Here is a 230,686-nt window from a genome sequence, read left to right on the forward strand (position 1 = left end):
GTTTAAACTCTTTAATGAACCAGCTGGTAAGGCGTATTTAAAACAGCAAGGTATTTCAGCAGATCTTACTTCTAAACTTTCATACATTGGTATATCTGGTGCAGCAAATATTCTATCTTGTATTAAATTTGCTAAGTATTATGAGTTAACAGAAAATGATATGGTAATTACTGTTCTTACAGATTCTGCAGAAATGTATGGATCAAGACTAGCAGAAATGCAAACAGAAAGAGGTAGAGATTATTCAGAAGTTGATGCTGCCATTGACCATAACAGAAGTGTTTTAGGTGTTAGAACAGATAGTATGGAAGAATTAACATACCAAGGTAAAAAACGAATTCACAATCTTAAGTACTACACTTGGATTGAACAACAAAAGTATGATTTGGATGAATTAAATGCACAATGGTATGACTATGATAATTATTGGGGAAAATTACATCTGATGGGGCCAGAACTAGATAAGCTTATTGAACAATTCAATGAAAGAACTGGACTTATAAAGACAAAGTAATCAATAAAATAGAAGCTATTGCTTAGGTGCAACAGCTTTTATTTTATTAGGAAAAATATATATTTATGCTTTAAAAGTATATAATATAAAATGTATTACGTGTTATACCTACATCATGTATAATAGTATAAAAAGAAGGTGATAATTTGAAGGATTTTAGTATTCTTTTAGTGGAAGATGAAAAGCTAATGTCAATGTTTGTTGAAATGGAATTAAGCCATGAGGGATATAAAGTTGATTTAGCCTGGGATGGACGCGAAGGCCTAAATATAGCAGAGGAAAATCAGTATGATTTAATACTCCTTGATATTATGATACCAGGAATTAATGGAATTGAGGTTTGCAGAAGAATAAGAGAATCGTCAATGGTACCTATAATTATGCTTACTGCAAAAAGCGATATATCAGACAAGGTTTTAGGACTGGATGCAGGTGCAAATGATTATCTTACAAAACCCTTTGCAATAGAAGAACTATTAGCACGAATTAGAGTGTATGAAAGGAATAAATCCATAAGCAATAGTAGAGATGAAATCAAAGTTAGAGATATTGTCATGGACAATAAAGCTCACAATGTTAAGCGCGGTGGAATGGAAATTGAACTTACTAAAAAGGAGTATGACCTTTTAGAGATGCTGTTAATAAATAAAGATGTTGTACTTACACGTGTACAACTAATTGAGAAGGTATGGGGTTATGACTATATAGGGGATACTAATGTAGTAGATGTGTTTATAAGATATTTGCGAAGTAAAATTGATGATGGATTTGAAGATAAACTTATAACTACTATAAGAGGGGTAGGATATGTTGTTAAAGGTGATTAATTATGGATTTTAAAATCATTAAAAGTGCAAAAGTTTCTGTGAAATTAACTATAGTTTATGCTGTGATGTTCTCGCTCGTATTGCTGATTTTAAATGCTTCAATATTATACGGGACAAAATATTACTTGTATAGCCAGGCAAGTAAGCAAATAGATGATGTTAAAATAATGGTATTAAATAAGGCTGTGTCAAAGATTGAACAGGTAGATTTATCCGATAAAAAAATAATTTCAGATGTTCCATCTAAAGAAAATATATCCATAAGGATACTAAAAGAAGATGGAAAGGTATTAAACATATCAAAGGAATTTAATTATAGTATTAAAACTGAAGAACCACTTGATAAAGTGAAAAATTTCAAAGAGCATGATAAGCATCTGGTATTTAAAAATTTAAGAATTGAAACTGTGAAAAATGGACCAACATATATTCAAATAGTGAAGGATATGGAGAATGAATATGACTTCATGAAAATTCTATTTGCACTTATGGCAATAGCTGACTTTATAGGGATTATTGCTTCGATTATATTAGGATATAGTATAAGCAAAAAAATGTTGGAACCTATTGATTATATAACTAAAGCTGCTGATAATATTAGTATTAATAATTTAAGGGAAAGAATAGAGGTCACAGGTCCCGATGATGAACTTAAAAGACTAGGTAATACTTTTAATAAAATGATAGATAGGCTCCAGGGAGCTTTTGACAGGCAAATTCAATTTGTATCCGATGCATCCCATGAGCTTAGAACTCCTATTGCAGTTATTCAAGGGTATGCAAACCTACTTGATAGATGGGGGAAAGATGATAGGCAGGCCTTAGAAAAATCTATTCATGCTATTAAGCTAGAAAGTAGTAATATGGAAAACTTAGTTGAAAAACTATTATTTCTTGCAAAAGGTGATAGTGGAAATCAAATAATAGAGAAAAGTGAATTTTGGCTAAATGAGCTTATTTCCGAAGTGGTGAGTGAAAGTGTGATTATAGATCCTAGCCATATAATATCCAGTGGGAAAAATGATGCTGCATTTATATTCGGAGATTATAAAATGATAAAGCAAATGCTTAGGATATTCATTGAAAATAGTATTAAATTCACACCAGAACAAGGGAAAATTGATATAAGTTCAGAAATCCAGGATAAAACAGTAAAAATTACTGTTAGTGACAGTGGCGTAGGAATACCAAAAGGCGAAATTCAAAATATATTTGAAAGATTTTACATTGTAGATAAATCTAGATCTAAAGAAAAAGGTGGCACAGGCCTTGGACTATCTATTGCTAAATGGATTGTAGAGGTGCATAGTGGAACTATAAATGTAGAAAGTGAGGAAGGCAGTGGAACTAAGATAACTATAATATTAAACACCTAGGGAGCATATCATACTAATTGAGTTACATTCATAAAAGGTTAAAACTATTATACAAGATATAATAAATGAAGTCAGTATCAAAATTATTTTTCATGCATAATATATAATGAAATTTATTTTTATGGAGGACATATATGTACTGGTATCCTTATTTTTATAATTATAAAATGATGATACCTGGCTTGATTTTCACTAAATTCAACAATCGCCATGCAAAGTTGAAGCCATAAAAGATTATGGTATAATGACCAAATCCCTAATATTTTATGAGGATAAAATAAACGATACAACTCTTCCCGATAGAATATTTTCATCCGTGGAAAAGGAATCTATTTGCTTAGGTTGGGTACCAGACGAAATTATTAATGTCAGTACAACTTCAAAATATGGTATTAGTATGGTTGCTGCAGACTGGTCTTATAATTTCTTCCTAAACTTTTTTCTGAATTTAAATTGAAGACTTCCGACAATTTAAGTTGTTCACAAAGACCCACCCAAAAATTCATTCAGCGGAATATAAGTTAAACACTAGTACCATTTGATTATCTGCTAATATTACCGTTTACTTACCTAAAAACTGTCCACATTATAAAGAAATATCCATTACGTGATTTTTTATTGTTAAACTTACGGTTTTTTGTTAACAGAAACACTTATAATGTCATAGATTGGTAGTGAAGATATATATATTATGTAAAAACCCATTAATTAAACTAATTATGAATTTATAATAAAGGCATTTTAAGATATTAATCTGATTTAGGAGAACATATATCAATGTATAAGCCTTGTGTTAAAAATATATTGTAATGATATATGTAACTATAAAATTTCTGAATGACCAACTCAGTATTAGTACGTATTGTCGCATTTTAAATTTATATATAAAGGAGTTTTGATAAATGGGTAAAGATGCTAATTTTGATAAATGTTCATGTGAGTTATGTAGCAATATTAATGTAGATCCAATAGACATGGAAAAACATGGTGCCAAATTATTAACTGTAAGAATACAAGTAAACAACGTATGCTTTGAGAAAAAAGTATGTGTTGCATGCATTATATATGATAATTGCCACAGGATACTTACTTTTAGAGGTTTTACTACAATAGTATGTAAAGATGATAAATGTGATAAAGATCAATGTGGTACTATTAGACGTAAACTAGTGTTTGTACTTCCAGACGATATTGAAGACCCAGAAGAATTAGATATCCGTTGTGCAGCCAATTATATATATCCATGTGAATCAAATAATAGGTGCCTATGTAAAGATATAATGAAGATATAAAATATTTATATCTTCAATTATCCAAATAGAGGGTTACAATTTAAGCCTAGCGTAATTGCTAGGCTTCTTTTTTAATGAAAGAATACCACGGGCTATGCCTGTGGTTCTAAAAAGCTTATAGCTATACGTAGAAAAAAACAACCCCCTTTGATAAAATGGAAGTAGGTTTGCCAACCACAACCAAGTCAAAGGGGAAAAATCCAAATGGACAATCAAAGTTTAGCACATAGTAAATGGAATTGTAAATACCATATTGTCTTTGCACCCAAATATAGAAGACAAATAATATATGGGAAAATAAAATCAGACATAGGACAAATATTGAGAAAGCTATGTGAATATAAGGGTGTAGAAATATTAGAAGCAAACGCATGCAAGGATCATATACATATGCTTGTAAGTATACCACCCAAATTAAGTGTGTCACAATTTATGGGATATTTAAAAGGTAAAAGTTCATTGATGATATTTGATAGACATGCAAATTTGAAGTATAAGTATGGGAATAGACAATTTTGGTGTAAAGGATATTATGTAGATACAGTAGGAAGAAACAAAAATGCAATAGAAGAATATATAAAAAACCAACTTCAAGAAGATATTGTATGTGAGCAGATAAGTTTAAAAGAATATATGGACCCGTTTACGGGTGAGCCAGTAAATAAATACAAAAAATAATACCCCTTTAGGGGTTGTATGTAAAGGTATGCGGTTGGCAGAACTTTCAGTATGTCTTTAGACGTAGCCAGTAACATGCCCTTATAGGGCTAGAACAAGCCACCCGTTATACGGGTGGTCCTGACTGTAGAACTATATCTTTATGTCTATGACTCATATAAATAACCTCCTTATTTTTAATAAGTAAGAGTCTAAAAATCTAATTTAGTTACAAAGTAACTTTAAGAAGAAATTTTACACTTCTACTTAAGTATAGACTTCCTTTTGAAAAATCCTTAGCTCAAGGAAGTTGTAGCTGTACTTCAATATATTCAATATTAGGATTAATTACCCTATTCTAGGTATTTTTTAACGAATACTAACTAATTCATAAATTTCTTATAAATTGATTTTGACTTATATAGTTTAAGCTTCCATGTATTCTTTCTTCATTATAAAATTTTATATATTCATCAATAAGTATGTAGCCATCAGTGAGGTTTTTAACCTCATTCCATGCTTTTCATTCCTTAGAAAGTAAGGAATGAAAAGATTCTATATGTGCATTATAATTAGGAGAATTAGGTTTGATGTAAATCCATTATCAATAATATCTGTAAGCATAATAAATTGACCATTTAATGCCTATTTATATTTATAAAATCATATTTCAGCATCTCAGATGATGATTAAACAGTAGAATAACAACATGCATAGGTTTTAGTGCTTGAAGTTTTCTGACTGTCCATGGTCTTAGTGAGAAGCTTCTCTTTATGGATAAAGTATTTTCTTCTTCATTATTTTTCACAGAGGAATTTACATTCAATTATTAATTTTTAGCAGTAATCTATTCTAAGATTTTAATAAATGTATTTTTATAATCCATATATTTTTCTAATATATCGTTGTTATTTTTAAAAAAGTCATATAAAATTTGCATATTCTTTACTGTGTCAGTGCTAATAATATGCTCTATCAATTCTACCTGAATTAACGTATCTTCCGTACATCCTATAAAAGATAAAAAATTTTCTATTATATTATGCCTGTTCAATAGGAATTCTCCTAATTTCTTACCTTCATCTGTTAAAGTTACAATTCCATATTTTATATAATTTACGAGTCCCAATTCTCCAAGCTTCTTTATCATTTTTGAAGCTGAAGAATCCTTAACATTTAGAAGCTGTGCAAGCACGTTTGTTCGAATATAGGGTTGATTTAGACTAGTCCTATATATCATTTCAAGATAATCTTCTAATGCAGGAGTAATCATATTTTTATTATATCCTTGTAATTCATATCCACGGACAGTATGAAATTTATTATCCATTTAATCACCACCATTATTTTATTTTAAAATAATTCTTTATAATTAATATATATTAGTAACACTTAAAAAGTATTTATCATATTTTAGTGTAGGGAAAGTTTTTTTCTCTACAGCAAATCATTTTAGGGGGTTCATTTGTATATGAATAGTTATGACATTCCACTTAGTACATTACCATTAGGTAAAAAATGTAAAGTTAAAAAATTAATTTCCGAAGGTTTAATAAGAAGAAGGATGCTAGACTTGGGGTTAACTTATGGTACTGCGGTAGAATCTTTGCAGAAAAGTCCATCTGGTGACTCTGTTGCTTATCTTATTCGCGGTGCTGTAATTGCTCTTCGCAGTGAAGTAGCCTCTATGATTTTAGTAGAAACACTTTAAGTTTGTGCTTTTACTTCTACTCATAAAATATATCAATAATTAGCATTTTTAAGGAGGAAAGATTTTTGGGGTTGACTAATAAATCAACTGGAACAGGAGTTTTAGAAAAAGAGCTTAGAATTGATAAAATTACGCCAAATGATAAAATAATAGCCTTGGGTGGTAATCCTAATGTTGGGAAAAGTACGGTTTTTAATAATTTAACTGGTTTAAAGCAGCATACAGGTAACTGGCCTGGCAAAACGGTAGCAAATGCCCAGGGGAAATATTCTTATAAAAATAATAATTTTATTTTGGTAGATATTCCGGGCACCTATTCGCTTATGGTAAATTCCGTTGAAGAAGAGATTGCTAGAGATTTTATATGTTTTGGAAACCCAGATGCAACAGTTATTGTAGTAGATGCTACCTGCCTTGAGAGAAATCTAAACCTTGTTATACAAACACTTGAGATTACTTCAAAGGTTGTTGTATGCGTTAATCTAATAGATGAAGCCAAAAGAAAAGGAATAACTATAAATTTAGATGATCTATCAAGACAGCTTGGGGTTCCTGCAGTAGGAACAAGTGCAATTAAGGCAAAGAGCTTAAATGAATTAATGGACGCAGTCTTTGAGGTTGCATCTAATAAAATTACTCCAAATACCATAAATATAATATATGATGAATTGATAGAAAAAGCCATATATAAGGTTGAAAATGCCCTTAAATCAGAACTTCATAATAAACTTAATCCTAGGTGGGTAGCATTAAAGCTTATAGATGGAGATGAAACTCTCTTAGCATCTATTAATAAGTATCTTGATTTTAACCTAACTAAGCAGACTGAGCTTATGAATCGTGTTTATGAAACAAGAGATTCTTTAAATGCACAAGGAATTAATTCTGATACATTTCGTGATAAAGTTGTTTCTCAAATAGTAAAGACTGCAGAAAAAATCAGTAGTACTGTAGTTTCTGTTAAGGATAAAAACTATAATGATACTGATAGAAAAATAGATAAATATCTTACATCTAAGAAATTCGGAATTCCCATTATGATTCTCCTTTTGGCTGTAGTTTTCTGGCTTACAATTACTGGAGCTAACATTCCTTCTAAATTAATTGCTGATGGTCTGTTTTGGGTTGAAGATAGACTTACAATTTTTTTTACTTGGTTAGGTACCCCATCATGGGTACATGGATTATTGGTTTTGGGTATGTACCGAACTCTTGCATGGGTAGTATCAGTTATGCTTCCTCCAATGGCTATATTTTTCCCTCTCTTCACATTGCTAGAGGATTTAGGATATCTACCTAGAGTAGCTTTTAATCTTGATAATTATTTCAAGAAAGCATGTGCTTGTGGAAAACAGGCATTAACAATGTGCATGGGCTTTGGTTGCAATGCTGCTGGTATAATTGGCTGTAGAATAATTGATTCACCAAGGGAGCGACTAATTGCAATTATTACTAATAACTTTGTGCCTTGCAACGGAAGATTCCCCACTCTTATAGCAATTATTACAATGTTCTTTGGTGGAATTATAGTAGGACCAGTACAATCTATAATATCTACACTAATTCTCACCGGCGTCATTATACTAGGCGTTGTAATGACATTAATAATATCTAAAATTTTATCAAAGACAATATTAAAAGGTATTCCCTCCAATTTTACTTTGGAGTTGCCACCCTATCGAAAACCACAGGTAGGTAAAGTTATTGTAAGATCTATATTTGATAGAACTTTATTTGTACTTGGTCGTGCAGTGATAGTAGCAGCACCGGCAGGATTAGTTATATGGACAATGGCTAATATCCATATTGGTGATTTAAGTATTTTAACTCATTGTGCTAATTTGTTTGATCCCTTTGCAAGACTTATTGGATTAGATGGGTATATTTTAATGGCCTTTATTTTAGGATTTCCTGCAAATGAAATAGTTGTCCCTATAATAATTATGTGCTATATGTCTACAGGAAGTATGATTGAACTTGATAGCCTAGTGCAATTAAAGACCCTTCTTGTATCTAATGGCTGGACATCTTTAACTGCGGTATGTGTTATGTTGTTTTCCTTAATGCATTGGCCCTGCACTACCACCTGCTTAACTATAAAAAAGGAAACTCAAAGCATTAAATGGACACTTGTTTCTTTTCTTGTGCCCACTATTACTGGGATTGTTATTTGCTTTATAGTTGCAAGTACTGTACGATTAGTGGGTTTAATATAGTGAATTTATTAGGAGGTTTTAATAATAAAAAAAGCTGCTCAAGATAATTGTTAGTTAGAACGCAGAGATATGAGTAAAAATGGGTAACATCATGGATAATTATGATAACATCATATTCCAATTATTTGGCCACTGGTAATACGAATTCTGACACTACCAATCTCTATAGATCAGATAAAAACCAACATAATTTATAAATCGAGTAGGAGGTAGATAATTAATTTATCTACTGACCTCTCACACCACCGTGCCTACCGTTCGGTACACGGCGGTTCAATAAGAATTACCTAATCATAAATTTTTTAGTTAATGTTATAAACCCTTGTTTTTTAAGGTATTTATTAGTTAGAGTTCTTGTTAAAATGTGGCTGTTGGATATCATCCAATAGCCTTTTCTTGTTATAAGTTATCATAGTTCTTAAACTAAATCTAAGACATTTTTAATCAGATTTTAATCTTACAGATATATAATATAAAAAATGGGAAACTTATAAAAGAAACCTATAAAAGAAACCTATAATGAAAGGGGGGAATTATGGATATTTTAACTAACCTTATAAATGCATTAATGCACATTGATAAGTATTTAGCTTTAATAATACAGCAGTATGGAATATTAACATATGTTATTCTTTTTTTTATTATATTCATTGAAACAGGCTTGGTTGTTATGCCACTGTTGCCAGGAGATTCAATGTTATTTGCAGCAGGAGCACTAGCAGGGATTGGATCAATGAATATATTTACTCTTTTAATAGTAGTATATCTTGCAGCGATACTGGGGGATACTGCTAATTACCATATTGGTAAAAAGATTGGGAAAAAAATACTCGCGAAAGAGGAAGTAAGGTTTATTAACAAAGAGTATTTAAAAAAGGCTCAGGAGTTTTATGAAAAACATGGTTCAATGACAATAGTAATAGCAAGATTTATTCCTATAATTAGAACCTTCGCACCTTTTGTAGCTGGTATTTCCGAAATGAATTACTCTAAATTTATACCTTATAATATGATTGGTGGCGGACTATGGGTAAGTTTATTCTTAGGTATAGGTTACTTCTTTGGTAATCTATCTTTTGTGAAAAATCATTTTTCTTATGTGCTAATAGCTATAATAATTATTTCATTACTGCCTGGAGCTGTAGTGTTTATAAAAGAAAAGAGAAAAAGAAAGAGAAATAATGAGGATGATATCCTTAGCGCAGAAAGTAGATAATACATAAAAAGTATATTTTAAAATGAATGTAAAATTTTAAAGCAGAGGAGAATTTATATGAATATTTTACAAGCTATTGTTTATGGAATAGTACAGGGAATTGGGGAGTTTCTCCCGATATCTAGCACAGCTCATTTAGTATTAATTCCATGGATTTTTGGATGGAATGATCCTGGCGTTGCTTTTGATGTAGCATTACATCTAGGGACTTCAGCTGCAGTAATTCTATTCTTTTGGAAAGATTGGATTAAATTAATTAATGCTGGAATTCGCAAACCTAAATCAAAGGATGGAATGTTATTTTGGCTACTTGTTTTAGCTACAATTCCTGGCGGTTTATTCGGAGTTCTATTAGATAAATATATGGAAGTCTTTAGAAATCCTGCGCTTATTGGAGTTACGCTTATTATTTTGGGTGTAATATTATATTATGCTGATAAAAATAGTGATGAAAAAATTAAATTAGAAGATATTGGACTTAAAAGAAGTCTTATAGTTGGTATTTCTCAAATATTTGCAATAATACCAGGTGTATCACGATCAGGCATTACGATGTCTGCAGGGCGTTATTTAGGAATGGAAAGAGAAGCTATAGCTAAGTTCACTTTTCTACTATCAACTCCCATAATAATTGGAGATGCATTATATCATGCCACAAAAATGGGAACTGTTACCATAGATAAAACTCCATTTATTGTAGCTGTTTTAACAGCTGCGGTAGTAGGCTTTTTAAGTATTAAATTTTTACTAAATTATTTAAAGACTAAAGGATTTGGGGTATTCTCAATATATAGATTTGTTTTAGGGGTTGTAGTTATAGTTACATATTTTGCTAGATTGAAATAATAGAAGTAACAAAAGAGCTAAAGCTTGCATGCTTTAGCTCTTTTGTTACAACTTTCTTTAACTTATATCCTCTGACCCATTTATAGCATTTTTCTTATTTGATATCTTTGCAATTAAAGGTAAGATACCAGGGGACTAAAACCTTTAAATAATTTGTGCTTTGCGATTTTTCTTAGTAATAGAATTAGTATCAAAGATTAAAACCTTATAATAAGTTTTAATATATGTTTTAGATTTATTGAAAAAATGTTTATAAAACATGGAGAAGAGAATAAAAGTGTAGTATACTTAACTCAGAATTGATACCACAAATTACAATCATATTTAAAATTATACAAACTATAATATAATTAATTAAATATGAAAACTATGGGGAGTCTGGAGGGCTATATGAAAAATATTTTCAAACCATTTATAATTGTAATCTTAACTTTTGTATTGTGTATACCTATGCAAATAATAGTTAAGGCTAGTACGTATACGGATATAGGAACTAAAAATAATGTGGTGGTTAGTAAACCTTGGACAGTGAGTTTTAATAAATCACTGAGTTCTAATACTGTGAATACCACAAATATTAAGGTGCTTGGAGAGGCGAATAAAAACATAGACATTGATGTTAGTTTAGCTAATAACAATAAAAATGTAATAGTAAAGCCTATAAAAAATTATGAAGCTAATAGTGAATACACTTTGATAGTGACAGAAAAAGTTAAGTCTTCGGATGGGAAGGATCTTCCTAAAGAAGTTAGAATGAATTTTAATACTGAAAGTGCAGCTACAAAGCCAAGTGAGTTTACTGTATGCATTGATCCAGCTCAGTACTATAAAGATATAACTGGTAAAAATGGTGCTAAGGCTAAGGATGTAAATTTAAATACAGCATTAAAACTAGGTAATATACTAAAAACAAGAGGATTCAATGTAGTATATACTAGAGATAGTGATTCAGTAACTTGGGACAAGCTTAATGAGGATGAGGCAAAAGCTGCAATAGCGAAGAAGGCAAAAGCCGATGTATTTTTAAGTATAAATACAAACTCATATTCTTCAGATACTGCAAATGGAATTGAAACATATTACCTATCTGATATTAGCAATAATAAAGTGTTAGCAGAGCTAATGCAAAGCGAACTTATAAAAGCAACAGAAGCTAAAGATAGAGGAATAAAAGCAGCAAGTAACGAAGAAAATTTGGCAATATTAAGTAAATCAAATTGCCCTGGGGTAGTTTTGGAATTGGGCTTTTTAAGTAATCCAGAAGAAGAGATATTATTAACTAATGCAGATTATCAAAATAACGCTGCAAAGGCTATAGCGAATGGGCTAATGAAATATGCGGGCTTTGCAAATACAGATACTAGTTATGATTCTCTTTTTCAAATATCTTCAGTGGGAGATATAATTGTTAATTTAGAAGTTGGTGGCAAATATACATTTCCTAAAACTATACTTGCTACTATGACTAATAACTCAAAAAAAGAGGTTGGAGTAGAATGGCTTCAAGATTTAGTTTCGTTTGCTAAGTCAGGTACTTATACCTATGAAGGCGTTATAAAAAATTATGATAAGAAAGCTAAAGTTATAATTAATGTAAAAGAGGCAGTTAAAAACAAGTACAGTGTAGTTCTAGATGCAGGTCATGGGGGAGCAGATTCAGGAGCAGTAGGACAAATGGGCACTAAAGAAAAGACTATAGTACTGGCAATTACTTTAAAAGTAGGAAATATATTAGCTAAGAATGGTGTTGGAGTCACGTACACAAGAACAACTGATAAAACTCAGGGTCTTCAACAAAAATGTGATGTTTCAAATAATGCTAAGCCAAATTATTTTGTAAGTATTCATGCAAACAGTTATTCAGCTCCTACAGTTAGCGGCATCGAGACCTTTTATAAGAGTGGTAGTGCAGCTGGACAAAAGTTGGCTCAGGCTGTTCAAACTGAATTGATTAAAGCAACTGGAAGAGTAGATAGAAAGATTAAAACAGCAGGGTTTTATGTTTTAAATAATACAAATGCTACGGCTATATTGGTAGAAACATCCTTCGTTTCTAATCCAACAGAGGAAAAACTATTAGTTACAGAGGCTTACCAAACAAAGTTAGCTCAGGCAATTTCAACGGGAATTCTTAAGAGTTTAGGAATAAGCAAAATAGTATTTTAAAGAGATATAGTGAGGTAAAAAAGAGTGGAATAGATTTCGCTCTTTTTTGCTGCTAATATGCATAATTGTCTTATAATTAAATTGTAGATTATGTTTAAGTTTCATGTTAGAAATGTCCAACATAAATTTATTGATGACTATGTAAAACTTATAAAGGAAAAGTTAGTAGGTAATAAAAAAGATTTAAGTATTAATTAATATTACATGAAAACCCAAAAACAAGGCATAATAAACTTGATTATATGTAGCTAATACTGATATAATCATACTCAATGACACCTTGCTATTGAATTTTTGTTGGATTCAGATACAACAATTATATCAGAAGGGGGGTGTAATTATTTTTTATACATATACAAAGGAGGAATTTGTTTAATGACAGAAGATAATAAGAAATTAGGACTTGGGTTACTTGTAGCTTTAGGTATAGGTACTATGATTGCATCAGGTATTTTTAATAGCCCTACAGACTTAATAGTAACAACAAATCCAATGGCAGTTCTCATTTCATGGGGTATTGGAGTTTTTGGCGTAATAATGCTTGGAATGGTATTTTATTTGCTTACAAATGAAAAACCAGAATTAAAAGGTGGGATTTATTCCTATGCTAAAGAAGGCTTTGGTGATTTTGTAGGTTTTAATTCAGCCTGGGGTTATTTTACAAGTTCTTTCATTGGTAATGTTGCATTTATTATTTTAATTTTTAAGACTATAAATAGTTTAATTGGAGAAGGATATTCAATGCCTCCTATTTTAGCATTTTCACTTGCATCTATTCTTTTGTGGATATATTATTTTGTAATAGCAAAGGGTATTAGACAAGCTGGTATACTGAATTTAATAGTTACAATTGGTAAAGTTATACCATTACTTTTAGTAATTGTATTTGGTTTTTCAGCCTTTAAATTAGGTATATTTAATGTGGAGAATTGGCAGGCGGTTTTAGCATCCACTGGAAAAACCGCTAGTTTAGGAAAACAGATAAGTGGAGCCATGGGAACAATTTTATGGTGCTTCGTAGGTGTTGAAGGTTTAGTAGTTTTGTCTGAAAGAGCGGAATCTCAAATAGTGGTTGGAAAAGGAACAATAATTTCACTTGTTATAACAGCGACACTTTATATATCAATATCTATATTGTCAATGGGTATTTTGCCCGCTAAGGATTTAATTGCAGCACAAACACCACTGGCAGCAGTCCTTGCACAAACTGCATTGGGAAGTTCCGGGGCTATTATAGTTAAAGTAGGTATTTTAATTTCTCTTATGGGTGCTTTGCTTTGCTGGTTTTTGTTAACTACAGAAATTTTGTATGCTCCGGCAGCACAGGATGGGTTAATGCCTAAGTGGTTTAAAGTAAATAATGATAAAAATGTACCTATAAATGCTCTTTTATTTTCAATTGTGGCAACACAAATAGGTCTTTTAGCCATGCTTTCGGAAGCTTTGCAAAAGGCTTATTATGTTGCCACACATATGTGTACAACTAATATATTAATACCGTATTTGTTATCTTCTATGTTTGCATTTCAGGTATTTAACAAAGAAAGTGGGCACCTTAAGGAGAAAATTATAGCAGTACTCGCAGGTATATATTCAATTTATGTTATATATGCAGTAGGAATTGGGTATTTAGGGCTAGCATTCGTAATTTATGCATTAGGGATAGGGTTTTACTTAAAGGCTAAAAAAGAAAAAAATGAAGTCATTAGTAAGAGGGAAAAGATGGCGATGATAGCTATGGTTATAATGGCAATAGTTATGATAGGAGCGGCGATTACCGGTAAAATCTCTGTTTAACGATATGATTTGAAGAAAAAACGTATTTGAGAAATCAAATACGTTTTTTTATTTTATCATTCCCCTGTCAATAAACTATATAGTGGGGAGGAATTAGTGTTAAATTAATCATGCAATCCTCCAAATAGAATTATTATAATATTAGGTTATGAGGAAAATAATTGCTTGGTTACATTATATTGCTTAAGTAAATAGTGCATAAGGTAAGAAAAAAGCATATAATAAAATGAGATGGAAACTAACTGCACTCGTTTTATGTATGATAGGCTGTTTTTTAACTGTTACCGGAGGCTTGCTAGATACTTTAAACATCAACTCATTAGGTGTTCTAATGGGAATAGGAGCAGGTTTAACATATGCTTTAGTTACTATTATAAGTAAAGCAGTCATAGATGATTATCATCCATTGACCATTATTTTATATAGTTTTCTATTTGGGTGGATATTCTTAGTGCCATTTTCTCACCCAGTAAATCTTTTGTATGTAAAATATAGTTTGCCTGTAGTTGCAAGTATTATAGGTTTGGGGTTAATCCCAACTGTACTTGCATATATTCTGTATATTACTGGATTATCTTATGGAGTTGAAGCATCAAAAGCAGGTATAATATGTTCTATTTTCATAATTAAATTTGATAAACATGTAATACTTTCTAATGAAAAACAAGGAAATATAAATGAAAAGTCAAACTATATAGGTGATTGTCTGGATGATTTGATGGATCCTCCAGAAATGATATAGGAAGATAATGATAGTATTTGCCAATTAGAAATTTTTTTAATTGTGCAAAAAAGACTGGTGATCAGTAAAACTAATCACCAGTCTTTTTCTATAATTTATTTCATATCTATTTTGCTACTTTTATCTACAATATTCCAGCAAGTCTTTCCAGGATTTAATGGTAAATCATTACCTTCCTCATCGGTTAGAAGAGTTTGTGAAGTGGCATTTTTTTTAGACCAGTGCATTTTAATAAACTTACCATTGCTAATAACATAACCATCTCCTGTGCCAACAAGAGCGATGTCTAAATGAAGTCCATCATTTTGTGTTTTAATGGAAGTGATTTGCACCACTATATTTTTAAAGGATAAAGGGGTTTTATCCTCTTTATTAGTTGAAGACTCTCCATCCATGCTTTTAAAGTAAAGACCATCTTTATAGGTGTAACTAGTGTTGTAAAGGTTGTTTATTCTTAAAAATACATTTGTAGCTGGGGAAAGTTTATTGCTATCCCAATAGCTCTTGTCAAATTTTAATTTTACTGTAGGCGCTTTGATAAAATTTTTTATTTTAACAAGCTCCCTTAATTTCTCTGTAGAAGTATAAAGGTTATGAGGAGCTTTCCGAGTCGAATCTCTCCAATAAGTAGAGGCATATTTCATTTCATTCATACTCATTAAGTTTTTATTTTTAATTTCGCCTAGAGCCTCTTCGCTTCCTCCACAGTGAGCAAAGGGTAGGTTATATTCTTTTGAAATATCTAAAAAGTAAGATCTGGCACTTCTAATTGGTCCGATTTTTTGCACATTGCCACTTTGAAATAATGCGATGAATCTTGGTGTGCCACCCTCAGCAAGGGTTTCATAAACTATATCCGCAGCGTTTATTCCAGATTGAGGTCTTGCAGCCTTTGAGTTTTCGACTATGGCAAGTACAGCAATGTTATCTAATATTTCTTTTTTTACCTCTTCACCAGTATAGGGAGAAAAATATTTTTGCTGGGTTTTCACTGGGGCTTCCGTTTTTTTAGGGTTTGACGGGGTAGCAATGGGTTCAGCTTTTTTTGTGCAACCCTCTGCAATAAAACACATTGAAATAATTATACATAACAATAGCTTAGACTTATTTTTCAAATTAAACATCTCCTTAATAAATTCAAAGATAGTAAGTGCCCCACTGAGGTACATATTACAATTGGAAAAACATCATTATATTCTTTCCTCTATTTTAAACTATTAAAATTATGGTGTATATAGTAGCATGATATCATAAATAAGGTATCAAAAAGTTGGAAATAACATTATATGTTATAGTATTACATTACAATTATATATATGTATGAAAATGTGATATTATAAACTATCCCAAAAATCAATTATATTTCTAAAGTTAGGTTGCAGTATTAGAAATTAATAGGTTATGATATAATAAAAATAAATTTTAACTGAGAATAAAAAATATAGAAAAATTTAAGGAGATAAAACCAATATGGATAGATTAATAAAGATTAATAATAAAGAGGATATATTTTCAGAATATAAAAATACGCCCATCAGTGTTTTATTAGAATACCATAACTTAAATACGCATTATGAAGCTGTAAGTAGTCCACAGATGTTAATAGGAATGTGTATGGATAATAGGAAATATCTTCATATACCAGACAATTTTGCATATATTATCCGTTCTGGTGGAGGAACTTTGCGTTTTAGTGAATTTAAGGTTTCTTATACAATAGCAATAGGAAAAATTAAAACTATTGCACTTATAGCCCATAATCACTGTGGAATGGTTAATCTGATGTCGAAAAGGGAGCAGTTTATTCAGGGGCTTGTTGATGTAGTGGGTTGGGATTGGCAAAGAGCAGAGGATCATTTTATGAATTTTGCTCCAATGTTTGAGATTGGTAATGAGATAGAGTTTGTTTTGGAGGAGGCTAAGAGGCTAAGAAATAAATACCCTAATATTTTGATAGCGCCAATTTATTATAATCTAGACGACAATCTCTTATATTTGATTAAGGAAGATTAAAAAGTTCACTAAAGCAATAGGTAGTAATTTAACCTTTACCTTGCCATTGAATTTATTATAATGTAAAGTAGTAAGAGAAACAGCAAGCTAGCTGCGACGGGGAGGGTAAGATGAGAATAGATAAAAAATTATTAAAATACTGTTTATATGCTACAGGGACCGTGCTTCTAATTTATATAGGCATAACGATTTTAAATAATATAGGTGATATATTTTCGCTATTATCAAGTACAATAGGAAAAATAATTGGACTTGTGAAACCGCTTCTTATGGCATTAATAATTGTATATATATTGAAACCTGTGGTGCAAATTATTGAAAAATTCTTAGAAAAGAAAAGAATATTTAAAAAGGCATCTACTAGAAGAGCAGTTGGAATTATAGGAGTGTATACATTAGTAATTGCTGTTTTCATAGCTATTGTTAGTGGAATATATATTATGGTTGGCGGAAAAATTTCTAATAATATAACCATAGCTAATATGACAGAATATCTAACTAATTATTTAAAGAACTCTACACTGTCAGTTAGCGCTATTAGTGAAAAGTTAGAAAGGACAAATATTTCAATATTAGGAGATTTAAATGGTAAGATTGCTAAAATCGTAAGCTATATACAATCATATTTTTCTACAAGTATTGGAGCAATGACAAATTCTGCTGTATCTATAGGAGGAAATATAGCTTCCTTTTTTATAGCTATAGTATTAAGTATTTATTTAATACAGGACTCTAAGTACTTTATAGATTTGTGGAATAAAATTTTTAATCTTATATTTCGAAAAAGTAAAGCTGGGAATAAGGTAAAAGAAATATTATCTATTATAGATGATACATTTTATAAATATATAAGAGGACAATTATTAGAAGCTTGTATTGTAGGAGTTTTATCAGGCGCTGTGCTGTATTTTATTGGAATAGATTATGCTTTAATAATAGGAATCATTGCAGGTATTTGTAATATGATACCATATATCGGACCTATTGTTGGAACTATTCTTGCAGTAATTATGGCATTATTAAGTGGACAACCTATTACAGCAGTATGGGCAACTATTGGAATGATTGTAGTTCAACAAGTTGATAACAACTTGCTGGCACCTAAAATTGTTGGAAATAGTGTGGGACTACATCCTGTATTCACAATGCTTGCGATTATTATAGGAGGAAGTTTAAGTGGACTTATAGGGATGCTAATAGCTGTACCTATTGCTGCTTCTTTGAAAATATTAATTAGTAAATGGTATATTTCTCACATGGAGCAATTAACTAGAGAAGCAAATAATGGTGAGGAATAATTTCCACATGATGGTAAAGGGCATCTGCATATTTAAATATGTAGATGCCCTTTAATTTATTATAGCTTTGCTACTATAATACCCTTCTGGCTGTGTTATAATTTGGCATATATTTTAGTTCTGCAATTTTAACACTTGACCCTGGCTTAGGTGAGTGTATAAAATTACCATCACCAACGTAAATGCCAACATGACTTATTACACTACCAAAAAAAACCAAATCTCCTATACGCAAGTTAGCTTTACTAACCACTGTGCCTTTTGATGTTTGACTTTCTGCGGTGCGTGGTAATGTTATGTTAAAATTATTAAAAACATGCATAGTAAAACCAGAGCAATCAAATCCAGCTTTGGTAGTTCCACCGCTTTTATAGGGTATACCGGTGAGTTTCTTTGCATAGGCTACAATATCAGCGCCTGTAAGCTTAGTTTCTTTTGAGGCTAATTCAACACTGTTTGTCCCAAATACAATTTCTGTAGCTTGTACATTCGTACAGCGTATACCGATTGATCCTGCAAAAATTAAAGCAAGAGCAAACGATGCAACACTTTTAACTTTTTTCATCAATATTCCCCCTATGTTTATAACTTGTAACCCTTTTGTAACCGTTTCCTAATTGTAGTATTCTACATAAATATGGAAATTCCTTTTATAAAACAAATATTAATGTAATTCTTTGTGAATTAAATGAAGAAGAATTTGAAAAAAAATAGACATTTTATAAAAGATGAAATTTGCGTGCGGCGTGCAAAGCATGCTACTATAAATATAATAAATTACTTAGAAGACCTAGATCATAAAAACATTGGATTTGTTAGTGGAAAAGAATATATTAACGGGGATAAAGAAATCTTTGTTGATAGACGTGAAAGGACATATAAAGAAGAAATGCAGCCTATATAAATAGATAATGATTCTATGGCAATAGGGGCCTACAGAACTATAAGCGAAGCAGGTTTGAAAATACCAGAAGACATTAGTATTGTATCCTATAATGACAATATAACCTGTCGCACAGTAAATAAAAACCTATAAAGTATAAATATCTATTATAATACAGATATTTATACTATAATAGGTATTAACAAAGATTAATTATTTAAATTCAAATACTAATAATAATAGGTTAAGAGGGAGATATTTATGTATGATATAGTTATTATAGGAGCAGGAGTAGTAGGATCCGCTATAGCTAGAAACCTTTCAAGATACAATTTGAAAATAGGTATTTTAGAAAAAGAAGATGATGTTTCAACTGGAGCGTCAAAAGCCAATAGTGGAATAGTTCATGGGGGATATGCGGCTAAGTATGGTACATTAAAAGGACAATTATGTGGAAAAGGTAATAAAATGTACAGAAAGCTCCAGGAAGAATTAAATTTTGGATACAGGAAAACAGGAGCTTTGGTCATTGGATTTGATGAAGAGGACGAGAAGAAAATTAAGGAGCTTTATGAAAATGGTCTAAAAATGGGGTGCGATGATTTAGAGATAATAAGAGGAGAGAAACTAAAAGAAATAGAGCCAAATTTAAATAGTGATGTAACGGTAGCACTATATGCTAAAAGTGTAGGGGTTACCTCACCTTATGAATTTACTATTGCATTAGTAGAAAATGCTATTTCAAATGGTGTAGAGCTTAAGCTTTTAAGTGAAGTATTATCTATAGAAAATTTAGAAGAAAAATTTATGGTACATACAAATAAAGAGGACATTGAAGCAAGATACGTTATAAATGCTGCTGGGCGTTGCAGCGATAAAATAGCTAATATGCTAGGTATGGATGATTTTAAAATAATGCCTAAAAAAGGTCAATATATCTTGATGGGAAAAGATCAAGGTCACTTGGTGAATACTGTTATTTTTCAAGTCCCCACAGATAAAGGTAAAGGAATATTAGTAACTACAACTTATCATGGTAATTTTATGATAGGACCTAACTCAGAAGAAATAAGTGATAAAGATGATGTAGCAACTACAACTGAGACTTTAAAAGATGTTATAGACACAGCTAGAAGGTCTATACCTGATTTTGATGTAAGAAAGACATTAACTACTTTTTCAGGTATAAGAGCTAGTAGCAATACGGGGGATTTTATTATTGAGGAAAGCCCCGTTAAAAGATTCATAAATGTGGCTGGTATAGATTCACCAGGACTTACATCATCACCAGCAATAGCTGAGATGGTAGCGGATATACTTGTGAAATCAGGAGTAGTGCTTCAGGAGAAAGATAATTTTATTTCATATAGAAAAGGAATAATAGTTAAAAAAGATAATAATTTTCATGGAAAAATTGATGATGAAGATCCAGCAAAGAATATAATATGCAGATGTGAGGTAGTTACAGAAGCAGAAATTGTGGATGCTATTCATAGAAATATACCCATTAACTCTACAGATGCTATTAAAAGAAGGACAAGAGCAGGAATGGGAACTTGCCAAGCAAATTTTTGTAGATCTAGAGTTAAGGCTATAATAGCTAGAGAACTTAATATTGATGTGGATAAAGTAACAGTAAGAGGAAATAGTTCATCTAAAACACCTATTAGAGCGGAAATAAATTTGATTAGGAAATTGAAATAATAATTAGCTATTTAAGACTATTTTGGATAATCGTTTTAACGGTAAAATTGCAATAATTACACAGGTAAGAATGGTTTCCACACCCATGTATGAACCGTTATATAAAAATGAATATAAATAAACCGAGGTTCCCTTTGGAGCATAACTTCCGAAGAATACCACACCAGATATAAAATGGCATGCAAATCGTGCTAGCATTGCGAGGATTACTCCCATAAGTTTTCCGTTAATATTGCTGTATCTAAAATAACCAACTATTCCAATAGCCATAAAGGGAAGTGGATAATCAAATAGAACTTGCACAGGATGGAGAGCAACTGGGGTCATTAGAAAATTAATAATTCCAAATAAGAATCCTGTTAAAAACCCAACTTCGGGACCATAAAAAAGTGCAATAAGTACTATGGGAACCATACTTCCAGCGGTAATGCTACCGCCTTGTGGCAATTTTAATACCGTTATAAATTGTAATACTGTAGCTAATGCAATAGATAAACCAACTAAGGTTATCATGTGTGTAGTAAATTTAATTTTCCTGATTTTTAAAACTGCATAGATTAATAAGAGCAGGCCTAATAGCGCAAAAATAGCAATAGGACTTTTTGTAAGTTCAGTGATTCTTTGGTTGAAATTCATTTAAATAGCCTCCACATATTGTACTACAGAAGTATTATTATTATTTACTTTAATTATACAATAATATGGTATATTTTACAATGTTTTTGAGGGATTAGAAATAAATTCGACATTTGCGATGAAATGTGATAAAATAGTTAATGCAAGTAAGCCAGACAATCGCTGCTGTAGAAATACAGGAGAGGAAAGTCCGAGCTCCATAGGGCAAGGGTGCTGGCTAACTACCAGTGGAGGCGACTCTAAGGAAAGTGCAACAGAGATATACCGCTAAAGGTATTCTTAAAGGTCAGTTTTTCTGAACTTTTGAATATACTAGTAAGGGTGGAAAGGCGAGGTAAGAGCTCACCAGCGCAATGGCGACTTTGCGGCTATGTAAACCCCATCTGGAGCAAGATCGAATAGGAAAGCATTTTGGGACTGCCCGTCCCGCTTTCGGGTGTATCGCTTGAGCCTATTGGTAACAATAGGCCTAGATAGATGATTGTCTAATACAGAACTCGGCTTATAGACTTACTCGCAAAAAAACACTAGCATTTGCTAGTGTTTTTTTATTTTCAAAATATTAGAGTAGTTTTTTCATTTTCTTAATAAATTTGTAAGAATTATGATAAGTATTTTGTAAAAGGTACCTTGTATAATTATTTATAGTTAGTTATATGGGGGGGGATATCAAATGAAAAAGGCAATGTTAATTATATTTGTGCTAGTGATAACAAGTATGGCAATAATGTTTTCGAAAAATATTAAACAGAATGCGCAAGCAGAAGGTATATCCATAAATGAAAATATATATAATTTTCTAGAGGATGGATCAAATCGAAGAGATCTCTATAATGCAGCCATAAAATTAAATAAGGGAAGTTCTGCGAATACATGTGTTTATTTTATGGCTGAAGTACTAAGGAAAAATAATTTCATGGTGCCTATGGAAACAAGCAATACAGAACAACTTATATCTTTACTTACAGAAAAGGGATTTAAACAACAAAGGAATTATAAAAAATTAATGCCTGGAGATATATGTTTTACTACAAATGACAATGGGAATAAAAACGGATTTCCTACTCATACCTATATATTCATGAAGTGGGTAAACAAAGGCAACTACGATTATGCCTATATATGTGACAATCAAGCAAAGGATTATAAGGGTAAAGTCTATCATATTAGAAATATAAATGTTGTAACTAAATCCAATGGTTTTGATAAAGATGCGTTTGCATTCTTCATGAGAAAGGGCTGATTGTAAAGTTTACTAATTAAGATATATAATAGGGGTAAGGGGTGATTGTCATGACTAAGTTTAATGTTTTAATTGTAGACGATGAATATGAAATAAGAGAAGCCATAGAAATATATTTAAAAAACGAAGGTATAACAGTACTTCATGCTATAGATGGTATAGAAGCCTTAGAGATTTTGAAAGCAGAAGAAGTTCACCTTATATTAATGGATATAATGATGCCTAGAATGGATGGAATTAAAGCTACCTTTAAAATCAGGGAAAGTAAAAACATCCCAATAATAATGCTATCAGCTAGATCAGAAGATAGTGATAAAATACTAGGTCTTAATATAGGTGCAGATGATTATATTACAAAGCCCTTTAATCCAATGGAACTTATAGCTAGAGTTAAATCACAGCTGAGAAGATATACAAGCCTTGGCAATTATAAAGAAAGCCATAATGAGATAAATGTACGTGGACTTATATTAAATAAAGACTCAAAAATGGTAACAGTGGAAGATAAAGAAATGAGTCTAACAGCTATTGAATATAAGATATTGGAACTTTTAATGGCAAACAAGGGAAGGGTATTTTCAATTGAAGAAATATATGAAAGAGTTTGGGAAGAAGCCTTTTATAATGGAGAAAATACTGTGTCAGTTCATATAAGGAGAATAAGGGAGAAGATAGAGATAAACCCAAAAGAACCTAAATATTTAAAGGTGGTGTGGGGTATTGGATATAAAATCGAAAAATAAATATATATATATTGCAGCTTTTATTATATGTGTATATATGTTTGGACTTTCAGCCTTGTCAGCAATAGACGTTATAAATAATAAAAATCACCTAGAATCAGAGTCATATTTTACTAGCTCAGAGTTTGAAAATGAATTAGTTGGTTATTTTAATAATTTACAAGCACTCAGTGGAGTATATAAAGATTATTCAAAGAAATCAGATGATCAAAAGGTTACAAAAGCAGAGTTAGCGTCAGCTAAAACCTTGTATGATTCTAACTTGAGAAACAAAGAGGATGAAATAAACAGTAAATATATGAATGAGATATTAGCAGCAGAAAAAGAAGGTATTAAGGCGACTGTTAGTAGGCTAACAGAGGAAAAAAATAAAGAACTTGATAAATTGAAGAAGGAGAACACAAAAACTTTAAAGGATTTTACAAAGGAAATAGCTGCATATAAAACTAAAGACTATGAAAATGTTAAAAAAGCTGTAGAGGGAAAGAGTATAATAAAGTACTATATAACAAGAGGGAAAAACAATGTTGTAGATACTAATATGGTCAATGTATCAGATATAGATTTATATGTAAAAAATAATGCCCTGTATAGTATGCAATTTCCAGGAAAAGACTTGAAAAATAATAGTGAAATGGCGTCAATAAATCAGTGGTTTGCTGAAAATGGTAAAAAAGGATATTTTATTATTCCACAGGATATAGATCAAAATAGTTATGTATATGGCAATTACATTTATTATAATTCTGTAGGACAGAGAATTATTAAAGAGATAGTAATAGGAGCTGTATCATTTAGTATAGGACTTTTCATGTTAGTATATATAATATATATATTAAAGAAAAACAATAAGGAAATAGATTTTACTGGGAAATTAACAAAGTGGTACAACAAAGTACCCTTAGACGCGAGGGTATTTATATTTATAATTTACTCATTTATAATGAATGTATATTTAAATACAGTGGTATTCTTCTATAAACCATATAGTTTAGGACAACTTCATAAACTTACTATTGTAGCATTTTATATATTCTACTTTATTTTTAATGTAAGGATGGTAGCTAATTTAAAAAGAAATAAAGAGGAGTTTAGAGCAGAGATAAAAAAATGCCTGCTTTATAAATTATCTATTTTTATGAAAGAAAGCCCCATGACTAAAACTACTAAGTTTAAAGTAAGAGGAATTATCATACTTACTTTGCTGGCAGGAGTAGCGATACTAGCTGCATTTATTGCTTTAATGTCCCACTCAATTGTTATAATAATACCAATAGCGTATGTACTTTGTTACCTGTTATTTATATTAATTTACTCCTTTAATATAATTAAAGTTTTTGGAAGTATTGTAAAAGGAACGGAGGAAATAGTTTCAGGAAACCTTAATTATACTATAGAAGAAAAGGGGAGAGGTGACCTTTTTAAACTAGCCCATAACATAAATAATATGAAGGCTGGGTTTAAAAAATCCCTTGAAAATGAGATAAAAAGTGAAAGGCTTAAGTCTGAACTCATAACTAATGTGTCTCATGACTTGAAAACTCCACTTACATCCATTATAAATTATGTTGATTTGCTAAAAAAAGAAGGCTTATCTAAAGAAGAATCACAAGGGTATATAGATGTATTAGATAGAAAATCTCAGAGACTTAAAATACTTATAGATGACTTATTTGAAGCTTCTAAGATGGCTAGTGGCGCAGTAGAACTTAATATGGAAAAAGTAGATGTAACTGCATTACTTTCGCAAGCCTTAGCAGAGCTTCATGAGAAAATTAATAATTCATCCTTAATATTTAAGTTAAAGGTGCCTAAAGAAAAAGTCTATGCTAATTTAGATGGGAAAAAGACTTGGAGAGTATTTGAAAATCTCATAAATAACATATTAAAATACTCGCTTCCGAGTACTAGAGTATATATTGATTTAGTAGTGGATGATTATAAAATAATTATAACTATGAAAAATATTTCCTCTTATGAAATGGATTTTGACAAAGAAGAAATATTCGAAAGATTTATTAGGGGAGATAAGTCTAGAAATACTGAAGGGTCAGGTCTAGGACTTTCCATTGCTAAGAGCATTTTAGAGCTTCAAGGAGGAAATCTTAGTATTGAAATTGATGGAGACTTATTTAAAGCCAAGGTAACTGTACCATGCTATCCATAAGCTTAATTAATTGTTCAAGAAAATAGAGACAGAGCTTGTCAGTTTGATGACAAGCTCTGTTTTAAGTAATATAAATATTATGCTACTATATCTCTTTTGGTAAAACCTATATATGAAATAACATTAAAGATTACAAAATATACTATAAGCACAATAATTGAAAATGTCATTGTCATTCCTTCAACTAATGGCTGTCCATTAATGTATTGATCCAAATTCGTATTTGTAAATAAAATATATTTTGACCAATTATATCTAAGAAGTAGCATTGTTGCGGTATTCCCTATAGTTAGAAGAAAAACTCCAATGCCTATAGCCATTGAACTATTACGGAAAACTGAAGAAATCATAAATGCTAGAGTAACCATCATGACTAAGCTTACACACTGAAGTCCGTAAAGTGCCATCATATGTGTTATCATATTAACTTCAGTAATTATTCCACTTGAATTTGTAAGGAATGGTGTACCTGCACCTTTAAAGCTAAATAATATTCCTCCAAGAAGGAATGATACTATGAAAAGTGCTAAAAGCATTAAAAGAGTATAGCCTATAACAGAAATATATTTTGAAAGTAGAATTTTAAAGCGTTTTGAAGGTCTAATTAGTAATAGTTTAATTGTGCCTCCTGAAAACTCATTGGCTACTATTCCACCACCCATTACAATGGCAAAAAGAGATATTAAAGATATTAGGCCACTTGTAGTATTTACAAATCCCCATAGGGATTTATCTTGCAGAGGTTGTATATCATTTTTAAGCCTATATTCATTAGTTTGTAAATCCTTTGTAATGCTATCCTTGTCTTTTTCAGATATTCCTGGCTCAGCCAATGATTTTTTTAGCTTCTGATTTTGAATTGCTATGTCTGCTTTCCAATCACTTTTAGGCGCCTGGGTGCCCGTAAATCTAGATACCAGTCCAATTACTAATATCAGAAGAACTAATATTCCCGTCATTATCCATGTGCTAATGCTATGAGAAAGCTTCATATTTTCATTACGAACTAAATTTATTATATTACGCAATTTCATTACCCCCTGTCATTTCTAAGAATTTTTTCTCTAAGCTTTGTTGTTCCCTGCGAACGCCGTAAATTTTAATTCCCTGGCCCACAAGTTTTTCAACTAACTCAGGTATATTTTCTACATTTTCTATGATTTCTATTTCTTTATCCTTTATTTCTGGTTTATATTTGTTACTAAGACTTTCTAAATATGTTTTTGCCTTTTCAATTGGCGTAACTGTTAGAGCTATAACTGAATCTACCTCATCTTCAAGCATTTCCTTCATATCCTGGACTTTAACCAATTTTCCATTTTGCAAAATTCCTACCCTATCACACATAAGTTCCATTTCTGAAAGCAAGTGACTTGATACAATTACTGCAACATTTTCTTCTCTTGCCAGGGTCCGCAAATGATCACGTAATTCATGAATTCCAGCAGGATCTAGCCCATTAGTAGGTTCATCTAATACCAATAGTTTTGGAGAGTTAAGTAGTGCTTGTGCAACCCCTAGTCTTTGGCGCATCCCTAGCGAATATGTCTTTATTTTGTTGTGTATTGTTTTTTCAAGGCCCACAATTTTTATAACCTCATCGATACGTTCCTTCTTTAAATTTGGGTACATTCGAAAGTAATGAAGGAGATTTTGATATCCTGTTAAATATTTATACAAATCTGGATTTTCAATAATCCCACCTACCTTAGCAATGGCCTTTTCAAAATCCTTCTCAACATTAATTCCATCAATATACATTTCACCTTTAGTAATAGACATAAGTCCTAAAAGCATTTTAATAGTAGTAGTTTTACCTGCACCATTTGGTCCCAGAAATCCAAACACCTCACCGGAACGTACGTCAAAAGTAAGGTCATCTATTATCACTTTTTTACCGATTTTTTTTGTAACATTCTTAATTTGTACTATAGTTTTCATTTGTATGTTCAACCTCCTGATATTAGTTTTAAATTATTACGAGTTTATGATAGATCTAATTTTTTATCTATTAAATAGGTAGTGCTTATGAAGAATCCTATAAAAGTAATTATATCAAATATGGTACTAGCAATATTTAATCTTCCACCTGAAATAGACAAACCAGAATTAGATGCTCCAAAATTATTAGCTATTGAAGAACCACCGAAGTTAAGTGTTTGAGGAAATATGCTGGTAATTTTAGTAGATAGCCAGCTTAGTGCTATTGATAGTACTATGAAAATTATAAAAGAACCTATTTTCCCTAATTTTTTACCTTTTAAAGCTACTTTGCCAATAACCATGCAGAAATATATGAAAGTTAAGGAAGAAAAAACACTCCATATATATACAATCATAGAGAAGAACACTTGATTGAGCTTAAAATCTTTAAATAAATTAAAAAATGTTTTGTCTGGTACAGTAAAATTAAACATTAAAATGGATACAAAAAGGACAATAGATATTTGGATTAAAGCGGTTATCAGCCTTGAGGCTATTATTGATACACCAGATTGTGGAAGTGTAAAAAATAAGTATCCTTCGTCTCCATGTAAATATTTGCTCATGATTTTTAATGAGGATATAAAAATTACTATTATGGCACCAATAATTATGCACGCAGAGAATCCAGGTACTGCAACGTCCCAGGTATCTCTCTTTGTCATAAGAAATAAGTTAGCAATTATAACAGATATACAACTACCAAGTATGGTTAAAAAATTTGATCTTAATTCATATTTTATAAGCTTAAACATTATTGAAATACCTCCCTGTACAATTCATCAATTGACTTTTTCTTATCTAGTCTTAACTCTTCGGCATTACCTTGTAGTACTACCTTTCCATCAGATATAAATGCTACATCATCGAAAATTCGTTCTATATCATTTACAAGATGTGTAGTAATTAGCATAGAACTATTTTCACTAAAATTATTAACTATAGCATTTAATATTTGTTCTCTAGTGGTAGGGTCTACGCCACCAAGTGGTTCATCAAGTATATAAAGTTTTGCGGCTCTTGAAAGTACCAAGGTAAGCTTCAACTTTTCCTTCATTCCCTTTGATAGGCTTTTTACACTGCTATTTTCATCAAGTTTCATAAATAGAAGCATTTCCTTTGCTTTTTTTTCATCAAAATCAGAATAAAAGTCCTTGAAATACCTCACAGCATCTTTTATTTTCATCCATTTTAGAAGATATTCATTATCAGGCAAATAGGAAACTATAGATTTTGTATAAACACCAGGCTTTTGACCATCTATTAGTATTTCCCCGCTAGACGCATGAAGAATGCCGGCTGCTATTTTTAAAAAGGTAGTTTTACCGCTACCATTAGGGCCAAGAAGTCCTACAATTTTTCCAGGCATTATTTCTAGGTCTACTCCTCGCAAGGCTTTTTTATTTAAGTAGGACTTACATATTCCTTCAGATTTTAATATATTAGTCATTCTGTTTTACCTCCGTAGTTTCATTTGAAATAGATTCAATTATTTCATTAGTAGTAAAGCCTAAGCTTTTCATTCTAAGTATAAAGGAATCTATAACTTCCTTTGCCATTTCTTTTTTTAAATTATCTACCATATTTTTCTCCTCCCCAACAAATGTTCCGGTGCCCCTTTGTGTAAAAACAATTCCAAGTCTTTCAAGCTCTTGATAGGATCTTTGAAGTGTATTTGGATTTACCTTCAAATTTATTGCCATTTCCCGTACTGAAGGTAATTTGTCATTTGATTTTAACTTTCCTGTAACGATGTTCATTTTTATAAGGTCCATAATTTGTAGATATATAGGCGTTTTGTCATTAAAGGTTGTATCCATTATTCCATCTCCTTTGAGAAAGTGCATCTATGTTCTAGTGACATATGTTAATAGTACACTAGAACATTAGCAGTGTCAACATGGAAATTAAAATAGTTTTATTATATGGAAGGAAATTAAAAGTAAGGGAAGGTTATTCAGCAGCTAAAGCTCTATGAAATTCATCTGTTATAGTTTTAAGCTTATCCTCATAAGCTAACAGGGAAAGCCCGGTAAGTGCTATGGCTTTAGCACCGAGAATCAAAGCCTCATCTCCCTGTTTTGATATTGCTGCATCACAAAATTCACTAGTATGACCCACTAAAGTGTCAGGTCCAATTTTAATAGTTGGCTGAATTGTTGGAACAATATGGCTTATATTTCCTACATCTGAGGAGCCTATACCAGATGCATTTTGTATATCTAAATCAAATCCTAAAAATTTCAAGTTTTCTACAAAGATATCATCAAAGGCACTATTTTTAAGCATATTATCTACCTTGTTTTGAAAAGCAATAATATTAACCAAGCAGCCAGTAGCAAGAGCGGCGCCCTTAGCTATATTTTTAACTTTATTTGTTACTACATCGCAACTTTTTCGGGTGGCAGCTCTAATGAAAAATCTTGCTTTAGCATATTCAGGAACAATATTTGGAGCATCTCCTCCATGAGTTATAATGCCGTGTATACGTGCATCTTTTGTTAAATGCTGTCTTAAGGCATTTATTCCATTAAATAATTGTATAACACCATCTAGTGCATTTATACCTTTTTCAGCACAAGCAGCTGCATGAGCGGGTCTGCCTATAAATTCAAAGTCTAATGGATCTACACATAGTGAATCACCTGTAATACAAGTTCTGCTTGAAGGATGAGCAATTATACAAGCATCTATGCCTTTAAGTAAACCATGGCGTACAAAGCTTGTCTTTGCACTTCCATTTTCGCCTCCTTCTTCGGCAGGAGTACCTAAAACTACTATTTGACCACCTAACTCATCTATTACTTTTGATAGAGCAATAGCAGCAGAAATACTAGTGGTACCAATAATATTATGACCACAAGCATGCCCAAGATTTGGAAGAGCATCATATTCTGCTAAAAAACCAATAGTTGCACCTTTTTTTTCCTTGGAACACTTTCTCGCTATAAATGAAGTTGCATGACCAGCTACTCCTTTTTCTATAGTAAATCCCTGTTTTTCTAAGGTTTCAATAAGGATACTAGAAGCAAAAAATTCTTGGTTTCCTATTTCAGGTTTTCCATGGATCTTGTGACTTATTTCTATGTAATTTTTCTTGTTGGCTTCAATGTTTGATAAAACTGCGACTTTTAATTTGTTGATTTTTCCTAAAGTAAATTGCATAAAATCTCCTCCTATTATTTTTTTGGGGTATACTAAAAAATAGAATTTTCAATTGCAAAATGATTGTGAAATAAGTAGTTAATTCAATTTAAACAAAAAAACCTCTTCTATGAAAAGAAGAGGGTTAATTTATAGTTTAAATATAGCCGTCTTATCTTTAAAGAATCATTTTGCTGGAATTGGCACAGTATTCTAAAAGAACCCGCTGCCGAGGTTTCAAAGGGCCAGTCCCTGCACCTCTCTTGATAAGAAATTTGTTATTAAGTTGTTTAAAAGTTATAATAAGGCTTTTATTTAATATTGTCAACAGTAAAAAATATTTCGATTTTATTGTTGACATTTATAAAAGTAGTAAGTATAATGAATCTCAAGCAATCAAAAATTGCATAAATAAAAATTTAATAATTATTCTTATCGAGAGAAACTGAGGGATTGGCCCGATGAAGTTTCAGCAACCACATGTTATTATTTGCATGTAAGGTGCTAATTCCATCAGAACACTGTTCTGAAAGATGAGTGAAGGTACTATTAAAAGTCAACCCTTCTATGGGTTTTTTTATGTATTTATCCTCTTCTTTTTGAAAAGAAGGGGATTTTTTTATTGAGATTTTTAGCGGGATTTCAGTTGGTAAGGTGATAATTTAAGGAGGGAAAATATGATTTGGATTAAAGGAGTAAGAAAAGTTTATGTAAATAAACAGGGAACAGTTGAAGCATTAAAAGAAATTAATTTGCATGTTGAAAAGGGTAAAATTTTTGGAATAATAGGGTACAGTGGAGCAGGAAAAAGCACATTAGTGCGCTGTATAAACTTATTGGAGAAGCCCACTAGTGGGCAGGTTATAGTTAACAATAAAGAATTAACTAAGTTACCTGAAAAAGAGGTAAGAAAAAGTAGAAAAAAAATTGGTATGATCTTTCAACATTTTAACTTAATGAGCAGTAGAAATGTATTTCAAAATCTTGCATACCCACTTAAGGGAAATAGCTATACCAAGGAAGAAAAAAAACAGAAAGTTTTAAGCCTGCTAGAATTAGTTGGGCTTAGTGATAAGATTTTAGCATATCCATCACAATTAAGTGGAGGACAAAAACAGAGGGTTGCTATAGCCAGAGCACTAGCAAACGATCCACAGGTTTTATTGTGTGACGAGGCAACATCTGCAATAGATCCGCAGACCACAGCATCAATTTTAAAATTGTTAAAGGAAATTAATGAAAAGCTAGGTTTAACCATAGTAATCATTACCCATCAAATGGAAGTGGTAAAAGAAATTTGTCACGAAGTTGTGGTAATGGAAGCTGGACAAATAGTGGAAAGTGGAGGGATAATTGATATTTTTACGAATCCAAAAGCTGAAATAACCAAAGAATTTATATCTACTGTTTTTAATTATGATAAGATATATGATTTCCTATGCGATGAAGAATTTGAAGAAGGGGAAAGCGTAGCTAAAATATCATTTGTGGGACAAAAGACGGGTCAAGCCTTTATTTCTAAACTTTCAAGAAAATTTAAAATAGATGCCAGTATTTTGTTTGGGAATATTGAAATTATTCAACATATACCTATTGGCAATTTGATTGTAAAATTTAGTGGTGCTAAGGAGGGAATACTCCAATCAATAAAATATTTAGAAGAAAATAATATAAATGTAGAGGTGATAGAGCATGCATCAGTTTTTAGTAAATTACCTGCCAAACGTAGTGGAACTATTTCCTGATATGATAAAAGCATTATGGGAAACTATTGGAATGGTAAGTATTTCAGGATTTATTTCTACACTTATAGGAATTCCTTTAGGAATCATTTTAGTAGTTACAAGGCCAGACAATATTTTAGAGAATAGTAGAATTTACAATGTGGTGGGTAAAAGTATAAATATATTCAGAGCAATACCATTTGTAATATTACTTGCTGCAATAATACCTTTTACTCGTCTTGTGGTGGGGACTACTATTGGGATGAAAGGGGCTTTAGTCCCACTAGTTATTGGTTCAATTCCATTTGTGGCAAGACAAATTGAATCAGCACTTTTGGATATTGACAAAGGAGTTATAGAAGCGGCGCAGGCAATGGGATCAAGTTCTTTTGAAATAATATATAGGGTTTTACTTAAAGAAGGGCTTCCTGGGATTGTATATGCACTTACAATTACTACTGTCAGTTTGATTGGATTCTCTGCAGTGGCCGGAACTGTTGGTGGAGGGGGCTTAGGTGATTTCGCCATCAGATACGGTTATCAATATTTTAAAACAGATATAATGGTGGCAACAATATTAATTCTTCTTGTATTGGTAACTTCAATACAAAGTTTTGGAGAATTTATACTAAAAAAATTAAGTCATTAAAATTAAAATAAAGATAGTGTTAACACTATCTTCAAAATAAAGGGGGATTTAAAATGATAATAAAAAAAATATCAGTATTAACAGTAGTGGCGTTAATTACAATAACTGCTTTAGTAGGCTGTGGAAGTTCAAAAGAGGTAAGTACTACACCAAGTAATACACCAACCAAGAAACAAGTAATTAAATTGGGTGTCACAGGAGATGAACATGTGCTTTGGGATAAGATAAAAGTAAAATTAGCTAAAGAAGATATTGATCTTCAATTAGTAAATTTTAGCGACTATATAAGACCTAATCAAGCATTAAGTGATGGGGAAATTGATGCAAATGCATTTCAAACAATAGGTTACTTTAATAAATTTAAAGCAGAGCATAAATTAGATCTTACATCAATAGGGAATACTGTTTTAGCACCTATGGGGATATATTCTAAAACAGTTGTGGATATAAAAACTCTTAAAGATGGAGCCAAAATTGCTATTCCAAATGATGCAAGTAATGGCGGAAGGGCACTTATATTAATTCAAGAAGCTGGATTAATTAAATTAAGGGATGGAGTAGGTATAACTCCTACAGTAAAAGACATTATAGAAAATAAAAAGAACCTTAAGATAATTGAACTTGTTGCTACTCAAATTCCAAGATCAATACAGGATGTAGACATCGCTGCTATAAATAATGGTGTGGCAGTAGATGCAGGCTATTCACCACTAAAAGATTCTATTTATACTGAAGATGTTAAAAAGGAAAGTGTAAAAAATTACTTTAATATAATTGCTGTAAAAACTAAAGATAAAGACAATGCAACATTAAAAAAGTTAGTTAAGGCATACCAAACAGATGAAACAAAGAAGGTTATACAAGAATTATACAAAGGGGCTACTTTGCCAGCATTTTAGGTGAGCCTAGCTTTACTAATGTTATGGTTGTTTATTTTGCATTAAGTAGAGTGCTAGGTATAAGCTATACGAAGTTGGTTTTGCTTCTCAGCTAGCAACATTTGTATCACTTGTGATGTGCATGATCTACATGAGGTCTGGAAAATGGAATAATAATTAAGTGGTTTTGTAACCATTTTGTAGTAAAATTGACATTGATTTGATACAAAGTGCTGGAGAACATCCCATATAATAAGTATTATTAGATAAGCTTATTAGAAGGGGCGATTTTATGAGAAAAATAGCTGAATTAGCCATAGTGGTATTATTAATATTATTCACCGTGGCATACACATCAAATGCTATGACTAAAGGTAATAATCCACGTTCTAAAGAAACAGTTCAAAAGGCATTACCATATGATGAAAGTGCTAAAGAAGCCCCTGAAAAAAATATCAGTTTTAAAAACTATATTAAATTGATAGGCTTAAGAAAAAAAGAACTTATTGCAAAGCTTGGAGAGAAATCAACTACTATTGATGATGGGGGATTGGAGTTTTCACAATTAGATATTCGAGTTTGGTTTAAAAATTATGGCAATGGACCAGTAGAACAGATATACATTGATAACAAAGATATAGATTTTAATGGTGCAAAACTTGGTAGTAAAATAGGTAGCTTTCAGAGTGTATTTGGAAAAGCTGTGGAAGAACATACCACTTTTGCATATAGTAATTTTAAATATAATGGAATAGTGTTATCTATATATTATGATCCAAAAACAGAAACAACTTTTGCTGCATATATTTTAGATGAAAATATCAACTAAAAATGTAACTACATGGAGGGTTTTTTAGAAAGCTTAGCAAGTAACGCTAAGGTCATTTCATATATAGATTTTACGAAAGGTGATAGACCCGATGGATAAATATAAAATTTATTCAACGGGTCTTTGACGCATCAATATAATATTTTTATAATATCTAAAATTACTATGGAACATCGCTACTCATTTTTTTATTGACATATTTTCATCAATATTATATGATAGTCACCATAGGTAACTACTATTTTAAGGAGAGACTAATTTATGGAAAAAATAATTTTACTTTTAAAGTCGCTTGAATTAAATGATTCTGAAGCGAAAGTTTATGTAGAGCTCCTAAAGAATGGTCCTTCCACGGGTTATCAAATTAGCAAAATATCTGGGGTAGCACGGTCGAAAGTATATGCAGTACTTGAAAACTTGGTTCGGAAGAATTTTTCAATTTGTTCAAAATCTGAAAATCCTAAATATTACACTTGTATTCCAGTAAAGGAACTAATATCAAAAAAGAAAGATAACTATAATTCTTTACTTGAAGAGATAGAAAGTGAACTTTTAGAATATGACAAAAGTATAAATATGGATTTTATTTGGCATATAAAAGGGTATAATAATATTTTTGATAAGTGTAGGGAGATTATAAAAAATACAAAAAAAGAACTTTTTATTCAGATTTGGCGGGAAGATATAGATGAAATTTTTGATGGATTAAAATTATTAGAATCAAAAAAAATTAATCCTCTGGTTATTTTGTACAGCGCAGAGCAGAAATACGATGTTGATTTGAACATTCTATATAAGCATGGGTTCGAAAGTGAAAAACTTAAAGATATTCCTGGAAGATGGGTTACTATAGTGTCCGATTCAAATGAAGTATTATTTGGCTGCATAGAAAACAATAAGATATGTGAAGTTATTTGGACCCAAAACTATGCAATGGTTTTTATGGCTAAGGAATATGTGAAACATGATGCTTATTGTCTTAAACTTATAAAATCAGTGAATAATTCCGATAATGAAGAACTTAAGAAATCAGCAGGCAATATTAGAGAAATTTTTGAGAAAATATAGCTATTATCGAAAAATCTCTTTTAATATAAAACTGCTTTTCTATTAATAGATATTTTTAAAGGTTAGTTGAAATAAAAACATAGGAGGTACAAAATGTTATTACTTACAAAACATGATATAGAAAATATTTTCAGTATGAAAAATGCAATTGATTCGGATAAAACCGCTTTTAAATTATTTTCACAGAATAAAAGTGTGGTTCCATTAAGAACAAATATTGATATTCCCAAATTGTCAGGTCAAAGTCTGTTTATGCCCGCTTATGTGGAAGACATAGATAGTATAGGAATAAAGATAGTTTCTGTATTCCCAAAGAATGTTGAAAATGGAATGCCTTCAGTACCGGCAAAAATGATACTAATGGATGGAAAAACTGGTGATGTCTGTTGCATAATGGATGGAACATATCTTACTCAGTTAAGAACAGGCGCAGGTTCCGGTGCTGCCACTGATGTGCTTGCAGTTAAGGAGGCTAAAAAAGGCGCCCTTATAGGTACTGGTGGACAAGCTGAGTGCCAATTAGAAGCAATGTTAACAGTAAGAAATCTAGATTCTGTAAAAGTATTTGATATGAATTTAGAAAGGGCTCAGGAATTTTGTACAAAAATGTCTGAAAAATTTGTTAAATTCGGCACAGAAATAAGCGTTGCAAAAACAACAAGGGAAGCTATTGAAAATGCAGATATTATAACAACTGTAACAACTTCAAGAATGCCTGTTATCGATGGGCAATTTGTAAAAAAGGGTGCTCACATAAATGCAGTAGGTTCATATACTCCGGTTATGCAGGAAATAGATGAATATACAATAAAGAATGCAGATAAAGTATTTGTTGATTCTAAAGATGCAGTTCTTTCAGAATCAGGAGATCTTATAATACCAATAAATAAAGGGATTATTGATAAAAGCAGAATAGACGGAGAAATTGGGGAGGTTCTGCTAGGAAAGATTGAAGGAAGAAAAAAAGATAAGGATATCACCATTTATAAAACAGTAGGTATAGCCGTTATGGATGTTGTAACTGCATATGATATTTATAACTGTGCTCTAAAAATGCATATAGGCACAGTTATAGAGTTATAATTAACATGTATAACATTACAAAAACACTGATGATTAACATCGGTGTTTTTGTTTTTTAGATAATAAAAAAATACAACTTACATAAATTAATAGCGAATGGCAAATGCTATCCTATGATAAATGATAAAAGGATGGTGTTTTTATGAATGAAAAAATAAACAATGCCAAAAATAAAACTCAGCAAGCTCAGCTTATGGGGGTAAAAATACCTGAGGATGATTACTGGGGTGATTATAGCTCAAAAACCTGTGGTAGCATTGGCGGAGCGACAAGTAACAATTCTATAAAAAATGATGCTGAGAGTTCTAACTAGAAGTAAAAGATATTAGTTCTAGTAAATAAAAAACAAGCCAATATCAATAATTTTAATATGGCTTGTTTTTGTAGCATGTAGATTGTGAAATTTATATGCTAAGATATTATGAATAAATATCAGAAAACTCAATGTTAATTGTTTGAAGGTCACTTTTTATACTTTTATTTTTAATTGTGTCAGAGGGTACTGATACTATTCTGTTTGGTAATTCTATTGTAAATTTGCTACCTTTTCCTATTTCACTTTCAAGGTTAATACTTCCGCCATGAAGTTCAACAATTGACTTAACAAGGCATAAACCTATACCGCTTCCTTCAACATTTCGAAATAATGACTTATCAACCTGCTTGAACCTTTCAAATATAACATCTAAATAAGCACTCTCAATCCCTATACCCGTATCTTTTACAAATATTTCAACACCGTGGACTTTATCGTGTACATTTACGAATATTTCATCTCCCTGCATAGAAAATTTAATTGCATTGGAAATAAGATTTAACATAACCCTTTCAATATTAGTAGGGTCACAAGCAATAATTTTCTCCTCAATGTCGGTATCAAAAACAATCTTTAATCCTTTATTTTCAACATATTCAGATACAGATTGAACAATTTCTTCAACAACACTAACTATATTTGTATTGGACATATGTAACTTAAAAAAACCAGATTGAATTTTGGATAAGTCTACTAAATTATTAACTAATTTTGATTGTCTATTGCAGTTTTGAGTTATAACCTTAATATATTTCTCAAGCTTATCTTGATTTTCTATTAATGAGTTATTTTTCATATATAAGTCAAATAATTGAGTGGTACTAAAAATAACATTTAAAGGAGTCTTAATCTCATGGGAAATATTTATAAAAAATTCTTCCTGCATTTTCAAGTTCTTTTCTAGTTGAAGTTTAGCTCTAGTTTCTTTAGTTATATCAAGTATAATTGCTATTACTTGCTTGATGTCACCCTCCAGGCCAAGTATTGGCTGATATAATACATTTACAAATGTTTTCTCCCCAAATACAATTAACTCCTTATATTTTATATAGGATGTTTCTTTCTTATCTTTAATCATTTGAAAATGATAAAAAACATCAGTTTTATCAAACTCTGTAATAATATCTGTATAATTTTGTCCTTTAACAACATCAATAGAGTTCATTTTAGAATTTAATCCCTCTATAATATTTAATGCTTTTTGGTTAATGTCTGTGACGCTAAAATCCGGATAGGATAATCTTATAAAGGGTAAATCTAGGGTATCTATGGTCTTGTGGAGAAGGTCAAATTGATTTTGCAGTATTTTTTCGTGTAATACATTTTCTGTAACATTATTCAAACATTGTATTCCGGCAATGAAGTTTCCCTTATAATCATAAATAGGAATACCATTTATATCATAAAAAGTAATACTAGTATTATTAGTTTTCATTACTCTATATCCTGATATTTTCTCACCTCTTAATATTCTAAAGCCTGGCATATCTTCATGGGCAATTAAATCCCCGAAAATATCATAATATTTATTATCTTTAAGACTTACTCCTAGGCTACTAAAGTTATCAACTGTAGAAGGGAATATATCCCTGGCTGATTTATTTAATGTAGTGTAGTTACCATCCTTATCAAAGATGAATAATGCCTCAGATATATTTTCAATAATTGCATTTAATTTTTCATTGCTTTCATATACCGTTTGCTCAAGGTCCTTTTTATTACTCACATCACGGCCAGCTCCATAGATAATTCCTTCATCCCACTCAAATTTTATATTCCATGAAAGCCATTTGAAATTGCCATCTTTGCACTTATATCTAAATTCTAAATTTACAATATCTTGTTGCTCTTTATGAGCTAATAATAATGTATTATTTAGGTTGTTTTTATCATCTGGATGTATAATAGAAAACATATTTAACTCTTTTACTTCAGCATTACTATAGCCAAAAACATTATTAAAGGCTGGATTTGCATATTTAATTTTACCGTCAAAGTAAGCCATATATAAAATTTGTGGAGTTAAGTTTACCATTTTTTCATAATCTTCTTTATCTAATGTTGAATTATCCAATATTGGTTCCCCCCAAACAGAAGTAAACTTTACAAATTATTTAAAATGACAATATCTTTTCTTTTTCGTTTAAACTTCTTTTATAATCTTATCACTATTTACAATTTTTATAAATAACTTTTACAAAGTAGTATGCTCATTTTTGCATAATTTGTGCTTTTATTTTAACTCTGCAATGCTATAAAAAATATCTACACCTGTCTTAATAATACTATCTGGGAAATCATAATCAGCAGTATGAAGCTGGGGCTGTAATTTGCCATCACCCAGGCCAAACATTGCGCCCTTTATATTTTTTAAATAATATCCGAAATCTTCAGACCATCTAAAGGGGGATTGAAGTTCTTCATGATTATAATCATGAGTATTGCACACTTCTAGTATTTTATTAATACAGGTATCATGATTTCTTGTCTCAGGAAACCCATCAGAATAACTTATGTTAAAGTTTATTTCATGCGATCTGCAGCACTGCTCCACAAATACTAATATGTGGTTTTCAAGTCTCATTAAATCCTCTTCATTTTCTCCTCGTAATGTTAATAAAATTTCACCTGAGGATGCAGCTGTACCAAAGGCTCTTTCTCCAATATTTATATTTACGATAGTGCAAAGAACCATTCCTTTGAAAATAGTGGATTTAGTACTATTATTTAAAAAATTAACAATATCGGCAGCGGCACTGGATGGATTTATACCATATTCAGGATAAGCTGCATGCGATGGCTTCCCCATCAAAGTAATTATAATTCCTTTTGAGGCACAAGCAAATACATCTCTTTTATAAAGAATGTTTCCTCTCTCATATCCAGGTATGTTGTGAAGTGAATATATTTCATCAATTTTATTTTCCATTAAAAAATCATCCTGAACGATTTTTCTAGCACCTTCACCAACTTCTTCAGAAGGCTGAAATAATAAAAAAATATTCCTATGCTCTATTGGCTTTTTTTCTATTTCTAATGCTAATCCTGCGAGTATGGCACAATGTCCATCATGTCCACATTTATGAGCAGCGTCTACATTATTGGATCTATATTCAATATCTGTTGTTTCTACCATGGAAATTGCATCCATATCTGCTCTAAATGCAATATTCATGGCATCATTGCAGACTATCTTTTCTGCAATGAAATATCCATCTTTAACAATTATATCGAACTTAGTATTATTTCTCAGGAAATCTATTAATATCTCCATAGTTTTATTTTCATTACCAGAAATTTCAGCATTTTCATGAAGCTTATGTCTTAAATTTATACACAGAAGCTGATTGTGATTATCCATTAGCATTCACCCCTTTATAATGTTTATACTAGATTATAATTATAATATAGTATACTAAATATTTTTTCAATCATTATAATTGGGCAGAGGCAAAAATTATGTTAAATATATAAATAACCCAATGTAGTTTAAGTACATCATTGGGCTATTTATAACCTTGTTCCAATTTAAGTAAAACTATTCTCCTATATCGTCTCTATCTGTCATATCCATCATAGGATCCATAGGCATCATATGCATCATAGGATTCATACCCATGTGACCCATTGGCATCATGTGCATCATGGGATTCATACCTGTCATTTGATTCATGTGCATCATTGGCATCATTTGCATCATTTGACACATACACATTTGCATCATGTGCATCATATGCATCATAGGGTCCATTGGCATCATTTGATTCATAGGCATCATGTGCGGCATAGGATTCATACCCATCATTTGATTCATTGACTTCATGTCTTTAGATTTTTTAGGCTTCATTGAATAATTTTCCATACATATCTCCTTATAAAAATTTTCTACAATATATTATTATGATAAATAATATTTTATGTTACTGTTTTTTTATAAATTAAGAAATTATGGTTAAATCATCACAAGCGCAGCTGTTCATCTTCTTCGAAGGTGCGGTATTACCGACTTCAGAAGCAGATTTAGACTTCAATTGTAGTTCATAGAGTTGATACATGAAAAAAGCCTACCCTTTAGGGTAGACTTTTTAAGTGAAAATATGAGTTGTTTTATTGGAACTGGATTATAAAGATTTATTCAAATGATTTTTTTCATAGCTGTTATACATTGACCATGCAACTGCCGTAAAGAATATTGGTCCAGCTACACTCCAAATTGTTGTTCCTAAATCTCCTTCTAATGCTGGTTGTATTATTGAAAAGAAATTTGCAAATCCAACAGTGAACATAACAACTACTGTCCATATTAAAGCACTTCTGTCAGTTTTGAATATTTCAAAAGGCTTAACAATAGCTTTGTTTTTCTTAAATGGTACGAAAGCAAACGATATAAACATGTATGGAAGAGTCATAGCTACGTTAGTCATTGAAACTAATATTTCGATGAACTTTTTCATAGAATCTCCACCAACAACAGAAACAAGGAAAATCATAATACAAACTATCGCCGCTTGAACCCACATAGCTTTTTGAGGCATTCCGTTTTTCATTTCTGCCATTTTTCCAGGCCATAATTTAGCTGGGGTACCTTCGATTAATTGTTTTAATGGTGAGAACATTAGTGTAAAGAAAGCACCTGATAAAGCTAAGAACATTGAAAGTCCAACGAATCTAGCTATACCATGTCCCATTGCTGCTGAAGTAGCTTGGCTTGCTCCAAAAGCATTACCAAGAGAATATCCTAGGTTAGCCATTACTACATAACCAGCATTAGCTAAGTTAACGCTCTTGTCATTCATAACGCTTGACCAATTTGTGAATATACCAACAAGGAATATTCCAAGTGAGTAGCCAATAGAGATAACAACCGCTGAAATAACAACACCCTTAGGGAAGTTTTTTTCAGCATTTTCTGTTTCGTCAACCAATCCTCCAACAACTTCTATGCCACCATAAGCAAATATAGCAAATACTACGAATGCAAATGATTGAAGTACATTCCCAACAAATTTAGGATTTGGTGAATCTATGAATGAACTAATTCCAACTATTGGTTGAGCTAAATGACCATGATTTCCTATAAATACTAGTATAGCTCCAATAAATAAAACTATATTTAATAATGCAACTGCGCTACCACCTAGTGAAGTTACTTTTTTAATTTTGTCTAATCCCTTAGTTGATATAAATGTAACAAATATTATCCAACATATCCCAAGTATTCCTAGAAATTTTGGACCCGTTAATCCCAATAGACCCCAAGTCTTTGTTGTATCTGTACCAAATATTGCATTTGATATTGGAATCCAAACTGTTGATGCAACGTTAACCATCCAAATTACATAAGATGAATACCACATGAAGGTTCCTATAAAAGCAAATTTTGCTCCTACGGATTTTGCCATCCAAGAGTATATTCCACCCTTTTCGTTTTTGAAAGCTGCACCAAATTCAGCCATCATGAAAGCAAATGGGATGAAGAATGTTATTCCTGATAATATATACCATGGTATAGCCGCATATCCCATTTTATAAAATGATCTTGGGATGTTATTAAATCCATAAACTGAAGTAAAAATCATTAAGACCAATGATACCAATGTTAAATGTTTTGTACTTTTAATTTTTTCTGACATGTTTTTTCCTCCTAAAATGTAAGCGATTAATAAAAGTTAATAATTACTCTTATTATTATATATCAACCGACAAAAAGTTCAATGCTTTTTTAACAAACATTCATACAATTTGTCGACAAATACTATTGTATGAATATATAATAGCTGAATTAACTTTAATTTATAGATATTATGGTAATTAATTGTTAGGTTATACTACCTATGGTAAAATAATAATAAATGTACAATGAAGTAAAGTAAAAAGGATAAAGTAAATAGTTAATCAACAAAGGAGAAAATAATGATAAAAACAAATGCTATGCGAATTTTAGATAAGATTAAGGCCGAATATGAGGTTATAACTTATGATGTTAAAGATGATAAAATAGATGGGATATCTGTATCAAAAAAGATAGGTAGAGAAGAGAAATATGTTTATAAAACTTTAGTTACAAAGGGAATTTCAAATAACATTTATATTTTCCTGATTCCAGTTAGAGAGGAGATAGACTTTAAAAAAGTAGCTAAAGTAACTAATGAGAAGAGAATAGAAATGTTAGATTTGAGTGAACTTCAACACTATACGGGATATATTAGAGGTGGATGTTCCCCTATAGGTATGAAGAAGCAGTATAGAACATTTATCCATGATACTGCTTTAGAGATAGAAACCATAATAGTAAGTGCTGGGAAAATAGGATTTCAAATAGAAATTAATCCGAATTCGTTAAAGGATATTGTGGGCGGAGAATTTCAAGATTTGATAAAATAAACTAAATAATATTAAAGAAATAATAACAAAAACTTCCTCATATTTGCAAATTTCGACTTAAAATGCTATACTTAACATAAGGAAAGTATAGTAAAATGTGCATTTAGAGTAGATGGACCCTAAGCAATAATATACTTGAAGCTTTTAAGTAAGATTAAAAAATTCAAGTATATTATAACTGCATTATGAGCAGGGCATACTATGTTAGATAGTAAAGTTCGAAAAAAAGTTGAAGTTTAAGAACGCCAACTCTAGCTCTAACATTTAACAAATGAGTTAGAGTAATTTTAAAATTTATTTCTAATTAAATGTTGAAGGAGAGATTATGCGAAAAAGTGGAAGAACACCCTTAATGAGAGCGAAGAAATTAGAAAAAGTATTAAATATCGGAGAGATATATCTGAAGCTTGAAGGAGCTAATCCATCAGGACATAAATATGACCGTATTTCAGAGGTTTTAGTAAAAGATGCTGTTGCTAATGGTTTTAAAGAAATTTTAGTTGATGGTTCTGAAAGTTACATAAAATCAGTAATGTTATTTGCAAAATTAAAGGAACTTGAGGTCAGGGTTCCGCTATTCAAAAATGAAAAATGGAAAATATCTCGTTTAGATAAAGAGATTTTATTAGATTTACGAGATAAAAGGTATAACGCCTCACGTCCGGAGCTAAGAAATATAGCAGAGCAAAGCAACATGTACTTGACCTGTGAATGGGATTTAAACACTATTATAAGTCATCTTATATTTGAAGACATGACTAAAGAATGTTTGGAACGTATGAATTTTAAAGTGGATACAATAACAACTAAATTAGGATTTGGGTATACACTTTCAAGCATTTATAGTGGCTTAATAAAAAGCTGGGTGCATGAAGAATTAAGTGAATTACCTCAATTATTATGTGGTGCGAGTCTATCATGGCAAGAGGATATAAATCAATATGTTAGGAAAATGAACATTAGCAAAATTGAAAGTAATAACACTAAAAAAACAGCTTTGTCTTCACCAGGAAGACATACAGATATGGTTGAAAGCATTAATAAAATCATTGTTGAGACTGATGCTTGCATGATTGATATTGAAGAAGAAGATCTGAGGCAGGCAGTTACTATGCTACGTGAATATGAGGGCGTTATTGTTTCTAGGAAAGAAGCATATGCAATGGCAGCCTTTATCAAAAAAGTAAAGCAAGGACAACTTAAAAGTGGTAAGCATTTAATTATTTTAAATGATGCAAGAAGTGAAGTTGAGGTATGTGAAATTACAAGTTTTAATGATAAAAACAAAGGTGAGTTACTGAATATGACACGAACTTGGCTAGCAGATTATAATGATTCAGTGGGAGAGACAGTAGATGCTATCGAAAAGGCCATGAAAGAAGGATTTTTGTTAATAGCAAAACGAAATGGAGAAGAACAAGGCATTTGTATTGTTGTTAATATGGGATTTGAGACGTTTATTTCCACATATCATTTAGCTTATATTGGTGTTAAACCCGGTAATAAAGGGCGTGGTGTGGCATCAGAACTTATTGGGCGTGCAATAGAACTTACAGATGGTAACCTGTCACTTCACGTAGATCTTGATAATAAACGCGCGAAAAATCTTTATCGTAAGATGGGATTTAACCACGTATATGACCGTATGATTTATAACCATCCAATGGATTAACCACAAAAAACACCGAAATATATTTATATTTCGGTGTTTTTTTGTGGTTAAACTAGATGTATTTTCAATATTAAGGAGTTATCATCTCCAGTGGTTACAAGTCTATCATCTAAAACTAAAAAATTAAAGTTGGCATAAAAGTTTTCTCGGGTTAATTTAGAAAGAAAATTGAGAAAAAATAACATATACTAAATAGAAAGTATTTGAAATCACAGAAAACACTGTATATAACAATTGCTTTTTCTTGACAATGTTTGTCTGAGGAAATATAAGAAAAATAATGTAAATTTCTAGAAGTTTTGCTCTATATATTTATATGAGAAGAGCTTATTAATACAAAACATAATTTAATTTATATTTTAGCAGTACTGCAAGGAATGTATTTTAAGGAAAGGGACAACAGGTGAAAAATAAATTTTATAAATGTAACCCCTGTACGGGATGTTATGATTCCAAATTTTGAAGCGAAAAGTATTCCTAGGGTTAAAGAGGAATCTTCACTTATGGAAGGAATTAAAATATTGTTTAATTATGTGATTATAATTAATTTATAAAACTCAAAAAATATATATGGGGGTTGTGCATTATGGATAAAGTATCTATGTGTCTCATTATTAACTCTTATTTTCTAATAACATAACCTTATATACACTCTTCAGTTATATAATAATTCAAATAAGTGAAGAAGTATATGGTTGACTTGTCAACGAAATTCAATTATAATAAGGTTGACTTGTCAATTAAAATAACAAAAGAATAAGATGATTATATATAAGGAAGGTGAAAAATTTTGCAGGAAGGCATAATGTATTTAACTAAACTTAATAATAAAATTTTCAGAACTACGCAAGTTTATTTGGATAAGGTGTTAAAAGAATATGAATTAAGTAGCGGTTCTTACCCATATCTACTTATATTAAGGGAAAATGAAGGTATTAGTCAAAATAAAATAAGCGAAGAAGTAGGTTATGATAAGGCAATGTCAGCTAGAACCATTACAAAACTTATAAAACTTGGATACATAGATAGGAAAAAAGATGAAGCTGATTCTAGAGCCTATAAGCTATATTTAACGGAAAAGGCTAAGGTTATAATTCCCAAAGTTTTAGATGAAATTCATAAATTAGTCCATTTAATAACAGTGGATTTAAATGAAAAGGAAAAGGATATAACCATAGATTCCTTGAATAAGATTTTAAATAATATAAAGGAAATTAAGGTATAAGGATAAAAGGAGAATAGAGATGAGTTTGAAAAATAATAGTAATAATAAGAATAGATGGGTAATTTTATTTATAGTTGTAATGGTAACTTTTATGTGTACTTTAGATAGTAGTATTGTAAATGTAGCTTTACCTGTGATGGCTAAAGCTTTGAATGTATCATCAGGGAATATTCAATTGGTAGTAACAAGTTATTTAATTATAATTTCAGCAACTATATTAGTTTTTGGAAGATTGGGCGATGTAGTTGGTAAAACAAAGGTATTTAAGTTTGGACTAGCACTATTTACACTAGGCTCTTTACTTTGTGGAATAACAAGTTCTCTTCCAGTTTTAGTGTTTGCAAGAGTAATACAGGGAATAGGCGCTGCGGGTACTATGGCCAACAATCAAGGGATTATAACTGAAGTATTCCCAGTAAATGAAAGAGGAAAAGCACTAGGAATCACAGGAACATTCGTGGCGTTGGGGTCATTGGTAGGACCAGCATTGGGAGGATTCATAGTAAGTACTACCAGTTGGGAGTATATATTTTTAATAAACGTACCAATAGGTATAATAACACTATTTTATAGTTTAAGGATACTTCCTAAAGGTCACAAAACAGCAAAGGTAAAATCGGATGGACTTGGAGCCTTATTATTTATGTTTGCTATAGTTCCTCTATTTGCAGCTCTAGGTAAAGGACAAGAGGTAGGGTTTACCAATCCAATAATTCTATTAGGCTTTTTAATAGCAATTATTTCTTTCATTTCATTTATTAAGGTGGAAAAGTTGCGTGAAAGTCCGTTATTACAGCTTGAAATTTTTGAGGATAAATTGTTTTCCCTCAGTATATTTTGTGGATTTATATCCTTTGTAGCCATCTTTTGTTCAATTATCATTCAGCCCTTTTATCTTCAGGATGTGCTTAAGTTTTCACCAGCATCTACTGGACTAATTCTTATGATTTCTCCCTTGATTTTGTCAGTAGTGGCACCAATTAGTGGACATTTGTCAGATAAAATAGGTTCTGAAATTCTTACTTTTATAGGGCTGGTGCTTACAAGTTTGGGGCTACTATTAATGTCAACTTTAAATGAGCAGTCTTCAATAATAAGCATGGTAATTTTTATAGCGACTATGTCGATAGGAAATGGTTTATTTCAATCACCTAATAATTCTTTGGTAATGTCTACAGTACCAAAGGATAAGCTAGGTATTGCAGGAAGTGTGAATGCACTTGTGAGAAATTTAGGGATGGTGTGCGGGATAGCTTTAGCTACTACTATTTTGTATAACAGGATGAGTTATAAAATTGGTCATCGTGTAACTGATTATGTAATTGGGAGAAATGATGCATTTATTTATGGCATGAAAACTGTATATATAACTGCCGCCGCTATTTGCATGATTGGAGCGATTTTAACCTTTTTAAGATTACACAGAAGTAAAGCTAAATTGAAAAAGGTTTCATTAGAGTAAATGGAAGAAAACACTGTGGAAGTATACCGTATATAATTCATAAAAAAGAGCTGTCTCATTCTATAAATTACTTTCTAGTTTGAGACAGCCTCGTATTTTTAATTTTTATTTTTTAATACCATAACCACCATATATAGTTTTAGTATCCATTAGTGAGATTACAGCCTTTATATCAGAATTGTGTATTATTTTTAATATTTGAGATTTTCTTTTTCTTTTAACATGCAAGATAAGCATTTTCTTATCTTCTTTTAATCCTTCTGCATCAATAATAGTAACACCTACATTTTCTGCTCTCAATATTTTAGCTAGAGTATGGCCATCTTTTTCAGATACTATTGCATTTATGGTCATGAGTCCTAGTGCTAGTTTATCTTCTAAAATACATCCAATATAATTTCCGCAAGAGAATCCTAATGCATAAATTACCATTTTAAATGGTTCTTTACTTATTCCAATAAGTACAGTGCTAATCACATACAACCATATAAGTACTTCAAAAAAACCAATAATAGCTCCATAAAATTTTTCGCCTCTAGTTATTAGTACTACTCTAACCGTGGTTAAGGAAACCTCAATTATTTTAGCGAAAAAAATAAGGATATAACCAAACATACGCAACGCTCCTTTATGAAAGTATTTAATGCTTGTGCGTCTTATAATATACAGCATGCTCCATTTAATGAGTTTTTACAAGACTTATTCATGAAAGTTAATACATATTTAACTAATATGATATACATTCTTTAGTTATAATAATTAAAATAAGTGAAGAAAAATTGGTCATCCTGTAACTGATTATGCAATTTGGAGGAATTTAAAACTATATTATGGTATAATTGTTTGATTAATAATGGTTTCATTTTTTAAATTTATATGATAGGGGTGAAAAACTGCTAGAAAAAATAAATTTTCATGGCAGTAAAGGATTATGAAGTATCTTAGATATTTATTAATACTAATACCAGTTAGTATAGTGTTTAAATTTATGCATTTAAGTCCTACTTTAATTTTTGTTACATCGGCTCTTGCAATTATACCTTTGGCGGGACTCATGGGTGAAGCTACAGAAGAAATATCGGTGTATTCAGGGCCTAGGATAGGCGGATTTTTAAATGCCACATTTGGAAATGCTACCGAATTAATAATAGCTTTCTTTGCTCTTAAAGAAGGCTTGTTCGAAGTAGTTAAAGCATCAATTGTTGGTTCTGTAATAGGAAATATATTACTTGTGTTAGGGGCAAGTATGATTTTTGGTGGTTGCAAATTTAAGACACAAAGTTTTAACAAAAAAGCTGTTGAAGTTTCTTCTAGTATGCTTTTATTTTCAGTAATAGGTCTAAGTATACCAGCAATATTTACTCATACAGTTAAGGTTGATTTATTGACTTCAAAATATGAAAGTCTAAGTATTGCTGTAGCGCTAATTATGTTCCTTATATATATTTTAGGATTATACTTTTCATTTTTTACTCACAAAGATATATATGGAGCTGAGCATAAAGGGGAAGTTCAATCAAAATGGAGTTTGAAAAAATCTATTTTAGTTCTTATAATTGCAACGCTATGTATAGCTATTGAGAGTGAATTTTTAGTTGGATCAGTAGAAGCAATGACGAAAGCTATAGGCTTTAGTAGTTTTTTTGTGGGAATAATTATTATACCTATCATAGGAAATGCTGCAGAACATAGTACGGCAGTTATAATGGCACTAAAAAACAAAATGGATGTAGCAGTAGAAATTGCAATAGGTTCAAGCCTACAAATAATATTATTTGTTGCTCCAATATTAATTTTTTTAAGTTTATTATTTAAACCTATGAGTATTATTTTTAATGAGTTTGAGCTAGTGGCACTAATAGTATCAGTGATTATAGCAAATAGGGTTGCTAGCGATGGTGAATCAAATTGGCTTGAAGGAGTTCAACTTATAGCAGTTTATATAATTATCGCTATATGTTTTTTAATACTTTAGCAAGTTCAGTTAGGTCTTACTCACAAAAACCCTAAGAGTGCAAAATTTAAATAAAAATACAGTTAAAACCATGATTTCATCAGGGTCTTAACTGTATTTTTTTACGAAATACACTATTTTTTCATTTCTTGTTTTCCAGTGACTTTACTTGTAGCATCCATTTTGAATGTGGATTTAGCTTCAGCTGTAGTAAAATATACATTTCCATCAACTGTAGCATCTATTAACTTAAAATTGCTTGCTGAAACATAGAGATCCCCTTTGAAAGTTCCATGTTCTATACTGCCCATAGGACTTTTAAAAGTTAATTTTGGCGCAGTCAAAGTGTATCTAGCAGTTACGGTTTTATTTTCATCTTGTGCGTATAGAGCTATTTTACGTTGCATAATGTCCTTGCCAGCTGCATCTTTTTTGCCGTTTTTAAACTCACCTTCAACCACAAGATCCTTATTAATAGCTAAATCTTTTGTTATTGCAATAATCCATGTACCTTTGCTACTTATAGCATTTTCAAAGGCGGCGGCGCTATCTACTATTGAAGCTGTGGTTACTACATTTGGGGTTATTACTGGTGGTTTCGTTTGTGGTGTTGTTACCTGCGGTGTTTTTGTTTGTGGTGTTGTTACCTGTGGTGCTTTTACAGGAGTTTTAGCACACCCCACAAACAATATAGTTGATAGGGCTAATGTTAATAATATGTTTTTGGCCTTCATTAGAAATCCTCCTTGTAGTTATATAGTTTTTATTACAAATTTAGTATAACCAGAATGAAGAAAATTATTGTTCAAATAAAGTTAATCTGTTATCATGGCAGAAAATATAATAATTTTAGAGGAAGAGATAGGTTTTGAGGTAGAGATTTTTTTTGAAAAGTGTATAGTAGAGAGTGGAATGGATGCTTTTTATACTGTGGCAAGCATCTATGTATCACTTATTTGCAGAAGAGGAGTAGAATACTATGTCATTTATTTTAGAAGTTTGTGTGGATTCAGTAGAGTCAGCTATGGAAGCAGTAAAAGGTGGAGCAAATCGTCTGGAACTTTGTAGCGCTCTAATTATTGGGGGCACTACACCCAATATAAACCTATTCAAGTTAATAAAAGAAAAAACGAATATAGAAATGAATATTTTAATTAGGCCTAGATATGGTGATTTTTGTTATACAGAAGATGAATTTGAGATAATGAAAAGAGATATCAAAATCTTTAAAAAAGCTGGTGCCAGCGGAGTAGTTATAGGAATGTTAAAACCAGATGGAACCTTGGAGATAGACAGAATGAAAGAGCTTATAGCTTTGGCAGAAGGAATGTATATAACCCTTCATCGCGCCTTTGATGTTTGCAGAAATCCTTTTACTACATTAGAAGAGGCAAAGAAATTAGGAATCAGTTCTATTTTAACCTCAGGTCAGAAAAATAAATGTACGGAAGGTAGAGAACTTTTAAAAGAATTGGTAGGAAAATCAGAAGACAAGATTGAAATTCTCATAGGAAGTGGTATAAATTCAGGTAATGTAGAAGACGTAATAAGATATACTAAATCCTATGCGGTACATACTTCTGGAAAGATGGAAGTTGAAAGTGATATGGAATATAGAAAAGAAGATATAAGTATGGGATTTCCTATACTTAGTGAATATGTTATTCTAAGAACTCAAAGTGAAGAAATAGCAAAAATTAGAGAAATTTTAGAAAAGTTTTAGATGAAATGGGCAAGTGAATGAGTATAGGATTAGCAATAGAATGTGTAAAAGGAGATGGAATATGGAATATACAGGTGAGGTAAAAGAATATGTAAATCATAGATTTATAGAGGCATTAGACTTATTTGGATATAAAAAAAAGGATATACTTTATAAGCTGTCCTTATGTAAGGAGGAGGAAAGGTTTTTAATGGAATATTTATATTCTAAAATGCCTTTAAGTGACATCTCTAATTATGATTTTGAGCTTTTTTACAAATATGTTGAACATGCTATTTTTTTAAGGGGAAATACTCCTTGGGCTGTTAAAATTCCTGAAGATATTTTTTTGAATTATGTGCTTCACTATCGTATTAATAATGAGGATATAGAAGACTGTAGAAAAATATTTTATGATATGATATATCATAGATTAGAAAATAAAAGCATGTATGAGGCGGTTTTAGAAGTTAACTATTGGTGCGCTGAGAATGCAACATATAAATCAACGGATGAAAGGACAGCCTCACCTCTTACAGTATTAAAATGTTCATATGGAAGGTGTGGAGAAGAATCTACGGTTACAGTTACCGCTCTTCGAAGCGTGGGAATACCAGCAAGGCAGATATACACCCCAAGATGGGCTCATTGTGATGATAATCATGCTTGGGTAGAAGTATGGTGTGATGGAAGGTGGCATTATCTCGGAGCATGCGAGCCAGAACCTGCGTTAGACAAAGGTTGGTTTACCTCAGCAGCAGCTAGAGCCATGGTTATTCACAGCAGAGCATTTTCTGATTACTACAAAAATGAGGATATAATATCAAAGAATAAGGCAGTAACCACTATTAATAATATTAGTAAATATGCTGATTCAAAAGTTTTTTATGTTAAGGTTCTAAATTCAAAAAATATGCCTGTAGAAAAAGCCATAGTGAGATTTGAAATACTTAATTATTCTGAATTAGTACCTGTAGCAATATTGTACACAGATGAAAAAGGATTAGCCCACATAAACATTGGACTTGGAACCATAGCTATTAATGTGGTTAAAAATGGCAGATTTATATACAAAATGGTTGATACAAAAATTTCCACGGAAATTATATTTAACATTGATGATGCAGTAGAGTACGAAGAAAAAATTGGAGTAGAACAGATTCAGATAGTACCTCCAGTTGATAAAAGGGCCTTGCCCTACAACATAACGGAAGAAGAAAAAGACAAAGGAAAAAAGAGATTTGAATATTGCAATAGAGCTCGAGAAGAAAAGAATAATAAAATAATGGCGAATATAGATAAAATTGAATATTTAGGTAAGTATGATTGTGAAATTAGAAAGATACTATTAACTGCTATGGGAAACTATACTGAAATATTACAATTTTTAAATTGTAATCATAATGATGAAGACTTAAAAAAGAGGATAGATTTATTAATGTGTTTATCAAAGAAGGATTATGTAGACAGCAGATGTAGCATATTAAATTCCCACATTAATAGTATTGATGGTTTTGATAAAAATTACCCTAAAGAAATATATTTTAACTATGTACTTTGTCCAAGAATATATAAGGAAAAAATTACGGGTTTTAAGCAGTTTATTATTAACTATTTTGCTACCAATTTAAAAGATAGCTTTATAAAAAATCCTACCAAGGTATGGAATTATATTAAGAAAAATATAATAGAACTCCCAGAGCATGACTATGAAGAGTTATATGCTACACCTGCAGAGATGCTTAAAATAGGAAGAGGAGGCCTTATATCTAAGAAGATTTTGTTTGTGGCTATATGCAGAAGTATAGGTATACCTGCTAGGATAAATAGTAGTGATTTATCTATAGAATATTATAAATATTGCAATGAAAGTCGCAGAGGCTTTATAAAGGTAGAGGATAAATATAACTCAGTAAATTCGCAGGTTATAATTAGTAATACCAATAAAATAAAGCTTAAGTACTATCAGAATTGGACTATAGCATTATTAGAAAATGGGGTGTACAGAACCCTTGTTTTAAGTAAAGATATACTACCGGGTAATAAAGCTAATATTAGTGTTCCTTCTGGTCATTATAGAATTTTAACCTCCAACAGATTACCTAATGGAAGCATATTTGTGAACAAGCATACTTTTGAGGTTAAAAATAAGGAAACAAAATCTATAAATATAAGCCTTAGAGATTCAAAAATTTCAGACATGTTAGAGAATTATGAGCTTGAAGATTTTAATCTTAGGGATATCAATGGAAATATAATCAATGCCTCTGATTTAATAAAAGATGAAAAAAGCATCATTATATGGATAGAAGAAGGCAAAGAACCCACAGAGCATATCTTAAACGAAATAATAGAAAGGCAACAAGATTTTACAAATATAAATGGACAAATTATATTTGTGCTAAGAGATAGTTCTGCAAAGCAGAATAAAACACTACAAAGAGTGTATGAATTAATCCCAATCATAAAAACTTATTTTGATGATTTTTCTGAAAATGTAAATACCATAGCGAGAAGAATGTATTTAGAACCAGATAAGCTTCCTTTAGTACTTGTTTCTAATAATTGTAATAACAGCAAGGATATTAATAATAACTGCATAAACGGAATCTATGCTTGTAGTGGATATAATGTGGGCATAGGAGATTTGCTCATTAAAATTATAAAGGACTAATTATTAAACTTATAGAATAATAAAAAATTACATTATTGATATTAAATAAAATTTATGGTAATATTAAATTATTAAGTTTTTAATATACGGAGGTGAAAATGATGGCTAAGTTCTTTTTAGAAAATACAATTTTAGACAGACTACCAATGGCATTATCTGTAATTACACATACTGATTTCAATTTTACGGGAGAAGTCCGTTCAAAATTGAATATATCACTAAAAAGAAGTGAGTTATCTTTGCCTTAAATACATTATAATTATGTTATTTTGAAACCAGGTGAGGACTATCTTGCCTGGTTTTTTACTGCGATTATATAATGAATTAGTATATCTGATTTAGATTAAAATCAAAACACAAAAACTCCGGCAAGTATTTATTGCGGGGGTTTTATTATTTTGTAGAGAAAAATTCATATTGAAAACATAGAGGAGGAATTAATAATGATAGAATTAGCGTTAAAAGAAGTAGAAAAATATTTTGGGGGTAATAGGATTTTTGAAAGTATTACTTTTGAAGTTCAAAGCGATGAAAGAGTTGGTTTAATAGGAAGAAATGGTTGTGGTAAAACTACAGTTTTCAAAATTATTGCGGGTTTAGAAAGCCAAGATAAAGGTAGCATATCCATAAGAAAAAATGCCACTGTAGGATATTTACATCAAATACCAGATTATCCGCAGCAGTTTAAAGTAATAGATGTTTTAAAAATTGCTTTTAAAATTCAATACCAAATAAATAGAGAACTTAAAATATTAGAAGTGCAAATGGCTAGTTTAAAGGACCGTGAATTAGAATGTGCATTAAGAAAATATGGTGAACTCAATGAACTTTATGAAGCAAAAGGTGGTTACGAAATAGAAGAAAAAATGAGTAAGGTATGTACTGGATTAAAGTTTACTGAGGAGTTTTTAAGTAGAGAATTTATAAGTCTAAGTGGTGGTGAAAAAACTATTGTGATATTAGGGAAAATTTTACTTGAAAATCCAGATATACTTCTTCTGGATGAACCTTCAAATCATTTAGACGTAACATCTATAGAATGGCTTGAAACTTATCTTAAAGGGTACAAAGGCACAGTAATAGTTATTTCACATGATAGATATTTTTTGGATAGAGTTGTAACAAAAATAGTTGAAATTGAGGATGGCGAAACATCATTTTATAATGGTAATTATTCTTATTACGTCAAAGAAAAGGAAAGAAGGGTTCTTGAACAATTTGAAGCATTTAAAGATCAACAGAAAAAAATAAAGGCTATGGAAAAAGCAATAAAACAACTAAGGGCATGGGCTATTCAGGCGGATAACGAAAAGTTTTTCAAAAGAGCAGCAAGTATGCAAAAAAGATTAGATAAAGTAGTAAGAGTCGATAAGCCTCTAATAAATCAACCTAAAATTCAATTGGATTTTGCGGAGACTGATAGATCTGGCAGGGATGTAGTAAGTATTAAAGGTTTATGTAAAAGCTTTGACCAAAAGGAAATATTAGAGGATTTAAATTTAGAGATTAGATATGGTGAATGTACGGCTTTATTAGGAGATAATGGAAGCGGTAAATCAACTATTATAAAAACGCTTTTAGGTGAAGTTCAGGCAGATTATGGCGAAGTCAAGTTAGGGTCTAACACCAAAATAGGATATCTTCCTCAAAATATAACTTTTAATAATGAAGATTTAACCGTGATTGATACTTTTAGAGAGGATATGTTTATTTTAGAAGGTCCAGCTAGAGGAATACTTGCTAAGTTTTTATTTTATGGAGAAAGTGTTTTTAAAAAGGTTAAAAATCTATCAGGAGGAGAAAAAAGTAGACTTAAGCTTTGCATGCTAATTCAAAATGACATAAATCTTTTGATACTTGATGAACCTACAAATCATTTGGATATAGATTCAAGAGAGAACCTTGAAGAAGCTCTAATGGAGTTTAGTGGAACTATATTATTTATATCTCATGATAGATTTTTCATAAACAAACTTGCGATAAGAATATGTGAAATAGAAGATAAAAAGATTGTAAGTTACCAGGGAAATTATGAATATTACAAAGAAAAGAAAAATGAATTTAAGCGAAATAAAATAGAGACCCCTAATAAGGAAAAAGAGAAAAAGTCAAAGAATAAAGAAAACAATCAAAAACAAACAAGCAATAATAAGCTAAGAGAAGTAGAAACCTTAGAAAGTAGAATACAAGAGCTTGAATCAAAACTTAAAGAGATAGATATTGAAATGAATCAAAATGGCCGTGAATATGAAAAATTGTTAGAATTAGGTGGAGAAAAAGAAAAAATCAAAGAACAATTAGATAAATCCATTGAAAGGTGGATGGAAATAGAAAACTTTTAATAGTGGGGGGGCAAAATGGAATATAAAAATAAATTAAGAAAAAATGTATTTAAAAATTATATATTTACTTTTATTAATAGATTTGATCTTACACGCGGAATATGGATGATATATTTAGCATCAAAAGGTTTATCTTTAACGGAAGTTGGTTTGGTAGAGGCTATATTCCACATAACTTCATTTCTAATGGAAATACCTACTGGAGCAGTAGCAGATATTTGGGGAAGAAAAGCTAGTAGAATATGTGGGAGAATCAGCACATTAATAGCTGCTATTATATTAATATATTCAAATAGTTTTTGGGGCTTTGTAATAGGATTTATAGTATCAGCACTGTCTTACAATTTAGAATCAGGTGCAGGGGAAGCATTATTATACGATTCTTTAAAAGAAATAGGGGAAGAAAAAAAATATATGAAGGTATTAGGTAAAAATGAAATAATAATGCAAATGGCTCATACATGGGGGCTATTAGTTGGTGGTTTTTTATCTGATTATGGTTCTTAGGCGTAATAAAAAATAGACAAATAGAATATTAGATAGCCTATAAACAATTTAGTGTAAACTAAATAAAAATACTCTTTCTTGGCAATAATGGAGAAAATAAATCTCTAAATATTGCAAGAAAGAGTATTTTTTATATTTTAAATATAGACACAACTTCTTTTAGATTTTTGGTGCTTTGTGCGCTCTTCTTAACAAGCTCATTTACTCTATTTATGTTTTCAAGTATTCCATAGGTTTTTTCGGAAATCGATTGTGTACCCTGTGCTCCGTGATTTACAGTTTCAGTTACCTCATTTATTGCAGTAACTATTCCATCTATGGAGGTTGAAAGGTCATCCATCTTTGTTCCTACTGATGTAACAAAGCTACCTATAAATTTTGAATCGGTATTATAAGTTTCACCTGTATTAACCATTTCTTTATAATCGTTTAACACTTGACTATCAATAAAATTTAATATTTGTTCAGAGCTTGTTGAAAGGTCACGTACAGATTCTACAACTACAGAGGTTACGTTTTGAATTTCACTTACAGTAGATTTTGACTGCTCTGCAAGCTTTCTTATTTCATCTGCAACAACTGCAAATCCACGCCCAACTTCTCCAGCTCTTGCAGCTTCAATTGCGGCATTTAGAGCTAAAAGATTAGTTTGAGATGATATTTTAAGTATCGAGTCTGAAAGAACATTTATTTTTTCTACAGATTGAGATTTTTCTATTGCTAAAGATAAAACATCTTTTGTTTCATTATATAGGTCATAAGCTTTTTTAGAAGAATGGAGTGCATTATTTTTAAGTTCTTCTGCCCTTAGCTTTATTTTTTGTGAAGCTACCTGACCTCCATCTGTTCTAGTTTTCATATTTAACACATTAATTTGCATCTCACTTGTAGATGCATTCATCTCCTCTGCTGAGGCAGCGGTTTCTTCCATACCTGCTGCAAGTTCTTCAACAGTTGCTGAAGTTTCATCCGTTTGTACAATAAGATTGTCCATAGAAACTTGAACAGCTTTAAATACATCTTCTATTTCAGATGATTTATTTACTACATTTGAAATTATGCTTCTAAGTTTTATTATTGTAGTATCCAGGGCTGTCATCATTTTTCCAATCTCATCATTAGTTTTATATGAATCATCTATATTAATGCTTAAATCTCCCTCGGACATTCTATCTAATATTTTTAAGGTTTGTGATAATGGCTTTGTTATCTTATGTACGCTAAATATTATTATAGTTATTAATAAAATCAATGAGATAATACCTGTAATCAAACAAATACTAAGCATTTTATTATAATCAACTAATATATTATTCTTAGGTATAACACTTGAAAAAGCCCATTTTATATCAGAACCCTGAATTGAAATTGGGACTGTTACCCTAAGTACCTTTGTTTTTAGGAGACTTGAAGTTTCAAAGTTCATGTAATTCTTATTATTATCAATAGTATTAAGTATAGTTTTCCAATTTTTATCTTTCTCTAATGGATTTTGAAGTATAAGCTTGGAATTTAGGGGTTGTGCTGCATAAATTCCATTTTGGCTATTTATTTCAACATATCCTCCCATAGGCTTTATTTTAGATGCTAGTATTTGTAAGTCAGATACTCCAACATCTAGAACAATAACACCGGCAAAGGTATTATCATCTTTAATTATTGGAACAACAACTTGCGAAATCATCACATCTTTATTATCTATTGTATAATTACCTGGTTCACTTAAATAAGTTTTGTTCCTTTCTTTTACAGAATCATACCATTCCATTTCCTCTTTTGTGCTGTTATCTGGAAAACCTGATTCTACTGCATATCCAGTTCCACTTCTTGATACATATGGTTTAAATAAGCCCTTTTTGCCATATATAAATTCCTGTGATTTATTTTTGGTATAATTAATATCTTTTCCATCAAATGCATTTGGCTCATAAAAAACTCCAACTCCAAATATGGAAGGCGTTTTTTTCAATATGTGTTTTTCAATTTCTATAACTTGTTCCCTGGTAATTTGACGCTTGTTTCTAAGGGTTTCTATGTTACTTGCCATAGTTTGTGCAATTACTACTTTTTCATTAAAAATATTCTGAATCTCCATAGAATATCTATGTGAGGTCTCAATTGCAATGTTTTCAGCTTGAGTAAGACTTTGCTTATAAATATTGTTTAGTAGTATGGAAAATATACCCAAGAAACACACCGATAAAACTAAAGACATAACTAGAATTATTTTGCTAGATATGTTTAGGTCTTTGTAACTTTTCATATTTAATCTCCAATCTATAAATATATGTATATTATTTACAAATGAGTATTTATAAATATATATTTACAAACTATACTACCATACATGAAATATTTGTCAATATTTGAAGTGATTTGTATTACTATCAGTAGATAAATGACTTATTCATTATCTTTAATAAGTAATCTAATATTAAATACCTAAAATGACCTTTTGTGGTATTATTCTCTCGAAGTATATGTTAGAATATCATAATTAGATTTTATATTATTACTTAAATTAGGGATTTTAAATGATAGTAGTTAGTTTATTTCAGATGACTCGTATCTAAATTGTAGAAGGAGGAGTTTTATTGTGAAAAATGAATTATTAGAAAAATATGCTCTTTTATTGGTGAAAACAGGGATTAATATTCAAAAGGATCAAACACTTGTAATCAATTCTCCCATAGAGTGTGCCTCCTTTACTAGAACCCTATCTAAAATTGCTTATGTTGAAGGTGCTAGGGAGGTAGTTATAAATTGGAGGGATGAATTGTCTTCAAAAATAAAATTCATGCATGCTCCAGAAGAGGTTTTTGAAGAATATCCAGACTGGCAGAGAGATTTTTATGTGTCAAATGTACGCAAGGGAGCTGCTTTTTTAAGTATTTCAGCCTCTGACCCTGAGCTTATGAAGGAAGTTAATCCTGAGAGAATGGCAAAATCACATAAAGCAGCAAGTAATGCAATAAAGGAATATAGAGATAGGCTTATGAGCAATAGAAATGTTTGGTGTGTTGCATCAATTCCAACTATAGCCTGGGCAAAAAAAGTTTTCCCAGAATTATCAGAGGAAGAAGCAGTGGAAAAACTTTGGGACTCTATATTTAAAACAGTAAGGGTAGATACAATTGACCCTGTTGCTTCATGGGAAACGCACAAAAGCAATCTAAAGAAAAGCATGGACTTTTTAAATGGGAATAACTTTAAATATCTAAAATATAAGAATTCATTGGGCACTGATCTTGTCATTGAACTTCCAGAAAATCATTTATGGCTTGGAGGATCAGAATACACACCAGAAGGCGTGGAGTTTATAGCTAATATGCCGACTGAGGAGGTATTTACACTTCCTAAAAAAACTGGAGTTAATGGAGTAGTAGTTTGCTCAAAACCTTTAAACTATAATGGAAATCTAATTGAAAAATTCTCCCTTACTTTTAAAGATGGGAAAATTGTAGATTTCAAAGCAGAAAAAGGTTACGACATTTTAAAGAGCATCATTGAAACTGATGAAGGATCACATTATCTGGGTGAAGTAGCATTAGTACCATATGATTCTCCCATATCAAATTCAAATATATTGTTTTATAATACACTGTTTGATGAAAATGCTTCTTGTCATTTGGCTATCGGAAAAGCATATCCAGTATGCATAAAAAATGGTGAAAATTTAAGTGATGAGGAACTTTCAAAATCAGGAGTTAATGATTCTACTGTGCATGAAGATTTTATGGTTGGCACGGAGGACTTGCAAATAATAGGTATTACAGAGGATGGAAGTGAAGTAACTGTATTTAAAAACGGAAATTTTGTAGTATCCTAGGTGATAATTTAACTTATAATTTGAATATCATAAAAAATAACAAGTAAGTATGCTATCATACTTACTTGTTATTTTTTATTATATATATTTTTTTGAATAAAACATAAATACATGTAAATAATTACAATATATATAATAAATAAGATAATAAGGAGTAAACTATGGAAATAATTGATTTAAAAAAAATGTTAGATAAGGAGGTAGAACCTGTTTGTAAATTAGAAGGAAAACTTTTTTTAAGGGAAACAGTAAAAGTTTTTGATGACTTGCTTAAAGACTCAGACATTATAAATTATTACACTTATGATATTGAAAATAATAAAATGAGCCATATTAATATAGGTAAAGAAAAAATATTATTAGATTTTTTTCAGCAGAGTGAAGTGGAGGGCGAGAATGGCTTTTATTATCTTACTGTTAAAAAACAGCTTTTAATTAACGAATATACTTTGAATAGTGTTAACATAAATACTTCTGAGATTACATCAGTATTTAAATTTGAAATGGACACGCGATTTGATAATTTGTTAGTAGAAAAATTAGATGTGGATAAATTTTTAGTGTTTTTTAAGCAAGAACATCAATTAACCTTTGAAGAATTTGAGAGTTTTGAAACGCCAATTGAAAGTTATGGATATGAAAAGGCCATACTTTATAATGTAAATAGCCGTAAAAATTTTGAAGTAGAGGATAAATCATTCTTAAGAGGACTTCGCTCCGTATTTTTTAAGACCACTTTAAAAAATGAAGAATGTGTGGTTTATGAAGAAAATTATTTAGAACCTTATGACAAGGAGCAAATATATAATGAGGTGCATAGAGGGAGAAAATCTAAAAAAGATCAATTTTTTTACTGGGATAGTCTTAAATACTTACCACTAGAAAAATTCATTAGTGAAATTGAGGGTGGCTATGAAAAATTAAGCTTTGTAGATATGGAAATTCAGGGTCTTGATGGTTATGAGTTTTTTTCTGGAGTAGATAAAGACAATATTTATTATGAAGTAAATAAGTTTGGAAAAGAAAATAGTGATGCTATGATTATATTAAATAAGGAAAGCCTTGAAAAAAAGACAATTAAATTACTTTCAGAATGTGAGGGTGATGCATTTATAAGTTCTTCCGATTATTCTTGGAATTTAGATGGTAAGTATAAAGTTATTTTTCGAAAAAGCCTTATTTCTAATAAGCAATTAAAAGTGAAAGAAATTATAAATGGTAATATTGATTATAATTATGGAAAAAAATTAGGATATCCAAAGGAGTGTATAAACAGTCGTTATTTAATTACTTCTACTATTAGGGAGGGGCCAAACACGTCTATTATTGATATGGAAACAGATAAGATAGAAACACATAAAAAGGAACATACGGTTTTTGATGATTATTTAGTTTTATTTTAAGTTATAAATAGAGGGAAAAATGTATTTATGTGTAATTATATAATAAAGAGATTATTGTACCAAAAGGGGGATAAAATTGAATAGGACGCTATATGTTCATATTATTTTTATAGTTATTGTTTTAATACTTATTATATTTTTCCTTTTTACAAATATTTTGAAATTTATAACAGTAAAAAAAGAGATAGTAAAAGAAAAGAAAATACTTCAAGCTATATTAGATTCAACTGGGGATGGTATTTTAGTTGTGGATAAAGATGGACGAAAAATTAACAATAACAATAAATTCGCTAAGATGTGGGGAATGTCTGAAGAAATTTTACAGAGAAATAATAATATAGAAATGATTAATCATGCTAAAAACCAATTAATAGATCCAAATGAGCTTGATAAAAGTATAAAAGCAAAACTTAATGCTTTGCAAAGTGAAATAAACTTTATTAATTTCAAAGATGGAAGAGTAGTTGAACTATTAGTTCAACCGCTAATAATAGAATATAAATCAAGTGGTACGGTTTGGAACTTTAGAGATATTACTGAAAAAATACAAATAGATGAATTGCAGAAGGAAGTTAAGATAAAAGAAAACTTAATAGAAAAAGCAAAGGAATATGAAAACATAAAGGATCAATTTTTTAGTACTATATCTCATGAATTGAAAACACCTTTAAATATAATATTAGGTGTTGTTCAATTAATAGATAAAACTTTTTGTCAGGAAAAATTTTGTACTAATCATGAAAAACTAAAGAAGTATATGAATATATCTAAGCAAAATTGCTTTAGACTGGTAAAATTAATTAATAATTTAATTGATATTAACAAGTTTGATTCCGGGTTTATGCATATGGAGTATAAAAATTATAATATTGTAAGTGTGGTAGAAAATATAACGCTTTCTATTGCAGAATATGTAGAGAGCAAAGGAATTCAACTTATATTTGATACAGAAATAGAAGAGAGAATAGTTTCCTGTGATGCAGAAAAACTTGAAAGAGTTATGTTAAACTTACTTTCTAACTCTATAAAATTTACAAAATGTGGGGGAACTATAATGGTGAGCATATATGATAAAGTGGAAAGTATACTGATTTCTGTAAAAGACACTGGTATAGGAATACCAATAGATATGAAGGAAAAAGTATTTGATAGATTTACACAAGTGGATTCTACTTTAAGGAGAGAAGCAGAGGGAAGCGGAATTGGGCTTTCACTTGTAAAAGCAATTGTAGAACTACATAAGGGAACAATTAATTTGGAAAGCAGTGTTGGGATTGGAAGTGAATTTATAATTGAATTCCCAGTGGTAGTAGTAGAGGAACAATCTTATGTTAGAGAAGAAGTAGCTGCATCCATTCACAGTAATGTAGAAAGGATAAATATTGAATTTTCTGACATATATTCATAAAATCACAGTGTTATCATATTTCAATTGGAAACAAACAGGGAAACGTGATTTTTAGGTGGCAATATTTGATTAAAAAAATTAGATATAATATATAAATATATTAAAAAATGTATTGTAAGTATTTATTAAATATGTTAATATAAGTATATAATAGTAATAAAAAATTACTATGTAGAAGAATCTAATCTGATAAACAACATATTCTCTTTTGTTTAGGAAATTATTGTTAATCAAATTTAGATCTTAATTTTCAAATAAAAGGGGGAATATTTAAAATGGCAGACAAAAATTTAATTTGTAAAGACTGTGGAAAAGAATTCGTATTCACTGAGGGTGAACAAGATTTCTACAAAGAAAAAGGATTTGAAAATGAACCACAAAGATGTGCTGAGTGTAGAAAAGCAAGAAAACAACAAAATAACAAACCATCTTTTAGAAAATAGTTTAAATAAGTAATTTACACCCTATAAGAATTTAATCTTATAGGGTTTTTGTTTTTTTTAATATTTAACATAATATTAAGGCAATTATTCGAAATTTATATATAAGAGCACTGGATATAATACTGTTACGCAGTAAGTATCTAGTGCTCTTATATTACTTTTAAGAGATAAAATCTATTATTGGAGTTAGTAAATAGTTAAAATTAACCTAGGAAAAATAAAAGTGGATATTTTAGATAAAATAAGAGAAACTATGTAATATAAAAATGAAAATGGAATCAAATTATTAGTAATTCTAATTATACTTATCTATGAGAAAAGGGGATGGTAATTGCAATGGAAAATGGAGATCTAAATGGAAATATTGATTTAATTAGAGAGGGGCTTGGCAAGCAAAGTCCTATGGTGGTAAAGCATTTTTATATTGGTATGGATGAACCTTTGGAAGCTGCTATTATATATGTCAATGGAATTACAAACAAGGATATTATTGATAGAGACATATTAAATCCTCTGATGATTCATATAGGAGAAAATTTAAATGGAAGGGCAAATATAGGAGATTATCTATGTAAAAGATATATTTCCATGAGCAACACATTGGTAGAACTCGATTTAAATGTAGTTGTTGATCATCTTAAAAGAGGAAAAACTGCAGTGGTGATAAATGGCGCGTTAGAAGTGATAATAGCTGACACTACAGGGGGACAACAGAGGGCTATTATGGAGCCTATGAATGAAACAGCAGCAAAAGGTCCAAGAGATGGTTTTGTAGAAAATTTAGAAGTAAATATTAGCCTTATTCGAAGAAAAGTCAAGGATAAGAATCTTAACATTGAGTTGTTTAATTTAGGAAAAAGACTTCAGAGTGACGTGGCAATGGTTTATATAGACGATGTAGTAGATAAACAGGTATTGGGAGAATTAAAAAAGAGGATAGAAGCCGTTGATGTAGATTCTGTACTTTCAGCGGGAAAGCTTGAGCAATATATTGAAGACTATGCATATACCATTTTTCCACAGGCTTATGGTACAGAAAGACCAGATAGAGCTATTGGAAATATGTTAGAAGGGCGAATAATTCTTCTTATAGAAGGAACACCGTTGGTGCTATTGTATCCAGCAACATTCATGCAATTTTTCCAGGCCACAGAGGATTATACTCAAAGAGTTATTGTAGCTTCTTTTGCAAGACTTCTTAGGATTTTGGCGGCAATTATTGTTGTTACCCTGCCTTCTATTTATTTAACATTAATAAAGTTTAATGTAGAACTTATACCTATAAAATTTGTAACCCCTATTGTTCAATCAAGGGTAGGAATTGCTTTAACTCCATTTTTAGAGATTATGGCTATGGAAGTAGTTGTGGAGTTTTTAAGAGAGGGCGGCTTAAGGCTACCTACTAAAATAGCTCAAACCTTAAGTTTGGTAGGTGGTATTATTATAGGTGATACCGCAATTAGATCAAGAATGGTGAGCCCCACTACCTTGCTTATAGTGGGAATTACGGTAATAACTACCTTCTTAATCCCTAATTATGATATGTCTCTTTCTATTCGATTGTTAAGGTTTCCCATGCTTATATTAGCGAACATTATGGGTATATTTGGAATAGCTGTAGGATGGTTTTTAATTTTAGCTCATCTTTCCTCTTTAGATAGCCTAGGTGTACCATATTTTGAGTTTCATAAAGGTGATATGAAGGACACCTTTATTAGAGCACCCTTGTGGAAGATGAATAAACGGCCAGAGGCGATTCCCCATGGAGATCCAATAAGGCAGACGGATTTTAGGAATAAGTTTAAGAAAAAAAGGTAGTGGATAAAATGCAAGGAGGCTCTAATAAAAAACAAAATTACTTAACAGTAAGTCAGTTTGCCCTTATTATATTTGGTAGCATTGTTGGAGTTGGTGTTTTATCGCTTCCAAATGCTGTGGTAGAAGTTGCTCATCAGGATGGATGGATTTCCACTTTAATAGGAGGAATATATCCATTGTATATTGTCATCCTAGCTAGCTATATAAGCAAAAAATTTCCGAGTGATAGTATATTAATATTAAGCAAAAAATATTTTGGTAAAATAATTGGAACTATTTTAAATTTAATTTTCGGGACTTATTTTATATTTATTGCATCCATGGTAGCTAGTTATTATACCAACCTAATGCGAAATTATATAATGGGATTTTTAACTCCTTTTAAAATAATAGCTATACTTTTTATCTGCATTATTTATGTGGCTTCTAGAGGGGTGAAGGTGGTAGGGAGAATTAGTGAAATTTCTTTTTATTTTACAATAATTCTACTTTTGTCAACTGTAGTAGCACTGCGAGATGCGAACATGACAAATATTTCCCCTATATTTGGTTCTGGTATTAGTTCAATAATAAAGGGAAGTGTGAAATCAGCTTTTAGTTATGGAGGAGCAGAAATAATTTTAATTATTTATCCTTTTCTTAAAGAGAAAAATAAGATGTTGGTCTCTTCTCTTATAAGTGTAGCTATAGGTATAGTTCTTTATGTATGGAGTGTATTTATAACCACTTATTATTTAGGACCGGATATTGTGTCCAAAAACTATTGGTCACTTTTATTGGTGATGGGTAGTGTAACAGTATCAGTAATCAATAATTATAAATATATTTTTATGACTTTTTGGAGTTTAATTGCATTTAGCAGTATGAGCATTAACGGATACGCAAGTATATATATTTTAAAAGATTTTCAACCTAAAATGGAGATGAAAAAAATTTACTTTTTAATTTATCCACTTCTTGTATATTTGGCAGTTATATATGGCAATGAAATAAGTAGACAAAACATTAGTGAAAATATCATGCCTTTCTATATCATATTTAATTTATTCTATATGACGGCTATTGCTGTATTTATTTTTTTCAAGGGAGGTGCGAAAGCTTGAACAAGAAAAAATACGCTATCATAATCATCGGTGTACTTACTTATGTGTTTATTATGCTTGGACAGGGTAGGGTTCCTATTGAAGAGGTCACAATTATTAATGGCATTGGCTATGATATAGATAGAAAAGGTGAAGATACTATGGAATATAGCATACCAATTAGTACTAATATTTACAAATCAAGTGGTGCCCAAGTAAATTTGCTATTTAAAGATGAAGGTAAAAGTTTAGGAGAAGTAATTCAACAAAGGCAAAAAAAGATGGATAAAAAGTTTGTCCAAGGACATGAACACGTAATTTTAATTAGTGAGGAGTATGCAAGATATGGTTTAAAAACAATGATCGAGGATAGATTTAGAAATGCAGAAGCAAATGATATGGCTTATATGGCAATATGTAAAGGAAAAGCAGAGGATTACTTGAAATATCAGAAAAAGGGGTATATCAGTGCTTCAGAGTATATAGGTGGGCTTATAGAAAATTATGGCGATTACAGTTTTTTTTCTAATAATTATAAGTTAATTGATGCATATGTGAGGATTGGAGCGGAGGGTAGAAATCTAGTTCTTCCATATATAGATATAACAGAAGAAGGAATAGAAATTACTGGCTTAGCAATTTTTAATGAGGATAAAATGGTAGAACTTGCAGATGTAAAAAACGGTAGAACTCTTAATTTATTGAAAAATGATGGAGTTAAAGGGCGAGTTTCACTGCAAAAGAATTCTAAGGAATATATTGATTTTGATGCAAAAACTGGCAAAAGAAAAGTGAAATGTTATAGGCAAGGGGATAAATATAGTTTCATTATTGATTTAGCCTTCACAGGTACAGTTTCTAATAATGAAATGTATGTTGATATGATAAAAAATATAAACATACAAAAAGAATTTGAAAAAGACATGGCAAAAAGTATAGAGAGTGGATGTTATGATTTTATAAAGGTAATGCAAAATGATTATAAGCTTGATTGTATTGAACTGGGAAGAGAAGCTGCCGCCAAGTATGGAAGGCAAAAAGGTATTGATTGGAATGAAGTGGCTTCCAATGCAGATATTAAAGTAAATGTAAAGGTTAAGGTGGATTTACAGGGTAGAGGAGATTATTAAGGATGCAGATAGAAAAGAAAAATCTACTAACTCCAAATGAAGTTACATTTTTATTAATAGGAATTATGCTTGATGTAACGGCGGCAAGTTTACCTAATGATGTAGTGGAGGCTGCAAAACAGGATGGGTGGATTTCTGTAATAATAGGGGCTATATATCCACTATATGTAGCACTTTTAGCTATATATGTTAGCGGTAAATTTCCTAAGGAAAATATTTTATTGCTGAGCAAAAGATACCTAGGTAAGACCTTTGGAACCATATTAAATTTTCTTTTTTTACTAAGCTTTTTTAGTTATTTTCCACCCTTGATTTCAACAATTGGGATTATTACAAGAACAGAGGTAATGCCTAATTTAACTCCACTAAAAATTTATGTAATTTTGTTTTTTATAGGAGCATACGCGGCTAGTAAAGGAATTAAAGTGATGGGAAGGATAGGTTCCATAACCTTTTGGATGGTGCTAGGAATTATAATCCCTACTATTTCTATTTTAAAGCAAGGAAGCTATTTAAATATAAGTCCAATATTTGGAACAGGTATTATAAATATTTTAAAAGGAAGCCTGAGTTGCGTTTATGATTACTCATTAATGGAGCTTATATTTTTAATTTATCCATTTATAAATGATAGTAGCAAGATAAAGGCATCCGCTTTAAAGGCAGTAGGAATTACTGCTATTATCTATACCTGGATTACTTTTGTAACCATATATTATATAGGAAAAGATATCATTCCTAAAACAATATGGAGTTTTCTTACAGTGACAGTAGGAGTAAAGGTTGAGATAATAAATAATTTCACATATGTTTTTATATTTTTCTGGATAATTATAGCCATTAAATCTGTGGCGATTTTTAATTATGTGTGCGTTTTTATTTTAGAGGATATTAAAAAAATAAAAAGCAAAAGAATAATATATGTAGTTATTGCTGCTTCTGTTATTATCATTGCAAAGACCTATTATGGAGATAAGGTATCGTTGGACGAAATTACAAAATATACATCTCCTATCAGTACTATATATAATTTAATATATATAACCCTCATCACAATTTTAATATGGATAAAAAAAGGAGGTGCAAAATGAAAAAATATATGAATATAATATTTATTGTTTTTTTATGTAGCACTTTCTTTCTTGTATTTTTTACCGGTAAAAAAATGGGCTCACTAAGTGTGGAGGATTTGGGTATCTCTGTGGGGGTAGGAATGGGTATAGATAAAAATAGTGAAGGGGATATAATATATAGGGTTTCTACCACTGCTAATGAATATAAACAAGATGAGAGTGTGGAAAGTATATTAAGTAATGGTGTAGGCAGTACTATTGGCAAGACAAGAGAAGATAGACAAAAAAAACTAGGGAAAAAATTTTTTTTAGGGCTTTCAAAAATTTATTTAGTAGAGGAGGGGTATGCTGAATATGGAATAAGAGCTTTAATGGACGTTAATTTTAAAAATCCTGTGGTTAATGACAATTCATTTTTAGTGGTATGCAAAGGTAGAAATGAAGAATATTTTAAATATACAATCCCAGGATATGATAATTCAGCAGACTATATAAGCGATATGATTAAAAATTTATCAAACTACAATTTTTTCAAGGAAAACTATTTTTTTAAAAATGCAATATTATCAATGGATGCAGAAGGAAAAAATATAGTTAGCCCATATATTGAAATAATGGATGATGGAATTAAAATAACAGGAATGGGAGTTTTTAAAAAGGATAAGCTTGCTGCTATTTTGGATATGAATGATACAAAAATAATGAATATGCTACGGGAAAATAAGGTGAAAGGCATATTAACTATACAAGACAAATCAGGAAAGTATGTAAATTATGAGGCTCAATCTAAAAGAAAAATTAAATGTATGAAAATAGGTGATAAATATAAATTTATTATTGACTTAAATTTAGAAGGAGAAATTATTAACAATACACTATATAAAAATATGGCAGGAGATACTAAGGTAATTAAAAAGTTTGAAGAAGACATGTCAAAAAAAGTTAAAGAAATGTGTGCTACTTTTTTATATAAGATGAAAAATGAATATAAAGTGGATTGCCTGCAACTAGGATGGGTGGCTGCAGCGAAATATGGAAGAGATACAGGGGTAGATTGGGATGATATTGTTTCTAACTCTGACATTGTGGTAAATGTAAAGGTTCATGTGGATAAAGTAGGAAGAGGAGAGTACTAAATATAAGATAAGTATGAAGAAATAGAAGGTGATACCTTTTGAAAAAGAAAAAAATAATAATTATGTGTTTAGTGGCCCTTATATTTCCCGTTTATGCAGAAAAATTAAATGTAGTTCCTATGGAGCAGCTAAACATAGCCGCGGGATTTGGGTATGATATTGTAAAGGAGTTAAATGGTAATGTTCAATATAGCATTCCTTTTAGTATATATGATTTTAGCAAGAGGGAAAAAAAAGGTGCAAAGAGCACTGATAAAAAGGAAGAAATTACAGAACAAGGAAGTAGCAATATAAAGGCAAAGGCGAGCAGTATTGGTGAAACAAGGGAACAAAGACAACTAAGTTCTAGCAAACCTATAATAATCGGAACTGAAGAAATAGCTATAATAAGCGAAGAGGCGGCAAACTATGGCATTAAGGATATAATAAATATACTGTTTGCCAATGCAAAAACTAATGATAGTGACTTTTTTTCAGTATGCAAAGGGAAGGCAGAAGATATATTGAGGTTTAAGGTTGAAGGGTATCCTAGTTCTGCAGATTACATGGGAGGAATTATTCGAAATTCCATAGACTATAATTTTTTATCTATAAACTATAGTCTGTGGAATATATATGTAGCATTGGATTCGGAAGGAGAAAATTTAGTGCTCCCTTACCTAGAAATAAAAGATGAAAAGATTTGTATTACAGGTATGGCTTTATTTAAAGGAGATAAAATGGCTTATGTAATACCTATGGAGGAAAGTAAAATTATGAATATGCTTAGAGAAAAAAAAGGAAAAGGGATTTTAAGTTTGCAGGAAGGCCCAGATAAGTACATTAATTATGATGCAATAGTTAAAAGGAAGGTGAAATGTAATAAGACAGAAGGAAAATATGAATTCATTATTGAGTTAGATTTTAAGGGAGACATCATAAATAATACGTTATACAAAGATATGAAAAAAGAAAATCAAAGTGAATTTGAAGAACTCATGGAAAAAAAAATAGAGAATATGTGTTATGGTTTTCTTAATAAAATGAAGAATGTTTATAAAATAGATTGCTTAAACTTAGGAATGGTTGCTGCAGCCAAATATGGCAGGGAAACCGGCGTTGATTGGAACAAAGAGGTGAGTAATGCAGATATTAAAGTAAATGTAAAAGTGGAAATAGATAAGATGGGAATAGGGCAGTACTAAAGTACAGATGGAGAAAAAAATGGAGAAAGTAAAAAATAACTTGTTAGAAGAGGTCGAATGCATAGCAATGGTAGTGGGGTTCGTAACCAGCATAGGTCTTTTATCATTACCCAATGGAGTAGTACAGGATGCTAAACAGGATGGATGGATTTCAGTGCTTCTTGGTGGACTATATCCGCTATTTTTGGCTTTGTTAGCTATCTATTATGTAAAAAAACACCCCAATGAGGATATATTGGTTTTAAGTAAAAAATATTTAGGGGTAATTCTTGGGAACATATGCAACATTTTATTTATGGCTCAGTTTGGTATATATTTGATAGCGATTGCGTCTGGAATGAGTAATGTTTATAGGACTTATGCAACAACTTTTTTAACACCAATAAAGATTTTTATTCCGGCTATATTATTAGCTACTTATTTAGATCTTAAAGGGGTAAAAGTATTGGCAAGAATAAATATAATTGCTCTTTATGCTGTGGTGATGTCAGTATTAACGTTATCAATAGCCTTACAACGTGGTAATTATCTGAATTTTATTCCTGTTTTTGGAAGCGGGTATAAGAATATTTTAAAGGCAAGCCTTGAATCCGCTTATGCTTATGGTGGAATAGAGGGAATGTTTTTAATTTATCCTTTTATGAGAAATAAAGATAAAATTAAATCAGTAGTGTTTAAATCTACTTTTTTAATTATGGTGATTTATACTTGGATAACTTCTATATGTATCTATTCTTTAGGATATAAGGTTACTTCTAAAGCATTATGGCCGGTTTTACTAGTAACAGAAGGAGTAAATTTATCGGTACTAAATAGCTTTCGTTTTGTATTTTTGTTTTTATGGAGCATGGCTATATTTAGGACCTTAGCAAATTATCAGTATTCAATTACATATATTTTAAGTTATATATTAAAAGTAAAAGATAAAAAGAAGGTTTATTGGTTTACAGTTCCTATTGTAATTTACTTATGTTTAAAAATTGGAGGCGAAGTACACAGAAGAGCTTTTCTTGGATATATTATTCCGAAGGTAACATTGTTTAATATTGCATACATATCTATTATTGCTATATTGATATTTATAAAAGACAAAGGTCGAAAATAAAGTTGCAAATAAATGATGTGAGCAGATAACCAAAAATCCGTTGGTTATCTGCTCCTTATGACTGTGGTGATAAAATACTATTTGTTATGAGATAATTTGGAACGCTTTGTTAATTTGTCATTATTTGCATCTATTTTTTCGCCATTCTCAATTCCTATATCCCCACCACTTTGAGGGAACATTTTTCTAAGTTCTGCATTAGTTTTTTTATCAGTTTTCATATGACTTTTATTATTGTCCATAAATATTCCTCCTTTTATATTAATTGATAAAGTAGCCTTGAAAAAACAATTAGCCAGTATTATAGTTTAATTTTCGGACTGCTTATATTAATATAACCCTAATATCATGAAAATATTTGTACCAAAAAATCATTATAAATACTTTTTTATTTTTAATTAACCAAATAAAATAATAATTTATAAAATTTGTATTTATGAATTTTAAATAGTGTGTATAATACTAATATGGAGTATTTTATGTATATAATAAAATAATAATTTACAAGGAAGTGACTTTATATGCCATTTAATGTATATGATAGAAATAGAAAATATTTAGGATTTATTCAATCAGCATATCCTCAATATACAAATGTATTTATGGTTGCTAGTACAGATGTAAAGCTTTCAGATAACGATTTTAATATAAATAAGATTAAATCTGAATTAGCTGGGTTTTTAGGCTGTAAAAATATTTTAGGTAAAATCAATGAACTTAGATTAACTAAAAGTATAGACAATATAATAATTAAAGAATTTGGTAAATTCAAAGATAATACTTATGATGAATTATTAAAACTGGTATATCTTAGAATATTACGGTATGAAGAAAATTTTTATTATAAAAGTATTAAAAAAGAACAAATTAATGCGTATTTTTTGATTGATATTAGTAATGTTGTAATTGAAAATAACTCTATAATTATAGATGAGGAAATAGATTATATTAATAGTGAAAAATTAGAAAATCATATTCCTATGGTTGCAAAAATCATTGATTATCCAAGAATACAAATTGATAGTATATCCTCAGGACAGGGTTTGTTATTAGGCGCAGACCTTGCTGATTTATCCTTAAGAAACCATGTTCACAAGACAAAACTAAAAATAAAATCAGGGAATTTTACTTATGAACTTAATTTACCTGTAGAGTTGTACTTGAAAAAAGGTGATACAATTCAGATTTATGTAGATAATAGAGTTATTAAGAGCGTATTTTGTGATGGTATAATATATGATTTCTAATGCTTTTATGAATTAAGCGTTTTTTCTTAGATTATGCTATAAGGTCAAGTATATATTGCTAGAAATGCGTTCACTTAGCCAAATAATTCAAACGCATTTTACGCAATATATACTTTTGTTAGCATAATCTAAGAAAAAACATATACGTTCTAAAAGGATTATTATATGGAGGCAAACACGACTTTGATCTATTTAAGAGAGGTGTCCTAATATTTATGCAGATAGGAGAAATGACATGTACATTAATGAAACAAAATTAAAAGTAAGGTATGTAGAAACAGATCAAATGGGAATAGTGCATCATTCAAATTACTATGCTTGGTTTGAAGTAGGTAGAGGGGAATATATAACAGAAATAGGGATGACCTATAAAGAAATGGAAGAAAATAATATTATGTTACCAGTAGTAGAGAGCTCTTGTAGGTACATAGAAGGGGCAAAATATGAGGACATAATTATAATTCAAACATTTATGAAAGAATTAAATGGTGCTAAAGTAATATTTAATTATAATGTTATTAGAGAAAAAGATGGAAAAATTTTAGCTAAAGGCAGTACAACTCATGCTTTTGTTAATGAAAAATTTAGAGTTGTAAATCTTAAAAAAGCTAATGGAGATATGTGGAATAGGTTTCAGAAACTCTTTGAAAAGACAGAATAACGTCCTATTAATAATAATGAAAACAATATTTAGTTAATTAGGGGGAAGAAATGATTTTTGAAGCTTTAAGTTATATTGGTGAAAAATTAAATGAAAATGGAGTTGTATGGGCTGTAGGTGCATCTATATTATTGCATCATTATGGACTTATAGACAATCCTAATGATATTGATATTTTAGTAGATTTAAATGATATTGAAAAAGCAGATAAAATTTTAAAAAGTATTGGCGAAAAGAAAGTCAGGGAAAAATCAGATACATATTCTACAAAATATTTTTACGAATATGTTGTCCATGGAGTTGATATTGATCTTATGGCAGGACTTAGCATTAATTACAAGAATGGAATATATGAATACCTCTTTAATCATACTTCTATTTCAGAATATAAAAAAATTAATGGAGTAAATATACCATTGAGTTCTTTAGAAGACTGGTATGTAATTTATCAATTAATTCCTAGCAGAGAGGTAAAAGTGAAGATGATAGAAGATTATCTTCTATTATATGAGATAAAGAAGCCTACTTTATTAGAAAGAGCATTAAGAGGTGACTTACCAAGTGAAGTTAGAGATAAAATTCAAGGAATATTAGAAGCTTAATATTCCTGCATCATTTCCTAATATGGATAAAGTTAGTAGTACTATAGTGAATATAATTTTTGAACTTTATTGTTTTTTCTTGGATGCTGCTAACAAAAGGATATATTGCGTAAAATGCATTTGAACAAGGTCTAGTAATTCACAATTTATTTTATTTATAGCTACGTTAAGAAAAATACTTGTTTGAGCGTTAGCGAGTTAGTATTTTTTAGTAGCTGTAAATAAAATAAATTTTAGAATTACTTACCGATGTGAATGCATTTTTAGCGATATATCCTTTTAGTTATAGCAGAATCCAAGAAAAAACTCGTAAATTGTAATAGCACATTATATGCCCTTAAAAATTACTTAGCAAGCTGCGAAAAGTAATGTTTAGGGATAAAACCTTTTTTAATTCCTTCCGTAACTAGCAAATAGGTTGCAGTAGTATCAAATCTAGCATCATGAAAATTTGCAGTATCTCCAAAATATTCATTACTTTTTAAATTTATTTCATTTTCATTTAATTCAAGGAAGGTAATGGCTTCTGATAATTTTGGATTTTTATAGCCTCCACGTGCAGAGTAAAGTTTGCATATGTCTTTATAATATTTCATTGTACAAAAAATATGGTTAGGATTTAGAGTATGTCCACAATTTTTGAGCTCGTGAGTTAAAAATTTTATATCAAAATTAACATTGTGTCCTATAAGAATATCTGCATTAATAAAATCATCAATAAAATCTTCATAAGAATCTTCAAAAGTTTTGCCATCGCTTAGTGCAAACAATGCATCTACACTAAAACCATGTACATCTTCGGCGGAAGGTTCTACGTAGTCTACCGTAAAGAATGTATTTTTACCTATTGTTTTTATAGGTTTATAGCTAGTATCAACAAGTATGTAACTTAACTGACATATGCTTCCTGGTCTTATACCAGTAGTTTCTGTATCAAAAAAAATCATTTTCATTAAAGACCCTCCTGTCGTTATCTGGGGCACGAAGCAATTATTAATTGCTTGGCCTATTCTAGTTCTTCTTTTTCACTTTTCTTTAATCCAGTATATACAAGGTCGAAAGATAAATCCACTAGAAAGAGGATTTTATCATCAGAAATTGAACCATCAAGAATTATAGTGTTCCAATGTTTTTTATTCATATGGTACCCTGGAATAATTGAAGCAAAGTCTCTACGTAAATCCAGGGACATAAAAGGCTCACATTTTAAGTTAATTTCGAGTATTGGTTTATTGATATTTGTTAAGGCAAACATTTTAGAGCCAACCTTAAAAACTAGTGTTTCATCATCAAAAGGGAAACACTCTGTAACGCCTTTTTTGCTTAGGCAATATTTTTTGAAAGTTTCTAAAGATAACATAATAAATCACCCTTTATCTTTTTTATTCATTTAAAATAACGTTACATCAATTATAGCATAGATTTTATATCTTTATATATTAGAGAATATTGTATATAATATTTATAAAACCTTCTTTATGTACATGAAAATAAATCAAGCTAGAATAGACGAGGCTAGAATAGTATGCTGACTTGTTATTTATTTGAATATGACGTTAGGTGAAATGGAGTTATATGTATGATTGAACTTTTAAGAAGTCTTACTAATAATTTAGGTTATGTAATTCTTATTGCTTTTTTTGTTTCTAGGATAGGAAGCTTTAAAAGTATTGTGCAAAAGGATAAATTTAAAAAAAGAGATTTAATTATGCTTTCAATAATTTTTGGATCATTTGGGATTTTGGGAACCTACACAGGCACAGAAGTTAATGGGGCTATTGCTAACACTAGAATTATTGGTGTAATGGCAGGGGGAATACTCTGTGGTCCTTTTGTAGGGCTCATGGCAGGAGTAATTGCTGGAATGCACAGGTTATTAATAGATATTGGAGGAATTACATCAATACCCTGCATGATAACCACTATAATCTCAGGAATATTTGCAGGAATCTTATATAAGATATCAAATGAAAATAACAAGTGGGTGTATGGGTTAATTGGTGGACTTCTAATGGAAATTTTAGAGATGGTTTTAATACTTACAATGGCACATCCTTTTAGCAAAGCTTTAACTATTGTAAAAAATATATATTTTCCTATGAGCTTTACTAATGCCATAGGTATTGCAATATTAATAGTAATAATTCAAAAAATCTATGATGAAAAGGAAGAGATTGCAGCAAAGCAAGCACAAATAGCACTGGAGATAGCTAATAAAACCTTGCCATATTTTAGAGAAATGAATGAAAACTCATTAGAACAGATATGTAGTATAATAAGAGAGTCTATAGGTGCAGATGCAGTAGCTATAACAAATAAGGAGTATATATTAGCTCATGTAGGTGTAGGTGCTGATCATCATATAAAAGGGCATAGAATTATAACAGAAGCTACAAAAAAAGTTATTAAGGAGGGGAATTTGGTCTCCTTAGCTAATGCAGAGCAAATAGATTGTCCTAATATAAATTGCAATTTAAAATCCGCAATTATTGCTCCTTTAAGGGAAGGAAACAAAATGATAGGCACATTAAAAATATATTATTGCAAAAATAATGCAATTTCCTTTAGAAATATAAACTTAGCTGTAGGATTATCTCAAATTATTTCTACTCAACTAGAAATAAGTAAACTTGGAGAGCTAAAGCATATGGCAAATAAGGCTGAAATAAAGGCACTACAAGCTCAAATAAATCCACATTTTTTGTTTAATGCACTAAATACTATAATTTCTTTTATTAGACTTAATCCTAATCGCGCAAGAGAGTTAATTATAAATTTATCCACTTACTTAAGGTATAATTTAGAAGCAGGGGAAAAGCCTGTAGACATTTATAGAGAACTTGAGCAGGTTAAAGCCTATATAGAGATAGAAAAAGCAAGGTTTGGGGAAAAACTTCATATAATTTATAATATTGAAGATAATTTAGATGTTAAGATCCCAAGTCTTATAATTCAACCAATAGTTGAAAATTCTATAAAGCACGGTATTTTAGAGGGCAGTGGACATGGAACAGTGACAATTGAAATAAAGAAAATTGTGGGCAATAATATTATGATAACAATTGAGGATGATGGGGTGGGTATTTCAGAAGAGATTATAGAAAAAGTCTATGAAAGTAAAATGGAAGAAAATAGAATAGGTATTTCAAATGTTCATAATAGGTTAAAATATATTTATGGCGAAGGATTAAAAATAGAAAGACTCCAGAATGGTACAAGTATTCATTTCAATGTTAGGAAAATAAGGGAGTGACAATGTGAACTGTATTATTGTTGATGATGAATTTCCTTCAAGAGAAGAACTAAAGTATTTCATAAACAATTTTAGTAACATTAAAATAATGGAGGAATTTGATGATTCGATTATTGCACTAGAATACATTGAACTAAACAAACCCGACATTATTTTTTTAGATATTAATATGCCCAAATTGGATGGAATGGCACTCGGTAAAATTATTAGCCACTTCCCCCAAAAATCTCTTGTTATTTTTATTACGGCTCATAAAGATTATGCTGTAGATGCTTTTGAAATTCAAGCTTATGATTACATATTAAAGCCCTATTCAGAAGAACGTATAGTTAGTACATTGAAAAAAATTGAGAAATGTTCAGATGAAAAATTTACAAATAGCAAAATAACCCTTTGGAAAGATAATAAAATGATTGTAAGGAGCATAACTCAAATTTCTTACTGCGAAGCAAAAGAACGGGAAACATTAATTTATATCAATGGGGAACAGTACAATGTGAATTGTAGTATATCAGAATTCTATAAAAAGCTTCCAAAGGAATTCTTTTTTAGAAGTCATAGATCATATATAATAAATATGGATAAAATACTAGAAATAGTTCCATGGTTTAACAATACCTATATGTTAAAGATACAAGGTGAGAACGTAGATATACCAGTAAGTAGAAATAATATAATTGAGTTTAAACACATAATGGGTATATAAAAGCACTTTATGTGCTTTTTTTGTTTTTTCATGTATGAAATCGTCTTCAATTCCCGAAAATATATTATAATTTAGTTATTAAATAATTAGGAGGAGTTCAAATGGTTTCATTTATTTTAGCAATTATTGCACTTATTGTAGGTTATTTTATTTATGGTACAATCGTAGAAAAAGCTTTTGGCGCAGATGAGAAAATTCAAACTCCGGCTGTGAGGCTGGCAGATGGTGTAGATTTCGTTGAGATGCCTGAATGGAAAATTTTCTTAATTCAATTTCTTAACATTGCAGGACTAGGTCCCATATTTGGTGCTATTGCAGGTGCAATGTGGGGACCAGTAGCATTTTTATGGATTGTCTTTGGATGTATTTTTGCAGGTGGAGTTCACGATTATTTTTCAGGTATGTTATCAGTAAGACATGATGGCGCAAGTATTCCTGAAGTAGTAGGAAAATATCTTGGTAAGGGCTTTAAAAACTTTATGAGAGTGTTTTCAATTATAGTTTTAATACTGGTAGGAGTAGTTTTTGTAACTGGACCTGCAGGTATTTTAAAGGATTTAACAGGAATGGATTTACAAATATTAATTTATATAATATTTGCATATTATATATTGGCAACAATGGTTCCAATAGATAAGCTTATAGGAAAAATATATCCTATTTTCGGATTTTGCTTATTAATTATGGCAGTGGGTATTGCTGGTGCTTTGATTTTCGGAGGATTACCTATTCCAGAAGTTACAATATCTAATTTAGTTAACATGCATTCAGCCCCAGGTAAGAACCCAGTATTCCCTATGTTATTCATAACTATTGCTTGTGGAGCGATTTCAGGCTTCCATTCAACTCAATCACCTTTAATGGCTAGGTGTATATCTAGTGAAAAACAAGGTAAAAAAATATTTTATGGTTCAATGATAGTAGAGGGAATAGTTGCATTAATTTGGGCAGCGGCTGCAATGAGCTTCTTCGGAGGAGTTGACCAATTAAATGCTACTATGGCTTTGCCAGGTCATACAGCAGCATGGGTAGTAAATGAATCTTCAATTAGTTTACTTGGAAAAGTTGGTGGAATATTGGCTATACTTGGAGTTGTAGCTTGTCCTATAACCTCTGGAGACACAGCATTCAGAAGTGCAAGATTAACTATAGCTGATGCATTGAAATTTAATCAAGGTCCTATTAAAAATAGATTCATGATTAGTATTCCACTATTTTTAATAGGTTTCATATTAACTAAGATGGATTTTGCAATAATATGGAGATACTTTGGATGGTCAAATCAAACTTTAGCTACTATAGTATTGTGGACAGCGGGTATGTATATGGTTAATATAGGCAAAAAACATTGGATGGCAACAGTGCCAGCTACATTTATGACAGCAGTATGTACTTCCTACATTTTAATTGCACCAGAAGGTTTTAAGCTTTCTCAAGGCATTTCATATCCAGTAGGGGTTATAGCAGCAATTGCAGCAATGATAATTTTCTTAGTTGCAGCAAAAAAGGTAGAAGTAAAGACAACGGTTAAAATGTAAAATTTTTATAAATCCCCTTTATAAAATAAAAAGGCTGCTAACATAATTATTATGTTAACAGCCTTTACTTATTTGTTTTTTATAATTTTACCATTAACCATTACAAACTCTACTTTACTTCTTAAATCAAAGGGATGTCCACTATATATAATAATATCTGCATCCTTTCCAAGTTCTAAGCTTCCAACTTTGCCTTGTATACCAAGTATTTCTGCAGCGTTTATAGTTATTGCCTTAAGAGCCTCTTCTTCATCCATACCCTCTCTTGCAGCAATACCTGCACATACTGGAAGATATTGAAGGGGAATAACAGGGTGATCTGTCATTATAGCTACCTTTATGCCTGCTTTTGAAAGGATCCCCGGGGTTTCAAAAGTTAGATTTTGAAGTTCTACTTTTGACCTATTAGATAATGTTGGGCCTAAGATTATACCATTTTGAATACCTTCTTTTAAATAATCTACAATTAAGTGGCCTTCAGTGCAATGGTCAAGGGTTATATCTATATCAAATTCCTTGGCGATTCGAAGGGCAGTAAGTATATCATCAGCCCTATGAGCATGAGCTTTTAGAGGGATCTCTTTTTTTATAACCTTTGCTAGTGCTTCCATTTTCATGTCAAAGTCAGGTGCTTTATCAGGGGTTTCTAAGGCTTTATTTTGTTTTTCTATATACACCTTTGCTTTAAAAAGATTTTCTCGAAGTATTGCAGCAGTGCCCATTCTTGTGCTTGGAGATTTTTTGAGGGAGTTATATACTCTTTTAGGATTTTCACCAAAAGCTACCTTCATAGCAAGACAATCATTTACAATCATATCATCAATTCTATCTCCATAGGTTTTAATAACTGCAAACTGTCCACCAATAACATTAGCACTACCTGGACCAGTTGCAACCGTTGTTATTCCAGCTTCTAATGCATCTTTAAAACATATGTCCCTAGGGTTAATTGCGTCGATTGCTCTTAAATGAGGAGTAACTGGGTCAACTGCTTCATTACCATCGGCACCTTCAAAGCCCATTCCATCTTCCCACATTCCTAGATGACAGTGAGCATCAATCATTCCTGGCATAACAAACTTACCTTTAGCATCAATGATTTCTGCATTGCCGGGTGGCCTTACGTCATTTCCAATAGCGATAATTTTACCATGATCAACTAAGATCATTCCATTTTCGAAATTCTCCTTAGCCATTGTATGTATATTGGCATCTTTAATTAAAATCATATAAAAACCCCCTTAATTCCATATTGTTAATTTTATTGAACATAGTATTTAGGTTTACGAACATTTCGACAATTAAAATATCTATAAACAATATTATAACATATTTATGAAATATTTATATGGAGACTAGTAACAATCATTACTTAATGAATTAATAATTGTTGCTAGTCTCCATTAGCCTCATCTATACATTAGGTGATTGAAAATTTGGTTTAAGATTCCTATTGGGAAGATAGGCAAATTTTAAAAGTATAGGAGTAATTAAAGTAGTTGCGATTACCACGATGATTACAGGTCCAAAAAATTTATCTGACATAAGATTCATTGCTACCCCAACATTTGCAACTATAAGGGCAACTTCCCCCCTAGAAATCATACCTATACCAATTCTTATAGATTCCACGCTTGTATATTTACAAACTTTTGCCCCGAGTCCACAACCAATAATCTTTGTTAATATTGCTACTATAAGTAGTACTATTGTAAAAATTATCATAGGTGCGTCCATAGTACTAATAGTGGTTTTTATTCCGATATTAGCAAAGAATATAGGGGAAAGAAGTAGATACGACAGGGTGTCTATTTTAATAGACACATATCTTGACTCACAAGTGGTTGAAATAATTATTCCAGCAATATAAGCACCGGTTATATCAGCTATTCCAAAATAGCGCTCTGCCATAAAAGCCATTAATAAGCAGAAAACTAGTCCGTAAATAGATATTCTTCTTTTAGGACCATGAAATTTGCTTAATTTATTAAAAACATAATAAAATATAATACCAATTATTACGGTAATTACAAAAAAAACAATAATTTTAAATAGAACAAAACCAATATTTACAGAAGAATTTGCTAAACTTGTTATTATGGTTAAAATAACTATACCAATTACATCATCTATAACAGCTGCTCCCAATATAGCAGTTCCTGAACGAGTTTTTAGTGTACCAAGTTCTTGTAATGTTTCTACGGTAATACTTACAGAGGTAGCAGTAAGCACAACTCCTATAAAAATATTTTCTAATAATTTTCCTGTAGACATATTTAATAATTGTCCACTATTATTGTAAAATGCTGCCACAGCAAAACCACCAATAAGAGGCAAAATTACACCTATTATTGCAATTATTAATGAAGCTTTTCCACACTTTTTTAATTCTTTCATGTCAGTCTCGAGGCCAGCGCTAAACATTAATACTATTACACCTAATTCTGCCATTTTTGATATAAAGTCAGTTTCATGAATAATACCAAGCATTGAAGGACCTAAAATTAATCCAGCTAGTAGTGCACCAACTACTTGGGGCATGTGGATTTTTTTTGTTATTAGGCCTAAAACTTTGGTGCTTAATAAAATGATGGCTAAGTCTATAAGGAAATTGATTTCTAACATAATATGTAACTCCTTTCGAGCTGTGTATTTTTTTATACCGAAAGTTTGTAATATTCTTAAACATTCAGTCATACTATTTTAACACTATTGCAAATGAAATACAATAAATGTAAATATAAATAAAAAATAGAAAGTAAGCAATATTTTATTATAAATTAGTGGTATAAAAAAACTGATTAGAAAATAAAATTTCTAATCAGTTTTTTTATTCTAAAATATTTTGTTTGAAAGTTAAATTATCTTCTATGCTCCACAAGATCAATGGCTCCTAGCACTATGTGGGCTAAGCCAAATCCAATAACACCTGCTTCAATCATAGGAAGCATATTTTTCTTTTTCATATTATTTCTTGAAAATGATGCACCTGCAGCAGTTACAACTGTACCTAGCATAGTTGGAATTAATCCTTCACGCATATTAAAAGCCTCCCTTTTAATTTTATATTATTATCTTTTACAAATGTGAGATTTTTAATACTACAAAATATATAGAATATATGCTTTATATTTCTAGTGATTAATCCTTAAAATCTTTAAGGAAATTATTGAGTACATTGTCTGTTTTTTGTTGATTTTCATAACTATTAGAACGCTTATGGTCATTGTCTTTTTTTTTCATTTGAAATGAATTATTCTTGGAATTGTTATCATCATACATTTTCACACTTTTGATTTTCTTATTCGGTAAGTTGGTTTTAACTTTATTTGGATTAATATTTTTTTTTATATTTGATGAATTATTAGAATTTTTGTTTTCAGATTTATCATCCTCTTTAATTTTATCCTCTTTACTTTTAATTGGTTTGTCACTGTTTTTAACTTTTTCTTTAATTTGTGAGGATTTATCATTTGCTTTATTAGTATTAATGTCTGCTAAAGATTCTTTTTGAAGATGTTTCTTGGCATTCTCATTTTTACTAATGGACTCTTTTTTATGACTATTCTCATTCAAAGTGGAGATATCTATTTTTTTATTATTAACTGTAATATCTACTTTTTTATTATTCCTTGAAGAAGAATTAATTATAATATTTAGATTATTACTATCTATAATATTTTTAAAATTAGAAATATCTATAGAGTTATCTTTATTACCTTTGATATCAACAGTAATATTTTTTTTATCATTTATATATTCAGCGTTTATAAAATTTTGAGCCTTAGCTTCTTTAACTAAAAGCTCAAGACCACTATCTATAGACTTGTTATTTAACACAATATTATTAAGTATTGTGGAGCCATCTGAATTTAATCCTTTAGAACTAATAATTTTATTCCATCTGTTAGCTTTAAGAGAGATAGAAGGATTAATATTAAGAACTATATCTGTAACTGGAGTATAGTAGCCATAAGCAACCACACTAGAAATAAGTAGAAACATTAATGAAGCAGCGGTTATGGCATATTTATAGGGAAATAAATTTTTTTTATATAATTCTCCTGTATGAATTTGACCTACCTTAGGTAATACTTTACTGATTTTTATATATACAAACTCTCCAGTTGAGGTCATAATCCCAACTTTTTTATTAACAATACACATTACAATACCTGTTTTAATCATTTAGTTCACCCTCTTTTATATTTAGGTAGGATTTTAAATACACATATTCTGGATTTATAAGTATCAATATCAAAGAAATTATATATATACGCCATTTTTCAATTAATTTTCTATTTGAGGCAGTTAATATTATTATTTCTTTAGTTGGAAGCCTTCTTTTGGTCTTTAAATGATTAAGCACTGATTCTTCTCTAGCGCATAAAAAAGCAAGGTTTAATAGATTATTTCTAGTATCCTTGTGAGAAGGAGATAAATTAATAAGAGAATCAAAATTGATTTTGTACTTTAATAACTCCTCTGAAAATAACTTTATTTCATCAGCCCTAAATTCATTCTCAATTTGAATTTCAAAATTGTTAATAGAATTCTTCCCGTCTATGTAATCCACGTTGCCATTATTGTTATCAAAGATTAGATTGGGAGAGTTTTTATTTCTTCTGAAAAAATCTATAAGTGCATTTTTAACGATGATTTTAACAAAACCATAAAAATTTCCTTTAGTTTCATCATATTTGTCACAGGCCATGTTAAAGGCCATAAGTGAAATACTAAGCTCTTCATCATTTTCCCAAATTAAATGCCTTTTGCAGATTTTACTTGTAGTTGAATAAATAAAACCTTTGTTAGCTTGAATAAAATTGCTACGATTTTCGGGAAGTAAAGCATCTATATTAAAACTCTGTTCTTCATCTAAACCAGAGACTGTTTTTTTATTTTTATGAAAAAGAAGTTTTAAGTTCATTTGTCCACCCCTTATATTCTTTATACGTAAATACTACTAAGTTTAAGAGGGAAAAGAAACATAAATATATTTTCCAAAGAAATATAAAATTCAATTCAAAAAAATCAAAAACCCTCTAATAAATAATATCATGTTTCGTATATATAGGGGAAATGAAGAATATGGGATAACAATTAATAATTGCTATTTACATAAGATAAATATGAGTAGAAATTAACATAAAAAACAATGATAAAAAAATAAAAGAAGAAATAGAGCAGAAATCAAGTGAAACTAGAGAAAATAAAAGTAACTAAATAGAGTATTATTAACTTAGCATAAAAGTTTCTTTACAGGTTAAAATAAGATATTGTAATATACCATTACAATATCTTATTTTAATTGTAGAGGAGGAAAATAAAGGTTTATGAAAAAAACAAAATTACCAAAAGGCCAGCATGAAGAACAAGTTGAAAATGTGAAAAATATGCTCCAAAAGGGCATGGGTATTATTGGAATTATGGACTTGACAAGTCTAAATGAAGAGGAAGTCATAGGAATTAATAATGAACTTAGAGGGGAATAGTAGAAAATAAAATGACGGGGAGTTCCCCCGTCATTTATTATCAATTCCTGCAACAAAATTTAATTCTCGAGCTGCAGCTAAAACCTGTTCCTTATCCACAGTACAAGTAGCAGTGGAAAGACCATATTTTTCTAGAATGCTAGTTATTTCCTCATGAGTAATATCCGTAGATGGAGATTCTCCTTGTATTCGTAAATCTAAGTCACTATTATCACGTTTAAAAGAAACAAAATATTCACCTGCATCATTTTTGTCCAGTATAAAACCTTTAGCCATTATTATGCCCCCTCCTTTACACAAATAATACAATTATAGTATAATGCACAACTAATTAATTATCAAAGCATTTTATTTGAACAATAAAGTGTATTAACAAAATAAAATGTATTAAACAAAATAATATGTAAAAGATAATAAATGTAATGGTTAAGTTAAGAAAAATTTAGGAGGGAAAATTATGCCAAAAAAAGGAATGAGTAGACCTCAAGTTCAACCTAAAGGTGATAATAATAAGAAGATGAAGGGTGACGATGCAAAAAGAGTTCCTGAAGTAGGAAAATAAAAAACATTAAAAAGCTGCTTATTTTTATAGGCAGCCTTTTATTATTATAAAGACATAAGCCTATATTTTATAGCCATAATGTAAAAAAATTAAACTTATTGAATATTAATGAATTTATTTATTGTTTTTAAATGGACAATAGGGTAAAATCTACATGTATGAGATAATAAAATAATATTTTTATATTTTAGGGGGATTTTAGTGAAGAGAGTTTGTAAAAAGATTTTTTTTGGATTGATTTTTATGGTTTTTATAATGAGCAAGTCTTTTAATGTTCTAGCAGTTAATTTACAAGATGAACAAAAGGTTGCAAAGGATAAAATTTGGACAATAACCTTCAATTATTCTATTTTATCTGATGAACTAGCCTATGACAATATTACTGTAATAAATGATCAAGGGCAAAAGATGAATGTAATTCTAGAACTTAGTGAAGATAAAAAAAAGGTTATAATAAAACCACCTATTGATGGGTATGTAGAAGGTGGAAAATACCAATTAAACATAGGTGATAAATTACAATCAATTGAAGGTAAGCCACTAACCAAAGCTCACAGTATTATGTTTGTCATAGAAAAACCTGTGTCTATATTAAAAGTAAATAATATCAACTTATCTATAAAACAGGGACAAGCATATATCCCTCAAAAAAAAGTAACAGTAGATTTAAGTAATGGTATACGTCAAGATAAGGATGTTATTTGGGATAGCAGTATTGTAGATACAACTAAAGTAGGAATACATACTTTAAAAGGAAAAGTTGAAGGATATGAATCAGAAGTAATTTTAACTTTAACAATTTTAAAAATTGAAGTTAATTATAATGATCTGGTAAAAGCATCGCCAGTAATTGCCACCATATCAAGGGATTCAGATTTATATGCACAGATGTCGACTAAATCTAATAAACTTGCCTTAGTAAAAAAAGGAATCAAGGTAGAGGTTATTAAAGACAGTGGATATAAATGGTATTATATAAAAACTAATGTAGGGAAATATGGCTGGGTAGAAGCATATAGTTTAATAATACCTAATGATCCGAAAACTAACACAGTTAGGCTTTCAACAGTGCAACTAGAGGGCTATGTAAATGTTAAAAGCTTTAAAAGTAACACTAAATATTTCATGTGGGTAGATCTTAATCGTCAAATTGTTAACGTATTTCAAGGAACAGAGGGAAAGTACAAGCTTTTAAAAACTATGAGTTGTGCAACAGGAAGAAATATTTCTCCTACAGTGAGAGGTACTTTTGCTATTCAAAATAGAGGGGCTTGGTTTTTTAAAGGTAGTAGTGGAGCGAAGAATTGGGTGGCATGGAATGAACAATATTTATTCCATTCTATAATTATGGACGCCAATGGAAATGTAAAAGATTATACTTTAGGGAAAAGAGCCTCTGCTGGTTGCATAAGATTATCAATAAATGATAGTAAATGGGTGTATGATAATATGCCTAATGGCACAACTGTATGGGTTAATTAATCCTTATAAAGGTAAATCAGTGTACAGTAATATTTTTAAAATTGGCTTAAAGTAAATTAAACACCATGTTGATTACCTCAACATGGTGTTTAATTACTTTAAAGCTGTTCTTTATTCATATAAACCAAAGCCAGTAATAACTAGTGTATCCCAATCAGTTTCTTCATTTTTAACCCAATTGTATTCAATACATAGCTGTTTTAACCAAGCATTAAGGCCACTACTTTTTTTACTGGCATTTGGAGCCTGCCTTCCAAAACTTTCTTTTATGGTTTCAAGTAATTCTATTTGATCGTCTTTTACCATCTCTTTATCTAACATTTCTTCTATAACATCGCAGCATTCTTCATAACATTTCTTATCCTCAGCATACAATTCATCTGCGAGTAGCTGCCTTTTGTTATTTAGTGTATCTCGCACAACATTAATTTCTTCTAAATTTGATAAGTATTTTTTAGCTATGTTCATAGCTGCAATATCATTATCTATTCTAATTATTGCTCTTTCTAATTTTGCATTTCTCATTTCAATCTTCTCACTTTACATTTTTTATTTAGTCATTAATTTAGGCATCTTTAAAAAAATAACTAGTAAGCGTGCTTGCTATTTTTTTTAAGATGCCTAATGACAATAAATCAATTATATCATTAAATTTACTATGATACAAAGCTTAGCTTACGATTTATGCAATTTCAATTCTTTATTTATTATTAAAACATGGGTTAAAGGAGTATATATGAATATGTCTTATGTGGAGGAATAATAAAAAAATTAATGTTAATAAAATTAACTCAACATAAAAAAATATTTGAAAATATTGAAATATTATAATAAGAAGTATAATATTAGAAGTGAAATATACTATTAACAATTTTATTTATAGGAATGTATATAGAAAATGGTAGATAACAATTGATAATTATTATCTAAGCCAAACACAAGGAGGAGGAATGACATGGAAAGAATAAAGGGTGTCTTGAATAATATTTATGGAGGCAAAATTTTAGATGTAGGCACGGGTAGAGGAGAATTTATTGATTTACTTAAAGAAAATTTAAAGGATTATACAGAGATAATAGGTATAGATATGAATGCTATTGCCTTAGAAAAGGCAATAGAGAGATTTAAAGGTGAAAATATAGAATTTATAGAAATGGACGCGGAAAATTTGAATTTTAAGGATAACACTTTTGATACAGTATGTATTTCAAATGCTATACATCATCTTCCCAATATACAAAAAGTTCTTAATGAAATGAAAAGAGTTTTAAAACCAGGGGGATATTTTCTGCTTCTAGAAATGTTTTGCGATAATCAAAATGAAACGCAACTTACCTATGTGTATTTCCATCACTTTATTGCAGAAATTCAGACTTTGATCGGAGGATATCATAATAAAACACTAAGAAAACAAGAAATATTAGATATTGGTAATAGTTTAACGCTAGAAAAATTAATCTATTTTGAATGTAATTATGAAGAAGATAATCCAATGAGCGATGAGGAATTAAAAGATATGCATAAAGTCGTAGATGATTATATTGAGAAAACTAAAGATTTTCCTCAATATGAAAGTTATAAGAACCAGGGACAAATTATTAAAGAAAGACTTTCAAATATAGGGGTGTCCCTTGCTACAGAATTATTTATTATGGGCAATAAATAATTAAAAGAATCTAAAGATATAATTGAAAATTTAAAGAACAGGGGTGATATTTCATGTTATCAAAAATATTAATCGAGGAAGTATTAAGCAAGGCTTTATGTACAGGAGGGGATTTTTCAGAAATATTTTTAGAGGACACTTTAAAAAATAATATATCAATGGTTGATGGAAGAGTAGATAATTCTGTATCTGGAAGGGAGTTTGGAATAGGTATTAGGATATTTAAAGGCCTTAATAGTGTATATGCATATACAAATGATGCGAGTCGAGGATCCTTATTAGAAACAGCTTATAAAGCTGCCTGTGCCCTAGGAAATATTAATAATGATATATGTATAGATATAAACTTAACAGAAAGAATATGTTCAAACATTCATCCTATTTTATATGTTCCATCCACTGTTAGCAACCTAAAAAAGGTAGTAGAAATGAAAAAAGCATATACTGCAGCTAAAGATTATAGCAGTGAAATAGCCCAAGTAACCATAAATTATGCAGATGTGGACCAAAAGGTTTTAATAGCAAATAGTGAAGGCTTATTAACTAATGATAGAAGAATAAGGACAAGAGCATTTATACAAGCAGTAGCTAGTAATGGATTAGAAAACCAAATGGGTTACCAAGGGCCAGGAAGGAAAATGGGCTTTGAAATGTTTGATGCTATTAATATTGAAGAAATAGCAAGACAAGCTAGTAAGACAGCTGTTACTATGTTACATGCACCGATTTGTCCAGCAGGGAAAATGCCTGTAGTAATAGATAATGCATTTGGAGGAGTTATATTCCATGAAGCATGTGGTCATGCTCTAGAAGCTGCAGCTGTAGCAAAAGGCAACTCGGTATTTGCAGGTAAATTAGGAGAGAAGATTGCATCAGACAAGGTAACTGCAATCGATGATGGTATTATGCCAAACTTATGGGGCTCAATAAATATTGACGATGAAGGAACTCCAGCTAAAAGGAATGTATTAATCGAAAATGGTATTTTAAAAGGATATATGATAGACAAATTAAATAGTAGAAGAATGAATATGGAAATTACAGGAAGTAGTAGGCGTGAATCCTATAAGTTTGCACCAACCTCAAGAATGACTAATACATTTATTGCTCCAGGAAATGATGATGAAAGTGCTATTATAGCCACCATGCAACAGGGATTATATGCAAAACAAATGGGTGGAGGTTCAGTGAATCCTGTAACAGGAGAATTTAATTTTGCAGTAGTGGAGGGATATTTAATTAAAAATGGTAAGATAGATACCCCAGTAAGAGGAGCTACATTGATAGGAAAAGGATCGGATATATTATTCAATATTGATATGGTAGGGAAAAACTTACAACATGGTCAGGGGATGTGTGGCGCATCAAGCGGAAGTATACCGACAAATGTAGGGCAGCCTATGATTAGAGTATCAGAGATTACAGTAGGTGGAAGATAGGAGGAATTTATATGACATTAAATGAATTTGTAGAAAAATTATTTAAAAGAGCGAAAGAAGCTTGCTTTAGTGAGTATGAAATATATTATGAATCCGGAGAAAGCTTAGATATAGAAATATTTAAAAAGGAAGTAGATAAATATAGTTTGAATAAAACTATGGGTATAAGCTTTAGAGGTATTTATGAAGAGAAAATGGGATATTCATACACAGAAATTATGGATGATGAAGCAATAGAATTATTAATAGAAAAAGCAAAGTCAAATGCCCAAATTATTGAGAATGAAGAGAAAGAAATTATTTTTAAAGGCAGTAACAAATATGAAGATTTTAATGGATATAATGAGCAGATTAACAGCATATCACCAGAGGATAAGATAAAACTTGCAATTGAACTTGAAGATGAGGCTTACAAATGTAGTGAGTATGTTAAAAATACTGGGGAATGTTCTTTAGGAACAACAGAAAATGAAAGAAGAATAATAAATTCAAAAGGATTGGACATTAGCACTAAAGCTAACGGCATATATGGGTTTATGGAACCAGTTGTTACAAAGGAGGGGAAGACTAATAATTCCTATGCCTATAAATTCACAAACGATATGAGTGAATTTGATATAAAAAAAATTGCAAGAGAAAGTGTAGATGAGTCTTTAGCTTATTTTGATGCAGAATCAGTGAAAACAGGTAAATATAGAGTGATGTTTAAAAATTTAGTATCTGCGAAATTTCTTCAAACTTTTGAAGGAATCTTTAGCGCTGATAATACTCAAAAAGGCTTATCACTATTAAAAGGTAAAGTAGGAGAAACTATTGGTTCTGAGAATTTAACAATAGTTGACAACCCATTTTTAAAAGGGAGTCTATGTTGTACACCCTTTGATGCAGAAGGAGTAGCCACATATTGTAAGGATATAGTGGAAAAAGGGAGGCTAAAAACATTACTTCATAATCTTAAGACTGCTACAGTGGAGGGCGTAGTGAGTACAGGAAATGCTTCAAAAGCATCCTTCACGTCTCTTATAAAGGTTGCGCCTACAACTTTATATATTGAAAAAGGAATAAAATCCTATGAAGATATGATTAAAGCTTTGGACAATGGAATTATAATAACCGAGGTTCAGGGAACTCATTCAGGAGCCAACCCTATATCAGGAGATTTCTCATTAGCAGCTAAAGGATTTTTAGTGGAAAATGGTAAAATAATAAGACCAGTTGAGCAGATAACTATAGCTGGTAACTATTTTGAAGTTATGAAAGATACTCTGGAGGTTGGATGTGACTTTAAACTAGGAATACCAAGGTGGGGATCTTGTTTTGGTAGCCCCTGCGTTTTAATAAGGGAAATTTCAATTGCAGGTCTTTAGATATAAGTAGAAGGCAATTGTGGACAGTTTCCAGCTGTCCACAATTGCCTTCTAATCTAGTTTAGATTCTAATTCACTTAAAATTTTAATATATCTATCTTGCAGGTTGTTTTTTGTAGCCTGAGTTTCTACTGTAAAGCACAGAGTATCTATTTCTTCTAACTGCTTTTTACTTAAACTTTTTTGTGCAAAAGTATAAATGGCGGTATCTTCCTTGTCGATATGTCTATTAAGTAAATCAGTGTAAGCTATAGCATTAGCGATTATATCTACTCTTGAGTCATTATCTCCAGCTTTGAATTTAGCTAAGGCTGCTTCTAGATTGCTCATAAAAAGTCTTCCCAAATCATGTTCAACTAACATGCCCATAATAGGACCATTCGCTATTCTCTCACCTAAAACTTCACTCATCTTTTTAAAAAGAATAACCTCTTCTTTATTATGATGGTGTTTATCAGCAAAATTTCTTACAAAATCAATAACAATATTAAAGTCATTATAATCCACTTCCTCATTGTTAAGTACTTTAATAGAGAATTTTCGAACCACAACTAACATTCTTTTTATAAGTTTATGTTCTTCCATCATTAATTCTATAGCATTCATAATACTTCCTCCTAAAATTAATATTTCATCAATTTAATAACCCTAGTTTTATTTTTATAAGAAAAATATAAGTATCTATACTTTAGTTTAACCAAAACAGTATATTATATAAACATTTGAAAATTGACAATTATTATTAATCAATAATATATCATACAAAATTCTGAAAGTAAATGCTATTGGTTACACAACGTTAAAATAACGCTAAGTAAGGATATATTGTTACAAGTTTAAAAAAAATTCCATTTTAATTTCCTTGATTTTTAACATCACGTCTTAAAAATAAGGACAGTATAAAACCAATTACAATGACTATAACTGCAGCTTTCGTGGAATAACGGAAGCCACTATATAGTGCTTGTACCTTAAATTCAGCAGTGTTTCCGCTACTTATATTATTTAAAAAATCGTTCTGACCTGCCGTCGTAAGACCGACAAATAGCGTGGATCCAATTGCGGCGGCTATCTGAATTGCTGTGTTTGTAATAGCAACTCCATCCGCTTGTTGCTCACTTGATAATTGATTAAGTGCGTTTGTTTGGCTAGGAGATAGGGATAGAGCAACACCAAGACATACAAAAGAATATAATATGGCAATTGTTTTTATAGATGTAGAGACTCCGATATATGATAATAGCCACATAAAAATACATATTATAAATAAGCCAACAGGTATTAGTACTTTGCCTCCAAACCTATCAAAAATTTTGCCTGCTACGGGTGTGACTAAGCAGTCAATTACTGCGGCTGGAAGTAAAACAAGGGCTGCGGTTAAAGAAGAAGTATTTAAACCATTCTGTAATATCAGTGGTAGTAGCATATTCATGGAGAACTGTATCATCTGTGCAATTATAAGAAGTGTTATACACAGTGTGAATACGGGTTGCTTAAAAACACGTAGTTCTAACATTGGTTGTTTTAAGGATAATTGACGTTTAGTAAAGAAAATTAATGCTATTATTCCAAAAGCAAAGGATATAATAATAGTTAAATTGTTACCATTTGAATCATTTATAGAACTTATACCATAGATGGTTCCAGCAAAGCCTATAGTTGATAGCAAAATAGACAAGTAATCAATTTTAGGCTTTGTTATTACCGAAACATTCTCTAAAAACATTGCGCCAGTAATTATTGATATAAGAGATAAGGGAATCAACATTATAAATAAGAATTGCCAATTTAAAAAGTGTAATATTGTACCAGAAACTATTGGACCTAATGCTGGACCAACTAAAATTGCGCAGACACATAAACCCATTGCTGAACCACGTTTCTCAGGAGGATTTATTACTAAAGCGGTATTCATCATTATAGGTATTAGCATTCCTGTTCCTGTGGCTTGTATCATTCTTGAAATAAGCAGGGCAGGGAAAGAAGTAGAGAAGACAGCCAATATTGTTCCTACTAAGAATAATATCATTGCACTTAAAAATAGCGGCTTTGTATTGAAGCTATGAATAAGAAAAGCTGTGATTGGTATAAGAATACCAACTACTAGCACATAACCAGTAGCAAGCCATTGTATTGTGGTAGCAGTTACATGCATTTCCGCCATAAGCGAAGGGAATGCTACATTTAATAGGGTCTCATTAAATAGGGATAAAAAGCCTCCAAATAGCAGCACAGCCATCATAGCTTTTACATTATATTTCTTATCTTCTTCAAAATTATTTTTTTTAAATTCCATAAATTATATTCTCCTTTTTACAATTAGACCAGTCTACATATTTTAAAAAATACTTCCTACATAAAATATGTACTATAAGAATTTAATTGTTTAATAATAGTTCTATTTGCTTACTTACCACTAAAAGTGCTGAAACATCCCGTTTGGTTACAGATACAGTAATTGCACCTTCAATCATTAAATTGATAACCATACCTAACTCTTCAGCTTTTTCTTTATTAAACCCACTTTCAATTAACTTTTCTGTGTATATAGTTTCCATAACTATAATAGCTTTTTTACACGCCTCCCTTAGTTGATCACTTAAGAGATGTGTTTCTAAAGATAGCAAGCTAATGGAAATATCCTGAAGTCCATCTTCACTATTCAATTCTTCTATTATGGTTTTTATATTGTATTGCATAGCCTTGACTGGGTTTAAATATTTTCCTAATGCAGCTCTTATACTTTTTGCTATAGCTTCACTTGCTAGTGTTATAGCTTCTACAGCCAGTTCTTCTTTGCCATTTGGGAAATAGTAATATAGGGAACCTTTAGGTGAACCACTTTCCTTTAAAATTTCATTTAAGCCGGTGGCATTATAACCTTTAAGCTGAAAAAGCCTAGAGGCGGTGGTAAGTATTTTTTCTCTTGAATCAGTTTTATTATTCATTTACTTTCACCTTCTATCTTAAATTATAGTAACTGGTCTATATATAGTATATTATTACTCATCTATTGTCAATAAAAATCAATTGATAATAGATTTAAATAAGGTATTGTAACGCAGTACTAGTATTTCAATAGCTCTAAAGTTTAGTTTTACAATGATAAATTTTAAAAATAAAAGTATTTCGATTGTCGAAGAAATATAGTGAATTTTCAAATAAAACATGATATTGGAGTATCTTTAGCTCTAGCATTGAAAGATTTTAAAGCTGTAAAATATATTTCCATAGGGTGATTTTTCGGTCCATTCATAAGGGTGTCCTTATCCTTATTAGCGCTGCAATATATATATCTACAGGAGTAGCGTCCACAATTTCTTCGCTTTCCCGTATTTTAATTATACCTATTTCTATAATTGTATTTAAAGAAAAAGTGGAAATTTCCCTGTGTACCTTGCAAACGAGCTTGAAACAGGAAATTTGATTTAGAAATTCTAATGCTTTGCTTATATAAAATTTAATTGAATAATTTAACAATAAATAAAACAAAATAAGGAATATTGATGATATAATTGACTAATAGTTTATTAACAATAAAATATCACTTTAGGTAAAGGTTGAGTGCTTACAAGTAAACTTATAGAAAAAAAAGAATATTTGGAAAAGGAGTTGGTATTATGACTATTAATTACGCACATAGAGGTGCAAGTGCATATTACCCGGAAAATACAATGCTTTCCTTTGAAAAGGCTTTAGAAATGGGTGCTACAGGAATAGAAACAGATGTGCAGTTAACAAAGGATGGTGTGTTAGTACTTATTCATGACGAGATGGTTAATAGGACAACTAATGGAGAGGGATTTGTAAAAGACTATACTTATAAGGAACTAAATAAGTTAGATGCTGGTTCTTGGATGGACGAGAAGTTTGCAGGAATTAAAATTCCTACAGTTGAGGAGTTAATTTACCTAACTTTGGATAAAGATATTATTATTAATTTTGAAATCAAAAATGGAATAGTAATATATGAAGATATTGAACAAAAACTTATTGATCTGATTTATAAGCATAAAATAAATCGTAAAGTTATTTTATCTAGTTTTAATCACTATTCTATAGCTAAGTGTAATAAAATATCTAAGGGAATTAATACAGGTGTATTATATATGGAAGGGATTTATAAGCCATATAATTATGCAAGTACTGTTGGGGCAAATGCTATTCATCCATATTTTCCTGCCATAAATGAGGAAGTAATAAAACAAACTCAAAAGCACAGGACTCAGATAAATGTGTTTACTGTGGATGATGAAGAGAAAATGAAATTTTTTTTAAATATGAAGGTTGATGGTATTATAACTAATTGTCCTGATAAGCTCCATAAAATAATGATATTATATAAATAAAATTGATATCTAAAACAGGAGAGGCTAGGGGGAATTATGAAAAATAAAAGTAATATATATTTAGCTTTAGGTATATTATGTGAAGTTTACTTTATAGGAACAATAATATTTGGAGGAATAGTAACTTTTGCTGAGTTTTATCTGGGTCTTGGAGTATTATTAATAACACTAGGGTTAATTAAACGGAAAAGTAAAAGTGAATATATTTTAATAAAACCTGGTAAGACTCGAACAGCAATAAAAATATGCTTTTTTATAGGACTAGCTTCCTTTGTAGTTATTGAAGCATGTATAATTCAATCAGCCATATCAAAGCATAAAGATAAAAGTGATTACCTAGTGATTCTAGGAGCGGGAGTTAGAGGAGAAGTTCCGTCAACGGCACTTTATCAAAGGCTTTACGCTAGTCTAGAGTATATTAAAATCAACCCTAAAGTTAAGATAGTAGTTTCAGGGGGGAAGGGCTCTGGGGAGAGTATCACTGAAGCAGAAGCTATGAAAAGATTTTTAATAAAACATGGAGTAGCACGGGGGCAGATAATAAAGGAAGAAAAGTCAACCAGCACTTTAGAAAATATGAAATTCACAACAGAAGTTTTAGAAGCATTAGAGGGAAGTGAAAATATAGAAGTAACTATTGTAACAAATAATTTTCATATGTTTAGAGCTAAATTCTTAGCACAAAGGCAGGGATTGAAGGTGTATGGATATCCTGCAGCACTTCATCCGATGCTAGTGCCTACATGCTTTGCTAGGGAGTATTTAGCAGTAATAAATTCCTTTGTATTTGATAGATAATCACATTGCAATGCCATTTAAACTAAGAAAATTTTCTTATATTATACTATAACGAAAAGTATATATTGCTGAAAATGCGTTACTTCGCCGTGGTAATTATAAACTACTACGGCTTATTTAAATGCATTCTACGCAATATATACTTTTTTTAAATTAGCACAGCTATATAAGCTATAAAATGTATATTATGGAGTGGACAAATTTAAATCAAACAGGTTTTCTTCTAATAAAAAATATCTGTACTACTAAAAACACTAATAATTCCCCACCTAAATTACTAAGCCATATGCCCTTATTTCCTATAATTCTAGGCAATATGAATAAAGAAATTTGTGTGGCCATAAAGCCTCTAAATAAGCATATAACAGTTGAAACCTTGCTCATTTTGATACATTGAAAATAAGATGATTTAATTATATTAATAGCAGTAAAGAAAGTTCCTAAACTAAACAATATAAATGCACTATATGTTATGGATATTAATTCATTGTTAGAAGTGAAAAAGGATATTATGTATTTCCCAAATAAGAAAACAATAAAAAAGTTAACAAATGCTGCTATAAGCGCACTATTTAAAGCTAGTGAATAGTAATATTTAACTTTCTTCTTATCTTTAGCTGCGTAGTGAAAACTTAATAGAGGTTGCATACCTTGGGCTATACCCAAAATAATCATAGTTACAACTGTTATAGTATAGTTAATTATACTATAGGTAGCAGCTCCACCTCCACCAATTCTCTTTAAAATCACTATATTAAATGACATAGTTACTACCGCTATAGTACATTCTGTTAGGAATGAAGGAAATCCTATTATTGTTATATCTTTAATTGCTTGAAGGGATAGTTTGCATCTTTTAAACCTAAGAACTCCTTTTCCTCTTAAAAAATAAATAATTGCTATCATCATACTTACAAGTTCACCTAAACCTGTAGCTATAGCAGCGCCTATAATACCCCATTTAAATATAAAGATAAATATATAATCTAGCAATATGTTAGTTAGAGAGCCTGCTATCATTGCACACATAGCAAGTTTTGGCGCGCCATCATTTCTTAAAAAACAGTTTAGTCCCTGGCTTAAAACTAAAGGTATGGAAAACAAGAAACAAAACCTTATATAATTATACACATCATCTATTAAATAATCTGGTGAACCTAAGGCATAAGCTATAGGTTTTGAGAAAAACACACCTACTATAAATAATGATATTGCCGCCATAATTAAAAGCAAAATAGATTCATTGAATTTATTTATAGCCTCCTGTTTTTTACCATACCCTAAGTTCATTGCAACCAGAGTCGATCCACCAACAGAAATTATGAGCGTTAATGCTGTAGCTATTAGGGTTGGTGGGAATGCTATATTTACGGCCGCTAATGCATTACTCCCAACACCTCTGCCTACAAATATTCCATCTACAATAATATATAATGATGCAACTAACATTCCGGTTACAGCTGGTATTACATAATTAAAAAATTTTCTCATAAGAATTATCTCCTCTCTACAAAGAAGAATTATATACTCTACAACGACTATAGAGTCAAGAAAAAAATTCTAGTATATATATCTAAATATTTTTAGTTACTTTTATAAATACCTCCATAAAAGCTTTCTCTTTGTGATCACAAAGCTCTGAGGCTATATAACTTTCATATAATTGTCCTTCAACACATAAATTTTTGTCTTTAATAAATTTTAAAAGTTGTTTTGCATATTTTTCGTAGTTATTATAATAGTCAATATAAAATATAGATACATATAACCCTTCTTGAAGCTGGCAAAATTTAATGATAGCATCTTCTTCTATATTGTTATCAGTAACATTAAAACAAATATTATATTTTAATTCTCCACTTTTTTTAAAGAGTTCATAGTTTATTTCATATAGCAGTTCAAGAGTCAAAAAATCATTTAGAGTAGGGAAATTATTTAGGACCTTTCTAAAGTTCATTTCGGCTTCTTCTAAATATTTATTTCCCATAGTTACCTTTGCAATCTTCTTTTGGGGCTTTTTATTTAAAAATGGTATGCCTAAAGGGTTAGTAAGCATAGATTTTATGTATTTGTTTTTATTTCTAATTGAGTTCTTTTGCTTTTGTAATTCCTTGATTTGTCTATCAATTTCATCTTCTTGATTTTCCAAAAGTCCAAGCACTTCTTTTATACTAACTTTGTTTAACATGAGTTTTTTTATTTCTAAAAGGGATAATCCTAATTTTTTATAAAATATTATAAAGTCTAACTTATAAAATTGTTCTAGGGAATAATATCTATATCCATTGTCTTTCACTAAGATTGGCTTTAATAGTTCTAATTTATCATAATGCCTTAATGTTTGAACTGATAAATTAGATAGTTTTGAAATTTCTCCAATTGAAAAATATTTTTCCATAATAAATTCCTTTTCTATCCTAAAGTATAATATACGTAGTTATTCTTTTTTAATTATATCAATAAGGCTACAATTAATGCAACTAGATTACTAGTTATGAAGCGAAAAGTATTACTTACTATAAATAAATTACATAAATGAATTTTTTTGAAGCTACATTAATATTGCATCTTCGCAGATGATGATTTAACTAGAGCTCGTAGTATATCCTTACTGCTAAATATATCCCTATACCTTAGAGAAATGGTATAATTAGCATTATAAATATAAAATTAGGAGATTTACTATGAATAAAATTTTAATAATAGAAGATGATTTAAAGTTAAAAAAGTATATGCAAGAATATTTAAATGGGTATGGTTATGACACTATGCTCTTAAATGGTTTCGAAAATGTATTGGAAGATGTGCAATATATAGATCCTAATCTTATAATATTAGATATTAATCTTCCAACCTTTGATGGTTTTTATTTTTTAAAGATCATTAGGAATAAATCTCAGGTTCCAGTAATTATTGTTTCAGCTAGAAGTGAAGAGGGGGAACAAATTAGAGGAATGGAGCTAGGGGCAGATGATTATATAACAAAGCCTTTTAGTATGGGCATATTACTGGCAAAGGTAAATGCTGTGCTGCGAAGAACAAATAATGTGGCTGATACTGAAGATTTTAATGCTGGAGGATTAACTTTGCTTCATGATAGTATGAGGTTAAAGTTTGAAGAAAAGATAGTAGATCTTAGTAAAAATGAATACAAGCTACTAAAGTTATTTATGAGTAATGATGGGAAGGTTATAACTAGAGAGGAATTACTAGAAACATTATGGGATGACACGGCTTTTATTGATGATAATACCTTAACGGTGAATATAACTAGGGTTAAAAAGAAACTTAAAGATTTGAAAGCTGAAAATTCAATTGTTACAAAACGAGGAGTGGGATATGTGTTTAACTAAATTAATATTAATGGTTTTGAAAAAAGAAAAAACGGCCATAATAATATATTTACTAAATATGGTAGTTTTGGTGAGCTTTTATTATTTGATATTTAATAGTAGGGAAATCGTATATCCTGTAACTGTAAGTCTGTTTTTCTTAATGATTTACATTATTTGTAAAATCGTTGAGTATAACAATTTCTATATAAGGCTTGGTGAAGCTAAAAAAAGCCCGAATTACAAGGAGAAATTTGATAATAATGTGGAAGTTTTTGAAGCTATAAGTGGAATACATGATATCTATATAAACAAGTTTTATAAAATGCAAAATAGGATAAAGGAAAGAGATACCCTTATGGCTCAATGGGTGCACAATATGAAAACATCTATAACAGTTATAGATTTGGCTTGTGAGAAAGGATTAAAAGACTTAGAGGATAGTAATTTTATTGATGACATATTAGAAGAGAATAAGAAATTGCAGGACAATTTAGAAGAAACTCTTAATTTGTTTAGATTAGATGAATTTGCAAAAGATTATATTCCTGAGAAAGTTAACCTGCGGGAGTTAGTAGCTAGTGCTGTTAATAATAAAAAAAGAGAATTTATATATAGTAAGGTATTCCCAAAGGTTATTATAGATGAAGATTATTATGTATACACAGATAAAAAATGGTCAAAGTATATGTTAGAGCAGATAATAGCTAATGCTATAAAGTATTCAGAAAAAGAAAATAGTTATGTTAGCTTTAGTGTAGTGGAAGAATATAATTACATAACATTATGTGTAGAAGACAAAGGTATAGGTATAAGGAAGGAAGATATATCGCGAGTATTTCAGGCTTTTTTTACTGGTACTAATGGTAGAAATAATAAAAAATCATCAGGAATTGGGCTATATATGGTTAAGTTGGTTTCAGATGAACTAGGGCATAAAATTCATATAAACTCTAAGGTAGGTGAAGGAACTATAGTAGAAATTAGCTACCTTTCAAAATTGTAAGGTTAAGTAATGTTTTTCAATTAGAGAATTGTGACATTAGATTTATACTTAAATTACAATAAAGGAGTGGATTTATATGGAAATATTACAAATTAAAAAGCTTACTAAAGTTTATAATGCTTTCAAAGATGCAAAGGAGGTTATAGCACTTAATGAGGTAAGTTTTAATGTGGACAAGGGTGAGTTTATAGGGATAATGGGACCTAGTGGAAGTGGAAAAACTACACTATTAAATATATTATCGGGTATAGATAAAGCTACCTCAGGAGAAGTTCACATTAATGGACAAGATATTATTAAAATGAAAAAGGATGAGCTAGCTTTATTTAGAAGAAGGAAGGTTGGCTTTATATTTCAAGATTTTAATCTTTTAGATACTTTAAATGTTAAAGAGAATATATCCTTTCCACTAATAATAGATAAAGTAAATCCAAGAGAAATAGACCGAAAAGCTAAAGATATTATGAAGTACTTAGGGATAGAAGAGATACAGAAAAAGTACCCTTATAATATATCAGGTGGAGAAAAACAAAGAACAGCAGCTGCTAGAGCACTCATATGTGAACCTTCAGTTATATTTGCGGATGAACCAACAGGTAATTTGGATTCAAAGTCTTCCAAAAGTATAATGACAACTTTTAAAAATATGAATGAGGAAAAAAGCGCTACAGTAATTATGGTAACCCATGATGCCTTTGCAGCATCTTTCTGTAAAAGAATAATTTTCATAAAGGATGGGGCTATAAGATTAGAAATAGTATCAGATGGTAATAGAAACAAATTCTTTGATAAAATACTAGAAGCACAAAGTGTTATAGGAGGGGAGAAATAATGACTTTTTCTTCTATAATCATAAAGAACATTAAGTTTAATTTTAAAAAATATATAGCGTACTTTGTAGCTAATAGCTTTATCATTGCTGTTTTATTGATGTATGGTAGTCTAGTGTTTAGTAAGGAATTTATAGAAGGTTCTAAGGCGAATGGTTTAACGGATAACGTAATGTCTACGCTGGTGCTCATGATTGCATTTTCAATTGTCTTTATTTCCTATACAACTATATCCTTTATAAGATATAGGGGAAAAGAATTTGGAGTATATTTGACTTTAGGGGTTACTACTAAGGATTTAAGGAAGATATTATTTATTGAAAATATTCTAATACTGTTTGCGTCGCTGGTAACCGGTATGATAGTTGGAACCTTGTTTTCTAGGCTATTTTATATGATAATAGGTAAAATACTTTGGATTGACAATTTTAGACCTAGCCTAAATATAAAGACCTACTGTATGTGTTTAGCTATAGCGATAATTATTTTCTTGATAAATTCAATATTTCAACTGATATTTGTAGGAAGGCTATCAATAATAGAACTTATAAAATCTTCTTCTAAAGCAGAGATAGGTAAGGGTAATTATATAATTGGAACAGTAGCTTTGATAGCATTAATAACGGTGTTGTATCTTTTTCCTAAAGTAATGAGACATGAAATATTTAGAACAAGTGGAACTGCACAAATCATAATGATAATTATGATAACAACGATAATAGCACCTTATTTTATAATAGGATCATTAGTATCTATGGTAAATATAGTGCTTATGAATTTTAAAAAGACATACAATAATAATCTTTTAGTATTATCTAGTGTGCAGCATAAATTTATATCTTATAAAAGAGTTATTTATTTAGTTTTGATATTGGCATCAGCAGCTATTACTTTAATAAGTATGTCTTATAGTGTGTATGCCACAATAGAAGAAAATATAAATAATAGGCATCCTTATGATATTAGCTTTATCCAAAATATTAAACTTAACAAAATATCAGACCAGGAGCTTAAAAAAATAGCAAAATCTAGTGGTGGAGAAATAAAGCAGCATAAACTTTTAGAAAACATAGATCTTATGGATTGCAGATTTTATGAAGGTAAGGTTACGGTGGGTGGAAATATTGCTGTCATAAGCCAGAAAAATTACAATAATCATATGGGGACAAATGTGGTTGTAAATAAGGGGGAACTAGTACAGGTACTTAGCTCTCCTACAGATAGTGAATATAAAGATAGTGACGTAATTATTAATTTCAATGATTTGTCTAAACAAAAAGAACAAATTGCTAAGTTTGATAAAGATAAGAATAGAAGTAAAGAGGATTTTTTAGCTACTATGGATAAGGATAGCTATATATATGTTGAAAAAAATAAAAAAGGATACACAGAAGGCAAATTTACTAACGATTATTACTCATTAGGTTATTCAAGGGGAACGGCTCTTATAATTAATGATGAAGACTATAAAAGAATAAAAGCAAAGTTAGGACAGCAGGTTGTTTCTTATGACCATTTAATTAAATTAAAAGACCCTAAGGATTATAAAAGTTTTAATAGTATCTCAAATGAATTAAAGATATTAAATCATGGAGATGAATCTTTAAAACCAGAATTTAAACAGCAAATGTTAGAAGAAAATATAAGGGAAAGTGGCTTTGTGCTTTTCTCAAGTTTATTTTTAGGAATGATGTTTTTAATAGCCAGTGGAGTGGTATTGTATTTTAAGGTGTTAACCGGTGTTGCTGAAGAAAAGGAAAGAGTGAAAAAAATGGTTCAATTAGGCATGACAGACAGTGAGGTATCAAAGGTTTTAACAAAGGAACTGGCAATAATCTTTTTTACACCAGTAGTTTTAGCTGTTAGTTTAATAACATATTTTTTATCAATAGCATTTGGAGTAGTAGCAAATGGTGAGTATATGTTTAATAAATCGCTTTGCGTGTTTGTAGCTTATATAGTTTTACAAATGGTAGCCTTCTTTATTACAAGGGGGAGGTATATTAGGGAAGTAGTTGGATAGCACAAATGTAAGTATATTAAATTTTTTAGGGGGTAAAAATTATGAACAGAAAATCAGTAAAGTTTAAAGGAGTATGTTTAACATTATTTTTAAGTGTTTTATTTCAAAATATCTTTATTGGGAGTTTTTTTAATAACAATGTATATGCAATGAATAATAGCGAAAGAAATAAAATGTGGATTGAGGATATAGATCATTTGAAAAACGAACTTCCTAAAAAGCACATAAACTTATTTGCAAAAATGAAAAAAGAACAGTTTTATAAAGAAGTAGAAGATTTGAAAAATTCAATACCTAATATGAATGATGATGAAATTAAAATTAGCTTATATAAAATTGTTGCTAAAGTAGGAGATTCGCATACAAGTGTTTATGAAAAGACAAAAACATTCTACCCAATAATGACACAATATTTTAACGAGGGGTTATATATAACTGATACAATTTTAAAATATGAGAAGACACTTTATTGTAAGATTGTGAAGATAAATAATGAGGATATTAAAGCGGTATGCACGGAGATTTCTTCTGTTATACCTCATGAAAATAGTGCACAGATTAAGAAAAAAATACCTACAATAATTATGAATCCAGACCTTATGAATGGACTGCATATTACGTCAAATAAAGAAAAACTTGAATTAACATTAGAGAAAAAAGATGGTGAACAGTTTAATATTATTATTGAAGCGATGGATAGAAAGGAAAAGATAGAGCTTGTGAAAAAAGGAGACTCTAAGGAGTTGCCCCTTTATTTAAGAAATCCAAGGGAAAATTATTGGTTTGAGTATTTAAAGGATTCTAATACAATGTATGTACAGTATAATTCTTGTAGGGATATGAAGAATAAACCTTATGAAGAATTTGCAGATGAAGTAATTAAAATCACTGATGATAATAAGGCAGATAAGCTTATTATTGATTTGAGAAACAATGGAGGTGGAAGTGAAAAAATTATAAGACCATTAATTAATAAAATTAAAGAAAATAAAAATATTAATAAAAAGTACAAGTTATTTGTTATAGTAGGTCGTAATACTTTTTCAGCAGCTATATGCAGTTCCGCAGAATTAAAAGAAACTAATGCAATTTTTGTTGGTGAACCTACCTCAGGAAAATTAGATCATTTTGGAGAAGTCCAGGACTTTATATTACCTAATTCAAAAATATCTGTTCAATATTCAACAAAATATATTGAACTTTCTAAGTTTTTTAAAAACGTACCTAAAGGTGTAGATTCCTTGGTACCAAATATTATAGTTGAAAATTCTATTGAAGATCATATTAATAATAGAGATTTTGTTTTAGATATTGTTTTAAGAATTAAATAGAAAACAAGAACTTCCAGTTTTTGTTACGACCTAAAGGGACGTAGCAGAAACTGGAAGTTTCTGTTTGTTAGTTACAGTTCAAAATTGTAAGGTTAAGTAATGCTTTTGAATGTGACTTAGTTTTAAAAATTAAGGACATTTCTTAGTGAGAATAGAAAGTTGTTTTACATATATATTAAAAACATTAAAATATATGTAATGGAATGAAAAATTTTACGTATTAACATATGAGATTACTTGGCCGAGTAAAAAAACAAGAAAAAGGGGGGGGGAGATGAAGCAACTTGCGTTGTGTGATATTTCATATAAAAAAGAAATTACAGAAGAATTATGTAAAGAAGAAGAATTTGCTCATATTTTTGAAAGCTATTACAAAAGAGTTTACAACTATATGTATTATCGTGTTAATAGCATTGAAACATCAGAAGACCTTACAAGTCAGGTTTTTGAAAAAATAATGGTTAAAATAGATATGTATTCTCAAGGTAAATCACCTTTTGAGGTGTGGATGTTTGCTATAGCTAGAAACATAGTAAATGATTATTTTAGAAGTTTAAAAAAACACAAATTATTTTCTCTTGACACAATTAAGGACTTAGTATCAAGAGAAAAAACACCTGAAGACATAATATTATCAGCAGAAAGTAACAGTGAACTTTCAAAGGCTCTAAAGATTTTGAATGACAGGGACCGAAATATTGTTTCACTTAAGTTTGGTGCAAATCTTAAAAATCAGGAGATAGCACAAATATTAGATATTACGGAAAGCAATGTTGGAGTAATACTTTATCGAACAATGAAAAAGTTAAAAAAGAAAATTGAGGAAGAGAGGGAACCATATGAGCAATAAGAGAATTGAAGACAAGTTTTCTAGAGAAATAGATGCTTATTTTAATGGTATAGAGGATAAGAAAAAAATAGAGCCTAGTGAATATAATGAACTTTTACAATTTAGTAAGAATCTATCAAATAAGGATTTTAGCAAAGATAGTAATAAACAAGTAGTATTTAATAAAACTTTAAAAAGTATAAGTGAAAATGAAGGAGAGAATATTATGAAAAAATCTAATAAATTAAAAAAAACTGCTATTGCAGTAGCGGCAATATGTATAGTAAGTGTTTCTTTAATGCAAACATCCTTTGCTCAAGATATAGCGGATAAAATAATAAGAACTATATCTTTAGGACATATAAGTGTTGTTCAAATGGAACCATCTAAAACAAAAGAAGTGAAATTACCAGATGAATTTAAAGGTAAAGTTTTTGATGAACATGGAAAGTCAGTAGAAGTAATTAAAGTAGAAAATGCAAAAGAATTATATACAGCAAAAGGTGAAAAAATTGCTAATATGCAGGATGGTAAAATAATAACTGTGGCTGAATATGAAAAAATTCGCAAAGAGGAAGTTGTTGAAGTAAAAGATTCTACTAAATTAAATGAGTATACTTGCTTTGATGTTAAGATTCCAACCTTTTTGCCAGAAGGATATAAATTTGATAGAGCAGAAGTTTATAAGGAAGAAAATGAAACAAAAGTTAAAAATAGCAAATATATTGATTTGTATTTTACTAAGAAGGAAACTGGGAAGTTTATATTTATGCAACAAAGGTTTCCAGATGAAACCACTAAATGTGCATCTGGATCAGACGGCACCATTGAAGAAATAAAAATTAATGGAGTAAATGCTGTAATAAGTGATGATAGAAACATTGATTGGGAAACTAAAAATGCTGTTTATATGTTATCAGGTAGAGGAGGGATTACAAAGAGTGAACTAATAAAGATTGCAGAATCTATTAAATAATCATTAAGGAATAGAAAAATGCTTTGTTATCAAATAATTATTTGATAACAAAGCATTTTTCTAGTAGTTCATAGTGTTCAAGTTTGATATAAAGCTGTTATTATAAACATTTGTTCTATAAGTATGCACAAATTTAATATATGGAATTTGTGCATACTTATAGAAAATTCAAAAGCCATAGACTTAAAGCACGGAATAAATTATTATATAAGTGATTAAGCATAAGAAAAAATAACAAGTCAAAGATGGATGGATATTTTTTTAAAGATGCCTTAATCTAATAAAATATGATTTTATAGGAAAGAAGGTAAGATGCAAGATGTTTGGAAAAATTAAAAGCTTTGAACGTTTAGGAAATAAAATAAAAATAAGTTTTGAAAAGAGAATAGGAGAAATAGAAGTAATATCTCCCTATATAATAAATGTATTTGCAGCTTTTAAAAGAGAGGAACATTTTTCTCGCGCTATTGAAGGTGAGAAAGCTCAAAGGTGTGATATAAAAGTAACTGGGTATGAGGATAGAATAGAAATTCATACAGAAGCTGTAAAGGTTTTAGTATATGATAATTTTAAAGTGGATTTTTTTGATGTAAACGGTATAGCACTTTGTGAAGATTATAGAGGTATAAGAGAACCCTTCATAAGGCGGGGTAATGGTAGTATTGGTGAGGGAGAAGGACACAAAACAGAAAACAATTACGATTTACATAAAATCGAAGTGATTAAGACTATGAAGGGAAATGAATACTTTTATGGTTTTGGAGATAAAACAGGACCTTTAAATAAAAAAGGCTATCAATATGAAATGTGGAATACTGATGATCCATCACCACATGTAGAAAGTCATAAAGCTCTTTATAAATCTATACCTTTTTTCATTACTCTAAGAGAGAAACAAGCTTTTGGAATATTTTTTGATAATACTTTTAAATCTAACTTTGATATGGGTAAGGAAAATTCTAACTACTATTACTTTGGTGCAAACGATGGCAATTTAGATTATTATTTTATAGCAGGACCAAAGATTACAAATATACTAGATAGATATACATATCTTACAGGTAAGACACCACTGCCACAAAAATGGACATTAGGCTATCAACAGTGCAGATGGAGTTATGCATCAGAAAATAGAGTCATGGAGATTGCTGAAAACTTTAGAAAAAAAGACATACCTTGTGATGTGCTATATCTAGATATTGATTATATGGATGGGTATAGAGTATTTACCTGGGATAAAGAGAAGTTTGAAGATCCTAAATTAATGATAAAAAAACTTAAAGAAATGGGCTTTAAACTTGTTACAATAATTGATCCTGGTGTTAAAAAAGATAAGGGCTACAGTATATACGATCAAGGTATTAAAAATAATTATTTTGCTACAGATAAGGATGGAATTCCATATGTAAATGAAGTATGGCCAGGAGATTCACTATATCCAGACTATTCAAAACCGGAAGCTCGAGCATGGTGGAGTGAAAATCAAAAAATCATGATGGATGCTGGAGTAGAAGGAATATGGAATGACATGAATGAACCTGCTAGCTTTAGAGGACCACTACCAGATGATGTTATGTTTAATAATGATGGTAGACTTAGCGACCATACAGAAATTCATAATGTGTACGGGCACCTTATGTCAATGGCAACATTTGAAGGTATAAAAAAATATACAGGAAAAAGACCTTTTGTTATAACAAGAGCTTGTTATGCAGGTACTCAAAAATATGCTACTGCTTGGACAGGAGATAATCAAAGTTTTTGGGAACACCTTAGAATGTCTCTTCCTATGCTTATGAATCTAGGGATTAGTGGGATTACGTTTTGTGGCACCGATGTAGGTGGCTTTAGTTCTGACTGCAGCGCAGAGCTTTTATCAAGATGGGTACAGGTAGGATGTTTTACCCCATTATTTAGAAATCATTCAGCAATGCATACAAGAGATCAAGAACCTTGGGCTTTTGATAATGTAACTGAGGAGATAAATAGAAAATATATAAAATTAAGATATAAGCTACTTCCATATCTTTATGATTTGATGTGGGTCTCAGAGAAGGTCGGGCTTCCAGTGATGAGGGCTTTAATGTTACATTATCAGCAAGATGAAAAAACCTATGAAATAAATGATGAATTTATGTTTGGTGAGAACATTCTTGTGGCACCGGTTGTGCAGCAGGGTCAAAAGGCAAGAACTGTATATTTACCAAAGGGAACTTGGATAGATTACTGGACAAAAGAAGTTGTAGAAGGAGAAAAATATATACTTCGGGAAACTCCTCTTGATGTATGTCCAATATATATTAAGGCCGGTAGCATAATTCCGAGTTATGAGCCACAAAGTTATGTAGGCCAGGCTCAGAATAAAAAGCTTATACTTGATGTGTATTTAGGTAAAGGGAAATATGTTCATTATGGAGATGATGGTGAAAGTTTTAAATACAAGGATGGAGAATATAATTTATATGAATTTACTATGGAAGCGTCACAGAAAGCGGTAATTATAAATATAGATAATGTTCATAATAATTATAAAACAACTTATGAAAGCTTTACATTTAATATTAACAATTTTATTGCTAGAGAAGTATTAGTAGATGGAAAAGCAATTGATTTTAACATTAACAAGGATGAGTTTGAAAAAACTACATTTGTAGTTTTAGCTAAAAACTCAAAGATACTCATAAGATAATAAGGAACAAACAATAAAAACCCCAAGCTACCTTGGGGTTTTTACTATTTGAAAGAGTTTTTAGAGAATATGATATAGTATAACTGAGTGAATTTAGAAAATGAAGTTTATTTGTTAGGAGAATAAGATAAACTTCACTTAACATTTAATAGTTTCGCCATATTATTTTTATTTAAACATATGTGAAAGAATATTATATAAAAAATTAGAAATTATACTATAATAAATTTATATAAGGTTAGTCTTTTACACAACTTAAAATTTTCCACTAGTAGTTAGCCTAGATGTTAACATAAAAAAACAGGAACATAGGATTAAATCTTATGTTCCTGTTTTTTTATATTTAAGATCATTTAATCATGCAGAATAAATTGAAGAATCTTTATTTTCTAACCCTTTTTTCTGTAACACAATAGCATAAATAGTAATAGTATATACTATAGATTACACCATAAATCCTACATTTTACAGAGTGTATCATGAAATCTTTAGCAGTAAGAATTGAGGTAGAATGTAGTAGATTTAGTGTAATAGATATATAAAATTCACAGATTATATTTTGTTAGATTAAAAGGAGGATAATATTATTTATGAATATTAATTATAAATATAAAGATAGTGAAATGGGACAGTGTAATGATTCTCAAACTGCAGCTTGTTCTGTAGAAAGGCCGGCTTGTGCAACCGTTACTACTCAAGCTGAATCAATAACTGAACAAATGGATGTAACACCCACTGTTATTGCTGCTGGACATGTAGTAGTTAAGATCCCCGTTGTAATAGCAGAGACAAATATAACAATCCCTGTTGAAGCTACTATCACATTAGACCAAAGAGTTATGGAAATTAAACGTATTAAAAAGAATGTATTTTTAACTCAATCTCGTCTTATCCCATTTTCTAATGACAGCCGTAATTGCACTGGAATACTATTTATATCAGGGTTTATTAGAAAGAATATCGAGTATGCAACTCAAACTTGTCCATCAGATACAAATGTAAATGTATGTGGAGATATAAGGCATTGTACAGTTCAAGTTCCCTTTAATTTCACTACTAGAATTACTTTCCTTAGACCACCTATTTTTATTGAAAACACTACTCCAAGTGAACTAGAATTCTTTACAGATAAACTTACAGGCTGCGATGCTTGTGCAGACCCAGTACTTGGACGTAATCCTTGCGATCAAAATTTCTCATTCACAGAATTCTTTAATGAAAAACCTTTTGTTGAATTAGTAAGGGCAGATATTACTGAAATTGATATTCACACAAATCCAACTTCAAACTGTCAAACTCCTACAGAGCAAAAGTTCACAGAACTCACCGAAAAAATAGTAGTGAATTTAACACTAAAGGTTTTACAAAACCAACAAATAAGAATTACAGCAGTTTAATCTTTACTTTAGATATTAATTAATTTATATGCTCTAGACCCAAAGCTTACTAAGAGTGGTTTTGGGTCTGTTTCTTAGGAAGAGTTACATTTAAAGTTTTTTAGACTATAGAATTTTTAATAGGAGGAGAAGTTGTGTTCAGAACAAATAATTCAATGGAATATGATGATATCCGACATAAGAAAAAATGTGATGAAGAACATTATAATGAAAAGCAAGATAAAAGGGATCATAATGATGATGATCGGCATAAAAGAAAACAAGATGAAAAGCAACATAAAAGGGAACATAATGATGAGCGGTGTAAGAGGAAACAAGATAAAAAACAACATAAAAAGGATCATAATGATGAGCGTCATAAAAGAAAACAAGACGAAGAACAACATAAAAAAGGTCATAATGATGATAGGCATAAAAGAAACAATAATGAAGAACATCATAAAAAGGATCATAATAGTGAGCTACATAAAAGAAAACATCACGAAAAACATCATGACGAAGTAGATCAAAAAAAGGAGAATGATAAAAATTATTTTATAGAAAGAGATTTACTTAATTTTTTTAAAACTTTTATTGCAGAAAATAATAACTATGTTCCCCTAGAAAATAATGTAGGAGACAAAAACCTTGATATACTCAAGGAGGATGACATAGAAAAAAGTGTGAAAGATGAAAACTGTAATTTACCCAAGGAGGATGACATAGAAAATGATGTAGAAGATGAGAACTGTAATTTATCCAAGGAGGATGACTTAGAGAATAATGTAGAAGACAAAAACCTTGATTTATCCAAGGCGGACTTAGAAAACAATGTAGAAGATGAAAACTGCAACTTATCCAAGGAGGATAGCTTAGAAAATAAGAATTATACTTGTTTTGAAGATTTATATAATGAAGACTTGCTAGAAGAAAATCACAATACCATTCCAATAGAAGAGTTTTCTAAAGATACGCTTAATAATCAAGTGGACGAGGTTAAAATTGTGAATTTTAAAACAATGGTTACTTCTGAAATTCTACCTCTTTGTGAGAATATTATTCATACTTCAGAAGTGGCTGTAGAGCCTGTAACAGTAAAAATTCCAGTAGTGTTAACAGAATGTACTCTAACTATTACTGTTGAGTCTTCACTTAAGCTAGAGGATGTTGTATTAGAAATTAAACACATTAGAAAAAATGTATATTTAAATCAGTGCGAACTTATCCCGAGCTCTGAAGATGGCAAACCCAATACCGGGATACTATTTGTAGATGGCTTTATTAGGAAGAATATAGAATACACCACTAAAGACCATAATGATAATGGAGTATCATGTGGAAAGGTTAAACATGCTACAGTTAAAGTCCCTTTTAAATGCACTACCAGAGTAACATTTAAGACTTACCCTAAGTTTAAACCAAATAATTATCAAGATGAAGTAAAAACACTACAAACTAGCATTAAAGTTTTCCATCCCTGTGAAGAAGACATAATTGGAGGAGATACCCGAGAACAAAGTTTTAAAATAATCGAATACTTTAATGAAAAAGTATCCTGTGAATTGATTAGTGCTGAAATTATTGAATCTGATATTCTTGAAAATCCAATAAATAAAGAGTATAAAATACCATTAGAACAAGGATTCCACAACATCACTGAAAAGGTAGTGTTATCACTAACAATAAAATTATTACAAAATCAACATGTAGATATTTCAAACAAAAATTAGTAGTTTTGTAACGTAAAAACATAAATTGTAATAGTATATAATATAAAGATTACACTATAAATCTTATATTTTACCGAGCAGTTCACTAACTCTTGAACAATAAGTATACTTTCGTTAATTCAAAAGGAGGATAATTTATTATGGATATTGATTCTAAATCAAATCAAGAAAATCAAATAAACACGGGTAATGATTCGTACATTGCAGATATTGCAGATTGTTGTTTAAAAAATAATCATTGTGCAACAGTTACTACTCAAGCTGAAACAATAACTGAAGAAATTGATGTAATTCCTACTGTTATTTGTGCTGGGAATGCAGTAGTTAAGCTCCCCGTTGTGCTAGCAGAGACAAAAATAATAATTCCTGTCGAAGCTACTATCACATTTGACCAAGTAGTTATGGAAATTAAACGTACTAAAAAGAATGTATTTTTAACTCAATCTCGCTTAATTCCATTTTCTCAAGACAGCCGTACTGGCACTGGGATATTATTTATAGCAGGTTTTGTTAGAAAGAATATTGAGTATGCAACTCAAACTTGTCCATCAGGTACAAGTATAAATGTATGTGGAGATATAAGGCACTGTACAGTACAAGTTCCTTTTAACTTTACTACTAGAGTTACTTTCCTTAGGCCACCTGTTTTTAATGAAAACACCACTCCAAGTGAAATAGAATTTTTTACAGATAAACTTGAAGGCTGCGATAATTGTACAGATTCTGTACTTGGACGTAATCCTTGCGATCAGAGCTTCTTTATCACAGAATTCTATAATGAAAAACCCTATGTTGAATTAGTAAGGGCAGATGTTACTGAAGTTGATATTCACACAAATCCAATTTCAAGTTGTGAAACTTCTACGGAGCAAAGGGTTACACAACTCACTGAAAAAGTAGTGATAAATTTAACACTAAAAGTATTACAAAATCAGCAGGTAAGGGTTACGGCAGTCTAGTACATGTCTACAATAACTGCATGAGATTGTTAGAATACAAAAAACAGTAAACATAAGAGTAAATCTTATGTTCCTGTTTTTTAATACATAATTCTTTCTGTATTAAATGCATACACCTTGTTTTGTGAGATGGTAATAAGAGATTTATTGCTAATACATAGGGAGTACCTTACTACTAGTTAAATATATGTGATTTTTTATGTTTTTTATATCTAATGTAGCATTTTTAAATTTAAATGTAGATTCAATAGGAATGTCTATATTTATTTTTGATATTATGATGGGGACTGCTGATATGAAGTTTTCATTATGATTAGTATTTATATTTTCAGTAATTTCATAAATATCATTGCCAGGAGTATTAGTATCAGTATTAGTATCAGTATTAGTATCAGTATTAGTATTAGTATTAGTATTAGCATTATTATTATTATTATTATTATTATTATTATTATTATTATTATTGGTATTAATTTTAATTTTATCTTTTATACATTTTGTATCATCTTCTATATTTTTTTCTTGTATAGGAAATATACGGTCTAGATCCATTATATCTTTTGCATCCCTTTTGACACTTGAATTATTTAGGTTTATATTGTTTTTAAGCTTAATATTTGGTGAGTTTTTTTTAGAGATTTTATTAATATTTTCATTATAATATGTTTGCTGCAGAATACTGATAATAATAATTAGTTTTAACATATTTAATTTATCACAGTTATTGTATTGTATCATAGAAAAATACTCCTTTCTTATAGAAATTAGGCACCTGAAATTCTTCCTTTTATTGAGGCATAAATACTTACTTTATAATATGTGGAAAATAAAAAAAGAGTTACTTTTAATATGGATATATTTTAAACTCCAAAAATAAAAGATAAAAGTATAGAACAGTTGAAATAATATAGGTAAATGAAGTAATATATAAACAAGTAGGATATAATAGTCTTGTGGTAAAGTACAGAAAATAAAATAAACTTTATTAAAACAGTGGAGTTGGTAATTATGTCGCAGCAAAATATTTTTGATGAAAAAGTTAATATTAAAGAGAAAGTAGAAATTGATATTAGGAAACCTAATAAGTACAACGTAATCATTCATAATGATGATTATACAAGCATGGAGTTTGTTGTGCAGGTTTTAGTTGGAGTTTTTAAAAAACAGGTTGTGGAAGCCACAAAAATTATGTTTGATGTCCATAAAAAGGGTAGAGGCATTGCAGGAATATATAGCTATGATGTAGGTGTAACAAAAATCATCCAAGCTATGGAGATGTGTGAAGAAAGTGGGTTTCCATTAAAATTAACCCTAGAAGAGGAGTAATTATGCAATTAGATAATATAGTAAATGAGATTATTACTGCGGCTTATAATGAAGCGCAGATGTCCAATCATGAATATTTCACACCAGAACATATTCTTTATGCCTCTTTATTTTTTGAAGAGGGAATTGATATAGTAGAGAATAGTGGTGGTAACGTTAAGAGACTAAAAAAACAGATTATTAAATTTTTAAAGGAAAATATAGATGTTGTAGAAGACGCGGAGCCAATACAAACCATTGGAATCCAGACAATTTTATCAACAGCTGAAGATCACGTTATGCTTTCTGGAAAAGAGCTGGTTAAGATTGGTGATGTGATTGTAGCCATGTATGATGACGAGGAAAGCTTTGCTTCATATTTTTTGAGAAAACAGCAAATGAAAAGAAGGGATCTTCTCAATTACATAGCTCATGGTATTTCTGTAGTAGATACTTTTGATTTTGCAGGGACAACAAATCATGAGCAAGAAGAAGCAGTTGAATTTGAGGAAGGTGAAGAAGAGACAGAACACACATACGACGAGGAAATAAATCCCAACGAAAAAGAAAACTTTTTAAGTGATTTTACTGTAGAGTTAACGCAGAAAGCGAGCAGAGGGGAAATGGATCCTCTTATTGGGAGGCAAGATATTCTGCAAAGAACACTACAAGTATTATGTAGAAGACTTAAAAATAATCCAGTGCATGTAGGAGAACCGGGGGTAGGTAAAACTGCTATCACGGAGGGTCTTGCGCAATTAATTGTAGAAAACAAAGTCCCTAAGATATTACAAGGGAGTAAGATATATTATTTGGACATGGGTTCTCTCCTTGCAGGTACAAAGTATAGAGGAGATTTTGAAGAACGTATAAAAAGAGTATTAAGGGAAATTAGTAAAGAAGAAAAGCCTATAGTGTATATTGATGAGATACATACCATAGTTGGAGCTGGGGCAGTTTCTGGAGGCGCTATGGATGCTTCTAATATTTTAAAACCCTTTCTTGCAGATGGAAAGGTAAGGTTCATTGGATCAACTACTTATGATGAATATAAAAAGCATTTTGAAAAAGATAGTGCACTAGCTAGGAGATTCCAAAAGATTGAAGTGCCAGAGCCATCTACTGAAGATACCTTTAATATTCTTATGGGACTTAAAGATAGATACGAAGATTACCATAAGGTTACGTACAAGGAAGAAGCTTTAAAAACCGCAGCAGAACTATCTAACAAGTATATTAATGAAAGATATCTTCCGGATAAAGCTATAGATATTATGGATGAAGCAGGTGCTTATGCTAGGCTCAATTCTGAGGATAGTGAAGAAAACATTATTATAACCGTAAGTGCAGTGGAAAAAATAGTAGCTTCTATTGCAAAAATTCCAGAGCAAAGTGTATCAAACAATGAAACTTTAACACTAAAAAATCTAGACCAAAGTTTAAACAAACAAGTTTTTGGTCAAAGTGCCGCTATAGACACTCTAGTAAGAGCTATAAAGAGATCTAGGGCAGGATTTAATGATGAAGAAAAACCAATAGCATCTCTTCTTTTTGTGGGGCCTACAGGAGTAGGAAAAACAGAAGTAAGTAAGCAATTATCAAAGAGCCTCGCTATTCCACTTATTAGATTTGATATGAGTGAATACCAAGAGAAGCATACTGTGGCTAGACTTATTGGCGCACCACCAGGATATGTAGGTTATGAAGAGGGTGGACTATTAATCGAAGCCATTAAAAAAACACCTCATTGTGTACTACTGCTTGATGAAATTGAAAAAGCTCACCCAGATGTATATAATGTGTTACTTCAGGTTATGGATTATGCAACTTTGACTGATAATGCTGGTAAAAAGGCAGATTTCAGAAATGTTATTTTGATAATGACATCTAACGCAGGAGCCAGAGAAGCTAGTAAAAATATAATTGGATTTGGAGATAGAATAGAATCAGGAGAAGCAGTCACTAAAGAAGTAGAACGAGTATTTTCTCCAGAATTTAGAAATAGATTGGATAATATAATTGTATTTAATAAAATTGACGAAGCTATGGCTCTTCAAATAGCTAAAAAAGCTATGAAACAGTTCGAGGAAAAGCTTTTAACTAAAAATATAAAATTAGTGGTAACAGATAATTTATATGCTTGGTTAAGTAAAAAAGGCTATTCAGAGGCATATGGTGCTAGAGAAATCAATAGAGTAGTTCAACAGGAGATAAAGACCTATTTTGTTGATGAAGTGCTGTTTGGTGATCTTTGCACAGGCGGTAGCGCAATAGTTGATATTGTGGATGGTAAACTTAAAATTATTAAAGAAAAATAAAAAAAAGATGTTGCTAATAAAAATAGCAGCATCTTTTTATTTGGTTTTTTCTGCTTTTGAAAATTTACTACTTAATATAATAATATCTACGGTTCTATTCTTGGATTTTCCTATTTCAGTAGTGTTATTTGCCACAGGTCTATTTTCTCCATAGGCTACTGCGGATATCCTTTTAGGATAAATTCCTGATTTTGAGATAAGAAGTTCTGTAACATTTGTTGCCCTAATGGCAGAAAGTTGCCAGTTTGAGCTAAACTCGTTATTGCTAATTGGTGTACTATCTGTGTGTCCTTCAATTCTTACATAGTTATCAACCTTATTTAGTATTTTACCTATACTAATTAACTGTTTTATTGATTCAGCCTTAACCTCTGCTTTACCAACATCAAAGAGTAGTGTACTATTGAGACTTACTTGAAGCCCTCTTTCATCAATTTTAGTGGATACGTTAGAACTTAATCCATTTTCTTTTAAGTACTTGTCCACATTTTTTTTAATATCTTTCATTTTACTTTCTTCTAATGCTTTACCTCCATCAGAGGAGTTGCTTTCTACAGAGGGTGTTTCAACTACCTTAGTACTTGAATCTGTTATACTTATAGCTGAGTCATTTCCAACAATACTTTTACCACCACCTTCAAAAGCCACGTTAAGTGACTGTGATAGCTGTTTATATTTTGTAGCACTTACAGTGCTTGATGCATACATAATAACAAAAAATATCATAAGCAAAGTTATTAAGTCTGAATAAGTTAAAAGCCATCGCTCATGATTGGGTTCTTTTTCTTCTCTCTTTTTCATTATTATGCTCCCTCATTATCCATTTCATTAAACTTCTGTATTTGTTTCTTATCAAGGAAACCTTTTAACTTTTCTGCTAAGATATTAGGATTTGCACCTTCTTGCATAAGAAGAACAGCTTCTATTATTAGTGACTTCTCTTTAATCTCTTCATTATTTAAATCCTTTAATCTTGAAGAAATAGGAAGAAATAGTAAGTTTGCAGACCCAACGCCATATAGAGTAGCTATAAATGCAACTGCAATTTTCTCTCCTAAAACAGCTGGGTCAGAAAGGTTACTTAAAACTTGCACCAGACCCATAACCGTACCTATAACACCCATGGTAGGTGCAAGTCCACCCGCTGCTTCAAAGATACCAGCATTCTCTTTATGTCTTTCATAGGTTGATTCAAGTTCAAACTCTAAAATGGTTTTTACCATTTGAGGGTCTACGCCATCCACCACTAGTTGTAAACCTTTTTTAATAAAAGGGTCTAATGCATCAGTTATTTCGGCTTCAATGCTAAGTAAACCATCTTTTCTAGTTTTAAAGGATAAGTTTTTAAAATAACTCACAATTTCCACTAGATCCTTATCTTTTGCTGTAAATATAAGCTTAAGCATTGCTGGGATATTCTTTAATTTTTTAGGCGAAGATCCGAGCCCTACGGATCCAATTGTACCTCCAAACACAATCATAGCAGCAGTTTTAGCTACAAGCATAACAGGACTTCCACCTTCTAAAATGAATGCAGCTACCAGTGAACCAAAACTTACTAATATAAATATAATTGGGAAAATATTCATAAATTCCTCCTATTCTTGAAGTTACATAACTTTTAATTTAATGTAACAACATGTAAAATAATATAATATTATTAACAAATAAAATAATACCATAGAATAATCTTCGAAGAAACTTATTTTTTATTTAGTCTTTAAAGATAAATATTTATTAAAATTTCATTATGACTATCTTCTTATGTCTATTTTCTTGGAATAATCTCTATCCAGTAGCCATCAGGATCCATAATAAAATATATTCCCATAGGCTTATTTTCAAAACAGATGCATCTCATTTTTTTATGGTGCAAATAGGCGCCCTCAAAATCATCTGTAACTACAGCAAGATGAAATTCATTTTCGCCTAGATTGTAGCCTTCAGTTCTATCTTTAAGGCAAGTGAGTTCTAACTTATGATCAGTAGTTTCATCACCTAAAAATATAAGAGTAAAACTATCATCGGTGGCATTAAATCTCCTAGTTTCTACAAAGCCAAGTGCCTCTTTATAAAATTTAACGCTTTTTTCTAAATCCAATACATTTATATTATTATGGTCAAAAGAAAACTTCATTTAACATAACCACCTTTTCTGAAAAATTTAATATATCACATATACTATATCATCATTATATATTTGTGATAAAATAAGGGCAATAGATTTATTATTTATAAAAAATATTTTAAATATAAGGAGATGTAACTATGGAAAAAATAAAAGCGAAAATATACTATATTTATCATAGCGGTTTTGCAATTAAAACTAAAAACCATTTTTTAATATTTGATTATTATAAAGAGCCTATAGAAAATGATGTCACTCATAAACCATTACTCCTATTGTCCCCTGAAAATATTAAACAAATGAAAAATATGGTTGTGTTTGCTTCTCATAGTCATGAAGATCATTTTAATTCTAGTATTTTGGAATGGGAGAATTATAACAGTAATATAAAATATATATTTAGTAGTGACATAACAATAAATAAAAATAAGCCTAGTTATAACTTTATAGAAGAAGGTGAAGAAAGAACATTTGACGACCTTTATGTAAAAGCTTATGGCTCAACAGATATTGGTATATCTTTCCTCATAAAAGTGGATGGATTAACTATTTTTCATGCTGGAGATCTTAACTTATGGCGCTGGAAAGAGGATAGTTTAGAGGAGCAGTCCCTAGCGGAGTCTTCATTTAAAGCTCACATAGACAAATTAAGCGAAGAAAAATTAATTGATATAGCTTTTTTTCCTGTAGATCCAAGACTCCAAGAATCTTATTATATAGGTGGAGAATATTTTGCGAAAAAAATTCAACCTAAATTACTTATACCTATGCATTTCGGAGAGGAAGTAAATATTACTAGTAAATTTGCAGATAAAATGAGAAAACAAAACATAAATGCAGTCCAAATAGATTATTCAGGGCAAGAAATAATATATTAAAAAAAAATTTCAATATATTTGAATAAATATATTGATTTATGTTAATGATTTAAGTAAACCAAATAAAAAAGCACTTGATGCAGTATTTTTTTTAGTCCCCCTAAATTAATATTGCATGAGGTGCTTTTTATTTGGGAATAGCTAATACTAAATTTATAAGACACTAAAAACTAGTAAGTAAGAGTAGTTTTTTTATTTACATAATTTAATAACTGTGATAACTTTATGGAGGATAAAATAGAAAGTAGAAAGTGAGATAAAGCAAATGAGAAGCGAGACTAAAAATGAGAATGTTTTAAGCTATTTTTATATTATTATTGGAGCTACAATACTCGCAGCAGGGATAAATATGTTTTTGGCAAAAATAAAATTAGTAACAGGCGGAGTAGCAGGCCTTGCAATTATTATCCAATATGTTACAGAAAAACATTATGGAAATGGAGTGCCTTTATGGCTTACTAATATTGTTGTAAATATACCATTGTTTGTCTTAGCTATAAAACTTAAGGGCAGAAAATTTGTAGGCAAATCTATGTTTGCTGCAGCCTATCTATCTTTTGCATTGTTTTATACAAGTTTTATACCATCACCAAAGGTGGATTTCTTGCTTGCAAGTGTATTTGGTGGGGTATTAGTTGGTACAGGCTTAGGATTAGTATTAAGAGCTTCTGCTAGCACTGGTGGTACTGATTTAGCTGCAAACATAATAAAGGTTTATTTGAAGAATGTGCCAATAGCTAAAATTATACTAACACTAGATTCAACTATAATACTAATAGGTGCATTTGTATTTGGAGCTGAAAAGGCTATGTATGCGCTAATATCTGTATATATAGTTGCTAAGGTTGTAGATAGTATACTTGAGGGAATAAATTTTTCAAAAGCGGTATTTATTATTTCAGATAATTCTAAGGAAATAGCAGAAATATTAATGAAAGATTTAAAGAGAGGTGTTACAGGGATAAATGGTACGGGAATGTATACAAACGGAGAAAAACAAGTGCTATTTGTAGTGGTTGGCAAACATGAAATAGTGCCTCTTCAAAAGATGGTTAAAGAAATAGACAAAAGCGCATTTATTACTATTGCGGATGTTAGAGAGGTATTAGGAGAAGGATTTACAGAATAAAAGGGTAATATGGTAAACAAAATTAGGCAACATTTTCAAAGTATATTTGGAACTCTTCCTGTGCAAACTATATTTAGAAAGGAAGTGAGTATACTATGAGTGATAGATTAAATAACAAGCCTGTTACCTTTGATCACCCTGAAAAACTTACACAAGGAGTATCTTTAGAAAAAGGTGATGTTATGGCAAAAACTTTTATTAATGAAGAAGATGGATGTGTAAAATGTAACATCATTCTTGAAAATAAGGCCACTGGAGAAGTAGCTAAGAGAGATGAAGTTATAGGTCAGATAGTTGAAGATGAAGATGATGATGAAGACGAAGAATTTTAGATAATATATTTGTTAGTAATGAATTGTAATGTAGTTGATTAAGGACAACTGTTAGATTATTAACAGTTGTTCTTAAATTTAAAAAAAATAAAGAACTTTATTATATATATTTTTTTTGCTATTAAACAAGAAAATAATTTGAGAACTTCAGTACAAATGTATTATAATTATAAATATAGTTAAGTTTTTATTTGTTATAGTAGGAAATGTCGTTAAAATACATTTGGAATAAGGAGAGGTCATTATGTTTTACATAGGAATAGATATAGGTTCAACAGCAGCTAAAGTAGCAATATTTAAGGAAGACAAGCTAGAAAAATACTTTGTAATGCCAACGGGGTGGAGTAGTATTGAAACTGCTAACACTATAAAAGAAAAACTAGAATTATTGGGAATAAATAAAGAAAATTCAAAGTCTATAGCAACGGGTTATGGAAGAGTATCTGTGCATTATGCAGACAAAACTATAACAGAGATAACTTGTCATGGTAAGGGGGCAGCGTATTTATTGTGTTCTGACTGCACAGTAATCGACATAGGTGGACAAGATACAAAGGTTATTACTGTAGAGGATGGTATGATAACAAACTTTATTATGAATGATAAATGCTCTGCAGGAACTGGTAGGTTTCTAGAGATTATGGCTAATGCTCTAGGCATGGATATAGATTCACTTTGCGATTTAGCAGCACAAGGAAGTGGAATTACCATAAGCTCAATGTGCACTGTTTTTGCTGAGTCTGAAGTTATTAGTCTTATAGGTAGAGGAGAAAAAAAAGAGGATATAGCCTATGCTATTGTAGACTCAATAGTTAGTAAAGTTAGTTCCTTGTGTGGGAAACATTCTGAAGGGTTCAATTATTTCCTTACAGGAGGTTTATCAGGGAATGCATATATTTTAAGTAGTCTATCAGAAAAACTAGGGAAAGAAGTTAGTACAAATGAATTAGGAAGATATGCAGGTGCTATAGGGGCAGGGTTAATGGCCAGCATGTTATAGTAGTTTAAAATAAAAAATTTTAAAAAAACACTTAGTTCATGATATAACACGAACTATGTGTTTTTTTTTGCGCTTTTTTAAGTGGTATTTCACACATATTACATTGACACACATAGTAATATGCGATATCCTATTATTAGGAGGTGAGGTTATTGACTTTAAACAATGTTAGTAGCGACCTTATAAGAGGTAATATTGATACTATTATACTTTGTGTTTTATGGCAAAAGGATAATTATGGTTATGAAATTATCAAAGCTATAAAAGAAAATAGTAACGATGAATATGAGTTAAAAGAACCTACGCTCTATTCAAGCTTAAAAAGATTAGAAGGACAAAAGATGGTGGAATCTTATTGGGGGAATGAGAGTCAGGGCGGCAGAAGAAAATATTACAGGATTACTGATGAAGGCTTACGAATGTATAAAAGAAATTATGAAGCGTGGAAAGTTGCTCGTCAGGTTATTGATAAATTAATTGAAATCAGATAGGGGGAGTGTTTATGAGAGATATTAAAAAATATGTTGACGGACTATTTGTAAAGTATAAAATGACAAAAGAAACAGAAGAGCTACGCGAAGAAATTTCTAGTAATCTTGAAGCAAGAATTAAAGATAATATGGATAATGGATTAGATTATAGTCAGGCATATGATGAAGCCATAAAAAACATTGATAGTATTGATATGTTTATTGATGGTAATAAAAAAATATATATTAATGGATTCAAGAAAGAGTTGGCTCAAATAGCTGTACTATATATTTTAATTGGATGGATAATAACAATTCCGCTTAGATTAAATTTTACTATTGTAATTAGTGAAATATTTGTTGTGGCTTTAGTTGGTGTAGGATATATATATTTATCTATGTCTTATAAAAACTATGATGGATATTTAACTGAAACTTCAGTAATTAATATAAACAAAATATATAATTTGAAAAAGTATACTTGGATCATTTGGTGGATATATATTATTTCAAATACAATATATAATATTGGTATACATTTTGCGAGCAATATGTGGTTCTCACGTCCGATTCATATTGATGGACCATTTCAATTTGCAAGGCTTATAGTTTCATTTACCTTGCCTTTATTTTCAATAGTAGTGCCTTTAATTGTGAGTAGGGCACACAAATTACTAAATGAATATGAGGTGAATTAGCTATGGAAAAACGTAGAATTATAATAATCATTTTGCTTGTAATTGGTGTGTTAGGATTTACAGTTATGGATTTTATCATTAGGCCAAGGCAAGAAAAACAAGAAATCAAATATAAATTAGAGCAGAGAGATGCAATAACTCATGATTTTAAAAATGTGCTCCAATATAAAAATAAATACATGGGAAACATGGGCAATATTTGTAATCTTAATTACGAACTTCCATTGTGTAATATTAATAGAACAAATGAACTTAATTCAGATGAACGATTAGAATATATCATAAATTATAAACAAACAGTTTTGGGTATTGGTAAAGATAAAATAAAGGCTGATCTTATTTATAATGCTGTTGCAAATTTTGCTTTGATAGATAATTTAAAAGCAATTACTTTTAACTTTATGGGCTCCTCATATAAAATAACACGAAGCCATGTTCAAAATTGGTATGGCATAGAATTAAATTCACTTACAGATGAAACAAAATGGAAAAATGAAGTACAAGGAAAATTATCAGATAAAAAGTATGTGAATGAATTCTGGAAGGTGAATTTTAAAGAAAATATAAATAAGTAGGTAGTCATGTGAAAATAAATAACAAGTCAAAGACGCGCAGACTTGTTATTTATTTAAATGTGCCTTATGTCTTTTTATATAAAGGCATAAGAAAAAAATTGACTAAAAACTCTTTGTTGTCGATTAAATAGTCTAGAAATTTTTAAACTTGAGGAGCTGACTTTAATTTTCTTTATACACTATATCTACAGCTAAACCGGCAGCTAGTAGTAATATAATTTTATCTTGGGTATACTCACCTTCATCTAAAGAAATCATATAATTATCTGCGGATGTGAATAATTCTTTTCCTATTCCAGACCATTTTTTTGTAATAGTGCCCGCAGATTTTCCATTTTGGAAAAAATTAAAGTTCCAACCTTTCCAATCTCCTTTTAGTTCAGCTATTTCATTCCCGTTTGAATCAAAAACCCAAAAACCTCCACCTAAAGTTAATATTTTACCTTTAAAATATCCCTTATAAGTTCCAGCTCCATCATATACACTGACTTTTGAGCGTAGAAATGTGAATGGTTTCTTTATTGTAAACGCAATTGAATTGGTTTCTGTATCGCAAACGTTTATTTTGTTAGGCAACATTCCCTTACCTATAATTAACCGTAAAAAATGAACAAGCGCACCAGGTTCTTCTTTGGCAAAACCAATTTGTGTATTAAGTATTGGATCAAAAATATCATATCTTCCTGAAAATTTCATAAATTGTACTTGTTCTTTAATAAAAAAACTTTTTTTATCTAGTAACATAACATCAATCCTTCCAAAATAGTTTAAGTTTAATATTTACTTTATAAGTGCTTATTAATTTACATTTAAATCAATTAGACATACCAAATTGATTTAAACATAAAGAGGGCAATAAAGAATTATTATAACATATTTATGGCAAAAATGTTAAATGCCCATAAGGTTAATCATGCTTCACCTCTGATAGTAAAGAAAATAATTTGACATCTATCATTAAAAATATTATAATTATTGATAGAATATAAAAATAATTAGTATATATTCTAATTATTATAATTTTTAAATATAAAGACTGTGAAGAGAAAAGTAAATATAAAAGGTAGTCATAGCGAGTTGGTGGTGGTGAAAGACCAATACGAAGTTTATATTGAAGAACATCTCAGAGTTTCTAACCGAAATCATTAAGAGAGTAGGCTTAGACGGGTACAATCCGTTAATTGTTGTGCAGTATCGAATTTATAATTCTGTACTGATTAGAGTGGTCATATTTTATGACAAACTGGGTGGTACCGCGAAATTATAGCCTTTCGTCCCTTTATTATTAAGGGATGGAAGGCTTTTTTATTATTAAGAAAAGTATGAAATTATAAGGAGGGCAATTTTATGGAAAAATTGTTAGTAAAACAAATTTACAGAGAAAAAGAAAAATATGCAGATAAAGAAGTGTCTATCTCAGGATGGATAAGGACTTTAAGATCTTCTAAAGCCTTTGGGTTTATAGAAATTAATGATGGAAGTTTCTTTAAAAATATTCAAGTAGTTTTTGAGGAAGGGTTAGATAATTTTTCTGAAATAGCCAAATTGCCTATAAGTTCTTCTTTGACTATAGAAGGAAAATTAGTTGTAACACCAGATGCTAAGCAACCTTTTGAGCTTAAAGCTACTAAAATAGTTTTAGAAGGAATGTCAGATGTTGACTATCCATTGCAAAAGAAAAGACACTCTTTTGAGTATTTAAGAACTATTGCACACCTTAGACCAAGAAGTAACGCTTTCTCAGCAGTGTTTAGAGTGCGTTCACTAACTGCGTTTGCTATACATGAGTTTTTTCAAAAGAGAAACTTTGTATATACACATACACCAATAATTACTGGTAGTGATTGCGAAGGTGCAGGCGAAATGTTTAGAATATCTACCCTTGATTTTAACGATATGCCTATGGGCGAAAACAAAAAAGCTGACTTTTCACAAGACTTTTTTGGTAAAGAAACTAGCTTAACCGTAAGTGGACAGCTCGCAGCGGAGGCTTTTGCACTAGCTTTTAGAAGTGTTTATACTTTTGGACCAACATTTAGAGCAGAAAATTCTAATACAACAAAACATGCAGCTGAGTTCTGGATGATAGAGCCTGAAATAGCATTTGCAGATTTAAATGATGATATGAAGCTTGCAGAAGATATGATGAAATATATTATAAAATATGTTATGGAAAATGCTCCTGAAGAAATGGAGTTTTTCAACAGCTTTGTAGATAAAGGCCTAATTGAAAGATTAAATAGTGTTGTAAATGCGGAATTTGGTCGTGTGACATACACTGAGGCTGTTGATATTCTACAAAAATCAGGAAAAGAATTCCAGTATCCAGTAACTTGGGGCTGCGATCTTCAAACTGAGCATGAAAGATATTTAACAGAAGAGGTGTATAATAAACCATTATTTGTAACTGACTATCCAAAAGAGATAAAATCTTTCTATATGAGAATAAATGACGACAATAAAACAGTTGCAGCCATGGACTTACTTGTACCAGGAATAGGAGAAATTATAGGTGGAAGTCAAAGAGAAGAAAGACAAGATGTTCTAGAAGCTAGAATGGAAGAATGTGGTCTTAATGGTGAAGATTACTGGTGGTATTTAGAGCTAAGAAAATACGGCGGAACTAAGCATGCTGGATTTGGACTAGGCTTTGAAAGGGCTATTATGTATATCACAGGAATGAGTAACATCAGAGACGTTATTCCATTTCCAAGAACAACTGGTAGTGCTGAATTTTAACGACATTTCAGAAGGAAGTCTCCCACTTCTATAAGTGGGGGTCACATACTATAATAAAAATAAAACTTTAGTGGGTGTCTAAATATCCTTCGGAAGTCGTTAATTGTAGCGACCCAGGAGATGATTTAACGAAAAGTGATTTGTATGGAAATTTTAATCTCTTAGCTGGTAGGCTGAGAGATTTTTTTTCCTTTAAGATTATTATAAAATTTGACATAAGATTGAAATAGTATATAATTTTGTATAATATGAGAAAATATAAATGAGGAGGGATTAGCATGAAAAAAATAATTAAAGAATATATTTTAATAACTATTGGATTAGCACTAGTAGCAGTAGGATTTTATTTCTTTTTAGTTCCAAATAATTTAGCTGTAGGAGGAGTTAGTGGTCTTGCTATGATTATAAATTTGTACGTGCCAGCTCTTTCTATTGGAGCCATAATGCTTGTATTAAATTTAATCTTATTCATTATAGGCTTTATATTTATAGGATCTAGTTTTGGAGTTAAGACGATTTATTCTAGTTTGGGATTATCCGGTATGATATGGATATTAGAGAAGACATGTCCTATGAGTGGTAGTATAACAAATGATTTATTTCTAGAACTAGTCTTTGGAATATTGATTGGAGCAGTAGGGCTAGGTATGGTATTTAACCAAAACGCTTCCACAGGAGGAACTGATATAATAGCGAAAATACTTTATAAGTATTTTCACTTAGACATAGGCAAGGCTTTACTTTTGTCTGATTTTTTAGTAACTATTTTAGCTGGTATAGCATTTGGACCTAAAATTGGAATGTATGCATTGCTTGGAGTTATTATCAATGGATTTACTATAGATGCAGTTATTGCAGGAATGAATATTTGTAAAAAAGTTGAAGTGGTTAGCTCAAGAGGTGAAGAAATAAAAAGATATATTATTGAAGAGTTAGGTAGAGGAGCCACTTTATATACTGCTAAAGGAGCTTATACTAATGAGGAAAAAGAAGTTATAACCACTGTTTTAGGCAAAAAAGAATTTATAAAATTAAAAATTTATATAAAAGAAATTGATAAGAAAGCATTTATAATCACATATAACGTACATGAAATTCTCGGAGAGGGTTTTAAGGACATAAACGAATAAAAAAATATAAGCTACTGACAAAGTCAGTAGCTTATATTTTAATTATGTGAAATATGTTCTTAATTAAGCTTCAACTGGAGCGCCTACAGGACAAACGCCAGCACAAGCTCCGCAATCGATACAAGTATCAGCATCTATAACAAATATAGAATCTCCTTGGCTTATAGCGTTAACTGGACATTCAGGCTCACAAGCTCCACAACTTACACATGCATCAGTAATTTTATATGACATAATAATCAACCTCCTTTTTTAATAATCCACGTACATAGTATCACAATTTTCCTAATAAATAAAGCGTTTTTTATAAATAGAAAGTTATATAGACATTAACATAAATGCCATAAAGTATAACACTATAAATATTAATTATATAAAACAAAAACCATAGAATTCAATCTATGGTAAATTAGAGGTGCCTAATTTGTCAGTATTAAAAAGTTAGATATTAAGTTAACTAAATTAAATATAGTTACAGCTAAAAACTATATTTAAAAAAGTTAACTTAATACAATGCTAGTTAGTAACTTTTAGCTGTATCTATATATTAAAGATGAGCTCATCTACTTAGCTGTGAGTTAATAACTATCGGTAGTATTATATGTAGAGAATTAATAAACTATTCAATGTAAATTTTAAATTTTATAATTTTATAATTAATCATTTATAACACTCTACATAATTTTATGGTGATGCCACTGCGGCATAGCTTAATTAAATCATTTTTTCAGCAATTTAAGTGATCTACTAATAACATTTTCTGTTGTAAATCCAAATTCTTGGAATAGTGCTTCCGCTGGGGCAGAAGCTCCGAATCTATCAATAGCAATTACATCGCCATCAAGGCCCACATATCTATCCCAACCAAAGGAAGAACCTGCCTCAACTGCTAATCTAACTCTTACGTTTGAAGGCAATATAGCTTCTTTATATTCTTTTGATTGTGATTCAAATAGATCTAAACAAGGCATACTTATTACTCTAGCCTTGATACCTTGGTCATTTAATAATTTAGCTCCTTCATAAATAAATTCTACTTCAGAACCAGAAGCCATTAAAATGATATCAGGGTTTTTACCTTTTTCTTCATAGGTTTTTAATATATAGGCACCCTTTAAAGCTTCAATTGAGGTTTCGGCGTATAGTGGAAGATTCTGTCTTGTAAGTATTAATGCAGTAGGCGTTGTCTTTGAAGTCATTGCAGCATACCAACCAACAGCTGTTTCTCTAGAATCAGCTGGTCTAAACACATTAAAGTTTGGCAGAGCCCTAAGTGCTGCAAGATGTTCAATAGGTTCATGAGTTGGTCCGTCTTCACCAACGGCTATACTATCATGAGTTAGAACATAAACTATTGGAAGATTCATAAGTGAAGATAATCTCATTGCACCTTTCATATAATCACTAAATACAAAGAAAGTTGAAACAAAGGTTTTAAGACCTCCATGTACATAGATTCCATTTGCAATAGCTGCCATTGCGTGCTCTCTTACTCCAAAATGAAGATTAGAACCATTTCTATCTTCTATTGAAAAATCACCCATGTCCTTCATATATGTCTTATTAGAAGGAGCAAGGTCTGCTGAACCACCTATAAGGTTTGGTACATATTTAGCTAATGTATTTATTATTGCTCCAGAAGAGTTTCTTGTTGCGGCTTTGCCCTCAAACTTCCACATCTCATCTATTTTAAGTAAATCTACAGGAAGTTCTCCACTTTGCCATGCTTCATATTCTTTAGCAAGTGCAGGATTTTTTTCACTATACTGTGCATAAAGAGTGTTCCATGATGCTTCCTTTGCTTTAAGGTCTGCTTTTACATTTTCCATATGCTTAGTTACTTCACTTGGAACTGTAAATGGTTCTTCACTCCAGCCCATGCATTTTTTCATTTCAATTATATTATCTTCACCAAGTGGTTCGCCATGTGCTGAGGCAGTTCCTTGTTTTTTAGAACAACCAAATCCGATAATAGTTTTAACTACAATAAAGGAAGGTTTATTTAGCTCAAGCTTTGCAGTTTCAATGGCTTTACCTATTGCTTCCATATCATTGCCATTTTCTACATATAAAACCTGCCATCCATAGGCATCAAATCGCATACCTACATCTTCTCTAAAAGCAAGATTTGTACTTCCTTCTATAGTTATACTATTTGAATCATACATTACAATAAGTTTAGAAAGTCCTAAGGTACCTGCAAGAGATGCTGCTTCTCCAGAGATTCCTTCCATATTGCAGCCGTCACCAGCTATAGCATATGTATAATGATCTACAATAGCATGCTCTTTTGTGTTGAATTTTGCTGCAAGATGACTTTCAGCTATTGCCATACCTACTGCATTAGCAATTCCTTGTCCAAGTGGGCCTGTGGTAACTTCAACACCATTTGTATGACCATACTCAGGATGACCAGGTGTTAAGCTTCCAAATTGTCTGAAATTCTTTAAATCTTCGATAGTTAGGCCATATCCAAAAAGATGGAGTAGTGAATATTCAAGCATGGATCCATGTCCTGCAGAAAGTACAAATCTATCTCTATCCTGCCATTTTGAATTGAGAGGACTATGTTTCATGTGGTTTGCCCATAGTGTATATGCCATTGGTGCCACTCCGAGAGGTAGCCCTGGATGTCCTGAATTTGATTTTTGTATTGCTTCAGCTGATAAAACCCTTATAGTATCTACGGTTAATTGTTCAATTTTACTCAATTTAATTTCCTCCTTATTTTATATAACTTAATATTTATGTTTATTTAAATTACTTATAATAGGTGAATGTTCTATTATAAATATAAAAGATAATCCTAGATATTGCAAGAAAATATCATTTTTCTTAAATCTTTTTGAATATCTCATAAATTTTGTGATTAATGGCTTGTGACATATTTATAGAACTTTTCAAAGCTTATAATTTAATTATCATACACTATATATTTTAGCACACAAAGAGGTATATATGAAAAAAACTTAAGGGGACGGATAGGTACTATTTTAAATTTGTTAAATAGTACTTATCCGCCCCCTTATTTTATGCGTTTATCTTTATAACATACCTGATTCTTGAATATTCTCAGTGTCTTTTTTAAGCTTGTTTTCAATTTCTATTAGTATTTTTTGTTGATAGAACATTAGCAAATAACAGATTGTGCTAGCCATAAATAATAATACAAAGTTAGAAACTTTAAAAAGTAGAAAGCCTACAACTAAAAAGCTAGCAAAATTCAATAATGTAATATGAATTTTTTTAATGGAATAGTAGGTTGCAGTTTTAAGAATATCATTCCAACTTAAATAAAATCTTGATATTATTGGGTATACATATAGACTTATTAAAAAAATAAAAATAATGATGATAAAAATAAACGAAGTTACAATTTGTGGGTAACCCTTTGAAATAAAGAATCTAGTATCAATAAATAATATACCTATTATAAGCATTTCTAGAATCCAAAAAAATAATGATTGAAAAAAATTAGTTTTATAAGCTTTAAAAAAGTCTTTTGTAATATTTATATCTTTTTCCCTTATAAGTTTTCCCATTACGCTAAGTAGCGCAGTTGCGGCGGGTCCTATGGGAATACAACATAAAATAATAATAGAAGCAAACCAGGGTGGCATTAGTACGCCACCATTAGAGATAAGCACAAGTAATATGAAAAGTAGTGGGATATTGAGAAGGCAAAAGTAAAAATTGCCCAATAAGAACCAAAATATGTAATTAGATATGTTGTAAATAGGTCCTTCGCCAAATTCTCTTTTTGTTTTAGACATTAGCTCCTCCAATTGCATTTATCAAATGCTATAATCTAGATAAATATATACAGATATAATAATTAAATTATTTTTATAACTAGTTAAAATGTAACATAAATTGTGTTAAATGCAAATAGGTATAAGCATATTGTTATTTATTTGAATGTGCCTTATTATTAAATTAGAGATAATGAGGTAAAATTAATGAAATTACACTAGAATTTATGTTGATAAGGAGATACTAGATAATGAAGGAGGCACTCTATGATAGTTTTTAGAAAATTAACACAGGAAGATTATGAAGATATTGAAGAAATTTCAAAGGATATTTGGGAAGGTTGCGATTACCTGCCTAGTGTATTTCACAAATGGTTAGACGATAAAGGAATATTTTTAGGTGGAGTTGATACAGATAATAATAAGGTTGTGGTAGTAGCTAAACTATCTATACTTTATGATGGAAGTGGTTGGCTCGAGGGTCTCAGAGTACATGCTAAGTACCGAGGTCAAAAATTGGCAAAGAGAGCTACAGAGGAGATATTAAAAAGAGCAACTGAATTATTAGAAAATAGGATTATAAATAAAATTGCCTTTGCAACCCATATTACAAGTATAGAAAGCAAAACTATGATGGAGAAATTAAATTTTAAGTTAAAGGAAACTCAAGTTTTAGCAATTAAGAATATTTCATCCTTAGATTTAAATATAAATATAGAAGATTTTCATGTGGAAGCTTGGGATATTACCTTTGAGGAATTTAAAAATCATCATTATATAAAAACAAGAAATGGATTATTACCACTAGCCTTCGTTTTTGAAGAAGTTACTTTTAACTTATATGAAAGCCTTAAAGCTAATAATTCACTTGTTAAAATAAATGGTCATACTGGATTGTTTAAATATAAAGGTGAAGCTAATTTTATTGCAATGGAAGATACATTTGAGGCCATAAATACATTTATGGATTATTATTTATTGAATTATAAGAACACTGGAGTAAAGGAGCTATCTACTCCTCTTTGTCCACAGGACAAGGCTCTAATAGAAAAATTAAAGTCAGCTGGCTACATTTCTTTAGCAGATTGGAAGCCTGATTGTTTATATTATATTGGTGAAAAATAAGATATAAAAAACTATTAGAAAAAAACATTATAGGTTAGGGGAGATTTTTATGAATTTAAAAGGTAAAGTAGCTATAGTTACAGGAGGATCTAGAGGAATTGGAAAAGGTATTGCTATAGAACTAGCTAAGGCTGGGGCTTGTGTGGTAATAAACTATAAAAGTAACGATGTGGCAGCTGAAAAAACTATGCAGGAAATTAGCGAGATAGGAGCTTATGCTTTGAAAATTAAAGGTGATGTAAGTGATTATGAATTTTCAAAAAAATTGATAAAAACTACTGTTGAAAAATTAGGTAAAATAGATATATTGATAAATAATGCAGGGATATCTAAGGTAGGATTATTTATGGATGCTACGCCTAGTGAATGGGATGGTATTTTAAATGTAAATCTTAAGGGTGCAATTAATTGTTCTCATAATGCAGTAAAAGAAATGATTAAACAAAAAAGTGGAAGCATAATAAATATATCTTCCATGTGGGGCAATGTAGGTGCTTCTTGTGAAGTAATTTATTCTGCTTCTAAAGGCGCAATTAACTCTTTTACAAAGGCCTTAGCAAAAGAACTTGCACCTTCGAATATTAGAGTTAATGCTATAGCACCAGGGGTTATAGATACAGAAATGAATTCTTGGTTAACGGAAGATGATCGCGAATCCTTAGTGGCTGAAATACCTATGATGAAATTTGGAGAAGTGGAGGATGTAGGTATGCTTGTAACCTTTTTAGCAGGTGAAAATTCAAAATATATTACGGGACAAATCATAACAATAGATGGTGGAATGCAATAACTAAATAGAATAAATTGAAATTTATAGTATAATTTATATATATATACTATAATATACTATACATAAAATAGTTTGATAAAGGAGGAGAGAATTATGTATGGAGGAAAAGAAACTACTGATAGAAATAAAAGAACCTTAAAGTTTAACATTATAGCTATATGGGTATCCACTATTGTATTAACACTGCAAACTGCAGTAGCACAAGGAATAAATGCGGGTCTAGAGGTTTTGATTGTAACTGGAATATCATCAATAATTGCAAGCATTTTTTATATTTCCAAGATGAATTTCAGAATTAAGGGGCTAATAGTAAATTTATCACCACTTTTTGGGTGTTTGTATTTAGCTTATTTACAAGGGGGATTAGAATCCGGGGTTTTAATATATAATGCTTGTCTGTTATTAGTAGCATTATACAGTGATATCATTTTGTTATGTATTTATGGATTTATTTTAGATTTTTCATTAATTTTAATGTATATTTTGTCACCAAAATCCATATTGGGAACTAGCATGGAATTTAGAGGCTTTATAAGTAGTTTAGCCATTATAACTCTTAGCATATTTTTATTATGTTTACTTACAAAATGGAGTTCAGAGTTGATTCGCGAAAGTTTAGAAAAAGAGGAAAAAACTTTGGATTTATTAGGAAAATTAGAAAATACGATAGAGGGAATAGATAAAAGTACGGAGGTTTTGAATGGTAGTATAGGAAAATGTAACGTAAATATAAATATGGTAAAGGAAATAAGCGAAAGTGTGGTTTCTGCGGTTAATGAGATGACAAGTGGAATAACCATGCAAGCAGATAATGTAAACAACATAAGTCAAAGCATAATTAGCACCTCAAATACTGTGGAACAAAGTAAAGAAATTTCGCGAAAAATATTAAGTGTTTCAGAAGTGGTAAATAATGATGTCACAGAAGGGACACAGCAAATTAAAGAATTGGACAAGCAAATGAGCATAATTAAGAATGCAGTTAAATCTTCTCTGGATACAGTAGTCACTCTTCAAAATCAGATGGGTGATATAGATGAATTCTTAGCTGGGATAAAAAATATAGCAGAGCAGACAAATTTATTAGCTTTAAATGCTTCAATAGAGGCTTCGAGGGCAGGAGAAGCTGGCAGAGGGTTTTCAGTTGTAGCCAGTGAAGTTGGTAAGCTCGCAGAGGAAAGTAATAGCACTGTTGAAAATATTTATAAGATTATAAAAAGTACAAGTAAAACCACCGATGTAGCTTTAGGAGAGGCACAAAAAGGCAATGAGGCAGTAAATATAGGAGACCAAATTGCTCGAAAACTTTATGGTACATTTGAGAATTTAATCATAACATTTGAAGAGTTGAATTTACATATTTCAAAACAAAGCCATGTTATAAATGATGTTAAAGATACATTTACTGTAGTTGATGCAGAGGTGCAAAACATTGCTACAGTATCGCAGGAGTATGCAGCTACTACAGAAGAAATTTTATCTGTGATACACCAGCAGAACAATAAAATTTCTGATATTGCACAGGAAATTGAAGAAATTAGCAATATAAGCAATGAATTAAACAAAATTATAAAATAGATGATTTAATAGATTATTAATACTTTTTTAAGATACAATTAATATATGAGCCTAATTATATGGTATAATTATATCATTAATTAATAAATCGCATAAAATGAAAGAAGGAAAATATTATCATGGAATATACAAAGGGCAAGAACACAATTTCAAAGTTAATGAAATCAGCTTTATCTATTGGTATTTTTATTGCTTTATTAGTAGCAATACCTTTTGTAGCTATCTTTGTTATTAGAGCCTTGTTTTTTATTGCAGTTTTTGGAGTTTTAGCATGGTATGGCGTAAAGCTGGTAAAGACCATTAAAAATTTCATCTATAAACTAAGTACAAAGAAAAGTGCGAATATACAAGCTGATATGTCTAGTAGTGAAATATATAGAGCAGAATCCATTGATATCAATTATGAGGATAGTGTTATTATCGATGTAGATTATGAAAAAGTAGAATAAGGCACATGCGAGTAAGACTAAATTTATAAATAATGTTTTAAAAACCAGTCTATATCTTAGATTGGTTTTTTATTTTCTGGATTTTATGAAGTCTTTATTATAATTTAGAAAACTCTTATAAATTGTAGTAATATTTGATATAATTTTAGTATTAGGTAAATGGGGGTGCACGAATGAGTAGAATATTAATAGTGGAAGACGAAGAGTCTATTAGAAAATTTATAAAAATTAGTTTAAAGAGAGAAAAATTTCAGGTTTTTGAGGCTGCCTCAGCGGAAGAAGGCATACAAAAAATACTGCAGGAAACCCCAGATGTGCTTATATTAGACGTTATGCTTCCGGGTATGAATGGATTTGAACTTTGTGAAAAATTAAAAAAACAAAATGAAAATATTGGGATAATTATTTTGACAGCTAGAGGACAAGATATGGATAAAATCATGGGACTGGAATTTGGTGCAGATGATTATATGGTAAAGCCATTTAATCCATTAGAACTTATTGCACGGATAAATTCCCTTTTAAGGAGAATGAAGTACAAAAATAATGAAGGATCAAATTTTATTAATTCTAGAGAATTTAAAATTGATTTATACTCAAAGAAAATTTTTAAAAATGATATAGAGTTAGATTTAACACCAAAAGAATTTTTGCTTATGAAAATGTTTATTCAAAATCCTAGTAAGGCATTGAGTCGTGATGAGCTTTTAAATTCAATTTGGGGATATGAGTTTATTGGAGATACTAAAATAGTTGATGTAAATATTAGAAGACTTAGAAGCAAAGTTGAGAAAGACCCATCAGATCCTCAGTATATAGAGACAGTTTGGGGAACAGGGTATAGATGGGGGGCTTCTTAAATTGAAATCCATAAGAACAAAGCTTGCTGGTAGTTACCTATTAGTAATACTAATTACAGTTATAATTGTGGAGGGATTTTTAATAGCAGGTACTAAAAAATACTATTACAAAAATTTAGAATCAAATCTATCCAATCAGTTAAAGTTATCTACTAGCTTTTATAATACATACTTAGCTTCAGCAGGTGTAAAGGAAAATGTAACTAATAATGTAGACGTGTTTTATGAAAATATTAATGCTGAAGTTCAAATTATAGATTTAAAGGGATTTGTTATTATGGATTCTCTAGGTTCAATACCAGTAGAAAAATTGGAAGGAAAGGATTTTAAAACAGCCTTAGATGGAGGACTTGGTAGCATAATTGATAGACAAAAATACGAAAATGAGGGGGTTATGACAGTAGCATATCCCTTATTTTATAATGGGAAAATAAATGGGGTATTGAGGTTCATAACTTCACTTAAGAAAATTGATGAGGATATTTATACTCTGTCTAGATTTTTCCTTATTACTGGTGGGATGGTTATTATATTATCAGGAATAGTAAGCCTCTTTATTTCTAATATAATAACTAAACCTATAAAAAAAATCATGGTAGGTGCGCAAAAAATGGCCAGTGGAAATTTCAATGAGAAAATCAATATAAATTCAGATGATGAATTAGGACAACTAGCAAAAACCTTAAACTATATGACCGAAGAAATATTAAAAAATGAAAGGCTGAAAAATGAATTTATTGCATCTGTATCGCATGAACTAAGAACGCCACTGACATCTATTAAAGGATGGTCCATTGTATTAAATTCTAGTAAATTAGAAGATGAAGAAGAACTTAAAGAGGGGCTTTGCATTATAGAACAAGAATCTGATAGGTTAACTTTTTTAGTTGAAGATTTGTTGGATTTTTCTAAACTATCTTCAGGGAAAGTCTCTATAAAGAAGGAATTTATTGATTTAAAGGATACTTTAATGAATATAAAAATGCAGACTATGCCTAGAGCTTTGAAGGAAGACATTCAGCTAAATCTAGAAATAGAAGAAAATTTACCGAAAATATTTGTGGATAGAAATAGGTTAAAGCAAGTACTGATAAATATTTTAGATAATTCTTTTAAATTCACGCCTAATGGAGGAAATGTAATTGTTAGGGCAAATTTAGAAGTTGAAAATATTATTATAAAAATAATAGATACAGGATGCGGTATACCAAAAGATGAATTACCAAGAGTGAAAGAAAAGTTTTTTAAAGGTGAAAATGCTAATTCTAAAAATGGTATAGGACTTTCGATATGCGATGAAATTATAAAGCTTCATGGGGGGGAACTCCAAATTAATAGTGTGATTGAAAAGGGTACAGAAGTATGTATAATTATTCCAGTACAATTTGTGAATAATTAATACTGTGCAAGGGAGCAAAGTTATGAAAAAAATATTATCTTTATTTATTTTAGTGTTAGTATTAATAAGTTTTACGGCATGCAATGATGTTGATTTATCAACAACCAGCAGAGTAATACCACCTAAAGTAGCAATTCCAGTCCATGGAATTTGGAAGGTAGAAAGCTATGCCTTTTCAGCTATGTCTAAAATGGGGGAAGAGGGAGCGAAGGCGTGGATTGGAAAGAAGGCATATTTTAATGAACAAAAAATTGTTCTTCCAGATGATAATTGTGAAAAGCCTGAATTTAAGATTAAAAGTGTAGACACGAATACATATTTATACAATAATTATAAATCTTCCATGAAGAGTATGAATATAAATCAAAGCGAAATGAAGATTATTACTATTACTTCTAATAAAAACTATTTTAGAGATATTATAAAAATTGATGATAGCAGGATAATTATAATAAAGGATGGAGTATTTTTCTTTCTGTCAAAGCAATCTAATGAAAATAAAATAAGTGTAGATGACATTGGAAATGGAAAAAAATTATCTTATAGAAAATTAGAACCCTATACAAAAGGAAATCAATCTGGGCTTTTGCTAGGCTTAAAATACTATAAAAATGTTGATTATAAATTGCCTTATGTTAATGAAAATAAAACTATATTGGAACCGGTATATAGAACATTATGGATTAGTTATGATGGTTCAGTAGAGCCCATATCCGAACTGCCATTTTTATTCGTACCAAGGAGGACTGGGTTTTGGAAACTCCAAGTTAGCAGAGAAATTACTAATAATTATGGCGTGGATTCTCTGCTTGCAGCGCCCGTAGGCAAAGAAATAAAAAAAACTAGCATAAAAGTTAAAAATACAGATTTCTATGATTTTAAAAGTATTAATTTTGTAGGAAATGATTATGTGTGTTATGAGAGAGATATTGAAAGTGATAAACAATCAAATGCATCTCATTTATTAGAGGTGGTTCCCTTGGATACTATATATACTGGGTCAGAAGTTCCAATTGTTGCATCAAAGGTATTAGGTGAAAAGGGAATAGAAGGTCTGAATTCTGGTGCAAAATCATATTTAAGAACTATTCTAAAAAAAGATAAAGATATAGTAACTGATGCTCCACTACCAACAAGTTTCGGGATTTTTAGAAAGAACGGGAAATGGTTGTTACGTGGAAGATTAAATTTTTCAGAACCAATGGTAAAAAATGAATATGCAGACTTTAATGTTCCTATAGAAGCACCTGAAAATTTGGTAAACTATGATTCACTATTTCCATCTTGGGAGGTTATAAAGCAAAAGGTTCCTAGTGCATTAGATGCATATACATCTCCTAATAAAGATATTGTAGTAGTGTTAACTAATTCAAAATTAGCAGTTTATGCTATAAAAGATAATATATTAGGGGCGGTTCCCTTAAAAGAGGTACAACTTAAAAATTCAGAAGTGTCTGTTATGGCACAGTGGGCAACAGATGACTATGTTAAAATTTGGTCTGAAGATGTAAAGAAAATCCAAGGGAAATAATATAAAGGAATTTCATAGAGCGGTCACACATGTATGTGTGTTTACACATGTATGTGTGTTTACACATGTATGTGTGGTCACATTTTATATATTAAGTTTATGAGATGGATTAGGAGGAAATATGCAGATTGAAATTATTAAATTTATACAATCTATAAAATCACCATTTTTGGATGTTTTTTTTCAAATAGTTACAATGACTGGAGAAGAGTATTTTTACATTATTGCAGCCGCTACAATATTTTGGTGTGTAAATAAAAAGTTTGGATATAAATTAGGCTTTGCATTACTTACAAGCACAATTGTAAACACCACGCTTAAGGATATAGTAAACTTAGCAAGACCCATAGGTGTGTCTGGTATAAGCTCTTTGAGAGTAGAAACTGCTACAGGACAATCTTTTCCAAGTGGACATACTCAAGCTACTACCATGTTTTGGGTTTCGTGGATTATTCAGGTGAAGAAAAAGTGGATGTATATGGTGGGAATATTAGCTATTATCTTAGTTGGAATTTCAAGATTATATCTTGGAGTACATTGGCCCATAGATGTAATTGGCGGAATAGTAGTTGCGATTATATGGGTTTTTATATCCAATTATATTTTTGAATATGCCGAAACTACTGGGAGAAAATGGGCGTTAATGATAATTGTTGTACCTATGCTTATTGGAATGATATTTTTTAGAGAAAAAACTTATTATACAATATCAGGAACAGTCTTGGGTTTCTATATTGGATATATTATAGAATCAAAGTATGTGAAGTATGATGTTAGAAATACTAGGTTAAAGCAAGTAATGAAATTGGTGTCTGGATTAACTATTCTCATAACATTAAAAAGTATATTAAAGGTAATTTTGCCTATCAGCATATTTGCTGATTTCTTTAGATATTTTGTAATTGGATTGTGGATTACAGTTGGAGCACCCTCCATATTCAAAAGATTTGGTGGACATGTTTAAGCATTATATTATTTAATGTTGAAATTTAAATGATTGTAGACATGTTATAGGATATAGGCTAAACTTATTATAAGGACAGAGGAATAGAGCGTATTTTATAAAAAAGAGGTGCTAATGTGAAATATCATAAAGGTATGTTAAAAAAAGTATGTATCTTATTATTAATTTTAATATTAGAAACAATGAATTTACACTTAATGTCAGTAAATGCATCAGCAATAGAACTAAATGGCAATTCACTTATAGCATATAATGATTCAAATGTGCAAAAAACAGCATATTCATCACAGGATTTAAATAGTATTTTAAAAAGTCAGTTAGCGCAAAGAGAGACAAGCTTTAACATAATTTACAAGGCCGATACCATCAATCTAAAAACTATAATTCAAACTGATATTGATGAAATTTTAAAAGCTGATGATTATTTAGAAAGTTGCATAAAATCATATCAATGTAGCTATAAAGGATATGAAAATGATGTTACAATAAATTTTACTTTTAGTTTTTATACCACAAAAATACAAGAGGATTATGTAAGCTTACAAGTGACTGAAATCCTCAAAGATATAATAAAAGTTAGTATGAATGATGATCAAAAGGAAAAAGCAATTCATGATTATATTGTAGCACATGTAGCTTATGATACTACACTTAGTAGATTTAGTGCTTATGAAGCATTAAAAAATGGAACAACGGTGTGTAGTGGATATGCACAATTAGCTTATAAAATGTTAAATGAGGTAGGGATTGAGACTAAAATAGTTTTAGGAAAAGGTAATGGTGAAGATCATGCCTGGAACTTAGTAAAGCTCCATAATATATGGTATCATTTAGATTGTACTTGGGATGACCCAGTACCAGATATTAAAGGTAGAGTACTTTATAATTATTTTAATTTAAATGATAAAAAGATTTCAGAGAATCATATATTTGAAAAATCAGACTATCCTGTAGCAAACCAAGTTTATAATGCTAGATTACCAGTATTCGATGAAAAAGAATTTGTGCAATGGAATAAAGCAGATAGTAATGCTGTGGTTATGTCCACAAAAGAATGGAATATTAACTTTAACAAGGAAATTGATGAATTGAGTCTAAAAGATAAAGTATTTATATGTAGACAAGGAGAAAACTCCAATTTTCCTATAACACTTCAGCTATCTGGAGATAAGAAAACTGTGAAAATTATTCATAATATACCTTTTGAACTTGGTAAAAATTATATCTTATACATAAGTAAGGATATGAGTGGCTTATATAATTATATAAATTTAAAAGCTTCTCTGAAAATGGGTTTTAAAATTTCGAATTAGAAAAATTAATTCTTTGAATTAGTAAGTACAAGGTTTAAAATAGAAAATGAGATAATTTAAAAAGGAGTTGATAGATGTGCCACAGTTAAAGTTGCAAGGTGTGGAAGTAAATGATATTTGTAAAATTAGTATAGATATGTTACAAGAAATGCAAGAACTTCTTGAATGCCCTAAAAATTATTTTACTTTTGAATGTGTTAGTTCAACATTTGTTATGGAAGGCGAAATAATAAAAACATATCCCACAGTAGAAGTTGCATGGTTTGATAGAGGTCAAGAAATTCAGGATACTATGGCTAAAATAATTACAAAGTATATTCATTCGGCTGGGTATAAAGAGGTGGACGTTATTTTCAGGATTTTAGAAGAAAAGCGATACTATGAAAATGGAGAGCATTTTTAGAATTAGACAAATAAAAACACTATTAACATTAATAGAGGATTAATGTTAATAGTGTTTTTTAAAATCTATAGATTTTAAATTATGGGAAATTAAAATAATAAGTGAAATAGAATATAATTTTTAAAATAGCAAAACATATAAACATAAATATAGATAAGGGAGATGTTTTTATGCCTAAAGATAGTCAACCTGACAATAAATTTTCTAGATTAGTTAAGAGTAACTATGATACTCCAATAACAAGAGAAACTGGAAAAAATCAAAATGCTACAACAAAAAAACAATCTGCTGACAGAAAATAAAAAACAGAGCATATAAACTTTTGTTTATATGCTCTGTTTTTATTTTATAGGAAAATATAAAAATAAAAGCAATTTAACAAGTTTGTTCCTAGTTTTAAATCATATAATTTCCTAAGAAATAAAATAATATTGTGATAATTTATTGCATTATCTTAATATTATGTTAGAATTTATATATATATTTTTTTAAAAGCAGAAGGATTAATTTTGCGGTTGTTAATACTTTGAAGCTACAGCATACCTGTGGTTTTTTTATATTTTTTAATTATTGTGTGAGTTTGGGGAAGTCGTGGATACTATTGTACTATTTAAGAAGGAGTGAATATATTGAGTTTTTACGTTTATAATACTTTGACTAGAAATAAAGATGAGTTTATACCTTATAAAGAAGGTAAAGTTGGAATGTACACATGCGGACCTACAGTGTACAACTATGCACATATAGGTAATTTAAGGACATATATTTTTGAAGATGTGCTTAAAAAATCCTTAGAGTATGTAAATTATAAAGTTAAGCATGTAATGAATGTAACGGATGTAGGGCACCTTCAATCAGATGGAGATGAAGGCGAAGATAAGATGGCACTGGGAGCAAGTCGTGAGCATAAAACTGTGTGGGAAATCGCTAAGTTTTATGAAGATGCTTTTTTTGAAGATTGTAAAAAACTTAACATAAAAAGACCAACTATTGTATGTAGAGCAACAGATCATATTAGCGACATGATAGATTTTATAAAAAAACTTGAAGAAAAGGGCTATACATATGTTTCTAATGGAAATGTATATTTTGAAATTGATAAATTTGAGAATTATGCTAAGCTTGCAAATATTAGTATTGATGAACTGAAAGCAGGAAGCAGAATAGAAATAGATCCTAATAAAAAAAATCCACTTGATTTTGTATTATGGTTTACAAATTCTAAATTCTCTAATCAAATTATGCAGTGGGAGTCACCATGGGGCAAAGGTTTTCCAGGCTGGCATTTAGAATGTTCTGCAATGTCTGTTAAATATATTGGTGAGTATTTAGATATTCATTGTGGTGGAGTGGATCATATTGCTATACATCACACTAACGAAGTAGCTCAATCAGAAGGAGTCTTAGGACATAAATGGGTAAATTACTGGATGCATGCAGAGTTTCTAGTAGTAGATAGTGGTAAGATGTCAAAATCTACTGGAGACTTCTTAACAGTAGCAAAACTTGAAGAAGAAGGGTATAGTCCTCTTGATTATAGATATTTCTGTCTTCTATCTAAATATAGAAAGCAGTTAGTATTTAGTTTTGAGAGTTTAACTGATGCTAAGAAGGGACTTAAAAAACTTAAAGAGAGAATTTCCAGTGTTTTAATTGCTATTGATGAAAATAATGTAGTAAATGCTGAGAAAATTTCCGGCTACAAAGAAAAATTCGCAGTTTGTATCAGTGATGATTTAAACATAGCAAATGCTTTCACGGTACTTTTCGATGTTTTAAAAGATGATGAGCTTAATAATAAAGAAAAAGCTATACTTGTAGAAGATTTTGATAAGGTATTGTCATTAGATCTTATGACAACTCAAGATGTAGACTCTAATGTAGATGAGGGGCTTATAAATAAGCTTATAATTGAAAGAGCGCAGGCAAGGGCCAGTAAAAATTGGGCAAGAGCAGATGAGATAAGAAATGAATTTATAACTATGAATATTGAACTTCTTGATACTAAGGAAGGAACAACTTGGAAAAAAAAATAAGTGCGAATTAATAAAGTACCTATGAGAAATCATAGGTACTTTATTTTAGCTTAGAGTTAAGTCTATTTTAGTAAAGATAAAGATATATATATAAGGTTGAATTAAATTAAATTACAATTTATAATAATTAAGAGATAGATTGTAAATATAATTCAGTTACATAAGATATCTATTATAGGTTGAAAGGAGTTATTTAATTGACAAGTAAATTAATAATTGGGGGATTATTTTGTATAACATTTGTAATGCATATGGTTTTTACTAAAAATGAATATAATAAGGGGCGCTGCTATACAAAACCATTTTTAATGCCATTACTTGCAATTTATTATATAGCAAGTGTAGCGCAAGTTAATAAATTCATTGTGATGGCATTAATATTTGGTTTTATGGGTGATATGTTTTTAATGTGGCCGGAAATGAAAAACAATTTTATATTAGGCCTGGTCGCTTTTCTTATAGGTCACCTTTGTTATGTTTTACTTTTTTTACAGTGCATTTCCTTTGTAAAAGATATACCAGTCTGGTTTTACCTTATCATCATAATAATATATACTATGGTCGCTTTCGTTGTAATGAAAAAATTGACAATGTATTTAGGCGACATGAAAATACCCACTTACATATATATGGCAGTTATTTTATTAATGAGCTTTGCTAGTTTAGCACGTATTTGGGTTATAGGTATGAGTATATCGTTTTTCCTTCCGTTTATTGGGTCATTATTGTTTTTATGTTCAGATGCTATGTTAGGATTTTACACTTTTAAGGGTAAATTTAAAAATGGAAATATATATATTATGCTAACTTATGTTTTAGCTCAAGCATTAATTGTTGGCGGATATTTGTACTAGATGAAATTAATAAAAATATATGCAATTTATGATTTAAGGAGCTATTCTATCTCTATCCCTTGGAAATAGAGTAACTTCGCGTACATTTCTAAGACCTAAAAGTTGAGCGGTTAATCGCTCTAGTATCCAATTACTTCAACTACAGACTCAAGTTTTAAACCTTTGATATCTATAGTCGTTTTATCTAGCACACATTGAACTACACCAGACCTGTCTCTTATTATTAAAAAAGTTATTTTACCCATTTTTCTTATTTTGTGTATCCAACCTTGAATTTTTACCTTTTCTCCCATATGTCGATAAAGATTTTCTGTTAATAAACGTTCCATAAATATGTCCTCCTTTTAAAATGTTTTTAATATTGCGGCATGGTAGATGATGATTTAATTGATATAGCTTATACCAATTAAAAAATCCCTGAGCATAAACATTGCTCAGGGACCAGAAATTCCGGTGGTACCACCCTTATTAATTATTAAATATAAGTAATTATAGAATGGGTACAATAGCTTTTAGCAATTGAAAAACTAAAAGTTAATTAAAAATATGGGATAATAAATACGTCAAAAAACTCTCACTCCATATAGGAGTGAGAGTATAAATCCCACGGTACCATCCTTGTTAATCATAAATAATTGATTCACTTTATCCCTTTAACGGAGGAAACCGATACACTCTAATAACTCAGTAGTGAGATTTCAAATGTACAACTCCGAGATGTCTTTCAGTATAATGATTCTTATTAGGTTTACACTATCCCTAACTCACTTAGAAGATTTCATCAACTTACTATTCTCATCATAGTTTTTACAATAATTACTATAAATTTTAATAATCATAACATTTTTATTTATAATTGTCAAATGAAATTATTCTATTTTACTGCCCTCTGAAGCAGCTTGGATTTTTTCATCACTACCAAGTGATTTTGGTAATCTAGCATCATCATTTTTCTTAATCATAATTTGCTCTTGAGTAGTATAATTATAGTTTTTTGAATCTTTTCTTGCCATTGATATTACCACCTTTCTAAATTTTAATAAGATATTATCAATACTACTTAGATTAGTTTCTCCAATATTTAGAGTATAATGCGTCTAAGTTATTACTAAAAACTTTACCTTTTAGTATTTTTTTATTATATAGGAAACAGCTTGCGGAAGCCGCTGTGGATAACATTCTAGCTAAAAGATATATAGAAAAAATCAGATAAATATGAGATGATTAAATCATGAGAAAAAATAAGATTACCATAAAACAAATATTTGAAGATAATTATTCAAAGTTTTGGAAATTGAATAAAGAAAAGTATCCTGAAAAGATGAGAGAACATATGAATATCGAAGTAATGAAAATGATAGGATGTGGAGATATTTCATTAGGTTTTGTTGCGTACATATGTTTAAAATGTCTGGAAGTATTTAAAATAGGATTTACATGTAAAAGTAGGTTTTGTAGTAAATGTGGTAAAAAATACATAAGCGAATGGGTAGAGAAACAAGTAAGTAAAATCTTGGATGTTCCACATAGGCATTGTGTTTTTACGATACCGACTGAGTACAGAAAATATTTTTTTTGGAATAGAGAGAGTCTGAAAGACCTGCAAGACATGGTATATGAGGTTATAAATGAGTTTGCAAATGGTGTAAACTATAAAAATAGAGAAGAATATAAAAAGAAGAAAAGAAGCAAAAAAGGTGGAGTGCTTTGGCAAAGTGGAATGATTGGCGTAGTGCATACTTTTGGAAGGAATATAGGGTTTAACCCACATGTGCATGCATTGGTTCCAGAAATAAAAACAAGGGATAATGAAGTTAAGGATATGGAATTCTTTGACTATAAATATTTTAGAAAAGTTTGGCAGTACAAATTAATAAATTATATGGTTAGTAAAAACCCAGATAAAAAAGCAGAGTACTTAAAAATGTTCAAAGATTATCCTAACGGATTTTACATAAATGCCAAATCAAGAATGAAAAGTGCAAGAGGTGCAGCAAGATATATCGGTAGATATTTAGCAAGACCTGCGATAGCAGAATATAGAATACTTAGCTATGATGGGAAAAATGTAACGTTTTGGTATAAGAGTCATGAAACTAATGAGAGAGTAGAAGAAACAGTTACGGCACAAGTGTTTATAGGCAGGTTACTAATGCATATATCGCCTAAATATTTTAAAATGGTTAGATTATATGGAGTATATGCTGGAAGTATAAGTATAAAGATTAGAAAATGTTTTGGTTTATTGCAATACATAAAAAGTGGGCTTAAAGCAATTCAGTACACATTAAAAATAAATTGGAAAAAGGAAATAAGAAAAATGAAGTATAGAGAATTAATGATTATTAATTTTTCTAAAGATCCAGGGAAATGTTCAAAATGCGGTCAGCTAATGGAGTTATTCCAAATTTGGCACAGAAAGTATGGGTATATTTATGATATGGGAACGTATTAAAAGGATTTTTAAAATTAAAATGGATGAAAGGGAGATACCATTTCAAACAGAGGGGCCCGATAAGATGATACTTTTTAAATGTAAGAAATGTGGGTATGAAGAAGAGGTACCAGAATTTGTTGCGTTTGAATGTTATACACCTGAGGAATTTGACAAGAAGAGTGGTAGTCCTATTGTTCTATGCCCAGAATGTGATGCAAATATGATAATTAAAGGACGATGAAATTATCATATTTGCTTGGCATAAGGGTTTTTACTCGACCGTAGGGAGATTTTGTTCTTATATAGGAAACAGCTTGCGGAAGCCGCTGTGGATAACATTCTAGCTAAAAGATATATAGAAAAAATCAGATAAATATGAGATGATTAAATCATGAGAAAAAATAAGATTACCATAAAACAAATATTTGAAGATAATTATTCAAAGTTTTGGAAATTGAATAAAGAAAAGTATCCTGAAAAGATGAGAGAACATATGAATATCGAAGTAATGAAAATGATAGGATGTGGAGATATTTCATTAGGTTTTGTTGCGTACATATGTTTAAAATGTCTGGAAGTATTTAAAATAGGATTTACATGTAAAAGTAGGTTTTGTAGTAAATGTGGTAAAAAATACATAAGCGAATGGGTAGAGAAACAAGTAAGTAAAATCTTGGATGTTCCACATAGGCATTGTGTTTTTACGATACCGACTGAGTACAGAAAATATTTTTTTTGGAATAGAGAGAGTCTGAAAGACCTGCAAGACATGGTATATGAGGTTATAAATGAGTTTGCAAATGGTGTAAACTATAAAAATAGAGAAGAATATAAAAAGAAGAAAAGAAGCAAAAAAGGTGGAGTGCTTTGGCAAAGTGGAATGATTGGCGTAGTGCATACTTTTGGAAGGAATATAGGGTTTAACCCACATGTGCATGCATTGGTTCCAGAAATAAAAACAAGGGATAATGAAGTTAAGGATATGGAATTCTTTGACTATAAATATTTTAGAAAAGTTTGGCAGTACAAATTAATAAATTATATGGTTAGTAAAAACCCAGATAAAAAAGCAGAGTACTTAAAAATGTTCAAAGATTATCCTAACGGATTTTACATAAATGCCAAATCAAGAATGAAAAGTGCAAGAGGTGCAGCAAGATATATCGGTAGATATTTAGCAAGACCTGCGATAGCAGAATATAGAATACTTAGCTATGATGGGAAAAATGTAACGTTTTGGTATAAGAGTCATGAAACTAATGAGAGAGTAGAAGAAACAGTTACGGCACAAGTGTTTATAGGCAGGTTACTAATGCATATATCGCCTAAATATTTTAAAATGGTTAGATTATATGGAGTATATGCTGGAAGTATAAGTATAAAGATTAGAAAATGTTTTGGTTTATTGCAATACATAAAAAGTGGGCTTAAAGCAATTCAGTACACATTAAAAATAAATTGGAAAAAGGAAATAAGAAAAATGAAGTATAGAGAATTAATGATTATTAATTTTTCTAAAGATCCAGGGAAATGTTCAAAATGCGGTCAGCTAATGGAGTTATTCCAAATTTGGCACAGAAAGTATGGGTATATTTATGATATGGGAACGTATTAAAAGGATTTTTAAAATTAAAATGGATGAAAGGGAGATACCATTTCAAACAGAGGGGCCCGATAAGATGATACTTTTTAAATGTAAGAAATGTGGGTATGAAGAAGAGGTACCAGAATTTGTTGCGTTTGAATGTTATACACCTGAGGAATTTGACAAGAAGAGTGGTAGTCCTATTGTTCTATGCCCAGAATGTGATGCAAATATGATAATTAAAGGACGATGAAATTATCATATTTGCTTGGCATAAGGGTTTTTACTCGACCGTAGGGAGATTTTGTTCTTTGATTAATTGTAGAATTACAAATGTTTTCCATAATAATAGAAATTAGGGCGCTAATGTGATAAAATATTTAGAGTGTCTAAATATTCCAAAATAGGAAGTGTCGAAAAATGCTAAATGTTTTAGTGGTAAAAATCAAAATTATGATTTTTAAAATGAAAAACCCTAGATCAAAAGAGGTTTTTAATATCGCTTGGCCTGTTTTAACAGAATTATTACTGGGGACCTTATTTGGTATGATTGATATGATTATGCTAGGGAGAATTAAAGACACAGCTATAGCGGCTGCATCTGTAGCAGCAGTGGGAATTACTAATCAGCCATTATTTATTGGCTTATCTTTAATTCAAGCCTTAAATATAGGTGGAACGGCAATTGTAGCCAGGTACATAGGTTCAAAAAGACTAGATAAAGTTGAAAATACTATTAAACATATTATTTTGTTAAGTCAAGTATTTTTTGCCTTACCCTTAAGTATAATTGGATTAGTATTTACTAAGGAAATAATGGCTTTTATAGGGGCTCAATCGGATACCCTATTAGTAGGAGTAAATTATTTTAGGGCCATTATGGTTGGATTTATATTTCAATCCTTTAATTTTTCCTTATCAGCAGTATTAAGAGGTGCTGGTGATACTAAGACTCCAATGAAAATAAATTTAAAAGCTAACTTTATTAATGTTTTTGGGAATGCAGTTTTAATTTATGGATTAATAGGTTTTCCAGCTTTAGGCGTAACAGGAGCAGGCATATCTACAGCAGTTTCCAATATGATTGCAACTGTTTTATTATGTACAAAATTATTGTCTGGAAAGTGTATTATTAAATTCAACATTAAAAGTCATTTTAAATTTGATAAGAATATAATGTATAACCTAATTAAGATTGGGATACCAGCGTCTCTAGAGCAAATGGCAATGCGAGTTGGTATTATGATATTTATTAAAGTGGTTGCAGGACTCGGTACTCTTACTTTCGCAGCTCATCAAATTTGTTTAAGTATACTGGGGCTATCATTTACACCAGGGCAAGCATTTGGAATCTCGGCAGCTTCTCTAATTGGACGAAGCTTAGGAGAAGGTAAACCGGGCAAAGCTGATGAATATGGAAAGGAAGCTAGGAGAATAGGATCAATAATATCTTCTATAATGGCAATAATACTATTTGTTTTTGGTCCACAATTAGTAGGATTATACACTAAAGATCCAGAAATTATAAAAATGTCATCTACTGCTTTAAAAATCATTGCATTTGTACAACCATTTCAATCTTCTCAATTAATTTTAGCAGGAGCATTGAGGGGTGCAGGGGATACAATATGGCCATTAGTTTCTACGTTTATTGGTGTAATTGGCATTAGGACGATCCTTGCATATATTTTTGTAAGTAAATTAGGGCTTGGTCTTTCAGGAGCCTGGATAGCAGTATTTGTTGACCAATTTATAAGATGGGTATTAATATATTCAAGATATAGAACTGGAAAATGGAAATACATAAAATTAAGATAAATAAGATGGGTGGTTAAAGGTGTTTTATCAAAAGCTTTTTAAATGGTTCCTTACTTTACTTTTTATAATGCACTATAGGATAATTTAGTTTATAATATTATTTGTAGTTGAAAGTAGGGAGAGCAATATTGTTAAATAAAATAATTTAGATTTGAGGTGAAGAATATGGATAAAGTAGCTTTAAAGGCTTCACTAGTAATTGGAATTATTGGTGTGATTTTAATATCCGTTATATATTTTAGACCGGTGAGCATAGAAAGAAACTATAGTGCATATATATATGCTGAGAATAGTGAATTTCAAAAGCCAACAGAAATTAAACTTGTTGGAGAATTAAAAAAGAAATTATCTTTAAATCATGTATTTGATGGAAGCATAGAAGTGGATGGTATTAAACAACAAGTTATTTTAAAGAGAATATGTGCGAAGAACAATATTTTTAAAAGTAGGGGGTATAGTGCTTTTATAGAGACTAAAAACAGTAAAACAGGAAAATATGAAGTCATTGGAACATTTGATACGTCAAAGGATTTTAATGAAATAATTATAAGACATGGTAAGGTAGACAGTAAATATAATGGTAAATTTAATATTTGCGGTCCAAGTAGTACTAGAGAAGAGGCAAAAGCTATTGCAACAAACATAGGAAAAGATAAGTAAACTGTATTATTGCAGTTTTGAAAATATGAAAGAAACCCTGTATTTTAAAAAGCTTAGTTTATAATTTAGATTATTAAGGCTTTGGAGGAATGTAATGGCTAAAGGATTAACCTTGAAATTAAAGCCATACTTAAGCAAAAAAATATGGGGATGGGAGAAATGGGTACTTTCATGCCATGAAGAGGGGAACTCTACAATAGAAGAAGGAATTTATGAAGGTCAAAAATTATCTTCGGTTTTAGGGTGTGGTAGTAATTTTCCTATATTAAATAAAATTATAAAAGCAGAAGCTACACTATCAGTGCAAGTACATCCAAATGATGACTATGCTAAAAGGATTGAAAATGCTAATGGGAAAACAGAGTGTTGGTATATATTAGAAGCAAAGGAAGGTGCGACTTTAGTATCAGGAATAAAAAGGGGCTTAAACAAAGAAAAGCTAAGAGAAATTATAAGAGAAGGCAAATTAGAGGATTATTTAGAACGAATTAATATCAAAAGAGGGGATTTCATCTATATCCCAGCAGGAACAGTACATGCCATAGAAGCCGGGGTTAAGCTTATTGAAGTGCAACAAAACAGTAATATTACTTATAGACTTCATGACTGGGGACGCGGAAGGGAACTCCATATAGAAAAGTCATTAGATGTTATAGATTATGGAGATGAAAATAAAGCTGGGAAAATTAATAAATTTGATAAATTAGAGACACCTTATTTTAAAGTGGAAAAGATAATTGTCCATAATAATTATATGGATGTGGTTAATGAAAGGTTTCATAGTTACATTGTAACAAGTGGTGAAGGAGTAATAAAAGCTAATAATGTGCAAATGAAATTAAAAGAAGAAGAGACAATTTATATATCCAAAGGAACGGAATATATACTAAAGGGAAATATGGAATTAATAAAATCCAGTTTATAGGATTGTGGCCAAGCAGGATTTTTAATTAATTATATATCTAAAAAATATAAAGGTGGTTTATAAGATGAAAAGAATGAAATTTTTAAAACGAGTAATGGCATTATTCACATTGGTTTTTGTGGTTTTTTTAGGAGGTTGTACTAATAAAGAGCAAGTTAAGGTTGATAGTACTCCCCCGGTAGTGGAAAAGGTAGAACCTGCAAAGGAAATTAAAACAGAAAAAACAGCAAAGGACAAAAACCCCTTGGTTACTATAGAAATGGAAAATGGCTCAATTATAAAGGTAGAATTATACCCAGATATTGCACCTAATACTGTTAGAAACTTTGTTTCACTAGTTCAGAAGGGGTATTATAATGGATTGATTTTTCATAGAGTAATACCAGGTTTTATGATACAAGGTGGCGACCCAAATGGAACAGGTAGTGGTGGGCCAGGGTATTCAATAGCTGGGGAGTTTAGTAGTAACGGCTTTGAAAATTCTTTAAAGCATGAAAGAGGAGTAATTTCTATGGCTAGAGGAGAAGACAATAACTCAGCTGGGTCACAATTCTTTATAGTGGTTAAGGACAGTAGTTTTTTAGATACTAAATATGCTGCTTTTGGTAAGGTTACAGAAGGTATGGAAACGGCAGATAAAATAGTTGCTGTAGAAACTGAGCAAAAAGACCAAACTAAAAAAGATAAACCTATAAAAGATCAAAAAATGAAAAAAGTTACTGTGGACACCTTTGGAGTAAAGTATGGTGAAGTAGAAAAGGCAAAATAAAGTATAAGAGACGCCATTAGTAAAGTAACATTACTAGTGGCGTCTCTTATGTTTTTAAGATAAGAGTTTTTGTGTATTGCAATTAAATTTATATGTTTTTTTGATTCTAACTTACAATTAATACGAGGACTTTGACTATTTTTTATTTTATGGCATACATTTATTAGTTTGATCAGCAAAAACTGTAACAAATTTAATAGAGTAGATATCACACATTATTAAATTATTTGTACCAGTTTCCTTAAGGACAATAAAACTAATTCCAACTTCTTGTAAAGTTCCGCCTCTATCTTGAAATGTATTTGTTCCAAGTAAAAAAGAAACCCTGATATACTTACCAATTTGACCTTGCAACCAACCTTGATTATAGAGTGGATTATTTACTATGGGGGGAACGGGTGGAAGTTGGAAGTCCTGGTTAGTGGGAGGGGCTTGGGGTATAGGGTTCTGCCTTGTATCATGAGGCGTATCAAAATCTGGTAAAGGCATCATTGGAGGTTCAAAAAACATAGGGCCATTATTCCAGGTTGGAGTTCCATTAAAATTATTAGGTGGTACTATAAACATAAAATATCCTCCTTAAAAAATTATATTTAATCATAATATAAAGGTATTGTTAGTAATGATTTCTAATTAAGTTGTAAAATATTTTGCTGTGGGATTATAAAAGCAATGTTGACCTACGCTAACTTGAAAGGTGCCACTACCATTATAAGGGAACTCATATGGGCATGGTGCAAAGGGATTAAAGTACCACAAGGAAGAACCTGTGGTATATAATCTATTACCAGATAGAGCCCAATCAGCAATATCAAAATGAATTTGTTCTGGTGGACTTGACCATATGGTCTGTGGGTTAGACAAGCCACCAAGTACAGAAGCTACACAATCAAATTGTCCTGGTTGGAATATAATCTTTCTTAGATCACCTTGACCTAACCTAAGATATTCACCATCTGATACATTAACTCTGTTCATAACTACAGAGGCCACGGCTTTCATTCCGTTTTCTCCTTCCCCACCAGCTTCACACTTTATAATTCTAGCCAATAACTCTCTAGCACTGTAAGCCATCCTTAGTCATCTCCTCGATTTACTTTACAGTAGTATTATATTCATGATTTTAAAAATGGTACTTGAAAATTAAAATAAATTGCTACATTAAAGAGAGTGATTTATCATAGGCATCTAGTAAATCAAATGAAAGTTTGATATAATTAATTTGCATTTGCGTTCTCATTTGGTGAGATATTATTATTTGTGATAAACCAATAATAGCAAATGTGTTTTTTATTTAACAAACTTTCACATGAAAAAAAAAATATATATATATATATACTGGTGCTGGACAAGATATATGACTATAAAGGAAATACCCCTCTAAAATTTGGTGGATATACGTATATATTAAATAGACAAGTTAGGAAACATTTATATAAGAGGTGAATTAGTGAATTATGTTAAATAGTGGATATATATTAGACCGAAAATATGAGGTAATTAAAACTTTAGGTAAGGGTGGTATGGGCACCGTTTATTTATGTGAAAATAAAAGGCTTGGAAACCTGTGGGCTATAAAAGAAGTAGTACAAGATATAAAAAATACAGGCATTTTAACAGAAGCTAATATTTTAAAAAACCTAAACCATGTTGGGATTCGTAGAATAGTGGATATATTTTATGAGAATAATAACATTTACATGGTTCAAGACTATGTAGAAGGTCAAACACTAAAAGAGTATGTTAAAGAAAATGGTAAAATGGATACAGAAAAAACATGCAGGATTACATCGGATTTGTGCGATATTTTAGGCTATTTGCACAATCAAAAACCAGCTATTATATATAGGGATATAAAACCATCTAATATAATGATAACGCCTAGTGGGAAAATTGTGTTAATAGATTTTGGTATATCCAAAGTTTATAAGAGTGACACAGAACAAGATACAGTGAGTGCAGGTTCTAATGGATTTGCGGCTCCAGAGCAATATGGTGTAGGAAAATGTTGTGCTCAAACAGATATATATGGAATTGGAATGTTAATCTATTTTATGGTCAAAGGGAAGATCCCAACTACAGGTATAGAACCTCTTTTGGATGAAAATTATGAGGCGGATATTGATGGTAAAATAAGAGTAATAATACAGAAATGTGTTAAAATTGATATTGTGGATAGACATATTTCAGCTGAAATTTTAAAAAAAGAGATTTTAGAAGTATTAAAAGCTGATAAATATGAAAAAACGGTGATTTTTAATAATTATAATAGTAGCACCAAGGTGTTTATTAAAAAAGATGAAAGCAAAATTTTGGACAAGGGTAAACTTAAAAAAACTATTAGCGGATTTTCTGTTTTTGCAATTGCAATTTTAGCAAGTATTTATATTCTATATGGTAATAAAAAAGAAAGTATAGATATGAAAACTAATGATATACCACAAATAGTCAGCCCCATAGTAGGATACTCAAGTATAGAGCAAGAGGCTATTAAAAAATCTGTTATAGTCCCTGTTAAAGAACCTACTGTAGTCCCCAAAGAAAGCACTACGGCCATCACACAAGATAGCAATATAAATGCAATAGTGCCACCACAATCAAAAATTAAGGTAAAAGGAAAGCGGAAAAAATAAACAGGCACATTCAAGGAAAGTAATTGAATTCTAGTGGATGTTTTTATTTATTTTCATTTGTTTTATGTTTTTACTAAGTATTTGTGATTAATAGTAGTGAAATTAACTAAACTAAAACATGATTCAACAAAAAAATTGAAATACACTAAAATTTTTCAGAAAATAATATAAAGATAATATAGTTATATTCGAATATATAATTATAAATGTTATTATTATATGTAATAATGCAAGGAGTGAAGACATGTCTAAATTTACAATGAAAAGAAATATGAATTTTACAAAGGTTAAAAGTATTAAGATCTTAATACTTATTTCCATTTTACCAATAGTTTTAATATCCCTAGCAATAATGGGCATTTTTACTAACTATACTTCTAAAAAACTTATAACTACAGAAATTGAAAATAGGATGAAACATCAGTTACAAGAAACTATTAATCTAATCGATAGGGATATGCAAAAACATGCTCAAATAGCAGTTGATTTAGGGAAATTTACTGGAACTAGTAGATTGGTATTAACCAAGGCGGAAATCACAAAAGCCCAAAAGGAAGTACTCTCTACGAATGAAGCTACACTGGGAGTGGGAGTGTATTTTGAACCATATAAATATAAGAAAGATATAAAATTCTTTGGACCCTATGTATACAAAGATGCTGGAGTTACAAAGGTTACTGATAAGTATGCTACTGAAAAATATAATTATCCAGCACAACCTTGGTATACTTTAGGTAAAAATATTGAAAAAAATGTTGCTTGGCAGGAACCTTACTATGATGATGGATTAAAAATGGCTATGCTAACAACTACTGCACCAATATATGGTGATAATAAAGAATTTTTAGGTGTAGTAACTGCTGACATGAGTTTAAAGACTATACAAGAAAATATTAAAAGTATTAAAGTAGGTCAAACAGGAAAAGCGATGTTGCTGGGAAAAGATGGAACATATTTGGCAGGTGTTTCTGAAAAATTAGTTATGAAGATTAAGGCTACAGAAGATGAGAATACAAGTATGGCAAATCTAGGAAAAGATATTTTAAAAAATAAAGAAGGAATATCTTCTTTTAAAGATGAAAATGGAAAAAATATTACATATTATAAACAGATACCGGAACTTGGATGGAATGTAGTGTTAACAATTCCAGAAAAGGAGCTTTATGCTCCAATTAATAGGCTATTGTTTAGTATAGTTATACTAAGCCTAATTACTTGTTTATTAGTGACATTGGCAGTTGGTATATTCAGTAGATATCTTACTAAAAATGTTAAAGAGGTGAATGACCTTTCACATGCAATTGCAGAGGGGGATTTGACCCAAACAATAAATGTTAAAAGTGAGAATGAGCTAGGATCAATGGGAACCAATTTAAATAAAATGACTAATGACTTAAGAGAATTAGTTCAAAAAGTTACAGAAAGTTTAGAACAAGTAGTTGCAACGTCAGAGGAACTTACAGCAAGTTCTGACCAAACACAACAATCAGCAGAACAAGTTTCTCTAGCTATTCAACAGGTGGCATTTGGTAGTGGAGAGCAAGTTAATATAGCTAATGATACAACAAAAATTGCAGAAGAAATATTTACAGGTATGGAACAGATATCAAACAATGTACAAGCAGTAGCAAATACTTCACTAGAAGCAATTAAGAGAGCAGAAAAAGGTAATGGTGTAGTATGTTTCGCTATAGAACAAATGAATAATATTCAGGGCAAAGTAGCGGTGTCTACGCAAGCCGTGTCAATTCTTGGAGATAAATCGAAAGAAATTGGAAGCATAGTGTCATTAATAACGTCTATTGCCGCTCAGACAAATTTATTAGCGCTAAATGCAGCTATTGAAGCAGCTAGAGCTGGTGAGCAGGGAAAAGGGTTTGCAGTGGTAGCCGATGAGGTTAGAAAATTGGCAGAACAATCTGGATCAGCTGCTGGGAATATATCAAGCTTAATAAATGAAATTCAAAATGAAATAGTAAATGCTGTTAAGGCTATGGATAATGGTAGTATTGCAGTTAAAGATGGTATAAACATGGTAGACCTGGCAGGTAAATCTTTTGGAGAGATATTAGAGGACATAAATAATATAGCTTCTCAAATGCAGGATGTATCTGCAGTGACAGAAGAAATAGGTGCAGGAACACATAATATGCTAGGGGCCATTGAAAATGTAGCTAAGATTTCTACGGAGTCCTCAGGAAATGCTGAAAATGTAGTGGCAGCCTCGCAGGAGCAAACAGCGCTAATGAAAGAAGTGGCTAATGCAGCTGAAAATCTAACACAAATGGCAGTAGAACTTCAAAGTTTAATGAGTAGTTTTAGATTATAATAGTGTGTTAAAAATAAGACTAATTTATTTTGCTACATTTATGGAGCCGTTCTTTTCTAATCTGGAAAATTAGTTTAGTAACGGCTTTACTCGTATATCTACCTACTTCTTAAATTGAATTATTAATACAAAATGTGCAGTTTTTATTATATTAATACAAATTATAAACAATAAGTATTAGGGTTTGTACTAATATAGTGTTATAATGTTGTTAAAATTAAAATGTAGAAGTGATAATCATTTTATAACTTTTAATATGGGGGAATAATGATGAGAAGAAGAGTATTATCTTTAATTATAGCTACTGGACTGACTATGTCTGTGAGTATGCCAATTTTAGCAGCACCACTAACTGAGCAGTTAAATAATCAAAAGCAGCAACTTCTAGAGCAACAGGGTTCATATACTAAGTTGCAAAAGGATTTTGAAAAATTACAGATATCTATTGAGAAGATAGATTTTGATATTGAGGGCATTTATGCAGGAATAGATAAAGCAAAAAATGAGATAAATGTTACTGAAAATAAAATAGAGCAAACTACAAAAGATATCGTAGTTGCGGAAAGCAACATAAAGGGCGAGGAAGAGTTATTTAATGAAAGAATGAGAGCCATGTTTATGAATGGAGCAGATACCTACTTAGAGGTTTTATTGGATTCTAAAGGATTGGAAGACTTTATTTCAAGAGTAGAAAATGTTAAAAAGATTGTAGCATATGATAACCAAATTATTAGTGAATTGAATGTGAAAAAGCAAGATATCGAGCAAAGAAAAGAATCTCTTAATGACAATAAAACAAAAATTTTAACATTAAAAACTGATAATGAAAATAAATTGGACAAGCTTAGTACAAAGAAACAGGAACAAAGTAAATTAATAGTAGAAGCTGAAAAACAACAAAAATTACATAAGAATGAAATAACAGAAACTCAGGCACGGCTTGGAAGTACTATGAATCAAATAAAAAATGCAAATCAAGCGTCTAAATATGAGGTAGCAATAGCTACTAAAAAAGCTTCTGAAATCACTCCATCAAGAGGTATAGTAAGCGAGGTAGTAAAAAATGAAACAAAAGACGAACCTAAAAATGAACCTAAAAATGAACCCAAAGAAGAAGTAAGCCAACCACAAAAACCATCATCAGGTAATTCAAGTGAAGTAATAGCTTACGCGCAAAATTTCCTCGGTGCACACTATGAATGGGGAGCAACAGGGCCAAATACATTTGACTGTTCAGGTTTTGTTCAATATGTATATGCACATTTTGGAGTTAGCACAGGTAGGTCTACCTATGATCAGATAACTGCGGGAGAATTTGTGTCACGAGGAAATTTACAAGCAGGGGATTTGGTGTTCTTTGGATCAGGAAGTCCTCATCACGTTGGTATTTATCTAGGGAATAATTCATATATACATGCTCCAAGTACAGGTGATGTAGTTAAAATATCAGCATTAACAAGAAGTGATTATTTATCTGCAAGAAGAGTTAGATAATAAATTGTAAAATAGAATAAAATGATTTGAATCAAATAGAAATACAGGCATATTTGTGGAAACAAAACTGCCTGTATTATTTTCTGTACTCAGCAAGAAGTAAATCTACCATTGCACCGTAACTTTTTGTTCCAGATTCTTGGTTTTGAGATTTAAGATAAGTGTCATTAATTTTATCATTTATTTTTTCTATAGGACCAGAGTACTGATTCCAAAAATCTTGGTTGTACTTCAAGTCATTATGTACAGCCATGCTACAGGTGGAAATCAATTCATTATATTTTTGGGTATCACTTTTTCTTAATGCATTAAATGAATAAGATAAGGCTGAAAGCGCTCCAGAATATTGAAAGTTTATATCAGGATGCTTTATACAAGCTATATATGCAATATAATTTGCTTCATCTTCCTTGGCAAATCCTCTTTGGTGGGCCATTTCATGAGCTGTTGTAAAGGGAAGGAAGGAATCAGGTTCTGCCATATTAATATTTGCTTCGTTTGTAAAAGGGAAATAAAAACCTGTAATTCCTGTATAGCACATTGGAATTGACAATAATATGCCCTTAGGTGTTCCGTAGTTACCTTTTAATTTAGGATATTTTATTGAGGCGTTATCATATCCTAATTGAGCAGTTTTTAAGATGTATTTTTTGTTATAGGGAAGTTCCATTATACCGTACTGATTTTCCTTTATTTTTGTTCTAATAGTATTTGAATTATTTATAAGGAGTTCACATAGATCAGCAAGTTCTTTTGAAGATGACGTGCGAACATTTAATTGGAATACTTTATCTAGTGTAAGTCTTTGATAATTAAATCCCCATAAAAGTTGGAATGAAAAATATATTAATCCCGTTATTGCCAATATATTTAAAATAAAGTTTTTTGAAATTTCTAATCTTTTATTTTTGCCTTTAAATAAGTTGAAAATTGTTTTTGAAACGTACCATAATATGAAAGTTGAAAAAGATACAATTATAATTTCCGCAAGAGAAAAGGGTAAAAATCCTGTAATCCAACTTAAAATATTAGCAATTATTTTATAAAAAAACGAAGAATACAAGTTTTCTATATAGTTTGGAAAAATTGTAGATATTTGCGAAAGTATAATACCTAAGGGTAAAAGTAAAATTAAAAATGATTGCTTATTAAATGAAAATTTCTTCAAAAAAACACCTTCTTTATATAATTAATTATATGAAAAACTCCAAGTGTAAATTTTACTTGGAGCTTTTTTATATTATTTTTTTTCTTTTAGTAAGTCTCTAATTTCAGTTAATAATAATTCTTCATTTGAGGGTTTAATAACAATAACTTCTTCAGCTTTTTTCTTTTTAATGGAGTTTATAGCCTTTATAAAAATAAAAAGTGAAAATGCGATTATTAAAAAATCAATAATAGATTGAATAAATAATCCGTATCTAATTGATAACTCTAACGTTCCAGCTACAGCTGGATGTATAACGTATTTTAAATTAGTGAAATTAATTCCACCTAATAGTAAACCGAGTATAGGCATTATAAGGTCATTCACTAAAGAGGTAACAATTTTAGAAAATGCCGCACCTATAACAACACCTAATGCTAAATCTAAAACATTTCCTTTAAGAGCAAATTGTTTAAATTCTTTCAACATATATGTAGCACTTCCTTTCAAATTCTATTTTACCAATTTAAATATAAATTATCAAAGGTATTTTCTGTGAACAATATAAATTTATAAAAGTAAATAATATTTTGATTCAATAAAGGATGATAAAATTACTGGAAGAAAAAAGAAGCATGGAAATACTAATCCATACTTCTTAAAATGTTAAATAAACAAATTTACATTGGAATCTTCAGCCTCACCTAAGTAATAACCAACTCCGCCAATTTTTACTCCATCTATGAGTTCCTCTTGCATAATTCCCATAACATCCATGGACATTGAGCAAGCGACTATTTCTACGCCACTATCCATTGCTGATTTTATTAGGTCCTCAAGAGAGCTTATATTCTTGTTTTTCATTACCAAGCGAATCATTTTTGATCCAAGGCCCATCATGTTCATTTGGGAAAGTTTAAGTTTTTTACTTCCTCTTGGCATCATAAATCCAAACATGGAATCTACTAGACCCTTTTTTACAGATACTTTTTCAGGTTTCCTTAAGATATTAAGACCCCAGAAAGTAAATAATATGGTAACTTTACTACCCATTGCAACTGCTCCATTTGCAATAATGAAGGCAGCAATTGCTTTATCTAAGTCACCACTAAAAACTACCATGGTTTTATTGTTTTTTTCTACTGTATCTGATGCAAGGTATTTATTTACTTTTATGAGCTTGTTACTTTTTTTTTTAATAAAGGCATAAACCATACCTTTTTCTTTTCTTAAATCTAACAATTCATTGTTTGTTTTGTTACACCAAGATTTAATATCCTCATAAAAACCAGGGTCAGAAGCTGTAACTTTTAATATTTGGCCATCATTTAATTCGTCAATACTAGCTTTTACTTGCATTAGTGGTCCTGGGCAACATAAACCGCAAGCATCTAAGATTGTATCATAATTAGAAGTGTCGTTATCTACTCCCTCTTTTATAACTTGAGTATCAGGATCTAAAATCTGTCTTTTTGGTGTATCACCTTTATTTGGAGTGAAATTTGAAATTGAAACTGACTTATATCCTCCAGTTAAGTTTTTAACCTTAAATTCATTTTGAGATAAAATTCTTGCAGCTACATATCCACGAAGTCCTACCTGACAATATTCAAGGATTTCCTTGTTTTTATCAAGTTCACCAATTCGTTCTCTTAAACTATCTACAGGAATGTTTATAGCACCTTTCATATGGCCATTACTAAATTCCATTTCAGTACGAACATCCAGTACTATGGCATTTTCTTTATCGTAGGCCATAAACTCATCTGTGGTCAATACATCCATTCTTCCAGCTAGTACATTTTCAGCTACAAAACCTGCCATATTTATTGGATCCTTAGCAGATGAGAAAGGTGGTGCGTAGGAAAGTTCAAGCTCTGTTAAATCAGTTACTGTTCCTCCTAGGCGTATAACTGTAGCAAGCACATCTATTCTCTTGTCAACTCCATCATAACCCACAGCTTGAGCTCCTAGTATTCTGCCGTCCTCATTAAAAATAAGCTTTAAAGTCATTGAAAGAGCGCCAGGGTAGTAAGATGCATGACTTGCGGGATGAACGAATATAACTTTATACGGAATATTAAGCCTAGTTAGTGTTCTTTCATTATTACCTGTGCTTGCAGCTGTTAAGCCAAATACCTTAATAATAGAAGTTCCTTGGGTTCCCTTATAAGTAGTGGCAAGGCCTGCTATATTATCAGCGGCTATTCTACCTTGTTTATTTGCAGGACCAGCTAGTGGTATTGCAGTATTTGTTTTGTTTATAAAATCTACAACTTCAATAGCATCGCCTACTGCAAATATACACTGTGAACTAGTTTCCATTTTATCATTTACTAAAATATGACCCCTAGCACCTGTTTTAATACCAGCTTCTTTTGCAAATCCAGTGTCTGGAATTACACCTATAGCCAATATAACCATATCGGCGCTTAGTTTTGTGCCACTATTTAAAGTTATTTCAACGCTATCTTCATTATCTTTAAAAGCCTTTACTCCATCGTTTAATAGTATTTCCACACCATTATCAGAAATCTCCTTTTCAACAGTTAAAACCATATCTGTATCAAAAGGAGCCATTATGTGAGGAGCCGCTTCTACTATAGTAACACTCAGGCCTCTTTGTTTTAAGTTTTCAGCCATTTCCACGCCAACATAGCCTCCGCCGATAACTATAGCAGTATTAACGCCTTTTTTATCCACATATGCTTTTATGTTATCAGTATCTGGTATATTTCTCAAAGTGAATATTTTCTTACTATTAATGCCTTCTATATTAGGTTTAATTGCTTTTGCTCCTGGTGATAAAACTAAATAATCATAGCTTTCTTCATAGGTACCACGAGTCTTACTATTAACTGTTACAGTCTTTTTGGCAGTGTCAATTCCTATTACATCACTGTTGTTTCTTACATCTATATTAAATCTTGCTTTCATACTCTCAGGTGTTTGTACTAAGAGTTTATCTCTATCTTTTATTACTTCACCAATGTAATAAGGCAGTCCACAATTTGCAAAAGAAATGTATTCATCTCTTTCAAACATAATTATTTCTGCATTTTCATCTAGTCGTCGTAGTCTTGCTGCGGTTGAAGCTCCGCCAGCTACTCCACCTACAATTAATACTTTTTTCATAACAAATATTCCTCCTTTTACTTTTTAAATCTATTTATTAACTCAATATCAAAATTGAATTTATGAAGTTTATTATTCTTTTATCTTTAATTTTATAGTTGACTTCAAGGCCATGGCGAGTGCATTCTATTACACCAGCATACCTTAATTTCTGTAGATGCTGAGATACAGTAGATTGAGGAATCTCAAGGCAAGACTGCATATGGGAAACATTACACTCGCCTTGATCTAATATACCTTTTACTATGCATAACCTAATAGGGTGTGCCAATACTTTTAGAGTCTCAGCAATTTCATTGTATTTTTTATAATCTGTATCCATAGCTCTTCCTCTTTCCTGAATTTTCATATTAATATTATCTAGTTATATTGTATCTCCAAGAGGATAAGCCGCGAGTAAGATGGTAAATGTTTTTAAAGGAATTGTTTGCCAAAGTATCAACGGCTCTGGGGCTTCTTCCACCAGACGCGCAATAAACAAGGACGGGTTTGTTTTTATATTCATCAAGTTCAGAAAGCGACCTAGGAAGAATCTGAACTGGAAAAAGCTTTGCTCCTGGAATGTGACCATCATCATACTCTTCTTTAGTTCTTACATCTAAAATAACAAATTCACTATTTTCGCTTATAAGTTTATAAGCTTCTTCTGCAGTAACATTTTTAATCGTTGAATCTACCACAATATATGCCTCCTTAAAAATACAATTCTATGTATTGCTATATTGCAATATTACGATATAACAATATAATAAAATAATAACATATATAAAACAAAAAGCAATAGAAATATCAAAGTTTATTAAATATTTCTATATGCCATAATATGCTATAATCAATCACAATAAAAAAAACTAATTATTTTTACCGAATACTGCTTCTACAATGTATTTTATTCTATTTGATGGACTTGGTAACTGTACGCCCAAAGTTAGAAGAACGCTAATTATCATTGAAAATATAATAAGAGAAAAATAAAAAAATATTTTACCACTATTTTTTTCTTTTAAAAGTGGGATAGTTTCAAAAAACATAACTATGATATATGAAATTATTACAAGTAAAAACATCTCTAGATTCTCCTTTTATTATTTTCCTAGGTTAATAGGTTCATTTGTTCTACCACTACCCTTTATTTCCAGTAGTTACGCTTGTAGCTGCTAAAATTCTACTTCTAATCTCCGCCACAACAAAAATAATTAATGGTATTATGACTTCAAAAACAAAGGAATAATATGGCCAAATATTAGAAGTCCAGAATGACATTTCCATGATACTTTTGTAAATGAAAAAAGAGAAGCTTAACATTAAAAGAGCTACAGGTGTTGTAATAAATTTGTAATCATCAAAGCCAAAGACCTTCGAAAATCCATTGCAAACTGCAAAAATGCATATACATACTTTAACGAAGATACATACTAGAAAAATAATAACTACTAACATTTCAAGTCTTTCAAGCAATTCACCGAGGTGAATAAGGCTTATTGCCATGGGAGATGGGAAATATACTCTAAATATGGTATTACTACCTAATATTAAAGTATTTCTTAATGTTGATAAAACTATAAGCCCTCCACCTATGAATAAGCCTACTATAAATGTTTTTTTGTAATTTTTAACTTTGGATATATTTGAAAATACCATTGTAAAGATTACGGTTTCACCCAAGGGATAAGAAAAACTTGAGAAAGCACCTTTTAAAATTGGTGTGACACCATTGTTCAGTATTGGTTTTAATCTGCTTACATTCATTTGTGGAATTGCTAATATAGAGATAGTTAAAAATATTATAATTACAACCCAAATGAAGAATTCAGACCATCTTCCTAAGACCTCAATACCTTCTTTTGTACACCATATAAGTAGTATAGTAAAAAAAATCATAGGTACTACTACCGGTGTTTCATCGAATACTAAAGCACTAGTAAAGTCTGATAGGGTTCTAAGAATTAAGGTTCCATCATGAAATGCAAACCATATCATTAGTATACTTATTAATTTCCCTAGAAACTTCCCCATAAGGATTTGAAGTATATCAAATAAATCTTTTCCAGGGAATAAGGATAAAATTCTAGAAAAGATAAGTAACAATATAATAGACCAGGTCATAGCAATAATTATTGCAATCCAGGCATCTTGTTTTGCCTGGCCCCCAGATCCAGCTAAAAAACTACTTCCAATTATGAAAAGTATTATAAGTATTGTAGCTTGTCTTTCAGAAATAACTTCATTTTTCATTTATACCTCCTACACTACTTACTGTTATAATATATAGTAAATAACAAGCTTATTGTTTTACAGAATTGATTAGATTATTTTTCTATTATAATAGGAGAATTTGTCGAACCACTACCATTTATTTGAAGGTATACGTTAACTTCAGTTTTTATGTTAGAAAAAATATCTTTTCCGTTTTTTTTGAAAATTTCACTTACTTTTGGTTTTTCTTTATCGAAAATTTCTCCAAAACCTAAAATGTCGCTTTCATAATCTTTCTGTAATTTACTAATTAAAGACTGTATCTGGGTCTTGATTTTATCTTCTGCTTCGCCTTGAAGTGTTTTTAAGGATTCCTCTTCCATAAAATTCTTAGTTCCTCCAATTTCATCTATAGTTACAACAGGGTATATATCTATTACAAGTGATACTATTCCATTGTTATAAAGGGGAGTTAATTTAGTCTTATTTTTATGTATTCCTAAGGTTACAACAGTGTCAGAACCTGAAACGTTTTTTATAACAATTAGTCCTTCTTTTAATTTGTTTTTAATCATAAGCATGTATAGGGTTTCGTTCCCATTTAGATATCCTATAAGTTTATCTGATTTAAAAATAGCAGAGCCTTCTAGATGAGGGGATATAGTTCCGTTATTTAGTTCATTTTTAACTATAGCTACTGCTTCAGACTTTCCGCTTGAAGATATCCCATCTATAAATGACCATAACCTTGAATCAGTAAATTTAGAAAGTGTTTTTCCTGACTTCATGGTCTCGTCAAGATGAAAGGAAGTTACTTCATTAAGCTTAACATTACCTCTTAAAATTTCGGAAGCACTATTCCCCTTTGCTATTAGCATCCACATATCTGATCTAACATCGGAGGATCTATCAACCCAATCAATTACAGGAATTACACCTTCCCTTGCTAAAGAATCACTTATTATTACTACCTTTGCGTCACTCCAAAAAAGTTTTAAACCGGTTTTTTCTATGGTATCTCTCACCGCGTTAAATATACTGTCACCTTCGGATTTGTAAAGCTCAGAACTAATGATTGAGGATACACCTTGCATTTGTGTGGTTATAATTTCCGTTGTAACAATATATTTATTTGTTAGTACATCTTTATCTATTGCCATACCAGCTACTATTGCCAATTTATTTACTTCTACATAATTCCAACACCCGCATAATATGATAGGGCACATGGCTATTAAAAAAACTACCATTACTAATTTTTTTTTTTCATTTTAAACCTTCTTTCGCCCTTGTTTTATGCGCTTTTTATTTTTTGAAAACATCTTTGGTCTTAAATACATAGCCCACCAGGGAAATCTAATTGCCGTATCTTTTATATCCTGAGTGGAAAAAGAAGGGACGTTAAGCATATAGGGTATACCAAAGGAGCGTATAGACATCATATGAAGCACTAAACCCATTACGCCAAAAATATAACCATACAAACCTAGGAAGGAAGATAACAACAAAAAAATTATTCGTATCTCTACTAGTCCTAAAACTTGAGGTAGCATAATGCTTGCAATTCCTGTTATTGCAGTAATTATTACTATAGGAGCGCTGACGAGTCTTGCGCTAACTGCAGCATCACCAAGCACTAAGGCACCTACTATACTAATTGCGGCACCAACTTGTTTAGGCATTCTAAGACCTGCTTCCTTAAGTATCTCAAATATAATCATCATGGCCATGGCTTCTACAATTGAAGGGAAAGGTGTTCCTTTTCTCGCAGAATATATACTTAGAAGAAAGGGAGTTGGAATAAGTTCTTGATGGAAGGTAACAAGTGCCACATATATGGCCGAAGTGCTAGTACTAATAAAAAAACACAACCATCTAAGCAATCTTACAAAAGAGGAATATAAAAAATTGTCATAATAGTCTTCATTACTTTGAAAAACCTCAACAAATATAGTCGGAAGAGTTAAAACAATAGGACTTCCATCACAGATTACTGCAAACCTTCCTTCGAGAAGTTTTGCTACAACAACATCAGGTCTTTCTGTATTAATCATGGTTCTAAAAGGAGAATAAGGAGCATCTTTAATAAGTTCTTCAACGTAACCAGAATCTAAAATACCATCAATATCAATATCATTTAGTCTTTTCATTAATTCCTTAAGTATAGGTTCCTTTGCTATGCCCTCAATATAACACACACAAATTTGAGTTTTAGTTTGTTTCCCCATTTTCATAAATGTGAATTTTAAGTTAGGATTGATAACACGGCGCCTAATAAGTGTAAGGTTCAGGTTCATTGATTCGGTAAAGCCTTCGCGAGGCCCCCTAACTATAGTTTCTGCTTGAGGCTCTGAAATATCCCGTGTTTCCCAACCGATAGTATCTATAATAATTGCATTAGCAAAACCATCTATGAAAAGCATTGTTTTTCCATATATAATGCCACTTATAATATCATCAACAACGTCGGATTTTTTATTGTTTCCGGTTAAAAGTACTTCTTGCATTAAAACATCCATAATTTCACTATGATTAATATGGGCTATATGACTTAATAAAATTGGTTTTATAATATTTTCATTAATCAATTGGGTATTTGCCATTCCGTCAATGTAAATCAGCATACACTTAGTTATATTAGGTCTGCCAACTGATAGAGCTCTATAAACGACTGTTGTATCATTAGTAAAAATATTTTTTATTATATTAATATTTTCATCTAATGAGGTTACTAGTTTTATATTTGAAAAGTCATTTGTATCCATAAATTAAGCTTCCTTTATATTATAATAATTAACCACGTTGAGATATTTTATCCAATTTGTAAATACATTATTCACATAGGTTTTTAGGGGTAGACTGTGCTGAGGAATCTTCACCACTTTGCAAAGTGAATAGAAGGAATCCAGAACTTATAATAATAAGACAGGGACGGTTAACAACTAATTGCCTTAAAGTGCAATTAGTTGTTAACCGTCCCCTTGTTTTTTAACTTTGTTTTACTTGAAATACTCTCGAACAAAATCAGGTACATAGCCAACTTCCCCCATTTCATATGTATATATTTCTTCCAAGGTAAGAGGAATAACATCAATAATCACAGGATTAAACTTATTAAAGTGCTCAATAATATCAGATTTGTTTCCACGAACGATTAGAAGAAGTATATGAGCATTGTTTAAAAGTTCCTCTGGTACTTTATCCTTAAATTGTGGGAAGAGATGAGAATAGTCATTTCTTTATCTGCTACATCCTGAATTATTAAGTTTTTAACTTTTTGTCTCATAACTGGATCTAAGCCGTCAAGTGGCTCATCTAAAATCATAACCTTAGGCATAGTTGATAGTGCAAGCCAGAAGGCAACCTGTCTTTGCATACCTTTAGATAAACTATTTATTTTTTTATTGAAATCGTATTTATTCCCCCTCTTTATTATTTTCAACCTGTGAAATTATTTTTATAACATCTTCTTTTGTCATACCTAGATACATTGCTTCAGATAGTATTTTTCTTAATTCACTTTTTATTTTTTTTAGTTTTTCAGAATCCATCACTTGTGCTGAGGGAGTAACAAAACTGCCTTTTCCCTTTAGGGAGTAGATATATCCTTGTATTTCCAGTTCCTTATATGATTTCTGAATAGTATTGGGATTCATAGTAAGCTCTATTGAAAGAATGCGAACAGAAGGCAGTTGCTCATTAGGTTTCAATATTTCACTAATTATAAGTTCCTTAAATTTTTCTACCAGTTGTTCGTAAAGGGGTAACCTGCTTCTTAAATCTAATTCAAACATCTCATTCCTCCTTTTTTATTATTTGCATAACTCTTGATTCTAGAATGTATAATATTGGTGTATTAACTGTACTATCAAACGAGATACAGTTATAATATAGACTATAAAGAATAAATACTGGATTATAAAGGTATAAATGCGAAATAATAGATAAATTAACATTTAAATCCATGGTATATTTTAATAAAAATTAAAAAACATTTGAGAAATATTGTTAAAATACAATAAAGAATGTATTGCATTTTACATTTATATATGGTAATATAAGGTCATACTAACTGTTTAGTAGCATTTAGTGCTGAGATTAAACTAGATAACAACATATCCTCTTTTTAGAATATAATTGTTAATCGGTTGTTAGATCTTAATATTTTGAAAAAGGAGGAATGTTTAAAATGGCAGATAAAACTTTAGTTTGTAAAGACTGTTCTAAAGACTTCGTATTCACTGAAGGCGAGCAAGAATTCTACAAAGAAAAAGGATTCGATAATGAACCTCAAAGATGTGTTGATTGCAGAAGAGCAAGAAAACAACAAAATGACAGAGGATTCAGAAGATAGTAAAAAGATTATTATAACTCTATAGGATTAAACCTATAGGGTTTATTTTTTTGCTCTAAAATTATAATTATACGGTTCCATGGGTTGGGAATGTAGTATAATACTTAATAAGGAGTGGATTAAGTGATTAAAAACAAAAGTAAACTTTGGTACAAAAAAATAAAAATATTAAAGTGTTTTGCAGCTATATTTTTACCCTTACTTCTAATTTTACTATCAGCATTATTTGCTGTTAATAACCTGCAAATACAAAAGGACAAGCAAATATTTATGGAGAGAGAAAAGACTGTAGGTAAAATTAATAAATTAAATATCCAGACTACTTTTAACTCCGTAACTGCAGATTTGAAGGTTATAAAGGATGCAGCTATACTTAATGATTATGTTAATAACTCTACAACGCAGAATATTTCTGAGTTAAATAAAATGTTTATGAGATTTAGTAAAACTAAAACGATCTATGATCAGTTAAGACTTATAAATGTAGAAGGAATGGAGATAGCCAGGGTAAATTACAATGGTGGAAATGTATACATAGCTTCTCAAAAACAGCTTCAAAACAAAAAACAAAGAGATTATTTTAAGGCTACAATGAACTTAAAACCTAAAGAAATATATATTTCACAATTTGATTTAAATCTTAGAAATGAAGAGGCAAATAAGCCTACTATACATTTTGGGGCCCCAATATTTAAAGGCAATGGTGAAAAGTTTGGTGTATTGATTTTCAACTATTTAGGTAAGAATGTATTAGAAGAAATTAATGAAAATGTAAAACAAAATAGAGAATTTAATGTTGAATTATTAAATTCTGAAGGATACTTTCTAAGAAGCAGGGATGAAAAACATATTTCATTTAAAAGTGAAAACAAAGACATGTGGGATATTATAAGCCATAATGAAAGCGGATATTTAGAAAACAAGAAAAATATATATTATTATGATACAATTTATCCACTTTCTTATATTAGAGAAAAAAGGGATGCTAACTTTACGCAGAGCACGGGATACACCTATTGGAAAAGTATCATTAGCTATCCTAAGGATGATTTTAGTTTTATAAAAAAATTAGTTGATAATGGGTTTCTGGACATAGGATATATATTTCTCATAATCATTTTAGTATCTTCTGCTGTAATTACGCACATAATCTTTAAAAGGCAAGAAGCTTTAGAAAGATTAAAGGCAGCAGGCAATATTTTTGATAATTCAAAGGAAGCTATATTAATTACAGATGCAGAAACTCGTATTACATATGTAAATAGAGCTTTTTTACATATTACAGGGTACAGTGAAGATAAAGTTTTGGGTGTGAAAACTTCCTATTTTAAATCAGGAAGACATAATAAAGAATTTTATAAAAATATGTGGCAATCCATAATAACTTATGGAAATTGGCAAGGGGAAGTTTGGGACAGAAAGAAAAATGGGGAATTTTATCCTAAATTGTTAAACATACTTGCAATAAAAGGTGATAATGATAAGGGGATACAATATGTAGGCATTTTTGAAGACTTAACTTTACTAAAAGAAAAAGAAGAAAAAATTAATATTCTAAAAAATTATGATGGGCTTACCTCATTGCCCAATTTATATTTAATGAAAGAGTTAATGCATAAAAAAATTAGTGAAAATTCTAATATGGAAGATTGTAGATATTATTTGGTATCATTAACGGTCACAAACTATGATATTGTAAAGAATGGGTTAGGCTTAAAAAAAGCTGATTCATTGATAGTAACTACACTAAAAAGAATAAAAAATCATATGGAGGATAATTTTATTATAGGTTCTTCAGGTAAAAATGAATTTATGATTCTTTTAGAATGTATTAAAGATGACAATATTATATTGGAGTTTGCTAAGAATGTTTTAAATGAATTTAAAAATCCTTTTTTGATAGAGGATGAAGAAATAATCGTTCAGTTAGCTATGGGAGTTACGAGCTATGAAGAGGATTCAGATACCGTAGAACTTCTAATTGAAAATGCTAATATAGCAAAGATGTATGCGACAGAGGAAGCTGAAAGTAACGTGAAGTTTTATAAGCGTGAGCTAAAGGTGGAATATTTGGAAAGTATTAAGATTAAGCAACTACTAAGAGGAGCATTAGAAAGAGGTGAACTTTATTTAACTTATCAACCTCAAGTTGATTTAGAATCTGGACAAATAGTGGGAACAGAGGCTTTAATAAGATGGAATAGTCCAGAACTTGGAAATATATCACCAGTTAGATTTATTCCTCTTGCAGAAAAAACAGGACTTATTTTACCATTTGGTGAATGGGTATTAGATGAAGCTTTAAGGCAAACTAAAAGGTGGAGAGATCAAAAATTGAAACCTATTCTAATGTCAGTAAATATTTCGCCTGTGCAATTCAAAAAAGTGGATGTTTTTAAAATCATAAAGGAAAAATTAAAGAAGTATGATTTAAGTGGTGAATCGTTGGAAATAGAAGTTACAGAGGGGTTACTCCTTGATAATGATCCTAATTTGATGACTCAATTAGAAAACATTAACAATATTGGAGTAAGACTGGCAATGGATGATTTTGGTACAGGCTATTCTTCACTAAGTTATTTAAGGAAATTTAAATTCCATAAGATAAAGATAGATAGAGAGTTTGTTAAAGATTATCCGGAAAATGATGATGGTACCATAGCAAAAACAATTATAAATTTATCAAAGAATTTAGAGATTACAGTTATAGCTGAGGGTGCCGAAACGGAGGAACAAATTGATTTTTTAAGAAAAAACAAATGCAATCAAATTCAAGGATATTATTATAGTCCGCCAGTTTTACCTGGGGAATTTGAAGAACTACTTAGGTCAGGGCATTTTGAGGGAAAATAGAAACTTAAAAGAAAACCCAAAACACTTAAATATCTTAAGTGTTTTGGGTTTTTAGTATTTAAGACAAATCATTTAAATTTTTAATTGCAGGAATTTCTTTTACTTTGTTGTGCTTTGAATTATTAAAAAATTTAACAATTTCCCACCAACCAGTAGACGTGGCACCAAGGATGCATGCTAGTATAGCGGTTTTAAAATTCATGGCCACAGTTTTAAAAATAGGGTGAGCAGCTGGAATATACACTATGGAAAATAACATTACTAAAGCTAAACTATTAATATAAAATCTAGCTTTACTACCTTTTTCTTTAAAAATGCTAATTAGATATTTAGTATTAGATCTATTAACTAAGACTAGAATTACATTTCCAACTATCAAGACCATTAGTGAAAAAGTTCTTGCAAAGTCAGCGCTTAAACCTGAATCCACCATATAGTGAAAAGGCAAAAATGATGCTAAAAACATTGTTGTACCCTGAAGTAGAACTTTTTTTGTTAAGCCTTTTGTAAGTAGTGGCTCTTCTGGCGACCTTGGTGGCTGCTCCATTATATAATCTTCTGCTGGTTCACCTTCAAAAACTATAGAGCAAGTTGGATCCAAAATTAGCTCCAAAAGCACAATATGAACGGGCAGTAATATTTGCGGTAAGTTAAAAATAGGTGAAAATAATGCTAAGGTCATAATAGGAATATGAATTATCATTATATATACCATAGCTTTACGAATGTTATCAAAAACCCTTCTTCCATCTTCTATGGAGTGAACTATAGTTGTGAAATTATCGTCCATTAGAATCATATCCGCGGCTTCTTTCGCAACTTCTGTTCCTCTTTTTCCCATTGCAATTCCTATATTAGCATTTTTTAGTGCTGGGGCATCATTTACTCCATCACCAGTCATTGCAACGATTTCACCATTTTTTTTAAGTGCCTTAACTATCTTCATTTTATGTTCTGGAATTACTCTTGAGAAAACATCACAATGGCTCACTGCGGTGCAAAGTTCATCTTCTGTCATAGCATCAATTTCATCTCCAGTAATTGCACAATTATTAGATTCAAGACCTATTTCATTGCCTATAGCCATAGCTGTTTTACAATAATCTCCTGTTATCATCATTACTCTTACGCCAGCTTTTTTACATACATTTATAGCATCCTCTACCCCTTCTTTAGGTGGATCTTGAAGTCCAATTAATCCCTTGAAACATAAGCTATACTGTTCTAAACTATCATTAAGGGTAGAAGTTACTAGATCAGCTAAAGCAAGAACTCTTAATCCCTTGTTAGCCATACCGTCTATAATATCCAAAATTTGTATTTCTTCATTTTGGGTTAAATTGCATAAGGGTAGTATAGTTTCTGGGGAACCTTTAGCTGCCACATAATAGATAGCATTTTCTTTGTAGATATTTGCCATTCTTTTAGTTTTAGAATCAAAAGCAAATTTTTTAGATAGCTCAAGGTTGTAAAGCTCAGTTATGTCTATTTTATTTTTGCCAGCATCTACTATAGCTTTCTCCATAGGATCATATGGATCTTTTTCACAAGCTAAAACTAAAAGTTTAGCTAAATCTTTGTCCTGCATTTTATCAGGGTCTATAAATCCATTGCTATATATAGCTTTTGCGCGCATTATATTTTGCGTGATTGTTCCTGTTTTATCCACGCAAAGCACTGTGGCAGAACCTAAAGTCTCCACTGCAGGGATGCTACGAATTAAGGTGTTCTTTTTAGCTAGCCTAAAAGCACCTAGGGATAAGAATATTGTAAGCACCACTGGAAATTCCTCTGGTATAATGGCCATAGCCAAGGTTATACCTGCAAGGATGCTCTTAACAAACTCACTAGTGTGCATATAGGAAAAAGTTATTACTAAAATGCATAGAATAAAACCGGCAATAGCTAAGGTTTTTACTAAATAATTTACTTTATTCTGAAGTGGAGAAAGTTCCTGCTTTGTTTCACTTATTGCTTTCCCTATTTTCCCATACTCAGTTTCAAAGCCTATTGTTTTTACTTTAGCAGTACATTTTCCGAAATTAGACAGTGTACCAGCATATAAATAATCCTGTTTAAAATAGTCTTTTGAGGAATCTATAGTTCCGACTACTACCTTGTATACAGGTTCACTCTCTCCAGTAAGGGAAGATTCATCCACGGAGAAATTTGATTCCTCTATAACTTCACAATCTGCAGGAATACGGTTTCCCTCGGATAAAAAAATTATATCAGAAGGCACAAGTTCAGAGCTTTTAATTACTTGCTTTTTACCATTTCTCATTGCAGTAACATGAGGCGCGGTCAAATCTTTTAGCGCATCTATAGTTTTTTCGGTTTTCCACTCCTGAAGGAAAGTTATGGTGGCAACAAAAATAACAAATATAAGCATTATACTACCTTCGCCAGGTTCCCCTAATACAAAATATAAGGTAGCGGCTCCCGCTAATAATAAAAACATAGGCTCTTTGAATACACTTAAAAACTTTAGTATAGGATTAGACTTTTTAGTTTTTATAAGCTCATTAAAACCATATTTAGCTCTAAGGGCTTCTACTTGTTCATTATTCAGACCATTTAATAAATTATTTTTCATTTATTACACCCCATTATCAATTAATAATTAGTACATTAATTATTATATGCTACAAATATAGAAATGTTAAGTGTTTTTAAAAAAAATTACAAGAATAAAGATTATCAATTGATAATTAGAAACAGATATTAATGGGAATTAATTGTAAATAATATGCATTGATATATGATAATAATTATTGAATGAATTGATGTATAAGAACTAAATATCCTATAACAGATGCGAATATACTCGTATATAACACAACTAAAAATGAGGGGGCCATAATTTGGCACCCTTATTTTAAATGTATTAAGTAAAAATTAATATTTTTATCTCCCCAGCCTAAATCCCAAGGCACATGATATCTATCAATGGTGTGTGTGTTAACAAGAGGGTAACCATGAGAGTCAAACCCTGTAACTATAGCAAAATGATCTATATCACTACCTTTGGCATAACAAATAAGATCTCCTATATCTAGTTTTTGCATTGCTCCACAGGGATAGCCAGGAAGAGGAGAAACTAACTGGTTAAATGTCCCTTTCCCTAGTAGCTTTCCTCTGCCACTATAAAGTAAATAATTTTTAAAGGCATCAGCATTAACCCATGCTGAGCTTCCGTCAGCTCCACCATATTTTTTATAAGTACATTGCCAAATACTATCAAATCGTAGTCCGCCACCTTCACTATCTCCAATTGATTGAGATACATAATTAGTGCAATTGCCTCCATTGCCAGTATAGTTTGTGTATTTTTTATTATATTTTGTTGAATTTCCACTTGCCCAAGGTATTCCACAGTATTTATCCGCATATTTAACTGCGCTTATTTTGTCGTATCGACCTTTGGGAACAACCTTTACCTCAGATGATATTTTAGGACAATTACCTAGGTTATAAATAGTTTTTTTGTTAGCATCAAGTTTAAAGTTTTTTAACTCTCCCACATAAGATTTTAAAGCATCTTCAAAACAGTCTAAATACCAATCAGAATAAATTATCCATTTTTCATCTTTTTTTATTAGATCCATAGAATGTGTTAATCCTACACCAAAAACATTTGTAGTAGGGGTTATATCATTTTTGTAACTATACTCGAATTTATAATATTCGTCCACCAATAAGCGAAGACCTCTTTTGGTTGTAGTTACTTTTCTAACGTTAGGAGTAGATTCAACTTTTGTAAAATTCATGCCTCTTTGACTTGACCAATCATTAAAATAATTTAATCTTTTAACTTCATGCTCTAAACTCCATTTTCCAAGCTTTTGAGAAGGATCATAATAACTAGGAAGATTAGTAAGATCTTTAGTAATAAACATGGAACAACGATCATTATAAATATTTTCCATCACCTGTGTGATTTCAGTTTTATCAGGAGGTAATAAAGCTATTGTAGGAATAGTTATATTTTTATTTGTGTAAAAATTATTGAATTTATAAAAAAACAAATTCAATAGTAAAACAAAAGACAAAATAGCAGTAAAAATACCAGCTTTGCAAATGTGTTTTTTCATGAATTTATACACCTCCGAATTATTTGAAACAAAAAATAAGCACTAAGTTAGTATTCCACATTAATAAGATTTATTGCAAAAATAAATGATGAATTAATTTCAAATGTTGGGAAATTGTTCATCAAAATGAATTTTATTAATATACTTAATAATGGTAATTAATTTTTGTGAGGTAGCTTATGTATGGCGAATAAATATACAACGAATGAAGTTCTCAATACCTCCTTGCCAGTAGTTGCGGAGATAACAGTATATACTCTAATGTCTATTTTCGATTTAATGATGATTGGGAAATATGGCGGGAATATAGCAGTAAGTGCAGTGGGGATAAGTAATAGTTTAACAAATGCATTTATAGGTATATTTATTTTTGGGGGAGTTTGTATAAGTATTGTTTCATTAGTGTCTAGACTAGTAGGTGCAAAGCAGTATAAAATTGCTGAAAAATTTGCGGTATTAGGATTTATTTTAGGTGCTAGTATTTGTTTAATTATTACAGTTTTATTTTTTTATTTTGGAAAAGAACTCCTTTATATACTTGGAGCTAGGAATGAAATTTTACAAATAGGATATTCATTTATAAGAATTAATTCTATAGCCTTATTCTTTTGTATGAATATGCGGCTTTTAAATTCTGTTTTAATAGGATACGGAAACACTTTTATACCATTCATATGTTCTTTAACTGTATTTTCATTTAAAATATTTTTCAATTATTTGTTTATTTTTGGTGTTATGTTTAAGGAGATGGGTATAGAAGGAGCTGCTATAGCTTCTACAATTGCTTATTCATGTGGTTTTGTTTTTTCTTTTTACAATACTGTTATTAAGGCGAGAATCAATTTCAAAACTATTTTTAATCTCAAGATTTCAAAAGGTGATATTAAAAAGATATTAAGATTAGCTATTCCTTGTTCATTGGAAGAAGCAACCTTTAGCATTAGCAAATTGATATGTGTTGCTATTATAATTAAATCTGGCAGCGTTTCCTTTGCAGCTGATGAAATAGCTAATATGATAGAGGGAATTTCAGTTATGCCTGGTATTGGATTTGGTATGGCGGTTATTACTTTAGTAGGACATAATATAGGGAAAAGGGATTATAAAAAAGCAAAATCGGCTACTTTTAATTGTGCTTTTTATGCTTTATTTATGATGAGTATATTCGCAATGATATTCTTATTTATGCCAAATATTTTGGTGAATTTTTTTGTTAGTGAAAAAGAAAAAAAAGTTGCTTATTTAGCTGGGCGGTGTCTTGCTATAGGAGCGGCAGAGCAACCGTTTATAGGGATATCCCTAGTCTTTGCTGGTGCATTAAAGGGCTTAGGAGACGTTAAGAATCCCTTTTTAATTTCTTGTTTTACAAGTTGGGTTATAAGATTACCATTAACATATTATTTTATACATCTTTTAAAGTATCCAGTTACAGCAGTATGGTGGATTACAACGCTACAATGGGCAATAGATGCATTGCTTATGTTTATATTTTTTAAATACAGATTTAATAAATTATCAAAAAATCAATAAGGATTTAGATAATTAACGAGTGTTCAATCTTGATCTTAACACTTCCATGCTATCACTTGGAATTACACATATCCTGTGCAAAGTATAAATCCCATCATTTTTTCTTGCAACCCTATCTCCAAGTATAAAACCCATAACATATCCGGCATCCTTTGCCGCCTTCATTGTATTATCGTTATATTTTGAATATGGATAAGCTATGTAATTTACTTTCTTACCTAAAATGTTCTCTAAAATTTTCTTTGATTCTTTTAATACTAATCCATGATTTTTCAGGTACATTGCATTAATTTCCACTTATTATATAGGCCATTTTTGATAATAATAAATTATAAAGCTATGTACTTAAGCGTAACAATATATGTTTAATTAAATTTAAGAAGGAGAAAACATGAAAAAAAAAGGTTTAACTAGGTTTATAGTTTTATTGCTGGGAGCATTTTATTTATTTATTAATTGTTGTTTATTAGGTAGTCAAAAAACATTAGCATACTCTAGTTTAAGTAAAGATGACGAAAAAGTAATATATTTAACCTTTGATGATGGACCTAGTGTCCTGACAGATAAAATTTTAGATATACTTAAAGAAAATCATGTAAAGGCTACTTTTTTTCTTATAGGGAATCAAATCAAAGGTCAAGAAGCAGTGGTAAAAAGAATATATAATGAAGGCCATAGTATGGGGCTGCATACTTATACCCATACATATAAGAAAATATATTCTAGTAGAAAGGCATTTATAGATGAGATGCTACAAACTCAGGGTGAAATTAATTCCCTAACAGGAATTAAACCAACAATAATAAGATTCCCTTTTGGCAGTAGAAAACATTTAAATGGGCCTTTTTTAGAGCAACTTCATAGTTATAATTTTAAAATATACGATTGGAATGCTATTATGTCTGATGGAGTAAATTTTAGAACTCCTACAGAGCAGTTGTATAGAGAAGCTACAAAAACTACAATTACAGAGCATCCTATAATATTGCTTATGCATTGTGACTATATGCATAAAAATACTTGTAAGGTACTACCTAGAGTAATAAAATTCTATAAGGATAATGGATATGAATTTAAAATTATTAATGATGTAACGCCAGAGCATTACTTTCCTATTAAAAAGTAATAAAAGACTAATTGCAAAATATGCAATTAGTCTTTTATATTATAGTCAAAGATTAACTATGACTTTCTAAGTCTTGAATAAGTTTTGTTTTAGCTTGAATAATACCAGACAATGATATATATGCTTTGGAGGTTGTACCATTGCTATTTGTAATCAATCTTCCTTGTATATCAAGAAATAAGGCTAATATTTCTTTTTCAGAATTAATAGAAAAACTCAAAAATTCTTTAGGCGTTGTAGCGTCAGTAGAATATATTCTTAAATTAAATTGACTTATTAAAAATGAAATTTTATCATATATTGCAAAGTCAATTTTTTCAGTTTCATCATCAGTGACTTCTTTTTTTAGTTTTTGGTAGTAAAGAACAATTTTATCTACGTTGTAAGCTAAAACCTTAGATAATATCTTTACACCAGGAGGGAGATTGGGTTGCTTACTAATTTCTGTGTAAAGAATCTCTCGTTTATATGCAATGGCTATAGCTTTATCTATAATGTCTATAATGTCGTATCCCAAAACAAAATAACCTCCTTTTAAGATTGCGTGGTGGATAACAATTATATTTCCTAAAGTTGTAAAATTTAAATATTACTAATTTTTCAAGCTTAATTGTTTTGATGATTTATTCAAGACACTATAATTGTACTATAACATAAAAGGAAAAACTACGGAGAGGTTGAAATTAAATTAATATCTCTTTTATATGCAGTTTCGATTTTACCTGTAGAATTATGCATAGAGTATAACCTTAAGCATCTGTATTGGGGTTGCCTGATTTTTCCTTATGCGGAAATAAGTCTGGTATAATCTTTTTGTCTTAAATTATTCATTTTCATAAATATATTTTACAGCTTTTCCTGGACATTTTGGGCCTGGGAATTGTATTTTTGCAAAAAAAAGACTGCTACACTAATTTCTTAGTGCAGCAGTCTTTTTGCATTAGAAATTTATTCTTTTTATATAGTGACAATTAACGTCGATATGGTTTAAGAACAACAATAATCTTTCATAAAGTGGTTGAACTTTATCACCATACTTTGACTCTAGACTTTCTCCAATATCTTTTACAGTTTTCTTGCCATCTATCTGTAAAAACACACAACTTCCATATTCATCTAAAGAAATTTTTTTATACTCTGGAATTCTGAATTTAAGTTTTCTAAAGAACTTTTGGAACTTATGATCTTGTTTTTCAAGTATAGTAACAATATTGCCTTTATCCACTTCATATTCTAAATTGTGAGAGATCTTATATATTATATTTAAAACGTCTTCGTTATTGCTTGGCATTTTTTACCTTACTGCTTACTATAGGTATTAGAGTAGCTATTATTAGACCTAATAATATTATAACTGCCATTCCATTAGAAGCAGTAAATCCACTTGGTCCAACTCCTTTTATAACACCTGTTACTTGAAGTATTATACCTATAAGTCCTATTATAGAACCACCGGCAACAAGTCCAGAAGATAAACTTATACCATTAGAAATTTTAACATCTTTTTCTTTTTCAGATTTAGAAGTTTTTTCTACAAATAAGCGAACTAATGCACCTATTAATATTATAGAAGTTGTAGCTATTGGTAAATAGAAGCCTATAGCTACTGTCATTACAGGAAGTTTTAATAAGAATAAAACAACTCCCATAGCAGCACCAACGATGATCATAACCCAAGGTAATTTACCTGACATTATACCAGCAGTTAATGTTGACATTAAGTTAGCTTGAGGTAGTGCAAATGGAACATTATCACCAGTCATTGCAAGTTGGCTTGAAAGTAATAATATAGTACCAATAACTACTATAACACCAACTATGCCAGATATAGCAAAGTACTTATCCATTTCATTTTTGTTACCACCTACTATGAAAGTAACCTTTTGTGATTGAGCGTAACCTCCAGCTACAGATATAGCGGTAACTATAAATGTACCAAATAAAAGTAATGATTTGTTGCTTTCAGGATTTTTCCATCCCATTGCAACAAATAATAATGTTACAACAACTATAGAAGCTATAGTCATACCGGATACAGGAAGGTTTGAAGTTCCTATAGTACCAGTTAAACGACCAGAAACTATAACAAATAGTAATGATAAGAATAATGATAAAATAGAAGCAAATATAGCCATTGCTATATTACCACCAGATACCACGAAACCACCTATGAAACATACTACTACTCCACCAAATAACATTAGGGTTCCAGCAGATGAGCCACTACCACTATTTGAATCCTTAGCATTCATAGTTTCTTTTATGGAAGATATTATAGTAGGTATAAGTTTTATAGCACCTATTAAACCACCAGAAAGCATCATACCAGCACCGATATATTTTACATAACTACCAGCGATATGTTTAACTTGCATAGCGTTTATAGCAACACTCGGATTATTCCATACAGTTGCACCATCTCTTCCAAGGTTTGAGAAGTAACCTATTAAAGGCATAATACCGAAGTTAGATAATAAAGAACCAGCAAACATAGCTACAGAAACCTCTAAACCAACTATGAATCCTATACCTAATAATAGAGGGTTAACTTCAACTTCAAATTTCCACTTATAAAAAGTTTCGTTTACATAGCTTATAACGTTATTAGCTACATTTAAAAATGAACTAGTTACAACAGTTATAATACCACCTATTCCGAAACCTATTCCCATGAACTTCATTGATTCTCCAGCACCTTCTGAAGCGACAAGTGTTTCAGATATAGCCATTGACTCAGGATACATTAATTTACCGTGTTCTTCAATCATTAAGTAATTGTAAACAAGAGAAGCTATTCCGATACCGAATAAAACTCCACCTACGCCAACAACAAAACCTTCTAAGAAAGTAACTTTAGCACCTATTAAAAGAATTGCTGGTAAAACAAATATTATACCACTAGCAACGGATTCTCCACCGCTTGCCATACCTTGAACTAAGTTTTTGCCAAGGATACCTTTTTGTTTAGCAAATGCAGCTATAAATGCGGAACCTATTATAGAACCTGGTATACCAGCGGCAACTGTAAGCCCTGATTTCATACCTGAATAGGCAGTTGATGCTGAAAATATTACAGCTAAAATAATACCGATTATTAATACGGCAACGTTTCCACCAGATTTAGAACCACTTGAAACGTAGGGAACGTAGTCTTTACCAGCTACGCCACCATATGCATGTTTTGATAACTTATTATCCATAAGTCATACCTCCTTTTATATTTTATAACTACAATTATAACACGCTTTCGACATAAAACGATTTTTCTCAATTTTGCGAATAAAGGAATTTACCTATTTAGTAATTTGCAATAGTTCTAATAATTATACAATTTATGACCTATACATTTTTACAACTATTCAGGGTTTCAAATAAAGTGCGATTTAAATTTGAAGCCCTTGGAGATGTCATAGGCTATTTTCGCAATAAAAATTCGGTTAATATTATATATTTACCTTAGAACATAATGCTGTTATTGATCCATTCTTAGTTATAGGATTTAAAAAGAAAAGAGCACAAATGATTTTGAATGAATATAAAAATGTTACTCCTAGGAATGGAAGATATTCAGAAGGGGGTTTAAAGAAAAAAGAAGAGTTCTATGAAAGATTTATGGACATAAAATAAAGGCCAGCTATTGCTGACCTTTTTATTTATTTTCTACTCTGTGTAATTTGAAAGTGTATCAGTAGCTGTCTGTAATGCGGATTGAACAGCATTAAGAGTATTCTGAATTTGTTGTCTGTTTTCTTCCTTTTCTACTGTGCTTATGGCTTCAGTAAGACTAGTTCTTGAAGTTTGAAGTTTGTGATATACATCTTCAACCTGTTGTCTTGCATTCTTTTCCATACTAATTCCTCCTTTAATCTTTAATAATACGGTTATAGTATTTGAACTTAACTTAAAAAAATACTTGAATATTAAAATTTATAAAGTATATAAAATTAAGCTGGAATTAAGGTTAGCTAAATAATAACTTAAACTCTAAGAGTTAGTATAAGTACATAAGGTAATCGAGAGGAGAAATTAAAATGAAAAAAATATTTAAATCTTTAATAGCAGTAATATTAATGGGGTCAGCAACATCTACAATAGATAGATTTACAGGAATCCATTTATATGATGTGTATATGGGCGGAGTAGTAATGTACATTTCATATGTAGCTTTAATGGGATTTAATGATAAGAAAGTACAAGCTAAACAATAACTTAAGGGATAGAAAGATTAGAGCGGGGGTGTAGAAGTATGAGTAATTATATTGTAGAGACTAAGGACTTAATAAAAAGCTTTAAGAATTTTAAAGCGGTAAATGGTATAGATTTAAAAGTTAAAGAAGGAACGATTTATGGATTCTTAGGACCAAATGGAGCAGGGAAATCTACTACTATAAGAATGTTATTAGGACTTATTAAAGCAACTTCTGGTGAAGTAATGGTTTTTGGAAAAAATATTAAAGGTAAGCGGGAGGAAATTTTAAGAGATATTGGTGCTTTAGTTGAAATGCCTTCTTATTATGAACATTTAACCTCTTATGAAAACTTAGAAATAACTAGAGTGGTTTTAAAGCTTAATAAAACAGAGATTGATAGGGTGCTAGCTCTTGTGGGTTTATCTGAAGTTAGAAATAAGAAAGTAAAGGAATTTTCATTAGGTATGAAGCAGAGATTAGGAATAGCACAGGCGTTAATGGGAAATCCAAAGCTTATAATTTTAGATGAGCCAACTAATGGATTAGATCCTTCTGGTATTCAAGAAATTCGAGAGTTAATTAAATCATTATCAGGGGAAAAAGGTAAATTATTGGTTAGTGGTGAGAATTTATCACCATCAAAGTTATGTAGAGAACTTGTTTTAGCAGGATTTGATGTTAATTACTTGTCTGACGAGGGTAAATCTTTAGAGGACATGTTTTTGTCATTAATGATGGAGGAAGAGGTATGTTAGTAAGATTAATAATTAATGATATCTATAAACAGAGGAGAAGCATGCTAATTTTTATGGTTATAGCTATACCAATTTTCACTTCAGTGCTACTGGCTATTGACTTTGGTATAAGATATGAAAGTTATCTTTATCCACTTGCATTAAAAAAAGGTATTACATCTTGGTCAATGTTATTATTAGAGCAAAAAATGGTGTTTTTTAAAGAATACTTGCCTTTATTTGGAGCTATAATAATTTCATCTTTGTTTGATAGTGAGTATAAGAATAATGGGTGGACATTGTCATTAACTTACCCAATTGCAAGGGGAAAAATTGTTATATCAAAGTTTGTAGCAAGCTTAATATTTATGAGCATTATGTTAATTATAAATAGCTTATCATTAATTGTAGTAGGAAAAATCATAGGATTTCCCGAAGCTATTAATAGCATGTATTTTGTGAAAATGTTTTTTATTCAATTTATATCAGTTGCAGGAGTTATGACAATACATTTATATATTACAATAAAAAATAAAAATGTTTTAAAATCAATAGGAGTAGCTGCAATTATAACCATTGTTTCTTCAGATTTATTTTATAGAGGAATAAGTATAAGCAAATATAATCCATACTGCTTTGCATCTTTTTCTGATGGATTAACTAAAGCGAATTTAAGTTTGCAAATTATAATGTCAGCAGTTTTAATCTTTATAGGATTATTTTCTGCAGTGATATATTTCAATAAAAAACAGAGTTATTAATAGGAGGCATATTATGAAACTTTTAAAGGCTGAATTATTAAAGTTAAAAAGGATACCAATTTTTCAAATGGCAATTTTAGCACCGGCATTAGTAATTTTATTAGGTGTGAAATTCTATAGTTTTTTTTAGCTTAAGATGCCACAAATTACTCCTTGGGAGGGGTTAGCGGCAAGTTCACTGCACATGTTTATAGGAGTATTATTACCTGTTTTAATGATGTATGTGATACTAATGATGGGCAGGATAGAAAATTTAAATAATGCTTGGAAACAGATTTTAGTTATGCCTGTAAAGAGGGGAACATTTTATTTAATAAAATACTTAGTGGTACTTTTAGTACTTATAGTAGCTTTAGTATCATATTTAACGCAGTATACGCTAGCAGCATATTTTCTTTGCGCTAAGGGAATGATTCCAGAGAAAGCTAGCAACTCCTATAGCAGAGATTATAGATAATATTAAAAATCTATCACAGGGTAAATTTAATGTTAAAAACGTTAAAAAAATAGGGGCCTACAATGAGGTAAATAAAAACATTAATAAATTGGCTGTGAATTTAGAAGAAAATCAGAAGGAGCGAACAAATCTTGAGAATACAAAGGAAGAGTGGATTGCAAATATTGCACATGATTTAAAGACCCCACTATCATCGGTTAATGGATATGCTCAGCTTTTATTAGGTGAGGATTATCAGTTAGATGATGGTGATGTTAAAAGATATGGAGAAATCATTATAAACAAAACAGAGTATATTCAAGAATTAATTAACGATCTTGCGCTAATATATAAATTCAAAAATAAAGTAATTCCACTTAAGATAGAAAAAGAAAATGTAATTGAGGTTGTACGAGAAACAGTAATTGATATTTTGAATAATCCACTTTATTGTGATAGAAATATTAATATTGATTATGATTTAGAGAAAATATATGTAGATTGCGATAAAAAATATATAAAAAGAGCATTAAATAACTTTTTATTTAATGCATTAGTTCATAATCCTAAAGACACTATAGTGAATATAAATATAAGTGAAAAATCAGGTGTAATAATAGAAATTAAGGATAATGGAAATGGAATTACGCAGGAAGATTTAAAATCTCTGTTTCATAGATATTATAGAGCTACAAATACAGATGAAAGCCACAAGGGATCTGGTCTTGGAATGGCTATAAGCAAAGAAATTATTGAAATTCATAATGGTGAGATAGAGGTATTTAGTAAGTTTTCAGAAGGAACAAAGATAATAATAAGGTTATAAAAAATATTTTTAAAATATACTTGTAAAATATAGAAGGTATGCTATAATTTACTTTAATGTGAGAGTGTATCTAGGGTTCCGGTTTGAAAAAATGTCTGGTCCGAGCGATACAGGATGATATCTACACTTTTAGGGAAAAAGCCTGAAGGACGAGTCTCAATCTAGAGATTTGTTTTTAGGGCTTTATTTTTTTTGAAAAAAGGAGATGTTAAAAAATGAGCATAATAAAAGTGGATAATCTTTGCAAAACTTTTAAAGTTAAAACAAAGGAACAAGGATTACGGGGGAGCGTTAAGTCAATTTTTTCACCAAGCTATCGAGAGATTGATGCCGTCAATAATATTTCTTTTGAAGTAGAAAAGGGAGAAATATTAGCTTTCATAGGGCCCAATGGAGCAGGAAAATCAACTACTATAAAAATGATGACAGGCATACTATATCCATCCTCAGGAAATATTGAAGTCTTAGGTATGAATCCAGCTACTGAAAGAAAAGAATTGTCTTATAAAATAGGTACAGTTTTCGGACAAAAGTCACAGCTTTGGTTTCACTTACCACCACTCGATAGCTTTCATTTACTGGGAAATATTTATGAAATGGATAAAGTAAGGCTTCAAAAGAGAATAGACCTCTTAAAGGAGATTTTTGAAATAGGTGACTTAATGGATGTTCCTGTGAGAAAACTTTCTTTAGGTCAAAGAATACGTTGTGAGATTGCAGCATCTATTTTACATGAACCTGGGATTATATTTTTAGATGAGCCTACCATAGGCTTGGATGTGGTTGTAAAACAGAAGATTCGAGAACTTATATTGCAGCTTAACAAGGAAGAAAAAACCACTATATTCCTAACCTCTCATGATTCCGGTGATATAGAACAATTATGCAAAAGGGCAATCATTATAAATCATGGTGAGATGGTATTAAACGAAACAATTAAGAGCCTTAAGCATGACTATTTAAACAAGAAGATAATACAGATTAAGTATAATGAAATAGTGAATCTAGACAATTGCGAACTAAATATTATTAAAAATAAGGGAAATGCAATAAAGGTTCAAGTGGATACATCAAAACAAGATATAGAGCAGGTGCTAACTAAGTTAATAAAATGCGGAAAGGTGAATGACATAACCATATCAGAGCCACCACTTGAGGAAATAATATCACATATTTATAAGCTGAATAAGGAGGACGACATGCATGAAGGTATTTCTTAAATATGGACAAATATCTAAAATAACAATGTCTAATAGCTTGGTGTATTTTTGGAATTTTCTTAGTAAAAATATATTTTTTGTATTCATAATGTTTATATATTTAATGCTTTGGAAAAATATATATGCACAAAAGGGTAGTACAATTGCTGGGCTAAGTTTAAATGCAATGATTTGGTACTTGATAGTTACGGAGCTTGTTACTCTTTCAAGAACAGATATACATGTACAAGTAAATGAAGATGTGAAGAGCGGTAACATAGCTTACTTATTGAACAAGCCTTATAACTATGTTATTTATTGCTTTTCCTACTTTGTAGGTGAAATTGGCATAAAACTTTTAACTAATGGCATAATTGGACTTTCTATAGGTTTCATATATGCGGGGACCTTGGAAAATTTTAACGTACTGCACCTCCCTTTTATATTCTTATCATTAATTGTAGGTTGCTGTATTAACTTTTTTATCTATATAACGTTAGCATTAACCTCATTTTGGTTTGAGGACAATACAGCTTTCTTTTGGATTTATTCAAAGCTAATATTTACCTTAGGGGGTATGCTTATGCCTATAGAACTCTTTCCAGATTGGCTCCAAAAGGTATCAAAGTATCTACCTTTTGCTTATGTAACTTATGTGCCAGCAAAACTTGCAGTAGATTTTTCACTTTCAAATTTTTATAAACAATTTTCAATTCAACTATTATATTTAGGAATATTTTTTACTTTAGCTATGACTTTATATAAGAAGGGGGCAAAGAATTTAAATGTTAATGGAGGCTAAAAAGAGCTTAAAGCTAATGGGTTATTATTTTAAATTTAATATATCTTCAGTTATGGAATACAGGGTTAGCTTTCTTGTACAATGTTTTGGTATGATACTAAATAATTCAGCATTTATATTTTTTTGGTGGATATTATTTGAAAATGTAAACACCATTGGTGGATATGGTTTTAAGGATGAAATGATGCTTTGGGCCTTAATGTCTACTAGTTTTGGTCTTTGTTTTGTGGTCTTTGGTAATGTAAATCAGATTACAAGAATGATAATAAATGGTGAGTTAGATAGCTATCTGCTACAACCTAAAGATCCTCTTATTAATATACTATGTTCTAAGACTATAGTATCCGCATGGGGTGATACCTTATATGGAGTAATTTTATTTTTTATAATCAAAGGTTTTCATGTTAGAAGTTTCTTATTGTTTTTATTATTTTGTATTACAGGTGCTTTAATATTATCTTCAGTACTAGTGACCTTTCATGCCTTAAGTTTTTATTCAGGTAATACAGAGGGGTTAGCACAACTTGCAACAGAATTTTTCATAAGTTTTAGTATTTATCCAGAAGGCATATTTAATAATGCTGTAAAGTATATACTTTATACTGCTATACCAGTAGCCTTTGTGGTTTATATACCTGCAAAGCTGATAAATGAGTTTTCTCTTGTTATGCTTTTAGAGGTTTTAGGAGTAGCATTAATATGGGTAGTAATAGCTTATACTATGTTCTACAAAGGCCTTAAAAAATATGAATCTGGGAATTTAATAACAAATAAATTGTAATGTATAATAAACATATTTAAAATAGATATGACATTTTAAAGTATGTCATTTAATGAGGTGAGAATATGATAAATAAAAAATCAATTGAAAATGATAGTACCTACTCCAGTGTAATGTGTAAAGATGCAACAGTGAAAGGGTATCATGAATATGAGGATTTATTTGAATCGCTATCAAAGGATTTAACAAAAAATAATGACAAAGAGTACTATTACGTTTATTTGCCTGAAATAGATTCTATTGCTCATAAAAAAGGAAATACTTCAAAAGAATTTGTGGAAGCCGTGGAGAAATTATTAAAACAAATGGATAAACTCTATGAAAAGGGCAAGGGGTGCTTTAAAAATACAGCAGTTATGATTTCAGCAGATCATGGGCAAGTAGATACAGATTTAAGTACAAAGTGCTATTTAAATAAAATAATACCTAATATAGATATATATTTAAAGAAGAATAAAAATAATGATTTAATTTCACCAACAGGTTTTCATAGAGATTTATTCCTTCATGTTAAGGAAGAACATTTATTTACAGTGAAGAAACTAATAGAAAAAGAGTTAAAGGGGTTAGTTTACGTATATACTTTTGATGAATTGAAGGAAAAAGGGTTTTTAGGACATCCAAGCCAGCGAATGATAGAAAGATGTGGAAACCTTATTTTATTACCTAAAGATAACAATCATATTTGGTGGTATGAAAAGGATATTTTTGAACTTTCATTTATAGGAGTCCATGGTGGGGCAAGTAAAAATGAGATGGAGATACCACTGTTATTTTATAGATTTTAGCAGTCACAGTTACTGGTCATTTTATGATAGAATGCTAAAAATTACTTGATTAATGTACTTACAGTATGGTAGAATAACTTTGTAAAATTGAATATGTAAAAATAGGTTTAATAGGTATTTAATATCTGTTAATTAAAAGGGAAGTGGGTTTGAGTCCCACGCGGTCCCGCCGCTGTAATAGAGGAGTTCTTGCATTATGCCACTGGGAAACTGGGAAGGCTGCAGGAATGTTGATACTTAAGCCAGAAGACCTGCCTATTCTAATGTACTGAGAACTCTACGAGCGATAGGGGTGGTAAATGTTTGAAAAATACTTTTTTGAATTTACAGCTTTTTAACTATTGTTAAAAGGCTATTTTTTTGCGAAAAATAATTTGCTTTATAGGAGGTAAAAATGAAGATAGCTATTGGAGTATGTGAAAAAATAAATGGAATATGTACAACCATGGGATGTTTTAAAGCTTTAAACAATAAAGAGAAACATTTCAGTATGTATGGAAATGAAAAATTAGAGCTTATGTCCTTTTTCACCTGTGATGCTTGCTCAAATAATTCTGCTGAAAATTTGATGAATATTGCTGGGAAATTAGAGAAGGAAGGGGTTAAAAGACTTCACCTTGGTGTTTGTATTGTTAAATGCGAAACTCAAAGAACTAAGGAAATAAAGGAGATATTTGAGAAATATCATATAGAAGTAGTAGAAGGTACTCATTAAATCATCATCTGCGGTGATGTAATATTAATAAATATATCATAGTATATAAGAGATACACAAAGGAGAGAAAATTCAAATGAAAAAGATAATAAGTATGATTTTAGCAGGGTTTATGGTATTTGGAACAACTGGATGTGGAAATAAACATGCAGCAACTGCAGCAAAAACAGAAACTAAAGTAGAAAATAGTAGCAAACAGTCCTCACATTATCCTGTTACAATTACAACATATAATTATGCTAAAAAGCCTGTTAAAATTACTTTTAAAAAATCACCAGAGAAGGTTGTTGCAGTATATCAGAATTCAATAGAAACATTACTGGCATTAGGATTGCAGGATAAAATAATTGCAGCATCCGGCTTAGATCATGACGTTAAAGATGAATATAAAAGTGCTTTTAGCAAAGTAAAGTATTATGAAAAAAAACTAATAAAAGAAGAGGTTATTGGATTGCAACCTGATTTCATATTGGGCTGGTATTCTCTATTTGGTGAAAAAAATCTTGGGGATGTAGGGTTTTGGCATGAAAGAGGTGTAAATACATATATGGCGCAAAATAGTAGTGTTGTTAAACCAGATAGTTTGCAAAATGAATATGATGATATTTTAAACATGGGTAAAATTTTCAATGTAGAAGATAAAGCAAGTGAGATAGTTAACAATATGAAAAAGGAAATTGAAAAAACAAAGGCTTTGGTTAAAGGAAAACAAGCTGTTAAAGCAGTGATTTTGGAAGTGGAAAAAGACGGCGTATATAGAATTTATGGAGAAGATAGTATTGGTGGCGATATTGCAAAAGGTGTTGGAGCAAATTTAGTAGCAAATAAAGATGGTAAGATAGGAAATGAAGATTTGATAAAGCTTAATCCTGAGGTAATTTTCACTGTTTATTACGGCAAAGAAATTGATAAAGAAGCTGCATTAAAAAGCATTATGAATAATGCTGGACTTTCAAGCATTTCAGCAATAAAGTCAAAACGGGTTCATCCTATAATGCTAGGTGAAGTTTATGCTAGTGGTATTAGAACCTTAGATGGTATAAAAACAATTTCTAAAGGATTATATCCTGAATTATATGGAAACAAGTAAAAATGAAAAGAATTTATAAAAGTAATACACAAAGTGCTTTACTCAATGGAACACCTATTTATATAGGTGTTTCCATTGTGCTTGTAATTTTCTTGATTTTTTCTATTTTAATAACTGTAACAATGGGTTCTGTCCATATTTCTATAAAAGATGTATATGAAATCATAGGGTACAAGCTACTTAATATTGGTGATGGGAAAATTTTAGGAAGTGGGCCTGCTTATGATATTGTTTGGTTTATAAGGTTTCCAAGAATTATTTTAGCAGTTTCTGTAGGTATAGGTCTTTCAGTGTCCGGAGTCATTATGCAGGCAATTGTGAAAAACCCCTTAGCGGATCCATATATATTAGGAATTTCTTCAGGAGCATCCCTAGGGGCTACCTTAGCGATTTTGCTTGGTGTTGGTGTTTTCTTTGGAAGCAATTATGTAGGGAACTGTGCTTTTTTAGGAGCATTTGCAATATCAATACTTGTATTAACCCTTGCAAATGTAAATGGAAGAGCTAATTCCACAAAGCTTTTGCTGGCAGGTATGGCATTAAGTAGTGTTTGTTCAGCATTTTCAAGTTTTATTGTATACTTTGCTAATGATAAAGATGGTATGCAGAGTATAACATATTGGCTTATGGGAAGCCTTGCAGGTGCAAACTGGCAAAATATAAGAATAATTCTTCCTGTTGTAATAGTAGCTACATTATTTTTTATTACTCAATATAGAACTCTTAATTTGATGCTACTTGGTGATGAAGTTTCTATAACTTTAGGTACAGACCTTCAAAAATATAGACAGTTTTATCTGATAATTACATCAGTTGTAATTGGATTCATAGTATACGCATCAGGGATAATTGGATTTGTGGGACTTATTATTCCTCATCTTGTACGAATGATATTTGGAACAGATCATAAAAGGATTATTCTACTATCAGCATTGGTAGGAGCTATATTTTTAGTTTGGGCAGATGTTTTATCTAGAATTATAATACCAGGGAGTGAACTTCCAATAGGAATATTGATTTCTATGATAGGTGCTCCGAGCTTTATATATCTTATGGTAAGTAAATCCTATGGATTTGGAGGGGATGATTAATGGAGCTAAAGACAATAGACGTAGAAGCTTATTTAGGTGGAAGCCATATTTTGAAAGGCTTAAGTATTCATGCAAAGGAAAAAGAATTTGTAGGAATTATAGGACCCAATGGCAGTGGTAAAAGTACGCTTTTAAAATGTGTGTACCGAATCTTGCGGCCGTCTACAGGAGCCGTATTTTTAGATGATAAAAATATTAAGGGTTTTTCTATGAAAGAAAGTGCAAAAAAAATGGCTGTGGTGTCTCAACATAATAATTATAATTTTGATTTTACTGTTTCCGACATGGTTCTAATGGGAAGAGCACCACATAAAAAGTTTATAGAAAAAGATAATGCACAGGATTATAAAATCATGAAAGAATCTTTAGAAAAAGTAGGTATGACAGATTATGCTAAACGAAGCTTTTCAAGCCTATCAGGTGGAGAAAAGCAAAGAATAATTCTTGCAAGAGCTTTAGCACAAAAAACGGAGTGTCTTATTCTAGATGAACCTACAAATCATCTAGATATAAAGTATCAACTTCAGTTTATGGCTATTATAAAAGAGCTGGGGGTCACAGTTATATCTGCTATTCATGATTTAAATATTGCTGCCTTATATTGTGATAAAATTTATGCAATGAAAGCGGGTAAAATTCTTAAGTTTGGAACCCCAAAAGAGGTTCTAACGGAAGAATTAATAAAATCTTTGTACGAGGTTGATGCTAAAGTTATGGAAGATGAAGAAAATGGGTTTTTAAATATAATTTATAAACCCTATCATGTAAAATAATAGGATGTAAGACATGATGTAGACCAGCAAATTAATTTGCTGGTCTGTATTGTTTTAGTATTACATTTTATAATATGTTATTATGTGAGTAATTGCTAAAATATTAAGATAAAGGAGAGTTTGGAAAATGAAAATACTATTTGTTGAGGATGATAAAATAATTGCATCGGGACTTTGTTATTCTCTGACGCAGGAGGGATATTTTGTAACCCACTGTTTGAATGTGGAGTCAGCAAAAACTACGATAGGTGCTAATAGCTTTGATCTTGCAATACTTGATTTATCTCTTCCAGATGGAAGTGGCTACGATATTTGTAAAATAATTAAGGCAAAAGAAGATATACCAGTAATATTTTTAACGGCAATAGATGATGAGGTAAATGTAGTTATGGGTCTTGATATGGGGGCAGATGATTATATAACAAAGCCATTTCGTATAAGAGAATTTCTATCCCGGATTAAATCTGTACTCCGCAGATATGACAAGACAGAATTCACAAAAACACTGTTTGAATTTAGTGGTATAAAAATAGACACAGCGAAGGCAAAAGTGTATAAAGGAGAGCAGGAAGTTATATTAACTTCTCTTGAATACCGCCTACTCCTAATCTTTGCAAATAATCAGAAGCAAGTAATTAATCGTAATCAGCTTTTAGAAGGGCTATGGGATTTTGCAGGGGACTTTGTAAATGACAATACTTTAACGGTATATATTAAACGCTTGCGTGAAAAGATTGAGGATGACAGCAAAAATCCAACAATCATAAAAACAATTCGTGGAATTGGATATAAGGGTGGCGACTAATATGTTACGAAACAAAGAAATAAAAATATATCTAATTCTTTTGGTTTCAATTTCACTAATAGGATCTGTTGCCTGCTTTTTCGTTAATATAATTGCAGGAATTATAGCATTTTCAGCTTTGATTTTAATGATTGTTATATCTTTCATTTTTACCAAGTGGAGATATAAGCAATTGGACCAATTATCTGAGTATCTAAGGAGAATTACAGGTGGCGAGTATTCCCTTGATATTAGAGATAATGATGAGGGCGAGCTTAGTATACTTAAAAGTGAAATATATAAAGTAACTGTGACTCTATATGAACAAGCTGAGCTATTAAAGAGAGACAAGCTTTTTCTTGCGGATTCAATTTCTGATATTTCCCATCAGCTTAAAACTCCAATAACTTCAATGTTTGTTATGACAGACCTTATATGTGATGAAAGCCTACCCCAGGATAAACGCCAGGAATTTTCGCGAAATATTCGGTCACAACTTGAAAGACTTAAGTGGCTTGTTATGTCACTTCTAAAGATATCTAAGATTGATGCAGGCACAATTGAGTTTAAAAAAGAGAATGTAAATGTACGAGAGCTTATCAGTAGGGCTACCCAGCATCTGCTAATTCCTATGGAAATCAAAGAGCAGATCCTTGAAATTAGCGGTGATAATTATGCTGAATTTATTGGTGATTTTAATTGGTCCTCTGAGGCTACTTCAAATATCATAAAAAATTGTATTGAGCATACACCTTGTGGTGGGAAGATAGTTATTGATTTTTGTGAAACAACAATATATACAATGATTAAAATAGTTGATAACGGTGGGGGCATCAATAAGGAGGATTTGCCATATATATTTAATAGATTTTATAAGGGCAAAAATGCAGGCAATAACAGTATAGGTATTGGGCTTGCCATGACAAAAAGTATTTTGCAAAAACAAGGTGCCATAATTGAAGTCACCAGCGAAAAAAACAAAGGAACAGAATTTACTATCAAGATTTATAAAAGCATTGTGTGACAAAAATGTCACCAAAATAGTCACTACAAAGTCATATTAGGCAGATATACTAAGGTTATAAACTAATAGAGGAGTGAGCAGGAATGGAAATTTTAAGAGTAGAAAATCTGTCTAAAACATACGGCAGGGGTGAATCAGCCGTAAAGGCTTTAGATAATGTGTCGTTTTCAGTGAATAAAGGGGAATTTGTTGCAATTATTGGACCATCAGGGTCAGGCAAATCAACACTTTTGCATATATTAGGTGGTGTGGATCCCCCAACTACTGGTAAGGTTTTTATAGAGAATACTGACATTTATGCTCTTGACGAAACAAAGCTTGCTATATTTAGACGCAGGCAAATCGGTCTTATATATCAATTTTATAATTTAATACCAGTTTTGAATGTGGAAGAAAACATTACCCTGCCGCTATTACTGGATGGTCAAAAGATAAAGGAAGGGCAACTAGATGAGATAATAAGCACACTGGGCCTTGTAGATAGATTAAACCATCTGCCTAATCAGCTTTCAGGGGGGCAACAGCAACGTGTATCAATAGGAAGGGCACTTATTAATAAACCGGCGCTTGTACTTGCAGATGAGCCTACGGGGAACCTTGATAGTAAAAACAGTGGGGAAATAATAGAACTTTTAAAGTTGTCAAATAAAAAATACCATCAGACTTTAATAATAATCACTCATGATGAACGCATTGCTTTGCAGGCGGACCGAATAATTTCAATTGAAGACGGTCATATTGAAAGGGATGAGGTGATTCGTAGATGAATATCATAAATTCTTTGACCCTTCGTCATATGAAACTAAATAAAAAACGTACTATTGTTACCATTATTGGTGTTATATTATCAGTTTCAATGATAACAGCCATACCTACCTCTGTGATGTCTTTCCTTAGTATGATGCAGCGAAATACCATAGAGGATACAGGAGATTGGCACGTATGCTATAATAATTTAAGCAGTAAAAACATTAATGTAGTGATGAATGATAAAAATACGGAGAGAGTAGCACTAAGCAGGGATATAGGATATGCAAAGCTTCAAGGCTCTAAAAATAAGGATAAGCCCTATCTTTTTATAGAGGAATATGATGAGCAGGGCATGGAAAGCTTTAATTTAAATTTAGTTAAGGGTCATTTCCCTAAAAACTCAAATGAAATAGTTATATCTTCTTATATTTCAGAAAATGCTGGAGTGGCATATAAGGTTGGTGACATACTTAAATTGGATGTTGGCCAGCGTTATGAAGATGGAAATAAGGTAGCCCTTGGTCAGGATTACGGCTTCAGAAGGCAAAGTAAAGATAACAAAGGTGAAAAATTTATTACAAAATCTAAAAAAGAATATACTGTAACAGGAATTATAAGTAGACCCAAATTTGAACTTTACTGGTCACCGGGCTATATGGTGATATCCTATCTTGATAAAAAGCAGCTTACTCCTACTGATACTGTTAATATGTCGGTAGTTTGGAAAAATGTTAGCAAAAAGGTAAATACAGAGGCAAATGAGCTTTCGAAAAGAGTAGGCGTTTCTAGTGATAGTACTATCTATAATAGGGAGCTTTTAAGGTACTATGGAATTATTAATGATGGTGTGCTCTTAACGCTATATGCTCTTGCAGGTATAATGATAACTATTATAATTATAGGTTCCGTAGCACTTATATATAATTCCTTTGCAATTTCAATCTCGGAGCGTAGCCGTCATTTAGGAATGCTTGCAAGTGTAGGCGCAACAAAAAAGCAAAAAAGTAAATCTGTATTTTTTGAAGGTTTTGTTGTTGGGGTTATTGGTATCCCTATAGGTGTATTTTTGGGTACGGTAGCAATGGGTATAACCTTTAAGCTTGTGCAGCCACTAATAGAAGGCTTCAGAGCAGGCCTTAAACTAAAGCTTGTAATATCTCCAGGCGCAATAGTAGTTGCTATATTGCTTTCTATTATTACTATTTTAATATCATCTTATATTCCCGCAAAACGTGCCTCGAAGATATCTCCTGTTGATGCACTGCGTCAATCACGAGACATAAAGCTCACCAGTAGAGCTGTAAAAACATCTAAACTGACAAGACTTATATTTGGATTTGAAGCAGAGCTTGGGCTTAAAAACTTAAAGCGAAATAGCCGCAGATATAAAGCTACCATATTTTCCCTGGTTATTAGTATTGTCTTGTTTTTATCAGTTTCATCCCTATCCTTGCTGTCTCAAAAATCAGCAGAAAGCGCAGCTAATAATATTCCTTATGATATTAGTGTGTTTGTAACCTCCGCTGCCACATCACAAGAGAAAAAGGATTTTTATAAGGCAATATCAAAAATGGAATATGCGGATGAAAGTATTATTCAAGATACTGTGAAAGATATTGTAGTAGATGTTAAAAGCAGTTTAATTCCAGATGAAATTAAAGCGATTATCCCACCAAATAATAAAGAAGAAAAGGCTGAAACCTATAAAACACATTTTCAGATAAAATCTATTGATGAGGTAGCACTTAAAAGATATGCTAAAGAAACGGGAACTGATCTTACTAGTTTAAAAGATACTGTAAATCCCTCTGGCATACTCATTAACACTGTGGCTATGAAAGTAGATAATAAATACCTACGTATGAATCGCTTTAACATTAAGCCAGGAGAAAAATTGAAACTTACGTGTCCAGTAAGTAATAAGCCTAATGAATGTAGTATATTGTTAGAAATAGCAGCCCTTGCTGATAAGACTCCCATTGGTGAGACCATGTTAACTAACATAGAGGAACCTATGATTATAGTATCAGAGCAGGTATATGCCAGTATGCAAGGGAAGATGCCAAGAATATCTAAGAATATCCATGTGGATATGATTATTAAAAGTTCTAATCCTACGAAGCTTGTGGAAAGCATTAATGAATATCAAAATAAGAGCTCAGTTGCAAGTGTAAATATTATTGATTTTACAATGCAAAATAAACAAGGGAGGCAAATGTGGATTATTATCCAGGTGTTTTTATACGGCTTTATAGGAATTATTACTGCTATTTGCGTAGCCAATATTTTTAATACTATATCAACTAGCATATCCCTACGTAGAAGGGAATTTGCAATGCTTAAATCCGTTGGAATGACACCAAAGAGTTTCAATAAAATGATTAATTACGAAAGCTGGTTTTATGGAATTAAAGGATTACTCTATGGACTTCCCATTAGTTTTGGAATGATGTATTTGATTTATAGGGTTTTGAGCCAGTCATTCGATGCTGAATTTGCTGTTCCATGGGGTAGTGTTATTGTCACTATAATTGCTGTATTTACAATTGTCCTTTCAACGATGCTATATGCAACTTCAAAGATTAAGAAAGACAATATTATTGACGTATTGAAAACAGAAAACATATAGTAAAGACGCTTATGGTTTGAGATTCTCAATTTCCCCAAATGATTCATCAGAAATAAATAAAATTCAAAGTATATACTTATTCTTTTTATGGAAAAAGATAGGGTTAAACCTATCTTTTATTATTTTTTGAATAAAAATATGTCAATTAACCTATTGATGTAGGAGACTTTCCTTCTGAAATATCGTTAAGTGAATAAAGATAACTTAACTACGATATAGGTAGACAACATAGTATTCTATGTATGAACTGCCTATTATTTTTAGTGTGTAAAATATATACATTTGCGATACAAACCACTTTAAGATATAAAATGTATAAATATCTTAAATTTATTCCGAGTAATAGTAATTTATGGTACAAAATGGTATGATGTTATGGAGATGTAAGTGGTATTGGTAGATTATTGTTATTATTCTTATTATGTATTGCGTCTGGTATAAATATATTCAAAAATCACACAAAATGAAATACAAATAACAGGCTGTTTTAAGGGATTATCCGGTTTTAATAGTTATGACGCTTAAGTAAAATTAGATGACCTAAAAAAGAAAGGAGAAACAGATATATGAATAAAAAATCACATTACCAAATAGGTACTATTTTTATGGTTGCAAGTGGGTTTATATATACTATCGAGAGATTTATTGCTTATTATTCATGGACTGGTCAGATGGTTAAAGGAAGTTTTCCCACATATCCTGAACTGCCAGGTTTATTTACTAATATGTTTTTACCTTTATTTTTTATTATAGGTACAATTTCATTTATAATAGGCTATATAAAAAATGATTAATTCGCAGTCTTCATTATTACGAAGTAATATTATCTATAAATAGCGAAGGAGGTTGAAGAAATGAAGAACTATTCAAATGCTTCGAAAATTGGAATTATCGTATCTGTTATTGGAATGCTGATATTTGGTATTAATTACTTGTTTGGACCGTTCAATAATATGAAAGTCGGGGCATCATTTAGCTTTTTGACGTCTATGGTTACTTTGTTTTGGGTTAATATTATGATAGCAGAATCAGAAAAGAACAAAAAAATTGAAAAAGAAAAGCAAAGATTATAAGCATATTGTGAAGTTGAGTTAATTCTCTTTCTTCTAATTAAAGATTGTAAGTCATAAAAGTTTGTGGCATTTTTATTTATGACACAATAGAAAGATATACTAACACAAAGATTAGTATATATCTAATCTTTGCGTTTATAATGAATCATGGTATTGTTAAATCGGAATCGCGGTTTGACATAAAATGGAAACTGTTAAAGTTGAAATTAAGAAGTATATTATGGCTTTTATATAAAATATTGAAAGGATGTGACCCCAGAATGAGAATTAAACGAATTAATCACTCAGTACAGTTGAAATAATCTGTAAGCAGATTGTACTGAGGTTAGACTTATTTGCTGGCAGTCTCAACTGTACTAATTTTTGATAACATATTAAAAATTAGGGGGAGTACAGTTATGAAATATTATTTAGAAATTTTAAACAAGAAGAAATTATTGGTTGTTATTTATATATTATTGGGAATAGTAGTGGCTTTTTTGAATGCTTTTAGTGCTAGCTATTTTCAAAAGGTATTAGATGATTTTGGAGATAAGTCCCTTTCTATAAACACAGTATGCATTTATGGATTTGTTTTAGTGCTGATATGTTGCCTTAATTATTTCCATGAATATCCAAGTTGCAAATTGTACCAAAGTATATACTTGGATTTTAAGCTAAAAGCATTGAGAAAAATGAGCACCATAGACTATAGATATTATCAATTATTAGGGACGGGCAATTTAATTCAAAAAATAGAAAATGGAGCTAATGCAGGTAAAAGTATATTATTTGATTTTTACTTTAGATTATTTAGTGAATTGGTTCCAAGTATAGTTTTCAGTTTGATTTTCATTGCCAATATTGACAAGAATATTATGATTTATATTGCATTTGGTTATGTATTTGTCTTTGTGGTAACCAATATCTTGCTGAAATATTTATATGAAATTAAAGCACATATTTTAAATAATGAGGAAATTTTTAATAAATATGTAGTTCGTGGCTTTATGGAGTTAATTGTATTTAGAACTAATAAAAGATTTGAGCATGAGATATACAAAACAACTAAATCATCTGAAGAAATTGTAAAATCAAAAATCAAAATGAAGATGATTCATGAAGCATTCTTTGCTATTTTTGCATTGTTTATAATACTAATAAAAGTGATTATTATATATATTAGTTGGGAAAACAATTCATTGTCAGTAGGTGATCTAGTTGCGTTACTTATCTTGATTGATAAAGCATATTCACCCATTGCTATATTTAATGTATTGTTCGTACAATATAAATTAGATATGAGCGCATTTAGGAGATATACAGATTTATTGGATATGCCAGATGATGTTAGATTAAATTCTGGAAAGATAGTAAATTCCATAGAGGGAAATATCCATTTTAAGAATGTATGTTTTTCTTATGAGGATAAAAACATCTTTAAGGATCTATCCTTTGATATTCCTGCTGGAAGTTCAGTTGCATTCATGGGAGAAAGTGGTTCAGGAAAATCAACAATTGTTAAGCAAATCATGGGTCTAATTAAGCCAAATGCGGGGAATATTTATGTTGATAGAAATGATTTGTCAGAGCTTAACTTAAATAAATTTTATAATTGTATTTCTTATACTTCACAGGAATCTCCTATTTTTGATGGAACCCTGCGAGAAAATATTGTTTTCGATAAGGATATTTCCGATGAGGCAATTATTGAAGTATTAGAACGTGTTGGACTCACACCATTTTATTCTGCTCTACCCAAAGGACTACATACAGAAGTTGGCGAAAGAGGTGTTATGCTTTCGGGTGGAGAACGCCAAAGATTGGCATTAGCAAGAGTGTTCTTTGGAGATGCAAAAATTGTTATATTGGATGAAGCTACTTCAGCTATGGATAATATTACAGAAGAATTGGTAATGGAAAATGTCATGCAATTTTTAAAAAACAAAACAATTATAACGATTGCTCATCGTCTTGGTACAATAAAAAATGTTGACAAAATCTATGCATTTAAAGATGGTGAAATTGTTGGTGTGGGTGATTTTAAGGAACTCTTAGACCATAACCAATATTTTGGGCAGTTATGGAATGCCACAATGGAAAATTAGGGAAAGGTTTTGATTATGGCATTAGCTTGGATATTTGCTAATGTCATTAGTTGTTTTAGATCTTAGAATGCTTTCATATCATGATTTATTATGGGAAAAGCTTGAAACAAAGTGGTTATAGGAAAAAGAATACGTTGTGCATATGCATATTAATGATTTGAAGGGTAAACCATATTCAGTAGAGAGCTTAAAGAAAAGGTTACATCAGTTCTTTAGTGATTTTTTTCTTGTTAGGACTAGATATTATTGAACTGCGACGTAAAAGTGCCGTAAAATTCAATCCTTAATAATACGGCATTTTAAGGAATTATTCGGTTTTTATAGTTGTGACGTTTAATACGAAACATGCGACTAAACACACATCCAATTAATTTTATTTGGTCCATTATTTTCTATTATTAAAGGGTTTAACTGTTTTAATATTTCAATTAATTTTTTTCTTTTCATCATACCCTCCTCAACTTCCAGTTATATAAAATAATCTTCGTATATTTATAACTAATTCATTCTTCCTCTTTATTATTCAAATATCGCAGATTTACGATTAAAGAAGCATTTTTTACGATGTCGTCTTAACTAATGGTAATTATAGCATATTTTTAGAAGAATAATCACTATTTTTGTAAAACATAGCAATTATTCTTATTCTTCAATACCGTATTATACAATTTTCAAAGACCATTGTTCGTGCTTTCAATTTCAATAGTTACGTCGCCCTTTTTTCAAAGTTTGAAACAAACTATCCTATTAATAAACACCTCGTATTTTATATTTCTTTATAAAGAAAATGATAAAAACTCCTAATGGCATACCTAAGAAACCTCTTAACATTGCTCTTTTATTTTCAAAAAAAAATGGTATGAGTTACAAAAAAAATCGGGAATCTATATTTAGCATAACTACATATAATTTGTTCTAATTAGAATTAGAAAGTCATATATAATACATTTCCCCCTACAATACAGTAACTGCAGTCATTTACAACATATCAAAAAATATCAAGAAAAGTAAATCGCTAGATGATATACTATATTCAAAGGTTGGTGATGGATTATGTCTGACTATTTTAATGAGCTCCAAAAGACATTAGATTATATAGAAGAACATATTAAGGAAGATATTACACTTGAACAATTATCAGCGTTATGTTTTTATTCTACGCATCATTATCATCGAGTATTTCAATCAGTTATAGGAATTCCTGTAGCGGATTATATAAAGAAAAGAAAATTATCTGTGGCAGCTGGGGAAATTATAGGAACAGATAAGAAGATAATTGATATTGCATTGGACTTTGGATTCAACTGTCATGAAACCTTTTCTAGGGCATTCAAGAGAATATTTGATATTACGCCTAATGATTATAGGAAGCTTAATACGCATGCTATCCCAACGGATTTTTGGAAAGTAAGTTTTGCCAGTAGCGATTTGCAAAAACGATATATGCAGGCAGTGGAAACATTGTGCGAAAGACTGAAGATGGACAGCAATGTCATAGCTGTGATTTTAGAAGGAAGTCTATCCTATGATCAGGTATGGGAGAAATCAGATATTGATATGGAGATTATTGTTAATGACAATAGTAGTAAACCTACTCCTTGGATTTGTCTCATAGAAGATGATATATACATAAATGGAAATGTAAAGACCAGAAGCGAATTTAGATAGAGTGTAGCAAGGGTAAGAAGGGGCTCAGGCGCACATTCATACTTTTCATTAGGAACTATGGTCTACTGCAAGGACTAATCTGTAAGAGAGATTTTCGAAAGCGTCAATGCGGATGATGAAATAGGTGAAAGGGATAGATCTTATGCTTTAATGGAAAGAACGGAATGGGATACATCAAATTAGGTCAGTCCTCTTCAACCTTATCAGGAGGAGAGGCACAGAGAATAAAGCTCGCGTCAGAACTTGGGAAGATAAAGAGTGGCTCAAATAACCTATATATATTAGATGAGCCCACTACAGGACTTCACATTTCAGATATAAAAAAACTATTGAATTGTTTAAATTTATTTGTGGACATGGGACATTCCTTACTTGTTATTGAACATAATCTAGAAGTGCTAAAAACAGCAGATCACATAATTGATCTTGGTCCTGAGGGCGGTAAAAATGGAGGTTATGTGGTAGCACAAGGAACACCAGAAGAAGTGATGGAAGTAAAAGAATCTGTCACTGGGGAGTGGTTGAAGAAGGTTTTGTAAGTTTATAAAAAAGTTAACCCTGGGAGGAATTAAGCAATGATTAATATTATAAAAGCTGAAGTTGAAGATTCTAAAATTATAACTGAAATTAAGAAATTAGCATATAATGATGAGACCCGTAGGTTTGGACCTGGAAGAGATGGTGGTCCTCCTGGATATGAATCCCAAGAAGAAACAGAGCGTTTGATTAAAGATTATTTATTCTATAAGATTATGATTGGTAATAATATAATTGGTTTCTTTTGGTTGCATGGGGAGGACAATAAATTTTATGAATTAGAAGACCTATGTATTCATCCCGAATATCATAATAAAGGATATGGTTTTAAGACATTGAAGTTAATTGAAGAATTACATCCACAGATAAAAAAATGGGTGTTAGGAACGCCTTATTATAGTGTAAGAAATCAACACTTATATGAAAAAATTGGTTATAAAAAAACTGGACAAACCGAAGATGGTTTTTTATTCTTTTATGAAAAGTTAATTGATTGAACTATTTGTCAAGACTCATTTTTCTTATAAGCTAAAGAAAGTAGCATTAATATTATTAATAATATTAACAAGAATGATTTATTAAAAGAGATAATTAAGTAGTACTTTTTCAGATATGAATGATACTTAAAGTGTTATTTAACAACATTTCAGAAGGAAAGACAACGGCTGCTATAAGTTGCTGTCTTTCCTTCTATAATAAAAGTCTTTACTATTAAAATAAAAAGATATACAATAATATTGGAAATCGGTTTCAAGTATACTGAGAATTTATGGAGATTAAGTTTATGGATATGAAAGATATTGCTAAGTTAGTAGGAGTTTCAAAAGCTACGGTGTCAAGAGTAATTAATAATTCACAAAATGTAAGCCCAGAATTGAGGGTAAGGGTAGAAAAAGTTTTAAAAGAAACGGGATATACCCCTAATTTATTAGCACAGGAGTTAGTAACTAAGAAAACAAAATTAATAGGAGTTATATTACCTAGAATTGGTATTGATACATTTTCGCATATAACTGAAGGTATTACCGAAAAGTTGAATCAAGAAGGATATAACATTTTGCTTGCTAATTCAAGGGGAAGTGAAAATGATGAATTCAAATATTTTGATATTTTTCAAAAGAAACATTTAGATGGAATTATATTTTTTCACACTGAGATTACAGAGAAACACATAAGATTGATTAATGAAATTAATATTCCAGTTGTAATAATGGGCCAACAAAATAGTGAAATAGATGTTCCTTATGTAACATATGATGATTTTAATGCAGCTAAGGCAATAGTATCACATTTAATTAGTCAAGGTCATGAAAAAATTGCATATATTGGCTTATCAGAAACTAAAGTGGCAATAGGAAGTTTTAGAAAACAAGGATATATGGCTGCATTAAAAGAGAATAACATTGATGTACCGGATGAATATTTATCAGTAGGAGATTTCGAAATATCATCAGGATATGAAGCAATGAAAAGTATAATTAATAATTCTAAAACAATTCCGACTGCAGTATTTGCAGTCATAGATCGTTTAGCCTTTGGAGCAATACAGTATTTAAAAGAAAAAGGCTACAGGGTTCCACAGGATATATCAGTGGTTGGCATAGATGATATGGATATTTCTTCCGTATTTGAACCGACTTTAACAACAATGCATTTTGATTATTATGATTCTGGAATTAATGCAGCAAAACTAATATTAGAAAAATTACAGAATGAAGAGATAGAAAATAAAAACATTGTTATGGCATATGAATTAAAGATTAGAAACAGTACAAAAAAATATAAAAAGAGGTAGCATTATTTTTTTGCATAATTAGAAACCGGTTTCTAGTTGTAATAAATTTTTAGGAGGAGAAGAATATGAAGAACATGTATGATAAAGCTCGCGAATCAGTAAAGTATATAGAGAGTAAAATGAACTTAAAGCCTAAAATAGCAGTTATTCTAGGTTCAGGACTGGGTGATTTGGCCGATGCTATAGAAAATAAAGAATATATTAACTATAAGGATATACCAAATTTTCCACAGTCAACAGTGGTGGGACATGAAGGAAGATTAGTTTTAGGGGAAATAAAAGGCGTAGCTGTACTTGCAATGCAGGGAAGATTTCATTATTTCGAAGGTTATACAATGAAAGAAGTTGCATACCCTGTGTTTGTGATGAAGCTTTTGGGTATTGAAAAGCTTATAGTAACTAATGCCTGTGGAGGTATAAATACAAGCTTTAGTCCTGGAACATTAATGATTATTACTGATTTTATTAATTTAGTTTCTGATAACCCATTGATTGGAATTAATGATGAAAGATTTGGACCAAGATTTCCAGATATGTCAGAACCCTATAAACTTGAACTAATAGATAAAGCAAAGAAAGTTGCAGATGAAATAGGTGTTGAATATAGAGAAGGCATTTATGCAGGGTTTATGGGACCTTATTATGAAACAGCTGCAGAGATAAGAGCAATTGGAGGGCAAGGGGCAGATGCTGTTGGAATGTCTACGGTTCCTGAAACAATAGCTGCAAATTATTTAGGAATAGAGGTACTTGGAATATCTTGTATTACAAATATGGCTACAGGTATACAAAAACAAAAACACTCTCATGCAAGAGTGGTAGAAATAGCTAAAAAAGCATCAGTGGATTTCTGTAGGTGGGTAGCTAAAATAATAGAGGATATTGGTTAAAATAAAACTACTCATCTACTTTAGTAGATGAGTAGTTTTATTTAGATTCCAGGCTGAATGGACTTAGTTGGATATAATGTTGTACCCCACACTGAGAAAGTTCTCTCTTTTACTAATGGAATATTTTTAACATCTACAATAGTTCTCCACCATTCCCATGAAAGGCCCGTACATTCTTTTATTTTCACCGAAATATTTTTTGCGTTTCCTTTCAAATATATTTCAGTATTAAAATGAGCCGTTCTATCTTTATTATTTCCGGACCATGATTTATGGTCAATTATTTCATTTCCTTGTTTATCATAATTAACTTCATCCCAGGTTACTTGAAATTGAACAACATATGCGCCACTATGATCAAGGACTATTTTACCATTAGTATATTCTGTTGCAGTGGTTTCTATGTATTCTGTTTTATTGTTTATACATGCTATACTATTGTCTTTTAAAAATGTACTTGTGTATGAAATAGGATATCCAGGATTTTGAGGACTGTATACTGAATTATTTTTAATAATATTTGTTATTTCATTAAAATCTTTGGTAATTATTTTATTATGTGCTTGTGCTCCGCCACCTAGAACAGTAGCTGTAAATGAACTTTGATCTAGTATATCTTGATATTCTGCATTACTACTTATATTTTGATTATCTATTAATGCCTTAAATGCCGCTTTAACATTTGCACTCTTAGAGTTTGTTTCAAGTTTTACATAAATTGTTCTACCATACGCAACATTTGAAACATATGCAGGAGGATTATCATTATTTACTCCTTTTAAAGCTAATTTATCAAAAGTTACGCTGTCACCAAATAAATCTGATGGACGATTAGGTGCATCTACACTTACTGTATAAAAAATTTGTTTGTATGAAAGTATCATAACCTTTTTTTCGCCTTTTAATATAGAATCAAAATCTATATTTAATGACTTACTTAAAGTTTTAAAATTGCAACCAAACATTGTAGATAGCTGTGATTTACTATACACCATAGTGTCAGAATAATTTATTCTTGTAGGGATAGTATATCTAGATGAATATTTTGAATTCCATGTTTCTAGTAAAGAGTTTATTGAAGAATTAACTGCAGAATATGTTGGTGAATCAATATTTTTTTTACCATCGTCACTCATGCCAGGTAAATCAACACTTATAGTAATAGGCTTTCTTTCACATGAAATTACATCAGGTCTATTTTCTATAAGATTTTTATTTGCAAGTTGCAGCGCACCAGGATAAGTTCTGTCATTTATTGAGTCTATAATTGAAATATCTGCAGTGGAATCTGAAATGCTTTTCTTTTCTCTTTTTACTACAATATATTTATTTGGATTTTCAAAACCCTCCGCTGGTACAAAACTTTCAATATTTTCTCCATTATATGATAATATATTGTTTGGATTATAAGATAGTCCATAAATATTTTCATCTATATTATCACTATTATTTTTAATTGGATTATTTTCTGTGCTTAATTTTATAGCTTGTACATTATTAAGACTACTAGCTTTTACGTTATAATTGCATATTGACCCACTTATAACCATACTAATTATTAATACGTGCGCTACTGATGTCAAAGCTTTCTTAGTAATTTTCATTTTATATTTGCCCCCTTTAATATTTATGAAATTCAAGTAATTTTATTTTTATAAATCAAAAACTGCCTCTTTTATAATATAAAAATATATCAAATTTATTGATTTTATAAATATTTTTATATGAAAAATCTCCTTTCATTAATAAAATAAGCTATCATTTTTACTTTGACAGTTTTTAAATTTCAAAATAACATTTAAAAAAACGATATACTAATTTATGAAATATATACACTATTATACAATATTAAATAGAATTAAACAATATTAAACAATATAATCCATGAAAGTAATAAAATGTATAAAAATCTTAAATTTATTCCAAGTAATAGTCATATATGGTTCATGATGAAATTTTTAGATATTGATAGCAACTATTTAGTGGATTTCGCTAGGTGAGTAGCTGAAATAGTAGAGAATATTGGTTAAATTTAAAAGCTACAGACATAAAGTTTATGTCTGTAGCTCATTTGCCTAAGTCTATAAAATATATAGTAATACCAATCAAATTTGAATATATTCTAATATTTAATTGTTTTATAGACTATATTCAGGTGGAGTTATAGAGTACTATCTCCTTCTTGCCAGTCTATAGCACATAATCCACCTGTTTTTAACGCTTTAAGTACGCGCAATGTTTCATCAACACTTCTTCCTACATTTAAATCATGAATAACAGAATATTTAACAATCCCATTAGGATCTATTATAAATAATCCTCTCAAAGAAATTCCCTCTTCTTCAATTAGTATACCATAATTTTTTGAAGTTTCTTTTGTTAAATCAGAGGCCATAGGGAAAGCGATTTTTCCCAATCCACCATCACTTAAGTTTTGATTTATCCAAGTTTTATGTGCATGTTGACTATCACAACTTACTGCTAATAATTCTGTACCCTCCTTCTTAAATTCATCATATTTCTTACTAAAAGCAGTTATTTCTGTAGGGCATATAAATGTAAAATCTAAAGGGTAAAAGAACATAACAAGCCACTTTCCTTTATAATCTTCCAATTTTACTTCTACAAAATCGCTTCCATCACCTTTTACGGCGTTCATTTTAAAATAAGGAGCTGATTTTCCAACTAATCTTTCCATATTGATACCTCCTAAATTAATAATATTTATAAGTTTCTATTAAATAAGTGACATAATTTTAATGTAAAATATTGTTTAATATCAATGATTATAATTTCCTATAGACTCATAAATTATTTCCTATCAAAATCAATAATTATCAAAGCAATTCTTTTCTGCTTTTTACTTATAAACAATATTAGCTTTACGTAATTTAACCGTGAAATGATATTTAATATCATTTAATAATAGATATCTTTTAATAGATTGTACTACCTAAATATCATCATGTCAATACTATACACAAATTATAATTCTATAAATCAACTTGAAAAGATAAAAATAGTTTGGAGCGTAGGTTATAAATGAAAGTTTAAAACAAGGATAGGGAGCGGTAATAGTTGTTGTTTAAAGCCCATTTTAAATATATAATAAACTGAGGCAGGTGATTTTAATGTATTCTTATAATGATATGGCTTTAGAAGAATTGAATAAATGGAAGATAGAAATGAAAAAAAAATCCACAATAGTTGAAAAGGTATCAAAGGGTATTCAAAATAAATTTAATGGAATATTACCCGAAAAATATCATGAAATAATAACTTCAGCTATAAAAAATATGATTAAAGTAGTTTTAGTTGGGTCGAAATATATTACGAAAGAGCCCTCTATAAATTTATCTCTTCAAGAAAGAGAAGAATTAGTTGCACAAAAAACCAAGACCTATAAAACTACTGCTATGATAGAGGGTGCAGGAACAGGGGCAGGTGGATTCCTTTTGGCACTTGCGGACTTACCTTTACTTTTAAGTATAAAAATTAAATTTCTTTATGACATTGCTGCAATTTATGGATTTGACGTTAATGATTATAAAGAAAGAATTTATATATTATATGTATTTCAGCTCGCTTTTTCTAGTAAGAGTAATGTAAATGAAGTATTTGATAGAATGGAAAATTTTGAAGAATATTATAGTACATTGCCCAAAGATATTAATTCTTTTGATTGGAGAGCATTTCAGCAAGAGTATAGAGATTATATTGATTTAGCAAAACTATTACAGCTGATTCCTGGAATAGGGGCCTTTGTAGGAGCTTATGTTAATACTAAATTTATTGATAAACTTAGCGAAACGGCTGTTCAAGCTTATCGTATGAGGATATTATAATTCTAAAGCACGCTGAAAATATCATAATAAAATAGCCCTCAGCACTAAGTAGAGAGTGTATATTACAATATTTGTGCGGAAAGCCCACTCCTTCAGGTGTGGGATGGATAGCATAGCTTGTGTATAATATATTTGTAAAATACATAAACTATGCTATTATAAATTCATGAAAAATAAATATAGAACAACTAAAACAACTGTATTTTTGATTAATTATAATTTTATATTTTGTCCAAGATATAAAAGAAAAAAATTAATACCTAATGTTGAAGAGAGATTTAAACATATGGTGAGATGTGTATGTGAAGAGAGGTGAATATTGTGTCAAGTTATATATTGACATTAAAATTAGATACAGAAATATATCAAGAAGATATATTAGATAAAAGATTAGAAATAGGTAGAAATATTTATAATAGTTGTCTAGGCGAATTATATAAAAGATATAACTATATGAAAGAATCTAAAGAGTATAGAAAAGTAATTAAAATGAAAAAAGGCAAAGAACGTAATAAGGAATTTAACAAATTAAATAAAAATAATGGTTTGACAGAATATTCACTTCATAAATACGTTAAGCTTATACAGAAACATTTTAAAGATAATATAGATAGCTTCACTACACAAAAAATAGCGACAAGATGTTTTAATGCTTTTGGGCAATTAATGCTTCATAAATGTAATAAAGTTTATTTCAAAAAATATGGTGAACTGAGTAGTGTTGAGGGTAAATCAAATAAAACTGGACTTAGATTTGTAGATAATAAATTAATATGGAATGGACTTTCGATAGATATAATTATAAATAAAAACGATGAATATGCACATATATCATTATTAAATAAAATTAAATATTGTAGAGTAGTTAGAAAGTTCATTCGAGGTAAGTACAAATATTTTATTCAACTAATTTTAGAAGGAATTCCACCTAAAAAATATAATAAAGAAACTGGAGAGGTTAGGCATAGAATAGGAGACGGAAATGTAGGTATTGATATTGGAACTAGAACTATTGCTTTTAGTAGTAAAAACGAAGTAAAATTATTAGAATTATGTCCAGAAGTTGAAAATATTGAACATGAAAAAATGATATTGCAAAGAAAATTAGATAGACAACGTAGGACTAATAATCCTAATAACTTTAATGAAAATGGAACTATTAAAAAAGCTATTAAATTAATATGGATTAAGTCTAATAAATATATTAAAACTCAAAATGAATTAAGAGAAATACAAAGAAAACAAGCTTGTATAAGAAAGCAAAGTCATGAGAAATTAGCTAATCAAATTATCAGTTTAGGCGATAGAATATTAGTAGAAACTATGAGCTATAGTGGGCTACAAAAGAGAGCTAAGAATACAACAATAAATGATAAGACAGGTAAAATAAATAAGAAAAAGAGATTTGGTAAAAGTCTCGCAAGTAAAGCACCTAGCATGTTTTTAACTATATTAGATAATAAATTAGAATGGTATGGTAAAGAGCTTTTAAAAATAAACACTACTAAAATAAAAGCTTCACAATACAACCATTTTGATGATAAGTATAATAAAAAAGAATTATCGGAAAGGTGGAACAATTTCGAAGGATTTAAAATACAAAGGGATTGTTATAGTGCATTTCTTATAATGAATATTAAGGATAATTTAGAAGAAATAGATAGAGATTTATGTTTTAAGGAGTTTGATAATTTTAAAGTGCTACACGATAAGGAAATAGTAACAATACAAAATAGCAACAATAAAGCAATAAGTAGTATGGGATTATAAATTAAGGCTAAAGAGGTTTTGATATGAGCCATATGCTATCGTTAATTCATTCATTGGAATGATTGATAGTGAAAGTTTTAGAGAAGTTAATTAGTTCTTATATGTTGTAATTTATTTGATTTTTAAATAAATGAGAGTATAGGAGAAGTTAAGCTATCTAAGAACACCTTGCCTTTAGGCATGGGAGTATCAGGCAAAGAATAACCAGCTACAATTTGCATAATATATGCTCTTTGTTATTTGCTGCGAGTATTACAAAAATGTAAGGGAAACGTAATGAAGTTAGATGGTTGCACCTCTTCTTTAAATATATAATAGGCACATAAGGTAACAAAAAGAGGAGAATAAAATTATGAAAAAATTAAATGCATTTCAATTAAAGATTATCGCACTTATAGTAATGCTAATGGACCATTTATATTTTGCATTTCCAAGAGTATTTCCATTATGGTTTCATCCATTATCAAGGTTTGTAGCACCATTATTTGTATTCTTAATGGTAGAAGGATTATTCCACACAAAAAATAAATTGAAGTATAACCTTAGATTATTCGGATGGGCTATATTTATGGAAATTGGGAATTTTATAATAAATAAAGGGTTAGTGTCAAAAGAAGTTGTAGTTAACAATAATATATTTATGACACTGGCCCTAGGACTTACAATACTTAATTTGTTTGAATTTAGCAAAAATAAGGAAGGCGCTAAAAAGGTAGGAATAATAGTGTTTTCAATAGTTCTTATTCCATTGGGAGTGTTTACAGAGGGTGGGATGGTTTTGATACCATTTGCATTAATAACATATTTCTTTAGAGAAAATAAGAAAAAAGCTATTATAGGATATTTTGTATTATTTTTAGCTTTGGCTCTTATGAGTTATGCGCCATATGATACATTTCAAGAGACAATAGAAATGTTAATGTTTAATTCAGATTTCTTATTTATAACAGCAGTTCCATTTATGCTTTCATATAACGGAGAAAGAGGGGTTAACAATAAATTTAGTAAATATTTATTTTATGTTTTTTATCCATTACATTTATGGATATTAGCCATAATGGAATTTGCATTAAAGTAATGGAATGAATTGTATCACCTGGCTAAATTACATTAAATATTTATTAGTGTAGTAAGGAGTTGAATAAATTATTCAACTCCTTATTTTGGTTTGTATTAGAGCAAAATTTGAGGGGATAGACTGAAATGTTTTTGAACATTTTAAGGATTTATAGAATTTTATTTAAAATAAACAAATATTGACAAATTAAAAAAGGTAGCTATAATAAGGGTAAGATGGGTTTTTATGATATACAGCTTAGTTCATTATATATTTTATGTAAAGCGTAAAGCTGTAAATTAAAGATATTTTCAATTTTTATAAGAATTTAAAAATCATTGGAGGCAAATATGAAAAAAATATTATTATATTGTTTGACCATTCTGTCATTATTAGTTTTATTAGTGGGATGTTCAAAGAAAGTGAATGATAGTAATAAACCTGAAATGTTTAAGAGTGATAAACTTGGGTTTTCAATTGTTTTCCCAAAAACTTGGAAGGATAAATATAGGGTTGAAGAAAATGATATGGGGATAACTGTGTATTTTAAACCAAAGGAAAAAGCAGAAGGTGGATACGGTAAACTATTTGCTTTTATTAATAAGAATTCAGCTAATTTCTATGAAGATAGTCTTGATACAATTTGTGACCAACGATATTTTGAAGCAAAAGGTGCTACTTATGTTATAGGTGGACCAACAGATCTAAATTTCCCGGAAGAGCATCCAGAATTTAATACCTTTTTAAAGATGAAGGGAGAACTAAAAGAAGTACTAAAGACATTAAAAATAATAGATAAGTAACGGTTTTTATAATAAACAAATGAAAGGAGATTATATGATTAATAAAGAAAAACAAAAGCTTATGAATGTATGGGACAAGGTTGCAACTAGATTTGGTAAAATTGGACCTGGTTATTGGCAGAGATTTGGCAATAGATTAGTTGAACTTTCAAGTATTAACAAAGGTAAAAAAATATTAGATATTGGAGTGGGTAGGGGAGCTTCATTATTTTCTGCAATAAATAAAATAGGAAAAGAAGGATATGCTGTAGGTATAGATGCTTCAGAAGTTATGGTAAGTGAAACACATAAGGATATTGAGAAGCAAAAAATAGATAATGCCAAAGTAATAAAGATGAATGCACAAATATTAGAATTTGATGATAATTTTTTTGACAATGTTATTTGTGGGTTTGGAATCGGGTATCTTTTATATAGTGATAGTAAATTAACAGAAATACTAAGAGTACTTAAAAAAGATGGACAAGTAGGATTTAGTATATGGGCGATACAAGAAGACCAAAAGTGGCTAACAGAGATAGTTAACAAATATTTACATACAGATTCCTCAAATCAAAATAACAAATCAGGTATTCCCAAATTTGATACAGCCAAAGATGTGAGAAAAATATTAGAAAATACAGGTTTAAGAAATATTAAGGTTTATAAGGAAAATGCAGATGTGATTTATACAACTAAAGAACAATGGTGGGAAGAAATGTGGTCTAATGCAGTAAGAGCAGTTTTTGAGGCATTAGAAGAGCTAGGTGATGATAAATTTAAAGAGTTTAAAGTAGAGGTATTTAATGGACTTGAAATGTATAAAAATATAGATGGGTTGCATTTTAATATGCCAGTGATATATGCATTTGGAGAAAAATAAAATACAACTCAAGGTTATAATTAGATAATGATAATAAAGATGGTTATTTAATTATTACTCAGCTTTTCAAGTAAATATTCCCCTTTAAATACTCCTATTAAAAAGATTAACACCATAACAAATAGCATTAAAAAGAGGAATGGTTTACTGCAAGATAGCATGTTTGAACCTAAATAGCAGGAAAGTACTAATGCAGGAATTCTTCCAAAAGTTGAGTATACTAGGAATTTTTTTAGAGACATTTTTGAAATACCACAGGCGAAAATTAATGAGTCCCTTGGTATGCCTGGTAAAAAATAAATTAGAAACACAATAAGATTTAATTTTTTTGAGTTCAAGGCTGCTTCAATATTTTTCAATTTTGTTTCAGAAATAAATTTGTTAACAAGAGGTCGTCCGTACTTTTTTGAAAGTAAAAATAGTAATATAGATCCAAGAGTTATTCCGATAAGAGAAAGAATAGTTGCTCCAAGGGTGCCATATATCCATCCACCAGTAGCTTGAATTACTTCGCCAGGAATAAAAAAGATTGTTACTTGAAGAAATTGAGAAAGTATAAAAATAAATATTCCATAGTATCCAAAGGAAGTTATGAAATTTTTAAATTCTTCAGGGCTTTTTAATACAAATAAATATTGTCTATATTTACAACCTAATATTAAGGTGATTAAAATTAATGTGGATATTAAAATTAAATTTCTGTGTTTTTTTATAAATTGGTTAAGCTTCATATGTGTACCTCCGTATTTTAAATATCAAATCTAGTGCATGCTTTAATTTGTTGTCCAATGATTATTATAAGAGTTTTATAAGATTTGAACAAGCGATTAATATAACATTTACATTACATTATTGAAATGTTAGAAGATTTTAACCACTTTGTACATAATAAAACCTAAAATACAACTTAATGTATTTAAAATAATATCATCAATATCTAAAACACCCACGTTTAGAATAAACTGACCCAGTTCAATACTCCTATACTTTAATCATAATTTTATAAGTGTATCTTTATTCAATGGCTATGTTAGACAATATTGAGGATAAAAGAATATAAAATTGGCTTGTCTAAATAGACAAGCCAATAAACTTTTTCTTAATTATTAAAGTATCAAAATACAATTATTTAACTGATGGGATGACTAATCCTAATATAAATAGGTTGAATAATGCTATTCCAAATACAATATATGAACTCGTTAAACCCCTATTTAATTGAGGATTATTAATATTAATTGAAAGTATCAGAATTATCGTTCCCACTATCATACCCTGTATACCCAGTATTTTAGCTGTCTTGGCATAATTTTTAGCGATTGCTCCTTTTATACTGGAATTACAAAATGTCCTTAATTTTATTGAGGATTTTACTAATATTTTAGATGTATTTGTTAATAAATTTATACTGTCCAATAGTATCGCTACTGAAAATACTATCAATACCGTTTGTGATATATTCACTATAACCCTCCTATCATATGTTCTATTTTCTTTTCTTTATGCAAACAACCATTATTACTATTCAATTACTGCACACTTTTTTACAGGTGTTTACTAAATTATAGTTTATTTATATACTAATTATAACATAAATTTAAGTATAAGGGATTTAATTATCTAAAAATAGGTTCTTTACCTTTGTAAGTAGCAATTCTGGTATCTACAAAGTTTGTTGTACTATGAACTATAATATTTTTGCTTTTTATTATGTCTTTATCATCTTTAAAACATTGTAACCACTTGAAACAATGGAGATAATTCGCCAAAAATTTAGTTGATACTCCGTTAAATTTATCCATCCACTTTTTAAACTGACTGTGCAAACTATTTACATGATTAATGCCATTTTTATAATGGTTTCTCATAATACGTTTATGGTCTAAATTAAGATTTCTACCAAATCTAATATAGCTTTTATGGCTGTCTGTACAAATAATAGAATCATGGTCTATGTGACCATCATAAAGTCTTTCAAGGTCTTTAAAGCCAACTCTGCCCTTACATATCATTTCAAGAATAATATTGTTATTTCTATCTATTGCTATGGCTACACATATCTGTTCATTGCTTATACCACGTTTTTTAATTTCTTTATCTCTTTTACGAGAATGTCTTGGCATTAAAAATCCACTTTTCTTATGATTGCCTTTGAACGACTCAGCAACAAAGGTTTCATCCATTTCGACAACACCATCAACATCTCCCGTACCCATAAATTTCCTTATACAATCAAGTATTTTATGCCTCATATAAAATGAAGTTTTAACGCCTACTTCTACAATTTCAGCACTTTTCCTTATACTATATCCTATAACCATACATTTAGCGTACTCTATCCATTTTTCTAAAGATAATTTTGTGCATGATAATGCAGATTTTGTAAAGTCATTAAAAGTCTTATTACAACCCCTACATTTATATCTTTGTTTACCATTTAACTTGCCATTCTTAACAACATGAGTTGAATTACAATGAGGGCAGACCTCTCCCTTGGCAAATCTGGATTATCTACAATCTTTAGGAAGATTACGAGTTAAGTGTCATTATTTCGCCAATGAAATCAAATAAGTCTTGTAATGCAAATTCAGAAAGAGTTTTTATATCTGTTTTTAAAGCTCCCACACTTGGCATGTAACCACCTCATAAATGTATTTAATACCTTATTATAACACATTCAGCGAAAATATATACAATATCACCATTTATGTCTAACATAGCCTATTCAATTATACAGAATGTTAACATGAATTTTAATATTTACAATAATAGGGAGAAAACGGTTATAGTTATTTTTTACATTGATAATATAATATTTTACAATTAAAATAGAAATTACTTACTGACTTAGAGGACAAGTTAATAAAGTAATAAAGCAAGAGAAATGAGAAAAAGAAAAAATACAAAAGTGAGAGAAATTAAGGGGGGGAATTATAGAAATATGAGTAGCAATATATTTAGTTCATTCCCTAAAATAATCACTAAAAGATTAGTATTGAGGGAAATAACAGAGCAAGATGCAGAAAGCATATATAAACTTTTAAGTAATCCTGAAGTGATTAAGTATGATACCTTTGAACTTTTTACGGATATAAAACAAGCAGAGGACTTGATTGAATGTTTTAATGAGGCATTTAGGCAAAAACGAGCGATATTCTGGGGAATTTCTTTAAAAAATGAGTCTCAAATTATTGGGTTTTGTAAGTGTGAAATAGAAATTCCTAAAATAAGAGCAGATTTGGGATATGATTTAAGACCTGAATATTGGAATAGGGGAATTATGACCGAAGCACTTGATGCAGTAATTGATTTCACATTTAATAAGGCTGATGTTAATAGAATAGAAGCGTCAGTATCAAATGAAAATAATGCATCAATTAGAGTACTTGAAAGATTAGGTTTTATAAAAGAGGGAGTTTTGAGAAAGAGAAGCTATTGGGGTGGTAGTTATCATGATATGGTAATGCTTTCTATATTAAGAAACGAGTATTGATATATAGTTAAAATTTATCTTATTTTATTTTCATATGAGTAAAAATACGGGGGAATCGAATGATAGAAAGAAGCAGATTTTTGTCTTTGTGTCGTGGTTATCAAAAAATCAAATATGAATTAGATGCTTTTGTAAAGTTGTAATGAAGTAGAGAAAATTGCAAATGTAATTCAAAAGGAGAATTATTTATGAATAATATTATTAGTATAAACGATCAGCATATATTGAAATGCTCGGAACTTTATATAAAAGTCTTTAACTCTGAACCTTGGAATGATAAATGGACATTAGAAACTGCTCATAAAAGACTAAATGATATTTATATTTCGACCAATTTTGAAGGTGTTTTATATGTTGAAGACGAGCAAATAAAAGGTGCTATTTTCGGAAACTATGAACAATTTTATGATGGAATCCATTACAATTTGAGAGAAATGTTTATTTCTAATGAGTTGCAGGGACAAGGGATAGGTAGTAAACTACTCAATGAATTGGAAAAGCGATTAAAAGGAATTGGTGTAACTACTATTATTCTATTTACTTCAAAAGAAAACAAAACAAGTAAGTTTTATTTAAAAAATAATTTTACTGAATGGGATAGTATGGCTATGATGGGTAAGGATCTATAAACATTATTGATTTAAAACATAAAATCCATAAAATGTTTCTTGTTAAATATATTGACAATAAATATAAAATAATGTAATATAAAGTTATAAGTTATTTTAATGGAGGTAAAACTATATGAGAAAGCTAATTCTTAACGTTGTAAGATAATACAATTTAATATTTTATCTAAAAGATGTTTTGCTTGTTTATAACGCAAGTTTATTTATTGTATCTTTTGTAAATTTAATACTGACCGTATAGATGCATACTTATATATGTGTGTAGTTTATTTGGAGAGGCGTTGAAAGTTACTTAGGGCTTAATAAGCATAGTTAAAAATCTGTTTATATCAGGTTTATTGGTGTTGCATTTTTTTAGATGAATATAATGTTAAGGAATAGTTTCAGCGTTTATACCTTTTATGAATAATCTTCTTAAAATAATATAGAATTATGTTTTATTTTTAAGTTGTATATTTGTATTTTGTTATGATTATAAATGCCGTACTTACTGTGCGGCTTTTTTTATACCTTCAAATTATCACATAAAGATTGTTAAAATGCAGTATGTCTTTTGTGATAGGGTTAATAGGAGAGTATTGCCTATTTAATTTGAGGTATTGCAGCATAACAAAAATCCTGAGGTTGTAATGAAATTTAATTTCGTTACAACCTTATTTTTTTTGCAGTGAATTTATTAGTAACTCAAACTTCGCACATAAAAACATGACTTAGACCATTGAAAAATCAAGGATCCACAGTGTTTTAATATAGAAAAATCCTCTCAAAAATGATATAATGTAAGTAGTGACAAATACAAAAATATCATATTTAGGAGGATTCATTCATATGAACAATATACCACAAAACAGTCAAAATGAAAATGATTTTATGAAGTCTATAATGAATTTTATTAAACAATTTAAGGTTATTAGTGCTTTAAAAAAAGCAAATTGTTATAAAGAAAAAGGTATATGTGTTCGTGATATTTTTTGCTATTTACTTCAGATTGTTTATACAGGCAAAAGCATGTATATGAGTTATCAAACTGAAAGTAATGCTCCTAAATTTGGTAAAGATGTAGTATACAGATTCTTAAATTCAATGTACATAAACTGGCAATCATTCTTGTTAAAATTATCAGGAACTATTATAAATGAGAGTTTAGTAAACCTTACTTCTGAAAAACGTATCAACGCAATAGTTGTTGATGATTCTTTTTATGGTAGACTTAGAAGCAAAAATGTTGAATTACTTTCTAATGTAAATGACCATGCAAGCAAAGGTCAAAAATATAAAAAAGGATTTAGAATGCTTACTCTTGGATGGACTGATGGTAATACATTTTTACCTATTTTATTTAACTTACAAAGTTCAGAAAAGCAAAAAAATAGATACTGCGAAATGAAAGAAGGTTTAAACAAGAACACAATTGCATATAAACGTAGAAAACAAGCAATATCAAAGTCTACAGATGTTATGATTGAAATGCTAGAAGCTACTGTAAAGGCTGGCATTCCAGCAAAACATGTATTATTTGATAGTTGGTTTTCTTATCCTGTTACCATAATTAGAATATTTAAGCTTAAGCTACATACTGTAGGTAGGCTTAAAAACACTACAAAAATAAAGTACATTTTTGAAGGTGAAAGAAAAACTTTAGCTCAGATATACAAAGAAAAAAGAAAACGTCCAGGGAAATCAAAATATCTTTTATCAGTAATGGCACAAATATATGATGCTAACAATAATACATTGGATGTAAAAATAGTATTTGTGCGTGACCGTAATAATAAAAAGAAATGGATAGCAATTATTTCTACTGATTTAAGCTTATCCGAGGAAGAAATTATAACACTTTACGGTAAACGTTGGAGCATTGAAGTTTTCTTTAAAGTATGCAAATCCTATTTGAATCTTGGAAAGGAATTTCAAGGTCTTTCTTATGATTCAATGATTGCACATACTTCAATTGTGATGGTTCGATATATGATGCTTGCTGTTGAAAACAGAAATAATAAGGATTCACGTACAATGGGAGAAATATTTTTTCTAGCTTTTGATGAGCTTAAAGATATTCAATTTTCAGAAGTATTAGAAATAATCTTCAACATTCTACAAGAAACGCTGCAAGAATTATTGTTTTTAACTGTGGCGCAAATAGATAGTTTTATTGCCGCTTTTATTATAAAACTACCTAAATATATTTCAAGGAAATTCACTGCTAAAAAGATAGCTTAAAATCAAATTTTATCACTGTTTTAAGCCATCTTACCATTGATTTACAAGGTGTTATAGCTGTTTTTTTCCTGCGAAGTATGAGTTAGTAATAATAGGTTTTAAAGTGAGATAGTGTTTGGAGCAACATATGATTTTATTCTTACTTTTAACTACGGTAGGAGGTGTGTTCATGCCAGTGATTTAAATATATGACATAAGTGATAACAATTAAATTTTAGGAGGGAATAATTAATGAAAAATATATTTGAAATAGAATGCAGGGATATAGTTTTAAGAGAGCTAGGAATTGACAATTTAGATGCACTATATAATCTTACGCTGCAACCAGAAATAACTGATTTCTTACCAGATTGGAAAGCTACAAAACAGCAACGAAGGGACTGGCTAATAAATTTTCATATGAAAAACAATAGAGAGTTTTTTCAGGCTGTTCCAAGTATTGATAAAGAAGGTTTAATACTTGGAATTATCTTAAAGGAAACAAATGAGTTTATTGGTTGGTGTGGTTCTTGTATTAAAGATGAACTTCCACCTCCCAATAGAGAGATATTTTATGCGATTTCAAAGGATTATAGAGGTAAGGGTTATACCTCGCAGGCATCACAAGCTTTAATAAAATACTTATTTGAAAGAACTAATATTGAGGAACTTAATGCAATAGCACTGCTGCATAATATACCTTCAAATAAAGTAATACAAAAATGTGGATTCAATCAGATAGGTACCATAGAGGTTGATAATGAGGAATTCAACTATTACAAGCTTATGAAGAAAACACTGTAGTTATTTTAGAAATTATAAGTTGAAATTTGATAAATAAATACTTTTATAAAAGTGAAAAAGGAGAGAATAGCATGGTAACAATGACAAATGCTTCTACAACTACAAAGGAATTTAATGCTCAACTTAATGAGTTAATTATGCATGCATTCGATTTTAGTTTTGACAAATGGCATGCTAAAAATGTTTGGAATGACGACTATGAGATTTATTCAATAATTGAAGATGGTGTTATGCTAGCCAATATATCGGTGACTAAAATGAAGATGGTTATAAATGGTGAGAAACGTGATTATTTACAGTTTGGATCAGTAGCAACAAGAGAAGAACATAGGGGTAAAGGGTTATCTAAAAAACTTATGGAACATATTTTTAGTATATACCCAGATACACCTTGCTTTCTACATGGTGGAGATAGTGTTGTGGGGTTCTATCCAAAATTCGGGTTTAAACCTATTACTTATAAGCAGCCATATATTGAATATAAGCTAAATAATAGTGGTGAAATGATAAAGCTAAATATAACTAATCCAAAGGTTGATAAGTATTTAAAAGAACGTACTCAATACTCAAAGGTTTTTGATTGCATAAATCAATATTCTATTAACTGGTTTCATTTGATTTACGGTCACCAAAATAATATCTATGAAATACCTCTGCTTGACATAATGCTTGTAGCGCATCAACGAGATAACAAACTTACAATTTATGATATTGTTGCTTCAAGACCTGTAAGTTTTGAACAAATTGCGCCATATCTTTACTTTGAGGGAGTAGATATTATTCAATTTGGTTTTAATCCTGACTGGTTGGGAATTGATTATAACATGAGAGAATACAAAATGGAGGATGAAAATCCATTTTTAAAGGGTGATTTTGGATTAGAGCAGGAATACATGATCCCCAGAATGATAACAACATAAGGTGTGTTGAAAACAATTAATTAGGTACATGAAAATAAGTAAGAGATTAAGCGTAAATCTAATAAAGATATTTTGAGGGGGAAATTATAATGATTTATTATCAAAACAATGAGATTGTAATAAGAGATATCTGTTCAAGTGATGTAATTAACCTATTTTCATGGCAAATTGATAAAGAACTAAATAAGCATGATCCAAGACCAATACCTAATAACAGCAAAGGGTTAATCGAAGAATGTATGGATTATTGTCATAGATTTGATACTGAAATAATGAGCGAAAATATTGAGGATATAAAATATAAATACTTTATAATTACAGATTATGAATATAATGCTATAGGTTTTGTTAATTTTTTTGGTATAGATAAGCTTAAAAAACAAGGAGAAATGGGAATTTCTATAGGTGATAAAAGGTATTGGCATAAAGGAATTGCTTATACTGCAATAAAAACAGCAACTGATTATATATTCAATAATATGGACATAGATAGGATATATATTGAAACTGGTGAAGGTAATAAACCAGCTTTGAGATTATTTGAGAAATTGGATTTTAAAAAATGTGGTGAATATATTGAAGATGAAGATTTCAAGTTTATTGTAATGGAGAAGGTCAGTAGTAGGTTTTAAAGAGTGTCTTATATTCTAACTTAACAATAAAAGGTGCGATAATTTATATGAGTTCGCACCTTTTTTTATGTATTTAAAAATCAGTCATACACAATGGCTTCTCATCAGAGGAGAAAAGTACATTTAAAGTATTTAAATAGCCTTCATCAGATAACCGTACACGTCCATATTTGTACAAAGATTTTAAGTCAACAGCACAAGTGATCAATGAAGAAAAATCAGCAATGTCCATAGTCAACTCCACATCGTAATCATCATTTTCAACAAGTAAAGAATTACCATTATTAAAGTGGATTACATAACTACCACAGTTCTCGGGAATGAAACTATCTAGTATAGAAAGTTTTAATTTGCAGTTTATATTATTAAAGTTATGATCCTTTAAATCTTCAAAAAGCTTAGGAATATTAATAACTCTATACATTATACCAGTTCCTTGGGTACTACATTCATGATGCAAAGACACCAAAATCCTATCAGAATTATTTCTTGGATCATTTAAAGCAAATCTAAAGTTTTCATCTTGGGTGTTTATTATCACATATCTTATTTGGTCACCTTGTGAATTTAAGAAAGTCATGAGCTCCAGGAAGACCTCAGAATTCTCAAACAGCATTTGAGATACAAAAATATCATTTACAACGAAAGAACCAGTTTCTCCCTTTCGAAAGTGAAAAACCAAATAGCCTAAAATTGTATTACCTACTTTGTATCCTACAATTTTTGTGGATTCAAAGTTAAAAAGGTTTTTAAATTCCTTTGGTGATTTTTCCATAAGACCATTAGTTTTATTTACAATGCTGTTATAAAATTTGCACATTTCTTCAGCATGATCTTTACTTAAGAACTTAATATTTTTCTTGGAATTTCCTTTTGGAAGATCACAAGGCTTAATTTTAAACTGATTAATGCTTGTACCAAAACCAAATCCCATTTTTTTATAAAAGTCAGGTCTAAAAGGATACAGTAAAACCATGGATGCTCCTCTTTCTTTATAATGATAAATAAAGAATTTAATAATTTCTAAAGCAACCTTCTCTTTTTTGTGAAGTAAATCTACAGCAACGGAGCCAACCCCACCAGCAAGGATTTTCTGATTAAGTAAATTCATTTTAAAATCATGTAATCTCATTCCACCTATAAGATTTTCCTCATTAAATAAACCATAGAAATTCATAAAGTCATATTCATTTTGAACATTCATTATTTCAGCATGTTTTTCAAGTGGGAGAGAAATTGCAGGGAAGGAATTAGCACGTATTTTAGCTAAGTCAGTTATTTGGGCATTGTCTAGTTTCTTTATGGAATACATGTATGGACACCTCCTTGATTTGTAAAACATAAGTTTATTATCTATGAAATATAAGCAAAAGTAAATATATATACTATATGTAGTTTATTGTTAAAAGATTACTGTATAATTAAAGGGGCCTATAGTTGTTGAATATGAAGTTATAGCTAGGTGCGAACAAAGTCATAATATTATTGTCAATATAGTAGTTACCATAATAAAAAGCGCAGTTCCATTCTTTAACAAAGCAAAAAAGTCTTGACCGTGACGTAAGGTTACTGTTTATAATAAAGTTGGGTGATGAAAATGAATTCTAAAAAAGGTAAATTCTATACTGCAGGTAAATTTGCTGAAAAAGCAGGGGTTACACTTAGAACAATAAGATATTATGATAAAAAGGATTTGCTTAAGCCTACTGAATACAGTGAATCAGGCTATAGACTTTATAGTAATCAGGATTTCGCGGTGCTTCAAAAAATCTTAACTCTTAAATTTATGGGATTTTCATTAGAAGAGATAAAAGTGGTAATGAAAGAGGAGTCAGATAAGGCCGACTTTAAGCATTCTCTTAATATACAAAGGCATGCTATAGAAAGAAAAATGGAGCATATGTCACACATTTTAGAAGCAATTAATGAAACAGAACAAATGTAAAGTTATGGATGCACAAAATATTACCTTTGGAGATTCGGAGTTTGATATCGTCATTGCAAATCATGTGATTTACTATATACAAAACAGGGAAAAAGTTTTTTCAGAGGTTAATAGAGTTTTAAAATCTAATGGACTTTTTTATGCTGGCACCAATGGTAAAAAGCATATGGAGGAACTTTTTAGTATGGTAGAAAACTTTAGAGATAAAATAACTTTTTCTTACATTAGAAAGAACCATAAATTCAAACTTGAGGATGGAAAAACACAATTAGAGGAATGGTTTTATCCTGTGCAGCTTTATTGCTATAAAGATTCTTTAAAAGTAACAGAAGTGGGGCCCTTGATGGACTATGTTCTTTCAGCGCCAGGTAATTTAAATGAAATTTTAAATGAAAAAGATTTTAAAGAGCTAGAAGAATTATTTAGAAATATCATAGAAAAAGAAGACTATATGTTTATTACGAAGGATTCAGGAGTTCTTGAAGCTAAGAAAAGATAATACAAAAAAATATTTAGGAGGCAATTATGGAGAATATTGAAATTAATAAACAACTAATAAAAGAGCAATATAAAGATGATAAAAATTTAAATTTAAGGTTAAATTTACACAGTTATAATATTAATAAGGTGGATTGGAATGATTGGTGCTTTAATCAAATGGATTTTCAAAGCAAAGCGAAAATACTAGAACTCGGTTGTGGACCTGGAGGTTTGTGGGAAAGAAATAAATATAAATTAAATAAAGACTGGAATATTACTTTATCTGATTTTTCTAAGGGCATGCTTGAATGTGCTAAAAACACGTTGGCAGAGGTAGATTATGACTTCAAATATAAAGAAATCGATATACAAGATATTCCCTATGAAGAGGGCAGTTTTGATGTGGTAATTGCAAGACATATGCTTTATCATGTTCCAGATATAGAAAAGGCTTTATCTGAAATAAAAAGAGTTCTTGCTGCTGGTGGAACTTTTTATGCAACTACCAATGGACGTGGAGCAATGGCGCAGCTTTATGAACTTATAGAAAAATTTGACCCTGAAATAGGCCTTAATAACTTAGGAATGGGTGATAGGTTTGAATTTGAGGGTGGTAGGCTCTTACTGGAGAAATACTTTAGTGAAGTTGAAATGCAGGTTTTTGAAGGAAAAATTGTGGTACCTCAGGCTGAACCTATAGTTTCATATGTAGCTTCAACGATGAGGGGTAGAGAGATACTTGTAGGACGCAAAAAGCAAGAATTCACGAAGTATGTGGAGGATTATATTAAAGAAAATGGGAACTTGTCAATAACTACAAAATCTTGTATATTTAAAGTGAAAAAATAGGTTTTTAGAAGTGAGAAACTGTTTCCAGTATCTTGCTTCGTTTTTCTCATATTGAATTTATAGTTCTAGCAATTATGAAAGGAAATGATAATTTGTATGGTTAAAAAGTTTTTAGATAGAAAATATATTATATTTATTTCGATTATTATATTTTTAGTTTGTTTTTCATATTTTGAGAATAATAATATAGTAATCTCTAAATATAATGTAAAAAGTAGCAAGCTTCCAAAAGCCTTTAATAACTTTAAGATAGTCCAAATTTCAGATTTACATAACAAAATCTTTTATAAAGACAATAATACTCTTGTGAAAAAAATAAAATCACAAAAGCCTGACATTATAGTTATTACAGGTGATTTAGTGGATAAACAAAAATACAATGAGGAAAATGCGTTGTCTTTTATTGATAAAATATATTCTATAGCACCCATATACTATGTTAATGGAAACCATGAAGGCTGGTCTGGAAAATTTGAATCTCTAGAAAAAAAACTTAAAGAAAAAGAAGTAATAGTTCTAAGAAATGAATCACTATATTATGAAAAAAATAAAGAAAAAATTCTTATTTTAGGGGTTGATGACCCTGCCTTTAATACAACTGGACATTCTGAAGATTATATGAATTCAGATATAA

219 protein-coding genes, 1 other RNA gene, 5 pseudogenes, 3 riboswitches and 2 other annotated features (2 of these 230 running past the window's edge) are annotated in these 230,686 nt (G+C 30.3%); of the genes and pseudogenes, 155 read left to right on the forward strand and 70 right to left on the reverse strand.

Annotated elements, in window-relative coordinates; all coding sequences use genetic code 11:
- The 6 genes and pseudogenes from G9F70_RS06005 to tnpA form a co-directional block, all read left to right on the forward strand.
- On the forward strand, window positions 1-514 hold the end of the coding sequence (locus tag G9F70_RS06005; protein WP_164947374.1) for a pyridoxal-phosphate dependent enzyme. The gene continues 974 nt to the left of window position 1, outside the view; 514 of the gene's 1,488 nt are visible here — the last part of the coding sequence; its start codon lies beyond the left edge, outside the window; its stop codon occupies window positions 512-514.
- Window positions 515-660: 146 nt separating this feature from the next.
- Window positions 661-1,341, forward strand: coding sequence for a response regulator transcription factor (locus G9F70_RS06010; RefSeq protein WP_164947373.1), 681 nt, complete (start codon window positions 661-663; stop codon window positions 1,339-1,341).
- Window positions 1,342-1,343: 2 nt separating this feature from the next.
- On the forward strand, window positions 1,344-2,717 hold the full coding sequence (locus G9F70_RS06015) for an ATP-binding protein (protein WP_164947372.1): 1,374 nt from the start codon (window positions 1,344-1,346) through the stop codon (window positions 2,715-2,717).
- 196 nt (window positions 2,718-2,913) lie between these two features.
- A pseudogene (locus tag G9F70_RS06020) lies at window positions 2,914-3,141 on the forward strand (protein phosphatase); the annotation flags it as partial.
- A gap of 478 nt (window positions 3,142-3,619) precedes the next feature.
- Entirely contained in the window at window positions 3,620-4,009 is a 390-nt protein-coding gene (locus G9F70_RS06025) for a hypothetical protein (RefSeq protein ID WP_164947370.1), read from the forward strand.
- Between the two features lie 204 nt (window positions 4,010-4,213).
- The gene (gene tnpA, locus G9F70_RS06030) at window positions 4,214-4,687 is read left to right on the forward strand and encodes an IS200/IS605 family transposase (RefSeq protein WP_224617364.1); all 474 of its coding nucleotides are present in this window, start codon (window positions 4,214-4,216) and stop codon (window positions 4,685-4,687) included.
- Between the two features lie 367 nt (window positions 4,688-5,054).
- Here the strand turns inward: tnpA and G9F70_RS27445 are convergent.
- Both G9F70_RS27445 and G9F70_RS06040 read right to left on the reverse strand, forming a co-directional pair.
- A pseudogene (locus G9F70_RS27445) lies at window positions 5,055-5,156 on the reverse strand (IS3 family transposase); the annotation flags it as partial.
- A gap of 357 nt (window positions 5,157-5,513) precedes the next feature.
- Window positions 5,514-5,996: a metal-dependent transcriptional regulator gene (locus G9F70_RS06040; protein WP_164945269.1), complete on the reverse strand. Its 483-nt coding sequence runs from the start codon at window positions 5,994-5,996 to the stop codon at window positions 5,514-5,516.
- A 141-nt stretch (window positions 5,997-6,137) separates the two neighbouring features.
- Between G9F70_RS06040 and G9F70_RS06045 the strand changes: the two genes are divergently transcribed.
- From G9F70_RS06045 to G9F70_RS06075, 7 genes are all read left to right on the forward strand, one after another.
- Window positions 6,138-6,377: a ferrous iron transport protein A gene (locus G9F70_RS06045; protein ID WP_164945270.1), complete on the forward strand. Its 240-nt coding sequence runs from the start codon at window positions 6,138-6,140 to the stop codon at window positions 6,375-6,377.
- 65 nt (window positions 6,378-6,442) lie between these two features.
- On the forward strand, window positions 6,443-8,593 hold the full coding sequence (gene feoB / locus G9F70_RS06050) for a ferrous iron transport protein B (protein ID WP_164945271.1): 2,151 nt from the start codon (window positions 6,443-6,445) through the stop codon (window positions 8,591-8,593).
- Between the two features lie 535 nt (window positions 8,594-9,128).
- Window positions 9,129-9,809, forward strand: a complete 681-nt coding sequence (locus G9F70_RS06055) for a VTT domain-containing protein (RefSeq protein ID WP_164945272.1) — start codon at window positions 9,129-9,131, stop codon at window positions 9,807-9,809.
- Between the two features lie 57 nt (window positions 9,810-9,866).
- Complete coding sequence (locus G9F70_RS06060; RefSeq protein WP_164945273.1) at window positions 9,867-10,655, forward strand: undecaprenyl-diphosphate phosphatase; 789 nt, start codon at window positions 9,867-9,869, stop codon at window positions 10,653-10,655.
- Window positions 10,656-11,045: 390 nt separating this feature from the next.
- Complete coding sequence (locus tag G9F70_RS06065) at window positions 11,046-12,821, forward strand: N-acetylmuramoyl-L-alanine amidase (protein ID WP_164945274.1); 1,776 nt, start codon at window positions 11,046-11,048, stop codon at window positions 12,819-12,821.
- Window positions 12,822-13,196: 375 nt separating this feature from the next.
- A complete protein-coding gene (locus G9F70_RS06070; RefSeq protein ID WP_164945275.1) occupies window positions 13,197-14,618 on the forward strand; it encodes an amino acid permease in 1,422 nt (473 codons plus the stop codon).
- A 226-nt stretch (window positions 14,619-14,844) separates the two neighbouring features.
- Window positions 14,845-15,360, forward strand: a complete 516-nt coding sequence (locus G9F70_RS06075; RefSeq protein WP_164945276.1) for a DMT family transporter — start codon at window positions 14,845-14,847, stop codon at window positions 15,358-15,360.
- 95 nt (window positions 15,361-15,455) lie between these two features.
- Here the strand turns inward: G9F70_RS06075 and G9F70_RS06080 are convergent, their stop codons facing one another.
- Window positions 15,456-16,475: a DUF3048 domain-containing protein gene (locus G9F70_RS06080; protein WP_164945277.1), complete on the reverse strand. Its 1,020-nt coding sequence runs from the start codon at window positions 16,473-16,475 to the stop codon at window positions 15,456-15,458.
- Between the two features lie 355 nt (window positions 16,476-16,830).
- Here G9F70_RS06080 and G9F70_RS06085 point away from each other — a divergent pair, with 355 nt between their 5' ends.
- Both G9F70_RS06085 and G9F70_RS06090 read left to right on the forward strand, forming a co-directional pair.
- Window positions 16,831-17,373 carry a carbonic anhydrase gene (locus G9F70_RS06085; RefSeq protein WP_164945278.1) on the forward strand — a complete coding sequence of 181 codons (543 nt, stop codon included), beginning with the start codon at window positions 16,831-16,833 and terminating at the stop codon, window positions 17,371-17,373.
- Between the two features lie 110 nt (window positions 17,374-17,483).
- Complete coding sequence (locus G9F70_RS06090; protein ID WP_164945279.1) at window positions 17,484-18,671, forward strand: AI-2E family transporter; 1,188 nt, start codon at window positions 17,484-17,486, stop codon at window positions 18,669-18,671.
- Between the two features lie 73 nt (window positions 18,672-18,744).
- Here the strand turns inward: G9F70_RS06090 and G9F70_RS06095 are convergent, their stop codons facing one another.
- Complete coding sequence (locus tag G9F70_RS06095) at window positions 18,745-19,236, reverse strand: C40 family peptidase (RefSeq protein WP_164945280.1); 492 nt, start codon at window positions 19,234-19,236, stop codon at window positions 18,745-18,747.
- Between the two features lie 123 nt (window positions 19,237-19,359).
- On the opposite strand from G9F70_RS06095, the gene G9F70_RS06100 reads away from it, so the two are divergent.
- The 3 genes from G9F70_RS06100 (at window position 19,360) to G9F70_RS06110 (ending at window position 21,258) form a co-directional block, all read left to right on the forward strand.
- Window positions 19,360-19,575, forward strand: coding sequence for a hypothetical protein (locus tag G9F70_RS06100; RefSeq protein WP_224617450.1), 216 nt, complete (start codon window positions 19,360-19,362; stop codon window positions 19,573-19,575).
- Between the two features lie 15 nt (window positions 19,576-19,590).
- Window positions 19,591-19,707 (forward strand): substrate-binding domain-containing protein, encoded by a 117-nt coding sequence (locus tag G9F70_RS06105; protein WP_164945282.1) that lies wholly within the window; start codon window positions 19,591-19,593, stop codon window positions 19,705-19,707.
- Between the two features lie 108 nt (window positions 19,708-19,815).
- Window positions 19,816-21,258: an NAD(P)/FAD-dependent oxidoreductase gene (locus G9F70_RS06110; protein ID WP_164945283.1), complete on the forward strand. Its 1,443-nt coding sequence runs from the start codon at window positions 19,816-19,818 to the stop codon at window positions 21,256-21,258.
- Window positions 21,259-21,261: 3 nt separating this feature from the next.
- Here G9F70_RS06110 and thiT read toward each other — a convergent pair whose 3' ends face one another.
- Window positions 21,262-21,894: an energy-coupled thiamine transporter ThiT gene (thiT, locus tag G9F70_RS06115; protein WP_164945284.1), complete on the reverse strand. Its 633-nt coding sequence runs from the start codon at window positions 21,892-21,894 to the stop codon at window positions 21,262-21,264.
- A 143-nt stretch (window positions 21,895-22,037) separates the two neighbouring features.
- Here thiT and rnpB point away from each other — a divergent pair.
- The 4 genes from rnpB to G9F70_RS06135 all read left to right on the forward strand — a co-directional run bounded on the left by rnpB (window position 22,038) and on the right by G9F70_RS06135 (window position 26,047).
- An RNA gene (gene rnpB / locus G9F70_RS06120) (RNase P RNA component class A) lies at window positions 22,038-22,415 on the forward strand.
- A gap of 152 nt (window positions 22,416-22,567) precedes the next feature.
- Window positions 22,568-23,137: a hypothetical protein gene (locus G9F70_RS06125; protein WP_164945285.1), complete on the forward strand. Its 570-nt coding sequence runs from the start codon at window positions 22,568-22,570 to the stop codon at window positions 23,135-23,137.
- 50 nt (window positions 23,138-23,187) lie between these two features.
- Window positions 23,188-23,880, forward strand: a complete 693-nt coding sequence (locus G9F70_RS06130) for a response regulator transcription factor (protein WP_164945286.1) — start codon at window positions 23,188-23,190, stop codon at window positions 23,878-23,880.
- Window positions 23,858-26,047 (forward strand): histidine kinase dimerization/phospho-acceptor domain-containing protein, encoded by a 2,190-nt coding sequence (locus G9F70_RS06135; RefSeq protein ID WP_318010989.1) that lies wholly within the window; start codon window positions 23,858-23,860, stop codon window positions 26,045-26,047. The genes G9F70_RS06130 and G9F70_RS06135 overlap by 23 nt, the downstream gene beginning before the upstream one ends.
- Window positions 26,048-26,124: 77 nt before the next feature.
- On the opposite strand, the gene G9F70_RS06140 is transcribed toward G9F70_RS06135, so the two are convergent.
- From G9F70_RS06140 to G9F70_RS06165, 6 genes are all read right to left on the reverse strand, one after another.
- Entirely contained in the window at window positions 26,125-27,075 is a 951-nt protein-coding gene (locus tag G9F70_RS06140) for an ABC transporter permease (RefSeq protein WP_202882626.1), read from the reverse strand.
- The gene (locus G9F70_RS06145; protein ID WP_164945287.1) at window positions 27,068-27,988 is read right to left on the reverse strand and encodes an ABC transporter ATP-binding protein; all 921 of its coding nucleotides are present in this window, start codon (window positions 27,986-27,988) and stop codon (window positions 27,068-27,070) included. The genes G9F70_RS06140 and G9F70_RS06145 overlap by 8 nt, the downstream gene beginning before the upstream one ends.
- 44 nt (window positions 27,989-28,032) lie before the next feature.
- Window positions 28,033-28,785, reverse strand: a complete 753-nt coding sequence (locus G9F70_RS06150) for a hypothetical protein (RefSeq protein ID WP_164945288.1) — start codon at window positions 28,783-28,785, stop codon at window positions 28,033-28,035.
- Window positions 28,785-29,480 (reverse strand): ABC transporter ATP-binding protein, encoded by a 696-nt coding sequence (locus G9F70_RS06155; RefSeq protein WP_164945289.1) that lies wholly within the window; start codon window positions 29,478-29,480, stop codon window positions 28,785-28,787. The genes G9F70_RS06150 and G9F70_RS06155 overlap by 1 nt, the downstream gene beginning before the upstream one ends.
- The gene (locus G9F70_RS06160; protein ID WP_164945290.1) at window positions 29,473-29,850 is read right to left on the reverse strand and encodes a GntR family transcriptional regulator; all 378 of its coding nucleotides are present in this window, start codon (window positions 29,848-29,850) and stop codon (window positions 29,473-29,475) included. The genes G9F70_RS06155 and G9F70_RS06160 overlap by 8 nt, the downstream gene beginning before the upstream one ends.
- 133 nt (window positions 29,851-29,983) lie before the next feature.
- The gene (locus G9F70_RS06165) at window positions 29,984-31,195 is read right to left on the reverse strand and encodes a M20 family metallopeptidase (RefSeq protein ID WP_164945291.1); all 1,212 of its coding nucleotides are present in this window, start codon (window positions 31,193-31,195) and stop codon (window positions 29,984-29,986) included.
- 148 nt (window positions 31,196-31,343) lie between these two features.
- A riboswitch (SAM riboswitch) is annotated at window positions 31,344-31,447 on the reverse strand.
- 156 nt (window positions 31,448-31,603) lie between these two features.
- A riboswitch (SAM riboswitch) is annotated at window positions 31,604-31,714 on the forward strand.
- 137 nt (window positions 31,715-31,851) lie between these two features.
- Between G9F70_RS06165 and G9F70_RS06170 the strand changes: the two genes are divergently transcribed.
- The 7 genes from G9F70_RS06170 to G9F70_RS06200 all read left to right on the forward strand — a co-directional run bounded on the left by G9F70_RS06170 (window position 31,852) and on the right by G9F70_RS06200 (window position 37,718).
- The gene (locus G9F70_RS06170; protein WP_164945292.1) at window positions 31,852-32,919 is read left to right on the forward strand and encodes a methionine ABC transporter ATP-binding protein; all 1,068 of its coding nucleotides are present in this window, start codon (window positions 31,852-31,854) and stop codon (window positions 32,917-32,919) included.
- Window positions 32,867-33,547 (forward strand): methionine ABC transporter permease, encoded by a 681-nt coding sequence (locus tag G9F70_RS06175; RefSeq protein ID WP_164945293.1) that lies wholly within the window; start codon window positions 32,867-32,869, stop codon window positions 33,545-33,547. The genes G9F70_RS06170 and G9F70_RS06175 overlap by 53 nt, the downstream gene beginning before the upstream one ends.
- Window positions 33,548-33,600: 53 nt before the next feature.
- Window positions 33,601-34,446: a MetQ/NlpA family ABC transporter substrate-binding protein gene (locus G9F70_RS06180; RefSeq protein WP_164945294.1), complete on the forward strand. Its 846-nt coding sequence runs from the start codon at window positions 33,601-33,603 to the stop codon at window positions 34,444-34,446.
- A gap of 271 nt (window positions 34,447-34,717) precedes the next feature.
- The gene (locus G9F70_RS06185) at window positions 34,718-35,254 is read left to right on the forward strand and encodes a hypothetical protein (RefSeq protein ID WP_164945295.1); all 537 of its coding nucleotides are present in this window, start codon (window positions 34,718-34,720) and stop codon (window positions 35,252-35,254) included.
- Window positions 35,255-35,515: 261 nt separating this feature from the next.
- The gene (locus G9F70_RS06190; RefSeq protein WP_164945296.1) at window positions 35,516-36,322 is read left to right on the forward strand and encodes a TrmB family transcriptional regulator; all 807 of its coding nucleotides are present in this window, start codon (window positions 35,516-35,518) and stop codon (window positions 36,320-36,322) included.
- A gap of 93 nt (window positions 36,323-36,415) precedes the next feature.
- Window positions 36,416-37,405, forward strand: coding sequence for an ornithine cyclodeaminase family protein (locus G9F70_RS06195; protein ID WP_164945297.1), 990 nt, complete (start codon window positions 36,416-36,418; stop codon window positions 37,403-37,405).
- Window positions 37,406-37,547: 142 nt separating this feature from the next.
- Window positions 37,548-37,718, forward strand: coding sequence for a small, acid-soluble spore protein, alpha/beta type (locus tag G9F70_RS06200; protein WP_164945298.1), 171 nt, complete (start codon window positions 37,548-37,550; stop codon window positions 37,716-37,718).
- 106 nt (window positions 37,719-37,824) lie between these two features.
- Here the strand turns inward: G9F70_RS06200 and G9F70_RS06205 are convergent, their stop codons facing one another.
- The 4 genes from G9F70_RS06205 to yjeM form a co-directional block, all read right to left on the reverse strand.
- Window positions 37,825-39,795: an ATP-binding protein gene (locus G9F70_RS06205; RefSeq protein ID WP_164945299.1), complete on the reverse strand. Its 1,971-nt coding sequence runs from the start codon at window positions 39,793-39,795 to the stop codon at window positions 37,825-37,827.
- Window positions 39,796-39,954: 159 nt separating this feature from the next.
- Entirely contained in the window at window positions 39,955-41,082 is a 1,128-nt protein-coding gene (locus G9F70_RS06210) for an amidohydrolase (protein WP_164945300.1), read from the reverse strand.
- Window positions 41,083-41,259: 177 nt separating this feature from the next.
- Window positions 41,260-41,583 carry a hypothetical protein gene (locus G9F70_RS06215; RefSeq protein ID WP_164945301.1) on the reverse strand — a complete coding sequence of 108 codons (324 nt, stop codon included), beginning with the start codon at window positions 41,581-41,583 and terminating at the stop codon, window positions 41,260-41,262.
- A gap of 259 nt (window positions 41,584-41,842) precedes the next feature.
- The gene (gene yjeM, locus G9F70_RS06220) at window positions 41,843-43,354 is read right to left on the reverse strand and encodes a glutamate/gamma-aminobutyrate family transporter YjeM (protein WP_164945302.1); all 1,512 of its coding nucleotides are present in this window, start codon (window positions 43,352-43,354) and stop codon (window positions 41,843-41,845) included.
- Between the two features lie 280 nt (window positions 43,355-43,634).
- On the opposite strand from yjeM, the gene ybaK reads away from it, so the two are divergent.
- From ybaK to G9F70_RS06240, 4 genes are all read left to right on the forward strand, one after another.
- A complete protein-coding gene (gene ybaK, locus G9F70_RS06225) occupies window positions 43,635-44,105 on the forward strand; it encodes a Cys-tRNA(Pro) deacylase (RefSeq protein ID WP_164945303.1) in 471 nt (156 codons plus the stop codon).
- Window positions 44,106-44,430: 325 nt separating this feature from the next.
- The gene (locus tag G9F70_RS06230) at window positions 44,431-45,777 is read left to right on the forward strand and encodes a pyridoxal-phosphate dependent enzyme (RefSeq protein ID WP_164945304.1); all 1,347 of its coding nucleotides are present in this window, start codon (window positions 44,431-44,433) and stop codon (window positions 45,775-45,777) included.
- A gap of 805 nt (window positions 45,778-46,582) precedes the next feature.
- Entirely contained in the window at window positions 46,583-47,002 is a 420-nt protein-coding gene (locus G9F70_RS06235) for a MarR family winged helix-turn-helix transcriptional regulator (RefSeq protein WP_164945305.1), read from the forward strand.
- A gap of 19 nt (window positions 47,003-47,021) precedes the next feature.
- Entirely contained in the window at window positions 47,022-48,464 is a 1,443-nt protein-coding gene (locus G9F70_RS06240) for an MFS transporter (RefSeq protein ID WP_164945306.1), read from the forward strand.
- 105 nt (window positions 48,465-48,569) lie between these two features.
- Here G9F70_RS06240 and G9F70_RS06245 read toward each other — a convergent pair whose 3' ends face one another.
- Complete coding sequence (locus tag G9F70_RS06245; RefSeq protein WP_164945307.1) at window positions 48,570-49,079, reverse strand: DUF2179 domain-containing protein; 510 nt, start codon at window positions 49,077-49,079, stop codon at window positions 48,570-48,572.
- Between the two features lie 316 nt (window positions 49,080-49,395).
- Here G9F70_RS06245 and cax point away from each other — a divergent pair, with 316 nt between their 5' ends.
- Complete coding sequence (gene cax / locus G9F70_RS06250) at window positions 49,396-50,439, forward strand: calcium/proton exchanger (protein ID WP_164945308.1); 1,044 nt, start codon at window positions 49,396-49,398, stop codon at window positions 50,437-50,439.
- 113 nt (window positions 50,440-50,552) lie between these two features.
- Here the strand turns inward: cax and G9F70_RS06255 are convergent, their stop codons facing one another.
- Complete coding sequence (locus G9F70_RS06255; RefSeq protein WP_164945309.1) at window positions 50,553-51,152, reverse strand: hypothetical protein; 600 nt, start codon at window positions 51,150-51,152, stop codon at window positions 50,553-50,555.
- 94 nt (window positions 51,153-51,246) lie between these two features.
- Between G9F70_RS06255 and G9F70_RS06260 the strand changes: the two genes are divergently transcribed.
- From G9F70_RS06260 to G9F70_RS06285, 6 genes are all read left to right on the forward strand, one after another.
- Complete coding sequence (locus G9F70_RS06260; protein ID WP_224617451.1) at window positions 51,247-51,486, forward strand: hypothetical protein; 240 nt, start codon at window positions 51,247-51,249, stop codon at window positions 51,484-51,486.
- Window positions 51,398-52,141 (forward strand): copper homeostasis protein CutC, encoded by a 744-nt coding sequence (locus G9F70_RS06265; RefSeq protein WP_164945310.1) that lies wholly within the window; start codon window positions 51,398-51,400, stop codon window positions 52,139-52,141. The genes G9F70_RS06260 and G9F70_RS06265 overlap by 89 nt, the downstream gene beginning before the upstream one ends.
- A 61-nt stretch (window positions 52,142-52,202) precedes the next feature.
- Window positions 52,203-54,794, forward strand: a complete 2,592-nt coding sequence (locus G9F70_RS06270; protein ID WP_164945311.1) for a transglutaminase domain-containing protein — start codon at window positions 52,203-52,205, stop codon at window positions 54,792-54,794.
- A gap of 98 nt (window positions 54,795-54,892) precedes the next feature.
- Window positions 54,893-55,042, forward strand: a complete 150-nt coding sequence (locus tag G9F70_RS06275; RefSeq protein ID WP_224617452.1) for a hypothetical protein — start codon at window positions 54,893-54,895, stop codon at window positions 55,040-55,042.
- Window positions 55,043-55,237: 195 nt separating this feature from the next.
- Window positions 55,238-57,136, forward strand: a complete 1,899-nt coding sequence (gene abc-f / locus G9F70_RS06280) for a ribosomal protection-like ABC-F family protein (protein WP_164945313.1) — start codon at window positions 55,238-55,240, stop codon at window positions 57,134-57,136.
- 15 nt (window positions 57,137-57,151) lie between these two features.
- Window positions 57,152-57,643, forward strand: a complete 492-nt coding sequence (locus G9F70_RS06285) for an MFS transporter (protein WP_164945314.1) — start codon at window positions 57,152-57,154, stop codon at window positions 57,641-57,643.
- 130 nt (window positions 57,644-57,773) lie between these two features.
- Here the strand turns inward: G9F70_RS06285 and G9F70_RS06290 are convergent, their stop codons facing one another.
- A complete protein-coding gene (locus G9F70_RS06290; protein WP_164945315.1) occupies window positions 57,774-59,906 on the reverse strand; it encodes a methyl-accepting chemotaxis protein in 2,133 nt (710 codons plus the stop codon).
- Between the two features lie 333 nt (window positions 59,907-60,239).
- Here G9F70_RS06290 and G9F70_RS06295 point away from each other — a divergent pair, with 333 nt between their 5' ends.
- The 11 genes from G9F70_RS06295 (at window position 60,240) to G9F70_RS06345 (ending at window position 73,254) form a co-directional block, all read left to right on the forward strand.
- Window positions 60,240-61,472, forward strand: coding sequence for an aminopeptidase (locus tag G9F70_RS06295; RefSeq protein ID WP_202882627.1), 1,233 nt, complete (start codon window positions 60,240-60,242; stop codon window positions 61,470-61,472).
- A 161-nt stretch (window positions 61,473-61,633) separates the two neighbouring features.
- Window positions 61,634-62,875, forward strand: a complete 1,242-nt coding sequence (locus G9F70_RS06300; protein ID WP_164945316.1) for a hypothetical protein — start codon at window positions 61,634-61,636, stop codon at window positions 62,873-62,875.
- A gap of 76 nt (window positions 62,876-62,951) precedes the next feature.
- Window positions 62,952-64,283 carry a sensor histidine kinase gene (locus G9F70_RS06305; protein ID WP_164945317.1) on the forward strand — a complete coding sequence of 444 codons (1,332 nt, stop codon included), beginning with the start codon at window positions 62,952-62,954 and terminating at the stop codon, window positions 64,281-64,283.
- 275 nt (window positions 64,284-64,558) lie between these two features.
- A complete protein-coding gene (locus G9F70_RS06310) occupies window positions 64,559-64,726 on the forward strand; it encodes a zinc-ribbon domain-containing protein (RefSeq protein WP_164945318.1) in 168 nt (55 codons plus the stop codon).
- Between the two features lie 336 nt (window positions 64,727-65,062).
- The gene (locus G9F70_RS06315) at window positions 65,063-66,544 is read left to right on the forward strand and encodes a spore germination protein (RefSeq protein ID WP_164945319.1); all 1,482 of its coding nucleotides are present in this window, start codon (window positions 65,063-65,065) and stop codon (window positions 66,542-66,544) included.
- An 8-nt stretch (window positions 66,545-66,552) separates the two neighbouring features.
- A complete protein-coding gene (locus tag G9F70_RS06320) occupies window positions 66,553-67,647 on the forward strand; it encodes a GerAB/ArcD/ProY family transporter (protein ID WP_224617808.1) in 1,095 nt (364 codons plus the stop codon).
- The gene (locus G9F70_RS06325) at window positions 67,644-68,756 is read left to right on the forward strand and encodes a Ger(x)C family spore germination protein (RefSeq protein WP_164945321.1); all 1,113 of its coding nucleotides are present in this window, start codon (window positions 67,644-67,646) and stop codon (window positions 68,754-68,756) included. The genes G9F70_RS06320 and G9F70_RS06325 overlap by 4 nt, the downstream gene beginning before the upstream one ends.
- Window positions 68,757-68,758: 2 nt before the next feature.
- On the forward strand, window positions 68,759-69,847 hold the full coding sequence (locus G9F70_RS06330; protein WP_164945322.1) for an endospore germination permease: 1,089 nt from the start codon (window positions 68,759-68,761) through the stop codon (window positions 69,845-69,847).
- Window positions 69,844-70,965, forward strand: a complete 1,122-nt coding sequence (locus G9F70_RS06335) for a Ger(x)C family spore germination protein (RefSeq protein ID WP_164945323.1) — start codon at window positions 69,844-69,846, stop codon at window positions 70,963-70,965. Before G9F70_RS06330 ends, G9F70_RS06335 begins: the two co-directional genes overlap by 4 nt.
- A gap of 38 nt (window positions 70,966-71,003) precedes the next feature.
- Complete coding sequence (locus G9F70_RS06340) at window positions 71,004-72,149, forward strand: Ger(x)C family spore germination protein (RefSeq protein ID WP_164945324.1); 1,146 nt, start codon at window positions 71,004-71,006, stop codon at window positions 72,147-72,149.
- Window positions 72,150-72,168: 19 nt separating this feature from the next.
- Window positions 72,169-73,254, forward strand: a complete 1,086-nt coding sequence (locus G9F70_RS06345; protein WP_164945325.1) for an endospore germination permease — start codon at window positions 72,169-72,171, stop codon at window positions 73,252-73,254.
- A 77-nt stretch (window positions 73,255-73,331) separates the two neighbouring features.
- On the opposite strand, the gene G9F70_RS06350 is transcribed toward G9F70_RS06345, so the two are convergent.
- Window positions 73,332-73,496 carry a hypothetical protein gene (locus G9F70_RS06350; RefSeq protein WP_164945326.1) on the reverse strand — a complete coding sequence of 55 codons (165 nt, stop codon included), beginning with the start codon at window positions 73,494-73,496 and terminating at the stop codon, window positions 73,332-73,334.
- 279 nt (window positions 73,497-73,775) lie between these two features.
- On the opposite strand from G9F70_RS06350, the gene G9F70_RS06355 reads away from it, so the two are divergent.
- The 3 genes from G9F70_RS06355 (at window position 73,776) to G9F70_RS06365 (ending at window position 75,764) form a co-directional block, all read left to right on the forward strand.
- On the forward strand, window positions 73,776-74,501 hold the full coding sequence (locus G9F70_RS06355; protein ID WP_164945327.1) for a hypothetical protein: 726 nt from the start codon (window positions 73,776-73,778) through the stop codon (window positions 74,499-74,501).
- 235 nt (window positions 74,502-74,736) lie between these two features.
- Window positions 74,737-75,162 carry an acyl-CoA thioesterase gene (locus G9F70_RS06360; RefSeq protein ID WP_164945328.1) on the forward strand — a complete coding sequence of 142 codons (426 nt, stop codon included), beginning with the start codon at window positions 74,737-74,739 and terminating at the stop codon, window positions 75,160-75,162.
- 50 nt (window positions 75,163-75,212) lie between these two features.
- The gene (locus tag G9F70_RS06365; protein ID WP_164945329.1) at window positions 75,213-75,764 is read left to right on the forward strand and encodes a nucleotidyltransferase family protein; all 552 of its coding nucleotides are present in this window, start codon (window positions 75,213-75,215) and stop codon (window positions 75,762-75,764) included.
- A gap of 344 nt (window positions 75,765-76,108) precedes the next feature.
- On the opposite strand, the gene G9F70_RS06370 is transcribed toward G9F70_RS06365, so the two are convergent.
- Together G9F70_RS06370 and G9F70_RS06375 are read right to left on the reverse strand one after the other, a co-directional pair.
- Window positions 76,109-76,717, reverse strand: a complete 609-nt coding sequence (locus G9F70_RS06370; RefSeq protein WP_164945330.1) for a 3'-5' exonuclease — start codon at window positions 76,715-76,717, stop codon at window positions 76,109-76,111.
- Between the two features lie 53 nt (window positions 76,718-76,770).
- Complete coding sequence (locus G9F70_RS06375) at window positions 76,771-77,124, reverse strand: MmcQ/YjbR family DNA-binding protein (RefSeq protein WP_164945331.1); 354 nt, start codon at window positions 77,122-77,124, stop codon at window positions 76,771-76,773.
- 219 nt (window positions 77,125-77,343) lie between these two features.
- On the opposite strand from G9F70_RS06375, the gene G9F70_RS06380 reads away from it, so the two are divergent.
- From G9F70_RS06380 to G9F70_RS06390, 3 genes are all read left to right on the forward strand, one after another.
- Complete coding sequence (locus tag G9F70_RS06380; RefSeq protein WP_164945332.1) at window positions 77,344-79,017, forward strand: sensor histidine kinase; 1,674 nt, start codon at window positions 77,344-77,346, stop codon at window positions 79,015-79,017.
- Window positions 79,018-79,021: 4 nt separating this feature from the next.
- A complete protein-coding gene (locus tag G9F70_RS06385; RefSeq protein WP_164945333.1) occupies window positions 79,022-79,723 on the forward strand; it encodes a LytR/AlgR family response regulator transcription factor in 702 nt (233 codons plus the stop codon).
- A 101-nt stretch (window positions 79,724-79,824) separates the two neighbouring features.
- The gene (locus G9F70_RS06390) at window positions 79,825-81,261 is read left to right on the forward strand and encodes a carbon starvation protein A (RefSeq protein ID WP_164945334.1); all 1,437 of its coding nucleotides are present in this window, start codon (window positions 79,825-79,827) and stop codon (window positions 81,259-81,261) included.
- A 68-nt stretch (window positions 81,262-81,329) separates the two neighbouring features.
- Here the strand turns inward: G9F70_RS06390 and G9F70_RS06395 are convergent, their stop codons facing one another.
- The 5 genes from G9F70_RS06395 to G9F70_RS06415 form a co-directional block, all read right to left on the reverse strand.
- Window positions 81,330-82,490, reverse strand: a complete 1,161-nt coding sequence (locus G9F70_RS06395; protein ID WP_164945335.1) for an amidohydrolase — start codon at window positions 82,488-82,490, stop codon at window positions 81,330-81,332.
- Between the two features lie 184 nt (window positions 82,491-82,674).
- Entirely contained in the window at window positions 82,675-83,886 is a 1,212-nt protein-coding gene (locus G9F70_RS06400; RefSeq protein ID WP_164945336.1) for a cation:proton antiporter, read from the reverse strand.
- A 236-nt stretch (window positions 83,887-84,122) separates the two neighbouring features.
- Window positions 84,123-84,302 (reverse strand): asparagine synthase, encoded by a 180-nt coding sequence (locus G9F70_RS06405; protein WP_125001894.1) that lies wholly within the window; start codon window positions 84,300-84,302, stop codon window positions 84,123-84,125.
- Window positions 84,303-84,402: 100 nt separating this feature from the next.
- The gene (locus G9F70_RS06410) at window positions 84,403-85,449 is read right to left on the reverse strand and encodes an anti-sigma factor domain-containing protein (protein ID WP_164945337.1); all 1,047 of its coding nucleotides are present in this window, start codon (window positions 85,447-85,449) and stop codon (window positions 84,403-84,405) included.
- Window positions 85,442-86,191, reverse strand: a complete 750-nt coding sequence (locus G9F70_RS06415) for a sigma factor (protein ID WP_164945338.1) — start codon at window positions 86,189-86,191, stop codon at window positions 85,442-85,444. The genes G9F70_RS06410 and G9F70_RS06415 overlap by 8 nt, the downstream gene beginning before the upstream one ends.
- A 406-nt stretch (window positions 86,192-86,597) precedes the next feature.
- On the opposite strand from G9F70_RS06415, the gene G9F70_RS06420 reads away from it, so the two are divergent.
- Window positions 86,598-86,756, forward strand: coding sequence for a hypothetical protein (locus tag G9F70_RS06420; RefSeq protein ID WP_164945339.1), 159 nt, complete (start codon window positions 86,598-86,600; stop codon window positions 86,754-86,756).
- A 30-nt stretch (window positions 86,757-86,786) separates the two neighbouring features.
- Here G9F70_RS06420 and G9F70_RS06425 read toward each other — a convergent pair whose 3' ends face one another.
- Window positions 86,787-87,032, reverse strand: coding sequence for a hypothetical protein (locus G9F70_RS06425; protein ID WP_164945340.1), 246 nt, complete (start codon window positions 87,030-87,032; stop codon window positions 86,787-86,789).
- A 487-nt stretch (window positions 87,033-87,519) separates the two neighbouring features.
- Between G9F70_RS06425 and G9F70_RS06430 the strand changes: the two genes are divergently transcribed.
- Window positions 87,520-88,800, forward strand: a complete 1,281-nt coding sequence (locus G9F70_RS06430; RefSeq protein ID WP_164945341.1) for a L,D-transpeptidase family protein — start codon at window positions 87,520-87,522, stop codon at window positions 88,798-88,800.
- Between the two features lie 111 nt (window positions 88,801-88,911).
- On the opposite strand, the gene G9F70_RS06435 is transcribed toward G9F70_RS06430, so the two are convergent.
- Window positions 88,912-89,325: a hypothetical protein gene (locus G9F70_RS06435; RefSeq protein ID WP_125001909.1), complete on the reverse strand. Its 414-nt coding sequence runs from the start codon at window positions 89,323-89,325 to the stop codon at window positions 88,912-88,914.
- A gap of 430 nt (window positions 89,326-89,755) precedes the next feature.
- Here G9F70_RS06435 and G9F70_RS06440 point away from each other — a divergent pair, with 430 nt between their 5' ends.
- From G9F70_RS06440 to G9F70_RS06450, 3 genes are read left to right on the forward strand one after another with little or no spacing between them, the layout of a single operon-like run.
- A complete protein-coding gene (locus G9F70_RS06440; RefSeq protein WP_164945342.1) occupies window positions 89,756-90,466 on the forward strand; it encodes a class I SAM-dependent methyltransferase in 711 nt (236 codons plus the stop codon).
- A 53-nt stretch (window positions 90,467-90,519) separates the two neighbouring features.
- The gene (locus G9F70_RS06445) at window positions 90,520-91,905 is read left to right on the forward strand and encodes a TldD/PmbA family protein (RefSeq protein ID WP_164945343.1); all 1,386 of its coding nucleotides are present in this window, start codon (window positions 90,520-90,522) and stop codon (window positions 91,903-91,905) included.
- An 11-nt stretch (window positions 91,906-91,916) separates the two neighbouring features.
- Window positions 91,917-93,272 carry a TldD/PmbA family protein gene (locus tag G9F70_RS06450; RefSeq protein WP_164945344.1) on the forward strand — a complete coding sequence of 452 codons (1,356 nt, stop codon included), beginning with the start codon at window positions 91,917-91,919 and terminating at the stop codon, window positions 93,270-93,272.
- Window positions 93,273-93,323: 51 nt separating this feature from the next.
- Here G9F70_RS06450 and G9F70_RS06455 read toward each other — a convergent pair whose 3' ends face one another.
- From G9F70_RS06455 to G9F70_RS06465, 3 genes are all read right to left on the reverse strand, one after another.
- Window positions 93,324-93,878: a hemerythrin domain-containing protein gene (locus G9F70_RS06455; protein ID WP_164945345.1), complete on the reverse strand. Its 555-nt coding sequence runs from the start codon at window positions 93,876-93,878 to the stop codon at window positions 93,324-93,326.
- Window positions 93,879-94,125: 247 nt separating this feature from the next.
- A complete protein-coding gene (locus tag G9F70_RS06460) occupies window positions 94,126-95,568 on the reverse strand; it encodes an MDR family MFS transporter (protein WP_164945346.1) in 1,443 nt (480 codons plus the stop codon).
- An 82-nt stretch (window positions 95,569-95,650) separates the two neighbouring features.
- The gene (locus G9F70_RS06465) at window positions 95,651-96,220 is read right to left on the reverse strand and encodes a TetR/AcrR family transcriptional regulator (protein ID WP_164945347.1); all 570 of its coding nucleotides are present in this window, start codon (window positions 96,218-96,220) and stop codon (window positions 95,651-95,653) included.
- Between the two features lie 672 nt (window positions 96,221-96,892).
- Here G9F70_RS06465 and G9F70_RS06470 point away from each other — a divergent pair.
- Together G9F70_RS06470 and G9F70_RS06475 are read left to right on the forward strand one after the other, a co-directional pair.
- A complete protein-coding gene (locus G9F70_RS06470; protein WP_164945348.1) occupies window positions 96,893-97,621 on the forward strand; it encodes a glycerophosphodiester phosphodiesterase in 729 nt (242 codons plus the stop codon).
- A gap of 36 nt (window positions 97,622-97,657) precedes the next feature.
- Complete coding sequence (locus G9F70_RS06475) at window positions 97,658-98,419, forward strand: YdcF family protein (protein WP_164945349.1); 762 nt, start codon at window positions 97,658-97,660, stop codon at window positions 98,417-98,419.
- A gap of 207 nt (window positions 98,420-98,626) precedes the next feature.
- On the opposite strand, the gene G9F70_RS06480 is transcribed toward G9F70_RS06475, so the two are convergent.
- Both G9F70_RS06480 and G9F70_RS06485 read right to left on the reverse strand, forming a co-directional pair.
- Window positions 98,627-99,910 carry an MATE family efflux transporter gene (locus tag G9F70_RS06480; RefSeq protein WP_164945350.1) on the reverse strand — a complete coding sequence of 428 codons (1,284 nt, stop codon included), beginning with the start codon at window positions 99,908-99,910 and terminating at the stop codon, window positions 98,627-98,629.
- An 82-nt stretch (window positions 99,911-99,992) separates the two neighbouring features.
- Entirely contained in the window at window positions 99,993-100,817 is an 825-nt protein-coding gene (locus tag G9F70_RS06485; protein ID WP_164945351.1) for a MerR family transcriptional regulator, read from the reverse strand.
- 286 nt (window positions 100,818-101,103) lie between these two features.
- Between G9F70_RS06485 and G9F70_RS06490 the strand changes: the two genes are divergently transcribed.
- From G9F70_RS06490 to G9F70_RS06540, 11 genes are all read left to right on the forward strand, one after another.
- Window positions 101,104-101,772, forward strand: a complete 669-nt coding sequence (locus G9F70_RS06490) for a response regulator transcription factor (RefSeq protein WP_164945352.1) — start codon at window positions 101,104-101,106, stop codon at window positions 101,770-101,772.
- Complete coding sequence (locus G9F70_RS06495) at window positions 101,759-102,757, forward strand: sensor histidine kinase (protein ID WP_164945353.1); 999 nt, start codon at window positions 101,759-101,761, stop codon at window positions 102,755-102,757. The genes G9F70_RS06490 and G9F70_RS06495 overlap by 14 nt, the downstream gene beginning before the upstream one ends.
- Before the next feature lie 76 nt (window positions 102,758-102,833).
- A complete protein-coding gene (locus G9F70_RS06500) occupies window positions 102,834-103,589 on the forward strand; it encodes an ABC transporter ATP-binding protein (RefSeq protein ID WP_164945354.1) in 756 nt (251 codons plus the stop codon).
- Window positions 103,589-105,610 carry an FtsX-like permease family protein gene (locus G9F70_RS06505; protein WP_164945355.1) on the forward strand — a complete coding sequence of 674 codons (2,022 nt, stop codon included), beginning with the start codon at window positions 103,589-103,591 and terminating at the stop codon, window positions 105,608-105,610. The genes G9F70_RS06500 and G9F70_RS06505 overlap by 1 nt, the downstream gene beginning before the upstream one ends.
- Before the next feature lie 41 nt (window positions 105,611-105,651).
- Window positions 105,652-106,941 (forward strand): S41 family peptidase, encoded by a 1,290-nt coding sequence (locus tag G9F70_RS06510; RefSeq protein WP_164945356.1) that lies wholly within the window; start codon window positions 105,652-105,654, stop codon window positions 106,939-106,941.
- A 274-nt stretch (window positions 106,942-107,215) separates the two neighbouring features.
- A complete protein-coding gene (locus G9F70_RS06515; protein ID WP_164945357.1) occupies window positions 107,216-107,791 on the forward strand; it encodes a sigma-70 family RNA polymerase sigma factor in 576 nt (191 codons plus the stop codon).
- Window positions 107,781-108,746 carry a DUF4367 domain-containing protein gene (locus G9F70_RS06520; RefSeq protein ID WP_164945358.1) on the forward strand — a complete coding sequence of 322 codons (966 nt, stop codon included), beginning with the start codon at window positions 107,781-107,783 and terminating at the stop codon, window positions 108,744-108,746. The genes G9F70_RS06515 and G9F70_RS06520 overlap by 11 nt, the downstream gene beginning before the upstream one ends.
- A 319-nt stretch (window positions 108,747-109,065) precedes the next feature.
- Window positions 109,066-111,435, forward strand: a complete 2,370-nt coding sequence (locus tag G9F70_RS06525; protein ID WP_164945359.1) for a glycoside hydrolase family 31 protein — start codon at window positions 109,066-109,068, stop codon at window positions 111,433-111,435.
- A 623-nt stretch (window positions 111,436-112,058) separates the two neighbouring features.
- On the forward strand, window positions 112,059-112,832 hold the full coding sequence (locus tag G9F70_RS06530; RefSeq protein WP_164945397.1) for a CsxC family protein: 774 nt from the start codon (window positions 112,059-112,061) through the stop codon (window positions 112,830-112,832).
- A 134-nt stretch (window positions 112,833-112,966) separates the two neighbouring features.
- Window positions 112,967-114,541, forward strand: coding sequence for a CsxC family protein (locus G9F70_RS06535; protein WP_164945360.1), 1,575 nt, complete (start codon window positions 112,967-112,969; stop codon window positions 114,539-114,541).
- A gap of 140 nt (window positions 114,542-114,681) precedes the next feature.
- Window positions 114,682-115,500 (forward strand): CsxC family protein, encoded by an 819-nt coding sequence (locus tag G9F70_RS06540; RefSeq protein WP_164945361.1) that lies wholly within the window; start codon window positions 114,682-114,684, stop codon window positions 115,498-115,500.
- Between the two features lie 150 nt (window positions 115,501-115,650).
- Here G9F70_RS06540 and G9F70_RS06545 read toward each other — a convergent pair whose 3' ends face one another.
- On the reverse strand, window positions 115,651-116,238 hold the full coding sequence (locus tag G9F70_RS06545; protein ID WP_164945362.1) for a hypothetical protein: 588 nt from the start codon (window positions 116,236-116,238) through the stop codon (window positions 115,651-115,653).
- A gap of 270 nt (window positions 116,239-116,508) precedes the next feature.
- On the opposite strand from G9F70_RS06545, the gene G9F70_RS06550 reads away from it, so the two are divergent.
- Window positions 116,509-116,826, forward strand: coding sequence for an ATP-dependent Clp protease adaptor ClpS (locus G9F70_RS06550; protein ID WP_125001954.1), 318 nt, complete (start codon window positions 116,509-116,511; stop codon window positions 116,824-116,826).
- Window positions 116,827-116,828: 2 nt separating this feature from the next.
- On the forward strand, window positions 116,829-119,123 hold the full coding sequence (gene clpA / locus G9F70_RS06555; RefSeq protein ID WP_164945363.1) for an ATP-dependent Clp protease ATP-binding subunit ClpA: 2,295 nt from the start codon (window positions 116,829-116,831) through the stop codon (window positions 119,121-119,123).
- Between the two features lie 36 nt (window positions 119,124-119,159).
- On the opposite strand, the gene G9F70_RS06560 is transcribed toward clpA, so the two are convergent.
- The 3 genes from G9F70_RS06560 to G9F70_RS06570 all read right to left on the reverse strand — a co-directional run bounded on the left by G9F70_RS06560 (window position 119,160) and on the right by G9F70_RS06570 (window position 121,260).
- Window positions 119,160-119,924 (reverse strand): flagellar motor protein MotB, encoded by a 765-nt coding sequence (locus G9F70_RS06560; RefSeq protein WP_164945364.1) that lies wholly within the window; start codon window positions 119,922-119,924, stop codon window positions 119,160-119,162.
- 2 nt (window positions 119,925-119,926) lie between these two features.
- Window positions 119,927-120,712: a flagellar motor protein gene (locus G9F70_RS06565; RefSeq protein WP_164945365.1), complete on the reverse strand. Its 786-nt coding sequence runs from the start codon at window positions 120,710-120,712 to the stop codon at window positions 119,927-119,929.
- 179 nt (window positions 120,713-120,891) lie between these two features.
- Window positions 120,892-121,260, reverse strand: coding sequence for a VOC family protein (locus G9F70_RS06570; RefSeq protein WP_164945366.1), 369 nt, complete (start codon window positions 121,258-121,260; stop codon window positions 120,892-120,894).
- A gap of 131 nt (window positions 121,261-121,391) precedes the next feature.
- On the opposite strand from G9F70_RS06570, the gene G9F70_RS06575 reads away from it, so the two are divergent.
- The 7 genes from G9F70_RS06575 to G9F70_RS06605 all read left to right on the forward strand — a co-directional run bounded on the left by G9F70_RS06575 (window position 121,392) and on the right by G9F70_RS06605 (window position 126,333).
- Window positions 121,392-122,129: an MBL fold metallo-hydrolase gene (locus G9F70_RS06575; RefSeq protein WP_164945367.1), complete on the forward strand. Its 738-nt coding sequence runs from the start codon at window positions 121,392-121,394 to the stop codon at window positions 122,127-122,129.
- A gap of 265 nt (window positions 122,130-122,394) precedes the next feature.
- The gene (locus G9F70_RS06580) at window positions 122,395-123,258 is read left to right on the forward strand and encodes a YitT family protein (RefSeq protein ID WP_164945368.1); all 864 of its coding nucleotides are present in this window, start codon (window positions 122,395-122,397) and stop codon (window positions 123,256-123,258) included.
- Window positions 123,259-123,353: 95 nt separating this feature from the next.
- On the forward strand, window positions 123,354-123,590 hold the full coding sequence (locus G9F70_RS06585) for a hypothetical protein (RefSeq protein WP_164945369.1): 237 nt from the start codon (window positions 123,354-123,356) through the stop codon (window positions 123,588-123,590).
- A 244-nt stretch (window positions 123,591-123,834) separates the two neighbouring features.
- Window positions 123,835-124,590, forward strand: a complete 756-nt coding sequence (locus G9F70_RS06590; RefSeq protein ID WP_164945370.1) for an acyl-CoA dehydratase activase — start codon at window positions 123,835-123,837, stop codon at window positions 124,588-124,590.
- Window positions 124,591-124,742: 152 nt separating this feature from the next.
- Window positions 124,743-125,081 (forward strand): PadR family transcriptional regulator, encoded by a 339-nt coding sequence (locus G9F70_RS06595; RefSeq protein WP_164945371.1) that lies wholly within the window; start codon window positions 124,743-124,745, stop codon window positions 125,079-125,081.
- Between the two features lie 11 nt (window positions 125,082-125,092).
- The gene (locus G9F70_RS06600; RefSeq protein ID WP_164945372.1) at window positions 125,093-125,758 is read left to right on the forward strand and encodes a permease prefix domain 1-containing protein; all 666 of its coding nucleotides are present in this window, start codon (window positions 125,093-125,095) and stop codon (window positions 125,756-125,758) included.
- Window positions 125,759-125,760: 2 nt separating this feature from the next.
- Window positions 125,761-126,333, forward strand: coding sequence for a DUF4825 domain-containing protein (locus tag G9F70_RS06605; protein ID WP_164945373.1), 573 nt, complete (start codon window positions 125,761-125,763; stop codon window positions 126,331-126,333).
- A gap of 162 nt (window positions 126,334-126,495) precedes the next feature.
- Here the strand turns inward: G9F70_RS06605 and G9F70_RS06610 are convergent, their stop codons facing one another.
- Complete coding sequence (locus G9F70_RS06610; RefSeq protein ID WP_164945374.1) at window positions 126,496-127,077, reverse strand: phospholipid scramblase-related protein; 582 nt, start codon at window positions 127,075-127,077, stop codon at window positions 126,496-126,498.
- A 285-nt stretch (window positions 127,078-127,362) separates the two neighbouring features.
- Window positions 127,363-127,615 (forward strand) — a binding site (T-box leader).
- Window positions 127,616-127,680: 65 nt separating this feature from the next.
- Between G9F70_RS06610 and asnS the strand changes: the two genes are divergently transcribed.
- Complete coding sequence (asnS, locus tag G9F70_RS06615) at window positions 127,681-129,072, forward strand: asparagine--tRNA ligase (RefSeq protein WP_164945375.1); 1,392 nt, start codon at window positions 127,681-127,683, stop codon at window positions 129,070-129,072.
- A 278-nt stretch (window positions 129,073-129,350) separates the two neighbouring features.
- On the forward strand, window positions 129,351-130,202 hold the full coding sequence (locus tag G9F70_RS06620; protein ID WP_164945376.1) for a YitT family protein: 852 nt from the start codon (window positions 129,351-129,353) through the stop codon (window positions 130,200-130,202).
- 63 nt (window positions 130,203-130,265) lie between these two features.
- Here G9F70_RS06620 and G9F70_RS06625 read toward each other — a convergent pair whose 3' ends face one another.
- From G9F70_RS06625 to G9F70_RS06635, 3 genes are all read right to left on the reverse strand, one after another.
- The gene (locus G9F70_RS06625) at window positions 130,266-130,436 is read right to left on the reverse strand and encodes a 4Fe-4S binding protein (RefSeq protein ID WP_125001991.1); all 171 of its coding nucleotides are present in this window, start codon (window positions 130,434-130,436) and stop codon (window positions 130,266-130,268) included.
- A gap of 485 nt (window positions 130,437-130,921) precedes the next feature.
- Window positions 130,922-132,913 (reverse strand): transketolase, encoded by a 1,992-nt coding sequence (gene tkt / locus G9F70_RS06630; RefSeq protein WP_164945377.1) that lies wholly within the window; start codon window positions 132,911-132,913, stop codon window positions 130,922-130,924.
- Window positions 132,914-133,246: 333 nt separating this feature from the next.
- Window positions 133,247-133,975, reverse strand: a complete 729-nt coding sequence (locus G9F70_RS06635; protein ID WP_164945378.1) for a YesL family protein — start codon at window positions 133,973-133,975, stop codon at window positions 133,247-133,249.
- Between the two features lie 246 nt (window positions 133,976-134,221).
- Between G9F70_RS06635 and G9F70_RS06640 the strand changes: the two genes are divergently transcribed.
- The 13 genes from G9F70_RS06640 to G9F70_RS06695 all read left to right on the forward strand — a co-directional run bounded on the left by G9F70_RS06640 (window position 134,222) and on the right by G9F70_RS06695 (window position 147,256).
- Window positions 134,222-135,079 (forward strand): GNAT family N-acetyltransferase, encoded by an 858-nt coding sequence (locus G9F70_RS06640; protein ID WP_164945379.1) that lies wholly within the window; start codon window positions 134,222-134,224, stop codon window positions 135,077-135,079.
- A 49-nt stretch (window positions 135,080-135,128) separates the two neighbouring features.
- Window positions 135,129-135,869: an elongation factor P 5-aminopentanone reductase gene (ymfI, locus tag G9F70_RS06645; protein WP_164945380.1), complete on the forward strand. Its 741-nt coding sequence runs from the start codon at window positions 135,129-135,131 to the stop codon at window positions 135,867-135,869.
- Between the two features lie 93 nt (window positions 135,870-135,962).
- Entirely contained in the window at window positions 135,963-137,447 is a 1,485-nt protein-coding gene (locus tag G9F70_RS06650) for a methyl-accepting chemotaxis protein (protein WP_164945381.1), read from the forward strand.
- A gap of 119 nt (window positions 137,448-137,566) precedes the next feature.
- Window positions 137,567-137,896, forward strand: coding sequence for a hypothetical protein (locus tag G9F70_RS06655; RefSeq protein WP_164945382.1), 330 nt, complete (start codon window positions 137,567-137,569; stop codon window positions 137,894-137,896).
- 173 nt (window positions 137,897-138,069) lie between these two features.
- Window positions 138,070-138,756, forward strand: coding sequence for a response regulator transcription factor (locus tag G9F70_RS06660; RefSeq protein WP_164945383.1), 687 nt, complete (start codon window positions 138,070-138,072; stop codon window positions 138,754-138,756).
- 1 nt (window position 138,757) lies between these two features.
- Window positions 138,758-140,155 (forward strand): sensor histidine kinase, encoded by a 1,398-nt coding sequence (locus tag G9F70_RS06665; protein WP_164945384.1) that lies wholly within the window; start codon window positions 138,758-138,760, stop codon window positions 140,153-140,155.
- Between the two features lie 22 nt (window positions 140,156-140,177).
- Window positions 140,178-141,686 (forward strand): hypothetical protein, encoded by a 1,509-nt coding sequence (locus tag G9F70_RS06670; protein WP_164945385.1) that lies wholly within the window; start codon window positions 140,178-140,180, stop codon window positions 141,684-141,686.
- A 121-nt stretch (window positions 141,687-141,807) separates the two neighbouring features.
- Window positions 141,808-142,650, forward strand: a complete 843-nt coding sequence (locus G9F70_RS06675; protein ID WP_164945386.1) for a phosphatase PAP2 family protein — start codon at window positions 141,808-141,810, stop codon at window positions 142,648-142,650.
- A 116-nt stretch (window positions 142,651-142,766) separates the two neighbouring features.
- A complete protein-coding gene (locus tag G9F70_RS27245; RefSeq protein WP_164945387.1) occupies window positions 142,767-143,963 on the forward strand; it encodes a transglutaminase domain-containing protein in 1,197 nt (398 codons plus the stop codon).
- Window positions 143,964-144,039: 76 nt separating this feature from the next.
- Entirely contained in the window at window positions 144,040-144,366 is a 327-nt protein-coding gene (locus G9F70_RS06685; RefSeq protein ID WP_164945388.1) for a DUF1904 family protein, read from the forward strand.
- 170 nt (window positions 144,367-144,536) lie between these two features.
- Window positions 144,537-144,668 (forward strand): hypothetical protein, encoded by a 132-nt coding sequence (locus tag G9F70_RS26925; protein ID WP_258881059.1) that lies wholly within the window; start codon window positions 144,537-144,539, stop codon window positions 144,666-144,668.
- A gap of 327 nt (window positions 144,669-144,995) precedes the next feature.
- Window positions 144,996-146,402 (forward strand): cysteine--tRNA ligase, encoded by a 1,407-nt coding sequence (gene cysS / locus G9F70_RS06690; protein ID WP_164945389.1) that lies wholly within the window; start codon window positions 144,996-144,998, stop codon window positions 146,400-146,402.
- 197 nt (window positions 146,403-146,599) lie between these two features.
- The gene (locus G9F70_RS06695; protein WP_164945390.1) at window positions 146,600-147,256 is read left to right on the forward strand and encodes a lysoplasmalogenase; all 657 of its coding nucleotides are present in this window, start codon (window positions 146,600-146,602) and stop codon (window positions 147,254-147,256) included.
- A 119-nt stretch (window positions 147,257-147,375) separates the two neighbouring features.
- Here G9F70_RS06695 and G9F70_RS06700 read toward each other — a convergent pair whose 3' ends face one another.
- Window positions 147,376-147,585 carry an OB-fold nucleic acid binding domain-containing protein gene (locus tag G9F70_RS06700; protein ID WP_164945391.1) on the reverse strand — a complete coding sequence of 70 codons (210 nt, stop codon included), beginning with the start codon at window positions 147,583-147,585 and terminating at the stop codon, window positions 147,376-147,378.
- Window positions 147,586-147,838: 253 nt separating this feature from the next.
- Window positions 147,839-148,067: a binding site (T-box leader), on the reverse strand.
- A 58-nt stretch (window positions 148,068-148,125) separates the two neighbouring features.
- On the reverse strand, window positions 148,126-148,269 hold the full coding sequence (locus tag G9F70_RS06705; protein ID WP_164945392.1) for a hypothetical protein: 144 nt from the start codon (window positions 148,267-148,269) through the stop codon (window positions 148,126-148,128).
- A gap of 218 nt (window positions 148,270-148,487) precedes the next feature.
- Between G9F70_RS06705 and G9F70_RS06710 the strand changes: the two genes are divergently transcribed.
- The 8 genes from G9F70_RS06710 (at window position 148,488) to G9F70_RS06745 (ending at window position 155,450) form a co-directional block, all read left to right on the forward strand.
- A complete protein-coding gene (locus tag G9F70_RS06710) occupies window positions 148,488-149,711 on the forward strand; it encodes a transposase (RefSeq protein WP_224617359.1) in 1,224 nt (407 codons plus the stop codon).
- The gene (locus tag G9F70_RS06715) at window positions 149,680-149,934 is read left to right on the forward strand and encodes a hypothetical protein (RefSeq protein ID WP_224617360.1); all 255 of its coding nucleotides are present in this window, start codon (window positions 149,680-149,682) and stop codon (window positions 149,932-149,934) included. Before G9F70_RS06710 ends, G9F70_RS06715 begins: the two co-directional genes overlap by 32 nt.
- 150 nt (window positions 149,935-150,084) lie before the next feature.
- Window positions 150,085-151,308, forward strand: coding sequence for a transposase (locus G9F70_RS06720; RefSeq protein WP_224617359.1), 1,224 nt, complete (start codon window positions 150,085-150,087; stop codon window positions 151,306-151,308).
- Complete coding sequence (locus G9F70_RS06725; RefSeq protein WP_224617360.1) at window positions 151,277-151,531, forward strand: hypothetical protein; 255 nt, start codon at window positions 151,277-151,279, stop codon at window positions 151,529-151,531. Before G9F70_RS06720 ends, G9F70_RS06725 begins: the two co-directional genes overlap by 32 nt.
- Before the next feature lie 167 nt (window positions 151,532-151,698).
- Complete coding sequence (locus G9F70_RS06730) at window positions 151,699-153,096, forward strand: MATE family efflux transporter (protein WP_164946658.1); 1,398 nt, start codon at window positions 151,699-151,701, stop codon at window positions 153,094-153,096.
- 165 nt (window positions 153,097-153,261) lie between these two features.
- Complete coding sequence (locus G9F70_RS06735; RefSeq protein WP_164946657.1) at window positions 153,262-153,756, forward strand: hypothetical protein; 495 nt, start codon at window positions 153,262-153,264, stop codon at window positions 153,754-153,756.
- Between the two features lie 94 nt (window positions 153,757-153,850).
- Window positions 153,851-154,681: a type I phosphomannose isomerase catalytic subunit gene (locus G9F70_RS06740; protein WP_164946656.1), complete on the forward strand. Its 831-nt coding sequence runs from the start codon at window positions 153,851-153,853 to the stop codon at window positions 154,679-154,681.
- A gap of 259 nt (window positions 154,682-154,940) precedes the next feature.
- Window positions 154,941-155,450 carry a peptidylprolyl isomerase gene (locus G9F70_RS06745; RefSeq protein WP_318011013.1) on the forward strand — a complete coding sequence of 170 codons (510 nt, stop codon included), beginning with the start codon at window positions 154,941-154,943 and terminating at the stop codon, window positions 155,448-155,450.
- A gap of 147 nt (window positions 155,451-155,597) precedes the next feature.
- Here the strand turns inward: G9F70_RS06745 and G9F70_RS06750 are convergent, their stop codons facing one another.
- Together G9F70_RS06750 and G9F70_RS06755 are read right to left on the reverse strand one after the other, a co-directional pair.
- The gene (locus G9F70_RS06750; RefSeq protein ID WP_164946654.1) at window positions 155,598-156,017 is read right to left on the reverse strand and encodes a hypothetical protein; all 420 of its coding nucleotides are present in this window, start codon (window positions 156,015-156,017) and stop codon (window positions 155,598-155,600) included.
- A 66-nt stretch (window positions 156,018-156,083) separates the two neighbouring features.
- The gene (locus G9F70_RS06755) at window positions 156,084-156,524 is read right to left on the reverse strand and encodes a cell wall hydrolase (RefSeq protein ID WP_164946653.1); all 441 of its coding nucleotides are present in this window, start codon (window positions 156,522-156,524) and stop codon (window positions 156,084-156,086) included.
- 383 nt (window positions 156,525-156,907) lie between these two features.
- Here G9F70_RS06755 and G9F70_RS06760 point away from each other — a divergent pair, with 383 nt between their 5' ends.
- From G9F70_RS06760 to G9F70_RS06770, 3 genes are all read left to right on the forward strand, one after another.
- Window positions 156,908-158,083: a serine/threonine-protein kinase gene (locus tag G9F70_RS06760; RefSeq protein WP_164946652.1), complete on the forward strand. Its 1,176-nt coding sequence runs from the start codon at window positions 156,908-156,910 to the stop codon at window positions 158,081-158,083.
- 244 nt (window positions 158,084-158,327) lie between these two features.
- Window positions 158,328-160,412 carry a methyl-accepting chemotaxis protein gene (locus G9F70_RS06765; protein ID WP_164946651.1) on the forward strand — a complete coding sequence of 695 codons (2,085 nt, stop codon included), beginning with the start codon at window positions 158,328-158,330 and terminating at the stop codon, window positions 160,410-160,412.
- A gap of 267 nt (window positions 160,413-160,679) precedes the next feature.
- Window positions 160,680-161,906: a C40 family peptidase gene (locus G9F70_RS06770; RefSeq protein ID WP_224617453.1), complete on the forward strand. Its 1,227-nt coding sequence runs from the start codon at window positions 160,680-160,682 to the stop codon at window positions 161,904-161,906.
- Between the two features lie 76 nt (window positions 161,907-161,982).
- Here G9F70_RS06770 and G9F70_RS06775 read toward each other — a convergent pair whose 3' ends face one another.
- The 11 genes from G9F70_RS06775 to G9F70_RS06825 form a co-directional block, all read right to left on the reverse strand.
- Window positions 161,983-163,074: a DUF3810 domain-containing protein gene (locus G9F70_RS06775; RefSeq protein ID WP_164946649.1), complete on the reverse strand. Its 1,092-nt coding sequence runs from the start codon at window positions 163,072-163,074 to the stop codon at window positions 161,983-161,985.
- Window positions 163,075-163,146: 72 nt separating this feature from the next.
- On the reverse strand, window positions 163,147-163,542 hold the full coding sequence (gene mscL, locus G9F70_RS06780) for a large-conductance mechanosensitive channel protein MscL (RefSeq protein ID WP_164946648.1): 396 nt from the start codon (window positions 163,540-163,542) through the stop codon (window positions 163,147-163,149).
- Between the two features lie 177 nt (window positions 163,543-163,719).
- Window positions 163,720-166,188 (reverse strand): CoA-disulfide reductase, encoded by a 2,469-nt coding sequence (locus G9F70_RS06785; protein WP_164946647.1) that lies wholly within the window; start codon window positions 166,186-166,188, stop codon window positions 163,720-163,722.
- 37 nt (window positions 166,189-166,225) lie between these two features.
- The gene (locus G9F70_RS06790; RefSeq protein ID WP_164946646.1) at window positions 166,226-166,510 is read right to left on the reverse strand and encodes an ArsR/SmtB family transcription factor; all 285 of its coding nucleotides are present in this window, start codon (window positions 166,508-166,510) and stop codon (window positions 166,226-166,228) included.
- A 34-nt stretch (window positions 166,511-166,544) separates the two neighbouring features.
- Window positions 166,545-166,868, reverse strand: coding sequence for a rhodanese-like domain-containing protein (locus G9F70_RS06795; protein ID WP_164946645.1), 324 nt, complete (start codon window positions 166,866-166,868; stop codon window positions 166,545-166,547).
- 171 nt (window positions 166,869-167,039) lie between these two features.
- Window positions 167,040-167,255: a hypothetical protein gene (locus G9F70_RS06800; protein ID WP_164946644.1), complete on the reverse strand. Its 216-nt coding sequence runs from the start codon at window positions 167,253-167,255 to the stop codon at window positions 167,040-167,042.
- Window positions 167,256-167,310: 55 nt separating this feature from the next.
- Window positions 167,311-168,423: an endospore germination permease gene (locus G9F70_RS06805; protein WP_164946643.1), complete on the reverse strand. Its 1,113-nt coding sequence runs from the start codon at window positions 168,421-168,423 to the stop codon at window positions 167,311-167,313.
- A 74-nt stretch (window positions 168,424-168,497) separates the two neighbouring features.
- Window positions 168,498-169,634 carry a Ger(x)C family spore germination protein gene (locus tag G9F70_RS06810; RefSeq protein WP_164946642.1) on the reverse strand — a complete coding sequence of 379 codons (1,137 nt, stop codon included), beginning with the start codon at window positions 169,632-169,634 and terminating at the stop codon, window positions 168,498-168,500.
- A gap of 21 nt (window positions 169,635-169,655) precedes the next feature.
- Window positions 169,656-171,149, reverse strand: a complete 1,494-nt coding sequence (locus G9F70_RS06815; protein ID WP_164946641.1) for a spore germination protein — start codon at window positions 171,147-171,149, stop codon at window positions 169,656-169,658.
- A gap of 413 nt (window positions 171,150-171,562) precedes the next feature.
- Window positions 171,563-171,826, reverse strand: a complete 264-nt coding sequence (locus G9F70_RS27250) for an ATP-binding cassette domain-containing protein (protein ID WP_318010990.1) — start codon at window positions 171,824-171,826, stop codon at window positions 171,563-171,565.
- Window positions 171,801-172,178 carry a GntR family transcriptional regulator gene (locus G9F70_RS06825; protein WP_164946640.1) on the reverse strand — a complete coding sequence of 126 codons (378 nt, stop codon included), beginning with the start codon at window positions 172,176-172,178 and terminating at the stop codon, window positions 171,801-171,803. Before G9F70_RS06825 ends, G9F70_RS27250 begins: the two co-directional genes overlap by 26 nt.
- Window positions 172,179-172,573: 395 nt before the next feature.
- Between G9F70_RS06825 and G9F70_RS06830 the strand changes: the two genes are divergently transcribed.
- The gene (locus G9F70_RS06830; RefSeq protein WP_125002068.1) at window positions 172,574-172,738 is read left to right on the forward strand and encodes a zinc-ribbon domain-containing protein; all 165 of its coding nucleotides are present in this window, start codon (window positions 172,574-172,576) and stop codon (window positions 172,736-172,738) included.
- Window positions 172,739-172,861: 123 nt separating this feature from the next.
- A complete protein-coding gene (locus G9F70_RS06835) occupies window positions 172,862-175,591 on the forward strand; it encodes an EAL domain-containing protein (protein ID WP_164946639.1) in 2,730 nt (909 codons plus the stop codon).
- 58 nt (window positions 175,592-175,649) lie between these two features.
- On the opposite strand, the gene G9F70_RS06840 is transcribed toward G9F70_RS06835, so the two are convergent.
- Window positions 175,650-178,187 (reverse strand): cation-translocating P-type ATPase, encoded by a 2,538-nt coding sequence (locus G9F70_RS06840; RefSeq protein WP_164946638.1) that lies wholly within the window; start codon window positions 178,185-178,187, stop codon window positions 175,650-175,652.
- A gap of 277 nt (window positions 178,188-178,464) precedes the next feature.
- Complete coding sequence (locus tag G9F70_RS06845; protein WP_164946637.1) at window positions 178,465-179,685, reverse strand: amidase domain-containing protein; 1,221 nt, start codon at window positions 179,683-179,685, stop codon at window positions 178,465-178,467.
- A gap of 183 nt (window positions 179,686-179,868) precedes the next feature.
- Between G9F70_RS06845 and G9F70_RS06850 the strand changes: the two genes are divergently transcribed.
- Window positions 179,869-181,215, forward strand: coding sequence for an MATE family efflux transporter (locus G9F70_RS06850; protein WP_164946636.1), 1,347 nt, complete (start codon window positions 179,869-179,871; stop codon window positions 181,213-181,215).
- Window positions 181,216-181,227: 12 nt separating this feature from the next.
- Here the strand turns inward: G9F70_RS06850 and G9F70_RS06855 are convergent, their stop codons facing one another.
- Window positions 181,228-181,497, reverse strand: a complete 270-nt coding sequence (locus G9F70_RS06855; RefSeq protein WP_164946662.1) for a polysaccharide deacetylase family protein — start codon at window positions 181,495-181,497, stop codon at window positions 181,228-181,230.
- Between the two features lie 109 nt (window positions 181,498-181,606).
- Here G9F70_RS06855 and G9F70_RS06860 point away from each other — a divergent pair, with 109 nt between their 5' ends.
- Window positions 181,607-182,341 (forward strand): polysaccharide deacetylase family protein, encoded by a 735-nt coding sequence (locus G9F70_RS06860; RefSeq protein WP_164946635.1) that lies wholly within the window; start codon window positions 181,607-181,609, stop codon window positions 182,339-182,341.
- A gap of 52 nt (window positions 182,342-182,393) precedes the next feature.
- Here G9F70_RS06860 and G9F70_RS06865 read toward each other — a convergent pair whose 3' ends face one another.
- The 4 genes from G9F70_RS06865 to G9F70_RS06880 all read right to left on the reverse strand — a co-directional run bounded on the left by G9F70_RS06865 (window position 182,394) and on the right by G9F70_RS06880 (window position 186,190).
- A complete protein-coding gene (locus tag G9F70_RS06865) occupies window positions 182,394-182,858 on the reverse strand; it encodes a hypothetical protein (protein ID WP_164946634.1) in 465 nt (154 codons plus the stop codon).
- A 423-nt stretch (window positions 182,859-183,281) separates the two neighbouring features.
- Window positions 183,282-183,632 (reverse strand): PqqD family protein, encoded by a 351-nt coding sequence (locus G9F70_RS06870; RefSeq protein ID WP_164946633.1) that lies wholly within the window; start codon window positions 183,630-183,632, stop codon window positions 183,282-183,284.
- Complete coding sequence (locus tag G9F70_RS06875; protein WP_164946632.1) at window positions 183,619-185,541, reverse strand: OPT family oligopeptide transporter; 1,923 nt, start codon at window positions 185,539-185,541, stop codon at window positions 183,619-183,621. The genes G9F70_RS06870 and G9F70_RS06875 overlap by 14 nt, the downstream gene beginning before the upstream one ends.
- Window positions 185,542-186,001: 460 nt before the next feature.
- Entirely contained in the window at window positions 186,002-186,190 is a 189-nt protein-coding gene (locus tag G9F70_RS06880) for an EscE/YscE/SsaE family type III secretion system needle protein co-chaperone (protein ID WP_164946631.1), read from the reverse strand.
- A 182-nt stretch (window positions 186,191-186,372) separates the two neighbouring features.
- On the opposite strand from G9F70_RS06880, the gene G9F70_RS06885 reads away from it, so the two are divergent.
- From G9F70_RS06885 to G9F70_RS07005, 25 genes and pseudogenes are all read left to right on the forward strand, one after another.
- Complete coding sequence (locus G9F70_RS06885) at window positions 186,373-186,549, forward strand: hypothetical protein (protein WP_164946630.1); 177 nt, start codon at window positions 186,373-186,375, stop codon at window positions 186,547-186,549.
- Between the two features lie 38 nt (window positions 186,550-186,587).
- Window positions 186,588-187,286: an ABC transporter ATP-binding protein gene (locus G9F70_RS06890; RefSeq protein ID WP_164946629.1), complete on the forward strand. Its 699-nt coding sequence runs from the start codon at window positions 186,588-186,590 to the stop codon at window positions 187,284-187,286.
- Window positions 187,280-188,026 carry an ABC transporter permease gene (locus G9F70_RS06895; protein ID WP_164946628.1) on the forward strand — a complete coding sequence of 249 codons (747 nt, stop codon included), beginning with the start codon at window positions 187,280-187,282 and terminating at the stop codon, window positions 188,024-188,026. Before G9F70_RS06890 ends, G9F70_RS06895 begins: the two co-directional genes overlap by 7 nt.
- 136 nt (window positions 188,027-188,162) lie before the next feature.
- On the forward strand, window positions 188,163-188,483 hold the full coding sequence (locus G9F70_RS06900; protein ID WP_224617454.1) for an ABC transporter permease: 321 nt from the start codon (window positions 188,163-188,165) through the stop codon (window positions 188,481-188,483).
- Between the two features lie 94 nt (window positions 188,484-188,577).
- Window positions 188,578-189,288 (forward strand): sensor histidine kinase, encoded by a 711-nt coding sequence (locus G9F70_RS06905; RefSeq protein WP_224617455.1) that lies wholly within the window; start codon window positions 188,578-188,580, stop codon window positions 189,286-189,288.
- 215 nt (window positions 189,289-189,503) lie between these two features.
- Window positions 189,504-190,508 carry an ATP-binding cassette domain-containing protein gene (locus G9F70_RS06910; RefSeq protein WP_164946625.1) on the forward strand — a complete coding sequence of 335 codons (1,005 nt, stop codon included), beginning with the start codon at window positions 189,504-189,506 and terminating at the stop codon, window positions 190,506-190,508.
- Window positions 190,492-191,289, forward strand: coding sequence for an ABC transporter permease (locus G9F70_RS06915; protein ID WP_164946624.1), 798 nt, complete (start codon window positions 190,492-190,494; stop codon window positions 191,287-191,289). Before G9F70_RS06910 ends, G9F70_RS06915 begins: the two co-directional genes overlap by 17 nt.
- The gene (locus tag G9F70_RS06920; RefSeq protein WP_164946623.1) at window positions 191,273-192,070 is read left to right on the forward strand and encodes an ABC transporter permease; all 798 of its coding nucleotides are present in this window, start codon (window positions 191,273-191,275) and stop codon (window positions 192,068-192,070) included. The genes G9F70_RS06915 and G9F70_RS06920 overlap by 17 nt, the downstream gene beginning before the upstream one ends.
- Before the next feature lie 65 nt (window positions 192,071-192,135).
- Window positions 192,136-192,858 carry an alkaline phosphatase family protein gene (locus tag G9F70_RS06925; protein WP_164946622.1) on the forward strand — a complete coding sequence of 241 codons (723 nt, stop codon included), beginning with the start codon at window positions 192,136-192,138 and terminating at the stop codon, window positions 192,856-192,858.
- Between the two features lie 95 nt (window positions 192,859-192,953).
- A riboswitch (cobalamin riboswitch) is annotated at window positions 192,954-193,132 on the forward strand.
- A 120-nt stretch (window positions 193,133-193,252) separates the two neighbouring features.
- Window positions 193,253-193,573, forward strand: a complete 321-nt coding sequence (locus tag G9F70_RS06930) for a CGGC domain-containing protein (RefSeq protein WP_164946621.1) — start codon at window positions 193,253-193,255, stop codon at window positions 193,571-193,573.
- 76 nt (window positions 193,574-193,649) lie between these two features.
- Window positions 193,650-194,663 carry an ABC transporter substrate-binding protein gene (locus G9F70_RS06935; RefSeq protein WP_202882651.1) on the forward strand — a complete coding sequence of 338 codons (1,014 nt, stop codon included), beginning with the start codon at window positions 193,650-193,652 and terminating at the stop codon, window positions 194,661-194,663.
- A 2-nt stretch (window positions 194,664-194,665) separates the two neighbouring features.
- Entirely contained in the window at window positions 194,666-195,754 is a 1,089-nt protein-coding gene (locus tag G9F70_RS06940) for a FecCD family ABC transporter permease (protein ID WP_187353010.1), read from the forward strand.
- The gene (locus G9F70_RS06945; protein WP_164946620.1) at window positions 195,754-196,527 is read left to right on the forward strand and encodes an ABC transporter ATP-binding protein; all 774 of its coding nucleotides are present in this window, start codon (window positions 195,754-195,756) and stop codon (window positions 196,525-196,527) included. Before G9F70_RS06940 ends, G9F70_RS06945 begins: the two co-directional genes overlap by 1 nt.
- Window positions 196,528-196,654: 127 nt before the next feature.
- Window positions 196,655-197,332, forward strand: a complete 678-nt coding sequence (locus G9F70_RS06950; RefSeq protein ID WP_164946619.1) for a response regulator transcription factor — start codon at window positions 196,655-196,657, stop codon at window positions 197,330-197,332.
- Window position 197,333: 1 nt separating this feature from the next.
- Entirely contained in the window at window positions 197,334-198,335 is a 1,002-nt protein-coding gene (locus G9F70_RS06955; protein WP_164946618.1) for a sensor histidine kinase, read from the forward strand.
- Between the two features lie 83 nt (window positions 198,336-198,418).
- Window positions 198,419-199,102, forward strand: a complete 684-nt coding sequence (locus G9F70_RS06960; RefSeq protein WP_164946617.1) for an ABC transporter ATP-binding protein — start codon at window positions 198,419-198,421, stop codon at window positions 199,100-199,102.
- On the forward strand, window positions 199,099-201,714 hold the full coding sequence (locus tag G9F70_RS06965; protein ID WP_164946616.1) for an ABC transporter permease: 2,616 nt from the start codon (window positions 199,099-199,101) through the stop codon (window positions 201,712-201,714). Before G9F70_RS06960 ends, G9F70_RS06965 begins: the two co-directional genes overlap by 4 nt.
- Window positions 201,715-202,280: 566 nt before the next feature.
- Window positions 202,281-202,508 carry a hypothetical protein gene (locus G9F70_RS06970; protein WP_164946615.1) on the forward strand — a complete coding sequence of 76 codons (228 nt, stop codon included), beginning with the start codon at window positions 202,281-202,283 and terminating at the stop codon, window positions 202,506-202,508.
- 60 nt (window positions 202,509-202,568) lie between these two features.
- A complete protein-coding gene (locus tag G9F70_RS06975) occupies window positions 202,569-202,787 on the forward strand; it encodes a hypothetical protein (protein WP_164946614.1) in 219 nt (72 codons plus the stop codon).
- A gap of 398 nt (window positions 202,788-203,185) precedes the next feature.
- On the forward strand, window positions 203,186-204,874 hold the full coding sequence (locus tag G9F70_RS06980; protein WP_164946613.1) for an ABC transporter ATP-binding protein: 1,689 nt from the start codon (window positions 203,186-203,188) through the stop codon (window positions 204,872-204,874).
- Between the two features lie 1,053 nt (window positions 204,875-205,927).
- Window positions 205,928-206,542, forward strand: coding sequence for a helix-turn-helix transcriptional regulator (locus G9F70_RS06985; protein WP_164946612.1), 615 nt, complete (start codon window positions 205,928-205,930; stop codon window positions 206,540-206,542).
- A 161-nt stretch (window positions 206,543-206,703) separates the two neighbouring features.
- Window positions 206,704-207,081, forward strand: a pseudogene (locus G9F70_RS06990) (excinuclease ABC subunit UvrA); the annotation flags it as partial.
- A gap of 36 nt (window positions 207,082-207,117) precedes the next feature.
- The gene (locus G9F70_RS06995) at window positions 207,118-207,576 is read left to right on the forward strand and encodes a GNAT family N-acetyltransferase (RefSeq protein ID WP_164946611.1); all 459 of its coding nucleotides are present in this window, start codon (window positions 207,118-207,120) and stop codon (window positions 207,574-207,576) included.
- A gap of 287 nt (window positions 207,577-207,863) precedes the next feature.
- Entirely contained in the window at window positions 207,864-208,874 is a 1,011-nt protein-coding gene (locus G9F70_RS07000) for a LacI family DNA-binding transcriptional regulator (protein ID WP_164946610.1), read from the forward strand.
- 74 nt (window positions 208,875-208,948) lie between these two features.
- Complete coding sequence (locus tag G9F70_RS07005) at window positions 208,949-209,764, forward strand: purine-nucleoside phosphorylase (protein WP_164946659.1); 816 nt, start codon at window positions 208,949-208,951, stop codon at window positions 209,762-209,764.
- A 41-nt stretch (window positions 209,765-209,805) separates the two neighbouring features.
- Here the strand turns inward: G9F70_RS07005 and G9F70_RS07010 are convergent, their stop codons facing one another.
- Both G9F70_RS07010 and G9F70_RS07015 read right to left on the reverse strand, forming a co-directional pair.
- Window positions 209,806-211,368, reverse strand: coding sequence for a thiol-activated cytolysin family protein (locus G9F70_RS07010; RefSeq protein WP_164946609.1), 1,563 nt, complete (start codon window positions 211,366-211,368; stop codon window positions 209,806-209,808).
- Window positions 211,369-211,925: 557 nt separating this feature from the next.
- Window positions 211,926-212,462, reverse strand: coding sequence for a peroxiredoxin (locus G9F70_RS07015; RefSeq protein ID WP_164946608.1), 537 nt, complete (start codon window positions 212,460-212,462; stop codon window positions 211,926-211,928).
- A gap of 433 nt (window positions 212,463-212,895) precedes the next feature.
- On the opposite strand from G9F70_RS07015, the gene G9F70_RS07020 reads away from it, so the two are divergent.
- The 6 genes and pseudogenes from G9F70_RS07020 (at window position 212,896) to G9F70_RS07045 (ending at window position 218,101) form a co-directional block, all read left to right on the forward strand.
- Complete coding sequence (locus tag G9F70_RS07020) at window positions 212,896-213,609, forward strand: EcsC family protein (RefSeq protein WP_164946607.1); 714 nt, start codon at window positions 212,896-212,898, stop codon at window positions 213,607-213,609.
- 166 nt (window positions 213,610-213,775) lie between these two features.
- Window positions 213,776-213,919 (forward strand): annotated as a pseudogene (locus tag G9F70_RS07025) (IS200/IS605 family transposase); the annotation flags it as partial.
- Between the two features lie 11 nt (window positions 213,920-213,930).
- Complete coding sequence (locus tag G9F70_RS07030; RefSeq protein ID WP_164946606.1) at window positions 213,931-215,379, forward strand: transposase; 1,449 nt, start codon at window positions 213,931-213,933, stop codon at window positions 215,377-215,379.
- Window positions 215,380-215,731: 352 nt separating this feature from the next.
- Window positions 215,732-216,457 carry a TraX family protein gene (locus G9F70_RS07035; protein WP_164946605.1) on the forward strand — a complete coding sequence of 242 codons (726 nt, stop codon included), beginning with the start codon at window positions 215,732-215,734 and terminating at the stop codon, window positions 216,455-216,457.
- Window positions 216,458-216,786: 329 nt separating this feature from the next.
- Window positions 216,787-217,239, forward strand: coding sequence for a hypothetical protein (locus G9F70_RS07040; protein WP_125003523.1), 453 nt, complete (start codon window positions 216,787-216,789; stop codon window positions 217,237-217,239).
- Between the two features lie 34 nt (window positions 217,240-217,273).
- Window positions 217,274-218,101, forward strand: coding sequence for a class I SAM-dependent methyltransferase (locus G9F70_RS07045; protein WP_164946604.1), 828 nt, complete (start codon window positions 217,274-217,276; stop codon window positions 218,099-218,101).
- 47 nt (window positions 218,102-218,148) lie between these two features.
- Here G9F70_RS07045 and G9F70_RS07050 read toward each other — a convergent pair whose 3' ends face one another.
- From G9F70_RS07050 to G9F70_RS07065, 4 genes and pseudogenes are all read right to left on the reverse strand, one after another.
- The gene (locus G9F70_RS07050) at window positions 218,149-218,832 is read right to left on the reverse strand and encodes a TVP38/TMEM64 family protein (protein ID WP_164946603.1); all 684 of its coding nucleotides are present in this window, start codon (window positions 218,830-218,832) and stop codon (window positions 218,149-218,151) included.
- 129 nt (window positions 218,833-218,961) lie between these two features.
- Entirely contained in the window at window positions 218,962-219,078 is a 117-nt protein-coding gene (locus tag G9F70_RS27450; RefSeq protein WP_224617810.1) for a VanZ family protein, read from the reverse strand.
- A 148-nt stretch (window positions 219,079-219,226) separates the two neighbouring features.
- Window positions 219,227-219,565, reverse strand: a complete 339-nt coding sequence (locus tag G9F70_RS07060) for a hypothetical protein (protein WP_164946601.1) — start codon at window positions 219,563-219,565, stop codon at window positions 219,227-219,229.
- A 152-nt stretch (window positions 219,566-219,717) separates the two neighbouring features.
- Window positions 219,718-220,735: pseudogene (locus G9F70_RS07065) on the reverse strand (IS1595 family transposase).
- Window positions 220,736-221,042: 307 nt separating this feature from the next.
- Here G9F70_RS07065 and G9F70_RS07070 point away from each other — a divergent pair.
- The 6 genes from G9F70_RS07070 (at window position 221,043) to G9F70_RS07095 (ending at window position 226,778) form a co-directional block, all read left to right on the forward strand.
- Entirely contained in the window at window positions 221,043-221,594 is a 552-nt protein-coding gene (locus G9F70_RS07070) for a GNAT family N-acetyltransferase (protein WP_164946600.1), read from the forward strand.
- Between the two features lie 188 nt (window positions 221,595-221,782).
- The gene (locus G9F70_RS07075; protein WP_164946599.1) at window positions 221,783-222,223 is read left to right on the forward strand and encodes a GNAT family N-acetyltransferase; all 441 of its coding nucleotides are present in this window, start codon (window positions 221,783-221,785) and stop codon (window positions 222,221-222,223) included.
- 828 nt (window positions 222,224-223,051) lie between these two features.
- On the forward strand, window positions 223,052-224,443 hold the full coding sequence (locus tag G9F70_RS07080; protein WP_164948120.1) for a transposase: 1,392 nt from the start codon (window positions 223,052-223,054) through the stop codon (window positions 224,441-224,443).
- Between the two features lie 231 nt (window positions 224,444-224,674).
- A complete protein-coding gene (locus G9F70_RS07085; protein WP_164947861.1) occupies window positions 224,675-225,226 on the forward strand; it encodes a GNAT family N-acetyltransferase in 552 nt (183 codons plus the stop codon).
- A 71-nt stretch (window positions 225,227-225,297) separates the two neighbouring features.
- Window positions 225,298-226,146, forward strand: coding sequence for a GNAT family N-acetyltransferase (locus tag G9F70_RS07090; RefSeq protein ID WP_164947860.1), 849 nt, complete (start codon window positions 225,298-225,300; stop codon window positions 226,144-226,146).
- Window positions 226,147-226,235: 89 nt separating this feature from the next.
- Complete coding sequence (locus tag G9F70_RS07095) at window positions 226,236-226,778, forward strand: GNAT family N-acetyltransferase (protein ID WP_164947859.1); 543 nt, start codon at window positions 226,236-226,238, stop codon at window positions 226,776-226,778.
- A 73-nt stretch (window positions 226,779-226,851) separates the two neighbouring features.
- Here G9F70_RS07095 and eis read toward each other — a convergent pair whose 3' ends face one another.
- Window positions 226,852-228,090, reverse strand: a complete 1,239-nt coding sequence (eis, locus tag G9F70_RS07100) for an enhanced intracellular survival protein Eis (RefSeq protein WP_164947858.1) — start codon at window positions 228,088-228,090, stop codon at window positions 226,852-226,854.
- A gap of 285 nt (window positions 228,091-228,375) precedes the next feature.
- Here eis and G9F70_RS07105 point away from each other — a divergent pair, with 285 nt between their 5' ends.
- The 4 genes from G9F70_RS07105 to G9F70_RS07120 all read left to right on the forward strand — a co-directional run.
- A complete protein-coding gene (locus G9F70_RS07105) occupies window positions 228,376-228,723 on the forward strand; it encodes a MerR family transcriptional regulator (RefSeq protein ID WP_164947857.1) in 348 nt (115 codons plus the stop codon).
- The gene (locus G9F70_RS07110) at window positions 228,704-229,222 is read left to right on the forward strand and encodes a class I SAM-dependent methyltransferase (RefSeq protein WP_164947856.1); all 519 of its coding nucleotides are present in this window, start codon (window positions 228,704-228,706) and stop codon (window positions 229,220-229,222) included. Before G9F70_RS07105 ends, G9F70_RS07110 begins: the two co-directional genes overlap by 20 nt.
- Window positions 229,223-229,248: 26 nt before the next feature.
- Window positions 229,249-230,052, forward strand: a complete 804-nt coding sequence (locus G9F70_RS07115) for a class I SAM-dependent methyltransferase (RefSeq protein ID WP_164947855.1) — start codon at window positions 229,249-229,251, stop codon at window positions 230,050-230,052.
- Between the two features lie 96 nt (window positions 230,053-230,148).
- A protein-coding gene (locus tag G9F70_RS07120; RefSeq protein WP_164947854.1) for a metallophosphoesterase crosses the window boundary here: on the forward strand, window positions 230,149-230,686 show its 5' portion. 326 nt of this gene lie beyond the right edge of the window; only the first 538 of its 864 coding nucleotides appear in the window; it begins with the start codon at window positions 230,149-230,151; the stop codon falls past the right edge of the window.

It is taken from the genome of Clostridium sp. FP1 (assembly GCF_011065975.2).
In the GTDB taxonomy this organism is placed as follows: Bacteria; Bacillota; Clostridia; order Clostridiales; family Clostridiaceae; genus Clostridium_AD; species Clostridium_AD tagluense.

Excerpts from the sequence above, each read along its gene's own strand:
- tnpA (WP_224617364.1), top strand. The coding sequence starts at position 4,214 with ATGGACAATCAAAGTTTAGCACATAGTAAATGGAATTGTAAATACCAT.
- G9F70_RS06785 (WP_164946647.1), bottom strand. The coding sequence starts at position 166,188 with ATGAAAAAAGTATTAATTGTAGGTGGAGTAGCTGGCGGAGCTTCAACC.
- G9F70_RS06335 (WP_164945323.1), top strand. The coding sequence starts at position 69,844 with ATGAAAAAATATATGAATATAATATTTATTGTTTTTTTATGTAGCACT.
- G9F70_RS06290 (WP_164945315.1), bottom strand. The coding sequence starts at position 59,906 with ATGAAAAGTTACAAAGACCTAAACATATCTAGCAAAATAATTCTAGTT.
- G9F70_RS06705 (WP_164945392.1), bottom strand. The coding sequence starts at position 148,269 with ATGGCAAGAAAAGATTCAAAAAACTATAATTATACTACTCAAGAGCAA.
- G9F70_RS06850 (WP_164946636.1), top strand. The coding sequence starts at position 179,869 with ATGGCGAATAAATATACAACGAATGAAGTTCTCAATACCTCCTTGCCA.
- G9F70_RS06660 (WP_164945383.1), top strand. The coding sequence starts at position 138,070 with ATGAGTAGAATATTAATAGTGGAAGACGAAGAGTCTATTAGAAAATTT.
- G9F70_RS06930 (WP_164946621.1), top strand. The coding sequence starts at position 193,253 with ATGAAGATAGCTATTGGAGTATGTGAAAAAATAAATGGAATATGTACA.
- G9F70_RS06175 (WP_164945293.1), top strand. The coding sequence starts at position 32,867 with ATGCATCAGTTTTTAGTAAATTACCTGCCAAACGTAGTGGAACTATTT.
- G9F70_RS06190 (WP_164945296.1), top strand. The coding sequence starts at position 35,516 with ATGGAAAAAATAATTTTACTTTTAAAGTCGCTTGAATTAAATGATTCT.
- G9F70_RS07110 (WP_164947856.1), top strand. The coding sequence starts at position 228,704 with ATGAAACAGAACAAATGTAAAGTTATGGATGCACAAAATATTACCTTT.
- G9F70_RS07050 (WP_164946603.1), bottom strand. The coding sequence starts at position 218,832 with ATGAAGCTTAACCAATTTATAAAAAAACACAGAAATTTAATTTTAATA.
- G9F70_RS06395 (WP_164945335.1), bottom strand. The coding sequence starts at position 82,490 with ATGATTTTAATTAAAGATGCCAATATACATACAATGGCTAAGGAGAAT.
- G9F70_RS06985 (WP_164946612.1), top strand. The coding sequence starts at position 205,928 with ATGTCTGACTATTTTAATGAGCTCCAAAAGACATTAGATTATATAGAA.
- G9F70_RS06970 (WP_164946615.1), top strand. The coding sequence starts at position 202,281 with ATGAATAAAAAATCACATTACCAAATAGGTACTATTTTTATGGTTGCA.
- G9F70_RS06085 (WP_164945278.1), top strand. The coding sequence starts at position 16,831 with ATGGATAGATTAATAAAGATTAATAATAAAGAGGATATATTTTCAGAA.
- G9F70_RS06490 (WP_164945352.1), top strand. The coding sequence starts at position 101,104 with ATGAATAAAATTTTAATAATAGAAGATGATTTAAAGTTAAAAAAGTAT.
- G9F70_RS06715 (WP_224617360.1), top strand. The coding sequence starts at position 149,680 with ATGGGTATATTTATGATATGGGAACGTATTAAAAGGATTTTTAAAATT.
- G9F70_RS06710 (WP_224617359.1), top strand. The coding sequence starts at position 148,488 with ATGAGAAAAAATAAGATTACCATAAAACAAATATTTGAAGATAATTAT.
- asnS (WP_164945375.1), top strand. The coding sequence starts at position 127,681 with ATGGAAAAATTGTTAGTAAAACAAATTTACAGAGAAAAAGAAAAATAT.
- G9F70_RS06365 (WP_164945329.1), top strand. The coding sequence starts at position 75,213 with ATGATTTTTGAAGCTTTAAGTTATATTGGTGAAAAATTAAATGAAAAT.
- G9F70_RS06625 (WP_125001991.1), bottom strand. The coding sequence starts at position 130,436 with ATGTCATATAAAATTACTGATGCATGTGTAAGTTGTGGAGCTTGTGAG.
- G9F70_RS06440 (WP_164945342.1), top strand. The coding sequence starts at position 89,756 with ATGGAAAGAATAAAGGGTGTCTTGAATAATATTTATGGAGGCAAAATT.
- G9F70_RS06550 (WP_125001954.1), top strand. The coding sequence starts at position 116,509 with ATGTCGCAGCAAAATATTTTTGATGAAAAAGTTAATATTAAAGAGAAA.
- G9F70_RS06100 (WP_224617450.1), top strand. The coding sequence starts at position 19,360 with ATGAAGAAGAATTTGAAAAAAAATAGACATTTTATAAAAGATGAAATT.
- G9F70_RS06405 (WP_125001894.1), bottom strand. The coding sequence starts at position 84,302 with ATGCGTGAAGGATTAATTCCAACTATGCTAGGTACAGTTGTAACTGCT.
- G9F70_RS06165 (WP_164945291.1), bottom strand. The coding sequence starts at position 31,195 with ATGCAATTTACTTTAGGAAAAATCAACAAATTAAAAGTCGCAGTTTTA.
- G9F70_RS06090 (WP_164945279.1), top strand. The coding sequence starts at position 17,484 with ATGAGAATAGATAAAAAATTATTAAAATACTGTTTATATGCTACAGGG.
- G9F70_RS07045 (WP_164946604.1), top strand. The coding sequence starts at position 217,274 with ATGATTAATAAAGAAAAACAAAAGCTTATGAATGTATGGGACAAGGTT.
- G9F70_RS06240 (WP_164945306.1), top strand. The coding sequence starts at position 47,022 with ATGAGTTTGAAAAATAATAGTAATAATAAGAATAGATGGGTAATTTTA.
- G9F70_RS06520 (WP_164945358.1), top strand. The coding sequence starts at position 107,781 with ATGAGCAATAAGAGAATTGAAGACAAGTTTTCTAGAGAAATAGATGCT.
- G9F70_RS06415 (WP_164945338.1), bottom strand. The coding sequence starts at position 86,191 with ATGAACTTAAAACTTCTTTTTCATAAAAATAAAAAAACAGTCTCTGGT.
- G9F70_RS06400 (WP_164945336.1), bottom strand. The coding sequence starts at position 83,886 with ATGTTAGAAATCAATTTCCTTATAGACTTAGCCATCATTTTATTAAGC.
- G9F70_RS06145 (WP_164945287.1), bottom strand. The coding sequence starts at position 27,988 with ATGAAAACTATAGTACAAATTAAGAATGTTACAAAAAAAATCGGTAAA.
- G9F70_RS06975 (WP_164946614.1), top strand. The coding sequence starts at position 202,569 with ATGAAGAACTATTCAAATGCTTCGAAAATTGGAATTATCGTATCTGTT.
- G9F70_RS06130 (WP_164945286.1), top strand. The coding sequence starts at position 23,188 with ATGACTAAGTTTAATGTTTTAATTGTAGACGATGAATATGAAATAAGA.
- G9F70_RS06880 (WP_164946631.1), bottom strand. The coding sequence starts at position 186,190 with ATGGAAAAGAATGCAAGACAACAGGTTGAAGATGTATATCACAAACTT.
- G9F70_RS07020 (WP_164946607.1), top strand. The coding sequence starts at position 212,896 with ATGTATTCTTATAATGATATGGCTTTAGAAGAATTGAATAAATGGAAG.
- G9F70_RS07115 (WP_164947855.1), top strand. The coding sequence starts at position 229,249 with ATGGAGAATATTGAAATTAATAAACAACTAATAAAAGAGCAATATAAA.
- G9F70_RS06735 (WP_164946657.1), top strand. The coding sequence starts at position 153,262 with ATGGATAAAGTAGCTTTAAAGGCTTCACTAGTAATTGGAATTATTGGT.
- G9F70_RS06285 (WP_164945314.1), top strand. The coding sequence starts at position 57,152 with ATGGAATATAAAAATAAATTAAGAAAAAATGTATTTAAAAATTATATA.
- G9F70_RS06060 (WP_164945273.1), top strand. The coding sequence starts at position 9,867 with ATGAATATTTTACAAGCTATTGTTTATGGAATAGTACAGGGAATTGGG.
- G9F70_RS06515 (WP_164945357.1), top strand. The coding sequence starts at position 107,216 with ATGAAGCAACTTGCGTTGTGTGATATTTCATATAAAAAAGAAATTACA.
- cax (WP_164945308.1), top strand. The coding sequence starts at position 49,396 with ATGAAGTATCTTAGATATTTATTAATACTAATACCAGTTAGTATAGTG.
- G9F70_RS06105 (WP_164945282.1), top strand. The coding sequence starts at position 19,591 with ATGGCAATAGGGGCCTACAGAACTATAAGCGAAGCAGGTTTGAAAATA.
- G9F70_RS06815 (WP_164946641.1), bottom strand. The coding sequence starts at position 171,149 with ATGGATACAAATGACTTTTCAAATATAAAACTAGTAACCTCATTAGAT.
- G9F70_RS07070 (WP_164946600.1), top strand. The coding sequence starts at position 221,043 with ATGAGTAGCAATATATTTAGTTCATTCCCTAAAATAATCACTAAAAGA.
- G9F70_RS06480 (WP_164945350.1), bottom strand. The coding sequence starts at position 99,910 with ATGAGAAAATTTTTTAATTATGTAATACCAGCTGTAACCGGAATGTTA.
- G9F70_RS06125 (WP_164945285.1), top strand. The coding sequence starts at position 22,568 with ATGAAAAAGGCAATGTTAATTATATTTGTGCTAGTGATAACAAGTATG.
- G9F70_RS06380 (WP_164945332.1), top strand. The coding sequence starts at position 77,344 with ATGATTGAACTTTTAAGAAGTCTTACTAATAATTTAGGTTATGTAATT.
- G9F70_RS06810 (WP_164946642.1), bottom strand. The coding sequence starts at position 169,634 with ATGGTAGTTTTTTTAATAGCCATGTGCCCTATCATATTATGCGGGTGT.
- G9F70_RS06425 (WP_164945340.1), bottom strand. The coding sequence starts at position 87,032 with ATGGCTAAAGGTTTTATACTGGACAAAAATGATGCAGGTGAATATTTT.
- G9F70_RS06025 (WP_164947370.1), top strand. The coding sequence starts at position 3,620 with ATGGGTAAAGATGCTAATTTTGATAAATGTTCATGTGAGTTATGTAGC.
- G9F70_RS06885 (WP_164946630.1), top strand. The coding sequence starts at position 186,373 with ATGAAAAAAATATTTAAATCTTTAATAGCAGTAATATTAATGGGGTCA.
- G9F70_RS06330 (WP_164945322.1), top strand. The coding sequence starts at position 68,759 with ATGCAGATAGAAAAGAAAAATCTACTAACTCCAAATGAAGTTACATTT.
- G9F70_RS06720 (WP_224617359.1), top strand. The coding sequence starts at position 150,085 with ATGAGAAAAAATAAGATTACCATAAAACAAATATTTGAAGATAATTAT.
- abc-f (WP_164945313.1), top strand. The coding sequence starts at position 55,238 with ATGATAGAATTAGCGTTAAAAGAAGTAGAAAAATATTTTGGGGGTAAT.
- ybaK (WP_164945303.1), top strand. The coding sequence starts at position 43,635 with ATGATAAAAACAAATGCTATGCGAATTTTAGATAAGATTAAGGCCGAA.
- G9F70_RS06870 (WP_164946633.1), bottom strand. The coding sequence starts at position 183,632 with ATGCCAAGCAATAACGAAGACGTTTTAAATATAATATATAAGATCTCT.
- G9F70_RS06065 (WP_164945274.1), top strand. The coding sequence starts at position 11,046 with ATGAAAAATATTTTCAAACCATTTATAATTGTAATCTTAACTTTTGTA.
- G9F70_RS06075 (WP_164945276.1), top strand. The coding sequence starts at position 14,845 with ATGAGATGGAAACTAACTGCACTCGTTTTATGTATGATAGGCTGTTTT.
- G9F70_RS06655 (WP_164945382.1), top strand. The coding sequence starts at position 137,567 with ATGGAATATACAAAGGGCAAGAACACAATTTCAAAGTTAATGAAATCA.
- G9F70_RS06045 (WP_164945270.1), top strand. The coding sequence starts at position 6,138 with ATGAATAGTTATGACATTCCACTTAGTACATTACCATTAGGTAAAAAA.
- G9F70_RS06070 (WP_164945275.1), top strand. The coding sequence starts at position 13,197 with ATGACAGAAGATAATAAGAAATTAGGACTTGGGTTACTTGTAGCTTTA.
- G9F70_RS06960 (WP_164946617.1), top strand. The coding sequence starts at position 198,419 with ATGGAAATTTTAAGAGTAGAAAATCTGTCTAAAACATACGGCAGGGGT.
- G9F70_RS06740 (WP_164946656.1), top strand. The coding sequence starts at position 153,851 with ATGGCTAAAGGATTAACCTTGAAATTAAAGCCATACTTAAGCAAAAAA.
- G9F70_RS06235 (WP_164945305.1), top strand. The coding sequence starts at position 46,583 with ATGTATTTAACTAAACTTAATAATAAAATTTTCAGAACTACGCAAGTT.
- G9F70_RS06435 (WP_125001909.1), bottom strand. The coding sequence starts at position 89,325 with ATGAGAAATGCAAAATTAGAAAGAGCAATAATTAGAATAGATAATGAT.
- G9F70_RS06675 (WP_164945386.1), top strand. The coding sequence starts at position 141,808 with ATGCAGATTGAAATTATTAAATTTATACAATCTATAAAATCACCATTT.
- G9F70_RS07080 (WP_164948120.1), top strand. The coding sequence starts at position 223,052 with ATGAACAATATACCACAAAACAGTCAAAATGAAAATGATTTTATGAAG.
- G9F70_RS06420 (WP_164945339.1), top strand. The coding sequence starts at position 86,598 with ATGAAAAAAACAAAATTACCAAAAGGCCAGCATGAAGAACAAGTTGAA.
- G9F70_RS07010 (WP_164946609.1), bottom strand. The coding sequence starts at position 211,368 with ATGAAAATTACTAAGAAAGCTTTGACATCAGTAGCGCACGTATTAATA.
- G9F70_RS06955 (WP_164946618.1), top strand. The coding sequence starts at position 197,334 with ATGTTACGAAACAAAGAAATAAAAATATATCTAATTCTTTTGGTTTCA.
- G9F70_RS06195 (WP_164945297.1), top strand. The coding sequence starts at position 36,416 with ATGTTATTACTTACAAAACATGATATAGAAAATATTTTCAGTATGAAA.
- G9F70_RS06410 (WP_164945337.1), bottom strand. The coding sequence starts at position 85,449 with ATGATTAAAACAGGTATTGTAATGTGTATTGTTAATAAAAAAGTTGGG.
- G9F70_RS06530 (WP_164945397.1), top strand. The coding sequence starts at position 112,059 with ATGGGACAGTGTAATGATTCTCAAACTGCAGCTTGTTCTGTAGAAAGG.
- G9F70_RS07015 (WP_164946608.1), bottom strand. The coding sequence starts at position 212,462 with ATGGAAAGATTAGTTGGAAAATCAGCTCCTTATTTTAAAATGAACGCC.
- G9F70_RS06805 (WP_164946643.1), bottom strand. The coding sequence starts at position 168,423 with ATGAAAAATGAAGTTATTTCTGAAAGACAAGCTACAATACTTATAATA.
- G9F70_RS07005 (WP_164946659.1), top strand. The coding sequence starts at position 208,949 with ATGTATGATAAAGCTCGCGAATCAGTAAAGTATATAGAGAGTAAAATG.
- G9F70_RS06620 (WP_164945376.1), top strand. The coding sequence starts at position 129,351 with ATGAAAAAAATAATTAAAGAATATATTTTAATAACTATTGGATTAGCA.
- G9F70_RS06200 (WP_164945298.1), top strand. The coding sequence starts at position 37,548 with ATGAATGAAAAAATAAACAATGCCAAAAATAAAACTCAGCAAGCTCAG.
- G9F70_RS06350 (WP_164945326.1), bottom strand. The coding sequence starts at position 73,496 with ATGGACAATAATAAAAGTCATATGAAAACTGATAAAAAAACTAATGCA.
- G9F70_RS06265 (WP_164945310.1), top strand. The coding sequence starts at position 51,398 with ATGTCATTTATTTTAGAAGTTTGTGTGGATTCAGTAGAGTCAGCTATG.
- G9F70_RS06310 (WP_164945318.1), top strand. The coding sequence starts at position 64,559 with ATGGCAGACAAAAATTTAATTTGTAAAGACTGTGGAAAAGAATTCGTA.
- G9F70_RS06055 (WP_164945272.1), top strand. The coding sequence starts at position 9,129 with ATGGATATTTTAACTAACCTTATAAATGCATTAATGCACATTGATAAG.
- G9F70_RS06180 (WP_164945294.1), top strand. The coding sequence starts at position 33,601 with ATGATAATAAAAAAAATATCAGTATTAACAGTAGTGGCGTTAATTACA.
- G9F70_RS06590 (WP_164945370.1), top strand. The coding sequence starts at position 123,835 with ATGTTTTACATAGGAATAGATATAGGTTCAACAGCAGCTAAAGTAGCA.
- G9F70_RS06545 (WP_164945362.1), bottom strand. The coding sequence starts at position 116,238 with ATGATACAATACAATAACTGTGATAAATTAAATATGTTAAAACTAATT.
- G9F70_RS06510 (WP_164945356.1), top strand. The coding sequence starts at position 105,652 with ATGAACAGAAAATCAGTAAAGTTTAAAGGAGTATGTTTAACATTATTT.
- G9F70_RS06765 (WP_164946651.1), top strand. The coding sequence starts at position 158,328 with ATGTCTAAATTTACAATGAAAAGAAATATGAATTTTACAAAGGTTAAA.
- G9F70_RS06210 (WP_164945300.1), bottom strand. The coding sequence starts at position 41,082 with ATGGATAATCACAATCAGCTTCTGTGTATAAATTTAAGACATAAGCTT.
- G9F70_RS06300 (WP_164945316.1), top strand. The coding sequence starts at position 61,634 with ATGGAAATAATTGATTTAAAAAAAATGTTAGATAAGGAGGTAGAACCT.
- G9F70_RS06575 (WP_164945367.1), top strand. The coding sequence starts at position 121,392 with ATGGAAAAAATAAAAGCGAAAATATACTATATTTATCATAGCGGTTTT.
- G9F70_RS06345 (WP_164945325.1), top strand. The coding sequence starts at position 72,169 with ATGGAGAAAGTAAAAAATAACTTGTTAGAAGAGGTCGAATGCATAGCA.
- G9F70_RS06750 (WP_164946654.1), bottom strand. The coding sequence starts at position 156,017 with ATGTTTATAGTACCACCTAATAATTTTAATGGAACTCCAACCTGGAAT.
- G9F70_RS06860 (WP_164946635.1), top strand. The coding sequence starts at position 181,607 with ATGAAAAAAAAAGGTTTAACTAGGTTTATAGTTTTATTGCTGGGAGCA.
- G9F70_RS06150 (WP_164945288.1), bottom strand. The coding sequence starts at position 28,785 with ATGTTTAAGCTTATAAAATATGAATTAAGATCAAATTTTTTAACCATA.
- G9F70_RS06360 (WP_164945328.1), top strand. The coding sequence starts at position 74,737 with ATGTACATTAATGAAACAAAATTAAAAGTAAGGTATGTAGAAACAGAT.
- G9F70_RS06605 (WP_164945373.1), top strand. The coding sequence starts at position 125,761 with ATGGAAAAACGTAGAATTATAATAATCATTTTGCTTGTAATTGGTGTG.
- G9F70_RS06015 (WP_164947372.1), top strand. The coding sequence starts at position 1,344 with ATGGATTTTAAAATCATTAAAAGTGCAAAAGTTTCTGTGAAATTAACT.
- G9F70_RS06470 (WP_164945348.1), top strand. The coding sequence starts at position 96,893 with ATGACTATTAATTACGCACATAGAGGTGCAAGTGCATATTACCCGGAA.
- G9F70_RS06450 (WP_164945344.1), top strand. The coding sequence starts at position 91,917 with ATGACATTAAATGAATTTGTAGAAAAATTATTTAAAAGAGCGAAAGAA.
- mscL (WP_164946648.1), bottom strand. The coding sequence starts at position 163,542 with ATGTTGAAAGAATTTAAACAATTTGCTCTTAAAGGAAATGTTTTAGAT.
- G9F70_RS07040 (WP_125003523.1), top strand. The coding sequence starts at position 216,787 with ATGAAAAAAATATTATTATATTGTTTGACCATTCTGTCATTATTAGTT.
- G9F70_RS06170 (WP_164945292.1), top strand. The coding sequence starts at position 31,852 with ATGATTTGGATTAAAGGAGTAAGAAAAGTTTATGTAAATAAACAGGGA.
- G9F70_RS06505 (WP_164945355.1), top strand. The coding sequence starts at position 103,589 with ATGACTTTTTCTTCTATAATCATAAAGAACATTAAGTTTAATTTTAAA.
- G9F70_RS07035 (WP_164946605.1), top strand. The coding sequence starts at position 215,732 with ATGAAAAAATTAAATGCATTTCAATTAAAGATTATCGCACTTATAGTA.
- G9F70_RS06600 (WP_164945372.1), top strand. The coding sequence starts at position 125,093 with ATGAGAGATATTAAAAAATATGTTGACGGACTATTTGTAAAGTATAAA.
- G9F70_RS06640 (WP_164945379.1), top strand. The coding sequence starts at position 134,222 with ATGATAGTTTTTAGAAAATTAACACAGGAAGATTATGAAGATATTGAA.
- G9F70_RS06160 (WP_164945290.1), bottom strand. The coding sequence starts at position 29,850 with ATGGATACAACCTTTAATGACAAAACGCCTATATATCTACAAATTATG.
- G9F70_RS06110 (WP_164945283.1), top strand. The coding sequence starts at position 19,816 with ATGTATGATATAGTTATTATAGGAGCAGGAGTAGTAGGATCCGCTATA.
- G9F70_RS06230 (WP_164945304.1), top strand. The coding sequence starts at position 44,431 with ATGCGAAAAAGTGGAAGAACACCCTTAATGAGAGCGAAGAAATTAGAA.
- G9F70_RS06875 (WP_164946632.1), bottom strand. The coding sequence starts at position 185,541 with ATGGATAATAAGTTATCAAAACATGCATATGGTGGCGTAGCTGGTAAA.
- G9F70_RS06215 (WP_164945301.1), bottom strand. The coding sequence starts at position 41,583 with ATGGAAAATTATTCAATGAAGCCTAAAAAATCTAAAGACATGAAGTCA.
- G9F70_RS06700 (WP_164945391.1), bottom strand. The coding sequence starts at position 147,585 with ATGGAACGTTTATTAACAGAAAATCTTTATCGACATATGGGAGAAAAG.
- G9F70_RS06040 (WP_164945269.1), bottom strand. The coding sequence starts at position 5,996 with ATGGATAATAAATTTCATACTGTCCGTGGATATGAATTACAAGGATAT.
- G9F70_RS06725 (WP_224617360.1), top strand. The coding sequence starts at position 151,277 with ATGGGTATATTTATGATATGGGAACGTATTAAAAGGATTTTTAAAATT.
- G9F70_RS06915 (WP_164946624.1), top strand. The coding sequence starts at position 190,492 with ATGAAGGTATTTCTTAAATATGGACAAATATCTAAAATAACAATGTCT.
- G9F70_RS06245 (WP_164945307.1), bottom strand. The coding sequence starts at position 49,079 with ATGTTTGGTTATATCCTTATTTTTTTCGCTAAAATAATTGAGGTTTCC.
- G9F70_RS06270 (WP_164945311.1), top strand. The coding sequence starts at position 52,203 with ATGGAATATACAGGTGAGGTAAAAGAATATGTAAATCATAGATTTATA.
- G9F70_RS06855 (WP_164946662.1), bottom strand. The coding sequence starts at position 181,497 with ATGTACCTGAAAAATCATGGATTAGTATTAAAAGAATCAAAGAAAATT.
- G9F70_RS06475 (WP_164945349.1), top strand. The coding sequence starts at position 97,658 with ATGAAAAATAAAAGTAATATATATTTAGCTTTAGGTATATTATGTGAA.
- G9F70_RS06745 (WP_318011013.1), top strand. The coding sequence starts at position 154,941 with ATGGAAAATGGCTCAATTATAAAGGTAGAATTATACCCAGATATTGCA.
- G9F70_RS06965 (WP_164946616.1), top strand. The coding sequence starts at position 199,099 with ATGAATATCATAAATTCTTTGACCCTTCGTCATATGAAACTAAATAAA.
- G9F70_RS06390 (WP_164945334.1), top strand. The coding sequence starts at position 79,825 with ATGGTTTCATTTATTTTAGCAATTATTGCACTTATTGTAGGTTATTTT.
- thiT (WP_164945284.1), bottom strand. The coding sequence starts at position 21,894 with ATGAATTTCAACCAAAGAATCACTGAACTTACAAAAAGTCCTATTGCT.
- G9F70_RS06455 (WP_164945345.1), bottom strand. The coding sequence starts at position 93,878 with ATGAATGCTATAGAATTAATGATGGAAGAACATAAACTTATAAAAAGA.
- G9F70_RS06585 (WP_164945369.1), top strand. The coding sequence starts at position 123,354 with ATGAGTGATAGATTAAATAACAAGCCTGTTACCTTTGATCACCCTGAA.
- G9F70_RS06800 (WP_164946644.1), bottom strand. The coding sequence starts at position 167,255 with ATGTTTTTACTTGTAATAATTTCATATATCATAGTTATGTTTTTTGAA.
- G9F70_RS06610 (WP_164945374.1), bottom strand. The coding sequence starts at position 127,077 with ATGTTACTAGATAAAAAAAGTTTTTTTATTAAAGAACAAGTACAATTT.
- G9F70_RS06495 (WP_164945353.1), top strand. The coding sequence starts at position 101,759 with ATGTGTTTAACTAAATTAATATTAATGGTTTTGAAAAAAGAAAAAACG.
- G9F70_RS06945 (WP_164946620.1), top strand. The coding sequence starts at position 195,754 with ATGGAGCTAAAGACAATAGACGTAGAAGCTTATTTAGGTGGAAGCCAT.
- G9F70_RS06525 (WP_164945359.1), top strand. The coding sequence starts at position 109,066 with ATGTTTGGAAAAATTAAAAGCTTTGAACGTTTAGGAAATAAAATAAAA.
- ymfI (WP_164945380.1), top strand. The coding sequence starts at position 135,129 with ATGAATTTAAAAGGTAAAGTAGCTATAGTTACAGGAGGATCTAGAGGA.
- G9F70_RS06370 (WP_164945330.1), bottom strand. The coding sequence starts at position 76,717 with ATGAAAATGATTTTTTTTGATACAGAAACTACTGGTATAAGACCAGGA.
- G9F70_RS06895 (WP_164946628.1), top strand. The coding sequence starts at position 187,280 with ATGTTAGTAAGATTAATAATTAATGATATCTATAAACAGAGGAGAAGC.
- G9F70_RS06500 (WP_164945354.1), top strand. The coding sequence starts at position 102,834 with ATGGAAATATTACAAATTAAAAAGCTTACTAAAGTTTATAATGCTTTC.
- G9F70_RS06935 (WP_202882651.1), top strand. The coding sequence starts at position 193,650 with ATGAAAAAGATAATAAGTATGATTTTAGCAGGGTTTATGGTATTTGGA.
- G9F70_RS06825 (WP_164946640.1), bottom strand. The coding sequence starts at position 172,178 with ATGTTTGAATTAGATTTAAGAAGCAGGTTACCCCTTTACGAACAACTG.
- G9F70_RS06755 (WP_164946653.1), bottom strand. The coding sequence starts at position 156,524 with ATGGCTTACAGTGCTAGAGAGTTATTGGCTAGAATTATAAAGTGTGAA.
- G9F70_RS06995 (WP_164946611.1), top strand. The coding sequence starts at position 207,118 with ATGATTAATATTATAAAAGCTGAAGTTGAAGATTCTAAAATTATAACT.
- G9F70_RS06540 (WP_164945361.1), top strand. The coding sequence starts at position 114,682 with ATGGATATTGATTCTAAATCAAATCAAGAAAATCAAATAAACACGGGT.
- clpA (WP_164945363.1), top strand. The coding sequence starts at position 116,829 with ATGCAATTAGATAATATAGTAAATGAGATTATTACTGCGGCTTATAAT.
- G9F70_RS07105 (WP_164947857.1), top strand. The coding sequence starts at position 228,376 with ATGAATTCTAAAAAAGGTAAATTCTATACTGCAGGTAAATTTGCTGAA.
- G9F70_RS07090 (WP_164947860.1), top strand. The coding sequence starts at position 225,298 with ATGGTAACAATGACAAATGCTTCTACAACTACAAAGGAATTTAATGCT.
- G9F70_RS06760 (WP_164946652.1), top strand. The coding sequence starts at position 156,908 with ATGTTAAATAGTGGATATATATTAGACCGAAAATATGAGGTAATTAAA.
- G9F70_RS06465 (WP_164945347.1), bottom strand. The coding sequence starts at position 96,220 with ATGAATAATAAAACTGATTCAAGAGAAAAAATACTTACCACCGCCTCT.
- G9F70_RS06560 (WP_164945364.1), bottom strand. The coding sequence starts at position 119,924 with ATGAAAAAGAGAGAAGAAAAAGAACCCAATCATGAGCGATGGCTTTTA.
- G9F70_RS06925 (WP_164946622.1), top strand. The coding sequence starts at position 192,136 with ATGATAAATAAAAAATCAATTGAAAATGATAGTACCTACTCCAGTGTA.
- eis (WP_164947858.1), bottom strand. The coding sequence starts at position 228,090 with ATGTATTCCATAAAGAAACTAGACAATGCCCAAATAACTGACTTAGCT.
- G9F70_RS06830 (WP_125002068.1), top strand. The coding sequence starts at position 172,574 with ATGGCAGATAAAACTTTAGTTTGTAAAGACTGTTCTAAAGACTTCGTA.
- G9F70_RS07095 (WP_164947859.1), top strand. The coding sequence starts at position 226,236 with ATGATTTATTATCAAAACAATGAGATTGTAATAAGAGATATCTGTTCA.
- G9F70_RS07085 (WP_164947861.1), top strand. The coding sequence starts at position 224,675 with ATGAAAAATATATTTGAAATAGAATGCAGGGATATAGTTTTAAGAGAG.
- G9F70_RS06890 (WP_164946629.1), top strand. The coding sequence starts at position 186,588 with ATGAGTAATTATATTGTAGAGACTAAGGACTTAATAAAAAGCTTTAAG.
- G9F70_RS06315 (WP_164945319.1), top strand. The coding sequence starts at position 65,063 with ATGGAAAATGGAGATCTAAATGGAAATATTGATTTAATTAGAGAGGGG.
- G9F70_RS06275 (WP_224617452.1), top strand. The coding sequence starts at position 54,893 with ATGATGGCTAAGTTCTTTTTAGAAAATACAATTTTAGACAGACTACCA.
- G9F70_RS06950 (WP_164946619.1), top strand. The coding sequence starts at position 196,655 with ATGAAAATACTATTTGTTGAGGATGATAAAATAATTGCATCGGGACTT.
- G9F70_RS06920 (WP_164946623.1), top strand. The coding sequence starts at position 191,273 with ATGTTAATGGAGGCTAAAAAGAGCTTAAAGCTAATGGGTTATTATTTT.
- G9F70_RS06910 (WP_164946625.1), top strand. The coding sequence starts at position 189,504 with ATGAGCATAATAAAAGTGGATAATCTTTGCAAAACTTTTAAAGTTAAA.
- G9F70_RS26925 (WP_258881059.1), top strand. The coding sequence starts at position 144,537 with ATGCCTAAAGATAGTCAACCTGACAATAAATTTTCTAGATTAGTTAAG.
- G9F70_RS06185 (WP_164945295.1), top strand. The coding sequence starts at position 34,718 with ATGAGAAAAATAGCTGAATTAGCCATAGTGGTATTATTAATATTATTC.
- G9F70_RS06770 (WP_224617453.1), top strand. The coding sequence starts at position 160,680 with ATGATGAGAAGAAGAGTATTATCTTTAATTATAGCTACTGGACTGACT.
- G9F70_RS06650 (WP_164945381.1), top strand. The coding sequence starts at position 135,963 with ATGTATGGAGGAAAAGAAACTACTGATAGAAATAAAAGAACCTTAAAG.
- G9F70_RS06460 (WP_164945346.1), bottom strand. The coding sequence starts at position 95,568 with ATGGAATTTAAAAAAAATAATTTTGAAGAAGATAAGAAATATAATGTA.
- G9F70_RS06260 (WP_224617451.1), top strand. The coding sequence starts at position 51,247 with ATGGCAGAAAATATAATAATTTTAGAGGAAGAGATAGGTTTTGAGGTA.
- G9F70_RS06840 (WP_164946638.1), bottom strand. The coding sequence starts at position 178,187 with ATGAAAAATAATTTATTAAATGGTCTGAATAATGAACAAGTAGAAGCC.
- G9F70_RS06940 (WP_187353010.1), top strand. The coding sequence starts at position 194,666 with ATGAAAAGAATTTATAAAAGTAATACACAAAGTGCTTTACTCAATGGA.
- G9F70_RS06255 (WP_164945309.1), bottom strand. The coding sequence starts at position 51,152 with ATGAAGGCCAAAAACATATTATTAACATTAGCCCTATCAACTATATTG.
- G9F70_RS07075 (WP_164946599.1), top strand. The coding sequence starts at position 221,783 with ATGAATAATATTATTAGTATAAACGATCAGCATATATTGAAATGCTCG.
- G9F70_RS06320 (WP_224617808.1), top strand. The coding sequence starts at position 66,553 with ATGCAAGGAGGCTCTAATAAAAAACAAAATTACTTAACAGTAAGTCAG.
- G9F70_RS06635 (WP_164945378.1), bottom strand. The coding sequence starts at position 133,975 with ATGTCTAAAACAAAAAGAGAATTTGGCGAAGGACCTATTTACAACATA.
- G9F70_RS06565 (WP_164945365.1), bottom strand. The coding sequence starts at position 120,712 with ATGAATATTTTCCCAATTATATTTATATTAGTAAGTTTTGGTTCACTG.
- G9F70_RS06980 (WP_164946613.1), top strand. The coding sequence starts at position 203,186 with ATGAAATATTATTTAGAAATTTTAAACAAGAAGAAATTATTGGTTGTT.
- G9F70_RS06095 (WP_164945280.1), bottom strand. The coding sequence starts at position 19,236 with ATGAAAAAAGTTAAAAGTGTTGCATCGTTTGCTCTTGCTTTAATTTTT.
- G9F70_RS06580 (WP_164945368.1), top strand. The coding sequence starts at position 122,395 with ATGAGAAGCGAGACTAAAAATGAGAATGTTTTAAGCTATTTTTATATT.
- yjeM (WP_164945302.1), bottom strand. The coding sequence starts at position 43,354 with ATGTCAGAAAAAATTAAAAGTACAAAACATTTAACATTGGTATCATTG.
- G9F70_RS06485 (WP_164945351.1), bottom strand. The coding sequence starts at position 100,817 with ATGGAAAAATATTTTTCAATTGGAGAAATTTCAAAACTATCTAATTTA.
- G9F70_RS06730 (WP_164946658.1), top strand. The coding sequence starts at position 151,699 with ATGCTAAATGTTTTAGTGGTAAAAATCAAAATTATGATTTTTAAAATG.
- G9F70_RS06445 (WP_164945343.1), top strand. The coding sequence starts at position 90,520 with ATGTTATCAAAAATATTAATCGAGGAAGTATTAAGCAAGGCTTTATGT.
- G9F70_RS06375 (WP_164945331.1), bottom strand. The coding sequence starts at position 77,124 with ATGTTATCTTTAGAAACTTTCAAAAAATATTGCCTAAGCAAAAAAGGC.
- G9F70_RS06570 (WP_164945366.1), bottom strand. The coding sequence starts at position 121,260 with ATGAAGTTTTCTTTTGACCATAATAATATAAATGTATTGGATTTAGAA.
- G9F70_RS07000 (WP_164946610.1), top strand. The coding sequence starts at position 207,864 with ATGGATATGAAAGATATTGCTAAGTTAGTAGGAGTTTCAAAAGCTACG.
- G9F70_RS06900 (WP_224617454.1), top strand. The coding sequence starts at position 188,163 with ATGCCACAAATTACTCCTTGGGAGGGGTTAGCGGCAAGTTCACTGCAC.
- G9F70_RS06155 (WP_164945289.1), bottom strand. The coding sequence starts at position 29,480 with ATGACTAATATATTAAAATCTGAAGGAATATGTAAGTCCTACTTAAAT.
- G9F70_RS06355 (WP_164945327.1), top strand. The coding sequence starts at position 73,776 with ATGCCATTTAATGTATATGATAGAAATAGAAAATATTTAGGATTTATT.
- G9F70_RS06845 (WP_164946637.1), bottom strand. The coding sequence starts at position 179,685 with ATGAAAAAACACATTTGCAAAGCTGGTATTTTTACTGCTATTTTGTCT.
- G9F70_RS06790 (WP_164946646.1), bottom strand. The coding sequence starts at position 166,510 with ATGGATACAGATTATAAAAAATACAATGAAATTGCTGAGACTCTAAAA.
- G9F70_RS06670 (WP_164945385.1), top strand. The coding sequence starts at position 140,178 with ATGAAAAAAATATTATCTTTATTTATTTTAGTGTTAGTATTAATAAGT.